This is a genomic window from Vibrio litoralis DSM 17657 (assembly GCF_000426765.1).
GTDB classification, from domain to species: domain Bacteria; phylum Pseudomonadota; class Gammaproteobacteria; order Enterobacterales; family Vibrionaceae; genus Vibrio; species Vibrio litoralis.
In genome coordinates this window covers 1-230686 of record NZ_KE384566.1, presented here as the reverse complement: position 1 = coordinate 230686, position 230686 = coordinate 1, and the positions used below count along the sequence as shown (strand labels likewise).

Here is a 230686-nt window from a genome sequence, read left to right as displayed (position 1 = left end):
ACTCATTCTCACCCAGATGAAACGGTGGGATGGTCTCTATTAGCTGATGCAAACCGCAATGTAGCCAATGAGCCGGAACAACTTGCCTCTGAAGGTGAAATATTTGCACTGCGCGCCAATTGGAATAAAGCAATTAGCAACTACACCCGGGCAAGCCAATTAGCCAAATTAGGCAGCCTACAACAAGCAAGATACGATGCTCGTATTGATCAGTTACGTATTGAACAACAACGTTTTGCTGCCCTACAATAATTTATTTTCATAAGGATATTTCATGACTGTCGTTATTTATCACAATCCCCGCTGCTCAAAAAGCCGCCAAACATTAGAGCTATTAACCAACCAAGGTATTGAGCCACAAGTAGTAAAATATCTTGATGAAACACCTGATGTTGCCACGCTAAAAACGCTGTTTAAACAACTAGGCTTAACCAATGTTCGCGATATGATGCGCACCAAAGAAGATAGTTATAAATCACTAAACTTAGCCGATGAAGCTTTGAGTGATGATGACCTGTTTAACGCGATGGTTGAAAATCCAAAGCTGATTGAACGCCCTATAGTCGTCGCCAATGATCAAGCTCGTCATGGCCGTCCACCAGAGCAAGTGCTTGAAATCCTATGACACACTCCGCTAGAACCGTCAGCATTATCGTGTTGTACCATAGTCGACATGGTACAACACAACAGTTAGCTCGCCACATTGCCCGAGGAGTAGAATCGGTAGAAAACTGTCAAGCTTCATTGCGTACTGTTGCGGATATTGTGCCCAATGACGATCATCCTACTACCGACCCTGTGATCGAATTACCAGAGTTAAAGCAATGTGCTGGACTGGCGATTGGTAGCCCCGTTTGGTTTGGCAATATGAGCGCCGCGATGAAACACTTTTGGGATCAAACCACTTCTTTGTGGATCGCTGGTGATTTAATTGATAAGCCTGCTTGTGTGTTTACCTCATCATCGTCCCCTCATGGCGGGCAAGAGACGACTCAGCAATCAATGATGTTACCGTTATTGCATCACGGCATGATGGTAATGGGACTCCCTTATTCAGAGCCAAATCTACACACTAGCTTTAAAGGTGGAACGCCCTATGGAGCAAGTTCAATATCGAAACAAGGTCATAGCGGGCTCGATAAACAAGTGACTGAGTTAGCATTTGCGCAAGGCCAACGTTTAGCAAAAGCGGCTTTAGCCTTATCATCCCTCCACTCTTCATCAAATTAAGAAACGGACTTTATGACACAATCACCGGCGACATCGCCACTTTCTTCTCGCGACTTGGTTGCTCGCTACTTAGCTTTATTCAGCTATTTGGCACTATTGCTATGGGTACTGGCATGGCATGGTTTTATTTCCCCTCATCCCGATCTTAATTCAACTGCAGTCACCATAGGTTGGTGTATTCCGCTACTGCTGCCTTTTATCGGTATCATTAAAGGTAAGCCCTATACCCACGCCTGGGCAAACTTCATTTTAATGTTCTACTTTTTGCACTCACTGACCATTTTATATATCGATAATGGTGAGCGTCTGCTTGCAGCCATTGAACTCCTACTAACGAGCATTAATTTTGTAGCCAATATTCTTTATGCTCGCCACAAAGGTAAAGCGCTTGGCCTTAAACTGACGCGTCTTTCTGAAGTAGAAAAGCAAGAAAAAGCCAAATATGAAGGTTCAAACAAATAGTACATACCCAAAGTAATTGAAGTTACAGTGAGGCGACAAGTGAATGAGACCCCATGAGCATAGCTTGTCTATTCGATTGGGGAGAATGAACGCCGGCAACAAAGCTGCAGCTTCAAGTACGACGGGTATAATTATTCAGAAAAAGCTTGAGATAACACCGTCTGAACTTCGGTTCTAAGCCAGCGGTGTGCTAGGTTATTATGCTGCCTAGCATGCCACACCATGTAATATTGATATGTCGGCGTGTCTACCGGAGTATCCATCACCACCACATCTAAATGCTCTGCCATTTTTCTCGCCAAACACCCCGGTAAGGTCAGCAATAAATCACTTTGTTCAATAGCGTAAGGCGCAGCGGTAAAATGTGGCATTCGCAATACCACGTTACGTTTACGACCAATTTTTGCTAACGCCAAATCAATCGCCCCTGCACGATCGCCCCCCATACTAATCAAGGCATGAACACTATTACAATAAGCATCTAACGTTAAAGGCTGACGGGCTAAGGGATGCCCTTTTCTCACCATGGTAACTAAACGATCGGGGCCAAGAGCCTGCGCATAAATATCAGCTTGCGGTTTTTGTACATCACTACTAAAACTTAAATCAGCCTCACCAAGTGATAATTTTTCCATCATATCTGGCTGACGATTTAAACACGTCAATGACACGCCCGGTGCTTGCTCAAATAATGTTTTGTAAACAGGTGGCATGAAAACTTGCGAGAAAAAATCACTCATCATTAAAGTGAAATGTGTATTGGCTTGCTTAGGTTCAAAAGCCGCTGGGTTGAGTAAAGTCTCTGCGTGCTGCAATAAGCAATCCAATGACGTCGACATTTCAATCGTACGCTCGGTAGGTAATAAGCCACCTTTAGTTCGTACAAATAACGGATCACCAAACTGATGACGTAAACGTTGCAAAGTTCGGCTCATTGCTGACTGCGTGATATTAAGTTGCAAAGCTGCTTTGGTAACACTCTTGGTACGAATCAAGGCTTGTAATGCGACCAATAAATTTAAGTCGACTTGATTTAGCTTATTCATGATATGACTTTAGCTCATTTTGGTAATTATCATTATGCATTAGGAATATATTACCTTTCTCGCTATTCTAACAGCATAAAATTTCAGTCAACTCCACGATAGAGGTTCCAATGCATATTGAAAGTAAAGGTTACGCTTTAAAACAACGTCCAGCGGGCATGCCTACTCAAGAGTGTTTTGAGTTACAAACCGAAACGATTACAGATATCGCTGAAGGCCAATTCATCATTAAAAATCTTTGGTTATCCGTTGACCCTTATATGCGTGGCAGAATGACCGATGCCGAAAGTTATGTACCGCCATTTCAACTTGGCGAATTAATGCAAGGTTCTGCGATTGGTGAAGTGATTGAATCAAAACACCCAGACTTTCAAGTAGGCGATAAAGTTAACAGCATGCTTGGTTGGCGTGAATACGCCGTCTCAACCGGTGAAATGGTACAAAAGCTGCCACAGACTACACTACCCGACCAAAGCTTCCTTGGTGTTGCTGGCATGCCAGGCTTAACCGCTTGGGTTGGTTTGAATATTATTGGCGAACTGAAAGAAGGCGAAACCGTATTAGTTTCTGCTGCTTCAGGTGCGGTCGGTAGCCTAGTCTGTCAATTTGCTAAATTAAAAGGTTGCCGTGTTATTGGTAGTGCTGGCAGTGCTGAAAAAGTGGAATGGTTAAAATCACTTGGTGTCGATGGCGTCATCAATTACAAAGATTATAACAACGCCGCAGAGTTTGAAGCCGCACTCGCAGAACATTGCCCACAAGGTGTTGATGTATGCTACGAGAATGTTGGTGGTGATCACTTAGAAGCCGCATTAAATTTATTAAATCGTTATGGACGCATGAGTGTCTGCGGCATGATTGATTTGTATAACCTAGAAGATGCTAAAGCGGGCCCAAATAACCTGGCTAACATCGTCAAGAAGAGCCTACGCATTCAAGGCTTCATTGTCTCTGATCACTGGGAACATTATCCAAGCTACGTGGCGCAATTAACTCAATGGGTTGAGCAAGGAAAAATCAGCTGGAAAGAGACGACCCGTGAAGGTATCGAAGCTACCCCTGATGCTTTCCTTGGATTATTTAAAGGTGAGAACATCGGTAAGATGCTCATTAAACTGTAATAAAAAATCATCATTCTGAACACAATTTAAATTCAATAACGTCGCTTTCACGCAAAAGCGACGATTTACTCTGGAGCAACAAATGAACAATTTTAGCTATCAAAATACGACTCAAATTCACTTTGGCCAAGGTCAAATCTCAGCAATCACCAATAGCATTCCTAAAGACAAAAAAATTCTGGTGACATACGGTGGCGGTTCAATCAAAAGCAACGGTGTTTATGACCAAGTGGTTGCTGCGCTTAAAGATCATACTTGGGATGAATTCTCTGGAATCGAGCCAAACCCACAATTCGACACTTTAATGAAAGCGGTGGAAAAAATCCGTGCCGAAGGCTTTGACTACCTACTTGCTGTTGGCGGTGGCTCAGTGGTTGATGGCACTAAGTTCATCTCTGCGGCGGTTGGTTTTGAAGGTGATACTTGGGATATTTTAGCCAAAGGTGCTGAAGTGAACAGTGCGCTACCTTTAGGTTGTATCTTAACCCTACCGGCAACCGGTTCTGAAACTAATATTGGTGCCGTGGTTACTCGTGGTAAAGAAAAATTAGCATTTATGAACCCGCTAGTTCGCCCTCAATTTGCAGTGTTAGATCCACAAACCACATTAAGCCTGTCTGAGCGTCAAACCTCTAACGGTGTGGTTGATGCCTTTGTGCATGTTATGGAGCAATACTTAACTTACCCAGTTAACGCAAAAATCCAAGACCGTTTCGCGGAAGGTATTCTACTTACCTTAATTGAAGAAGGTCCAAAATTAATTGATAATCTACAAGATATCGAAGCTCGTACTAACGTTATGTGGGCAGCAACTCAAGCACTAAGCGGCCTAATCGGTGTTGGTGTTCCTCAAGACTGGGCGACCCACATGATTGGTCACGAACTAACAGGTAACTTCGGTGTAGACCACGGCCGTAGCTTAACCATCGTACTCCCTGCGGTAATGAGTGTATGTCGCGAAGAGAAAAAAGCGAAATTACTACAATATGCAGAGCGTATCTGGAATATCACTGAAGGTTCTGATGATGCTCGTATTGATGCGGCGATTGAGAAAACGAAACAATTCTTCAGCCAAATGAAGACTCCAGTTTCTCTTGGTGAAATCGACCTTGCACAAGCCGACGTTGATACTGCCATTGCAAGCTTAGAAGCACATGGCATGACAAAACTAGGTGAGCACGGTTCAATTGATATTGCCCGTTCACGTAAAGTGCTAGAAACCGCGCTTTAAGTTATCAATTAGTCACTGAACTAATTAACACGCTAACAAAGGGAGCCAACTTGGAACTTGGCTCCCTTTGTTATATCCAGGTGATCTGGTTATGTCTACCTTATTTTATAAGTTAAACCACAACTGCTGATCGGCTGGCAATTGTTCATCAACTGTTTTTTCTTCTGACTCTGAGCTCTCTGGATCAATCGCATCTGTTTCTTGCTCTACTTCTTGCCCTGTAGCCTGGTTGCCTTGCTGAGTATCATCCGCTTGCGCTAACTGCTCTGCAGCCGCTTGTTCTGCCACTTTTGCAGAGTCCACAGGCGCTTGTGTTTGCTCTATTCCTTTTAATCCTGAGACTTGCTTTTCAAATTCCGCTTTATTGCTTAATAGTTGAATATTGAATGTTACATTCGCACCTTGAATCGAGTGCACCTGTACTGTTGCAACACTCTCTAAATCAAGTAAAGAACGCTCTAAATTAAAGAAAGATTGAGCCGATTGGATGCCAGAGAAATGAGCCCATAGCGCATCATCCGCCACTTGCTTACCGGTTGGTTTGTTTTTCTTAGCGTAGTAAGCACTAACTCGGTCAATGGCTTTATCTATTGCTTGAGCTACATCGCCACTTTCAACACCTGTAACAGCTGATTGAGGCGAAGAGGTAATACTGTCAGGCGCCATATCATAAAGCTGCCAATTGACTTCTGAAGATGCTCCATCAGCCACCACTTTTAGCACGAGTACTGAATCTGCCGGATAACGAACACTAGCAGCGGCAAGTGGCTCTGGAAAACCGCCCCATAAATCTGGCGCAGAAATTTTAGTTAAATCATCCATATCACCCACTGGCAAAGTGATGGGAAGCCCTGACTGCTGCGCGGCCGTTTGCAAAGCAGATACGGAATCTAATCCAGATTGCTCCCAACCTACTTGACGCTCAACATTGTCATCTTGCACCAACCAAACTAAAACATTCTCACGCTCTTTAGGCCAAACCGAAGCATTGGCTTGCGATAACAAGGCACTGACTTGCTTGGGGCTGTACTGCATATCTAAGCTTTTTTCACCATTTAGCGTGCTATATTCAAATTTAGCCAAATAATCAGAACCATCGCGCATGGCTTTTTTTACGACCTCATTATCAGCAATATTGACATTACCCGATGCTTTAATTAACACCTGCTCGAGACCTTCTCCCCATGCGATTGAGCGTGCATTTTTTTCATTACTTAACACAACTTCAGCGTGGTATACATCAACCGTCGTTTTGGCGACCGTCGTTAATGGAAATAAAATTGAAGCAACAAGGGGGATAACAAGATAACGCATAACAGACCTGTTTTTTTTATTCAGACATCATTCCGTGTAGTAACACCACACTCTTTATACCTAAGTTACTTAATACATAAGTTACTTGGGTATATATTAAGCCGCTAATAATACATGAAACGTATACATTTTTCTTCGTATCAGTAGACACAAAAAAGCGACTCCATTTAATAGAGTCGCTTTTCGTAAATAAATTCCCTAGCCCTCAAACATTAAAGCTAGATTAAGCTTATTGAGTACCGAAGATCTTATCACCAGCATCGCCTAACCCAGGAACGATATAGCCTTTATCATCCAGTTTTTCGTCAATCGCAGCAGTATATAGCTCAATATCTGGGTGGACTTTCCCTAGAGCTTCAATGCCTTCTGGCGCAGCGACTAGTACTAATACTTTAATGTGGTTACAACCCTGCTCTTTTAGTAAGTCAATCGTTGCAATCATCGAGCCGCCTGTTGCTAACATGGGGTCGACAACGAGAGCAATGCGCTCATCAATGTTAGAGGTTAATTTGTTAAAGTATGGAATTGGCTCTAGTGTTTCTTCATCACGATATACACCAACAACAGAAATCCTAGCACTTGGCATGTGCTCAAGTACGCCATCCATCATACCTAAACCAGCACGAAGGATCGGTACAACGGTGACTTTTTTGCCTTTAATTTGGTCAATTTCAACCGGGCCATTCCAACCTTTAATGGTCACTCTCTCTGTTTCAAAATCAGAGGTCGCTTCATAAGTGAGTAAACTGCCCACTTCCGTTGCTAATTCGCGGAAACGTTTGGTGCTGATATCGCTTTCGCGCATGAGACCAAGCTTATGCTTAACCAGTGGGTGTTTAACTTCTACGACTTTCATGTCCAACTCCGTGCTTAATTTTGACAAACAAGAGAATTATATACCCAAGTAACTTCAAGAAGCGAGTTTCAGCAAGAATAAATGGAGCAAAAAAAACTGACGCAAACGTTTTCCTTTTCACTTCATCCCCTGTTAGAATACCCCCGTTTTTCACATCCAATCAAATCAAAGGCGAGGATATCCCCGTGAGTGGTAACAATTCTTCTCTAAGCTATAAAGACGCTGGTGTTGATATTGATGCAGGTAATGCATTAGTCGATAAAATTAAAGGTGTGGTAAAACGCACTCGTCGCCCTGAAGTTATGGGCGGCATCGGTGGCTTTGGTGCATTATGTGAGCTACCAACCAAATACAAGCAGCCGCTTTTAGTTTCTGGCACAGATGGTGTTGGAACGAAACTGCGTCTGGCTTTGGATATGAAAAAACACGACACCATTGGTATCGACCTTGTCGCCATGTGTGTGAATGATTTAATCGTTCAAGGTGCAGAACCTCTTTTCTTCCTAGACTACTACGCAACAGGCAAACTAGATGTTGATACCGCAGCAGAAGTGGTAACTGGCATCGGTGAAGGTTGTATCCAAGCTGGCTGTTCTTTAATCGGTGGTGAAACTGCTGAAATGCCTGGCATGTATGAAGGCGAAGACTACGATGTTGCCGGCTTCTGTGTTGGCGTAGTCGAAAAAGCAGATGTTATCGATGGCACAAAAGTTGCAGCTGGTGACGCTTTAATCGCGGTAGGTTCAAGTGGCCCTCACTCAAATGGCTATTCACTTATTCGTAAGATCCTTGAAGTGTCTCAAGCTGATTTAAATGAAGACTTAAACGGTCGTACGATCGGTGAACACCTTATCGAACCAACGAAGATTTACATCAAATCAGCGCTTAAAATGATTGAAAAGCATGATATCCATGCGATTTCTCATATTACTGGCGGCGGTTTCTGGGAAAACATCCCACGTGTATTACCAAAAGGCACTAAAGCTGTGGTCGATGGTAACAGTTGGGAATGGCCGGCCATTTTCTCTTGGTTGCAACAAAAAGGTAATGTTGAAACCTACGAGATGTACCGCACGTTCAACTGTGGTGTTGGCCTGATTGTGGCACTTCCACAAGATCAAGCGCAAGCCGCGGTAGAACTACTTAATGCTGAAGGCGAAAACGCTTGGATCATCGGTCAAGTAGCGACAGCTGAAGCTGGTGAAGAGCAAGTGGAAATTAAATAAGCAAACAGCCGAAAGTCAAATTGACTTTCGGCTGTTCTTATTTGGCAAGGAATGTATGAAAAATATCGTTGTATTAGTTTCAGGTAATGGAAGCAACCTACAAGCCATTATCGATGCTTGTGAATCCGAACAAATTCAAGCCAAAGTCACGGCAGTGTTTTCAAACAAAGCTGAAGCTTATGGTTTAGAGCGTGCAAAAAATCATTCAATCGCAGCTCACTCCCTTTCCGCGCAAGACTTTCTAAATTCAGATGGAAAGCCCGATCGTTTGGCTTTTGACACTGAATTGATGCAGCAAATCGACACCTATCAACCTGATTTAATTATTCTTGCCGGTTACATGCGAATTCTCAGCAGTAACTTTGTAGAACACTACTTAGGCAAAATGCTGAACATCCACCCTTCTCTACTTCCTAAATACTCAGGCTTACATACTCATCAACGAGCCATTGATGCTGGCGATAATGAACATGGCACCAGCGTTCACTTTGTTACTGAAGAGCTCGATGGTGGCCCCGTTATTCTACAAGCCAAAGTGCCTGTTTTTGAAGATGACATTGCCGATGATTTAGCAAAACGAGTCCTGATTCAAGAACACCAAATCTACCCTCTTGTCACTAAATGGTTTATTGAAGGCCGATTAGAGATGAAACAACAGCAAGCTTATTTGGATGGTCAGCCATTAGGGCTACATGGATACGCCGAAGAGTAGTGTTGCAAGTTACAAAGAAAGTTTAAAATCGCTTCATTTGTATCGATAATATTCCTGCATTATTTATACTCAATATTACTTGAGGAGATCCTGAACTGCGCTCCTTCGTCGCTTTTCAGGATGACACTATGCTTCAGAGTACAACTCATTGCTTTTCCTTGAAACTAGGGTCTAGGAACCCAATGACCTTTTACGCAAACGGCTCATCAATCAAATCTAAACTATTATCTAAAATCAGCTCACCAAAATGAAATACGCCATATTCACTCGGCTTCATTTTATGCCAGCGTTCGTTATCGGTTAACGGTTGAGTGGCAATCACAGAAACCACATCATTGGGCGTGGTTTCTTCTTGAAAGTCGATACTGACTTCTTCATCAATTAATGTCGCTTTACCAAAGGGGGCTCGTCTTGTTATCCAATGAAGATTGTTGGTGCAGTACATCATCACATATTCGCCATCACTCAACAGCATGTTAAACACGCCTAACTTTTTCAACTCATCACAACATTGAGCAATAAACTGAAAGATCTCTGGCATTTGACGAGAATGTGGAGGTTCTGGGTAACGGTTTTCAAGCTGCTTTAAAATCCAACAAAACGACAACTCGCTATCGGTTTCTCCAATTGGACGATGGCGACCGGTATCTAAATCTTGGTAGCCACTCAATTGACCATTATGGGCAAACGTCCAATTCTTCCCCCACAGCTCACGAGTAAATGGATGAGTATTTTCTAAATTCACCTCACCTCGATTAGCCTGACGTATATGACTAATCACCGCGCAACTTTTTATAGGATAGCTTTGTACTAGCTCGGCAATTTTAGAATGGCAGCTCGGTTTCGGATCTTTAAAATTACGACACCCCTTACCTTCATAAAAAGTGATCCCCCAGCCATCACGATGAGGGCCAGTTTTTCCACCACGTTGGATTAATCCGGTAAAACTGAAGCAAATGTCGGTTGGGACATTGGCACTCATACCGAGCAATTCACACATTCATCATTCCTTTACAAGCTTAAAGATAGGAAGTTACTTTTCCATCTCTTTTTCAATCAATTGGATCACGATATGGATAATTTTAATGTGGACTTCTTGAATACGGTCAGCATAACCAAAATGAGGAACACGAATTTCCACATCAGCAATACCTGCCATTTTACCGCCGTCTTTACCCGTTAAAGCAACCGTCTTCATGCCTTTTTGCTTAGCCGTTTCCATCGCTTTTAAGATATTGCCAGAGTTCCCCGAGGTAGAAAGGCCAAATAGCACATCGCCTTTTTGTCCTACCGCTTCAAGGTAACGCGAGAAAACAAATTCATAGCCAAAATCGTTACTGACGCAAGAAAGGTGGCTTGGATCCGAAATAGCAATCCCAGGGTAACCCGGGCGGTTCTCACGGTAGCGTCCCGTTAATTCTTCAGCAAAATGCATCGCATCACAGTGCGAGCCACCGTTACCACAAGACAACACTTTGCCACCTTGCTTAAATGAATCCGCTATCAGTTTAGCCGCCGCTTCAATATCTTGAAGATTTTTATCATCACTTAGAAAAGCGTTGAGTACTTGAGCAGCTTCTGTGAGTTCACTTCGAATCAAATCTTGGTACATGGGAGATTCCCTTATTTTGAATAGTTATCAATCTTGAGTTTACCTATAAAGCTTGAGTTTACCTACAAAGAACGAGACCTGTCACCCATTGGATGAAATATTTTCGTAAGAAGGATCCATGATTTCTGTAAGCATTATTTATATAAGAAAGAAACCGCCATTCGATACTACTCTTACAAGATAGTTAGAAAACGAACCACTCCAATAAAATATAAACACCTATTTAAAACATTCATTTTATGCTTGAGATCACTTTTCAACCACATTGACCTTTTACATTTCCTCAACAAGATGGCTACAATGAATTCATCTGGTACGACCACTTAACTTTTCGTTATAAAAAAGTGTGGCTTTATCACTCATCATAATAAGGAAGACAAAGATGATCACCCTACTTACCCTAATCGTTACGCTTGTCGTATTCGGTTTTTGTTTATACCACCGCCGCTCTCAGTCGATAACCATTGGGGCGATGGCGGCAGTCCTGCTGATTTCAACCTTACTTGGCGGGCTATCCCCAATTTTATTCGGCGTGTTTGTTATTCTTTCGGCGTTAGTGGCGATTCCACAAATTCGTCGTTCATTATTCAGTAAGCCTGCACTCAAGGTATTCCGTCAAATTTTACCGGCAATGTCTCAGACCGAAAAAGAAGCGATCGATGCTGGCACCGTATGGTGGGAAGCAGAATTATTTAAAGGTAAGCCGGATTGGAAAAAACTATCTGACATTCAAGCACCAAAATTAAATGATGAAGAACAAGCCTTTATTGATGGACCAGTAAATGAAGTTTGTCGCATGGCTAATGACTTTGAAATCACTCATGAATTAGCCGACCTACCACCAGAAATTTGGCAATACCTTAAAGATCACAAATTCTTCGCCATGATCATTAAGAAAAAATATGGCGGCTTAGAGTTTTCTGCTTACGCTCAATCTGTAGTACTACAAAAACTCACTGGCGTGTCAGGCGTATTATCTTCAACGGTTGGCGTACCAAACTCATTGGGGCCTGGTGAATTATTGCAACACTACGGCACTAAGGAGCAGCAAGATCATTACCTACCTCGCTTAGCCGAAGGTAAAGAAATCCCATGTTTTGCTTTAACGAGCCCTGAAGCAGGTTCTGATGCTGGTGCGATTCCTGATTTTGGTATTGTGTGCAAAGGTGATTGGCAAGGCAAAGAAGTGCTTGGTATGCGCCTAACATGGAATAAACGTTATATCACGCTGGCGCCTGTCGCAACCGTACTTGGTTTAGCCTTCAAACTTCGCGACCCTGATGGACTACTCGGTGACCAAGAAGATATCGGTATCACTTGTGCTTTAATTCCAACCGATACTAAAGGCGTGAAAATTGGTCGTCGTCATTTCCCTTTAAATGTGCCATTCCAAAATGGTCCAACTCAAGGTAACGATATTTTTGTCCCACTAGACTACATCATCGGCGGACCAGAAATGGCAGGCCAAGGCTGGCGTATGCTAGTGGAATGTTTATCGGTGGGTCGTGGTATCACTCTACCTTCTAACTCTACCGGTGGCACCAAAACAGCCGCATTGACAACCGGTGCTTATGCCCGTATTCGCCGCCAATTTAAGCAGCCTATCGGCCACATGGAAGGTATTGAAGAGCCATTAGCGCGTCTTGCCGGCAATGCTTATGTGATGGATGCAGCCAGTCAATTAACCGTTGCCGGTATTGATCTTGGTGAGAAACCATCGGTTATTTCAGCTATTGTGAAATACCACTGTACTCACCGCGGACAACGCGCCTTGATTGATGCCATGGATATCGCTGGCGGTAAAGGTGTCTGTATGGGACCGGCGAACTTTTTAGCCCGTGGTTACCAGGGCGCACCGATTGCTATCACTGTAGAAGGTGCCAATATTCTGACTCGTTCTATGATCATTTATGGGCAAGGTGCAATTCGCTGCCATCCTTATGTATTAGAAGAGATGGAAGCGGCGCATTCAAACGAGAAAAATGCCCTATCACGCTTTGATAGTGCGGTGTTTGGTCATATTGGCTTTAGCATGAGTAATGCAGTACGTAGCTTCTGGCTTGGCCTAACGGATGGCCGAGGTTCCGATTATGCTGTACCAAGTGATGACAATTTTAACGGCATCATTCACGACCAAATTAAAGGTTATTACCAAAAACTGAACCGTTACAGTGCCAATATTGCTTTAATGTCAGATATTTCAATGGCGGTATTAGGCGGCTCATTAAAACGTAAAGAGCGTTTATCAGCTCGTCTAGGTGATGTGTTAAGCCAACTTTATTTAAGCTCTGCAACCTTAAAGCGCTTTGAGATGGAAGGCTACCAAGAAGCAGATCTACCACTAGTACATTGGGGCGTTCAAGATAGCTTGCGTCAAGCAGAAGAAGCGATTGATGACTTCTTACGTAACTTCCCATCACGAGGAGCCGCTGGTTTAATGCGCGTGTTAATTTTACCACTAGGTAAGGTACGTAAAGCGCCAAGTGATAAGCTCGATAATCAAGTGGCGCAAATTCTGCAAACCCCATCAGAAACTCGTTCACGTATTGGCCGTAATCAATATTTAGAAGCCAGTGAGTTCAACCCAGCAGGTAAAATTGAACTGGCTCTACAAACGATTCTACGTGCCGAGCCAATTTTTGATGATATTGTCAAACAATCAGGCAAACGTCGTGCTTTTGTCCAATTGGATAAAGTTGCAGACCTTGGTTTAGAAAATGGTTGGATTAATGAAGAACAAGCGAAAATTTTACGTGATGCAGAATTCTATCGCTTAGAAACCATCAACGTTGATGACTTTGACCCGAGTGAGCTAATCGTAAAAAAGTCACAACAGAAAGTGAGTAAAGTGGCTTAACTCGAAATAATAATAAAACACCTCAATGGTCACTCAACCATTGAGGTGTTTTTTATTCCATCAAGAAAAGAAACTTACTCTTCCGGCTCACAACGCCATAAACAGGTACCTTTTTTGGCAAATAAATCCAAACGCTCTTCATGTTGCTGCAATTCTTCATCGGTCGCTTTTAAGACTTTCAACGCTTTACGTCCCGTCACTCGCTTTATAGTTTCACCGACGCCACCATCTTTAGACTGACCGGCATTGAACTGCATGGCGGTTTGGCCACCGGTCATTAGCAGGTAGACATCAGCCAAAATCTCCGCATCGAGCAAAGCGCCGTGCAAAGTACGATGGGAGTTATCTATACCGTAACGGTCACATAAAATATCAAGATTGTTTCGCTTACCGGGGAAGATCTTTTTGGCCATCGCCAAGGTATCGGTAATTTTACAAATCTGTGATGTTTTTACGTCTTGATTAGCCAGCTCAAACTCATAATCCATAAAGCCGACATCAAAGGGTGCATTATGAGCCACCAGCTCAGCACCTTTAATAAACTCTAAAAACTCTTGATGAACTTGTTTATATTCAGGCTTATCGACTAGGAATTCATCGGTAATACCATGAACTGCAATCGCTTCAGGATCTATTTCACGATCTGGCTTAATATAAACATGAAAATGCTTACCGGTCAGTTTGCGATTAACAATTTCCACCGCACCGATTTCAATGATTCGATGCCCCATATATACTGGGCCACCTTCTCGGTTCATACCGGTGGTTTCGGTATCAAGAACAATGATGCGATCATAAGAAACATTAGTGCTGGTATTCATAATAAACTCTTGTCAGACTAGCCGTATTAGTGACTGGTTATTCCAATCTGATTATTCAATATAGGCACATAGTATCAAATCATGACGAAACACGTAGAAATTTTCACAGATGGTTCTTGTTTAGGTAATCCAGGCCCTGGCGGTTATGGCATAGTGTTGCGCTATAAAGGTAAAGAAAAATACCTATCTGAAGGTTATACCCTCACTACCAACAACCGCATGGAAATGATGGCAGCCGTCGTTGCCCTTAAAGCACTCACCGAACCTTGCCAAGTCACTTTAACCACGGACAGCCAATATGTACGCCAAGGTATCACCCAGTGGATCCATGGTTGGAAAAAGAAAAATTGGCAAACATCAGCCAAAAAGCCAGTCAAAAATGTCGATCTATGGAAAGCGCTTGATCAAGAAACCGCTCGTCATCAAGTGGAATGGAAATGGGTAAAAGGGCACGCCGGACACCGCGAAAATGAAATTTGTGACGAACTGGCACGTACGGCTGCCGAATCACCAACTCAAGAAGATAAAGGTTTCGAAGGGTAGCTATTTCATCTAAACCTTATTGTTCTTTACTTTAGATGAAGCTTTATTAAACCCCACACTGGCGGGTGAAAAACGACGATTTTTTACTTTCCAATGGGGTTTAATTGGTTTTAATGGATACATACGCTTTTTGGCAACAATAAAATACACACTACCAAATGTTGAAGCGCAAGCTCCCATACCATGCTCAAGCCAAGTAGTCAGTGCTTTGCCTCTACGAACAGGAAACAGTGCATAAGTATCACAATGAACCACTTCATAATTGAGCAAGCCTAACCAATCTTTAATTCTATATGGCGTAAACATGCGGCCACTCCAAGGCAAATTGTTTTTACGCCAAGGTAATAAACTCGCCGCGCCTGTTAGGCTTATAGGATTAAAGCCAGTCAGAATAATATGCCCATCATCGATAATTATTCTATCAATCTCTCGCAACAAGCGATGAGGATCGCTACAATAGTCTAGCTGATGGCAAACCAAAGCAGCATCGATGCTTTTTTCAACAAATGGTAAATCATAAGCATCAGCAACAACGGAATGAAGCGGATTGGCAATATCGACATTCACTTGATGTTTGATATTGCAATTATGCGTGGTTAATTCACAACTTAAACCACCCAGTTTTAACATGTGATAACCAAATAACTTAGGGCACCACTCATCAAGACGGGTTTGGATCGATTCAACCACCCACTCACCATTTTTTAGCTGCTGCCAAGAATGGGGTTGGATGAAAGATTTTTGAATGCGTGCTGGCTTCATAGATTAGATATCTCTTCGCAGTCCGGATTGGAGATCCACAATGTTAACTGATAAAAAAAATTCAGGCTTAACGGTCGAAAGCATACCTGCATTTAATGATAATTACATCTGGCTGATTCAAAATAATAGTCAGTCCTGTGCTTTAGTCGATCCCGGTGAAGCTGCCCCTGTTTTACAACGCTTACAGCAAGATAATTTAGAATTAGAACTTATCATCATTACTCACCACCATCCCGATCATGTCGGTGGCGTGGCAGAACTATTACGTCACTACCCTAAAGCTCAAGTTATCGGTCCAAGTAATGACCCAGTATTAATGCTGACTCATTCTGTACAAGGTGGCGACCGTATTGAAGTCTTTGGTGAAACCTTCCTTGTGATGGATGTCCCCGGACACACTAACGGGCATATTGCTTATGTCGGTGACGGCAAACTATTTTGTGGTGATGTGCTTTTCTCTGCTGGCTGTGGTCGAGTATTTGAAGGCACCTATGAGCAAATGTTTGATTCACTACAAAAATTAGCAACCCTACCTCAAGAAACCGAAGTCTATTGCGCCCATGAATACACCTCATCAAATTTGTCGTTTGCCTTAGCGGTAGAGCCGGATAATGAGTTACTGCATAACTACCGTGATGAAGTGAATCGATTGAGAGCACAAGATAAACCGACGATTCCAACCACCATTCGTCAAGAAAAATGGATCAATCCGTTTTTACGCTGCCAGGAACCAAGCGTGATGAAAGCGGTATCGGCACGCACCGATGAACTCACCGAACTCTCTGTATTTTCAGCCTTACGTGAATGGAAAAATGAATTCTAAGGATTATTGACGCTTATTGGTTAAATTTTGTTACTTTTTTTAAAAAACCGAAAATCGTTGCTAAATTAATCAAATCGCTCATAAATTTATCTAAAACCCAATGGAACCTTACACATTTTGTAAGGCTTTATGGGGTTTTAGGATAATTCTCACTTGCTACTCCTTGATAAACACAAGTATCATTTGCAGCCGTTTTTTAGAGGTTGTTTTAATGAATTCAAAATACATTTGGGCTATGGCATTACTACTAGTAGGTTGCCAAAGCGTACCGACATCCACCGATCAACAGACCGATGCGCCGGAAAAAGCTAGCCAAACTGTAATAGTTGAATCCTCTACCTCAGCAAAAAAGCAGCCACCGAAGCAATTAACACCACAAGAGCAACAAAACTTGTGGAAACGCATTTCAATGCAATTCAAGCTACCTATTGCAGATGATCCTAGTATTGAATACTACCGTAAATGGTACCTTGACCATCCTGAGCACCTAAAAACGGTGTCAAAACGTGCTGAACCTTTTTTGTATCTCATCACAACCAAAATTGAAGAGCGTAACCTACCACTGGAACTAGCGTTACTACCAGTAGTAGAAAGCGCCTTTGATCCTTTCGCATACTCCTATGGTAGTGCTGCTGGCTTATGGCAGTTTGTACCAGTGACAGCCGACCGATTTGGTTTAGAGCGTAACTATTGGTATGACGGACGCCGTGATGTTAACGCTGCGAGCGATGCAGCTTTAGAGTACATGACTTATTTAGGAAATCGTTTCGACGGTGATTGGGAAAATGCTATCGCTGCATATAACAGTGGTGGTGGTCGCGTATCTAGCGCGATTCGTAAGAACAAAAAACTGGGCAAGCCAACCGACTTTTTCTCATTAGATCTACCAAAAGAAACTCGTGGATACGTGCCTAAACTACTCGCACTAGCAGATATTCTTGCCAACCAAAAAGAATATGGTGTCGATCTTCCTGTTATTGCCAATAAACCAGTACTGACACAAGTCGATCCAAAGGAACAGCTAGACCTTGCCATTGCTGCTCAATACGCAGGCATGTCAGTCAAAGAATTACAAAGCTACAACCCAGGGTACAACCAGTGGGCAACCTCTCCAACGGGACCATACACTTTCTTGATCCCGTTAGAAAAAGCGGACCGCTTTAACCAACAAGCTGAAAAGAATCGTGGTAAAGGCATCAAATTCGCTCGCTATAAAGTTAAGCCGGGTGATAGCTTAAGTGTGATTGCGAGAAATAATCAGACCACCACTAAAGCGATTCAAACAGCAAATAACATGAACGATGTCAATATCCGTATTGGTCAGTATTTGATGGTGCCGAATTCTACTCAAAATAATAAGCAATACTCGTTAAGTGCCACTAACCGTTTAGCGAAAATCCAATCGACTTCTCGTGGTCAGTTGAAATCTGAATACTCAGTAAAAAGTGGTGATAGTTTCTGGACCATTGCTAAACATAATAACGTTTCCGTACAATCTCTGGCTAAATGGAACGGCATGGCTCCCAAAGATCCATTACGAGTAGGCCAAAAATTGGTTATCTGGAAGGAAAACAAAAGTGGTGCCATTATCCGCACCGTGTACTACAACGTTCGTTCTGGTGACACTATCGGCAGTATTGCACAACGATTTAAGGTGAATACCGACCAAGTACTTGCTTGGAACGGCTTAAATAGAAAAGACTATTTAAAACCCGGCCAGAAACTAAAACTTTATGTCGATGTGACCAAAGTGGGCTAACAACCACCTTCATCTTTATACGCTACATAGCAAAAAGCCTCGTTAATTCGAGGCTTTTTGCTATGTATAATTTCTCTATCGCTACTGCTGTATCAACTCAAAACTCACTAGCATCGGGTTATGATCTGAAGCTGTGGTGATGGGCGAGCTTGCTGAGTTAAAATTTAACCCGCGATAAAATACATGGTCAAACGCTAGATCGTTAACAAATAAACGGCGGTTGTCCGGGCTGAATACGGTTTCTTGTAGCTCTAGAGTATTAGCGACTTTAAGTAATTGCTCATAACGCGCTTCACTCCAAGTATTAAAATCACCAGCAATGATTAATGGCCCTTGGTGTTTTTGTACCGCTTTTTTCAATTGCTCAATTTGCTGCTCAAATTCATCGGTTCCAACAGTAAAGTTGATAGCATGGATATTCACCACCACAAGATCTTGTCCATTCGATAGTGAATAGCGGGCATATAACGCTGACTTCGGTAATTGGATCCAAGGCTCGACACTCGTATAAGCACATGCTCGATTAGGTAATTGATAGGCTAGATTAACCACACCAGAGCTAACCCCAAAGGCTTTAAACGCGTTGACATAACTTGCCCCCCACGATTGCTGATTAAGCCATAATGTAAACTGTTCGGTTAAACTGGCTTCTTGCAAAAGGATTAACTGCTTATCATGACTAAAAGATTCAAGTGCAGCCTGCCAATTTTCATCGCTTTGTTTATAAATATTCCAAACTAAAATATTCAGTTTTCCATTCACATCAATAGCCGGCGTTGGTTGTTCAGATTGGTGACAGTACCAGTCGGATTGCGAAGAATGATGACCAATCGAAATAAGCTGAGGCTGCTTGGGGATGGTAAAAATAAAATAAAAACCGACAATCGTAATAATTAAAAGAGCGACAGCGCCTAACGTCCAATGCTTTAGTTTCATTGATTACCTAACTAGAAGTGATAAAAAAGGAAGCCAAAGCCTCCTGAATTAATGTAATTGGTATAGTAATGAGTTCGGGGGGGGGGATTATACCGCTTCGTCGTCTTCTTCGCCGGTACGGATACGAATCACACGCTCGACTTCTGTGACAAATATTTTGCCATCACCGATTTTACCAGTTTGCGCAGTTTGCATAATGCAATCAATACATTCATCAACCACATCATCAGAAACCACGATCTCTAACTTCACTTTAGGTAAAAAGTCGACCATGTACTCTGCGCCACGATACAGTTCAGTGTGGCCTTTCTGACGGCCAAAACCTTTGACTTCCGATACCGTCATACCTGTGATGCCAACATCGGCTAACGCCTCACGTACATCATCCAGTTTAAATGGTTTAATGATTGCTTCAATTTTTTTCATTGGTTCTTATCCCTAAAACTCTGAAATTGCTTTGAGTATACCCCTCATCTAAGACTATGAAAAGATACAATCCCTATATACCCAAGTGACTTGGGTATATCTCTAATTCGCTATTTTTTATGCCAAATCAATTGATAATCAGCACCACTATAGGGCTTACCGACAAACAATCCCGCAGCAGCAATCAACTCACTATCATCAACCAGAAAAGGAATACGTTGCCGCTGCCAAGTGGGTATTTGGTATTCTTGCAGCAATTTTTTTAAGCTTCGACCATGTTGTCGATCTTGCGGGTGTGCGTGAATACCGGTTGCACTGAATGTCACTTTAATCTGATTATAGCCAATAGGCAGTGACAAGGTTTGAATGCTGCTCGCTGCCAGGCTTGTTGCATCAAAAGATTCAAGCTCGTTTCTTGCCTTAAGTTCCAAGCGGCCTAGGCCATCAGGCAAAGTAAGAGGCTGTTTGATGTCCCAATCCAAAACCTCAGCGCTAAGATCTTGCATGGCACTAAACACCCAAAGCTGCTGCTGATGGCGACCAATATGGGTATTGCCGTAACGAAATACTGGCGCGGCATCGCCTTGAGCAAGACCTACATCTTGCCATATTTGCGTTAATTGCTTGGCGCTTGGCATTAAGAAACCTTGCTCTTGTAGCCAAAGCCTTAAAATCGCGCCTCTCGCCGCCTCTGACTGTTCTTTTAGTAAAGAGACCGATAATGCTCCACCTTCACTACACATTTGCTTATAACGCTCATAGAGCAGCTCATTAAGCAATGATTCTTGTTGTGCGCACAAAGCAGCACTACGCGCGACGGTTTTTTCAATATTTGGCCAGCGCTGTCTTAAAATTGGCGACACTTGATGGCGAATAAAATTTCGGTCAAAACGGGTATCAAGATTACTTTCATCTTCAATCCAATCGAGCTGATGCTCATTCGCATAGCTGAGCATATCAGCACGAGAGGCGTCGAGCATCGGACGTAATAAGCGCGCGGATTCAAACTTGCCATCGATTGCCATCGCAGATAAACCTTTCGGGCCACTGCCACGTTTTAATGCCAATAAAAACGTTTCCAATTGATCGCTTTGATGATGTGCTGTCAGTAGCAGACTAGAGGAATTGAGATGTTGCGATAATGCTTGATAACGAGCGGTTCTTGCAGCTTGCTCTAAACTAATGCGGTTGCCTAATTCTAGCTGTACTTTTTCTGCTACAAATGCAATATCAGCTTGCTGTGACCAATATTGGCATTGCTGTAGCCAATGATCGGCGTTCTCACTTAATCCATGATGAACATGCACCGTTAAGTAGTCATATTGCGGATAATCACACTTAAATCGAGCAAGTAAATGCAGCAGTACTCGTGAATCTAGCCCACCGCTTAGCGCCAACACCAGACGAGTTGACTCTCCGATATGGCTCAATAAACGTTGAACAAAACCTTGATACAACATGTTAATTCCATTAAGAAGAAAGCAAGAAGAATAAAAACAAAAAGCGAGCCTAAGCCCGCTTTACAGTTGATTAACCTTAACAGTTAAACGAGTTTAGCAGTAACCGTAGCTCATTAGGCGCTGATAACGACGCTCTAAACGGTTTTCATTATCTAACGCTTCAAGCTCATCTAATTGTGCCAGTAATGTCGCCTTCATGCTTTCAGCAGTAGCAACATAATCACGATGGGCGCCACCTAGAGGCTCACTGATTACCGTATCAATGAGGCCCAGCTCTTTCAGACGAGGAGCCACGAGACCCATCGCTTCAGCCGCTTGTGGGGCTTTATCTGAATCACGCCATAAAATAGAAGCACAACCTTCAGGTGAGATTACCGCATACGTTGAGTATTGCAGCATATTAACGTAATCACCCACACCAATCGCGAGTGCGCCACCAGAACCGCCTTCACCAACAACATTACAAATAACCGGCACTTTCAAGCCTGACATGACTTTCAAGTTGCGAGCAATCGCTTCCGATTGGCCACGTTCTTCGGCACCAACACCAGGGTAAGCACCTGCAGTATCGATGAAAGTGATCACAGGAATATTAAAACGTTCAGCCATTTCCATTAAGCGTAATGCTTTACGGTAACCTTCTGGACGAGGCATACCAAAGTTACGACGTACTTTTTCTTTGGTTTCACGACCTTTGTGATGACCAATCACCATAACTGGACGACCTTCGATACGCGCTAAACCACCAACGATTGCTTTATCATCTGCGTAAGCACGATCACCAGCAAGTTCATCAAACTCTGTAAAAACATGTTCAATATAATCGAGCGTATATGGACGCTTTGGGTGGCGAGCTAGTTGAGCAACTTGCCATGCACCTAGGTCACTAAAGATCTTTTTCTTTAGCTCTAAGCTCTTTTTTTCTAGTTGGTTAATTTCTTTTTCTAAATCAACCGACGCATCGCCACCGTGGCGCGAAACCTCACGTAAAGCTTCAATTTTAGCTTCAAGTTCAACAATAGGTTTTTCAAATTCAAGAGAATCTAGGCTCATCAATGGATCCTTTATTTCATTTTAATTCTTTTATCACTTTAAGGCATTGAACCGTCAACGGCGATAAAAAGTATACAGAGCATCACTGAAAATATTCAAAGCAAAATTGTAAACCGAAGCAACCAATTCATAATTTGAATAACAATGTACTAATAATGCCCTGTTCTTTAGTTAAATTCGAGTTCTACTTGCTTAGAACCGAGCAGAAGTTTTAAATCATCCAGTAAATTATCGTCTGGTGTCACTCGCCACTCGACACCAAGTGATAGTTTTGCTCTGGCATCTTGGCGCTGATAATAAATATTTACTGGCACCGTACCCGCTCGGTACGGCTCTAAAATTCGATTAAACTGCTCAAAGAATTGACCGTCTATCTGAGATTGCTCTATAGAAATCGATAACCCTTTGGCATATTTTTCACGTGCATCAGCGAGACTCATCACTTCTCGGGCCGACATCTTAAGCCCACCGTTGAAGTCATCAAAGCTGACCTGTCCAGAAACCACCACTATTTTATCTTGTTCTAACAATTCCGCATACCGTTCTAAGGCATCGGAGAACAACATCACTTCGACTCGACCCGAACGGTCATCAAGCGTCATTAAGCCAATTCGCGTACCGCGCTTGGTTGTCATCACACGTGAAGCAATCACTAAACCGGCGACCGTGAGTGATTGATCTCGTCGAGTTGGTTGTAAATCATTTAAGCGACAGTTGGTATATTTCGCCAATTCTTTGAGATAAGCATTAACTGGGTGCCCCGTCAAATATAGACCTAAAGTGGCGCGTTCACCTTCTAACCAAACTTTTTCAGGCCATTTAGGAACTTGCGCATACGCCTGCTCAACTTCTTCTGGCGCTTCAGTCAATACGCCAAACATATCGGATTGCCCAAAGGCTTCAGCTTGGTGAAATTGTCCAGCCGCTTTAACAGCTTCATCAAGTGACGCCATCATGGCTGCGCGGTGCGGGCCTAAACGGTCAAGCGCACCGGCTTGGATCAGTTTTTCAATTACACGTTTATTACATTTTTTCAAATCAACACGTGCACAAAAATCAAATAGGTCTTTAAAATAACCACCTTGTTCACGACAAGAGATAATATTTTCAATTGGGCCTTCACCGACCCCTTTTATCGCGCCGATACCGTAAACAATCGCGCCATCTTCATTGACATTAAAGCGATACAAACCTGAATTCACATCCGGCGGTAATACTTTAAGATTCATTCGAATACATTCATCGACCAGACCGACCACTTTTTCGGTGTTGTCCATATCGGCCGTCATTACCGCTGCCATAAATTCAGCAGGGTAATGAGTTTTTAACCACAATGTTTGATAAGAAACCAGTGCATACGCTGCGGAGTGAGATTTGTTAAAACCATAACCGGCAAATTTTTCTACCAAGTCAAAGATCTTCATCGCAAGTTCGCCATCAACTCCGATGCTTTCGGCACCCGATTTAAAAATCGAACGCTGCTTAGCCATCTCTTCTGGTTTTTTCTTACCCATCGCACGACGCAGCATATCCGCGCCACCTAGAGTATAGCCAGCCAGAATCTGCGCAATTTGCATAACCTGTTCTTGGTACAAGATAATGCCGTAGGTTGGCTCTAGAGTTTCTTTTAGTGACTCATGTTGCCATGTTGAATCAGGGTATGAGACTTCTTCACGACCATGCTTACGGTCGATAAAGTTATCTACCATGCCCGATTGCAGTGGGCCCGGACGGAACAAGGCCACCAACGCGATAATATCTTCAAAACAGTCAGGCTGTAGACGTTTGATCAAATCTTTCATACCACGAGATTCCAACTGGAATACCGCCGTCGTTTCTGAGTTTTGTAGTAAGCGGAATGACGCCGGATCTTCTAAAGGAATCGCTTCGATGCGAACCGGTTCTTTGCCTTCTTTTTGCAATCTAGGATTAATTAAACCTAGTGCCCAATCAATAATAGTTAAGGTTCGTAGACCTAAGAAGTCAAACTTAACTAAGCCCGCCGTTTCCACATCATTTTTATCAAATTGCGTTACGGGGAAGTTACCCTCCGAATCACAATAAATGGGCGCAAAGTCGGTAATCGTAGTAGGCGAGATCACCACGCCACCAGCATGCTTACCGGCATTTCGAGTACAGCCCTCAAGAATTCGGCACATGTCGATGAGTTCTTTTACATCTTCATCGACAGCATACAACTCTGACAGTTGTGGCTCAGCATCAAATGCTTTAGCAAGCGTCATTCCTGGATCAGGCGGTACGAGTTTTGAAATACGATCGACAAAACCATAAGGATGGCCTAGCACCCTACCCACATCGCGAATTACCGCTTTCGCTGCCATGGTACCGAAAGTAATGATCTGAGATACCGCATCACGGCCATACATTTCAGCAACGTGATCAATCACTCGGTCACGCTTATCCATACAGAAATCGATATCGAAATCGGGCATAGATACACGTTCTGGATTCAAAAATCGTTCGAACAGTAAGTCATATTCGAGTGGATCAAGATCGGTGATTTTAAGCGCATACGCCACCAATGAACCGGCGCCTGAACCACGGCCGGGGCCTACTGGAATATCGTTATCTTTTGACCATTGGATAAACTCCATTACGATCAAGAAATAACCGGGGAAGCCCATTTGGTTGATAACATCCAACTCGATTTGCAAACGCTCGTCATAGTCAGGGCGCTTTTCTAAACGAACTTTTTCATCAGGAAATAAAAACTCTAAGCGTTCTTCCAAGCCTTCTTGAGATTTTTTGACCAAGAAGTCTTCTATGGTTAAATCACCGGTAGGGAAATTCGGTAAGAAATACTCTCCTAAGCGAACCGTGACATTACAGCGCTTAGCGATTTCAACACTATTTTGCAGCGCCTCAGGAATATCTTTAAACAGCTCACACATTTCTTCTTCGGTACGAAGATATTGTTGAGGGCTGTAATTTTTAGGACGACGCGGATCTTCTAACGTATAGCCATCATGAATGGCCACGCGAATTTCGTGGGCATCAAATTCTTCTGAGGTTAAAAAGACCACTTCATTAGTTGCAACAACCGGCAAGTCATACTGCTCTGCAATATCGAGTGCAAAGTGTAAGTAACTTTCTTCATCGGCGCGGCCTGTTCGAGTAAGCTCAAGATAGAAGTGTTCAGGGAAGTGCTCTTGATAGAAGTCGATACAACGTTCAACCAGTGGCTGGTTACCTTTAAGTAACGCACGCCCCACTTCTCCAACACGACCACCAGAAAGAATAATCAACCCTTCCTTATGATTAACTAGCCATTCTTTATCGATGACAGGTTGGTGTTGAACATGACCACGCTGATAAGCTTCTGAAATCAATAAGGTCAGGTTTTTGTAACCAACGTTATTTTTGGCTAGAACCGTAATTTTGGTTAGCTCATCAGCAAAGTCTGGCGATTGCAAAGTAAAGTCAGCACCAATAATTGGCTTAATGCCGCAACTATGGGCAGTACTGTAAAATTTAACCAAGCCACACAGGTTAGTGAAGTCCGTTAATGCCATGGCCGGCATATTAAGCTCAGCGACTTTTTTAACCAATGGTGGCACTTTCGATAGGCCATCAACCATCGAATAGTCACTGTGAACACGAAGATGTACGAACTTAGGATCAGACATAAATTTACTGTACTTAGCTTTTAATAATGAAAGTGCTAGATAATGTTGAAAGTGTAAGGGTTAATGGTAAACGCAACAATGGTTTTATTGGTTGTCTAAGCCAAAGTAATTGAAGTTGCAGTGAGGCGACAAGTGAATGAAACCTCATGAGCATAGCTTGTCTATGTGATTGGGGCGAATGAACGCCGTCAACAACACTGCAGCTTCAAGTACGAAGGGTTAGATCTCTAATACTTTCTTAACTGGCTTATAACTTTTGCGATATTGCGCCAGAAGCTCTGGCATTTGCGCGATATCATGATCAACAATCGCCTGCATGTGTACTTTAGTTGGATAGCCATTGTGCTTGGCAAAACCAAACATTGGGTACTTAGCATCAAGCTGCTTCATTTCTTCATCACGAGCTACTTTAGCTATAATCGATGCAGCACTGATTTCAGCAACACGCAAATCCCCTTTCACTACCGCAGCACTTGGCATAGGTAATTCAGGAGTTCTATTGCCATCTATCAATACAAATTCTGGCTTCACTTTTAACCCTACCACCGCTCTTTGCATTGCTACCATAGTTGCTTGCAGAATATTGAGTTCATCTATTTCCCAGGCTTCGCAGCGACCGAGTGACCAAGCCAATGCTTTCTCTTGTATTTCAGGCAACAAGGCGAGACGTTTCTTTTCGGTTAGTTTTTTTGAGTCATTTAATCCTTCAATTGGATTATTCGGATCAAGGATCACTGCGGCCGTCACCACGGCCCCAACTAATGGCCCGCGACCGACCTCATCGACACCGGCAAATAAATCAAAGCCTGCGGGATATTCAAATTCAGGTAATTCAACACTCATTATTTTTTCTCTTGCTCTGACAGCAGTTTCTCTGCATCAATAAGATTTAGCACCGCTTTGGCTGCTTGAGTATCGGCATCTTTACGGATCCACTGATGCATTTCATGGAAAGTCTGTTGCATCTGCTGACCTTTATCACTCATTAAACGAGTCACCTCTGAAGCTAAATTTTCAGGTGTGCAGTCTTCTTGTAAAAACTCTTTAACCAATTCTTTATCCGCCAAAATATTCGGCAGAGATACATAAGCCGTTTTTAGCATACGACGAGCAATAAAAGCACTGACAGCATTAACTCGGTAGCCGACCACCATAGGTCGGTTGACCAACATGCATTCTAACGCCACAGTGCCAGATGCCAACATAACAACATCAGAGGCTTCCATCACAGTACGTGCGGTGCCATCTCGCAATTCAAAATGCAATTCAGGCGCAAACTCTTTCCATGCGGCTTCAAACTGCTCACGTCGTTTTTGATTCACCAGTGCAACCACAAAACCTAAGTTTGGATTTTGCTTGGCAAGTTGTTGGCACGCTTGTAAGAATGGTTCACACAGCATTTTCAGTTCAGCATTACGGCTTCCCGGCAGCACTGCCAACCAGGTTTTATCTTGCGCTAAACCTAATACATCTCTTGCTGCGACTTTATCGGTTTGCAAAGGGATCGTATCGGCTAAAGTATGGCCAATAAACTCACAAGGAACATTGAACTTGTCATAAAACGCTTTTTCAAACGGCAAGAACGCCAGCACCAAATTGGTGGCTTTGGCGATACCATGAATACGGTTTTGACGCCAAGCCCAAACAGAAGGACTCACATAGTGAACGGTTTTAATACCCGCTTGTTTTAATGCCAGTTCGACTCGCAAATTAAAATCTGGCGCATCAATGCCAATAAACACATCCGGTGGGTTTTGCTTAAAATAATCGACAATCGATTTTTTGATTTTCAAGATACGGAATAAGCGACCTAGTACTTCCACTAAGCCCATCACAGAAAGCTCTTCCATATCAAACAATGACTGGCAACCTTCTTCGATCATTTGTGGGCCACCTATGCCAACAAATTCCGCATCAGGGTAACGGACTTTAATCGCGCGAATTAAACCTGCGCCTAAAGTATCGCCAGATAATTCACCCGCCACTACACCAATTCTCAATCGACGCTTCATATCTATTTTCCTAATAAAAAAAGGCCCGAATTAACTAGGCCTCTTTAATCAATCATTGATCGCTTAACTAAATACGAATATTAACGAACAATACCGCGCTGAGAAGAATCAATAAATTCAATCATTGCTTGTACAGATTCAAACTGCGCTGCATCTTCTGCCATTTCTAGCTTAGCTTCTTCTACCGTATTCTTATTACGGTAAAGTGATTTATAAGCACGGCGAATCGCATGGATTTCTTTTTTCTCGAAACCACGACGCTTCAAACCTTCAAAGTTTACACCATAAGGTTTGGCATGGTTGCCTTGAGCAATCACAAATGGAGGCACATCTTGAGCAACACCAGAAGCGCCACCGACCATGCTGTGCTGACCAATTTTACAGAACTGGTGCACGGCAGACATACCACCAATAATCGCAAAGTCACGAACCGTTACGTGGCCGGCCAGTGTTGCATTATTGGCTAAGATGCAACGGTTGCCGACAACGCAATCATGCGCAACGTGAACGTTGATCATAAATAGGTTATCGCTGCCAACTCGTGTAACGCCTTCATCTTGCGTTGTGCCACGGTGCATGCTGACGCTTTCACGAATAATATTGCGGTCACCAATAATTAATTTGGTTGGCTCACCTTTATATTTCAAGTCTTGGCACGCTTCACCAATAGAAGCAAATTGGTAAATTTTATTTTCTTTACCAATGACGGTTGGGCCTTTAATTACAACGTGTGAGTAAATCTCAGTGCCTTCGCCAATTTCAACATCCGCACCAATATAGGTAAAAGGACCAATTTTTACGTTGGCAGCAATCTTCACGCCATCTTCAATAACAGCTGAAGGGTGAATTTGAGCAGTTTCATGGATCATAAGGCTACCTTTAAAATTCGCGACGTGCACATTTAAGTTCAGCAGAGCACACAACCGCGCCATCCACTTTAGCAACGCCATTAAACAATGCGATTCCACGGCGATCTTTAATGAATTCAACTTCAATAATTAATTGATCACCCGGTACTACTGGCTTACGGAATTTCGCGTTATCAATGCTCGCGAAATAGTACAATTCATTTTCAGAAGGCGCGCCAAACGATTTAAAGGCTAACAATCCGGTTGCTTGAGCCATCGCTTCAAGAATAAGAACACCAGGGAAAATCGGTAATTGTGGGAAATGGCCTGTAAATTGAGGCTCGTTAACCGATACATTTTTCAAAGCAACTAGATATTTTTCTTCTTGATAATCGGTAACACGATCAATTAATAGGAAAGGGTAGCGATGAGGAAGAAGTTCGCGGATTTCCGTAATATCTAGTGTTTTCTTTTCTGTAGTCAAAATTATTATCCTATTAATAATCGTCAAAGTCGGTCTAATTCTGTTAATTATATACTGAAGTTATTGCGCTATAAATGAAAAAGACCTGTAACAGACAGGTCTTTATCGTTCAAGTAACACCAATAGGTATAAATCAGGGATTTCTTACTGAAAGAAACCCATTTAAATCACTTAGGTGTCACAAGTTAGACCGATTTGATTAATCTTCAAGCTTCTTTTCAAGCATTTTTAGACGTTTATGCATTTCATCGATCTTAAGAGTACGTGCCGCTGTTTTGCGCCACTCTTTATTACTCTGTAAAGGAATACCCGATGAGTATACACCTTTCTCTGTAATGCTGCGCATCACCATCCCCATTCCGGTAATGGTTACGCCATCGGCAATTTCAATGTGACCATTCAAAACTGACGCACCGCCTATAATACAATACTTACCGATTTTGACACTACCGGCTACAGTGGTACAACCAGCCATAGCGGTGCCATAACCAACATGAACGTTATGGGCAATTTGAATATGGTTATCAATGATCACATTATCTTCAATAACAGTGTCATCAATCGCACCACGATCAATAGTGGTACAAGACCCGATTTCAACGCGGTTGCCAATAATTACCGAGCCAAGTTGAGGGATCTTCACCCACTCACCACGGTTATTCGCATAGCCAAAACCATCAGAGCCAATTACTGTGTTGGATTGAATTAAGCAAGCCTTACCAATTTCAACATTGTGGTAAATGCTAACATTGGCCCACATCTTAGAGTTGTCACCAATTTTGGTATTTTTACCGATAAAACAACCCGCGCCGATCACAACGTTATCGCCTAACACTACACCAGATTCAACCACCGTATTGTGACCAATGCATACCCCTTCACCAATCACTGCATCAGGTGCAATCACCGCAGTGGCCTCAATGCGTTCAGCTGGCTCTGGCGTGGTATCTAAAGCTTGTGCCACTAAGGCAAAAGCCAAATAAGGGTCCGCGACAACAATCGCATTGGTTTGGCAAAGCTCTAGCTCACTCGATTTAATCAAAATCGCAGTCGCTTGGCACTCTGCAAGGTGCTTACGGTATTTTGCGTTAGTCAAAAAAGTAATTTGACCATCACCCGCTTTATCCATGGAAGCAATAGTGGAAACGGTTAATTCACCATTTCCATGCAGCTCACCACCTGTAATCGTTGCTAATTCAGCAAGAGTAAGTTTTGGCATCATCGGCTTCTATTATTTAAGTTCTTTAATTACAGCGTCTGTGATATCTGAATCTGGTTTTGCATATTGAAGTGCTTGCGCATCAATGATCATGTCATAACCTTGTTTTTCAGACACTTCTTTGATTGCATCTTGAATCGTAACAAACAGCTTTTGTTTTTCAGCCGCTTCACGTTGTTTAGCATCACGCTCCAGTGACTGACCTTGTACTTTATATTCAGCTTGTAGTGAGCCAATTTCAATTTGCAGCTTACGCATATCATCTTCACTTAGAAGCTGACCATCACGACGCGCCTTATCCATTTTAGTCTGAATTTTTTTCTGTAAAGAGTCTAGCTGAGCTTTTTGATCTTTAAATTCAGATTGAAGTTTTTTTGCAATAGCCTCACGTTGTGGCAACGTTTGGAAAACTTTAGCGGTATTCACATAACCAAGTTTCTCGGCAGCTTGAGCAGCATTTACCACTAAAGATGACGTCAGTACAGCTAGGCTAAGGCCCGCGACTTTAATAAATTTTTTCACAATCATTTCCTTACAAAAGGGCTAAAAAGTTAGAAGGTTCGACCAATCGTAAAGGTAAAGAGTTCTTCATCATCACCTTCATAAATTTCAATTGGTTTCGCCAACGAGAAGACCAAAGGTCCCATCGGTGACATCCATTGCAATGCCATACCATAAGAAGCACGAACAGCAAATGGATCGGAGTAATCGTAGTAGTAATCTTTACCCGCCATATTAGCATCAGCATCACGATACTTAAATTCAGTATCCCAAACACTTGCTACATCCACAAACACACTGGTTCGTATAGATTGCTGAATTTCTTCAGAAGCAAATGGAGTTGGTACAATTAACTCAATACTGGCTAATGCAGTTGCGTTACCACCAACAGATTCATCGGTTGCGACATAATTTGGGTTATTACCACCATTCCCCCCCCCTTCATCATAAACCGCTTTAGGGCCTACTGAGTTAGAACCAAAACCACGTAATGATGAGAAGCCACCGGCATAGTAGTTTTCATAGAATGGGAATAAATTATCATTGCCATTAGTTGAACCATACCCATTACCATATCCTAAGCGCCCACGAAGCAATAACGTAAAGTCTTCTTTTTGGGTCAAAGGAATGTACTGTTTGGCATCATATTGAATTTTATAATATGGAACGTCAGAGCCAGGTACGGTTATTTTAAAAGTTGCACGTTGATGGTTACCCGCGGTTGGGAAATAACCTCTGTTTAAGTTATTTCGCGTCCAAGAAATATTAATATCATAATCATTCACTTCTAGTTCACCAGAGCTAGGGTCGTAATTCCCTGCTGATTGCTGAGAAGCTAAGAAGCCTTCATTTTGAACGTAGGGGTCGATATTAGAAATTTTATTGTGAGTATAACCAATCCCCAGTTCAATATAGTTCAACTCATTAATTGGGAAGCCCCACGTTAAGTCTGTACCGTAACTTTGGTTGGTATAATCAACAATCCCAGCTTCTGATGCTTCAAACTCGTTGTAGAAAATCTTACCGCCCAGACTGACACCATCGAGAGTCCAATATGGGTCACGGTATTCTAAGCTGACATTTTTTTGGTAATCATTGGTCATGGCATTAATACCAATACGATTGCCTGTTCCTAAGAAATTATCTTGTTGCAGACCAACCTGAAAACTTATGCCAGACTCAGTACCATAACCAATACCAAAGTTGATACTACCTGAGTTTGCTTCTTTTACATTATAAACAATGTCTACTTGGTCTTCAGTGCCTGGTACACGCTGCGTTTGCACATCAACCGTCTCAAAGAAACCAAGACGGTTCAAACGCGCTTTACCAGTTTCAATTGATTTGGAGTTTAACCAACCACTTTCCATTTGACGCATTTCGCGACGCAATACTTCATCTTTAGTAATGTTATTCCCTGTAAAGCGAATATCACGTACGTACATACGATTACCCGGATCCACTTGAACGGTCAGCGTTACTTCTTTTTTGTTGTCATCAAACTCAGGAATGGTTTGTACTTTAGGGTAAGCATAACCTGATTCACCAAGGGTTTTCTTGATGGCTTCTTCAAGACCCGTAACTAACGAGCCATTATAAGTATCACCAGTTTCAAACGGCACCATCTCGTTGAAGTCATCTTGCTTACCGATTAAGTCCCCACGGAATTTTATTTCTTTCACCGTGTAAGGTTCACCTTCGTTTAAATTAAGCGTGATATACACACCTTTTTTATCCGGTGAAATGGAGACATTGGTCGATAACACTTTGAATTTTAGGTAACCACGGTCAAAGTAATAAGTACGCAGTTTTTCGATATCGCCAGCAAGCACTTGCTTTTGATACTTTTCATCGGCCATGAAATTCCACCACGGCACATCAGCATTCAAATCAAAACGAGAAAGGAGTTCATCATCGGTAAAGACTTCATTACCAATAAAGTTAATTTGTTGAATTTTAGCTGAGACACCCTCGGTAAACACAAACTTCAAATCAGAGCGGTTACGAGGTAATGGTGTGACTACCGCTTTTACCGTTGCGTTGTATTTACCTACGCTGTAATAGAAATCTTCTAGCCCCTTTTCGATGGTACTCAATTTCGTACGATCTAGAGCTTCACCCATTCGAATGCCAGAAGCATCCAGGTTTTGTTGTAATTGCTCATCTTTAATCGCTTTGTTGCCAGAAAATGAAATATCCGCAATGGTTGGACGCTCTTTCACTTGTACTAACAAGACATCACCATCTCGAAATATTTTCACATCCTCAAAGTTACCTGAAGAATACAGAGCTTGAATAATAGCGGAAGCATCCTGCTCATCAACGGTATCACCGACACGTATTGGCATTTTGAGCAATACCGCACCGAGCGCAACTCGCTGTAAACCTTCGATCTTGATATCTGATACTTCAAAAGAGTCAGCGTGTGCAACCGTGCTGAGCATCAGCAAAGTTGAAATCCATAAACGTTTGATCGCCATAAACTTTATTATTAATCCTTTATACTACTTGGCCTTATTTAAACCACTACTGGCACTACAGGCGAGCAAAATCATTGAAAATTGCAATTAACATCAGAGAGAAAATTGCTGCACTACCGATACGATATCCCACTTCTTGTACTTTTTCTGGGACCGGGCGACGAATCACAGCTTCGATAGCAAAAAATAACAAATGACCGCCATCAAGTACAGGTAAAGGCACTAAGTTGATAATCCCTAAGTTCACACTAATTAATGCTAAGAAGCCTAAAAAGTAAACTAATCCATAATCAGCCGTTGCACCCGCACCTTTAGCTATCGAAATTGGGCCACTCAAGTTTTTAATACCGACATCCCCTGTGATGAGTTTTTTCAACATAGTGAGTGTTAAATCGATAATTTGTCCCGTTTTTTCTACCGCTTTAGGTATAGAAGCTAACACACCAAACTTTTGCTCAAAGCGGTAAGTTTCCGGCCACTCTCCCATCGTTGGAGCAACGCCTGCAAACCCTATAGTGTCACCATTCTTTAAAGTTTTACTCGCTGGAAATAAGCTCAAAGCTATCTCCTGATTATCGCGATTAACTTTTAAACTCACTTCTTGCTCTGGGTTTGCGACAACAGTATCAACAAATTGCTGCCACACTGTCACCGATTCACCATTAATAGCGATTAACTCATCACCTATTTGTAGGCCAGCTTTATCAGCAGCACTGCCTTCTGTGATGTTGGAAATAATCGAAATAATCTCAGGGCGATATGGCTGGAAACCTAATGTACTCATTGCGGAATCGACTTCAGGATCAAACTTCCAATCTTGGGTATTTAAGGTAACGCTGCGTTCAACCCCTAACTCATCCGCTGAAGCGACTTTCATAACAATCTGATCATCACCAATATGAGAGATCAGAGCCATATTCACTGAGTTCCAATCAGAGGTTTGGATACCAGAAATTTCTTTAAGTTCCATTCCCGATTCAATTCCTGCTTGAGAAACAATTGAATTGGGCGTGACTTCACCAATTACAGGTTTCACTGCCGGTACGCCAATCATAAAGACCAACCAGTAAGCAAAAATGGCAAAGAAAAAGTTGAAAGCTGGGCCGGCAGCGACTATCGCACTTCGACGCCATAAACTTTTATGATCAAACGCTAAATGTTTATCTTGCTCGGACACCTCATCGACTCGAGAATCCAGCATTTTAACGAAGCCACCTAACGGAATCATTGAGATGGAGTATTCAACGCCATCCTTCCCCTTTCGGCTCCACAATGATTTACCAAAACCGATAGAAAACTTTTCGACTTTAACGCCACAACGTCTCGCTACCCAAAAGTGACCAAACTCATGTACAGCAACGAGGATGCCAAGGGCTACAATAAATGAAGCTAAATTCCATAATATGCCAGTCATTAATTACACTCTGCTAAAGTTTCTGTTGCTTAAGGTTTCTGTTGCATAGATTCGAGCTATTCTATCTAGCTCAAGTAAGCTTTCCAAACTATCCGTCTCAAGAATCGATAAGCCACACACTTTATTCATTACTCTCTCGTTAACTCGTGCAATATCGGTAAATTTTAATTGTCGATTCAGAAACGCCGCAACCGATATTTCATTGGCTGCATTAATTGCAGTAGTCGCATCCTGTCCGGTATAACAAGCATCAATCGCCAACTGCAAACATGGGTATCTTGACATATCAGGTGCTAAGAAGGTCAACTCACTTAATGCGGTAAAGTCGAGTGGTTTTACACCTGAAGGGATTCGATCTGGGTAAGACATTGAAAGCGCGATCGGGGTACGCATATCTGGCTCCCCCATTTGCGCGAGTACCGAGCCATCATTGTACTGCACCATCGAATGAATGACGGATTGTGGATGAATCAACACTTTTAGCTGTTCTTGCTTGGCATTAAACAACCATTTGGCTTCGATAAACTCTAAGCCTTTATTCATCATTGTCGCAGAATCCACTGAGATCTTTGGTCCCATAGACCAATTAGGATGAGCAATTGCCATCTCGGGAGTCACGGAATCAAGCGTTGCAATCTCACTATAACGAAACGGACCGCCCGAGCCGGTTAATAATATTGAGTGAATACCACCTTCATCAAGATCACAATAACCGAGTTGGTTTTGTACGCTCTGAGATAAGCATTGAAAGATAGCATTATGTTCACTATCAACAGGAAGAATTTGTGCGCCGTATTGCTTAGCCGCATCAATAAAGAATTGACCTGACATCACTAAAGATTCTTTATTAGCAAGTAATATGCGCTTACCGGCTTTAACCGCCGCCATCGTTGGTAGCAAACCTGGAGAGCCTACGATAGCCGCCATCACCATATCAACATCATCAGCAGATGAAATAGCACACAGACCGTCTATTCCAGCAACAACTTTAGTCTTACAGTTTACTTGTTTGAGGCGCTTTTCTAGCTCTAACGCAGCCACTTCATCTGCCATCGCTGCCATTTCAGGCTGCCACTTTTCGCATAAAGCCTGCATACCTTCGACATTAGAGCCCGCCGCTAACGCATAGACCTCAAATTGCTCAGGGTTATGCTCAACTACCGATAAAGTACTTGCTCCAATTGAGCCCGTTGCACCTAAAATCGTTATCTTTTGCATGTTCAATCAACCATTAAGAATAAATGCATCAATACTCTTCCTATGCTTAGCTTAGTAGACTATTGGCAGATAAAGTACAACAAAGCAAAAACAGGAAATGCCGCGACTAAGCTATCGATGCGATCAAGAATGCCACCATGCCCCGGGATAATATTACTGCTGTCTTTAATATTAGAAACGCGCTTGAGCATGCTTTCGACTAAGTCACCTAGAACAGAAATAACCACAGTAAAAAAAGTAATAAACAGCATCACAGTCAAGCTAACAAAGTGAATATCTAGTAAAGAAGAAGCAAACCAACCAACGATCATGGCTAAGATAATGCCACCAAATAAGCCTTCTAGCGTTTTGTTCGGGCTAACATTCGGTGCCATTTTATGTTTACCAAATGTTTTTCCTGAAAAGTATGCCCCAGTGTCGGCAGCCCATACCAGTAGGCAGACAAACATAACTAATTTAGCCCCGTGATAAGGGTTCAAAGCGTAATCTTGAGCTCTAAGTAGAAAGACTGCCCATAGAAAAGGAATCAGTGATAGCATGCCAAAAAGATGACGTAAAGCTACGCTCTTCTCCCACAAGTTCATACTCCTTGGGTAGGTTAACGCTAAACCGCTTGCCACAACCCACCAGCTAGCCCCTACCGCCAAGATCCACAAATGCGTCTCAGAGACCGTTGATAAGCTTAAGGTATCAAATGGGAACACAGCAAAACTACCAACCAGAACCACTAAAGATGGAATAAGACTGAGTGCGCGTGATTTAGGCAGAACAAACTGAGTCCATTCCCAAAAACCAATAATAGATATCGCCGTTAACGCAATAATGAAAAAAGGGATGGAAAGTTCAAACACCCCCCATAAAACCAAAGGCGCTAAAATCAACGCTGTTATTATTCTTTGTTTCAAACTTTCGTCCTTTATTATTGAATCATCAACGATTGTAGTTGCTCACTAGTGCAACCAAAGCGTCTTTCACGGTTGATAAACCAGGCAATGGCATCCAACATTGCTTGTTCATCAAATTCAGGCCAAAATAAATCGGTAAAATACAACTCTGCATAAGCCATTTGCCACAGCATAAAGTTACTAATTCGGCACTCACCGCTGGTGCGGATCATAAGGTCGACATCTGGCAAATCAGCTATAGATAAATACTGGGATATGGTTGCTTCAGTGATATCTTGTGGCTGAAGTTGCCCTTCAGATACCTGTTGAGCCACTTGTTTAACCGCTTCGGTAATATCCCATTTACCACCGTAATTAGCGGCGACATTAATCACAGTGCCAGTATTCGCCTCTGTTAGCGCTTCTGCTGCTGCAATTTTTTTCTGTAATACTGGGCTAAAACGGGTTTTATCACCAATGATCTGTAGACGTAAATTATTCTTATGCAGTTTTTTAACTTCTCTGGTTAACACCGTCATAAATAAATCCATGAGCACGCTCACTTCTTCTTCCGGGCGTTTCCAGTTCTCACTGCTAAATGCGAATAAAGTAATGACTTTTATTCCCAATCGACTAGCGGTTGAGATAGTTTCTCGCACTGATTTTACCGCCATTCGATGACCATAGATACGAGGTTTACCACGTTGCTTAGCCCAACGACCATTGCCATCCATAATAACGGCAATATGTTGTGGTAGTAGATCAGATGAGAATTGAGTATCAGACATTATTTTATTCATACTTGTAGGCGGGTTTTGCATAAAAAAAGCGCTGTGCTGTACCGCACAGCGCCCTCAAGCAGATAGAAAAAGGAGATTAAACTTCCATTAACTCTTTTTCTTTCATAGCAAGCAACTCATCAATATTTTTCACAGATGCATCGGTGATTTTTTGAATTTCGTCTTGCGCTTTACGATCTTCATCTTCAGAGATTTCTTTATCTTTTAGAAGCGCTTTAAAATCAGCATTTGCATCACGGCGAATGTTACGTACCGCTACACGACCGCCTTCAGCTTCTGCACGTACTATTTTCACAAGATCTTTACGACGCTCTTCTGTCAATGGTGGAAGTGGTACACGAATTACTGTACCAGCAGACATTGGGTTAAGACCTAGATCTGATTTCATGATGGCTTTTTCTACCAATGGCGTCAGTTCTTTATCAAAAACAGTAATTGCCAATGTACGTGCATCTTCAGCAATGATGTTAGCCACTTGGTTTAAAGGCGTTGGTGCACCGTAATATTCAACAGAAATATTTTGCAGAATACTTGGGTGAGCACGGCCAGTACGGATTTTTGAAAGGTTATTTTTAAGTGCTTCAACACTTTTTGCCATGCGCTCTTGAGCGTCTTGTTTAATTTCGTTAATCACGATATCACCTTGTTATTTGTGTTTTCTACAGAGCGAATACCTTCACTCTCGCGATGTTAATTGCTTTGATCACGTTCTTATTCTGGCTGCTCGCCGATTAGTGTACCTTCTTGCTCACCCATTACGACACGACGTAAAGCACCTGGCTTGTTCATGTTGAATACGCGAATTGGCATTTTGTGATCACGAGCTAAAGTGAAGGCCGCTAAGTCCATCACTTTTAATTCTTTTTCCAGTACGCTGTTGTAACTCAGTTTATCACACAAAACTGCGTCTGGGTTAGCAACAGGGTCAGCTGTATAAACACCATCCACTTTGGTTGCTTTTAGCACGATATCTGCTTCAATTTCGATCCCGCGTAGACACGCTGCAGAATCGGTTGTAAAGAATGGGTTACCTGTACCTGCAGAGAAAATCACGACACGGCCTTGACGAAGTTGGCTGATCGCATCCGCCCAATTGTAATCGTCACATACACCTTTCAATTGAATCGCAGACATCACACGCGCATTAACATAAGCACGGTGAAGGGCATCACGCATTGCTAGACCATTCATTACAGTTGCTAGCATACCCATATGGTCACCCACCACGCGGTTCATACCCGCTTCAGCTAGCCCAGCACCACGGAACAAGTTACCACCACCGATCACAACGCCAACTTGCACACCGAGTTCAACGAGTTCTTTAATTTCTTGAGCCATGCGATCCAAAACGGCTGGATCAATACCAAAACCTTCTTCACCCTGTAGAGCTTCGCCACTAAGTTTTAACAAAATACGCTGATATGCAGGCTTAGGATTCGTTGTCATGGAGTTTACCTTTCAAAGTATGGTTGATTAACGGTTATAAATAAACAGTTCCTGGTTCCTGGAGGTACTAGATATACTGCACATTCATAACAATTAATAATTTCGCCTATTTCACCATCTAGCTTAACGTATAGTCTTAACCGTGGCGCGCTTTTCCTAGAAGCTAGGGACTAGAAATCTAGAGACTTTTTCTCACAAAAAGACCGCAGCAGTGCCACGGTCCTTTAGGTTGGCTATACAAATCAGAAATTAACCTTTTTGTACCGCTGCAACTTCGTCTGCGAAGCTCATTTCAGCCGCTTTTTCGATACCTTCACCAACTTCTAAACGTACGAAGTTAGTTACTGAAGCGCCTTGCTCTTTCAAGAACTCACCAACAGTTTTCTTTGGTTCCATGATGAAAGCTTGACCAGTAAGAGAAACCTCACCAGTGAACTTCTTCATACGACCAACAACCATTTTCTCTGCGATTTCTTGTGGTTTGCCTTCGTTCATTGCGATTTCAACTTGAACCGCTTTCTCTTTAGCAACTACATCTGCAGGAACATCTTCAGGGTTTACGTATTCAGGCTTAGACGCTGCTACGTGCATAGCAACTTGCTTGATTACTTCATCGCTAGCATCACCAGCAACAACTACACCGATACGTTCGCCGTGACGGTAAGAACCGACTTTAGCACCATCGATGTAAGCAACACGACGGATGCTGATGTTTTCACCGATTTTCGCAACTAGAGCGATACGAGTTTCTTCAAATTTAGCTTGAAGTGCTTCTACATCTAGACGCTCTGCAACTGCAGCATCAAGAACTTCGTTAGCAAATGCTAGGAAGTTTACATCTTTAGCTACGAAGTCAGTTTGGCAGTTAACTTCAAGAAGCGCAGCAAAACCTTCCGCTTCTTTTACTAAAATAGTACCTTCAGCAGCAACGTTACCCGCTTTTTTAGCAGCTTTAGCCGCACCGCTTTTACGCATGTTTTCGATTGCTAATTCAATATCAGCATTCGCTTCAACAAGCGCTTTTTTACAATCCATCATGCCTGCGCCAGTACGCTCACGCAATTCTTTAACTAGAGCAGCAGTTACTGTTGCCATGGTTTAATCCTCGGTTGATTCCAAAAATGGTAAAAAACAGGGGCCAGGCTAATATTTTATTAAAAGCATGTCCCCTATTTGTAACTATAACTCAATCTCATCAAATCATTTATGACAGCAAGATTAAGTGGCTAGGGTCTGTTGAACCTAGGAGTTACGATATTAAGCTTCTTCTACGAAACCGTCTTTATCAGCAACTGCAGCTACGTCTTTGTTACGACCTTCAGTTACCGCTTGACCAGCAGCGTTTAGGTATAGTTGTACCGCACGGATTGCATCGTCGTTACCAGGGATAACGAAATCTACGCCATCTGGGTCAGAGTTTGTATCTACAACAGCAAATACTGGGATACCTAGGTTGTTTGCTTCTTTAATAGCAATGTGCTCGTGATCAGCATCGATTACGAATAGTGCGTCAGGTAGGCCACCCATGTTTTTGATACCACCAAGAGATTTCTCTAGCTTCTCCATTTCACGAGTACGCATTAGAGCTTCTTTCTTAGTTAGTTTTTCAAAAGTGCCGTCTTGAGCTTGAGCTTCGAAATCTTTAAGACGCTTGATTGATTGACGAACAGTTTTGTAGTTAGTCAACATACCGCCTAACCAGCGGTTGTTTACGTAGTACTGGTTGCTGTTGATAGCGGCTTCTTTTACTGCTTCAGAAGCTGCGCGCTTAGTACCAACGAAAAGAACTTTACCTTTACGCTCACCGATTTTGGCTAGCTCAGCTAGTGCATCGTTGAACATTGGAACTGTTTGTTCTAGGTTGATGATATGAACTTTGTTACGAGCGCCAAAGATGAATGGCTTCATTTTTGGGTTCCAGTAACGAGTTTGGTGACCGAAGTGAACACCAGCTTTAAGCATATCGCGCATTGATACAGTTGCCATTATATAATCCTCTATATGGGGTTAGGCCTCCACATTCCCCATGATACCGACCCTTTCGCTATAAAATAAGCATAAAAGGGCACCCCGGATCACGTGTCGGAATGTGTGTGATTTAAGAAATAAGTATATGAAACCCACACCACTTCGCCTCAAAAAGGAGAAAGTAGTTACAGATTTCGGTGCGCTTTATACCACAAAAGCCAGCTAAAACACCAGAAAAACTACTATTTTCCACTTGAGTTTTTCCGCAGTTTTGTCATTTATTCTGCCAAATAAAGAGATTTATCCTAGATGGTAACGGATTTCAATTGCGATTAGGGCCCACTGTTAATACACTAGACACAAAGAGATAACGGATACTAATTATGTCGATCAAAATTAACACCGCTGAAGAAATTGAAAAAATGCGCGTTGCTTGTAAGCTCGCCGCTGAAGTTTTAGAAATGATTGAACCCTATATAAAAGAAGGGGTGACCACCGAAGAACTTGATAAAATCTGCCATAACTATGCACTAGAAAAAGGCGCTTACTCCGCCCCTCTTGACTACCATGGTTACCCAAAATCAATTTGTACTTCAATTAATCATATTGTTTGCCACGGTATTCCGGCAAGCCAAGATGAAGTAGGCAGCAACGGCCAAGTTAAACCTGCCGTTTTAAAAAATGGCGATATTGTCAATCTAGATATCACTGTGATCATTCCTAACGATCCAAATGCCGATCTTAGCGTTCGCCCAGAAGGTTACTATGGTGACACTTCTAAGATGTTCCTTGTTGGTGATGTTTCTCCTGCCGACAAACGCTTATGTATGGTGACTCAAGAAGCTCTTTATGTTGGTATGCGTAAAGTAAAACCTGGTGCAACCATTGGCGACATTGGGACTGCAATTGAAAAATACATCAAAGAAAACAACAAAAAGAACCCTCGCAATAAATTTTCGATAGTAAAAGATTTTTGTGGTCACGGTATCAGTGATGAATTCCACTCTGAACCGCAAGTCGTTCACTATAAAAACACTGATCGTCGTGTAATGAAAGAAGGCATGATCTTCACTATTGAACCTATGATCAACGCAGGTAAGTTTGGCGTAACCGTTGATGCAGAAGACGATTGGACGGTTTATACCGGCGATGGCAAAAACTCAGCACAATATGAGCATACTATCTTGGTGACTAAAACGGGTTGTGAAGTTATGACATTACGCTCGGAAGAATCTATTCCTCGTTTAATGAACAATAGCTAAACTCGAAAACTCGAAAACTCGAAAAGATTAAGCCTTTATCTCCATTCTGATAAAGGCTTTTTTATTACCTAGAGAAAAGGTAGTATCAAGGTAGACTTACTTGTTGCAAGGAATGCATTCATGACTTATCAGTCCCCCGTCTCTCTAGATGATCAACAACTGTCATCCATAGCGCTTAAACAGCAATTGGAACAGTTTTCTCAACATCAAAAGCAAGCTTTTTTAGAACAGCGACAACCTGTCCAAGATTTGGTGTATGAACGTTCTGCCTATATGGACTCCATACTTCAGCGCTTATGGGACTTTTTGGGCTTTGCACAAGTAAACTCTCTCAGCTTAATTGCCGTCGGTGGCTATGGTCGCGCTGAGCTTCACCCCTTATCCGATATCGATATCCTGGTATTATCAGAAAAGAAAATCTCTGATGATGTGAACAAAAAAATCAGTGAATTTATTACTCTATTATGGGATTTACATCTAGAAGTTGGCCATAGTGTCCGTACCCTAAAAGAATGTATCAATGTTGGTAAAGACGACTTAACCGTTGCAACCAATTTACAAGAAGCGCGTTTTTTATGTGGTTGTGAAGATACCTACAATCAGCTCATTGAACAGATTTCATCAGCCAGTTTTTGGCCTAGCGAAGTTTTCTATGAAGCCAAGCTAGAAGAGCAACGTGAACGCCACGCTCGCTATCACGACACCACTTACAATTTAGAGCCGGATATAAAATCTAGCCCTGGCGGTTTACGTGACATTCACACTTTAGGTTGGGTCGCTCGTCGTCATTTTGGCGCGACCTCACTTCGTGAAATGAGCTACGCTGGTTTTTTAACTGACGCTGAATACCGCGAATTATTAGAGTGCCAAAATTTCTTATGGCGTGTTCGCTTTGCACTACATATTGAATTGAAGCGTTATGACAACCGCTTAACCTTTGGTCACCAAGCCAGTGTAGCAGAAAACTTAGGTTTTACCGGTGAAGGTAACCGCGCCATCGAAATGATGATGAAAGAATTTTACCGGACATTACGTCGGGTTGCCGAGCTCAATAAAATGCTGCTCAAACTGTTTGATCAAGCCATCATGAGTAAAGGAATGCTGCCAGATGCGGTCATTATTTCTGATGACTTTCAGCGCCGCGGTTCATTAATCGAAGCGAGAAAACCTGCGTTATTCCAAGCAAGGCCTGAAACCATTTTAGATATGTTTTTACATATTGCTAATGACTCAACCATTGAAGGCGTGAGCCCACCTACTTTGCGCCAACTGCGCACTGCAAGACGTAGACTGAATCGATTCTTACACACTATCCCTGCTGCACGTGAAAAATTCATGGCACTGATTAATCACCCAAATTCGCTGCATAAAGCCTTTAGTTTAATGCACCGCTTGGGAGTGCTAGCAGCCTACTTACCGCAATGGAGCCAAATCGTTGGCCAAATGCAGTTTGATCTATTCCACGTTTATACCGTCGATGAACATAGCATGCGGGTACTCAAACATATCCATTCGTTTAGTAATATCGACAACCATGATAAACATCCAATATGTTGCGATGTTTACCCAAGAATGCAAAAGAAAAACTTACTGATTATTGCAGCCATATTCCATGATATTGGTAAAGGTCGTGGTGGTGATCACTCCGAAATTGGTGCTGTCGAAGCTTATGATTTTTGTATCGAACATGACTTATCAAAGCCGGAAGCCAAGCTCGTTTCATGGTTAGTTCAAAATCACCTTCTCATGTCTGTCACTGCTCAGCGCCGTGATATCTATGATCCCGATGTCATCACCGAGTTTGCCAAAAAAGTCCGTGATGAAGAATATCTAGAAAATCTAGTGTGCTTAACCGTTGCCGATATCTGCGCAACCAATCCAGAGCTATGGAATAGTTGGAAACGAACATTACTGGCTGAGCTATTTTACTCAACCCAACGCGCTTTACGTAGAGGACTAGAAAACCCGGTTGATTTGCGAGATCGCATTCGCCATAACCAACACATGGCCGCTGCGATGCTACGTAAAGAAAACTTCAGCCCAAGGGAAATTGAAGTATTGTGGCAACGATTTAAAGCCGACTACTTTTTACGCCACACGCCAAAACAAATCGCCTGGCATGGTGAGCACTTACTTACCCACCCAGCAGATCAACCACTGGTATTACTAAGTAAGAATGCGACGCGTGGTGGGACAGAAGTGTTCATTTATACCAAAGATAAAGCCAGTTTATTTGGCATGATGGCGGCCGAATTAGATCGCCGTAACTTAAGTATCCACGACGCACAAATCATGACCAGCAAAGACGGTTATGCACTCGATACTTTTATGGTACTCGATCAAAATGGTGACCCGGTTGAAGATGTCCGTCACGAGCAAATCAAACAACATCTCACCGATGTCTTAAATGGAAAAATCAGCGCCAATACTCGCTCACGCCGAGTGCCCAATAAACTCAAGCATTTCCATGTTAAAACTCGTGTTGATTTCATCCCAACACGAACCGGTAAACGTAGCTTAATGGAGCTTGTTGCACTTGATACTCCTGGACTTTTAGCGACGATAGGCCAAGTCTTTGCCAAGCTAGGAGTAAACTTACATGGTGCAAAAATCACCACCATAGGCGAACGAGCAGAAGATTTATTTATCCTCACCTCACCTAGCGGCGGTCGACTAGAGCCAGAAGTAGAAGATGCACTAAAAATTGAATTGGTTGAGGCAATTAAAACCTTATCACCACATGAATAGTTATTGCTTATCACTATACTGAAAGTAAACCGCAACATTCATCTTTTGTTCTAACTAGAGGTAAATGATTTATGTATCCAAACTTAAAGAAACTTGGTATTCCCGACACATCCCTCATTGCTCGTTACAGCTTGCGCCAAGAAGCCCAAGTGGATGTATTAAAAGTTTACTTCCATAAACAAAAAGGTGAGCTGTTTGCCAAAAGTTTAAAGTTCAAATACCCACGTCAGCGCAAAAACATTCGGGTAAATAACCAATCAGGCCAATATAAAGAAACCACCGAAGTGAGCCCTAACCTCACCCAAGTGATGACTGAGCTTAACCAAATAACCAAACCCAAAGAGTTAGACAGCGCTGATATCAAGCACAAAATCTTGACTGATTTACGCCACCTAGAAAAAGTAGTGGCTGGGAAGATTGCAGAAATTGAAGCAGATTTAGAAAAGTTGAAATAAGAACCAAGAGCCGAGAAGATTGTGCAGTTTACTAGTGCCAATGATTCTTTTCGGCTCTCAAACGCAATATCCATATAACTCAAAGGGCGTCATTCCGTACATGAGCCTAAGCGAAGAAGATACGGAATCTCCTGCCACACATAGAGTCTCAAATGATGTGGGAGATCCTGAACTGCGCTCCTACGTCGCTTTTCAGGATGAGCCCGGTTTAATATATTGAGGACTGCGCTTTTGCGAGTTACGGAAGTGAAACGCCCGAGACTCGCGCACCGATACTCTTTTTTACTCGAAACTCGAAACACACTACTCGAAACCGCTCTTCCAACCAAACTCTTTCAATAAACGTTGCCACACTTCATCAAACTTCGCTTCAATGACGATATTCTCATTCGTGTATGGATGCACAAACTCCAGTTTACTCGCATGTAGCATTAAACGCTTTGCATCATAAACATATCTAAATAAACGGTTTTGTTTACCGTCACCATGAGAAGTATCCCCTAATATCGGATGACGTAGGTGCGCCATATGACGACGTAATTGGTGTTTGCGTCCGGTTAGTGGTTGCATTTCAACTAGACAAAAACGACTGGTTGGAAAGCGGCCTGTTGAATGGGGAACTTCTACTTTAGCTAATGGTTGGTAGTCAGTAATTGCAGACTGAGCTTCCACCTCTTTTGAGGCAAACTTATCGGCGATTTTGTCTTGCTCTTTTTTCAGTGGGTAATCGAGACGATCGCCCTCTTCAATCCAACCGCGTACAATGGCATGATAAGTTTTGGTGAATTGATGTTCGGCAAACATTGGCGCTGCTTTTGCGGCAAACTCACTCGATAGTGCGAACAGTAGTACACCAGAGGTTGGGCGATCGAGTCGATGCAAAGGAAAAACATGCTGACCAATTTGATCTCTCAAGGTTTGCATCACAAATTGCGTCTCATGGCGATCAAGCCACGATCGGTGCACTAGCATTCCAGCTGGCTTATTGACCGCGATAAAATACTCGTCACGATAAACCACTTCTAACTCTACAGTTTCAACAGCAGATTCTTGCGAGTCATCCATCAACTCAGGGTTATTTTCTACATTCATCTAACGGTTTCATCTAATTGATTTAGGATAGGTAACAAGGCATCACGATGATCTTTATCTTCCATGGCTTGTTCAAAATAAGGGCTCACTTCAAAGCCAATCGGCACTTCTGATTGTGATTCAATAAGCTCGTGCATTTTAGGTAGAAAAATCCATTGCAACCATTGGGTTGGTTGAAGTGTATCTAATGCAAATGGTTGATCGCTAGTTAACGCTTTCTGAGTCGGCGGTTGCTCTTCCCATAACGACAATTGAATCAGTTTATCTTCAAGCTGCTCAAGTACATCGGTTAATTCAATATATTCGTTCATTTTGTTCCCACCCCTTGATATTCTGGGTATAAGATACCATTTCATAACGAATTATATACTCGAATTAAACTGGAAGCTTATATGAATGCAATACACAACCTAAGCCAACTATTAGAACAAAGTCAGTGCCAGTTTAAAATTTTTGATTTAGGGCGACGCATTCAAGCGATTGAAACCAAAGATTTCCAACAAGTTGAAATGGGGCAAAAACCTTACCCTTACCCATTGCAGCGTCATGCCAACCTAGCCATTGCCTATTGGAATGACAGCCAGCAACCTTGGATTTGGTTCTTAAAATTCCCACTCGATGAGCGCGGACTACTCAATCAAACTGATATTGGTAACTTTTTAAAGTACGTGACAGAGGCTTTCTCGGTAAAAGCAAGTGGCGCACTGTTAACTCAAGATCTCACCGAAGAGCAGCAACAGCATTTAGCCAATAATCCATACACTTTCAAACCAAATGACGACAAAATGGCGGTTTTTCATAGTGTCATTCGAGCAGATCTAGGCCTATCCACCAGCCAATATTATGAACATGCTCAGCATTACTTTACCGGTGATCTAGGTTGGAACAATTGGCAAACCGTGGGCTTACAAGGTATTACCGACATGTGCAGCCGTTTATCAGATCAACAAAACGGCGTGGCTATTCGTAAAGCATTAAGCAAACTCGCAGAAGATAGCGCTAATCACCCAGCCCTATATGCTTTACTTGGCGCTTTGGAACACGTTGAGATCCCTAACAAATTAGCACAACGATTATTAGAACTGGCTGAACAAGAATGTGAAAAAGCACAGCCCGATCTATTTTTATTATCTGCGTATGTTCGTGCCTTGTCTGGAGCGAATTCTGAGCAACTTATTACTATCCTTGAAAAAGTGCTCGCCGATGAAACGCTTTGTCACGCAGAAGTGTTAATTGCAATTGCCGGCCGTTGTTGGGCACAATTGAATACCGAAGCGCGCGCAGTGAAATTCTTATTACGCCTAGCTCAGACCAAAAACCAAGATTTATTTAACCAATTGTTTGCCGACTTAGTCATGATCCCAGACTTGCGCTTTACCTTCTTACCTCTACTGAGCCATACCCCAAGCCCTGAATTGGCGAATGCTCTTTACACACTACAGCAGCAAACCAAATCTGCTCAATAATTTCATCACATAACATAATGGATAAGGATAGCCAATGATAACCGACTTACTGATGATCCTTTTGGTGGTATTCATCGCTTTCCTATTTTGGCAACAACGTAGACAATCCGAGCTAGCACACAAGGCGATTGCTCGTCATTGTGGACAGCTCGATTTACAACTACTGTCGGTGTCGCTATTACGTTATCAATTACGCTTACCGGACGGGCGTTTTCAATTTCATTCTTTATATCAGTTTGAATTTTCCGCCCGTGGTGACGACTATTACCAAGGCCGAGCAATTATGGTTGGTTTTAAAGTAGCCAAGTTTATGTTACCGCCCTACCGTATTGTTGAAAGTGACTAATTAAAAAGAGACTAACTCGAAGAAGCTAAGTCGAAAAAAGACTAAAGAGACCCGAAGCATGCAAACACACGATGTAACACAAGAACTACATAGAGTACTTTCTGCCATCACCGAAGAAGGTAAGCAGCCAAGCGTGGCATTGGTTAAGTCTAGACTTTCTATGCCCGTTCCAATGCCGGCTATTATCGCCACTTTAAAATCTTGGAAGTCATCCAACAAAGTACCTAAAGTAGAAATTGCCAGCGAGAAAACCGCCCTATCGGCAGAAGAGCGCATTGCCCAATTAGAAAAACAAGTGCAAGAATTGACTCAACGCTTAACCGCGCTAGAAGGGAAATAACATGAAAATTTGGGTTGATGCTGACGCGTGTCCGAAAACCATCAGAGAAACCATCTGTCGCGCGGCAGAACGCACCGGCATTACTACAACTTTTATTGCCAACCACTTAGTGCCCGTCCCGAAGCGCAATAATATTCACAGCGTACAAGTCGAAAGTGGTTTTGATATTGCGGATAATGAAATCGTACGTCGTGTCGAAGTCGGCGATCTCGTGATCACCTCAGACATCCCTCTCGCCGATGAAGTGATCACCAAAGGCGGCCAAGCATTAAGCTCGCGCGGTGAGCTTTATACCAAAGACACCATCAAAGCTCGTCTGAATATTCGTGATTTTATGGATACCATGCGTTCAAGTGGTGTTCAAAGCGGAGGTCCGCCGCCACTCTCCCAAACCGATAAGCGTGAATTTGCTAATCATTTGGATCGGATATTGGCGAAAGGCCGGAACTCGTAGCTCGGCCGCTGCGCTTCTCGTTGCTCGTTGCTCGTTGCTCGTTGCTCGTTGCTCGTTGAAAGATTTCAGTTCCTTGAAAAATATAAAGCGAGTTCATTTCTATTTTATTACACTAAATTTATAGCACCTTCCCCGAGTTACGAGTAGCAAAGCGCCCTAGTCACGAGCAACGACTCCATCGGCCCTCATGTCTAAGCGCCGTCTAATAATTACTTCAAATGATCCCAAGACAAATTCGACACAATCCGACAATCATCACATTTGAAATAGAAGATATCATGCAGCGGTTGTTCGAGTTTCCAATCACCACCACAACGAGGGCAAGGTCGATTCTGCTCGGCTTGCAAGCTTTCACCACCGACTCGATATAAATAGTAATAGGTTGGGATCTTGGTGATGTACTCTAGTCGACCACGTAGATCCCATCCTCGGCGGAATAAATCACTGTCTACTTGAGCAATTTCTTTTAAGCCAGCATGTTCAGCTTCACAAGCACCAGCCATTTGCAATTCATCACATGCCTGCCACTCGGTTTGCCATTTTACTAACGACTTATGGTCGCCATTTAAGGTAGGTGGATTATGATACAAAGGGATAGGCCTAAAAGTATCCCCGCAGCGTAATGGTGAGCATGAGTGAACAAAAGTGGTATATAAAACCTGCCAACTCGGTGTGTTTTGCTCATCAAATGACACCGTTTGCTCAGAGTTAAGATCTTGCCCTAGAACCTTCACTTTTGGTGCTAGTACTTTTGCCTCTGTTAGTCGTTGCAAGCAGACTTTGACATAATCGGAATGGTAATCAGCGTGTAAGCTATTTGCTTCAGGGCAAATCAAACGAGCGCGAAATTCACCATCACCAATAATTATCGGAAACTCTCGCCCGAGAATCTGGCCGTTATAGCGCAAAGCATCAAATAAACCGTTAATCGCCTTTTCTACCGCGTCGATAGTGGTGTTATCAAAACATTCAAATCGTAATTCAACTACGTACACTTAAAACCCCGACTACACTTCTGCTTGGCATTGTAATAAAAACTGCTCGATATTAGGCGATAACACATCACGCTTATCGGTTCCTAATCGCTCTAAAATCACTTCACCAGAAATATTGCAGATTGAAATCACATCCAACTCAGCATCAGTGGTACCAATAAAAATGGTTGGTTTTAATTTTAAGCGCCGCTGCGTCACTAGGTGGCCTAAAATATTTTCTTGTAGACGAATAAAGTCTTCATCACTCCATACTTGCAGTAGAGTAAATGGCTTTCCTTTCCAAGACAAAGTCAGATCGGCGCTATACTGTGAACCATAAAAAGTCTTTACATCAGGGTGAATAATTAGCTCAATACCGCGTTCTAAATCGCTAAAATCCGCTAATTCATCACGCTCTTGAGGTAGCCATTCAATATTTTGGCCATCAGTACGTTGCACGCAAGGTGAAGGAATGCCCTCCATTTCATTGGCGATAGGAAAGCTTTTATAGGCCTCCTGCCATTTATCCACAAATTCTGTGGTTAAAACCGCTAATGCCTGGGCAATATTGTGATTCATTTAGGACTCCCTGATGACAGTTAACTTTTGATTCAGTAATATTCAAACAAATTTCGGATAAGAGAAGTATCATGACCCACTCATCAAAGCAGACAAAATATGCTAATGCCAAAGAATTGCAAGGATTAACATTAGGTCAAGCGACACAATATAGCCATGACTATGATGCGAGCCTTTTACAGCCTGTTCCACGTAGCTTAAATCGCGATGATTTGGGGTTAAATGATTCTACTGCACTACCTTTTGTCGGTGGCGATATTTGGACGCTTTATGAGCTTTCATGGTTAAACAACAAGGGTCTACCACAAGTAGCAATTGGTGATGTGACTCTCCCGCCGACTAGCCCTAACTTGATTGAATCTAAATCTTTCAAACTCTACCTCAATAGCTTTAACCAAACTCGTTTTGAATCTTGGCAGCAAGTTGAGCAAATTATCGCTCAAGATTTATCTAATTGCGCAGGAGAAGCGGTAGAAGTCATACTACGTCCGCTAAGCCACTATACTCAGCAGCCAATCACCACTATGCAAGGTCAATGTATTGATGAGCAAGATATTGAGATCACAGACTACCAATTTGATGAAAGCTACCTTGAAGGTTCTACCACCCCTCAAGAAGTCAGTGAGTGCTTACATAGTCACTTATTGAAATCGAACTGCTTAATTACCAATCAACCTGATTGGGGTAGTGTTGAGATCGAATACACTGGCAATAAAATCAATCAAGAATCTCTACTACGCTACCTAGTATCATTCCGTGAGCACAACGAATTCCATGAACAATGCGTTGAACGTATTTTTTGTGACATCATGAAATACTGCCAACCGGAAAAGTTAAGTGTTTATGCACGCTATACCCGTCGTGGCGGGCTGGACATCAATCCATTTCGCTCCACTCACCTAACCAAACCAAGCCAAATGACTCGAATGGCGCGTCAGTAACCTCGCACCGAGCGATAATCTCAAAATGTAGGCTTATTCTCACTTGCGACTCAACAACTTGTCGCAATAATGCTAAGCTATTCAAACTCAAGTAACCTAAAAATGCCGAATTGAGAGCACTTTAGGTGACTTGGGTGTCATTCACTCCGTACCGCTTCTTAGAGATAACGTAACTATGAAAAAGATCCTTTGGATATGTATCGCTTTTATGCTGACATTCAGCTCTGCGCTTCAGGCCAAAGTCTATCTATCCCCTGTTCTCAATGAAGCACATAAATTGCTTAGCGTCACTCCCGAACAGTCCTTAGAAATCACCAAGCAATATATTTCTTCTCGCAAATTAGTCTCCACCAAAGACCAAGACTACACGTTATCGCGAGAAGGAAGTGAAAAAACTATTCGAACGCCTTCAACGACTATTGAAGCGCTACAAATTATGGCTAGTGCCTACTACGAATTAGGCGAACAAAACCTAGCATTTATTACCTTAAAAGAAGCTGAAGCCTTAGCCAAAAAATATCAAGTCATCCAACCATTAATTACAACCGAGTTGGCCTATACGCAATTGCTTTGGCACTGGACCAAAGATTTCGAACGTGTTCAAAAGCATATTGATGAAATTACGGTGCAAGTAAAAAAGGAGACGACCAATAAAAATTGGCAGCAAGAAACCTTGTATAAAATCAACATGTTAGAAGCTGAAATAAATAGCTACATAGGAAATCAAATCAAAGCAACAACCGCTTTCCAGCTGGCTCATAATTATTTAGCGAGTGGAAAGTCTGTCCCTTTGACTATCGACTATCATCTGCGTTTAGGCCGACATTACTTATCAAAAGACCAATATGATCAATCCTTAACTGAACTACTCACCGCCTACTGGTTGGCCGTTGAAGAAAGTGATAGCGTTGAATTAGCTCGAACCAACCTTTTGCTCGCACAACTCTTCTATACTCGACAAGTGTTTGACAAAGCAATAGATCATGCCACAGAAGCGGCTGATTTTTATGATAACTATCCGCACTCAGTAGCGCTTTCAGACACGGTAAAATTAATGGCAGATATTTTCTTTAAGCAAGGAAAATACAACTTAGCTTTAGTCAATTATTTGAATGTGTTAGATAATGAAATCAATCAAAGAGACATTAAACAGGTCATACAGCTACGAATTGATATATCAACAACCTATTTAAAGCTATTTGATATCACCCATGCTGAACATTATTTAAACCAAGCAGAAATGTTGGTAGAACACAGTAACTATCCTGAATTAAAGGCCAAAACGCTCCTATTGAGAGGGGCGATTTCTCTACCTAAGAATGATATGGAGATTGCCATATCAAGTAGCACTCAAGCACTGGAGATTGCCAAAAGCACACAAGATAAATACTTACAAATGCAAGCTTACCAAGTGCTATCAGAAGCCTACCAACAGGATAAAGATTACCAGCAAGCTTTGACTATGCAGCAGCAGTATCAGCGTCTATGGCAAAACCAACAAGATCAATTTAATGCGGTTAACGAAGATGTGTTTCGTAAACAGAAAGATATCATTGAAAAGTCATTACATTATGCAGGCCTTGAAGACGATTTAATTTACCTCGATAGGCAATATGCCAAATATCAACGCGCTACGATTATCACAGGGATAGTGGCCTTTATGCTGCTATGCTTGGTGATCCGCCGTGGCTATTTAAATCAAAAAATACGTGAAGAAGTTGAAACTCAAACCATCGACTTATATACCCACCCAAGATCCGGCTTACAGAATCTCAAACTGTTGAATGCCAAACTACCAAAATCATTAGAACGCAGTAATGCGGTATTTGAACAATGGCGACTAGGTGAGCTTATCAATGAGCCACTCAGTGACCGCTTAAACTTTGTGATGTTCGATTTTCCATTTCTACGAAACGTATACTTAAAACAAGGCTATCAAGCAGGTCTCGATGTTGAGAAACAGTTCGGTGACTACATGAAAGAGTTAATCATCAAACCAGCTCGCCTATACCACTTCTCTGATGGGTTGTTTTTATACATAGAGCCTAAAGGTGAAGCGCAAAACACACCGGAATATTTCTGTGAAAAAATTCAAAACTGGATTAACCAATTTGAACCAAACCGCAATATAGATCGTCACTTTAGAATGGGCATAGCGGAATACCCATTTTTACCGCGCGCCTATACCGCTATTAACGATAAAGAATTGATTGATATTCTATTTATGGCAATTTATCTGGCACGCAAAATCAAAAAACGCTATTCCCCGCAAGAGCCTTCTAATTGGGTACACTTAACCGCTATCGAAAATGCGCCAGCCGCCAGTTTTGCTGGTAACGATATTCGCCATGCTTGTGAGCAAGCGGTAGAGCAAGGACTCATCAAAATTCACACCTCGGGTGGTCATGATGAAATCGCCAAAGCCATTTTGCGTAACGATGATAGTAACCAAAAGCGTTAATTTGTCTGGTAATCTAAAAGAACATCACTGAGATCACGAGCTTATCGATAAATATTACTCATCGCATATAGCGAAATAAAGCAAACCTGTGTAATGTGAAAGCCCCCCTACCGAAAAAATCATAATTCATAATCGGTGACAAGGAGCTTTCTATGATTACGCAAATTAGCCCGATGGGCAGTTTAGATTTATTGTCTCAATTAGAAGTTAACAAGTTAAAAAAAGCCGCTTCAAGCGATCTCTACCAACTCTATCGCAGCTGTTCTCTCGCGGTCTTAAATTCCGGCAGCCATACTGATGATTCTGAACAGTTACTAAAATTAAACGAATCTTTTGAAATTGAAGTACTGCGACGCGAGCGCGGTATTAAACTCGAACTGACCGATCCACCTGAGCACGCTTTCGTTGACGGTACTATCATTAAAGGGATTCAGGCTCACCTATTCTCGGTGTTGCGAGACATTGTCTTTTTACACTTACACTTGGCTGATAGCCAACGCCTGCATCTGACTGATTCCACGCAAATCACCAACCAAGTATTCGGCATTTTACGTAATGCTAAAGCACTGAAAACCGGCACCGATCCTAATCTTGTTGTCTGCTGGGGTGGTCACTCCATCAACCCTATTGAGTACCAATATACTCGTGAAGTAGGTAATGAACTTGGTTTACGTGAAATGAATATTTGTACCGGGTGTGGTCCTGGGGCGATGGAAGGGCCAATGAAAGGTGCTGCGGTTGGACATGCTAAACAACGCTACTCTAACCAACGTTATATAGGCTTAACTGAGCCCTCAATTATTGCGGCAGAGCCACCGAATCCAATCGTCAACGAACTGATCATCATGCCGGATATCGAAAAGCGTTTAGAAGGCTTTGTTCGTTTAGGCCACGGGATTATCATTTTCCCAGGTGGCCCGGGAACCGCTGAAGAATTGCTGTATATTCTCGGCATATTGATGCACCCAGATAATGCTGATCAACCTTTACCACTTGTGCTTACTGGACCAAAAGAAAGTGAAGCTTACTTCCGTTCTATTGATCAATTTATTCATGATACGCTCGGCCCTGAAGCTCAAAAGCATTATCAAATCGTGATTGGCGATCCCGCTAAAGCTGCGCGAATCATGAAAGAAGCTATGCCGAAAGTGAAAGAGCACCGTAAGTCTCATGAAGATGCCTATAGCTTCAACTGGTCACTACATATCGCACCAGACTTCCAAGCGCCATTTGAACCCACACATGAATCAATGTCAGCGCTTGATCTACACCTAGAGCAACCACCAGAAAAGCTGGCTGCCAACTTACGTAAAGCTTTCTCTGGTATTGTTGCGGGTAACGTAAAATCGGAAGGCATTCGTGAAATTAAAAAACACGGCCCATTCATCATTGATGGTGACCGTAACTTGATGGAAAAAATGGATACCTTATTGAATGACTTTGTTGAGCAGAAACGAATGAAACTACCGGGCTCTGAATACATTCCTTGTTACCGTGTTGCTCGTTAATCAATAAAATTCAACTCTACAACTCGCTGAATTTGCTACAATGGCTTTGATTTTTTATAGATCAAAGCCATTTTTATTCTGTGTTAGGAGAAGTTATGTCAATTCACTTGGTGATCATCGATGCCCTCAACCTGATCCGTCGAGTGCACTCCGCGCAACCTGATGCCAACGACATTGACCGTACCATCACTACCACCAGCCGAACCATCAATAAGATTCTGGCTGAATCACAACCGACTCATATCATTGCGGTATTTGATCATCATCTGCAAGACCGAGGTTGGCGAGCACAAGTTCTACCTAGCTATAAAGAAGACCGTAAACCCATGCCCGCACCGCTTCTTACTGGCTTAGAAAAGATCCAATCAGCTTGGTGGGAGCTTGGCATAGATTCATTACTTTCCGATGGCGATGAAGCTGATGACTTAGTGGCAACACTTGCATACAAGGTCGCATCGGCAGGCGAGAAAGCCACCATCATCTCAACCGATAAAGGCTACTGCCAACTACTCTCACCCAATATTCAGATTCGCGATTATTTCCAACATCGCTGGCTAGATGCACCATTTATCGAGCAAGAATTTGGCGTCAAACCAGAACAACTTGACGATTACTGGGGATTAGTTGGAATTAGCTCAAGCAAGGTTCCCGGTATTCCTGGTATTGGACCGAAAGCAGCGAAAGAAATATTGCGGCAATATGGCGATATAGAAACGGCTTATGCCGCAGAAGACTTAGTGCCTAAATATCGTAAAAAGTTTGATGAGCATATTGAATTAGCACGCACCTGCAAAAAAATTGCAGCGTTACAGACGGATATGAAGCTAGGGTTTAATTTGCAGGATGTGAGATATCTAGGTTCCTAGTTCCTGGTTTCGAGTTTCGAGTTTCGAGTTTCGAGTTTCGAGAGTATTTTATTAAATTTGAGCAAAAAAAAAGCCGAGAGAACATATTATTCTCTCAGCTTTTGCTTTTTCTCGTAGCGCAGCGAACACGTCACTCGGAGCGAAGCGCCCTGCTTTTAATATGGCGAAATATTCTTCAAGATCTGCACATGTACGGTGATTTCTTCACGGTCATGATACAAATGCTTCGCTTGTAGCTTGAAAGGTACATCGTTTTCTTTAAAGAAGATCTTCAAGTTTTCAATGTCTTCCAATACTTCATCGTAACGGCCTTTCATCGGCAGTTTTAAGTTAAAGATCGCTTCTTTAGCTAGACCACGGATTAACCATTCACCCATTAGTTGAGCAACGCGAGATGGTTTCTCAATCATATCACACACTAACCAAGTGACATTCTTCTTAGCAGGCTCAAATTTAAAGCCATCTGCTGCGTGGTATTTAACCTGACCAGTATCCATCAAGCTTTGCGCCATTGCACCATTATCCACCGCGTGAACAAACATAGAACGTTTAACTAATTGATACGTCCAACCGCCCGGGCAAGCGCCTAAATCAACCGCCCACATACCTGGTGCTAAGCGTGTATCCCACTCTTCTTTAGGAATGAAAACATGAAACGCTTCTTCCAGTTTCAACGTTGAGCGACTTGGCGCATCAGATGGGAATTTTAAACGTGGGATCCCCATAAAGAACTGCGAGTTGTTTTGGGATAATGAGTAACCGACATAGCAATGCCCCGGCGCGACAAAACACACATGTAACACTGGCTTTTTGGCATTATCTTTAGCAAACAAGAAGCCTTTACCACGCATCGCACTACGCATAGGTACCGTAAACTTACGGCAGAATTTTAGTAACTCTTTAGCTTCGTTAGTATCTGGCGTTTCAACACGAATATCGCCGCAGGTTGGGAATTTTTCCTGCGCTTCAATCGCCGCTAAAATTGGCGAAATACGATCTTCTGTCGGTAAATCGGTTAATGCATCAGCCACCGCAATCATCTGGCGAGCAAAGATCAACGCTTTAAAGTCGAGAAGTTTGATCAGCTTATCCGCATCACCTTCTTGGTAACACTCAAAAAGCACGTAACCCGATTGTTTTTTCACACGGGGAAAACCAAAAATCTCTAAGTTATTGGCTTTATCTTGGATTTCTCCTGCGCATTCTTTTTCAAAACCAGAACGGCAGTAAAGTAAAACGTGTTTCACAGTGTCACCTTATTTAATCGTAAAACGGATAGAGCAAAGATAATCCAGCCCAACATAAAAAAAACACCGCCTAATGGGGTAATTGGGCCAAACCATTTTATTCCTGTTAAAGCCAGCGCATATAAGCTGCCACTAAAACAAAGGATGCCGATGATAAAGCAAATACCAGCATATGCCACACCTTTACGCCCTTTCTCTGAGTATTCGGCTGATTGAGAAGTAGAATTCGGTGCAGTGATCATCAACATTATCCCACAGACCAACAGCGCAAAAGTATGCCACGCTTGATATTGTACTCCAGTTTTAAACACACCAAGTAAATACTCAGGTAAATGGTGTGATAAACCATGAGCGGCAAAGGCACCGAGCGCTACGGTAACTAACCCAGAAAACCCTGCAAAAGCGAGAATCTTCTGACCTCTGCATTTTGAAATAGACATGATTTTTCTCCTATATCACTGAGTATAATCTTCAATAAAGGCCATCATTTTGCTAACCGCCAATGCTCGATTACCTTGCTCAGTAAAACCGGATTTTACTCTAGGCTTTAAGCTATGATCGCCATCAGGAATGAAGTCGACATGAATGGCATCAGAAAAAGCAAATGACTGACACTCCTCTTTAGTGCCAAAAGTATCGCGCTCACCTTGTAAAATTAACGTCGGTTTAGTGATATTCACTAAATGTTCGCCTTTATAGTTTTCAGGCTTACCCGGCGGATGAAAAGGAAATCCTAAACACATCACTCCGGTCACTAATGGATGTTCCGATAAATGGCTGGCCATGCGCCCCCCCATCGATTTACCTGCAAGAAATAAATGCTGCCCTTCGCGGTGAAAATTATTAATTTGTTCTTCAAAATCCGCCAATAGTTTGGGCGCACGATCGGGCGGTCTTTTTTTACCATCTTGTGCGCGAGTTACCATATAAGGGAAATTAAATCGTACTACCCGCACTCCATGAGCCGCTAACTTTTCGGCCATGTCAGCCATAAACTCATGATCCATTCCTGCGCCAGCACCATGGGCAAGTAATACTGTCACTGCCGCCTTGTCATCACCATCAATCATGATTTTATGTAGTTGTGACTCTAGACTCATACTTTCTCCTCAGTATCACTGACAGTGCCAATTTCTTCGCCGATTTCATCGAGTAGTTGGTCTTGCTCACTGGCCGCTTTGCTAAGCATCCAATCTCGGAACGTTGCTACGCGCCCAACATCAGCTTGCTTAGTATCACACACTACATAGAAAGCATTTTTACTGATCAGAACTTCATCAAATGGCTGCACTAAACGGCCAGAATCTAAATCAGGTTGGGCAAGCACATTATTCACTAGCGCGATGCCTTGGCCATGCATTGCCGCTTGGATCACCATGGTTGAGTGACTGAATATTGGACCGTGATTAACGTTAACCCCTTCAATATCATGCTCTTTGGTAAACTGCTTCCAGTACTTACGCGAACTATCATGCAGCAACGTATGATTTTTTATGTCAGCTAAACAATTTAATGGCTTACTACCGAGTAGTAGTTGGGGTGAGCAAACTGGGATCAAACATTCTAAATACAGCTTATCCGCACGTACACCCGGCCAATTACCACGGCCATAATAGATCGCCACATCAACATCGTCAGAAAGCAATCCTTCATCCATATCGACCGCTTTGATGCGCACATCGATATCGGGCTCTTGAGCGTTAAAGTCCGCCAAACGTGGAACTAACCATTGAATGGCAAAACTTGGGGTTAAACTAATGGTTAGCGCCCCTTTTTCACTACGCTCTAACACCTTATCGGTGGCATCAGAAATCGAAGTAAAAATATCTTTGATATCTAAAAAGTAGCTCTGCCCTTCTTCTGTCAGCAATAAAGAGCGATTACGACGTCGAAATAACTTGATACCTAAAAACTCTTCTAATGCTTTTACTTGGTGACTGACCGCCGCTTGTGTAACAAAAAGTTCTTCTGCCGCACGAGTAAAGCTCAAGTATCGAGCGGCTGCTTCAAACACTCGTAATGAATTCAAAGGGGGTAAACGTCTAGCCATAAATCAAACCTTTATTTAGTAGTCAAATGACAGCATTGTTTTAACAACATTATTACGCATTAATTTTTCTCATGCGAAGCATTATAAATTGTCCATTGCTGAAGTGCCATGAAAACTCTATATTTCATCCCACATTAATGAGTTACAGAATTTATCTCAAACCTGTAGATCTGTGATTGACTAATGCTAATGTTGTGTTTGCATTAACTCTTTTGAGTTTTATGACCAAGGGTAATACTCCCTCATTACTCTTGAGTCCTGATTATTTGATAGTGAATCAAATTTATGCACAGTTAGATTTATTCTAGCTGTGCTTTTTTTATGTCTGAAAATCATCAAATATATATCTCAGAGATAAAAAAACGCCGACTAGAAAGCCGACGTTTTTGTTTATTCTATCTCCCCCCTTAGTTAAGGGTTAAGGGCGATATACTTTAACGTTGTTATAGCCTAAATCTTTGAGATACAAGGCTTGCAAACGGCTCATCACACCACGGTCACAATACAATAAGTATTGCTTGCCCTGATCAAGGTCGCCAAACTGAGTCGCTAACTTATAGAAAGGTAAGTGTTTAATCTCAACACCATCAATTTCTAATGGATTCATATCCTCTTCATCAGGGCTACGAATATCCAGAACGACCGCTTTCTCAGCAATCTCAGCAACTTGTTCTACTTCTGGCGCTTGCTCTTGGCTTTCGGTTTCAATGTCACGGATATCCATCACGCGAGCATTGGCGACCACTTGCTCAAGAATATCGAAGTTGAAATTCAATTCTTCTTTTTCAAGTTTCGCTTTGACCGCTTTCACCGTTGGTTTTTTAGAGATCACGCCACAGTATTCTGGCATCACTTTAGCAAAATCTTCGGTGCCAATTTGACGAGCAACGTTGATAATATCTTCTTTATCCCAGTTAATCAGAGGACGAAGAATCAAAGTATCCGTTACATTATCAATCAAGCGTAGGTTCGTTAGCGTCTGGCTTGATACTTGACCTAACGCCTCACCCGTCACTAAAGCTTCAATACCGAACTTCTCAGCAACCATGCCACCAGCACGCATAAACATACGCTTAAGCACTACGCCCATTTGGCCGTCATCAACGTTTTCAAGAATTTCAGCAACAACAGGTTCAAAATCTACCGCGATGAACTTCACTTTGGCTGAAGAACCGTATTTCTTCCATAAGAAGTGTGCTACTTGCTTCACGCCGATTTCGTGCGCAGGGCCACCCAAATTAAAGAAACAATAATGGGTCTTAGAACCACGTTTGATATGTAGGTAACTGGAAACGCCTGAATCAAAACCACCAGAAATTAAGCTCAATACATCTTCTTGAGTACCAAGCGGGAAACCGCCTAAACCTTTATGACGGGCGATAACTTGGTTTAACTTCTCATTGGCGATTTCTAAATTAACGGTCACTTCTGGTTTGGTCAATTTCACACGAGCAGATTCAACTGCTTGGTTTAAACCACCACCAACATAACGCTCAACTTCAATCGAAGTGAAGTCATGCTGACCACGGCGCTTAACACGTACGACAAAGGTTTTCCCTTCGATAAGTTCGCGGCTTTGCTCTAGCGCTTGCTCATAAATATTGTGCAAGTCGGTAAACTCAGACTGCAACACTTCAAGTGAGTGATGAATACCTGGCGTGTGCGTAATGATTTCAAGCACTTTATCGTAATATTCATCGCTATTGGCAGCGATTTCAATGTGATCACGACGGTTTAATACCGCAACAGACTCTGTTTCGCGCTGGATTATATTGCGAAGATTACGCTCCAGTGTACGAGTGAAACGCTTACGAACCGAGTCACTTTTAACAAAAATTTCTGGATGGGGTTTTACAATAAACTTCATATCATGATTCACTTTTTATCGGATTATTCGACATTATGGCTAAACTCAATTCAGATAACGCCAAAACTAAGGCGCAAAATTATACACGACAATTCATCTAGGCGGAATGTATTTCCTTTATCCCCCCTCTAGGCCACAATTTCCTGCCAATTTTAGGATAAAAAGCAGATTAACCCTTGTTTCACCTCTGCTAGGTCAAATACAATTAACCCTTTCCAGATCATCTATATGAGCAGAATCCACATGGCGAGCAAAAAACCTGAAAACATGAGCTTTGAAGAGTCATTAACCGAGCTAGATACTTTGGTTAATCAACTTGAAAATGGCGATTTAGATTTGGAAGACGCATTAAAGAAATTTGAGCGTGGAATTGCCCTTGCTCGTTCTAGCCAAACCAAATTGACCGAAGCTGAGCAGCGCGTTGAGATTTTGCTAAAAGATGACGATGAGTCAGAATTGATTCCTTTTACTCCTGAAAGTGACATTTAATATGAGCATTTCATTGGCTGACTACCAAACACGAAATAACCAGCAGCTAAACTTGTGGTTAGATAGTATTCCTCATCAGCATCAAACGCTGACTAAAGCGATGCGTTATGGTCTACTACTTGGTGGTAAACGTGCTCGTCCGTATTTGGTTTATATTACAGGGCAGATGTTTGGCTTAACTCTTGAGCAATTAGATACGCCTGCATCAGCCATTGAATGTATTCATGCTTATTCACTAATCCATGATGATTTACCAGCCATGGATGATGATGAACTGCGTCGTGGACAGCCAACTTGCCATATAGAATTTGATGAAGCGACCGCGATCTTAACCGGTGATGCGCTACAAACTCTGGCATTTACTATCCTAGCGGAAGGTTCTTTAGCCGCTGTCAGCGAGCCTCAACGTATTCAGTTAATCAAAGAACTGGCCAATGCTTCAGGCTCTCTAGGTATGTGCATGGGTCAGTCTCTCGATCTTGAAGCAGAAAATCGCCTAGTCTCTATTGAAGAATTAGAAGAGATCCACAGAAACAAAACTGGCGCTCTGATTAAATGTGCAACCCGGATGGGAGCATTTTGCGCCGGAAAAAAAGGCATTGAAGTTATGCCTCATCTAGACCGTTATGCAGAAGCGGTCGGGCTTGCTTTCCAAGTTCAAGATGACATTCTAGATATTATTAGCAACACCGAAATCTTAGGAAAGCCTCAAGGTTCCGATCAAAATTCAAACAAAAGTACCTATCCTGCTCTGCTAGGATTAGAGGGAGCCAAGCAAAAAGCGCAAGACTTGTTACAAGAAGCGCTTCAAGCACTGCAGGCTGTACCTTACAATACTCAGTCACTCGAAGAGTTCGCTCGATACGCCGTCGAACGCAGCCATTAAAATACTCTAATTAAGCGCTAAAATTTTATGACTCTTGATATATCAAAATATCCAACACTCGCACTTGCCAATACACCGGATGAGTTGCGTACCCTACCAAAAGAAAGTTTATCACCGCTATGTGATGAGCTGCGTACTTATTTGCTCAATTCAGTAAGCCAATCAAGTGGCCACCTCGCATCCGGCCTAGGCACTGTTGAACTGACTGTCGCGCTTCACTATGTATATAACACCCCATTTGATCAACTGGTCTGGGATGTGGGCCACCAAGCCTACCCGCATAAAATTTTAACCGGTCGTCGTGAGCGCATGTCTACCATTCGTCAAAAAGATGGCTTGCACCCTTTCCCGTGGCGCGGTGAAAGTGAATATGACACGTTGTCGGTAGGCCACTCTTCTACTTCAATCAGTGCTGCGTTAGGGATGGCGATCAGCGCGCAAAAAGAAGGGAAAGACCGTAAAGTAGTAAGCGTGATTGGTGATGGTGCAATTACCGCAGGTATGGCTTTTGAAGCAATGAACCACGCCGGTGATGTTCACGCTGATATGCTAGTGATCTTAAACGATAATGAAATGTCGATTTCTGAAAACGTTGGTGCCCTCAACAATCATTTAGCTCAATTGCTTACAGGCAACTTCTACACCTCTATCCGCGAAGGTGGTAAGAAAGTGCTATCTAATGTACCGCCAATTAAAGAGCTGGTACGTAGAACGGAAGAACATCTAAAAGGCATGGTCGTTCCAGGAACCATGTTTGAAGAGCTTGGCTTTAACTACATTGGTCCAATCGATGGCCATGACGTTAAAGAGCTGGTCAAAACATTAAAGAACATGCGCGGCTTAAAAGGCCCTCAGTTTTTGCATGTGATGACCAAAAAAGGCAAAGGTTATGAGCCAGCGGAAAAAGATCCGATTGGTTATCACGGCGTACCTAAATTCAACCCGGAAGAAAGCTCACTGCCGAAAAGCAGCGGTGGCAAACCAACTTTCTCTAAAATTTTCGGCGACTTCCTGTGTGATATGGCCGCGCAAGATCCTAAGCTCATGGCGATCACCCCCGCGATGCGTGAAGGCTCAGGCATGGTGCGTTTTTCAAAAGAATTCCCACAGCAATATTTTGATGTGGCGATTGCGGAACAACATGCTGTCACGCTTGCCTCTGGTATGGCAATTGCCGGCCAACATCCGATTGTGGCGATCTACTCAACCTTCCTACAACGTGGTTACGATCAATTGATCCACGATGTGGCAATCATGGATTTACCTGTGATGTTTGCCATTGACCGTGCAGGCTTAGTTGGCGCAGATGGTCAAACTCACCAAGGTGCATTTGATTTAAGCTTTATACGCTGCATTCCAAACATGGTGATCATGGCGCCAAGTGATGAGAATGAATGTCGCCAAATGCTCTACACTGGCCATAAACACCAAGGCCCTAGTGCGGTGCGCTACCCTCGCGGTTCAGGTTGTGGCGTAGACATTCAACCAGACATGACAGAACTTGAGATTGGTAAGGGTCGTATTGTAAAAGAAAGCTCAGCTAAGAAAGTGGCGATTTTATCTTTCGGTACCTTCTTACCAGAAGCATTAAAAGCGGCAGAAAACCTTGATGCTACCGTTGCCGATATGCGCTTTGTTAAGCCACTCGATGAAGAATTAGTGCTGAAACTGGCAGCGGAACACGACGTACTAGTTACCCTAGAAGAGAACGTGATTGCCGGCGGTGCGGGCTCTGGTGTGATAGAGCTGCTAATGCAACGCAAACAAATTAAACCTGTACTGCAACTAGGCTTACCTGATCGCTTTGTCCAGCAAGGCACTCAAGATGAGCTTTATCAAGAGCTAGGTTTGGATGCTGAAGGCATTGAGAAGCAGATAAAGGCTTATTTGGGTTAATTGTTCCATTAAATAGAAAGCCGATAAAAAAGGACGAGCGATCGTCCTTTTTTATTCATAAGCCATTAGAGTTAAATAAGTAGTTCTAAACAAAGCTAATATTTGCAACTTTAACAACATCACCCGACACCCAAATATTGGAAATATTACCTTCCACCGCTTCGACATAAGTTTCTATTTCACTTTCTCGTCCTAAGAAACGCCCTTGTGAAATGATTATATTTGAATTATCAGCAGCTAACTGATGCTTAGTTAAAAATGCAGCTGCGGGTCCTGCAGCACTACCTGTTGCAATATCTTCCACTAACCCTTTATTATCCCAAGTTCTACCTTCAAAGTTAATCACATCCAACACATAAACAAATTTAGCTCCGAAGCGTGTTAATAATATCTCAAAGTCATCAACGGATATGCTGGCGTTTTCAATCCCCCCAATAATAGGAACAATCAAGTAAGGTAAGCCAGTAGAAATGACTTCTAGTGGATAATGAGAGAGGTGGCTTGACGTTAGATTTAAAGCAGAAAGAATGGAGGTAACTTCATCTTTATTAAGTGTATAAATGAACTCAGGGCTACCTTGAGCCATTGAAGCATGAAAGTATTGAGCTGTTTTTTTAGTCATAACACTAACAGAGCTTTTATTAAGTTCTATTACCCATTCTTTCGGCTCAATACTCCCTGACTCTTCATGTAGATGAGCAGCTAAACCAATGATCGGGTGACCTGCAAAATCTAGCTCTTCTTCTGTTGTAAATATTCTAGCTTTGAACGAAGTATTACTGTCACTATTTAACACAAATATAGATTCAAACTGACGCATTTCTTGAGCTAAAGAAAGCATTTCATTTGAATCTAATCGCTCATAATCATAAAAAATAGTTAGTCCATTCCCTGTGAGTTTTTCTTTAGCAAAAACATCAACGAGTTTACATTTCATAATCTGCACCTTATTCCGTAAAGTGTTTGAATCGCTAACTTTTAAAACTTCGGCGCATCAAAATCATTAGGTTCATCGGTGTAAACCGCGACATTCGATTTTGCAACTAAACCAGTTTCTGCCACACATTGTTGTTGGAAGAAGTCAGCAATTTCTTGGCGTTGGCAGTGAGCTTCAAACGCTTCGTTGCTTGCCCAGATTTCATGGAACGCAATTGGGTAGCTTTCACCGCCGGCAAATGGGCTAGTGCGGTGACGAGTCACCACATATTGCAAGCAACCATTTTCACGTAGCGTATTAGGCTCTAGCGCTTGCAGTACTGCAAACAACTCATCTAACTTGCCTTCTTTCGGTTGAAACTGCGCGACACAATACACTTTCTTAGACATCTCATTTTCCCTTAATAATCGTTATAAATACAAAACCACCAGCCATAAACTGATCGCGGCAAAGACGCCAGCCAGCACATCATCAATCATAATGCCAAAACCACCATGCACATGACGATCAAGCAGACTAATCGGCCACGGCTTCACCATGTCAAAAATTCGAAATAGCACAAAACCAATCAGCAAAGTTTGCCAATCATAATGCGGTAATCCCAGTAAAGGTACTACGCTCATGGTGATCCAAAAACCGACGAACTCATCCCACACTATTGCTCCATGATCATGAACTTGCATATCATCAGAGGTTTTCTGGCAAATGGTTATGCCAACTAAAGCGGCAATGAAAACCACGATACCGTAAACAAGCGGCGGCAACTGAACCAATAATAAATAAAAGGGAATAGAAGCTAAGGTTCCCATGGTTCCAGGAACAATTTTTGATAAACCACTGCCAAAGCCTACAGCTAATAAATGCCATGGATTGGATAGCTTAATACGGTCGATAGGGTTTATCTTATCTGGTGTTTGCGACATGTTGCGCCTTATATTGTTGTTATTTTTTGGAGTAGTCTAAATTAATTAAAATGATCAAAACCTTGAGCCTGTTTGGCAGGATCATCATCCGATAACGCTACCCCATTTCGCACTAGGGTGATATCACAAAGCGAAGTTTCAGCGTTTGCGATAATTCGACCAATACAAGTTAACTGACAGCCCACTTTATCTGCAATGTCATTTAAAGCCGCTTTATTTTCAGAGGCGACGGTAAAGCACAGCTCATATTCTTCACCACTCTTTAATGCAGCCAATTGTGCTTGCAACTTATCACCATAAAACTCAGTCGCTTGCTGCGTGATAGGTAGACTAGCAATATCAAGTTGAGCACTCACTTTAGAGCGCTTTAAAACATGCTTGAGATCTGACATCAATCCATCGGAAATATCAATACAACTCGTGGCATGATGACGCAGTCGTTCAGCGAGTTTAATTCGAGATTGCGCATAAAAGTGACGTAATACCAATTCTTTAGCATGAGGTTTACTCGCATCATCAGGATTGAGGATAACACTTAAACCGGCCTGACTATCACCTAGATTGCCGCTGACAAAAACCCAGTCGCCTACCTGAGCACCACTGCGTGTCAGGGCTTGGCCTTTAGGCACGACACCTTGAATAGTAAAAGAAATACTCAATGGGCCTTTGGTGGTATCTCCTCCAATCAATTGTAAATTATGCGCATCCGCCAGTTCGAACATAGCGTCACAAAAAGGTGCTAACCAAGCCTCATCAATTTCCGGCAAGCTGATCGCCATGGAAAACCAAGCGGGCGTGGCTCCCATTGCGGCTAAATCACTAATATTCGACATTAATGCTTTATACGCGACAGCGGCTGGATCAGCATCGGCTAAAAAATGCGTCCCTAGTACCACCGTGTCGGTACTAATTGCGATCTGATAACCATCGGGCGGTGACACTAATGCACAATCATCACCTAAGGCTAAATCGACATCTTTGCGATTAGCTTGACGATGTGCAAAATATTTATCAATAAGATTAAATTCACCAGGCATGGCGTTACTCTATATAGAACTTAAAAGCTGATTATACAAAAAAGGCCAGCACTTGGCTGACCTTTGGTAATAATTCAAAAAATTACTTTTTACGAACGTGCGGCGCAGCTTTATCAAGCACACCGTTGATGAACTTATGACTATCTTCTGCAGCAAAGACTTTAGCAAGCTCAATCGCTTCGTTGATCACCACTTTGTATGGTACATCATCGCGCTTAGTCATTTCATACATCGCCAGGCGAAGTAACGCTAATTCCATCATATCCAAATCTTGCATTGGGCGAGAAAGGTATGGGCGTAACTTGCTGTCTAATTCCATGTTTGTGTTCACGACACCTGACAGTAAGTCTTGAAAATAAGCAACATCTGTTTCTGGTGCTTTTAAGCTAGGTTCACCTGCATGATGCTCTTCTTCATCATACTTTTCACCGGTTAAAAACTGATGTTCAATAGTTGCCACATTTTCTTTAGTGACTTGCCAAGAATAAATCGCTTGTAGTGCGAATTGACGTGCATTACGACGTGCGGCTGGTTTCACGCGAGCCCCCATTAGGAATTAGATTGCAAAAAATTAGTTAATTTCATTTAGAACGTTGATCATCTCAAGTGCGCTAAGAGCAGCTTCTTGCCCTTTGTTACCAGCCTTGGTGCCTGCGCGTTCAATCGCTTGATCGATTGTATCAACAGTCAATACGCCAAATGCTACTGGAAGACTATATTCCAAAGACACTTGAGCTAGACCTTTATTACACTCACTACATACATAATCAAAGTGTGGTGTACCACCACGGATAACCGTACCAAGTGAAACAATCGCATCGAACTTACCAGTCTTTGCTACACGTTGTGCAACAAGTGGTAATTCAACAGCACCTGGGCAACGAACAACGGTAATGTTGTCATCGCTTACTTGGCCGTGACGCTTCAATGTGTCAATCGCACCTGAAAGTAAACTTTCGTTAATAAAGCTGTTAAAACGAGAAATAACGATAGCAATTTTTGCATTCGGAGCGGCAAAAGCACCTTCGATTACTTTCATAAGTTATCCTTTAACTATTTTCTAGAGAGTGAGAATCGGCGGATTCTACCACAAATTTGTGAGCGATATCTATTGGTAATTCGTTTCTCGTTGCTCGGAAGCTCGTGACTCGAATAAAAGCTTTTTCAAGCAACGAGTAACGAGCTCCCGAAAAACGTTACTCTGTTACATAATCCACAACATTCAAGCCGAAACCTGATAGTGCGTGGTAACGTTTATCCGACGACGATAATAAGCGCATATCTTTTACACCTAAATCAGCAAGGATCTGAGAGCCTACCCCTACACGGCGTGACGTACCCTGCTTTTTCGCCATCACTGGCGCTGTGGCATTATCTTGTTGCTCGAATACTTTGACTTTATGAATGATCGATTCTGCGGTTTCTTCTTTACCTAGAATCACTAACACACCACCTTCTTGGTTAATGCGCTGCATTGCTGCATCTAAAGACCAACTACGATCACTTGAGCGATTCGAATGCAATAAATCCGTGAACGTATCTTGCAGGTGAACACGCACCAAACAAGCATTATCAGTCACATTACCTTTACGTAGTGCATAGTGAATTTGGTTATCAATCGTGTCGCGGTAAGTCACTAGGTCAAACTCACCAAATTCTGTCGGCAATTTACACTCCGCCACACGTTCAATGGTGGTTTCGGTGTTGTTACGGTATTCAATTAAATCAGCAATAGTGCCTAATTTGATGCCGTGTTTTTCAGCAAATACTTCTAAATCTGGACGACGTGCCATTGTGCCGTCATCATTTAAGATTTCCACGATAACAGAAGCTGGCTCTAGGCCTGCAAGGCGTGCTAAATCACAACCAGCTTCAGTATGACCTGCGCGGGTTAACACGCCACCATCTTGTGCCGCTAGCGGGAAGATGTGACCCGGCTGTACTAGGTCGGCCGCTTTAGCATTTTTAGCAACTGCCGCTTGAACGGTTACTGCACGATCCGCGGCTGAAATACCGGTTGTTACGCCGTCTGCTGCTTCAATTGAAACCGTAAAATTAGTAGTGTATTGAGCATTGTTATCTTGCACCATTGGCGGTAAGCCTAGGTTATGACAACGCTCTTTGGTCAGGGTGAGACAAATCAAACCACGACCGTGAGTGGCCATAAAGTTAATCGCTTCTGGCGTGATATGTTCCGCGGCCATGATAAGATCGCCTTCGTTTTCACGATCTTCATCGTCCATTAAGATAACCATCTTACCTAGACGAATATCATCAATAATTTCTTTTGAACTGCTAATTGGCATATTGAATTCCTAACTATTCTGCTGATGCTGACTTGGCTGCAAATAACCCGAAAATAAAGTTAAACTAAATAAGGTTAAGCAAAGCCATTTTTTTGCAATAAGTCCATAGTAACGCGAGAAGCTGGCGTCTCTTCTTCTTCCGCTTTACCGGTAATTAATCGTTCTAAATAACGGGCGATCACATCGACTTCTAAATTGACTTTTCGTCCAACCACAAAGCTATTGACGGTCGTTTCTTGTGAGGTATGCGGAACAATTGTGATTTTAAAGGCATTTTTACGCACATCATTGACGGTTAAACTAATACCATCAATAGTGACAGAACCTTTCTCGGCAATGTAACGAGCGAGATGGCTTGGTACTTCAATCCAATACTCCATCGCACGACCAACGGGTTGGCGATCGACAATCACACCCACATCATCGACATGGCCAGAAACAATGTGTCCACCAAAACGGGTCGAAGGTAACATGGCTTTTTCTAAGTTGACTGCTTCGCCCACTTGATACTGTGAAAAACCCGTGCGCTTTAAGGTTTCTAATGATAAATCAGCGCTATAACTACGTTGATCAAATTCCACTACTGTCAGGCAAACACCATTAGTTGCGATGCTATCACCTAGGTGTACATCTGACATATCAAGCTTACCGGCATCAACCTTAATGGTGACATCTTCACCTTTAGGAGTAATCGCTAAGATAGTACCGACCGCTTCAACAATTCCTGTAAACATAACGTCTCTTTCTCATTAAATTCTATTTTTGCTTGATGGCTGCGGTTAAGCGAATATCACTGCCCACCATGCGCACATCTTGAATATCAAGTTCGATCACATCGCTCATTGAGCTTAGGCCACATAGTTGAGTTAAACCACGACCATCGGTGCCCATCAATTTTGGTGCAAGATATACAATCAATTCATCAACACAATTTTGCTCAATTAAACTCGCGGCTAACTGCGCGCCAGCTTCGACCCATATATGGTTAATATTATGCTCATCGGCAAGCTGCTTTAATACACTAGGCAGATCAAATTGCTGTTCAACCACCTTAGCGACTACCGATTGCTGGCTAGGTTTAAAGGAAGTAGGCACTTCAATAGCTGAATCATGCAAGGTTAGAATCTCGCCTTGCTGTTGCCATAATTTCAAATCAGCATATTCAATGCCTTGCAACTTAGCTTGTCGATCGAGCACAACTCGTACAGGCTGGCGTAGTGAATTTTGTTGATAAACCGCTTGAATTGACTCAGGGAGATCTTGCCAACGAACATTAAGCGATGCGTTATCATCGATCACCGTTTTGGCGGTAGACAAAATTGCGCCCGCTTTGGCTCGGTAAGCTTGTACATCTTGACGTGCTTTGGGGCCAGTAATCCATTGGCTATCGCCATTCGCCAGTGCGGTTTTACCATCAAGGCTGGCGGCCAATTTAAGCTGTACAAATGGCATCCCTGTTTTCATTCGTTTAATAAAACCGGGATTGAGATTAATGACATCTTGCTCAAGCAAACCGACATCCACTTGAATGCCAGCCTCACGCAACATTTGAATGCCTCGGCCTGCCACTTGAGGGTTGGGATCTTGCATCGCACACACTACCCGAGCAACTTGCGCTTTAATTAATGCTTCCGCACAAGGTGGCGTACGACCATAATGAGAACAAGGCTCTAAGGTGACATAAGCGGTTGCGCCTGTGACTTGATCAGCCGCTTGACGCAAGGCATGAACTTCCGCATGGGGTTGCCCTGCTTTAAGGTGCGCTCCCTGCCCAATCACCGTCTGATCTTTGGTGATCACGCAACCAACGTTAGGGTTTGGCGCAGTGGTATAAATCCCTTGCTTTGCCAAAGCGATCGCTTGAGTCATCATTTGATAATCAAAAGCAGAAAACACGGCTTGAGTCATGACTTTATTCCAATATCTGAAGGCAAAACGATTAATCTTCTAAGCGTGCGATTTCTTCGCCAAATTCGCGGATATCTTCAAAGCTACGGTAAACCGAAGCAAAACGAATATAAGCAACTTTATCGAGAGTTTTGAGTTGTTCCATCACTAGATTGCCAATCATTTCACTCGGCACTTCACGTTCACCGGTGGCGCGCAATTTCGATTTAATGGTACTGATCGACAATTCAATTGCATCGGCACTGACAGGACGTTTTTCCAGCGAGCGTTGAATACCACCAATCATTTTATCTTCATCAAAAGGTTCGCGATTACCATTGGTTTTTATCACTTTAGGCATCACTAATTCTGCGCTTTCAAAAGTAGTAAAACGTTCACTACAAGCAAGGCATTGGCGACGACGACGTACTTGATGACCATCGGCAACTAAGCGCGAATCAATTACTTTAGTGTCATTTTCAGAACAAAATGGGCAGTGCATCCTCTCTCCCTCGAGTCAGAGTCGTATTTTATCGCTTTAGTTTATCCGAAATAACTAGGCTTAGCGACTGCACACCTAGGCTTGATCGTCATTATCGAATAAATTTTATCCCTAAGTTGAGCAAAGTTTGCGATAAGGTTACACTTACGTATACCCAAGTGACCTCAAGATGCAGAATTCAGAGCTATCATCCAGACCTTTAGGCAAGGAAGATTGGCGAAGGAATGTAAGCACCTTTCAAACCAATCTGACGCTGTATAAAGGTTTGGATGAAGCTCCCGAAGGGCAAGTTAAAACAAGCTTTATGCAGCGTTAAATTGAACAGAGATAGAATAACTATGATCATACTCAATTTGCCTTGCCTAAAGCTTGTTTTATTCTTGCTGAAACTTGCATCTTGAGGTTACTTGGGTATAACAGTTTCAGTGATTGCCTAGCTCCTATTGTATACGCTCGCAATCATTCACATTTTGGTCCGGTTATTATCTCAACGGATAAATATAGGAAGTAGCAATATGAAATATGTAGGATTAGCAGGGTTGCTAGTATTAGCCTTATCAGGTTGTTCATCTCCCACTCAAGAAGACAACTACCTAGATGCATCTTTCCAACTTTGTAATACAGAAGTGAAAGTATTCTCCACCAGCGATGATGGCAAAGTTCGTATCGTTTGTGCCGATGGTTCTAAATTTGCTATGGATAACGCAAAGACATTAGATACCATGCAAGACTTAAACGCCTCTTACTGCTCAGGCGGTGGTCTTGGTCAGTTTAACGAAAGCTCTCGTTACTACATGTTCAAATGTAAGTCTGGCTCGATGATCAGCATTAACAAAGACGACTAATTCGAGCTTGAAGCTTCAAGCTTCAAAGACATAATAAAGCCCCAGTTTGAAGTTCAAACTGGGGCTTTATTTTTTATGAAGAAATATTATGCGTAAACCGGTTTGCGCTTACAAATTTCTAGAACTTTTGCTTTAGTTGCTTCAATCACAGACTCATCACCCATGTTGTCTAGAATGTCACACATCCAGCCAGCTAGGTTCTTCGCGTCTTCTTCAGTAAAGCCACGACGAGTGATTGATGGAGAACCAACACGGATACCAGAAGTCACAAATGGGCTACGTGGATCGTTTGGTACTGAGTTTTTGTTTACTGTGATGTTAGCTGAACCTAGAGCGGCATCGGCTTCTTTACCAGTAATATCTTTGTCTATTAGATCAACAAGGAATAAATGGTTTTCAGTTGAACCAGAAACGATGTTGTAACCGCGAGCGATAAATTCAGCAACCATCGCTTTAGCATTAGCAACAACGCGAGCTTGGTATTCTTTAAACTCTGGCTCTAGTGCTTCTTTGAAAGCAACCGCTTTTGCTGCGATTACGTGCATTAAAGGGCCACCTTGACCGCCAGGGAATACCGCTGAGTTTAGTTTCTTATAAAGATCTTCACCTTCATTAGAAAGAATCAAACCACCGCGTGGGCCAGCAAGCGTTTTATGAGTAGTTGTTGTCACTACGTGTGCATGAGGTACTGGGTTCGGGTAAACACCAGCAGCGATTAGACCTGCAACGTGCGCCATATCAACGAAGAAGTAAGCACCTACTTTGTCTGCAATTTCACGCATACGCGCCCAATCACATACTTGAGAGTAAGCTGAGAAACCACCGATGATCATCTTAGGCTTGTGCTCAACCGCTAATGCTTCCATTTCTTCGTAGTTGATTTGACCCGCTTCATCAATGCCGTAAGGAATGATGTTGTAAAGCTTGCCAGAGAAGTTTACTGGAGAACCGTGAGTTAAGTGACCACCGTGTGCTAGGCTCATACCCAATACTGTATCACCAGCATTTAGTAGTGCCATGTAAACGGCGTTATTCGCTTGAGAACCAGAGTGAGGCTGTACGTTTGCGTATTCTGCGCCGAATAATTCACAAGCACGTTCAATAGCAAGAGTTTCTACTTTATCAACGTACTCACAACCACCGTAGTAACGCTTGCCAGGATAACCTTCTGCGTACTTATTGGTTAGCTGAGAACCTTGAGCTTCCATTACACGTGGGCTGGTGTAGTTTTCTGAAGCGATAAGCTCAATGTGCTCTTCTTGACGAAGAGTTTCTTCCTGAATTGCGGTAAAAAGATCCGCATCGTAATCCGCAATGTTCATATCACGCTTAAGCATTTGTATCTCCTGGTTCAGATTATCTGAAAGTCCTAAAAAACCCGAAAGGTCCATAAAAACGGTAAGTTTCGTAAAAATACAGCCAACGACGCAAAGCAAACGTTTTCGTCACTGTTTTGATGGGTGCTATTCTACCTAATTTGATCCATATCAGAAAGTAGCAATCTCAACTTTCTGCATGCAAAAACTTAACGATTAGGTTGAAGGAAAGTCATAGTGAACAGATTACCACCACTTTTATTACATAGTGTACAGACTACATAATAAGTTTACATTTACGTAAACATTAAAATACAACTTGTTAACCATGATTTTCTAACAAAAGTACCATAATCACAATTCATTGATTAGAATTTTGCTGGTTATAGACAGGGAAATCATTTCAATGATGGAAAAACACACAAAACGAGAAGATGGGATAGCATTGTTAGTCGGCAGTTTTTTAGTGGCATTAGGGGTATTTTTCCTATCATCAGCACAACTCATCACTGGCGGCACCGCGGGATTAGCACTATTATTCAGCCAGCTTTCCACTTTATCTTTTGGAACTTTATATTTTTTTATTAACCTACCATTTTATGCTTTAGCTTGGCTACGATTTGGTAAAACCTTTGCGGTTAATAGCCTGATCTGTGGTGCGTTAGTCGCGGTTTTTGCTGATCAACTACACAACGTTATCGTTCTAAGCAAGATCAATGAGATTTTTAGCGCAATAGCCGGTGGGTTATTAATTGGTATTGGTATGTTGATTTTATTTCGTCACCGTTCAAGTTTAGGCGGCTTTAATGTGATGTGTTTATTAATCCAAGATAAGACAGGAATTTCTGTTGGTAAAACTCAAATGCTGCTCGATTGCAGTATTGTTCTTGCATCACTGCTTTTTGTGTCTACTTGGACGATTTCCCTTTCAGTACTTGGCGCGATTGTATTAAACATCACATTAGCAATGAACCATAAGCCAACTCGCTATACTGTTAGATACCAGCAGTAGCTAAATACCAGTAATAAATGTACCTAAGCCATAATGACAAAAAGGGCTCAACGGCCCTTTTTTGTATTGTAGTTTTAAGCGCTTTTATTCTTTAACTTGAAAGCAATCGGTGAAGGTTTCATGATTTAAAGTAATGGTGGCTCTATCCCCTTTTTCCCAAAATGTTTGCATGCCATCAACCGAGGCATATTTGCTGCCTGATGCTGACTCCACTCGAATAAGTGGATAAGACCCGGAACGCTCAACCAGCATCGCTTGTTCCTGACCGGTATATTCAATCAAGAAAGGCTTTTCAAACTTACCTTGCGACTCACTTTCCGACTGTTCAATTCGACATGTATAAGCAACACTCGTCACCTTAACACCATCAACTAAAGTCGTTGTCGCAATATTTTCTGACGTTGACGGCTCTTCCACCGTGGTACAGCCTGCTAGCAATGCAATGGAAAACGCTGTCAATAAAAACGACTTACTGCATGTCATAAATCACCATCTAAATTAATTATACCCAAGTGACTTCAAGATACAGAATTCAGAGCTATCATCCAAACTTTTAGGCAAGGAAGATTGGCGAAGGAATGTAGGCACCTTTCAAACCAATCTGACGCGGCATAAAGGTTTGAATGAAGCTCCCGAAGGGCAAGTTAAAACAAGCTTTATGCTACGTTAAATTGAACAGAGATAGAATAACTATGATCATATTCAATTTGTCTTGCCTAAAGCTTGTTTTATTCTTGCTGAAACTCGCATCTTGAAGTTACTTGGGTATATATAAAAAACACGAAACAGAATGATGTGAATTTTTATCTTCCATCAAAACAGGTTGTTGTTGACATTTTGGCATGACTTTAGGGCAACGTGAAGCAAAGCGGCAACCTTTAGGCCTGTCAATTGGTGATGGAATGTCCCCTTTTAATAAAATTCGCTCACCAATGCCTTGCTCTTCCAGCCTAAGTTTGGCATTTCTGTATTTAGGGTGAGTTATGGGAATTGCCGATAATAAAGATTGGGTATACGGATGTTTCGGGTGCTGATAAACCTGCTGCGCCTCGCCATATTCGACAATTTGACCGAGGTACATCACAGCAATTTTATCGGAAATATGACGAATTACCGATAAATCGTGAGCGATAAAAATTAACGTCAAATCCATTTCTTTTTGCAACTCAAGCAGCAGGTTTAGTATTTGCGCTTGAACCGAAACATCTAATGCAGATACCGACTCATCACACACCACTAACTTCGGCTTTAATGCAATCGCGCGTGCAATACCAATTCGCTGCTTCTGCCCTCCAGAAAACTCATGCGGGTAACGTTCAGCTGCATCTGGCGTTAAGCCTACTTTTACCAGCAACTCTGATACCCATTGTTTTCTTTCCGCTTCACTACCCAACTTATGGATCACAAATGGCTCTTGCAAAATCATCCCTACAGTATGGCGAGAGTTTAATGATTCAGTAGGATCTTGAAACACCATCTGCATTTCTTGGCGTAAAGAACGCATCGCCTTGTTATCAAGTTGACAAATATCTTGCCCTTCAAACAAGATTTGCCCACTAGTCGGTTCATATAATCGCAATAAACTACGACCTAGGGTACTTTTTCCACAACCAGATTCGCCAACGATGCCTAAGGTTTCACCTTTATTGACCACTAAAGAAACATCGTCAACCGCATGAACGGTATAGCCTTTTTTCAGTAAGCCTTTTGCTGAATGAAAGTACTGCTTAAGATTTTTAATCCTAACTAACTCACTCATACTACTGACTCCTGACGCTTATCTTTGATGCGTAAATCAGACCAGAAGTGGCAGCTAATTTGGTGTTCAGCATTTTTCATTTCTAAAACAGGATCTTGCTGCAAGCATTTCTCTTGTTGATAAGGACAACGTGAAGCAAAACGACATCCCTCGGGCATATTATTAAGATTGGGCACCGAGCCTTCAATGGTCGGCAAAATGGCTTTTGGAATCGACAGACTATTCGGCATAGAAGCCAGTAGCCCTTTAGTATATGGATGACTTGGATAATCGAACAATTCAAACACATCAGCTTGCTCGACGACTTTCCCGGCATACATCACTACCACTTGGTCGCAAATTTCGGCAACGACTCCCAAGTCATGGGTGATGAAGATAATCGACATACCAGTTTCTTGTTGCAGTGATTTCATCAAGTCTAAAATTTGCGCCTGTACTGTCACATCGAGCGCCGTAGTCGGTTCATCACAAATCAACACATCTGGTTTACACGCTAAGGCAATCGCAATCATCACACGCTGACGCATCCCGCCAGATAATTGGTGGGGAAACTCCAACATCCGCTGTTTGGGGGAAGGGATGCCAACTTTTTCTAGCATTTCGAGTGACAATTGATAGCGCTGTTTTTTCTTCAATGTAGGTTGATGTAATTGATAGACTTCCATCAATTGCTTACCAATAGTATGAACAGGATTCAGCGCCGTCATAGGATCTTGAAATATCATTGAAATAGCATTGCCACGCATTTGATACATTTGTTCCGCAGGAAGTTTCGCTAAATCATCAACCTTGTCTTGATGAGCATATTCAATACTTCCCGACACCACCTGACCAAAAGGTTTTGGTAGTAACCTCATTATCGACATTGCCGTGACGCTTTTACCGCAACCTGACTCTCCGACTAGGCCGATGGTTTTTCCTTTTGGCACATGGAAAGTCACACCATCAAGCACACGAACTTGACCATTATCGGTTTCAAATTCAGTGCAAAGATTATTGACAGTTAATACTGTGTTTATTGTCATTAGGTGCCTATTTTAAGCTTATCAGTTCCTGGTTCCTGGTTCCTGGTTCCTGGTTCCTGGTTCCTGGTTCCTGGTTCCTGGAAGATAGTTTTCAACACCGAATAGTACAAAGCAAATATATAAGTGACTATTTTGCTGTAAATACTCAGCGCCTACCCTCTAGGAACTAGGGTCTAGGGTCTAGGGTCTAGGGTCTAAAGCTTTCATCCTTTATCGTCACTGGCTCAAACGCTTTACCTGAATCCATCGCGTCTTTGGTTTCTTTTTTCGCGTCTTGATCGATCCAAAAAGTACCTAAACTGCCAACAAAACCTGAAGGATAAAATAATGCCTCAGTTTGTTTAGTCGCCATCTCTTTTGGCAACTTCATCCAACGCCAGTACCCTTCACGCACATAAGGAACGCTGTAGCCTGGGATCACCACTTTGGCCTCATACACTTTCTGTTGGATTTGACGAGATAGTTGATGCTTATTGGTTAAATCAAATTCATTACGATAAGACTCAATTAACTTATCCAGTTCAGGTGAGCTGTAGTTAGTGAAGTTATTGTTTTGTGGTTTATTGGCAAATTCAGAGGAGAAATACTGCCAGTACACCGGAATACGTGAGGCTGACATATCATGAAATGACAATTGATGTTTTTTCTCAAGCACATACTTAAACATGCTGGAACCATCGATCAGATTAAGCGTTAAGTCCAGACCGGCCAATTTGGCTTGCTCACGTAAATAAGCAATGCGCGGAGTATGCGCTGGCGTGGCGTAGGTCACAGCAAAGCTAAGTCGCTGACCTTTATCATTTTGGCGGATGCCATCTGGGCCAATTTGGGTAAAGCCGGCTTTTTCAAAGAACGAAGCCGCTAATTTAGGATCAAATTTAGGCGCAGTAATATCCGGCTGATCATAGTCGCCATGCCCGCTGCCCATTGGATTATTTTTACGAACATAATCGTTACGCAGAATTTTATCCAACATGCCGTCATAATCCATCGCATGCATTAAACCCTGACGTACATTGATATCATCTAGCAGTGGCATCGCGGTATTCAACCAAATGCCTCCAGCTCCTACTGGCGCTTGGTTAAATGCCCACGCTTTATGGATATAGCCTTTATCGTAATTTTCGCCAACCGCTTTATCATGCCAAAGAGTAGGACGCACCAAAGCAAATGAGTCTAGCTGACCTTTTTCAAAATACTTAAACGCAATATCCGGATCTCGAATCACCTTGATACTGATTTTTTCAACATTAAAACGATGTTGATAGTACTTATTACTGTAGCCCCACCAGTCTTTCACATGCTTAAAGCTAACCGCTTTGCCTTTATCAATATCATTAATGTGATACGGGCCTACGGTTGGCTGCGGCTTAAAGTTATAACGACGGACAAAATCATCTGCAATGCCATCGCCATTTTCATCTTTACGAGGGTTAGCATAAAAATGAGCAGGAATTGGTGACAGGTTGACATAATCCATCAACTCATCGGGATTTCTTGGTTTACCGGAAACCACTGCGATAGTGTGATCATCATAAGCAATCACATCACTGACTTCATTGGTGTAAAAGTCGTTGTACCACGGCGCGACGATATCTTTCGAGCGCATCATTTGCAAAATAAAGGTGAAGTCTTTGGCGGTAACTGGTTTGCCATCGCTCCATTTTGCTTTGGGATCAAGCTTGAAATAAACCGTTTTATGATCATCGGAAAATGCCCAAGAAGTGGCAATCGATGGTAGCCAATTATCAGTATTAGGGTGCCTATCTAGCAGCGCCATCGTGGAACGTGTCCAAGAAGCAAAACCACCATTAGCATCAGGGCCGACAGTACGGAAAGTTTGAGGAAAGCTCGCCATGTAGGTGTGATAAATACCACCAAACTTAGCTTCGGGTGAGGCAAAAATAGGATCGTTATTATTAGTCTGCCAATCTAAGTTGTCTGGCAATTGCGCGGCATGAGCGAAACTACTGGAAAACGCCACAGTTAATGATATTCCACACAACCATAATGAGCGTAATTTAGTCGGTTTTATCATTGTTTTTCCTTAAACGTTTATTCTATTTTAAACATATTTGGTAAAGCGCTTGGGATCAAAGGCTTCACGAATGGCTTCACCAATAAATGTCACCATAATCAATACGGATACAATTGCCGTCACCACAGAAATCGCAATCCAAGGTGCATCGAGATTAGACTTACCTTGCTGCAACAATTCCCCCCAACTCGGTGTCGGAGGCATCAAGCCTAATCCTAGGTAGTCTAATGCGGTTAACGCTGTAATATTGGCGACAATGGTAAAAGGTGCCAGCGTGACTATCATCACCATAGTATTGGGCAAAATATGATGAAATAAAATTCGCCAATTTGATGCACCTAATGCTTTCGCAGCCAGCGTATATTCTCGCGCCTTTTCTTTATACGTCATGGTTCGCATGTACCAAGTCATGCCCATCCAACCAAACAATACATTGATAAAGGTAAATAGCATAAAGCTGGGTTGCATAATGGAGACTAAGATCATAATCACATACAAAAACGGCACCATTGACCAAATTTCGATAAACCGCTGAAAGAAAAGATCAAACTTGCCGCCCCAAAATCCCATCACACAGCCAACGGTTACACCAATCGCATACGAAATCGCCATGGTTAGCAACGCAAAGCCCATGGCAATCCTAAAGCCATATAGCAGACGTGCGAGAATATCCCGTCCTATGGTATCGGTTCCTAAATAGTGTTTACTTGCCATGCTTGGCGCTGCGGGAGGAAAGTCGCTATCAAAATCTTGTTCATAAGGATTCCAAGGCACCAGCGGCATAATCACCAAGCCTTGCGGATCTTTGTCGTTTATCACTTTTTGCAGTCGGCGGTAATTGGTTTCAGCCTGATAACCAAGGTCGAAGGTACTACCGGAAATCACATCCGCGTAAGTTGGAAAATACCATTGGTCTTGATACTTCACCACAATGGCGCGACTATTTACCAGTAGCTCAGCTAATAACGCGAGCACAAATAAAAACGTTAGGATCATCAGTGACCAATAGCCACGTTTGATCGCTTTAAAGCGTTTGATTTTCTTTTGAGTTAACGGATTTGAAATAAAGGCTAAACTCATATCAGGCTCCAAACTTAATACGAGGATCAACCAAGGCCACGCAGATATCCGACAAAATATTGCCGATCAATAACATCAGAGCATTGATTGCAAATAACCCCATCACCACCGGATAATCTCGCTCCATAATCGATTCATAACCCAATAAACCGATACCGTTGATATTGAAAATCACTTCAATCAAAAACGATCCAGTCATAAAGAACATCAGAGAATTACCAAATGAGCTGGCTACCGGAATTAAACTATTACGTAGCGCGTGGCGTCTGACTGCCAGTTTAAATGGCAAGCCTTTGGCAATCGCGGTTCGAACATAATCGGCGGCTAAGTTTTCCATTAAGTTATTTTTCATCGTCATAGTCAACAAGGCAAAATCACCAATCAAATAACAAAACAGTGGCAGCACCGCATGCCAAAGCACATCTTTAATTTGTTCAGGCAGAGTGAAATAGTCAAAGTCATCACTGACAAAGCCGCCCATCGGAAACCATTCCAAATGAAAGCTAAATAAACTGAGCAATAATACCCCGATCACATAACCGGGCAGCGCGAAGCCGACAAAGATAAAAATAGAACTAGAGGCATCAATCACACTGCCATGGCGCAGCGCTTTCATGTAACCAAGAGGGATGGAAATAAGGTAGCTAATTAAAAACGTCATTCCGCCATAAAATAATGAAACTGGTAGACGTTCGGCAATCATATCGGTAACAGGTTCGTAATAGCGTGTAGACTCACCTAAATCGAACTGAACCAACTTTTTCAGCCATAACCAATAGGCTTGAGGAATAGGCTTATCTAGGCCATAAAACTCATTGAGTTCAGCTATTTGATCATCAGATAACGCATTGTTACCACCATGAGTCACGCTACTGGATGTCGCGACCTCGCCTTGCTGCATCTGCAAGCTAAGCAACATGCGCTCAACCGGCCCTCCGGGTACAAAACGAGTCAAAGTAAAAATCAGCAAAGTAATGCCGATAAAGGTAGGAATGACTAGTAAGAGTCTTCTAAAAATATACGCTAGCATCCAATCCAGCCTGTCATCATCAATTAATCATCCTAATAGATAACCAACTCTTAAAGCGGTCATTAATTTGAATACAGTATTCTATCTCATTGTAAAAATTATAGTTAATACTTGTTGATTGTAAGACGGATAAACAAGAATCGCTAACACTTAGCTTAAAACAACAAAAAAGGCCGCAAAAGCGACCTAATCTACCTAAATGAGTAATTTGTTTACCTTAGTTATGCTCAGCCAAATACTTAGGCGCATCTTTAATACTATCTAACACAACATCAGCGAATGATTGCGCTTCATCGGTGACAGCCTTGCCACTACGCACTAAAATTTTCGTTTTCACACCGGCCGCAATGGCTGCTTTCATATCATCCGCTTTATCACCAATCATCACTGAACGTGACATATCAATATCTAACTCTTCTTGAGCTGAAATAAACATACCTGGTGCGGGCTTACGGCAATCACACGCTTGAGCATATTTTTCTACCGAACCTTCAGGATGATGCGGGCAATAATATAAACCATCAAATTCCACGCCTTGGTCAACGAAGTTCCAATCCATCCATTCAGTTAGGGTCAAAAATTCTTTTTCAGAATAGTAGCCACGAGCAATGCCCGATTGGTTGGTCACGAGTACTAATAAGTAACCTAAATCTTTCAGTGCTTTGGTTGCCTCAAACACTCCGTCGATGTATTCAAAGTCATCCACTTTACTCACATAACCATGGTCGACATTAATGACACCATCACGATCGATAAAAACGGCAGGTTTAGACAAAATGACACTCTCTCTTTAAGGCTGATTTTGCAGATAGAAAACAAAAGTATTCTGTAAAATATGAATTAATAATTATTGCACGCTTTACTTTGTTCTTCATTAGATTAATAAGAATAGTCTGAATTAACCAGTTTAGACGTCTAGACGTAAAAATACCTATTGACTTGAGATAGTGAAAACCATAGCATCACCTATTAAATCGCAGTCACAATGCGCGTTTTCACTAAAGTTTGGCTTTTTTGAAAATAGAATATATGGAACATATTATTAATTCAGGTTGTTAAATGATTGAAATTAATCAAGTCAACAAAGTGTTCTATCAAGGCAGCAAGGAAATCCCTGCACTGGTAGACATCAATCTTCATATCCCTCAAGGGGAAATCTTTGGTGTGATCGGCTCGTCCGGCGCAGGTAAAAGTACCCTTATTCGTTGCGTTAACATGCTTGAAGCCCCAACGTCTGGTTCAGTTTTGGTTGATGGTTTAGAGCTCACCAAACTTTCTTCTAAGGAATTAGGCCAAGCTCGCCGTAATATCGGCATGATTTTCCAACATTTTAACCTACTGTCTTCTCGTACGGTTTTCGATAATGTTGCACTGCCTTTAGAGCTCGCTCAAACGCCAACCAATGAGATAGAGCAACGTGTCACTGAGTTGTTGGATTTAGTCGGCCTTGCGGACAAACGCGATACCTACCCTGCTAATTTAAGTGGCGGTCAAAAACAACGTGTCGCGATTGCCCGTGCATTAGCCTCAAAACCTAAAGTTCTACTGTGCGATGAAGCAACGAGTGCGCTTGATCCTGCAACCACTAAGTCTATTTTAGAGTTACTGAAAACCATCAATCAGCAGCTTAACCTGACGATTTTAATCATTACTCATGAAATGGATGTAGTGAAAAACATTTGTGATAAAGTTGCCATCATCGGTGATGGTCGCTTGGTTGAGCAAGGTCTGGTGAGCGATATTTTTGCTCACCCTAAGACCGAGCTAGCGCAAGAATTTATTCGCTCTACCCTAGACTTATCGATTCCTGAAGATTACAAAGCTCGCCTGCAAGAAACTCAAGTGGAAGGCTCTATTCCTCTAGTACGTCTTGAATTTACTGGCTCAACGATTGATGCGCCAGTGATCAGTCAACTATCTCGCAAGTTTAATGTCGATGTCAGCATTTTAAACTCCGATATTGATTACGCTGGCGGCGTTCGTTTTGGCTTAATGGTTGCAGAACTGTTTGGTGAAAAAGAACTTGTTGAGCAATCTGTTACCTTCTTAAAAGACCACAATATTAAAGTCGAGGTGCTTGGCTATGTTTTATGATCAAATCATGGATTGGTATTACGATCATCGCACTTTCCGCCTAATTTGGGGCGCGACCTGGGAAACGCTATACATGGTCGGCGTGGCCGGTTTAATCGGCTTTATCATTGGTATTCCAATGGGCGTGATACTACATATCACTAAAAAAGGCGGCTTAATTGAAAACCGTACGGTGAACATGATTCTTGGTGCCATCGTCAATATTGGCCGTTCAGTCCCTTTCTTAGTGTTAATGGTTGCCATTATTCCATTTACGACCTTTTTGATTGGTAAGTTTATTGGCACAACGGCGGCGATTGTTCCACTCACCGTGGGCGCGATTCCTTTTATTGCTCGATTAGTGGAAAGCGCATTGGTTGAAGTACCAAGCGGCCTGATTGAAGCGGCACAATCTATGGGTGCAAGCCCAATGCAGATTATCCGTAAAGTATTGTTACCAGAAGCTTTACCTTCAATCGTTAACACCGTTACTATCACCCTGGTGACCTTAGTGAGCTATTCCGCCATGGCGGGAACCGTTGGCGGCGGTGGCCTAGGTGATGTGGCGATGCGTTATGGTTATCAACGCTACCAACCGGACATCATGTTCATCACTGTGGTGTTATTAGTGGTAGTGGTACAAATTATTCAAATGGTCGGTGATCGAATCGCCAGCCGAGTGGATCATCGTTAATTATAAAAAATAGACCTGGCTCATCGTATCCAAAGTAATTGGAGTTGCAGTGAGGCGACAAGTGAATGAGCCCCCATGAGCATAGCTCGCCTATGTGATTGGGGGGAATGAACGCCGTCAACAAAGCTGCAACTTCAAGTACGAAGGATATAGTCATAAAGAATGCATTTTTATACATGGAGATTAGTATATGAAATTGAAAAGCCTATTTAGCGCAGCTGCGGTTGCTACTTCACTACTTTTAACTGGCGCTGCTAATGCAGCCGATAACACCATCAACGTAGGTGTGATTGCAGGCCCAGAAGCACAAGTTGCAGAAGTCGCAGCAAAAGTTGCCAAAGAAAAATACAACCTGGATGTGAAGCTCACTATCTTTTCTGATTACATCATTCCTAACGCTGCTTTAGATGATGGTTCAATTGACCTAAACGCATTCCAACACTTGCCATACCTTGATAAGCAAATCAAAGACCGTGGCTACGAAATTAAGCCGGTTGGCAATACTTTCGTTTACCCAATCGCAGGTTACTCGAAAAAAATCAAATCACTTGATGAGTTGAAAAAAGGCGATAGCATCGCGATTCCAAACGATCCAACGAATGAAGGTCGTGCGTTATTACTTCTACAAGAGAAAGGTTTAATCAAACTCGCTGCGGATGCAGGTCTTGAAGCAACGCCTCTTGATATCGTAGAGAACCCTAAGAAATTGGATTTTGTTGAGCTAGAAGCCCCACAACTACCAAACTCACTACAAGACGTAGCCATTGCGATCATCAACAACACGTTCGCGGCTCAAAACGGTTTAACGGCTGAAGAACATGGTATCTTTGTGGAAGATAAAGAATCTCCATACGTAAACCTAATCGTTGCTCGTGAAGACAATGCCGATAGCGAAAACGTGAAGAACTTTGTGAAAGCATACCAAACAGACGAAGTTTACCAAGAAGCAATGAAACTGTTTAACGGCAGCGTTGTTAAAGGTTGGTAATCCAGCATTAAAGTTACATTACTAATTACAAAGGGTAGCTTCGGCTGCCCTTTTTTGTACCTCGATTTTGCTGAAAAGGAAATGGATTGAAACAAATTCTTCATGTGATCTAAGTAATATTGATCACACACGCCACTAGACTTACATGTGTAAGCTGATATTCTGGCGTACACTTGTAGCCTGAAACTTGGTCATTTATGAAAACACAGAATCCTCCTTTCATTTGGTTAAATGTCTTCATCTTCGCTAGCAGTATGTTGCTTGCGGTAGTTGTTGCGCCAATTTACTTTATTAGCAATGGCATTACCGCGGCACATTGGCTGTGGCTCCTAGTCACCTTTAGCTTTTGTAATCTATGCATCACAGCTGGCTATCACCGCTTGTGGTCGCATCGAACCTATCAAGCTCATTGGTCTTTACGGTTTATTTTTGCTTTAGGTGGCGCGTTTGCTCTGCAAAATAGCGCGCTTCATTGGTCTTCAGATCACCGTGTTCATCACCGCCACGTTGATAATAACGACAAAGATCCCTACTCCGCTAAGCGTGGCTTTTGGTTTTCTCATATTGGTTGGATGTTGCGCCACTACCAAAGCGCTGAAGTTTATTCAGATTACTCCAACTGCCGAGATCTACAAAAAGAAAAGGTTGTCATGTGGCAGCATAAATACTATATCCCTCTTGCTCTGTTAATGAACTTAGGAGTTCCACTTTTATTAGGCATCATTTACCAAGATATTATTGGCATGCTCTTAATGGTTGGCGCAGTGCGTTTAGTGCTAAACCACCACACGACTTTCTTTATAAACTCTCTAGCGCATATTTGGGGAAGCCAGCCTTATACCAATAAAAATACTGCTCGTGATAACAGTGTGTTAGCAGTACTAACCTTTGGTGAGGGTTATCATAATTTCCATCATATATTTGAAAATGACTACCGAAATGGCATTCACTGGTGGCAATACGATCCAACAAAATGGCTAATCAAAACCTGCTCATGGTTAAACTTAACCGAAAAGTTGCGTATTACACCGGCGGATAAAATCGAAAAAGCCAAAGCATTACAATTGCTCAATGACACCAAACAGAAAATTCGCCATCTGCCGAATCAACACGATGTTATCGAGAAAATGCACAAAGAATATGATGCTCTGATCGCTCAAATGACCGAGTATTACGACTTGAAGAAGCAGCTGATGCATGGCAAGAAACAAAAGATGATGGAGCAATATGAACATGCGGTTTTAAAGCTGCGCTATCAAAAAATGAAGCAACACTTTAAACAGCAGCAATTACAGTGGCTGATGTTAATGAAGCAATACGCGTAAGCTCCAATCCACTTACATAGCTTCATATTATAGCTTCATGCATAAAAAATCCCCAAGCAATTCAACATCGTTTGGGGATTTTTGTTAACGCTTCAAATGACGTTATAACGATATCTTAAGGCGTATAGTACGTCGCTGCACCAGGACCTACAGGTAGACCAAATACGAATACCCAGATGTAGAACAAGATGCTCCAACCCACTAAGAAACATAGCGTATATGGAAGCATGGTTGCGATTAGCGTACCAATACCTAGGTTCTTCACATAACGCGATGCCACAGCCAGAATCAAGCCAAAGTAACTCATCATAGGCGTGATTAAGTTCGTTACCGAGTCACCAATACGGTAAGCCGCTTGAATGGTTTCTGGTGCATAACCGACTAGCATCAACATTGGGATAAAGATAGGTGCGGTTACCGCCCACTGAGCCGATGCAGAACCGATCATTAAGTTGATAAAGCCACACATAATGATGAAAGCAAAGAACAACGCTGGGCCAGTTAAGCCGACGGTTTGTAAGAAGTCTGCTCCACCAACCGCGAATACTTGACCAAAGTTGGTCCACTTAAAGAACGCAACAAATTGCGCCGCAAAGAACACCAACACAATGTACATACCCATTGAAGACATCGATTTTGACATTGCATTAATCACATCGCGATCACTTTTCATGCTGCCCGTTACTTTACCGTAAACAAAACCCGGAATAGCAAAGAAGACAAAAATGAAAGCCACAATGCTCTTCAAGAATGGAGAACCGGCCACTTCGCCTGTCACAGGATTACGTAACACGCCATTTTCAGGAACAATCGTCCACGCTAACAACGCACAAACAACGAGCGTCGCAAGGCCTGCCATTTTTAAGCCTTTCTTTTCAATATCGGTGATTTTGCCCATTTTATCTTGCGATAAATCTTCAGCCGCTTCCTCAATTTTGTATTCACCTAGCTTAGGCTCAACAATTTTCTCAGTAACGAAAGCACCTACAATTGTAATAAAGAAAGTCGAAATGAACATAAAGTACCAATTCACTTCAGGACCAACCGTATAAGTTGGGTCAATCATTTGTGCTGCCGACTCTGTAATACCAGAAAGCAGTGGATCAACCGTACCAATCAATAAGTTGGCAGAATACCCACCAGAAACCCCCGCAAACGCAGCCGCTAAGCCCGCTAATGGGTGACGACCTAGTGAATGGAATAACATCGCAGCAAGAGGGATAAGTACCACATAGCCAAGCTCAGAAGCCGTATTAGAAATAATACCAGCAAAGATAACCGTAAACGTGACCATACGCTTAGAGGCACCCATAACCATGCCACGCATTGCAGCAGATAAAAGGCCAGAGTGTTCAGCAATGGCCACCCCCAGCATAGCAACAAGTACCGTACCTAGAGGGGCGAAACCGGTGAAATTTTTCACCAAATTGGTCACGATTAGCTGTAAGCCTTCTGCATTAAGTAAGCTCACAACATGGATAATACCATCGGCAGAACGGCCACTTGCCCCTTCAGGGCGTGGATCAACAACCGATACCCCAAAATAGCCGGCGATCCCAGATGAAATCAGGATAGCGACACAAAAAATGGCAAATAAAGTGATGGGATGGGGTAATAGGTTTCCTAAGTATTCAACCGAGTCTAAAAAGCGGGTAAAAAGCGTTTTCTTCGAGCCATACGGCTTACTCGAATTTTGAGTTGTCATCGGGACCTCCTAGTCAATGACATCCAGCGTTTTAACACTGGTATAACAAAAGGTCGCTAAGAGTACGTGACTCAATATAATCGAGAAAAGCATAAAATGTTAATAAGTGTGACAACATTGAAATATAAAGTCAGCAATAGAACTAAAGTTAAACAGTAAAAATTGTAATTTCAATAAAATAGCAGAACTATATAGGTTAAAACTTACTCTAATTGAATAAAATTTAGCTATGAAACAACTTTATAAAAAGTGTGATCTAGATCAATGGTAGATTATTTTCCATCGCCGTTTATTTATCGTTATGATTAACCTACCAATGTTTAACAAACTAAAGCCATGACTTATTCCATTGATCCCATAGGGAGAATCCACTCTCCTTATAAAGAAAAATTTTCAGTGCCAAGGCAGCCTAGACTAGCGCCTGCCGCCAACGCACGAGTTGAGTTACTCGGTGAAGCCAACTCACCGGAAGCAGTGCGTGGTTTAGAGCAATTTAGCCATGTGTGGTTATTATTCTTATTTGATCAAAACCTAGAGGCAGGTTGGAAGCCGACTGTTCGTCCTCCTAGGTTAGGTGGCAATGAAAGAATTGGCGTATTTGCTTCACGATCAACATTTCGACCCAATGGCATAGGCATGTCTGCGGTAGAAATAAAAGGCATCACGCAACAAGGTAATCAAACCTGGATAGAACTAGGCAGTGTTGATTTAGTGGATGGCACACCCATCATCGATATCAAACCTTACATCCCCTACTCTGACTCGATTATCGATGCCATTGGTGGATTTGCAGAAAGTGAGCCGGATGTATTGCCGGTGGTGTTTTCGACTTCCGCACAATTAAGCTTGAAAGCACACTCAAATGGTCAGCATATTCAGGCGGTGATAGAGCAAGTTTTAGCGCAAGATCCTCGTCCGGCTTACAAGAAAAACAAAGCGGATGACAAAGAGTATTCCACTCACTTATTCGACCTAAACGTTAAATTTAAAGTAGAAAGCGATGACAGCAGCCATAATCTGGAAATAAATCGCAATTTCATCCATGTAACTTCTATCGAACACTTTTGAGAAAACCTCAGTGCTGCTATTATTACGGGCTAAATTGCCTCTTTGATTTTGGCATTCAATTATTAACACTCTATAAATAAGCGGGTACAAAAATGCGCACCAGCAAATACCTTGTTTCTACACTAAAAGAAACGCCAAACGATGCAGAAGTGATCAGCCACCAGCTGATGCTACGTGCCGGTATGATCCGTAAACTAGCTTCAGGTCTTTACACTTGGCTACCAACCGGTCTACGCGTACTGCGTAAAGTTGAAACCATTATTCGTGAAGAAATCAACAATGCAGGTGCAATTGAAACCTTAATGCCGGTAGTTCAACCGTTTGAGCTATGGGAAGAAACAGGCCGCTCTGAAAAAATGGGCCCTGAACTACTTCGCTTTACCGATCGCCACTCTCGCCCATTCGTGCTTAGCCCAACGGCTGAAGAAGTGATCACTAGCCTTGTTCGTAACGAAGTAAGCTCGTACAAACAACTTCCTTTGAACCTATATCAAATCCAAACCAAATTCCGTGATGAGCGTCGTCCACGTTTTGGTGTCATGCGTTCTCGTGAATTCTCAATGATGGATGCTTACAGCTTTGATATCGATAAAGATGGTTTACAACAATCTTACGATGCGATGCACGATGCTTACTGTAAAGCATTCGACCGCATGGGCTTAGACTACCGTCCAGTTCTAGCCGACAGCGGCGCGATCGGTGGTAACGGTTCTCAAGAATTCCACGTATTAGCCGAAAGTGGCGAAGATTTGATCGTGTTCTCAACCGAATCAGACTACGCAGCGAACATCGAAAAAGCAGAAGCACTAGCACCAACAACAGAACGTGCAGCTCCAAGCCAAGAAATGACACTAGTCGATACGCCAAATGCAAAAACCATTGCAGAGCTTGTTGAACAGCACGGCCTAGCGATTGAAAAAACCGTTAAAACACTATTCGTTAAAGCCTCTGATGAAGTCGATGCACCGATCATTGCGCTTATCATTCGTGGCGATCACGAACTCAACGAAATCAAAGCGGAAAACCTACCACAAGTTGCTGCTCCTTTAGAAATGGCAAGCGAAGAAGAAATTCGTCAGCTAGTTGGTGCAGGTCCTGGCTCACTTGGCCCTGTTGGTCTTGAGCTACCCTTTATCGTTGATCGTGCAGTCGCGGTAATGAGTGATTTCGGCGCAGGCGCGAACATTGATGACAAACACTACTTCGGAATCAACTGGGGTCGTGACGTTGAGCTTGGTCAGGTTGAAGACTTACGTAACGTAGTTGAAGGCGATCCAAGCCCATGTGGTAAAGGCACACTACAACTTAAGCGTGGTATCGAAGTCGGTCATATCTTCCAATTAGGTACTAACTACTCAGAAAAAATGAACTGTGGCGTACTTGATTCAAACGGCAAGAACGTCATTCTAGAAATGGGTTGTTACGGCATTGGTGTAACACGCGTTGTGGCTGCTGCGATTGAGCAAAACCACGATGATTCAGGCATTATTTGGCCAGATGCAATTGCCCCATTCCAAGTGGCTATCGTTCCAATGAATATGCACAAATCAGAGCGCGTTAAAGAAGCGGCAGAAAAACTGTACGCAGAACTAACCGCCGCTGGTATTGAAGTATTGTTTGATGATCGCAAAGAGCGTCCGGGTGTGATGTTCAAAGATATCGAGTTAATCGGTATTCCTCATACGGTTGTGATCGGTGATCGCAGTATGGATGAAGGCAACTTTGAATATAAAGATCGCAAAAATGGCGACAAAGTAGCGATTGCGATGGATAACATCGTCGAGCACCTAAAAGCTCAAATCAAATAATTAATGAAGAATAAAAAGGCGAGCTTAGGTTCGCCTTTTTTATCACTTAATTTTACAGAGAAAATGATGAAAATTTATGACTGCTGCGATTTAGTTCGCGAACTCTATGCTCAAATTGGTAGTGGCGATCAAGGCTACATTCCTCAAGCCATCACTTGCGCGGTAAAAACCTTCAACGATATCGCCGCCGATGAAAACCTGCCAAAAGAAACACGTGAGCGAGCGGCCTTTGCTGCAGCCAATTTGTTAATTTCAGATTTTGAAGACTAGTATCACTCAAGCTTAAGGAGAATTGCCATGAATTTAGCCAATTTTGAAAGCATGGATCCAGTGATGCTGATGAGTATCGTCAATATGAAATTACGCGACGAATATGGTGATCTAGATAACCTAGTCAAAGCTTTTGATATTGATAAACAAGCCTTAATCAACAAACTTGCTAGTGCCGGATTTGATTACTTGCCTGAAGTGAAACAATTTAGATAGTCACGAACCATAACGCCTATCTTTCGCTTAACTCGAAAAAAAATAAAGCCGCAGTCACTTTCAAATTAGCACTGCGAAAACTAGTGCTTCGAAAACTTCAGTGCTGCGGCTTTTTAAAATTAAAACTTAAGGCTATTTCACCAATCTAGCAATTACAGGAATTCGTGATAACACAATAAAGTCGAGTAACAGCATACTTATAATCGCCAATCCTGCCATAGGGAAAGCGACAGAAGTAATAATCATAACAAACGTGCCAACTTTCCATAATCGAGTATCTTTGGGCATAGGCGGAGGCACTAATCTTCCAGCGCCAGAGGGTTTGCGTAGCCACCACATCACCACACCACTCACCGAGATAAACATAAACATTAGGCAAAGCGCAGTATTTAATGCTTTATTCCACCAGCCGAGTTCACCTTCATGCAACCCTACACCCGCCGCCATAAACTTGGCCATTAGAGCATAATCATCCCAATTAAAATCGATAATGGTTTGCTTAGAATATTGGTCAATATGAACGGTACGATCTTGAGTCGGATCATGAATATCACCACTAATCGTATCGGCAGACAAAGTATAAACGCCAGTATCATCGGTTGGTAACATCACTCGGAAGTAACCGAAACCCAATTGTTGTCCGGTGTTTATCACTGTATCGAGATCTTGCGCTGCGACACTGTATTGCGCTTTAGGCATAGTCATATTATGAGCCGCGTGTAGATCAACGTCTTGAGGCTCACTATCTAATTTCTTATCTGATATCGGCATCGGAGCTTGCTCAAGATTCCAAGGGACTTCTTTTTCATTGCCGTGGTTCATACTGGCATGCGTTTTGTCTGATACTGGAATACCATAATATTTTTCAGCTGGGAAGGTAGACCAACCTTATACGAGCTTACCGCCCCATATTCCAGCCCAAGATAACCCTGTAATCAAAAAGAACAGTAAAAAAAGACTGGTTACCCCACCAATATTGGCATGAAGATCGCGCCAAAAAATACGTTTACCACTTTGCAGCCTTATTTTGAAAAAACCAGCTTTACTGGCATTGTCTCTTGGCCACCACATGTATAAACCCGTAATAAGTAAGACAATCGCTAAACTTGCTGCAATTTCAATTAGCCTATCGCCTAAATCACCAATCAATAAAGTGCCATGAATCTCATTGGCTAAAGCGTATAAGTTATCGCGGTCAATCTCTCCCTGTAATTGCCCGGTATATTGGTTAACTAACACAAACCAGCCCGTTCCATCCGGTTTTACGATGGCAAAGCGGTTTGCTTCATTGGCAGCATGAGCTGGAATAAACTCTTTCACTGTACTATCAGGGTAGGCTAACTGAACCGCTGCTAGTTGCTCACTCGCCTCAACTTGAGAAGATAACGGCTCAACATAAATCTTATCACCATATTGAGCCGACTCTATTTGTGGGCCATACAACATAATAAGCCCGGTGATCGCGAGCATGCACATAAAGGGCACCACAAATAACCCAGCGTAAAAGTGCCAACGCCAAGCCATAAAATAAAAGTTTCTTTTTTCTTGCGCAGAGTTAACCACGCCTTGCTGAACACTGCGAGTAGCAGAATGCATGATATTTCCTTAAATCATAATAAAATCATACCAATACCCAAGCGTATTAATAAACAGTTCCAACTTGGGTATAAGCTTACATCGAATAGATAAATTATGATGGTTGAGGCGGGGCTCTAGGTGGGCTACCAAATGGATAAAAGTCATTTTCATTTGGCAGTGGTGGTTGCTTAAAAGCTAGGGTTTGTATGATTCGATATTGGCTTAGAAATTGAACATCACTGACATCAACCTCTAACGCGCAAGTGAAAACGCAGTGACCAGAAGAAGACGGTTGTAAATGTTCTGACTCACCTTCAACTTGTACTAATTTCACCCCATTAAAAGTACAAAGTGTTTCCCATACCCCATTTACGCCACTGTGAGCGTTAACGGCCGGCATAGAAAAAATAATCAAACAATTTAACAAGCAGAGCTTAATAAACCATTTATTTTTTAATCGGTATAGATTCATTGATTCAATAACCATCACCCATTAAAAGGGTTAATATAGAACAGCAAGCTTCCCCCTCTTAACGAACTACCATAGTTAAAGTTAATACCAACGCCTACGGTATCAATAAAATCCCAATCAATGACATTTGCCCAAGTAATACCGATACCTGCTTCATAATAAGAATTAGTTTGTAGAATACTGGTGGCATCATGCCCAATATCGATACGTTTTAAACTGGAATACAACGCAGGTTTAAATTGCTCAAAATTTGCCAGATCATATTCAACTTGTACCCCGTTACTCACTCGCCAGCCTTCCGGTGTACCGTAAGATCCTTCTGTTATTTTGTCCCAGTTTACACCAGCAAAATAGTGCCATTGACTCATTAACGCCCAACGTCCCCAACCAGTATCAACGTTATAATGAAATTCGACATACGGCTCAATAGAGGTCGACCAGATAGACATATTTGAAAATGAGCGATCTAGCTGAGGTTGAATTTGTTGTGATTCAGCACTTCTAAAGCGGTAATCATTATCGGCATACATTAAATAAGAGCCGACCCCGTAGGCTAGCTTCCATCGCTCGGTAATAGAGTACTCAAGGGTGTACGATAGGTAGGTAGAAAACACTTCTTGCTTGAAGCGATCTGATGGAGCATTTTCGATTAAATTGATATTTTCACTATATGAAAAATAGCTAAATTTCAAAGTAATATCATGTTGAAAATCTGGATGTGCACCGGCTATTTCAAAATGGATAGGTAAGTTATAGACCGATATTTTTTTACGAGCATCTAAAGCGCTCTGAGCACCTAAATTTTCATCTTCGCTTTTAAATACTTCATTGGGATCAAAACTTTTAATGCCTAAAGAAATGAGGTCGCTATCAGACAGAATCACCGCTGAAGCTAATAGCTCCTCATAGTAATTTTTCCCAATATTTTTTAATTCATCTGCCACGCAAACAGAAGTCATCCCAAAGGGAAATATGAATATTGAAGTCGGTAAAATCCATTTAACCCTACTCATAACGATTAACCGCTGTTATTCACGATAGCAAAAGAAGCATACTTAGAAGACATATCGAACCCCACTCGCTAACACTAGGTTACTACTTTGATAAAAGTCGATGTTCGATACTTTTTCAGTAAACCCACCCATCAGTGCAACCCCCACCCCAGGCCAGTCAAAAATATTGTCGTAAGTATAAGTCGCAAGTACACCGACAGTATCATCTTCCCGAGTTTCTAAAAAAATCGGGTGAGTGTCATCAAACTTAGAGTATTGGTATTTAATGCTTATGGTTAAAGCCGAACTATCGAACTTCTGAACCGCCACTAGCTGGCCGGTGTAGGTATCCGATGCCATTGCATCGCCTTTGGCATTTTGTTTTAAATAGGCAACAGAGCTGCGCAGGAATAATCGTGGCGTGAGCGGAGTCAAATAGGAAAGCTCACTGTAATAAAGGTCACCTTCTCGATCTAATTGAGATTGAACATCCGGGTTATAATTGCTCGCACTTAATTCATCATCAATTTTTCTCTGACCCGTAGCCAATTCAAAGCCGAGTCCAGTGCCTAAAATCTCTTGATATTGAAATCGAGCGGCTTGGATACGTTGATCTGTTTCTTGACGTTTACTACCAACTAAGAAGGGATCTTCCCAAGTAGTACTCTTCAATAAACCGGGAATATATGAAATTTTGAAGGTGCCAACCTGTTCAAAATGCTGGCCATAACCGATCTGAAAATTCGGGCGACCGAGGGCGATATCCGCATTACTGGCTCCCATGAAGAGTTGTTGGTTACCGCCCTTAAAGGTGTAATTAACCTGACTTGCGGCCACCGGATAAATAAAAGCTTCGGTTTTGGTATCGCCTTTATCATCTAGCGAATCTAAAGTGTCGTTTCCTGAATCTGCTTGAGAATCGGATTGTGCAACACCAAACAATAACATCGCAGTACCAGAGAAACCTTCGTGCCACTTTCCTTTTGATTCAGAAGAAGCTTCCGCAGCCGACACCATTGATGAAGAAAGCAGTAATATCAAACCTGCGTAGTGTTGTACCTTCATATCCATTCCTTAGATGTTTGGAATTATCCACGTCAATCCATTGACGATGTTAGTAAAAGTTATAACTGAGTTACCAATAAACTACAAATAGAATACCTTAACCACAGAGTAAATTGCTTATTAAGTCTCATAAAAAATGCCAACTACCTTTCAATAGTTGGCATTAGTGAAGTTATTTTAAAATAGTGCTGCCACGTTCTACAACGTTAGATCACAAACACTTCATAACCTTTTAATTCAGGAATTTGCTGATGAAGTGTTTCTTCATCTTTGGCAATACCTTGTAAATCAACGCAGTAATCCGTTGCTTCTTTTTGTAACTCTACAGATTGTGATTGTAATTTCTTTTCTACTTTCGATTTTAAATTAATTAGTTGGTTTTGTAGCTCGCTTAAATTCACACTACCATCAGCTTTCATTTTTTCAGATAGCACCGCAAAGGCACTTGAGAAAAACTCACCATTAAAACGCTGCATCGCTGCTGCAGAATCGGCTTTCCAATTGGCAATAGCTTCACTTACTGCATCTTTTTTCAATACCCATTCGCCATCATTGTAGTAACGAGACTCAACGTCAGAGTAGAAATCACCCATGGCTTTTTTCAAGTTATTGAATGAATCCGGATCGTTAAAAGACTCGCTCACATCATCAATCACTTCATTGGCCAGCTCAACACCTTGGTCGGCAATGTCTTTAGCTTTCGGTACATACAAGCTGACTTTTTCACGATACGTTTTGACCGCTTGTTGCTGCATCTGATTCAAATCGACTTTTTTACCATTGATAAATAGTTGATTATCTTGGTCAATCACTACTTTTGGCTCACCTTGCTGATAAACCGAAACCACATCATCTTTAAGATGTAGTTCATTATTAATATTGATATCGCAACGTGGCGCTTGAGCCAAAGCAGAGAACGAAGACAGTGCCAGTAATATCGCCAAAAGTGTTTTATTCATTTAAATAGCCTCATTAGAGATGAGTAAATACAGTTGTTATAAAATTGTATGTTGAAACAATAGCAAGATTATATCGCTTAACGTCAGCAATACGTGAAATTATATATACTCAAATTAATTGGAGTAGTAGATAGACGACAAATAAATGAGTCCCCGCTAGCATAGCTTGCTGATTCGATTGACCGCAACACCGTCAACAAAGCTGCGGCTTCAAGTACGAAGGATATCAATTAGAATAATGCGACCACTTCATAACACCTTGTTGTACCTGCTATATTTAATTCAAACTCATCTCCTAGCAACTTATTTTTCAATGCCTTGCCTAAAGGTGAATCAAGGGTGATCATCTGAATGCTTTGCCCTTCAAACTCAAGCGTTAATCCACCAGAAACAGGGCTGACAAAGAACCATTTATTGATATCAGCTTGTTCTTCGTAAAGCTCAACTAAGGCCCCTAAATGTATGGGATCTTGTCTGGATAGATTTTTAATTGGCAAAGCCTTAAATGCCTGAATATCTTGCAAGCACTGCTGAACTCTTTGCGCTTGGCCATGCGCTAAATACGCCGCTTCCAAACTCAAGGTATCGTATTTATGTTCTGGTATGTTCTGCTTGTCGGTTGCCGCACTGATCGCAGTTTGCGTGGCTTGATGCGCGACATCATGGATATTTATCAGAGCTTTAATGATTGCTTGATGTAAAGTTTCTTTATTCATAGAAAAGCTCGATAACCTTTTTGATTAATCATTTAAAGTTACTTGGGTATACACTAAGATGCGTCATCGCTACGAGTATTACACCAACCGCCAATAGATGGATTTTTATGAGCCCGATTCAACAAGCGTTAAAAGAACACTTTGGTTTTGACCACCTTCGTGGTGGCCAACAACAAGTCATCGACACTATTTTATCAGGCCATTCTGCCGCAGCGATTTTTCCTACCGGCTCAGGTAAGTCATTATGCTACCAATTACCCGCTATTTTGTTACCTCACCTAACACTAGTGATTTCACCACTACTGGCGTTAATGAAAGATCAGCTCGAGTTTTTGCATAGTAAAGGCATTGCCGCCGCATCGGTCGATTCAAGCCAAGATAGAGAAACCACTAACCGCATTATGCAGCAAGTTCGCAATGGTGAGATAAAAGTTTTGATGATCTCGGTTGAACGGCTTAAAAATGAGCGTTTCCGTCAATTTATCTCACAAGTCCCCATTTCAATGCTAGTGGTTGATGAGGCGCACTGTATTTCTGAATGGGGACATAATTTCCGCCCAGACTACCTCAAGCTGCCTTTTTATTGCCAAAGTTTAAACATCCCACAAGTTTTACTGCTTACCGCAACCGCCACGCCGAGTGTTATTGAGGACATGAGCCGTAAGTTCAATATTGATAAACAGCACATCACGGTAACGGGCTTCTATCGCCCTAACCTCGACCTTAGCGTGCTGCCTTGTGAAGAAGATGAAAAACCTCAAGCATTGGTTGATCTTCTTTGTACCGAAGCGAACTTACCAACCATTGTTTATGTCACCTTGCAGCACACCGCTGAACAAGTCGCTAAGCATTTGCAACATCATGGTCTTAATGCTCTGGCTTATCACGCAGGTTTAGATTCTGATATTAGGCAAAATATTCAACAGCAGTTTATGAATGGCGATGTGCCTTGTATTGTGGCAACCATTGCATTTGGTATGGGAATCGATAAATCAGATATTCGCCGTGTCGTGCACTACGACCTACCCAAATCGATAGAAAACTATTCGCAAGAAATTGGCCGCGCAGGGCGAGATGGGCAGCCTTCTTACTGTACCGTGCTTGCCAATAAATCTGGCATTAATGTATTAGAAAACTTTGTCTATGGTGACACCCCTGATCCTCAATCGATTCAATGGTTACTGGAATCGATCTTTGATGAACAAAGTACTTCTGGACTATGGGAAGTGATGCTGATTCGTTTATCTCGCGATTCCAATATCCGCCAACTTCCGCTAAAAACTCTGCTAGTTTACCTCGAACTACAGCAAGTCATTCGAGCCAAATATAGCTACTTTGCCGATTATCGTTTCAAGCATATTGTCAGTGAAAGTGAGATTTTGTCACGCTTCCCAGAGCAAGGAAAACATGCTGAAAGACGCCAGTTCATACAAGCGATTTTTAACTGTTCCAAAATCGCCAAAACATGGCGAAGTGTTGACTTTGATGCGCTGTGGATGGGTTATCAAGCCGAACGTTCTCGTGTGGTAGCAGCCTTAGATTATTTCCATGAACAAGGGTTGATTGAGTTAGAAAGCAAGCAAATCACCGATGTCTATCAGGTTCTCAACTCTCCAGAAATCACGCACGACCATCAGGTGATCGCACAAGAGTTATCTCAGCTATTTAAGCAAAAGGAACATGGTGATCTAAACCGAATTCAAACTCTGATTAATTTGTTTGAAAGCCCGTCATGCCTGAGCTCCAAGCTAGCGAGCTACTTTTTGGATCATGATGTTCCAAATGCTTGTGGCCACTGTAGTGTTTGTCGCGGAAAGGTTGCAACACTGCCTTCACCCTACCTAGATGACGTTGAAATTGAGAAAGTAAATCACTGGCTAAAACCTTACCGACAAGCATTTAGCCAACATGAAAAATCGCAACAATGGACTTTAAGCCTCGAAGCTCAAACTCGCTTTCTTTGTGGAATTGCCACCCCATTAAGCACTCAACTTAAAGCAAGTAAGATGGATGGTTACGGCAAGCTAGAACAATACCCATTTGCACAAGTCAGACAGTGGGTAGAAAGCTGCGCTTAAGAGTAACTCTTGTGAGTAACAAAAACGGCCACTTCATTTGAAGTGGCCGTTTTTATTGGGCTAGAACTACCTAAGCTTGGCTCAAATAATCGCGATAAATCATCGTATATCCTAAGTAATTGAAGTTACAGTGAGGCGACAAGTGAATGAGACCCCATGAGCATAGCTTGTCTATTCGATTGGGGCGAATGAACGCCGACAACAAAACTGTAGCTTCAAGTACGACGGGTATATTACTCTTCGTCTTTACGCTTGCTAGCAGAGCGACGTTTATTACGTTCCGCTTGAATCTTTTGAAATTCCACTAACTCTTTTTCTGCCCACTCAGTTGCTTCAGCTTCTGTCGCAAAACCCAGTTGACGCTTAGATACAATCGTTCTGCGAGAAGTAATGTGACGAATGATTTCTGCTGCCCAACCATTACGCTTCTCGATTAATTGAAAGCTATATTTTTTACTCATAACACTCTTTTGACCTGTCCTACCTCAAACAAGGAAACATTCGCTCTGACATAGGATTAAATTAGGTGCGCATTAGAGCACAAATCCAGCTAAAAAGATGCAAATATTAATATACCTTTATTGCTGATCACTCAGGTTGAAAAACAAATTGAGCCGTAACAGGAATGCTTGTGGCAATCGAATCTAGCTTAGCGACATCTTGTAGTGCTTTTACTCCATCAGTCAATTCAAACTGTGCGGTATTGATGATGATAGGTTGAAGAGTATTTACTTGAAATGCTCCATCATTTAACGCGGTAACCGAGACCTTAGTGTCGATCTTCTGTTGGTGATCATGCAAAGAAAGATCAACGGTCAGTGGAACGGTTTTGATTTCCCCCACTTTCATGCCATTGAGCACTTTTAAGTCAACCTGGGCACTTAAACTCGCTTCTGGGTAATTCACCACATTAAACAGCATATCTTTGATACGCTCATCGCGAATTTCAATATGTGTATTCACACTGGCTAAATCAATATCAACTACTGCCACACCTTGATTATTAACCATTCCATCGATGGTACGAAAGCTATGAACCTCGGTCACCGCCGAGTTTTTCACGGTCACAAAATGCAGCTCTGAATGTAAAGGATCTAAATGCCATGACGCTAAGGCTTGCTGAGAAAAAGCTAAACCTAAAACAACTCCTGAAACTTTGGAGAAAATTTTGGTTTTTGAGAGAAACTGGCTCACTGACGTTTTCATACTACCTTCCCTATCATTCAATACAATATCGTATCTATTAGTTGAGTTTCTCTGATAGTGTACGTCTTTTTTGTAAAGATTGAGTATTAACAATGTCAGAGCATTATTAATTTTATAACAATATAAAAAACGGCCACCGAAGTGACCGTTTGCTCTTATGCTTTTCCTAGAAACTAGGAACTCGCTACCTAGCTTCCTTAACCGATATGCTTACGTGCGTTACGGAACATTCGCATCCATGGGCTATCTTCTGACCCTGCACTTCAAGGTATAAGGTCTGGGTGCCATGAGTTCGCTACTGTTCTAAACACTCGCTCAGGTTTTGTTGGTAAGGCGCATCATAATGCTTAGACACGCCTATCCATTTTCTTAGCCGATGTGCTTACGTGCGTTACGGAACATTCGCATCCATGGGCTGTCTTCTGACCAGTCCTCTGGATGCCAAGAGTTCGCTACAGTACGGAATACACGCTCAGGGTGAGGCATCATAATGCTTACTCGACCATCCGTAGTGGTTAAACCTGTGATTGCATTTGGTGAACCGTTCGGGTTATTTGGGTATTGCTGAGTCGCATTACCAAAGTTATCCACGTAACGCAGTGTCACTGTGCCAGAATCTTCAATCGCTTGTAGATGCTGGTTATCACGAACTTCGACACGACCTTCACCGTGAGAAACCGCGATAGGCATACGAGAACCTGCCATACCATTAAAGAAGGCAGATTGTGATTCTTGTACTTCCACTAAGCTAAAGCGAGCTTCAAAACGCTCAGATTCGTTACGCACGAAACGAGGCCATAAATCCGCACCTGGGATTAAGTCACGTAAATTTGATAACATCTGACAACCATTACACACACCGAGTGCGATAGTGTCTTGACGCTCAAAGAAACCAGCAAATTGCTCACGAGCGTTGTCGTTAAACAAAATCGACTTCGCCCAACCTTCACCCGCACCTAATACATCACCGTAAGAGAAGCCACCACAAGCCACAAGACCTTGGTATTCTTCTAATGCCGCTTGGCCAGTCAAGATATCGCTCATGTGGATATCGGTTGCTTCAAAGCCTGCGCGATCAAATGCTGCCGCCATTTCTACGTGAGAGTTAACCCCTTGCTCACGTAAAATCGCCATTTTAGGTTTTGCGCCTTTATTGATCATAGGAGCGGCAATATACGGAGCGGCAACATCTTCGTTAATATCAAAGCTTAGCTTAACGTTTAGACCTGGGTCACTGTTATCTGCTTTCGCGGCATGCTCTTGGTCGGCACAAGCTGGGTTATCACGCATCGCTTGCATCTTATGAGTCGTTTCCGCCCAAATAGTGCGAAGCTCAGTACGATTACGCTCAAGGACTACTGTGTTACCAGAAGTAATACGAACGCTATCCGATGCATCAACCGAACCAATCACGTGTGAACAAGACGCTAGGCCATTTTCAGCTAACACTGCTTGAACCGCTTCAAGGTCATCATTACGAACTTGAATCACCGCACCTAACTCTTCATTGAATAACGCAGCTAGAGCATCATCACCTAAAGCAGCAATCTCGGCATTCACGCCACAGTGACCGGCAAATGCCATCTCAGCTAAAGTAACAAATAAACCGCCATCGCCTTTATCGTGGTAAGCCAGAAGCTTATTCTCACCAACCAGAGATTGCATGCCTTGATAGAAACCTTTTAGTTGCTCAGCGTTATCCACATCGGCAGGTTTGTCGCCTAATTGCTTGTAAACTTGCGCCAGTGCAGTCGCGCCCATGCGGTTTTTACCATTGCCTAAATCAATCAGAACGAGACTGGTTTCGCCTTTATTGATTTGAAGTTGTGGCGTAACGGTTTTACGAACATCTTCAACACGAGCAAATGCAGTGATCACCAATGACAATGGAGAAGTCACTTCACGCTCTTCACCATCTTGCTCCCACTTGGTTTTCATCGACATTGAGTCTTTACCCACAGGGATAGTCAGACCTAATGCAGGACAAAGCTCTTCACCGACCGCTTTTACTGCTTCATATAGACCCGCATCTTCACCTGGGTGACCCGCTGGAGACATCCAGTTAGCAGACAATTTAATGTGTTTAATATCGCCAATATCGGTAGCTGCAATGTTAGTGATTGACTCACCTACTGCTAAACGCGCTGATGCACCGAAATCCAATAAAGCAACTGGAGTACGCTCACCAAGAGACATCGCCTCACCATGGTAAGAATCGTAACTTGCTGCCGTCACTGCGCAGTTTGCTACCGGCACCTGCCAAGGACCAACCATCTGATCGCGAGCGACTAAACCAGTGACAGAGCGGTCACCAATAGTAATAAGGAAAGTTTTCTCAGCAACCGTTGGAAGGCGTAATACGCGATCGACGGCTTCATTTAGCTCAATACCATTGCGATCAATCGCTGGATTATTGGCTTTTAGCGTTTTCGCATCACGGTGCATCTTAGGCGTTTTACCTAAAAGTACATCCATAGGCATATCGATTGGCGTATTGTCAAAATGTGAATCTTCTAGTTTCAATTCACGCTCTTCCGTTGCTACACCCACTACCGCATAAGGGGCACGCTCACGCTTACAAATCGCATCAAATACTGCCATATTTTCTGGTGCAACCGCCATTACGTAGCGCTCTTGAGACTCGTTACACCAAATTTCTAATGGGCTCATTCCTGGCTCATCGTTTGGCACGTCACGTAATTGGAAAATACCGCCACGCTCACCATCATCAACCAACTCAGGTAATGCGTTAGAAATACCACCCGCGCCCACATCATGGATAAAGGCGATTGGGTTCGCATCACCTAGCTGCCAACAACGGTCGATCACTTCCTGACAACGGCGTTCCATTTCTGGGTTTTCACGTTGTACAGAAGCAAAGTCTAAATCTTCTGCTGATTGACCTGACGCCATAGAAGAAGCAGCACCGCCACCAAGGCCGATGTTCATCGCTGGGCCACCTAATACAATTAAGCTCGCGCCAACTGGAATTTCTTTCTTCTGAACATGTTCATCACGGATATTACCCATACCACCGGCCAGCATGATTGGCTTGTGGTAGCCACGGACTTCTTCACCGTTATGAGAGTTTACTTTCTCTTCATAAGTACGGAAGTAACCCAATAAATTAGGGCGACCGAATTCGTTGTTAAATGCCGCGCCACCTAATGGGCCTTCAAGCATAATATCTAAAGCAGTCACGATACGGCTTGGTTTACCAAAATCGGTTTCCCAAGGTTGTACGAAATTAGGAATTTTAAGGTTCGAAACAGAGAAGCCAACTAAACCTGCTTTTGGTTTACCACCGATACCGGTTGCGCCTTCATCACGAATTTCACCACCAGAACCCGTTGAAGCGCCCGGCCAAGGTGAGATTGCGGTTGGGTGGTTATGAGTTTCAACCTTCATCAAGATATGTGCTTGCTCTTGATGATAACCATATTGACGTGTTTGCGGATCAGGGAAGAAACGACCAACGGTTGAACCTGTCATTACTGCTGCGTTATCTTTATAAGCCGACAGCACGTTATCAGGGGTCACTTCCATGGTGTTTTTGATCATCTTGAACAAAGATTTTTCTTGCTCAACACCATCAATTGTCCAACCAGCGTTGAAGATCTTGTGACGACAGTGCTCTGAGTTCGCTTGAGCAAACATCATTAATTCAATATCAGTCGGATTGCGCTTTAGTTTTTGCGTAAAGCTTTCAACCAAATAATCAATTTCTTCTTCAGCTAAAGCTAACCCTAGTGAAATGTTTGCTTCTTCAAGCGCAGTGCGACCACCAGAAAGCAAATCCACTTCAGTCAACGGTGCAGGTTCTGCCACTTGGAATAACGCTTGTGCTTGTTCAAAGTCGCTGAAGACCACTTCCATCATGCGATCATGTAGTAAAGCTTTTAGCTCAACGAGTTGCAGTTCAGATAGCTCAACCGAAGATTCAACATAATACGCAGTACCACGCTCAAGACGTTTGATTTTGTCTAAACCGCAGTTATGAGCAATGTCTGTTGCTTTAGATGACCAAGGTGAAATCGTACCTGGGCGAGGAGTAGTCAGAAGTAGTTGACCTTGTGGCTCATGATCTTCAATCGTTGGACCATAAGTAAGCAACTTTTCGAGTTTTTCTAACTCTTGGGAATCTAGTTCAGAAGTGAGGTCTGCAAAATGCGCAAATTCAGCATAGATGCCAGACACAGGTAGGTTCAATTCACGACACAGCTCTAAAAGCTTGTTGACACGAAACTCGGATAAAGCGGGGGAACCACGCAAAATTCTCATGTGCTTAGGTCTCTTTAGCAGTTGTTTAAAAAAGAAAAGTGATATTGAAATCCGTTCAGAAAGCACCGTTCTTCAGCAGAACATATAAAGCGGATTTCAATTTCACCTAGCCCTTTTGCGGCGTATTATAGAGTAATTTCCATGTCGACGTAACACCAAAAGCAACCGTTTGCGTGTTTTTTTCAATAAAACTAGTTTGATCTAAAACTCCTTTCAATTTTGCTGATATGGTCGCCATTTGGTATAAAGTAGCTACTAATGGCTTTGTGAGATTTCCTTTTGATAAAACTTTGTTCTCATTCCAACTTTAAGCGTTTGGTTTTCATGTTATTTATCCTTTCTGGGATAACCGCATGCAAACCAGATAGCAAATCGATGACCGACCTAGAAAAGATCCAAGAACGTGGCGTTTTGCGAGTTGGTACCTTAAATAATCAACTTTCTTATTTTATTGGTCCTGACGGACAAACTGGTTTGGAATATGAATTGGCGAAACAATTTGCCGATCAACTTGGTGTGAAACTGGAAATAAAACCCGCTTATCACCTTACTGGCTTACTACCTGCCTTAGAAAACCACGAGGTTGATATTGTCGCCGCGGGGTTAAGCCATACGCCTGAACGATTAAAAAAATTCAATGCGGGCCCTGCGTATTACTACGTTAGTCAGCAAGTGATCTATAAAAAAGGCACTTGGCGACCAAGAAACTTACAGCAATTGCTCGACAAAAAAGGCGAGCTTCACGTCGTTAAAGGCTCTCAATATGAATACACCTTACAGCAGCTTAGTAAAATCCACCCTGATTTAAAATGGACCAGTAGCGATACCGAAGATAACACAGACTTATTAAAGGATGTTTCCGAAGGGAGAATTGATTTTACGGTAGTAGATTCTGTATCACTTTCGATCACTCAAAGACTTCATCCTAACTTAGCTTTAGCGTTTGAATTAACAGACGACAAACCAGTTTCTTGGTTTGTTCGAAAAAATAATGATGATTCTTTATATGCGTTAATTTTAGAGTTTTTTGGTCAATTTAATCAATCAGGGCAGCTGGCAAGTTTAGAAGAAAAATATTTCGGTCATATTCAAAGTTTTGACTATGTTGATACTCGTGCCTTTATTCGTTCATTAGACAGCAAACTGCCAAAATATAAAAAGTTATTCCAAACTTATTCTAAAGAATTTGATTGGCGCTTAATTGCTGCCTTGTCTTATCAAGAATCACATTGGAACCCTTACGCCAAATCACCAACCGGCGTACGCGGAATGATGATGCTAACCCAATCGACCGCAAAAATGGTGGACGTAGAAGATCGTCTTGATCCATCACAATCCATTCGCGGTGGTGTTGAATATTTACGACGCGTCATTAAGCGTATTCCTGACTCTATTCCTGAGCATGAAAAAATTTGGTTTGCTCTTGCCTCTTATAACGTAGGTTATGGTCATGTAATGGATGCCAGACGTATTACCCAGTATGAAAAAGGTAATCCAGATTCTTGGACTGATGTAAAAGAAAGGCTGCCCAAATTACGCATTCCGGGTTATTACAAATATACTCGTTACGGCTTTGCTCGAGGTGATGAAGCCAAAAACTACGTAGAAAATATTCGTCGTTATTACCAAACTATCATTGGTTATGAAACAGAGAGTCACCTAGTAGATTCTGATACTGCAAAAGAGGATGATTTTCAGGTTATTCCACCAGCGGTCAGTGAGGCTGAATCTAACAACCTCGATGAAATCGAGAAAGATAAAGTACCAACCACTGATTAAGTAACCATACGTCAAACTATGAAACCAAGCAGCCCCAATCCTTAGTTTACCGCTAATGATTGGGGCTTTTTATTATTGATAGGAAGCTAGAAAAATTAATAGTTGGAAAGAGTGATTTAGTTCGTGAAAAATGATTAGCAGGAAAAAATAAACTGTGCTAAAACTGTCATGAACATGTCACAAAAAAACGATATAAATAAGTTCAATAAAAACGAATATTAAGGAGGCATAACCATGTTCTCTAAAAAGAAAACAATGAACCGGCTTGTTCGTAATAAAGCGAACACCACTCGTAGAAAACGTATGCTAGCCAACAATAAGAAACAGGTTCTATGGCGTCATCGCTCTTACGTTTTTTGGTCAGAAGTGGTTTCGTAGCACTAACTAACAACAAGACTAACAATCTAAAAACTCGCGACACCGTATATCGACAAACAATTTATTGAATTTTTGTTTGTCGATAAATATCACTCCCCTGTATTCCCCTTCCTAGCCTGTTTAATCTCTTTTCGGCGACGCTTAAAAAAAGCTTGTAGCTGATGACGACACTCTTCTTCTAATAAACCGCCTTCTACCTGTGCGTAATGATAAGAAGCTTGGCTTTCGAATAGATTCAATACCGTTCCAGCCGCCCCTGCTTTTAAGTCATAAGCACCAAAAACAATACGACCTACTCGACTGTGCAATAATGCGCCAGCACACATAGGACAAGGCTCTAAGGTGACATATAAAGTGGTATCTAACAGACGGTAGTTTTGCTGTATCTTGCCAGCTTGACGCAATGTGACAATTTCCGCATGCGCGGTAGCATCATGATCACTAATTGAAGCATTCCAACCTTCGGCAATGATCTTACCCTCTTTGACGAGTACCGCCCCCACAGGCACTTCACCATGCTCTTCCGCAATATCGGCCAGTTGCATGGCGCGCTGCATAAACACTTTATCTTGCTCACTAAAAGCAACTTGAGGCTTATCCTCACTCTCTGAACACATGTCAGTTAACTCACAGGTTACATAATCTAGCCCGATTATACCTGATCACATTTAAGATAGAGAGTTTGAAAATAAAAGGGTTGAAAAAGCAATTAAAAATCCTGCCAAGAGCCTTTTACCCACTTAGGTGGTGTTATTCCAAAAATTGAATCAATCACATCTCCGTTATAACTAAACTTTAAGGAGTCATGGAACATAACTAATTGACCATCTACATCCAAGAATTGCCCACCGGTAAAATTAAACGATCCTCGTTGAAAATATGCCGCAGTATTTGCATCAGGGTAATCCTTCCCAAACGCCTTTTTCACTTGATTATTAAACCCAGGGTTACTGAGGTATGAATCTCCTTCCAACCCATTCCAGTCAGAACTCGTCGGTTGAAAGCCATCATTCAGTTGAAATAAGACACCTTTGAAACTGCCCGAACCATGTAGTGAAAAAACACCATTATGAACGAGTAATAATACGCCATCCGTTGATTGCGTTGCTTGAGACATACTCGATAAGCTAGACCCTGTTATTTCACACGATCCATCAATCCAAATATGATGATTACCCAACTCAATAAGCTCTTCTACCTTTTGCCCACAATCGCTCACTCTAGGAGATTCACTACCTGTAACCGCTTTATCTCCGGACAATATAGCAAACTCATATTTAGGGTTATCTCTAACTTGTTTCCAATTATCTTTCGTGGTTTCAAACATGGCTTCAAAGGGTTTTAATTCTTCATCATGAACCACCCCCTGCTCCTTCTTATTACCCCCTCCTTTGCCACCAATACAATCTTTACCGTTACTGTCAAACCCCTCATAAGGTTTCTCGTTTATTTGAACACCATGATTAACTAAATTACCTCCTATCGAGATTTCACTCTTATAGCGAATCGCAACACAATCCCAACCCTCTTCTGTTTCTGTTCCTGGATCAGGAGGACTCACCAATGTGGCTGCTTGGGTAAATAGATCCCCTGTCGATTGGATCGCACCAGCTAATCGATTGTTGCTGAAATCCATTACTTTTCGGATGATAGGCCGACCAACATCATCTAAGGGTTGAAGTGAATACTGTTTACTCCCAACAGAAACAACAGAGATACTGTTTATCTCTAGTGGTAATTGACAGTCATCTTTTAGGTAGTCTGATTGTGTGAGTGCACCGAGAGCTCGATCAAGCTGAGCTTTAGTAAACGCACACTCAACGGCCCCCTCCCCAGCCCAAGCGGCCTGCCTCGCCGCAATTTCATTTTGTACACGTTTGGATTGGAAGTAGGTCGACTTATAAGAAGCAAGCGATAGGGTTAGAGCAGCAATTAAAATTAACCCACTAAAAAGGAGGCCCGCAGCCCCCTTCTGATATCTCATCATTGCAGTTCCTTTGCATTAATTATTATTTTTAAGACAAAGAAATTTTAATTGATAAATTGGTTATTTAAATTAATTTGAGACGGTTGTTGATAGTTACAACAATAAATTAGAGTCAGTTATCAAATTCATTATATTTAGAGATCATAGTTTTCAGCGCAACGGATTGCCGCTCATTCCAACGAGTATCCCAGCCAGTTTCAATCTCGATAGTTTTTAAAGCACCAGACAGAGAATCATTGACAACCCACTTAGTGGTATAGACTCCAGAAACATCAGAACCACTCGAAATAGTAGAAAAAAGCAATGTTCCATCAGCGCCGCTAACAGAGCGTGAACGGAAAAACTCTAATTTCGTCTCAGCTAAATGCAGAGCTTTAATACTGTTTTCAGCATAATCGGCTTGCCTTTCCATATAGGTTTGCAGTTTGATTAACCCCATAATGCCGACGATAAGAATGATAAAAGTGATCAACACTTCAATTAAGCTAAAGCCCTGTTGTTTAGAAATCATTCCATGATCCTTTTAGCCAGCGAGGAGGAAGAACTCCAAAAATTGAGTCAAGAACATCACTGTTATAACTAAAGTTCAACCCATTATGAAAGTAAGCAATTTGTCCGTCCATATCTAACATTTGACCACCAGTAAACCAAAAGGCTCCATTCTGAATATAAGACACCTCACTCCCTGTAACCCTTGAAGGATAAAAAGACCAAGTAATGTTTTCATAGGTGGACTTTCCAATCAAACCATCCCAACTACCAGGAACTGGTAAAAAAGAATCATTAAAATGAAAAAGGGATCCCTTAAATTCTCCTGAACCATGAATAGAAAATACCCCATTATGAACAAGAAGAAGGACACCATTTGTATCCTGAGTAGCATCCGCAATATCGGTAAGTAGTTGGGGCTGATTTGGATCTGGGTCATCAAATAACTCACACGAACCTTCAATCCAGATTCTCGTTTTACCAAGATTTATTTCATTTAATACAGCTTGTCCACATAATGTGGCAGTTGATACTGATGGGTTGGGCACAACTAAACTACCCGTATCAATTACACCAAAGTCATATAATGGATTATCCCGAACCGACTCCCACGCGCTCGAAGCAACACCAAAAACCTCCTCAAATGGTCTAATATTAGGGTCAACTTTAAAGTCTCCCTTTAATTCTGATAACAAGCCTGACCCTGAATTAGTTTTACTACTAGATAAACAGTCACCTGAAGATGGACTGAAGTCACTGGAAGGCATCACTGAAAAACCAGAATTAACTACGGCTCCCCTAAAGCCCAAATTTCTTATATACCTGACAGAAGTGCAATCCCACCCAGATCCAGTGTGAACTCCTGGGTCTGGCGGATTAAAATTACTGGAACCATTAACAAACAGATCAGCGGTAGTTTTTATAGCTCCCGCACTACTATTTCTAGAAAAGTCGATCACCTTAGAAAGCGTTAAAATAGATATACCTTCTTGCTCAAATTTAGGTTCTATTCGATATTTTTGCTCCCCTAAAGAGTCGATGTTCATTGAGGTTAAATTCGTGGATGCTACGCAATCAGAATCAAAATAAGTTGTCCCTGAATCTAAAACAGATTGATCCCTATCTTGATACATTTTTGTATATGCACACTCAAGCCCTCCTTCGCCAATCCAATGAGCTTTACGCGCCTCAATTTCATTCTGTGCACGCTTAGCTTGAAAGAAAACACCTTTATAACTTGCCAATGAAAGAACCAACGCAGCAGCAAGCAGCAACACAGCCACTAGTAATGTTGCAGCTCCTTGCTGTTTCGAATAAAGGTAAAAAGAAACTCTACGTTCAAACATTACTTCCAGTTCCTTTGCTTAATTTGAGTCGACATAGTTTGTGGATACGAACCATCAGATAAAGAGGCAGTTAAGGTGATGGTATAAAGTGCTGAACTGACCGTAGAACCCAAGGCCTGACTGACGACTTCAAAATCATTTACTTTAATTCTATTTGTATCGAGAAGTGAAAATGATGGGTTAGCCGAAGTGCCGCACGGGATTAAAGTTTGCGTTGTCGATACTGATCTCTCACAAACTCTTAAAGCTTCATCTTTATAAATAAATGCCACTTGAGTGTATAAGCTACTAGCTCCACTCAATTGGGCTTGATATCCATAAGCTAAACTATTGGAGGTTGCTTCGATAATCGAACTTGCCCCAGATAAAACGAAACTTTGCCCATTATTACCATTAAAGCCAGCTCTTTGGGTATCTTCTTTAATGTAACGTAACGCTTCATTCATACTCTGTAAAACAAACAGACGTTGAGATCTTTCTGCTGCAATTTTCTGACTCGAAAGGAAAACACCGCCGACTGCGATTAACGCAATGATTCCCATCGCGGACGCAATCATTAACTCCACAAGAGAAACACCTTTTTGGTACTTCCTTAATGCCTTAACACTCCGGATAACCATATGCCCCCCCTGTCACACTGCAAATTCGCGTGCTACTACGGTTATGAAACTTCAACATTAAAGGTTTGATTGAATCTACCGAGAATTGGATATTGCCATTTTGTGTTGGACGGCCATTCACCCGGTCAAAGATCGTCGTTGTTGATGAAGCGGTATAGTTGACGGTGATATTTTTAAAAGGCGCACCATCCAAATATGTTAACGCATTGACTTTCGCTGCATGACGATCTGAAGGTGCGGTTGGAGAAGTATTAGTCACCAATGCCCACTCCCCTGCATAGGCTGCCCCATCTTGTACAAAGTGCAAATAAAGCTCCTGATTTCTTAATACGGCCTCTGATTTAGCTTGTCCCCAAAAGCCTTGCAGTTCCTCTGCTAACCTTTGCATTTTCGATCTTTCACTCATCCCACTAAACGATGGCACGGCCGCTGCTAACAAAACAGCTAGCACGACTAATGAAATCAGCATTTCTATTAGCGTAAACCCTCGAGCCATTCCCCAAAATCCTCTGCAACTAGTTACATCTTGATATTTCAACTTGCAGTGATGCTAACACTTATCAAAAATGGCATAAGCCTCTAACTGGAAGTAATAGAAATGATTCGAATAAATCGATGTAAAAAAAGAAGCACAAGACAAAAAGGAATGACATTGATCGAATTATTGATCGCTGTAGCGATTATTGGTGTTTTGACCGCCATCGCCTACCCAAGCTATCAAGAACATGTGTTAAAAAGTCACCGCTCTTCTGTCATGTCCGATATGATGAAAATTCAGTTAGAGCTTGAGCAACATCGCACCCAAAGTGGCAGTTACGATTATACTATTATCGATAATACCGCGGGGACATGTGACTCTAGCCTAGGCTGCCAAACCGACAGTGACCGCTATAAATTTTCTATAACTTCCGGTGCCAGTGGTATTGCTTATTATGTGATTAAAGCCACTCCACAATCCGCCTTGGGACAAGATAAAGACAAATGTGGCACGCTAGAGATGAATGCTGGTTCGGTAGGGAGCGCTAAGAAAGGTAGCGTTAATGTAGATGGATGTTGGAATTGATTTGCGAGACTCGTAAACCAACAAAGCCTCCACTATCACTAGCAGAGGCTTTGTTGTTCATATCAAAATTGACTATTAGCTCGTCAAATCATCAAAGAATTTTTTCACACCATTGAAGAAACCCTCTGATTTCGGCTTATGCTTTTGGCTTGCTTCTTCGCCACCAAAAGACTCTTCAAGTTCGCGTAATAATTCTTTTTGACGAGAGCTTAATTTCACGGGTGTTTCGACTACTAGCTTACAAATTAAGTCACCGGTTGCGCCACTGCGTACTGATTTCACACCTTTGCCGCGCATACGGAACATACGGCCAGTCTGCATCTCAGCAGGCACTTTAAGCTTAAAGCGACCATCTAACGTTGGTACTTCTACTTCGCCGCCCAATGCAGCTAAAGTAAAGCTTACCGGTACTTCACAATGTAAATTATTGCCGTCACGTTCAAAGATATGGTGGTCTTTTAAATGTACTTGTACATATAAGTCACCGGCTGGAGCGCCACGTTCACCCGCTTCACCTTCGCCGTTTAGACGAATGCGATCGCCAGTATCAACACCAGCAGGGATCTTAACATTTAATGTTTTGCTCTTATTCTTACGGCCTTCACCATGACAAGCACCACATGGGTCCTTAATGATTTGACCACGACCATGACAAGTAGGACAGGCTTGCTGCACAGCAAAGAAGCCCTGACGCATTTGAACTTGACCATGACCATGACAAGTGCCACAAGTTTGCGATCTTGAGCCCGCTTTAGCGCCACTACCGTCACACACTTCACACTCTGTTAGAGTTGAAATGTTAATCTCTTTTTCACAACCGCGAACCGCTTCTTCAAGAGACAGTTCCATGTTGTAGCGTAAGTCTGCACCACGTTGAGCTCGCTGTGGTCCGCCACGACGGCCGCCACCAAATATATCGCCGAAGACATCACCAAACATGTCTTCAAAGCCGCCGCCTCCACCGAAGCCACCGCCGCCGCCCATGCCACCTTGTTCAAAGGCTGCATGACCGTATTGATCGTAAGCTTGCTTTTTATGTGGGTCCGTTAAAACTTCATACGCTTCTTTAACTTCTTTAAATTTGTCAGATGCATCCGCTTCTTGGTTGCGATCTGGGTGATATTTCATCGCAAGACGTTTGTACGCCTTTTTAATATCGCGCTCTGATGCATCACGGCTGACACCTAATACTTCATAAAGATCACGTTTTGACATGCTCGGTTCACCAATATTCTTTTTACCAACAAGCATTGCTCATCAGTGTGTGTTTTAAACTATGAGAAGCTATATCTAGCTAGATAATCCGATATACCTTAAACCTCTATCAATGACAGCTTAGGTAGAAGTGATTATCTAGCGGGACAAATTAACCAGTATCAGATCGAAAATTGCGGGCGTGAGAGACAAACTCTAAACGCCCGCAGTTTCGTATCATTCACCCTTAGTTAATTAAAGGTGACAGACTTAACAATAATCAACCTCGATTATTTTTTGTCTTCGTCTTTAACTTCTTCGAACTCAGCGTCAACAACGTCATCTTCAGGTTTAGCTTGCTCGCCACCTTCAGATTGTTGTGCTTGAGCTTTCTGCTGAGCAATTTCCATCAATTTTTGAGCTGCTGTTGCTAACTCTTGAACTTTAGTGTCGATGGCTTCTTTGTCATCGCCAGACTTCACTGATTCAAGTGCTGCAATTGCTGCTTCAATTTTCTCTTTCTCGTCAGCTGGAAGTGCATCACCTGCTTCTTCCATTTGCTTACGAGTACCGTGGATCATTTGATCAGCTTGGTTACGAGTCGTTACTAACTCTTCGAACTTTTTGTCCGCTTCTTTGTTAGCTTCCGCTTCTTGTACCATTTTCTCGATTTCTTCATCTGATAGACCACCAGATGCTTGAATCGTGATTTTTTGCTCTTTACCTGTCGCTTTATCTTTCGCAGAAACGTTCAAGATACCATCCGCATCTAGGTCAAACGTTACTTCGATTTGTGGCATGCCACGTGGCGCAGGGTTAATACCTTCTAGGTTAAATTGACCTAGAGACTTGTTATAAGTCGCTTGCTTACGCTCACCTTGTAGTACGTGAATCGTTACTGCGCTTTGGTTGTCTTCTGCTGTTGAGAACACTTGATTCGCTTTTGTTGGAATCGTTGTATTTTTCTCAATTAGCTTAGTCATAACACCACCCATCGTTTCGATACCGAAAGATAGAGGAGTCACATCTAATAGAAGCACGTCTTTCACGTCACCCGCAAGAACACCACCTTGAACGGCAGCACCAATTGCTACTGCTTCATCAGGGTTCACATCTTTACGAGCTTCTTTACCAAAGAATTCAGCCACTTTTGCTTGAACCATTGGCATACGTGTTTGACCACCTACTAGGATAACGTCAGTAATGTCACTTACTGATAGGTCAGCATCTGCTAGAGCAACTTTTAGCGGCTCAAGAGAACGTTGAACTAGATCTTCAACTAGAGATTCTAGTTTAGAACGAGTTACTTTTACGTTCATGTGCTTAGGACCAGTCGCATCCGCTGTCACGTATGGAAGGTTCACGTCTGTTTGTTGTGCAGAAGATAGTTCAATCTTCGCTTTCTCAGCCGCTTCTTTCACACGTTGCATCGCAAGTGGATCGTTTTTCAGGTTAATGCCTTGCTCTTTTTGGAACTCAGATACTAAGTAGTTGATCAAACGAGTATCAAAGTCTTCACCACCTAGGTGAGTATCACCGTTAGTTGCTAGTACTTCGAAAGTTTGCTCGCCTTCGTGCTCATCAATTTCGATAATAGAGATATCGAATGTACCACCACCAAGGTCATAAACCGCGATAGTGCGATCGCCGCCTTTCTTATCAAGACCGTAAGCAAGTGCAGCTGCTGTAGGTTCGTTGATAATACGCTTAACTTCAAGACCTGCGATACGGCCAGCATCTTTTGTTGCTTGACGTTGTGCATCGTTGAAGTATGCAGGAACCGTAATAACGGCTGCAGTTACTTCTTCACCAAGGAAATCCTCAGCGGTTTTTTTCATTTTCTTCAAGATTTCAGCTGAAACCTGAGGAGCGGCCATTTTTTGGCCTTTTGCTTCAACCCAAGCATCACCGTTATCTGCCTTAACAATTTTATAAGGCATGATTTCGATATCACGTTGAACTTCTTCGTCTTCAAAACGACGACCGATCAAACGTTTGATTGCGAACAATGTATTTTCAGGGTTAGTGACCGCTTGGCGTTTTGCAGGTTGACCTACTAATGTTTCGCCATCTGTATAAGCAACCACTGATGCTGTTGTACGTTCGCCTTCAGCATTTTCAATTACGCGTGGTTTGTCGCCGTCTAATACCGCAACACATGAGTTAGTTGTACCTAAATCAATACCAATGATTCTACCCATTTGACATTCTCCAAAGAATTTCAGTTATTCAATTTTTGCTATACCCAGCTTTTGATAACAAATAGATGGGGGCTCAAAATTGGGATTCAACCCTGTAAGCTAAATTTTTATCTATCCCCGAAAATAGTTGGAGTTGCAGTGAGGCGACAAATTCATCAGACCCCATGAGCGTAGCTTTCCTACGTGATTGGGCCAAATGAATGCAGTCAACAAAGCTGCAGCTTCAAATATAAAAGGGATATGAGCGTTACGTTTCTGTATGCACAATAGATAAGGGCGACAAAATGCTTTTCAAGGGGAGAAATAAAAAAATTAATGTCTTTCTGTCTCTTTCAAGAGATTAAAGCCATAAAAAAGCTGCCCCATCGATAAAAGGCAGCTTGATGGTTTACTTATATGCCTAAGTGATTTGGCTATAAATAAAATACCGGTCTATTGAGAATATCTAGTCTGATTAAACTTGCGAAGATTTCGCCCATAGATTGATAGCTTCATCTTGCGCGTATAAATCAATCTCATCCAACTCTTGCTGAGTAAACTCCAAGTTATTCACCGCTCCCGCGCAATCTAGTACCTGCGAGGCTTTTGACGCACCAATTAACGCTGTGGTAATTCCTTCATTACGCAATACCCAAGAAATCGCCATTTGTGCCAAAGTTTGGCCGCGACGCTGTGCAATCTCATTAAGCGCTTTAATTTTTTCGATTGCTTGTTCGGTTAGCATATCTTGCTGTAACGACTTGCCTTGCGTTGCCCGGCTACCTTCAGGCACACCATTGAGATATTTAGTGGTTAACATCCCCTGAGCTAACGGGCTAAATGCGATAGACCCTACACCGAGCTCTTTTAATGTGTCTTTCAAACCATCCGTTTCTACCCAGCGATTTAGCATGCTGTAACTCGGTTGGTGAATTAAGCACGGCGTCCCGAGATCATTTAAAATCTCAACCGCTTTACGAGTACATTCTGAATTATAAGAAGAAATGCCAACATATAAGGCTCTTCCTGATTTTACGATATGATCAAGCGCCCCCATAGTTTCTTCCAGTGGCGTGTTTGGATCAAAGCGATGAGAATAGAAAATATCAACGTAATCGATGCCCATACGTTTTAACGATTGATCACATGAAGATATTAGGTACTTACGCGATCCCCATTCGCCATAAGGGCCATCCCACATGTGGTAACCCGCTTTACTTGAAATAACCAACTCATCACGTAGGCCTGCGAAGTCTGTTTTTAAAATTTCGCCAAACGCTCGCTCTGCACTACCTGGCTCAGGTCCATAATTATTGGCGAGATCAAAGTGAGTAATACCATTATCAAAGGCAGTTTGGCAGATCTCACGCTTATTTTGATGACTCGCATCATCCCCAAAGTTATGCCACAGCCCTAAAGAAACCGCAGGCAATAGCAGACCAGATTGTCCACAGCGGCGATATTTCATTTTTTGATAACGATCTTCAGCAGGTACATAGCGACTCATAACATCTCCTAAAACGAAAAAAGTGTAGAGAAAATCATTCCCTACACTTTCATATTCGCTAGCATTCAGATTGAGTCTTTAGCTAAAAGTTTGAAAGCGATCACCCTCTGAATACCAAACAGTGATCTTTCTAACAACTTTTTTGCGTTGATGAATCTACTTCGCAACCATCACCATGGCAGGACGAATCACTCGACCATTTAATTCATAACCTTTTTGCATCACCATCATCACGGTATTAGATTCGTGATCTGGGCTTTCTTGCATACCAATCGCTTGATGAAGCTCAGGGTTGAATGCTTCACCTTCTGGATTAATTGCCACGAGTCCATACTTAGCAACCGTATCAATGAAGGATTTGTGTGTCATCTCAACACCTTCAAGAATCGGCTTAACCGCTTCTTCTTCAGGGTTGGCTGCTTGTAGAGCTCGCTCTAAGTTATCGATTACTGGCAATAATTCTTCAGCGAATTTATTCAATGCGTACTTACGAGCTTTATCAATTTCTTGCTCGCTACGACGGCGCATGTTTTCAACTTCCGCTTTAGCACGCAGTACTGAATCTTGCTGCTCTTTAATTTGAGCTTCCGCAGCATTTAACGCCGCTTCTAATTCGATAACACGAGAAGCTTCTTGCTCCACTTGTTCAATTTCGTCATTCCAATCGATATCGCCTTCGCCACCAATGGTTTGAGCGTCATCTGTATTGACATCATCTTCAACAAGTTCTTGCTCAACTTGTAGATCTTGCGATTTTAGCTCTTCATCTTGCGGTTTGTTATGTTCTGTAGTCATGATATCTCCAAGAATATATTCAACACCATGCGCTTGTCCTAACGGAATAGGCACAAAATACTCGCATAGTCGTTCCACTTGCCTTTATTATGGGGATGAAGATTTATGATTCAAGCGTAGAGTGCGTTTATCTTTCACTATGCTTAATAAATATGCCTGATAAAATACCAAAAAAACCTTATCGCCCCTTTTCACAATAGAGTTGAATCCTATGCAGAAGCCTTTTAACGTTATTGCCATTATTGGTAAGCCTCGCGACCATAAAGCTGTGCAAACGCATAAAGAGCTTTTTCATTGGCTGATAGAACAGAACTACACCGTATTAATAGATGATCGCTTGATCGATATTTTAGATGACCTTCCCAAAGATGTATTTTCCAGTTTACTTAAGATCGGCGAACAAGCGGATTTAGCGATTGTGGTTGGCGGTGATGGCAACATGCTCGGTGCGGCGCGTATTTTATCTCGCTTTGATATTTCAGTTATCGGGGTTAACCGAGGTAGCCTAGGTTTCTTAACCGATCTCAACCCTGAGGATTTTCACGATGCTCTACTCAAAGTACTGAAAGGCGAATACCTAGTTGAAGAACGTTTCTTATTAGAGGCAGAAGTGCATCGTAGTGACCATGTGAAAAGTCATAATTCTGCGTTAAATGAAGTGGTTCTGCACCCAGGTAAAATCGCTCATATGATTGAATTTGAAGTCTACATTGATGACCGATTTGCTTTCTCACAACGCTCCGATGGCTTAATCGTTTCAACACCGACTGGCTCAACTGCCTATTCACTTTCTGGCGGCGGCCCGATTTTATCACCTAGTTTGAATGCAATTTCATTGGTTCCAATGTTCCCTCATACTTTATCTAGTCGTCCTTTAGTTGTTGACGGCAATCGCAAAATTAAACTAGTGGTATCCCCTGATAACAGAGGCACTCAAGAAGTCAGTTGTGACGGCCAAATATCACTCCCAGTGTCACCTGGGGATGAAATTCAAATCTTCCAAAGCCCAAGCATTTTAAAGCTGATTCACCCTGAAGATTACAGCTACTACCATGTATTGCGTCATAAACTAGGTTGGTCGAGTAAATTATTTTAATCCCAGCTTACTGACTCGCTACTAGATAGCAGATAGCAGATAACAGATGTAATAATGAATATGCTCAGATGATCCCTGTGATCACCTGAGCATTTTTATATCTAGCTAACTACAAGATGCAAAATTCACACAAAAAAACTTTACTGTATAAAAAGCCAGTATATACTGTTTTTACATACAGTGATTTGTTTTATCTTTTTTCGAGGTGGATTTATGCTCTCCCATTTAAGTATTAATAATTTTGCAATTGTTAAGTCTTTACAGCTAGAGCTTTTCAAAGGAATGACAACCATTACCGGTGAAACAGGTGCCGGTAAATCTATTGCGATTGATGCGCTAAGCCTGTGTTTAGGTGGTCGTGCTGATAGCAATATGGTACGTCCTGGTGAGGAAAAAACCGACATCACCGCTTCCTTTATTTTAGATAACAACATTAATGCCACTCGATGGTTAGAAGACAATGAATTACTGGATGGTGAAGAATGCATTATTCGTCGTATCATCACTAATGAAGGTCGCTCGCGTGCGTTTATCAATGGTAATCCAGTGCCATTGTCACAATTGAAATCACTAGGACAAAACTTAGTCAACATTCATGGGCAGCATGCTCATCACCTACTGATGAAGCCTGAACACCAATTAACCTTACTAGACCAATACGCCGGCCACCAACAACTGATCCAAGCGAGTAAAAAGCATTATTCAGATTGGCGTCAACTACGAAACCAACTTAAGAATCTGCGAGCCAATAGCCAAGAAAATCTAGCTCAAAAGCAATTGCTTGAATATCAAGTGAAAGAGTTGGACGAGTTAGCATTATCTGAAAACGAATTTGAAGATCTCGAACAAGAACATAAAGTCCTTTCAAGTAGTGGACAGATTGCGGTTATTTGTCAACAAGCAATCAATGAACTGTATGAAGACGAAGAAATGAATGCGCTTAGCCTACTTCATTCTGTCAGTCATTCACTCAGTGAGCTTGCAGAATTAGATCCATCATTGGCTCACCTACCAAATCTATTATCGGAAGCCATGATCCAACTAGAAGAAACTAACTCAGAATTAAGACATTACTCCGATAACATCGATGTTGACCCAGCACGAATAGCCGAAGTCGAAGAACGTTTCAGCAAAGTAATGACTACCGCGCGTAAGCATCACGTTCGTCCGGAAGAGTTATATCAATATCATCAAGAAGTAAAAGCGCAAATTGAAGCGCTCGATTGCTCTGATGAAAAGTTCGAGCAATTAGAAAAAGATGTCGATGATAAATATCAAACCTTTATAACTGCTGCTGAAAAGCTGAGTAAAAGCCGTAGCCGCTATGCGAAAGAGCTAAATAAACTGATTTCTCACAGTATGCATGAGCTAAGCATGGAAAAAGCGCAATTCTGTATTGATGTGATAAAAGATGAAAAACATGCTGCGCCACTAGGCATAGATCAAATCAATTTCTTAGTTTTAACCAACCCTGGCCAGCCATTACAAGCGTTAGCCAAAGTCGCTTCTGGTGGTGAACTGTCTCGAATTTCATTAGCGATTCAAGTTATTACGGCGCAAAAAGTTCAAACACCGAGCCTAATATTTGATGAAGTGGATGTCGGTATCAGTGGCCCAACGGCAAGTGTTGTAGGAAGAATGCTACGTAAGCTAGGTGAGTCTACTCAGGTACTTTGTGTCACCCACTTACCGCAAGTAGCCGGCAGTGGTCATCAGCAATTATTTGTCGCGAAACAAACCAAAGCTGGCAAAACAGAAACTCGTATTCATCAATTAGATGAAAATCAACGCATTGATGAACTGGCTCGTTTACTTGGCGGTAGCACGATTACTGATTCAACCAAAGCGAATGCCAAAGAACTGTTAGTTGCGGCTTAGGTCTCGGGTCTCGGGTCTCGGGTCTCGGGTCTCGGGTCTCGGGTCTCGGGTCTCGGGTCTCGAAAAACAATGGTCATTTATATTAACTTTGCAACTAAACTCTAAATTTTAGGTCTTAATTTGCATGTTTAACACTGCGGGCTTTTACTTCTTCGCTTGGCTTGTTTATCATCGAGCAAGATTTTCGCCTTTAACTCAAAGAAACCACTATGCATTTTAAAAAGTGGATACTCATTATCCCTTTCGCTTTAACGATATTATCTGGCTGTAGCGTACTTGAACGCTTGGTTTATCGCATCGATATTGCTCAAGGTAACTACATAGAGCAGCCAGATGTCGACAAACTTAGAGTTGGCATGACCAAAGAACAGGTTCAATTTGTTCTAGGCTCGCCAATGTTAGTTGAAAATGGTTACCCTGATACTTGGTACTACATTTACCACTTCACTCACGGGCATGATGATACTGTTCAGAAAAACTTTATTGTGAAATTTAATCCCCAAACTCAAGCATTAACCGAGGCTTCGGGTGATTTTGAGTTAAGCCCTGATTTCAATACTCCGCTCAATTAATAGCGAGTAAACGTAAAATGGCCTATCAAGTAGATATTAATATCTCACTTGATAGGCCATTTTTTATCGTTCTTTATTCGCTTAAGCTCAATAAATTAAGCTTTCTTCTTGGCTTGTTCTGCTTTTGTTTGCTCTGCTCGCTTACGGCGAATTTCTTTTGGATCCGCCAATAAAGGTCGGTAAATCTCAATGCGATCTTTATCGCGTACCGTCGAATCTAGTTTTATATTTCGACTAAATACACCAACTTTATTTTTTGCTAAATCTATCTCAGGGTAATTAGCCAAAACACCTGACTGTTCAATAATTTCCTGAACGGATAAATCCTCTGATACTGCAAGTTCAAACACTTTTTGCTCATGCGGCAGCGCATACACCACCTCAACATGGATCAGTGAATTGGCACTTGTTTGTTCTGTCATTATTTCCTCACCTATATGGCAACTTGCCAATCAATTATTGTACATTTGCTTGGCACGTTGAGTAAAAGAGTTCACCATATTGTTAGTTAGTTCAGTGAATACTTTACCAAACGCCATCTCCACGAGCTTATTACTGAATTCAAACTCTAAACAAAGCTCAACTTTACAAGCAAAATCATCTAATGGAGTAAACATCCAAAATCCAGTTAAGGACTTGAAAGGGCCATCCACTAGCTCCAAATTAATCCTACGGCCAGGTTCCATTGTATTAGAGGTAGTAAACGTTTTTTTAATCCCGGCTTTTGATACATCAACCGAGGCAACCAAAGCGGTATTGGTAGACTCAATCAGCTTGGAACCTGAACATCCTGGTAAAAACTCAGGGTACTTTTCAACATCATTAACTAAATCATACATTTGCTGAGCACTAAACGAGACTAATGCTGAACGATTAACCTGAGGCATACTTCTTCCTAATTTGAGCCATGAAGCAAATTCTCGAAAATAAACAAAATATTACCAAGAATTAGAACAAAAGGATTCGCCAAAATAAAAGCAATCCGTATAATGAGGCCATTATGGCAAAGAAAAAATCAAAATCAAAAGCCGGTAGTAATACTATCGCTCTTAACAAGCAAGCTCGACACGAATATTTCGTCGATGATGAAATAGAAGTTGGTCTTGAGCTGCAAGGTTGGGAAGTCAAATCTTTACGTCAAGGTAAAGCCAATATCGCAGAAAGTTATGTCTTTCTTCGCGACGGTGAAGCATTCCTAAGTGGCGCGTCAATAATACCACTTCAACAAGCTTCTACCCACATTGTTGCTAACCCAACTCGTGTTCGTAAGCTATTACTTAACCGCCGTGAACTCGATAACCTATTTGGCCGCGTAAACCGCGAAGGCATGACATTAATTGCCCTATCGCTCTACTGGTCAAAATCTTGGGTTAAAATGAAAATCGGGGTGGCGAAAGGTAAGAAACTTCACGACAAACGTGATGATAAAAAGAACCAAGATTGGCAGCGTGATAAAGCTCGAATTATGAAGAGCAGCTTACGCTAACATTCCGTTTTTAAGTAAAAATATCAAGTGAGTTAATGTTAACCACTTAAACGCAAGTTGCTAGACTCTTAAAGGTTTTATGTTACTATGCGTTTGAAGTATCGATTTATCATAATACTTGGTAAGGATACAAAGCGTGAAAGCGCAGTTTGACATTTTGATGAGTAGTTCAAAATCAATCAAACAACCTTGGGGCTGATTCAGGATTCGACGGGAATTTGTAAGTCTGAGGTGCATGTCGTGGGGCGGTTGGCCACGTAAAAAGCCGCAAAAAAATAGTCGCAAACGACGAAAACTACGCACTAGCAGCTTAATAACCTGCTGAGAGCCTTTCTGCCCTAGCTTCCGTTTGTAAGACGGGGAACAACAGAGAGTCAAACCCAAACAAACTCGTGTGGCGTCTCCCGCCTGAGAGACAAAGCATTAAAAATAATTCAGGATAGCCATCAACTAGCGTGTCGGTTCGCAGGTCGGTGGTGAAATTAAAGATCGACTAAGCATGTAGTACCAATGATGGATGATTTTCGGACGCGGGTTCAACTCCCGCCAGCTCCACCAATCGATTGGAAAGGCCGCTAAGTTTAAAGCTTAGCGGCCTTTTTGATTTTTATAATCTAGAAAATAGAATCGAGTTCAAATGCGCTGGCGGGATTTGAACCCGCATCCGCTTTGGTATTACTCTTGCTCTGATTCACTCTTTCTTAATTCACGAGTTTCTGCTTCCAATCTTGCCGCATCAATTTCATCTAAGATGGATTCTACGTCGGCTAATTCGTCGGACTCGACAAACAATCCGGTCAATTTAGTATCGGGAAATAACTCGCCCGCTTGGTACAACTGCCACATTTCTTTGGCGTATTCGGTTTGCTCTAGCTCTGGTACATATTGGCCGTAGTAGCTACGCATATTGTTTACATCACGGGCAAACATCCATTCCGCGTTATTGTTGGCGGAGGCATTGACGGCTTGGGGTAAATCGATGATCACTGGCCCATATTCATCCACCAGCACATTAAATTCTGATAAATCACCATGAATAATCCCTGCGCATAACATACGTTTGATGTACTCAATCATTTCATCATGATCTTCTAACGCTTGTTCGGCGGACATAGAGACATCATTTAAACGCGGCGCAACAAAGCCTTCTTCATCGGTAATGAGCTCCATTAACAACACGCCATCCACTACCCCATAAGGTTCAGGCACTCGTACTCCGGCAGCTTTCAAGGCATAGAGCGCATCGACTTCGGCGCTTTGCCAAACCGCTTCTTGCTCACCACGACCAAATTTAGAGCCTTTTTCCATGGCGCGAGCACGGCGGCTGTTTTTTACTTTACGTCCTTCTCGATATTGTACCGCTTGCTTAAAGCTACGTTGATTGACTTCTTTATACACTTTAGCGCAACGAATTTCGTCACCACAACGCACGATATAGACTGACGCTTCTTTGCCACTCATAAGTTGGCTCACTACGTCATCAACGACGCCATCTTCAACCAAAGATTGCATTTGTTTAGGTATTTTCATTACAGAGGTGGGACTACTTATAGAAAAGGAAGGTATACGGTTAGCTTATCTCATTTATGGTTAATTAGATATTGTTGCTGTTATTAAGCGATCTTCTATGCTCCAAACGAACAATAGAAAAAACCTATCAATACAATAAGAACAATCTATTTTTCAAAGCACTCAAACAATGTGAATATACTTCCCGTAAGCAAGAAACGAGGCGCAATAACGCATTGCCCCATTTAGATTTCTGTAAGAATTTAGAATTTTCAATAAAAGGGAAAGACAATATTATGATTAACACTCAAATCAAACCATTCAACGCAACAGCATTCAAAAACGGCGAGTTTGTTGAGGTTTCAGAAAAAGACGTACTAGGTAAGTGGGCTGTATTTTTCTTCTATCCAGCAGACTTCACGTTTGTATGTCCAACAGAATTAGGCGACCTTGCTGATCATTACGAAGAGCTACAAAAACGTGGCGTAGAAGTGTACTCAGTATCAACTGACACTCACTTCACTCACAAAGCATGGCACGATAGCTCTGACACTATCGGTAAAATTCAGTACTACATGCTAGGTGACCAAACAGGCAACATCACTAACAACTTCGGTGTTATGCGTGAAGGTCAAGGTCTTGCAGACCGTGCAACATTCTTAATCGACCCAGAAGGTACGATTCAAGCAATGGAAATCACAGCTGAAGGTATCGGTCGTGATGCAGAAGATCTACTTCGTAAAGTGAAAGCAGCACAATACGTTGCAGCGCACCCAGGTGAAGTTTGCCCTGCGAAATGGAAAGAAGGCGAAGAAACACTAGCACCTTCTCTTGACCTCGTAGGCAAAATTTAATTAGCCACTAGTCCTAATATGCCGTTAATAACTCCCCATTATTAACGGCTAATTCGAGAGCTAGTTGATGGTATTACTTCTGACGACCTATTCCGTTGGCTAGCTCTCACCCTGTTTTTATTTTCGAAATTTGATTTATCCAGAGTAACCACTCTCATTTTAAAGAACTCTAATTTTTAGAAGTAAGGTGTCATAGCATGCTTGAACAAGCGATCAAACAACAATTAGAACAGTATTTAGCCAATGTAAAACATGATATCCAATTAGTGGTTAGCCTAGATGAAAGCAAAGCCGCGCAGGATATTCTTGCTCTTGCTAATGAAATTGCTGAATTAAGCTCATTTATTACCGTGGTACGCGATGACGCAGCTAGCGATCGTAAGCCTATCATGTCTGTGGTTAACCCAGAAAAAGGCACACAATTACGTTTTGCTGGTCTACCAATGGGCCATGAATTTACGTCATTAGTTTTAGCGCTACTGCATTCGGGCGGCCACCCAATCAAGCTAGAAAAAGAAACCATTGAGCAACTTGGTCAACTAGGCAAAAAGCTTGATGTAGAAGTGTTTATTTCTCTGTCATGCCAAAACTGCCCAGATGTCGTCCAAGCGTTCAATATGATGTCAGCCATCAACCCTGATATCCGTACTACCATGATTGACGGCGCGCTATTCCAAGATGAAGTGAAAAATCGCGACATCATGGCGGTACCAAGTGTATTTGTAAATGGTGAATTATTTGGCCAAGGCCGTATGACGCTAAATGAAATCCTTGGCAAACTTGATGATGGTGCAGCCGAAAAAGCCGCTGCTAGCTTAAACGAAAAAGACCCATACGATGTATTAGTCGTTGGTGGTGGCCCTGGTGGTAGTGCTGCGGCTCTATACGCGGCACGTAAAGGTATTCGCACGGGTGTTGTTGCCAAACGTTTTGGCGGACAAGTCATGGATACGATGGCGATTGAAAACTTCATCTCAGTAAAACGTACTGAAGGACCAAAATTAGCCACCGACTTAGCCGAACATCTAAAAGAATACGATGTTGATGTAGTAACCGAACAACAAGCCGACAAAATCATGGGCGCGCCACATACTGAAGATGGTCTGATCCATGTTGCTCTTGAAAGCGGTGCGACATTAAAAAGTAAAAGTATCATCCTTAGCCCCGGTGCTCGCTGGCGTGAAATGAATGTTCCGGGTGAACAGGAATACCGTAACAAAGGAGTCGCTTACTGCCCACACTGTGATGGTCCATTGTTTAAAGGCAAGAGAACCGCAGTTATCGGTGGTGGTAACTCAGGTATTGAAGCTGCGATTGATCTAGCAGGTATTGTTGAGCATGTAACGGTACTGGAATTTGCTGATGGTCTACGCGCAGACCAAGTGCTTATTAACAAAGCGAACTCACTGCCTAACATCGACATTATTACTATGGCGCAAACCACTGAAGTCATAGGTGATGGTAAACGTGTTACTAGCCTTAAGTACAAAGACCGCAACACCGATGAAATTAAAGAAATCGAACTAGCGGGTATCTTTGTTCAAATTGGCCTAGTACCGAATACTGAATGGTTAAAAGACAGTGAAGTGAAACTATCAGAGCGTGGTGAAATCATCGTAAATGATCGCGGTGAGACTAGCATGCCAGGTGTGTTTGCTGCGGGTGATGCAACCACAGTGCCTTATAAGCAAATCATTATTGCAATGGGTGACGGTGCAAAAGCAAGCTTAAGTGCCTTTGATTATCTGATTCGCCAAGATGGTTAATCTCTAATAATTAGAGCCTAGAAAAATCATAGTTTGATACCAAAACGAGCTCATCACGAGCTCGTTTTTATTGGATATAACCCCAAGTAATTTGGATATAAACCGACTTGAGCATAAAGCTATACTTCAGGCTGAGCATGCTCCCGCTCTTCCGATAACTTCTCTTTCTTCACTTCAGGAATATGCCCTTCGCTCACCGCCTCTTGATAACAACCGCTCATCTTAATGGCGAGGTACATATCGGCGCGGATCCGAATACCGCCTTCCCCTACTTTAACGCCAGCTAAATCACACCATTGCTTTAAGCGTCGTTTATGACCAGCCAGTACTAGGCGAATACCACGTTTTTTTAAGATTGCTTGAACGTCATTAATCACCGCCATCACAGTGAGATCCAAATGTGTGAAGCTGGCCACCGCATCAATAATCACATATTTGACGTCGTTCGATCCGGCCTCGGCCACTTTGTGTAATAAACGACGTTTAAAGTGCGCGGCATTAAAATAAGTGAGTGGGGAGTTAAAACGATAAATCACTAAGCCGGGAATGGCTTTCGCCTTACCTGATTTACCTAAACTTCTCACCGTACCTTTGGTATCGATACCCAACACTTGATCGGTTGGACGCATCACAATACGCAAGAACTGGAATAAACCGAGCAATACCGCCAAGGTGATACCCGGAATAACACCAATCACCAACACGGCAATAAAAGTAATACTGGATAGATAGAAGGCGTCTTTATCTCGCTTACGTAGTCCCCAAATTCCTTTTAAATCAATCAAAGAAATGGAAGCCACAATCAAGACAACACCTAACGCTGCCACAGGAATGAATTGCAATGGCTGATAGGCAACCACCGCCACAATGGCAATGATAACCGCAGAAATTATCGAAACCAGCTGAGTTTTACCACCATTAGCATCATTGACCGCCGTTCGAGAGCTGGTGCCACTAACCACAAAACCTTGTGAAAATGCCGAGGCAATATTAATCATACCAAGCGCGCGGAACTCTTTATCGGCATCAATATCATAACCATTTTTAGCAGCAAAACTACGTACGGTGAGCATCATACTCACAAAGCTCACCATGGCTAAGTTAAGCGCAGGCATCACAAGCTCACGACTTAAACCAATATCAAACTCTGGTGCTTGAAAAACAGGTAGACCACCATCGACCATACCGACAATACCAACGCCAACCGATTGAAAATCGCCGAGCCAAACAAAAAGACTCGCGATAATAATGGCAAGCATTGCCGCAGGCCACGTTGGACGTAACTTTTTACAACAGAGGTAGATCCCAATCGTCACCGCACTAACCAACAGAGTTTGCCAGTGAATATTAACCAATTGCGAAGGTGCCTCCCATATCTGCTCAATGAGGTATGGTTGGTTATAGGTAATACCAAATACTTTAAAAAATTGACCAACGATAATGGTAATCGAGACACCATTTAATAAGCCTAATAAGATCGGGCCAGAGAGAAAATCGGCAAAGACACCCAACTTAAACTTGCTGGCAATTAAACACCACACGCCAGTCATGGCTGTCATGGTAATAACTAATTGCCAATGTTTTACCGCATCACCAGCAGCAAGTGGTGTTACAACTGCAGCAATGACTGCACAAGTTGCCGTATCTGGGCCAACAATAAGTTGTCGAGAAGTCCCCATGAAGGCATATACCAACATAGGCAACACACAAGAATACAACCCAACTATTGCACTTACCCCAGTTAATTCGGCATAAGCAATAGCAACCGGTAAGGCAACCGCCACCACAGAAAGCGCGGCTCGAAGATCATCACTAAGCCAAGCTTTTTCATAGTTTTTTAATTGAGATAAGCCGGGAAGCCACTCTTCGATCCATGCACTTTTCAACTCTAGACACCCTTCTTAGAATTCATCGTATAATCATATAACATATTAGATAATAAGGCTGTCAGGAGAGTATTTCTTTATAAGAATAAATTACTTAAGGTTAAAATAAACGCCAATCCCCTAACGTGGAGGATCGACCTTATTAATGCCAGAACCATTTACTCGAAACCAACCCGCTATTGAATAGCGATCACGGGTTGAAGGTAAAACCTCATGAGGGAAATCTTCACTCAAAAAGAGTGCAATCGTGCCAAAGCTCGGCGTCACTCTAACCAATTCCTCTCGCGTATCATCTTGATAAATAACCAACTCACCTTGGTGTTCTTTGGTCCAGCACGGATTTAAGTACACTACGAGGCTGAGGATACGATTAGATTCACCTTTAAAGGCATCTTTGTGGGTTTTATAAAAATCGCCCGGTGAATAATGCGCAAAATGACTTTCAAATGAGAATAGCCCTAAAAATAGATGTCGATTTAAATAGCGCTGTAATTCAGCCGACCAAGCAAGCCATGCCTTTCCTGCCAAGCTTTCACCATTAATCCAACACACCTCATCTTTGCGTACAAACTGGTTAAGCATCAGATTATCTTCACGCCCAATCCCTGCCCGCTTAAAATTATCATCAGGCATACTATGTACATGTTGATGCAGTTGATTTAATAAATCAGCAGAAAGTGCATTGGGGTGAATACTGTAACCTTGGTGAGCAATATTTTCGGCAATTGCATCAAATAGTGATTCATCAACCTGAGGTAAATGAATCACATCTTCAGTCAAAACAACGTTCATTTTTATCCTTAAAAAAATACACGCTGCCTCTCATCTCTAAGGGGGAATATAGAGAAAACTAAAGAGGTCAGAACGGCCGCTGAGTGTAGTGCGTGTTTGATTTTTAGGCGAGTGTTATTTATGCATATAAAAAAGAAATTACACATAAAAAAACACCAAGCTGGGGAGGCTTGGTGTTTTTCATTTTTACTAGCTAACTTGGAGTTTAACTAGATTTACACAGGGAGATACATCGCTATTCCAATTGAAACATTCTAAAGCTTAATACCTCAGTTCATTCCAGCGACGCTACATGTCGTGCAAACATTTATCGTGAGGTAGATGCAAAGCAACAAAGAAACAAAACATCTACAACACAACATCTTTTGTTACATTATGGGCACATTAATGAAAAATAAAACTATCATTTTTGCAATATAAATTTACCGGAAACGTTACTTCCAAAATTGGCATTTTTAGAAAAATAAACTACAAAAATGAAAGTGGAATTAACTCTAGACCTAGTACAGAACTAAACGCCATCACGACTAGTAATGAGGTTTTAAATACTGATTTAGACCATTGAATATAATTCGATTGATCCATGCTTCTAAAAGTGACTTTTGACCATGCGAAGCAAGATAATGCCGCCACCGCTAAATATTCATAACCTGTGTGCCCGAAGGCATATAAACCAAGCGCAACTAACGAGAACGCGGCCACGTAAGCCATCATATGTTGACGAGCACGCTGAATTCCTTTCACCACAGGTAGTACAGGAATGCCTGCTTCTTGGTAGTCTTGCATTCTGAACATCGCAATGGCATACGAGTGCGGCATTTGCCATAAGCAGAATAAACTAAACAACAATACCGCTTCAAAGCTGATGTAATTAGTCACCGCAAGGTAGCCGACCAATGGCGGAATCGCCCCCGATACACTGCCCACTAAAGTGCCGTATACCGAGGTGCGCTTGTACCACATGGTGTAAAAGAACACGTAAAACACATAACCTAATAACACCATTACTGCCGACAACGGATTAGCCATTTTATAAAGCAATCCAGTACCTGCCAGTAACATCACCAAGGCGTAAAGAAAGGCATGATCGACCTTGATTCCACCTTTCACCATGGTGCGGTTTTGAGTACGTGACATTTTAAAATCGATATCACGATCAAAAATGTTATTAATCACACAGCCAGAGGCAATGACTAACGCCACGCCTAACATTGTGAATAATAGTAAACTCAATGTGGCAGGCTCTGATTTAGCCGCTAGAAAGTAGCCAGCTAAAACAGAGATCAAATTGCCAACAATAATGCCGGGTTTGGTTATCGATAGGTATTCTTTCAACATTATCAGACCTACATCATCATATTGTGGTTCAAGTTCCACATGATCCAGATTGAACCTGCGATGACGATGAAAACGATCACGGAAGTAAACGCAAAAGACAGCGCGTTAAATCGGCCTTTCTCTGAGCTATCCATGTGTAAGAAATACACTAGATGCACCAATAATTGCAGCACTGCGGTTATGATCAAAATTTCAATCGTTGCTTCACGCGACAACACGCCAGTATAAGCAAAGTAAAATGGAATAATGGTCAACACCAATGAAGCGATAAAGCCAATAATGTAACCTTTAGCACCTGAATCTTGATGATCTTTTGATACAGCTGAATTTGACATTAGATCACTCCTAGTAAATACACGATAGTGAATACACAGATCCAAACGATATCTAAGAAGTGCCAGAATAAACTTAAGCAGTAAAAACGGCCTTTCATTAAATCATTCAAACCTTTGGTGCTTAATTGGAAGTAACAAACTGCTAACCAAATTAAGCCAAAAGTCACGTGTAATCCGTGCGTGCCAACTAAAACAAAGAATGCCGATAAAAACGCACTACGCTGCGGTCCAAAACCTTCTGCAATCAAATGATGGAACTCATACACTTCCATCGCGATAAAGCCTAAGCCAAGTAAAGCGGTGATTAATAACCAACGTTTTAAACCAGCCACATCTTCACGCTTCATTGCAATGATGCCAAAACCAAAGGTGATACTACTTAAAAGCAGCAACATGGTTTCAACAAACACAAATGGCAATTCAAAAATATCTTTACCTGTTGGACCACCCGCAGTGGCATTGACTAGTACTGCATAAGTGGCAAATAACGAGCCAAATAAAATGCAGTCACTCATCAGGTAAATCCAGAAGCCATATTGCTTCATTTCATTTGCGTCATGATGATCGTGATCATCATGATGACCATGCTCAACCGCAGTATTAGCGTGCATAATCAACCTCCATATCTTCATCATCCGCGGGTGTATTCGTTTGCTGAGCTTTTGCTTTGCGAAGCTGCTCTTTATTGGCTTGCTCAATCGCTTTAATTTCTTCAACCGATACGTAGTAATCACGGTCTTCATTAAAGCTGTGAACAATCGACGTCACGATAATGCCAACGAAACCAACGGCGGCTAACCACCACATGTACCAAATCATGGCGAAACCAAAGATCAGGGCAAAACCAGAGATAACCATCCCTGTTGCGGTATTTTTTGGCATATGAATTGGAGAATACTCTTCCTTCTCAGCCAATGTTGCTTCTACGCCAGCTTCACCACGTTGCTTTTGATACCAGAAAGCATCAATTTCATCGCCTTTCGGGATTTTGGCAAAGTTATAAAATGGCGGAGGTGATGAGGTTGACCACTCAAGAGTACGAGCATCCCACGGGTCACCCGTTAGATCGCGGTTTTGTTCACGGTCACGCACACTGACAATAAATTGAGTGGCTTGACATAAAACGCCACAGAAAATAATGAAAGTACCAAACGCTGCAGTTGCTAATAGCGGGAAGTATTCAGGATCAATGTGCTGGCTCAAACGACGAGTCATACCCATAAAGCCCAGTGCGTATAGTGGAATAAAGGCAAATAAGAAACCAATAATCCAACACCAGAATGCACGTTTACCCCAGGTTTCGTTCAAGGTAAAACCGGTCGCTTTCGGGAACCAGTAAGTCACACCAGCAAAACAACCAAATACCACACCACCGATAATCACATTATGGAAGTGAGCAATCAGGAATAAACTGTTGTGCAATACAAAGTCTGCTCCGGGAACGGCCATCAATACCCCTGTCATACCACCAACGGTAAAGGTGATAAGGAAGCCAATGGTCCAAAGCATTGGAGAGCTAAACTCAACGCGACCACGGTACATGGTAAATAACCAGTTGAAGATCTTAACTCCAGTTGGAATGGAGATAATCATGGTAGCAATACCAAAGAAGGCGTTTACATTGGCGCCCGATCCCATAGTAAAGAAGTGATGCAACCAAACCACAAAGGCCAAGATAGTGATCACAACCGTTGCCCACACTAATGAGGTATAACCAAACAATTTCTTACGAGAGAAGGTCGCGACTACCTCTGAATACACACCGAATATCGGCAGTACTAAGATGTAAACTTCCGGATGTCCCCATGCCCAGATAAGATTGACGTACATCATCATGTTGCCGCCCATATCATTGGTAAAGAAATGGGTACCGATGTAACGATCAAGCGTCAATAACGCAATCGTCACCGTCAAAATAGGGAACGAGATAATGATTAAGATATTGGCGCACAATGAAGCCCAAGTGAACACCGGCATCTTCATCATTGGCATCGATGGCGTACGCATACGCATGATGGTAGTGAAGAAGTTCACCCCAGATAACGTGGTACCTACACCGGATATTTGCAGCGCCCAAATCCAGTAATCAACCCCGGTTCCAGGACTCGCTTGAATGCCAGATAAAGGCGGATACGCTAACCAACCCGTACGGGCAAATTCACCTACCCCTAAAGAAACGTTGGTTAAGATCACACCCACGACGAACAACCAGAAACTCAAGTTATTCAAATATGGGAATGCCACATCACGCGCACCAATTTGCAGTGGTACGACGATGTTCATTAAACCAATGATCATCGGCATCGCCACAAAGAAAATCATGATCACGCCGTGAGCACTGAAGATTTGGTCATAGTGCTCAGGTGGTAAATAGCCGGCATCTCCTGCTGAAGAAAGCAACTGCTGACTACGCATCATGACTGCATCCGAGAAACCTCGAATCAGCATAATTAATGCCACCGCGATATACATAAAACCAATTTTCTTATGGTCGATAGAAGTGAACCACTCCGACCATAAATATTGCCATTTACCGTAATAAGTAATGGCTGAAACTAACGCAAGCCCGACCAACGCGATAACGGCCAATGTCACCACAATAATGGGTTCATGGTATGGCACGCTGTCGAGGGAAAGTCTTCCAAATATACTTCCAAACATAGTATTTCCTACCCTTTAATTTTGTGCCATGTCCATAGAGTGCCCTTTACTCATCTTTTCATCTGATGAGTTCAGAGAACCTTTGTACTGCTTCACCACATCGGCAAACAAATGCTCAGGAACACTGGAGTAATAAGTCACCGGTACGTTTTCACTTGGTTTAGCAAGCTGACGATAGCCCTCAAAATCATTCATCACTAAAGCATTTTTATTGGCTTTAACGCTGTTTACCCAGTCATTAAATTGCTCAGGAGTGTCCGTAACATGGGCAGTAAATTTCATCCCAGAGAAACCTTCACCACTATAGCTAGCGGAGATGCCTTTGTAGTCATTCGCTTCATTAGCCATTAAGTGGACACTGGTCATCATGCCCGGCATCGCATAGATCTGACTGCCAAGACGAGGAATAAAGAAAGAGTTCATGATGTTGTCTGAAGTGACTTTAAACTTAATCGGAACATCTTTAGGGAAAGCCACGTAATTGACTGTCGCAATATGTTGGTCAGGGTAGATAAACAACCATTTCCAATCCAAAGAAACGACTTCAATGGTCATATGATCAACATCACTCACTAACGGTTTAGATTGCTCTAACTCGTGAGTAGTGCGCCAAGTGATCGTACCTAAAATGGCAATAATAATAATAGGAACCGTCCATACCACTATTTCAATCTTGGTTGAATGAGCCCATTCTGGATCGTATTTTTCATCGGTATTGCTCGCGCGATACTTATATGAAAAAAACACAGTCATTAAGATCACGGGGATAACAACAATCAACATCAGCAATAGTGCCGTGATGATCAGTTCTTTTTCTTGAATGCCTATGACCCCTTTAGGATCAAGCAAAGCAGATTTGCATCCTGACAAGAGTAGAGCTGCAATAAACATCCCTCCTCTCACCAAGATACTTCTATATCTTGAGGCTTCCATTCTAATTCTCGATGTTTAAGGGTTGCTGTCACATTGTGGATATAAACGAAACAACCAAGTGGTAAACAACGCAGCTTTATTAACCAATCACCGCATTTAGCGACTTGTTAGCTAACATTTACTGCTTTTTTTTAATTTATTGCTTCAAGTGCATATCGCCCAAACTTAAGAGCACAAAATACACACACTTAAAAAACAACAAACCACACCAAATAAAATTAAAATATTACATTTAAAAATATTCAGTTACATTTAGACCATTATGCTTACATAAGCACAACAACTCACCATGCAAAAATGAAAACTAACTTTCCACAAAGAGAAGGTCCGCAAGATAACTGAGCCTATTTTGTCCGATATCAAAACGTGTAGAGAACAATCTAAGGAAGAAAAAACCAGAAAGTAATCAAATGAAAGACAGTCAACATTAACCAAATTTAGCAACAGTAAGGCAATAAATCATGAATTTTAACGACAAGATCTATCAATAAACCTTTAATACTGATAAACAAAACAAAGAAAAGAGTTCGCGAGTGGTCACTGAAAAATAGAGGGGCAAGCGTGTTTTTTACGCTAGATGAAAATTAACAATTGGTACTACTAACGAATAAAAAACACCAAAAAAAATTAAAAACATTCATTGCATCAATAACAAAAAGCGCAACTTAACTAGCATAAATACTTTAAAAATTAAACTGTTATCTACATTCAATTTATTCGACTTTGGTTTTAGTTTTCTATATAAAGAATGTTATTTTCATGTAAACACACAAATATATTGTGGCTTTATACTGTTAATGGATTGCTGTATTTTGCTTAGGAGTTAGCTAATGAACACGCAAAAAAATTCTTTTTCACTCATAGATAAACCCACCTTCTTTGGTGCAATTATCGTTCTTTTATGTGCCGTCATCCCTTTAATGATTTTCCCTGAAGAAGGGGAGAAATGGGTTGCACTGGCCAAAACATTTATGACAGATAAAGTTGGAGCGCTTTATCTTATTCTTGGCCTTGCCTCTTTTTTCTTTATGATTTACATCATTTTTTCAGACATTGGCCAAATCAAACTCGGTGATCCCGACGAAAAACCTGAATTCAAAACAGCATCTTGGGCTGCCATGCTATTTTGTGGTGGTATCGGTGCCAGTATTTTATATTGGGGTACTATCGAGTGGGCATTTTATTACCAAAACCCACCATTTCAATTAGCGCCAGGAAGTGAAGAAGCGGTCCGTTGGGCAGCAACTTATGGCATTTTCCACTGGGGCCCAATTGCTTGGTCTATTTACCTAGTACCTGCAATTCCAATTGCCTACTTCTTCTATGTTCGTAAACAACCTGTTTTAAAGGTTTCAGCAGCACTGATGCCTATCATTGGTGAAAAACGCGCTCAAGGCGGTTTAGGTAAAACCATCGACGTTATGTTTATCTTTGGTTTACTTGGCGGTGGTGCGACGACATTAGGCTTAGCCTCCCCACTGATCACCGAAGGTCTACACCACTTATTTGGCACACCGAAAACCACCGGTGTACAGCTAATGGTTTTATTAGTTTGTACTATGATCTTTGCTTATTCTGCTTATGCAGGTATGTCAAAAGGGATCCAATTACTCAGTAACATAAACTTCTGGGGTGCCTTAGCATTATTGATTTTCATCTTCGCAGTTGGACCAACGACCTTCTTACTTGAGACAGGTTTGGATTCTCTAGGAAGAATGCTATCAAACTTCTTTATCATGGCCTCTTGGGCTGAACCTTTTGGTGGTTACGGTTCATTTGAAAATACCCACTTCCCACAGGATTGGACTATTTTCTACTGGGCGTGGTGGCTTGTATTTGCACCAAGCATGGGCCTATTCATTGCTCGTATTTCTCGCGGCCGTACCATTAAACAAATGGTTGCAGGCTCAGTATTCTTTGGCTCTTTAGGTTGCTTCTTATTCTTCATGGTTCTAGGTAACTTTGGTTTATCACTTCAGTTATCAGGTCAACTAGATGTTATCAGCCTCCTAAATTCTCAAGGTACTACCGCGGCTATCTTTGCGATATTAGATCAACTGCCAATGAGCACTTTGGTTATCGTGGTCTTTACTGGTCTATGTATCATCTTTACTGCAACGACTTTTGACTCGATTTCTTACATCCTAGCTTCTGTTGTGCAAAATGATGTCACTGAAGAGCCAATGCGTTGGAACCGTTTATTCTGGGCATTTACTCTATCATTCATGCCATCGGTATTGATGTTCATGGGCGGTCTCGCGACACTACAAACCGCTTCGATTGTGGCTGGTATTCCATTGATTGCCATTTCAGCCATGTTAATGATGTCGACCGTTAAAGCTGCCAATTTCGATCTGGCAAACCAAGAAGGTTACGAAGATCCAGTGATCAACATTGAAGACTTACCAGATGTCGATCCTTGGTCAACGGAAGGTGTGGCTCTGGCGAAATTTGAAGAGCTAAAATCTACAGCGATTGAAGCTGCCGATGATGAGCGTCAAGCACTGAAAGCGATTTGGAAATTAAGAAAGCAAATCCGTGAAGAAGCCTTAACCTATGGTGATAATGGTCTTGAACTTGGTGATATTCCGGCTGAACTACAGAAACAGTTAGATACCCTCACAACTGAGGCGATGGCTGCGAAAGAAGTGAAACTTGCCGCCTCACAAGAAGCGCAAGAAGCTCGAATTGCTTTCAATGATCTAATCAAAGAAAAGCAAGAGCAAGAAGCTCAAAGTGACTCTACTCCACCAGCGGAAGTAGAAAAAGCAGCGAGTTAGTTAATATAGGCAACAATCGCTTAGATACGAAAAAGGGCAGATGATTCTGCCCTTTTTAATGCGCTAAATTTACTTCAAATACTGAGCATGAAACTTCAGGTGTTCATCAATGAAACTAGCGATAAAAAAGTAACTATGATCATAGCCATCGCGAAGATTAATCTCGAATGGGTAGTTCACATCGTTCGCCGCATTTTCTAAAAGTTGCGGTTTCAATTGCTCTTCTAAGAAATTATCCGCTAAACCTTGCTCTACTTTAATCGGAGGTAAATAAGCTTCATTACCTTTGATTTTTTTCATCAACTCCACCGCATCGTATTTGACCCACAATGCTTGATCGTCACCTAAATAAGCGGTGAGTGCTTTGTGCCCCCACGGACAATGCAGTGGGCTAACAATTGGGCTGAATGCTGAAATCGATTTGAACCTTGGAGCATTACGCAAACCAATCGTTAATGCGCCATGGCCGCCCATCGAGTGACCAGAAATCGCACGCTTATCGGTAACGGGAAAATGCGCTTCAATCAAAGCTGGCAGTTCATAAGCAATGTAGTCATACATTTGATAATGCTTAGCCCAAGGCTCTTGAGTTGCATTGAGATAAAACCCTGCCCCTTTGCCAAGATCATAAGCTTCATCATCCGCCACATCATCACCACGAGGGCTAGTATCTGGCGCAACAATCGCAATACCTAACTCCGCCGCCATACGTTGCGCACCGGCTTTCTGGACAAAATTCTCATCTGTACAAGTTAAACCTGATAACCAATACACCACCGGTACTTTATTCGACTCTAACGCTTGCGGTGGCAAAAAAATCGAAAAGCGCATCTTGCAATTAAGCACTTGTGACTCATGCTCAAATTGCTGTTGCTGCCCACCAAAACACTGATTTGAATTCAACTGTTTCATAAATATCCATCTGTTATTTTTACGTGTCTCGTGTCTCGTGTCTCGATAAAGAGCTTCCTAGCTACAATTCAATCTTCAAAGTAATTGAGCTTACAGCTAGGCGACAAGTAAGCGAAGCCCCATGAGCATAGCTCGTCTATGTGATTGGGGTGAGTGCACGCAGTCAACAACGCTGTAAGTTCAAGTACGAAGAAGATTAGTAATGAATAACACTGCGGATACTTTTACCCTCATGCATCAAATCAAATGCCTCATTAATATCTTCTAAGCCCATAGTATGAGTAATAAAGTCATTCAACTTAAACTCACCTTTCATATAACGTTCTACGTAATCGGGTAGTTGTGAACGACCTTTTACGCCGCCAAATGCAGAACCTTTCCATACGCGTCCAGTAACGAGTTGGAACGGACGAGTTGAGATTTCTTGCCCGGCACCGGCAACACCAATGATGATCGACTCACCCCAACCTTTGTGACAACACTCAAGCGCTGAACGCATTAGGTGTACATTGCCGACACACTCAAATGAGTAGTCAACGCCGCCATCGGTCATTTCAACGATCACTTCTTGAATTGGCTTATCGAAATCTTTTGGATTCACCACGTCAGTTGCGCCGAGTTTTTTAGCCAGATCGAATTTTGATTCATTGATATCAATGGCAATGATTCGGCCCGCTTTTGCCATGGTCGATCCAATGATCGCAGATAGACCAATGCCACCAAGACCAAAGATAGCCACTGTATCACCCGGCTGAACTTTTGCGGTATTGGTTACGGCGCCCATGCCTGTCGTTACGCCACAGCCAAGTAGGCAGACTTCTTTTAAATCCGCTTCTGGATTAATTTTCGCTAACGACACTTCCGGTAGAACCGTGTATTCAGAGAACGTTGAAGTGCCCATGTAATGATAAATCGGCTCACCATTAATAGAAAAACGAGTGGTACCATCAGGCATTAAACCTTTTCCTTGCGTTTCACGAACTGAAGAACACAAGTTGGTTTTGCCTGAAGTACAGAATTTACATTCGCCACATTCTGCGGTGTATAACGGGATAACATGATCGCCTACTTGAACCGAAGTAACCCCTTCACCAACAGACTCAACAATGCCGCCACCTTCATGGCCTAAAATGGCTGGAAATACACCTTCTGGATCATCACCCGATAAGGTAAATGAATCGGTATGACAAACACCAGTGGCAATAATTTTCACGCGCACTTCACCTGCTTGCGGAGGCATTACATCAACGGTTTCCATCTTTAAAGGCTCACCGGCTTTCCACGCTACGGCTGCGCGTGACTTAATTACTTGTGCTGTCATTTCAATTCCTTATTTAGATGTTTTTTAATTGCTTTCAGTATAGTCAAGCTCACCTAAATGATAAGGATCTTATTTGCAAAACACTTTTACTAACAAGTAATAATAGATAGGATATAGTATCGATTGATACATATAGGTGATAAAGATGCAGTGGCAAGGAATATCGGAATTTGTGGCAGTCGCTGAAACCGGCAGCTTTACTTTGGCCGCCAAACACCTATCGGTATCGACCGCGCAAATCAGCCGTCAGGTGAATCAGTTAGAAAAACGCCTATCGGTAAAATTGTTTTATCGCACGACTCGTCAAGTTAAGCTCACCGACATTGGTCAGAATTACTTTGAACAATGTCAGGCTATTTTAGAGCAATTAAAAGAAGCCGAACTGTCCGTCACTAACCTCAATCATAGTCTGCAAGGTCAACTTAAAGTTTCGGTGCCAATCGCCTACGGTGAAAGTCATATTGCGCCGTTAATTAACGACTTCTGTTTGTTATATCCAGACTTGAATATCGAGCTTTGGCTAACCAATCAGTTAGTCGATCTTACCGAAGAAAAAGTCGATTTAGCGATCCGCTTAGGCGCGTTGGATGATTCGAGTATGATGGCGAAAAAATTACGTCCAAGGCAGCAATATCTCTGCGCTTCCCCCAAATACTTACGCCAACATGGTCATCCAGAATCACTTAACGATCTCAAGCATCATAATTGCCTAGTGGGAACCCTAGACTATTGGCGCTTTCATAATAAGAAGTTAACCGTAAATGGCTCATTAAAGTGCAACAATGGTTATGCATTACTTGATGCAGCGCTCAAAGGGATTGGCATTGTTCAGCTTCCCGACTACTACGTAGAAAGTTATCTAGAGTCAGGCCAATTAGTCGCAATATTGTCCCACCTACAAACAAAAAATGATGGTGTGTGGGCGGTCTACCCTCACAACCATCATTTATCGACTAAAGTTCGTTTACTGCTCGATTATCTAGATAAGCATTTAAATTAACTAGGACTTTTTTATTTATTTCGGCTTATTCATCTCGGTAAGCGTCGCTTGCAGTTGATCGAGTTTTTGATGCAGCGCTTGCATTTCTTGTGAAGTCGCCATGGTATCGGCATCAGGATTTTGCTCTTCGCGTAGTTGCTTATGTTCTTCTGACATCACTTCCAAAATAGTACCGACCATCATATTTAAGAAAATGAACGCGGTAAGGAAGATGAAAGTTAGGTAGTAAATCCAACTCAATGAATAGACTTCCATGGTTTCATACATCACATCGGTCCAATCCTCAAAGGTCGCCACTCGGAACAAGGTTAGCATTGAGATCGATACATCACCCCACAAGGTTGGGTTAATGTGAGCGAACAACATGCTGCCGATTGCGGCGTAAATGTAGAAGATCACAAACATCAATAATCCGATATACCCCATTTGAGGAATCGCTTTTATCAATGCATTTACCAGTACCCGTAACTCCGGCACCATAGAAACCAGACGCAACACACGGAAGATACGTAGTAGCCTAGCAATAAGGATGGTCGAGCCAGCCGCTGGGTATAAGCTACCGATAACAATAATGGTATCAAACACATTCCAACCCTTTTTAAAGAAAGAGCGAATGCCATCACTAGCAAGATAGCGGATCACTAATTCAACTAAAAAGAATACCGTGATCGCGATATCCATGATGTTGAGTGCCGACTCAATCGTTGATGGTAAAGAGTAGGTGTGAGCCCCTACGGTCAACGCTGAAATGATGATCACTGCAATCACAAACCATTGGAATTTTTTGCTTTGATCGATGCGTTTGAAAGCTCGCTGAAAGTGCGAAAAGGTAGATGTTTGTTCCAAGAATTTATCCCTTAATATATACCCAAGTAACTTCAAGATGCGAGTTACTTAGGTATAGTTTTATTAACTCACATCATAATAAGTGGATTCTTAGTATAACAAAGTGAATAGACGTAACAGAGTATTACCTGCACGTCTATTCAATGACAGTTAGCTCATTAAGCCTAACAAGTATTTGGTCGCCGCTTGTGGATCTTGTGCATGACAAATCGCTGAAACCAAAGCCAAACCATGCACGCCCGTTGCCATTAATGCAGGAATATTGCTTGGGTTAATGCCGCCAATCCCGACAATCGGTAACGAGGTGGTATTCAACGCCTTTTGCAAACCTTCAATGCCCCAATGATTTTTCGTATTGGTTTTGGTGGGGGTGGTAAAAATGGCGCTTAAACCAATGTAGTCAATTGGCAACGTATCGGCTTGTGCAAGTTGTTGTTCGTTTTCAATCGACAAGCCAAGGATCTTATCTGGGCCAATTAACCGACGAGCGATGTCAGCAGGCATATCCGACTGACCGAGGTGAACGCCATCGGCATCAATCGCCAGCGCAACATCCACTCGGTCATTGATAATTAAAGGAACGCCACTGCCTGCTAAAATATCTTTGACTGCTTGTGCCCGTTCAATAAAGGCACGCACATCACCATGCTTTTCGCGTACTTGCACCATAGTAACGCCACCTAATACTGCTTCACTAACCACATGTTTCAGTGTATCTAAATCTTGCTTGTCATCGGTGACTAAATACAAGCGATAAGCGTTCATTTTTGTTTCCTCAATTATTCAACAATGTTTAACTTAAGACGTTGAGCCAATGTGTTTTCATCTAGTTGATATAACTCATCTAGCAATGTCATTTGCAGGCTACCCGGACCACGTGTTTGTTCTGCCGCGATCTCTCCCACCACACCAAGCACCGCTGTGGCAGCTAAACCAGAATCATCACCGACAGCGGCAAAGGCTCCGGTCAAAGCACTAAGCGTACACCCCATCCCTGTTACGCATGGCATCATTGAGTGGCCATTGTTGAGTTTTACGGTTTGCAACTTGGTCACTATGTAGTCGGTTTCACCGGAGATCACCACACTCGCACCATACTCATTAACCAAGAAACTGGCTGCGCTTAATGCCGCATCACTACTATCTAGAGCATCTACGCCTTTGCTTTGCGGTTGTTCACCGGCTAATGCAATAATCTCAGAAGCGTTGCCACGAATGATCAACTTATTGGCTAACTGAGCAATTTGACGTGAAGTGTTGGTGCGTAACTGACAGGCACCACAACCCACAGGATCAAGCACCACTACTTTGTTATGAAGGTTGGCTTGTTCTACTGCATAAGTCATTCGCTCAGCCCAAGCACTATCAAGCGTACCGATATTGACCACCAGAGCACCAGCAAATGACATCATCTCCGCCATTTCTTGTTTTGAATGCGCCATGATGGGAGAGGCACCAATTGCCAATAACGCATTAGCCGTATTATTCATCACCACATAGTTAGTAATATTGACCACCAATGGCTTTTGCTCACGTAGCGCGGTTAATGCTTGAGTAATTTGTTCGATTAACATATTCATTCTACAACTTCCTATTGAGCATTTAGACCTTGTTGCCAAAAGGCGATTTCCATACGCGTAGCTGTTTTAAAAACCTGAATGAGATTCTGACCACGCTGACTATTGATATCAATTTCAGCTAACAGTTGATTAAAGTGTTCCGCACCACTTGCCACACCAGACTGAAACTCTTCGCCACCGTATAAATTTATCCATGCCGCGTAAGGGTTGCCTTCAATTACGGTGTTTTCATCTTCCATCAGCATCTTACCAATCACCGCATAACCAATCGAACAAGGCGCTAAAGCAGCGTAAAGATCGACCAGATCGCCCGTCATGCCAGCATCAAGCACATAACGGGTGTAGGCAACGGTGCCAAAATCTTCTGGCTCATTTTCCAAGTCACTTTCGGTTAATCCCCACTGGCCGCAATACGTCACATGATGCGACAATTCACAATCAAGTAAACCTTGTACCGTCGGTAGAGCGCGGCGCATATCATCCAAAGTACGGGCTTTGTAAATCGCCAGTGCGTAAGCTCGTGCATACTGTTTTAAGAATAAAAAATCTTGCTTTAAATAATGTAAAAAACAAGGTTGAGCCAGAGTACCTTTTGCTAATTGCTCAACAAAAGCATGTTCAGTGTATTGCTGCCAATCTTGCTGACAAGCGTTAATCAAATCTTGGTATTTCATAATGTGGTTCTCTCAAATTGGTGATATATACCCGTCGAACTTGAAGCTGCAGCTTTGTTGACGGCGTTCATTCGCCCCAATCACATAGGCAGGGTCTCATTCACTTGTCGCCTCACTGCAACTCCAATTACTTTGGGTATAGGATTAATCAAATCCATAGTTAAAACCTTATAACTAAATCTCTTAGCTTAAAGGCTAGGTACGTAATCTTTCGCTTTTGGTAGCGTCTCGATAATTTTTTTATCAAACATAAACTTGGCGTAATCGTCATAACGTTTGAGATCGACCGCTGATGGACGCAGTGAAAATCGAGTTAAAGTATCTTTCCACGCACGATGATTAAGCTCGTTATCTAGCGTATCCGGTGCGTAGGCGACAAACTCTTTCCACGAGGTTTCTGGATGATTAACGATATAAGTCGTAGCTTGTTGTAATGCGGTATTGAAAGCTTGGATCATCTCTTTATCGTAGCTTTGGGCATTGGCAACAAACACCAACTCATCATAGGCAGGCACTCCATGTTCTTCAGGATAGAAAGATTTCGCTTTATAACCTTCTAGCGCTAATTGGTTGGTTTCAAAGTTACGTAGACCGCCCCAAATCGCATCCACCTTGCCAGAAGCTAATGAAGACGATAGCGCCCAACCAACATTGATCATTTGCACATCAGAAAGCTGAACCCCCTCTTGCGCTAACATAGTGCCAACCGTTGCATCTTCATTACCGGAAATCGAAATACCAATCTTTTTACCTTTTAGATCAGCAAGGTTTTCATTCTTTCCGTTATCCAGCACCATCAAGGTATTAAGCGGTGTGGCGACAAGGGTTGCCGAGCGAATTAAAGGCAAACCTGCTGCCACGTCAATGGTTAGACTAGGTTGATATGAAATCGCCATATCGACCTTGCCTGCTGCAACCAACTTGGCCGGAGTACTAGGATCAGCTGGCTCTTGAATATTGACTGTTAAGCCCTGTTGTTTGAAATAGCCCCGCTCTTTAGCAATCACAATTGGGCCATGATTTGGATTGACGAACCAATCCAGCATTAAGGTCATTTCTTTGTCTGCGGCAAGCGCGTTAGTCGAAATAAGCGAGGTAACTAAAGTGACAGCACTGAGCAATTTGTTTATTTTCACGAATCATTCCTTATTAAATTGTCCTGTTGGTTTACGATTTACTAGGCACTGTTGACCTTTCGATTATTGGGGAGCGTTATTTACTTTCCCAAGAGCCTAATCATTTGGTTTCCCAAGGGGCTAATTATTTGCTCTCCCAAGGAATAGCAGCTTTCAATAATTTATCGGTGATGAAATACAGGGCGATCGATAGCATTGCCAAAATAAATAACGCGGCAAACATTTCATCGATAATCATCCGAGCGTTAGCTTGTAACATCAGATAGCCCAAGCCTTCACTGGATCCGACCCACTCCCCCACGACGGCTCCAATCGGCGCGATCACTACCGCGACACGAATCCCTGAAGCTAAGGTTGGTAAGGCTGCCGGTAGTTGAATATGACGTAACAACTGCCACTTAGAAGCGCCCATGGTTTTGGCGAGATCAAGGTAACCCGTTGGGGTATTACGTAGTCCGTCATAACAACAAGTCGTCACCGGGAAGAATATAATGATGGCCGCCATCACCACTTTCGATGCAATGCCATAACCGAGCCAAAGCATCAACACTGGCGCGATGGCAAATACTGGGATCGCCTGGCTGGCAATAAGAATCGGCAATAGCCAGCGCTTGAGCGGTTCAAACATCAACATTTGTAAGGCGAACAGCAAACCCATCGATAAACCAAGCGCAAGACCTAGCAAAATTTCCTGCGCAGTTACCCAAGAGTGTTTAAGTAATACATCATATCGAGTGAGTAATTTATCCAACACATCGACTGGTGCAGGCAAAATAAAGCTAGGCATATCAAACATCACCACAACCAACTGCCATACGCCGAGTATCACCACAACCGTGACTAACAGACGTAGCGCAGGATGCGTCACACGCTCTTTTTGAGTCACTCGGCGAGAAAGCGATTGGTATTGAGTCATCTCACTCATAGTCTTTCTCCAATTGCTGCAAAATGGCTTGTTGTAACGCGGCGCATTCACCATCCAGTACTCGGGGAGTCGGCGATTCTGGCACCGCAAGAGATTGCGCTTTGGCTGGTGTTCCTTGCAGTACATACAGCTGATTGGCTAGTCGGACGGCTTCTTGTGGATCATGGGTGATCAAAACCACGGTTTTCTCTTTCAATAACTCGGCTGACAAAGTCTGTAATTTATGACGCGTCACTGCATCTAGCGCGGAGAAAGGTTCATCCATCAATACCACTGGCTTGTCTTGCATTAAGGTGCGAGCAAGCGCCACACGTTGCCTCATTCCACCTGAAAGTTGATCCGGTTTGGCATGGCAATAATCCACCAGCCCTACCTGCTGCAATAATGTGAGCGCGCGTTGCTGGTCTTGTTGCGCATCGCTTTGAGAATGATTAAATCGCGAACTTAAACAAACGTTATCCAACACATTGAGCCATGGCAGCAATAGGTCTTGCTGAGCCATATAAGCAATATGCTCAGTTAAAAGTAAGTTATCTGTGGTCGTCAGGTCGCCCTGCCACTCAACTTTGTCGGCTAATAAGCCCGCTAGATAACGAAGAATCGTGGTTTTTCCGCAACCACTTCGACCTAATAATACCGTCCATTGTCCAGCAGGGATCTGCATATTGATGCCTAAAAGCGTTGGAGTTTGGCTATCCTTATATTGCAAACAAGCGTTGGTAATTTGAATGCCGATGGTTTTAGCCGACATTGCTCTAGGAGACGTAGATTTAGTAGACATAGCTTCAGTAAACATAGTTAACGCCTAACTTTATCGCGATGGTATTAAGTGAGATGACCGATAAGTGATTTAAATCAACGCAGTAAGATCCTAAGATCACAGACGCATTAGGTTCTTTTGATGAAGATATTTTCTGAGGATTACGCTGTATTGAAGAATTAGCCATTACCACTCCTATTACCGACGCATAGGAACTGGCTTTGGCCATCATTTGGAAGGATCGAAGATCAGATTCGCAAAGATTGCCGAGATGATTCGGCGAGTGGCAAAGCGTTATAGTTCCCTACGTCAGTGCTAACTGAATCAGGTTCTACGGGTCTCGAATTTCGATCTCAGCCAATACTGGCTCCCCGACTATTACGCGCAAATCATAACAGGACATTTACATCAGTAATATGCTTTTTTGATAGTAACTCCTATTTAGAATTCATTTATGAGAACTAGATGCCCCGTTTGCTATCACTTATGGTCAAGCGAGAGCTATGACCAATGACGGACAAAAAAGTCCGCAATGCTCGTCGACGTGACAATAAAACAACACCAGGACACACTCTGCTCCTAAAACCGAAAAACCTTGGCCAAGTAATACGAATGCGCCCTTAATCATACCGAGTCAAATTAAGTGGAACTGACTCTTCTTTTTAAAACCCATAACATACTTTTGCCCCATTCCGTGTTTATGACTATTTCTCTAAAACGGGGAAGAACAATATTTGACCAAGTTTGTCTAATACCCGACATAAGACGAGTTAATCCTCGCCTTACTTGATTTGTAAGTACCTAACTTTATTTAAATTCAACCCTCTATTGTTCTTAAATTGGAAGGTTGTGGTCTGACATTTGGTGCAATGATACAAAGTAGGATGGTTATCGCTCCACAAATTGCAATTGTCGCAGGAAGCTGAACAATGCTAGTTGGCGTCAGGCTAACAATAAATCCGATAACGGCAGACAGAAGGTATTGTGCCATACCCATCATCGCAGACGTCACACCTGCGGGCGATATTGAAGCGTTCATGGTTAAGGCGACTAAGTTGCCGAATACAAGACCTAAACACGAAATAGTTAAACTAAGTAAAGCAGCATAACTGAGTAGTGAAGAGAGGGAAGACTCAACGACGACCAGCAATATGCCAGCGAACAGAGTATAACCGAGTGTACCAAGCATCATAATTTTGTGGGTTGATAAACCGCGCTTGATCAGTTGATTACTGATGGCACCACCAATAACAAGCCCTACAGAGTTGGCGGCAAATATTTGACTGTACTGAGTTGCACTTAATTTAAAATGTTCAATGAAGACAAAAGAAGAGCCACTGATATAAGAGAAAAAGGATCCAAGTACTAGACCACTTGCGATTGTATAAAGGACAAACCGTGGCTGTAGAAGTAACCCGCCATAGCCATGGATTATTGCTTTTATACTCAGTGATACTCGTTCTTCTACCGGTTGAGAGTTTGGTACCGTTTTAGTTCCCCATACTAAACCAAGCAACCCAAGTATTGCCATTACCCAGAAAATACTACTCCATTGCCAGTGAAGAAGCAGTACCCCACCGAGAATAGGGGCTACGATAGGCGCAACCATCATTACTTGCATCAGAATGGATTGCATACGTGCCGAATCTTCCAGATCATATAGATCATCAATAATCGCTCTCGGTGCGACCAAGCCTGCTGCTGCACCTAATGCTTGAATAAAGCGGGCAACTAGAAGCCATTCTATCGATGGTGAAAGAGCTGCAATAACAGAACCAGCAACAAAAATGCCGATACCAATCAGCAATGGGCTTTTACGGCCGAATCTGTCGAGCAAAGGCCCATAGATACCTTGTCCAATGGCCAAACCGGCTAAAAAGACAGCCAGTGTCTGCTGGACTTCACCTGATGATACTTGTAGTGCTTCTGCAATAGTTGGCATTGCGGGTAAATACAGATCAATAGCCATTGCATCTAACGCTGTTAGCAAAGCCAACAGTGTAACCAGCAACATACTCACGGGTTGAGATGAGTGAGTTTTAATTGTCATATAATGAATTCCTGTTTTGGTTTGGAGCTAGATACAGATAAATAATCAGGATGATGTTCATGATTAATCTATATCCGGTTGCAGGTTCTAAACGAGGGTTTTGATATAGGTGTAGTGTTCCACCTGAGGATCATAACTGTTAGTGCAGGTATCAATACGTTGATATCCATTTTTTTCGTAGTATTGATAGCTGCATTTATTGTCCGTGTGCAATGAGTAACCTTTCGCATTCATGTCTGATAAATAATGCTCAAATGAATTGACTAAGGAGGTCCCAATCTGGTGACGACGATAATTGTTGTCGACACAGAAAAACAATAGCTCACTGTCACAATCATGCTGCGGCATCTGACCAAACGATTTATGTTGTTGCTTCAGTTCTATAAGTACTTGTTGACCGGCAGCCGTTGTTTGTAGTGCCGCTTTAGCTTGTTTGACAATCCCTTTGTACTCAAACTCTACCGCTTTTTCACGAGTCAACTTGGTTGAGCCTAAGATAACTCCGCATATTTTTCCGTCGTGTTCTGCTATTTCCGTAAAAGTGCTGCGCATAAAGTCACCGGCAATAAATATGGTTGCTAGATATTCAAGAGCGTTGGTGTCTCTTACTGAAGTGAATACACTAAGATCCATATTGGCGGCGAACATCCCGGCAATCGTCTCAAAGTCTCGCTGAACGGCTTTACGGTAGTGAATATGCATCATTTTCAACCTGCTTTTGTTGTTTGGTTCAATTCAGAGTGGTTAACTTGCCTGTTTCGGCGATGATGTCTTTACCATCACGGATCAGGGAATGGATTTGACCTGAGCTGAAGTTAAGATGTTGCGTGACACCTAAACCACTTTCTTCTACCCAACTGACAAGGAATTGATTCACGGCTAAGTTTATAACTGTTGCCTGTTCGGTAACTTCTTCTCCGGCGGCCTTACCTGTCATTGATGGACCGTTGATCGATTTCCATACAATCGTCTTTTCATCCAGATATCGGTTTTCAAATGAAAAGTCAGGGTAGTCGATTTGGAATCTCAGCCCTGACAATTGAGTTAATTGGGGATTCATCATGCATCCTCTTTAAGAGAACCAGCCAGTTTTTGACTGACTCTTAATTGCTGATTACCATTCCATTTCGCCAGTATTTACCTGACTGCCAAGTTCTAAGTCGCTTTCACCTGGCAGCTCTGGGTAAGCCTCTTTCATAATAGAAATGACTTTTTCTGATTTTTTACTTTCAAGTTTGTCCGCTTCAGATAATGCAGCTTCGAATGTTTTCAGGTACTCGATTGTAAAATCAATCGCTTCATCTTTCTCAGGTGCATCACCTAAGTAGTGAGCAGGAATAACCAGTTCAGGATTAAGTGCTTTCATGCTTTCCAATGACTGAACCCAGGCACCACGAGCTTGTTCTGTTTGTGTATCTGCAGTCCAAACATGCATGCCCGAGGTTAGTGACACACCACCAAAGACAGTTTTTAGTGATGGAATCCACATATAAGCCTGGTATGTGCCCATTTCTTTAACTTCGATATCGTGGCCTTCAAGTGAGAATGTTGTTTGATCAGAAGGCTGAGGAACGAACAGTTCTGTCGGGACATCGTCACCGAGGATTGGTCCCCAGTGTTCTAGTTTCGCGTCTTTGGTGTCCTTAATGTGTTCAACAATTGAAGGGCTTGAAACGACTTTAACATCCGGGAATGCTTTTAATAGTGGTTGCAGGCCGAAGTAGTAATCAGGGTCACCAGCCGTGATGTAAATCATGGTTAGTTCTTTCTGGCTTTCTTTAATCATATTAACCAGAACCTGGCCGTCGCTAAGGCTAAATTGAGCATCAAATAAAATCGCATCTTTCTGGCCGCTTACTAATGTAGATGTAACCGGGAAGATAGCGTCTTCGCCTGGTTTGTATTGTTGCAACGTTAGATCTGACGCCAGAGCCTGACCTGATAGAAGTAGTGCGCCGGCAGTAAGAGTTGTTGTTAGCTTTTTCATAGGTGACCTTTACTTGTGTTGTTTAACGAAAACACGTAATGCGCGTGTTTGTTCAATGGAGACGATTATATTGGTTTATAATTAACGCAAATACCCTATAATTCGATTATTACTGCTTCACTTTTCGGTCTAATAAGGTGGTGAATATGGATAGGCTTACAGCCCTCAGTGTATTTTCAACGATTGTTGAGCAGGGAAGTTTAAGCGGGGCGGCTGACAAATTAGACATTTCCCGGGCAAAAGTATCTCGTTACCTTGCTGAACTCGAAACCTGGATGGATACGCGGCTTTTACACCGAACAACCCGGCGCCTGAGCCTGACCTCAGCTGGAGAACAAACTTTAAATGTTGCTCATCAGCTTTTAGGAATGACAGAATCTCTTGAAAATATTCGTAGTCAGAATTCTACGGAGTTAAAAGGTCAACTAAGGCTGACAACCAGCTTGTCTCTTGTGGCAAGTTTTCTTATTGATGCAGTTGGTAAGTTTATCGAGAAATGGCCTCAGACTTCTATTGATATTCTTACCACTGACGACCCTGTTAATTTGGTTGAGTCGCGAATTGATCTGGCAATTCGTATTACTAATGACCTAGAGCCAAATGTCGTAGCAAAGCGTATTGGAGAATGCCGTTCGGTTGTTTGTGCGGCACCTGGCTATATCAAGAGAAGAGGTAAGCCTGCCGATGTCCAATCACTGGCTTACTTTAACTGTTTATCTTTTGCCTACTATGGAAAAGCAGCGTGGGTTTTTGATGGACCTAACGGGCCTGAATCCGTCGCAATATCAGGCAATGTTAGTTCGAACTTATCTGAAGTATTGTTGGCAGCGACAACAAAAGGACATGGAATCAGTTTACAGCCAGTCGCTTCAGCTAAACCTCTGATAGAAAGTGGTCAGTTGGTTGAGCTGCTAACCGAATGGGAGCCGAAACCCCTGGGAGTATATGTGGTGTATGCCAATCGTAAACAAGTGACACCGCTTCAAAGAGGCTTTATTGATTTTCTGGCTGAGGAAATGAAATCATCGCCTGACTGGTAATCTGTTTAGTCAATCTTTTCCATATTTGCACGCTTACACTAGCTACTCATTTAGCACAGCGATGCATCATCACTGACCCTTGTATTACCGCGGTAGGCAAAGAAACCTAACACGCTACTATCAACACTGTGATTATCAACGCCGACCGAAAGTCATCCAAACCAAAAAGCTGCCGGATTAACCACTTCGCACATACCATTAGTCCGCAATGACTGTATTGCCACGCTTTCCTCTGCCTTAGTGTCGCAAATATCAAGTAAAACCGCTTTGTTATTTCCCCAATTAACTTAGTATTTTGTATTAAAAAGTAGAAACTGACTGAGTAGCAGTCCTCCTAACCATTCACCCTACCCATCATTCATGGCTTGCTTTAAATGTGCTAAAAGCCAACTCAGCGCGGGGTCCTGAGTTTGTCTTTTATGCCACAACAAACAAAGCTTAATATCCTCGTAGTCCATCGGCACATCACTTACCGTCAAATTGTAATTCTGTTGCCAAATGCCAGCGAGCCCCTGCGGTACCGTTGCTAAAAATGGTTGCTGATTTAAAAGCAGCGGATAGGAAGAAAAATTAGGCGAAACATAACGAATCCGGCGTGACTTACCCTGCCGCGCCAGATACTGGTCAAGCTGACTGCTTGATGCATTTCGGTAAGAAACCAAAAGATGTTCTCTGCTCAGAAACTCATCCAAAGTAATAGGATTTGAGAGTGACATCTGCGCTTGTGACCAAACGGTTTTATAGCCCATACTCGCCACCTGCTGGCTCTCTGTTTCTTGTGTCGATAGGGTATCCAATGAGATGGCCACATCAACACTCCCGTCTTCTACAGCATCACGTGCCGTATATGGATCAATATTAACCACCTTGAAGAAAACGCCCGGCGCATCCTGATACGTCTGCTTTAAAAACTTAGGCATGACCCACTGCTCAACCCATTCACTCATTCCAATACGAAAGGTTTTTACACTGGTTTGAGGAGAGAAAACCGGCACTTCAAACAGATGGCTATGAAGGGTTGCCATCAACGGTACCATCTCTTGAAGCAATTTTTCGGTACGGGGAGTGGCAATCATTCCGCTGCCTTGTCTCACAAATAGGGGATCGTCGAGAAGCTCTCGGAGTCGTTTCAGGGCACCACTTACTGCAGGCTGCCCTAAATACAGGCGTTCTGCCGCCTTGGTAACGCTTTTCTCTTGATACAAAGCCAATAACACAACCAATAAATTTAAATCTACACGCCTAATATCATCAATAACAATGTGGTTCATCAAGATAATCAATTTAATTAATAAGTTTGCAATCACTATACTTCAGAAACTTAAGAGTTCAACATCATCAGAGGACACAATGAAAAAATTTTGGATTATACCTTTAATTTTAATGGCCAATTTCGTTAATGCATCCACTTATCTCGATGCACAACAAGCACCGGGTTATTACCGAATTAAGCTCGGCAAGTTACTTGTAACGGCAGTTTCAGATGGAACAGTCAATGTACCATTCGATAAAATCCTAACTCACACGAGCAAAGATTCGATTCACCAAGATCTGCAATCCGCCTACCTGAAATCACCTGTAGAAACATCAATCAATACATTTGTTATTGATGATGGTAAGCAACAGATTTTAGTTGATGCCGGCGCAGGAGATTTATTTGGCGACTTGGGTGGACACCTACTCAATAATCTTGCTGCCGCGGGGTATCCAGCAGAGAGTATAGATGCGGTATTACTGACCCACATTCATGCAGATCATTCCGGTGGCGTCAGCAGAAATGGACACCTGGCATTCCCTAATGCCACCGTGTACGTGGATCGACATGATGCTGATTTTTGGCTAAACGCAAAAAACATCAGTAATGTCAAAGAAGACCAGCGCCATACGTTTGCAGACACAGAGAAAACAGTCGGACCCGTCAAAGAGGCAGGCAAATTAACCACGTTTCAGGCTCCGGTAGAATTATTTCCAAGCATAAAAGCGATTCCGGCACCGGGGCATACACCTGGCAGTGTTATTTATAAAGTATCTAGTGAAGGGAAAAATCTGGTGTTGTGGGGAGATATTATCCATATAAAAACCATCCAACTCCCCTCTCCTTCGGTCGCAATTCATTTTGATGTGAATCAACAAAAAGCAGTCGAAACACGGAAGAAAGTATTGAAACAAGTGGTAAAAGAAGGCGATCTCGTTGCGGCTGCACATATATCGTTCCCAGGTTTCGGGCATGTGATTCAAGAGCACAACGGATATCGCTGGTTACCCGTAGAGTATACCAACGAACTGAAAAGCGAATAAATTGCATCTATTTTTCAATACAAAATAACTCACGAAAGTGAATTATCCTACCGGGGATTCCACAGGCAACCTAGTTGCGCCGACTATCGTCATGTGCCATCAGGTCGGATAAGCTGATTTCTCCCCTCAATCAACAAACGATAGAGAGCTTATAGAATAGCGTAGTTGAGCCATCTCGATTACGCTGAGACATTCACAAAGAGCGTTGTTATGGAGGTCTTTAGCCGCCGAAATATTGAAGCACAGAAAGAAAAGTTCTCTTAGAAAAAACTATGATTAACAGTCATCTACCGGAATAGCCGAAGAAAAAGCCAGCGAAAGATCCATTTTGGTAAATCTTCTGGCAGATCAAAATGTGTATCCACATACAAAAATGCCAGTCAGAAACTGACTGGCATTTTTTATTGGCTTAAGGGTTTATGCGCTATTGCTAGCAAGCCCTACTCCCACTCGAATATCAATGAGAGGAAAATACACGTGCATAACAGCTAGTTAGAAAGATGACTATTAACGATACCATCATCTATACCATTCGCAGATTTCTTTGATTTTTTGCTGCTCGTCGACGTTTTAGTTCGGCTTTGGCCTAAACGAAAGTTTCTTCCATGCTTTGCAATAATTCCATACAACTGACAGGAGTTTCGTCATTGTAGAACCGCACATTCGCTTTCTTTATTCTGATAAGCTATAAATCTGTTCGAACTCGTAATTTTATGAAAAGAGAGGCAAACAACATTATACTAGCACCGGCAATAAAAACCCCTACAATGCCACTCAGTCCAAAAATAAGCCCTCCTACGGCAGCACCCAATGCAATCGATGACTGCACGGCGGCAACCACCATGCCTCCCGCGGTTTCTGCGTGATCAGGAAGCACCTGAGCAACCCAGCTTGACCATGCAACGGGCACACCACCAAATGCCAATCCCCAAAGCGCAACTAACACCATCAATCCAATATTTCCAAGAGGAAGCAGGATAATTCCGAATGCCGCTATACCGACCAATGCAGGCTTAATGACTAAAGTAGCACGTAAACTACGCTGCATTAACTCGCCAGCTAACAATGTTCCAAAGAAATTAGCAACACCGAACCCTAGAAGCATCAAAGACAAGCCATCTACACCAATATTAGAAACACTCTCTAAAGCAGGCCGAATGTAGGTAAATAAGGCGTATTGCCCCGTGTGAGCTAATACACACCCCAGCATTCCGATGAAGATACCGGGACGTCGTAACAACCCCAGCACTGATTCACTCTGAACGGCTTTACGCGGCGCCATACTCGGCAATGTGAAAAGCTGAAAGATCAACGTCAAAACGCCCACGGCTGCTGCGGCATAGAAAGCACTGCGCCAACCATAAAGTCCCCCTAGGTAACTACCAAGAGGGATAGAAACCACGGTCCCCACAGCAATACCACTGAAGATGATAGAAAGAGCCCGGGGAACAAGTTTTTTTGGCACTAAACGCATTGCAACCGCCGCCGCCATAGACCAAAATCCTCCAAGCGCAAAGCCTAATAAGATACGCATTACCAGTAGAAACACTAGATTGGTAGACAAGGTGACTAATAAATTAGAAGCAATCATCAATACGGTAAAACTTAACAACACCACTCGTCTATCTAAATTGCGAGTTAGTCGTGGTACTGACAGACCAGCAAACAAAGCAACTACAGCGGTCACTGTCACCGCTTGACCTGCTAACGCTTCAGAAACCCCCAGATCGGAGGCCATTGGCGTAAGTAGACTGGCAGGAAGATACTCAGCGGTTAACAGCCCAAACACTCCCATCGCTAAGGAAAAAACTGCCATCCATGCAGGCGTTGACGGCACTTCGTCAGCCCTGTCAGTTGATACTGGCTCCATTACTTCATCATTCATTTCAAAATTCCTAGACATAAAAAACATGTATAAAGTCTAGAGTCTAAGGGTCGGATGATCTATGATTAATACACCCTAACTTTTGACCAAAACCCCTAAATGAAAGAAAGTAAGCAATTTGCTATATCCTCGGAACTCATAAGTGAACTATTAACAGGCATGCGCTTGCGCGGCGTTCAATACCGCCGCATTCAGACTGGACCTACTTTTGGCTTAGCATTTAATTCAAGACCGGGACACGCTTACTTTCATTATGTAGCTGTGGGGACAGCGTTACTCAGAACAAAAGAAGGCACTCACGAATTGTCGGCAGGTAGTGCAGTATTCATACCTCAAGGGCTCGACCATCAACTAATATCAAGCACACAGATCTCAGGTCAAGAAATCAGCGAGTTTACCTCTGATCCACTAGGAGATAGTGTTAGTGGGGTAGATACATGTCCAAGCACTCATTCAATACCAAGCGCTATCATTTTCTACGGTTGTATGGAATTCGATCTCGGTGGCATGTATGAGCTTAGAAAACTCATGCCTGACGTGATGGTGGCAGATACACATGGGCAGAAATATCCGGATTTAGTGGGGATATTAGACGCCATGAAACGAGAAATTTGCTCGGGTCGTATAGGCTTTGCAGGAATACTGGCTAGATTAGCCGAAGTGGGCGCATCAATGATCGTACGCGGATGGGTGGAAAATGGCTGTGAGAATGCTTCGGGCCTTATCTCGGCACTACGCGACCCACGACTCGCTCCGGCAATACTCGCACTACATCGCCAACCAGGTAAACAATGGACGGTTTCATCGTTAGCAGCTGAGTCTCATATTTCACGCTCGATCTTTGCCCAACGATTTCAAGATACCATTGGCATGCCACCATTACGTTACACAACCACACTACGAATGCGCCTTGCTCAACAATGGTTAACTCACGAAAAAGTATCCATCGACGTTGTCGCTCAACGTTTAGGCTACACTTCCCAAGCGGCATTTAGCCGAGCCTTCAAACGCATTACTGGACACCCCCCAGGTGCGAGTCGACATTTATCCATATAATTAAATACTAACTCTCAATATTCCAACTATAACGCAGCCAACTATTAGTTTAGTAGCCTGTTAGTCATATTGATCACGAAAAACAGACGTCTCATTACTATTTGCCCCCTATGAACCCAGTAATGTTGTAATAAAAATGCCAGTCAGTAAAACTGACTGGCATTACATTTATTAGCTTAAGGCTTTAATCGCTATTTATAGCTAGCCCTACTCCCACTCGAATATCAATGAACAGAAAATAAGTCTATATAACAGCTAGTTAGAAAGGTGGTCCTTGTCGATACCATCATCTATACCATGCGCAGAATTTTTTTGATTTTTTGCTACTCGTCTACGTTTTAGTTCTGCTTTGGCCCAGGCTGAGGATTCTTGCATATCACGACGAAGCTCTTGTATCTCTTCAACACTAAGCCGTCGCGGACCTGAGGTAATTCTATCCATATTGTTCCTCCAACTTGTCGCAGTACATTTTTAAAACGCATCAAAACATGAGTTACCAGCAAGAGACCTTGGGGATATTTTTAGATTGTTTTTCATACACATCTTGAAAGCCATCAATACCGCCCAAAGATTATACAACGAGGAATAACCTCGTTAAATAAAAGGATCAAATCATGGGTTTGAAACCAGGGCCAAAACCAATAGCCAAGTCGACCGGCAAGCCAGATCAACGTCGACGTGACAACAAAAAAACTCCAGGAAACACTCCGGGCCTAAAGCCGAGTAAATCCTCGACCAAGTAACTGTATCTCAATGTCGAGTCAGAGTGAGTTGTACTGGCTCTTGTTACTTAAATCGATAAGTAGCTGTTCGACCATTCTTTAATGTAATAATGATGCTACATACCTATCATTTCAGTCAGCCATTATGTGTTAAGTTGAGTATTTTTACGCAAGTGTCATGATGATTAATACCAATTTGACATTTGTATTAAGCATATTAAATTTTCGTCAACTATCGTTATGTTTTATCTATGGAAAGTATGTGTACTGTTAGTTAGGAGCACTGTTACATTTCCAACGGACATTCGATTTCCATGGAGTGGTAATATGAGTATCCCACAGGGATTAAGAGGAAGATATGCGTATCATTTTACTTTGGTCGACAACCTAGAATCGATCATTGATAGTGGTCTGCTGTGTACAAACCTAAAGAATGAACGCGGGATATCTCATGAAAACATCGCAGAGCAAGTTATCCAGGGCAGAAGAAGCACTATGCCTGTGCCCTGTTCGGGAGGCAATTTTGTTCACGATTACGTTCCTTTTTATTTTTCCAAAAAAACTTCCATGCAGCTCGGTGTTATTAATAAAAAGAATGTAGACCAACCTTTACTTATATACTTTGCCATTCCTATCGAAATTATTGAGCAAACTGCTGGCGTCGTGTTCTCAGATGCTTCTGCAAACACAGATACACCGCCAAACTTCTACAACGTATTCTCAGTAAACATGCTGAATTCTTTAAACTGGGATGCGATTGATGACAAAAAATGGGGATGTCCAACTGATGATTATCGACATCAAAAAATGGCGGAGCTACTTGTTCCTAACGGTGTTCAAATTTCCGAAGTGTCTTACATTGTTGTTTGGAATGAATGGATAAAGAAAGAGGTTGAAAAAATATTTCAAGCCAAAAGCATTCAGCCCCCTACAATCAAGTATGATGAAGATCATTACTACATTAATTTTTACGAAGGCGGTAGAAAGTCTATCGTAACAGGTCCAAGATTTTTAAAGCATGAAGTAGAAAAGACGATTTCAGATATATGTAAAAGCATTAATGTCCCTAAGAAATATGGGAGTGCACGCGCCGCACTAGATGCTATAGCATATGATTTTTCATCTATAAAAGAGCTTGACGATATCGATGGATTAAGAGCTAGTTACGGGCCTCATAGTGATGATGTTGGTACACACAGTAAAAAAGTGGCAGATGGACTTGCTCAGTTTCCCGAATACAATGACTTATCTAATCAGGACAAAGAGATTGTTCGTTTGGCAGCGTATTTTCATGATATTGGGAAAGGGCCGAAGTCTCGATGGGGACAAGACGGAATGACTAAGGCTGATAACGATCATGCGGTTAAATCATTGCCAATGTTAAAACGAATCCTTACTGAAGATATTGGTGGGCTTAGCGAAGACAACATAAGGAAAATTGTAATTTTAGTAACTTATGACGATCTGATTGGAGATATAGTTGCTAAAGGGCGCGATGAGAAGCAGTTAGTTGATATAATTAAAGATGAAAATGATCTAAAGATGCTTGTTGCTATAGCTAAGGCAGACATGAATTCAATCAATATGGCTTGGGTGATGCTCCATAATCAATCAATTGAATGCTTGAAAAACAGAGCTCTTCAAAAAATAGAGTGTGATAGCTAATGCTAGAATTTGTTAAAGGTGATTTCTTTGATTTTGATGCTGACATCAGGGTTAACACGGTCAATTGCGTGGGCGTTATGGGCGCTGGCGTAGCACTGGCTTTCAAGAATAAATACCCTGAGATGTTCAAAGAATATGTACGGCAATGTAAGGCAAATGAAATAGCCCCCGGAAGACCTTGCGTATGGAAACAAGGAGATATGTTTTCGAAACAGATTGAAATCATAAATTTCCCCACAAAGAATCATTGGAGAAAACCCTCTGAGTATGAGTATATTGAAGATGGACTTATCTGGCTTTCCAATTACTTAAAGAATAAAGAGGGCTTGACAATAACATTGCCTGCTCTTGGATGTGGACATGGGGGACTAGATTGGGAACGAGTTAAGAAGCTAATCACAAAATACCTTAAAGGAACGTCAAACAAAATTCTTGTATTTGAACCAGAAGCTTCGAAGAAGGCTGGTAAAAAAGTATCAATTCCGTCTAAGAAAATATTTGAACTGGAGAACCTAGGTGTATACGCTGTAGCTAAAGATGAAAATAATTATCCATCTGGATTAATACGTTATACAGAAAAAGATCTCTGGGTTCTTGGGGATTTAATTACAGAGTTTGATGTTGCTGTTATTTCTAGCACAAAGCCTAATGATGAAGAAAAGTCTATCGTAGATGAATTAATAAATTATTGTGTTAAAAACAATTATAGCATTTTGTTTGGCGGATCTGCATTTGATAAAAGAATGGCGTCAATTGCTATGAAGAAAGGAGTTAAAACTGGTGTATTCTTGCCAAGTGGAATTTATAACTCCGCAGAGAGGATGCGTGATAAAGGAGGAGATAAATCTATATCTGTTCTTTCCATAGGTAACCCTTTTACAACATTCGATAAAAAAGAATATATTCCATCCGTTCTAAGCCGTATGTTTATCTGTAAGCTTGTTTTCTTCACAACTGACAGACTTAAATGGCTTGAAAAACAAAAAAATATTATTTTAGAAAATAAAATACATTCATATTTCGTTAACTACAAATCACTTCACGGTGAAGATTATTATGCGGCTATCGGTATAAACTCCGAACCAGTAGAGTTAGTTGATGGTGATTTTCCGATAGAAGATCTTAAGACAGTAGATTTATAAACATGGCAGTTGGGTAGAATCCTTCACACTCCATTCATACCTGATAAGTATGTAATGGACATAATGCGAGCCAGTCAACCATCACTGGCTCGTGTGCTTTTTAACTATTTGCGTCGGCCAAACGGCCAGCGTCTCATTTTGTCGATTTGATCGACCGATCTCGTCATGTCCTTGTAAGCACGCCCGGCCAACCTGTTTTGGAATACCTCCATTTTGTCGGCAATGGCTTTCATCTTCGGGCCGTGTCCGGTGTTGTGCAGCCACTGCCCCAAAAAATAGAAGGCCAGCATCACAATGAACATCACTGCGAAGAAACCAAATACCTCCGCAAGGTTTTGGGGTGGAAAGTTAAACTCCATAATCAGTAATCCTTATCTAGTTAGGCCATGCGGCCTTTTTTAACAAAGCTGGCAATCTCACTATTTCGTTCCTGTTGACGTTCCTGGGCATATGAAACGTAGTCCTCAACATCGAAGGTGTGCTTTTCCGGATCGCGCTCTTGCCATTCTGCGTGTGCTTGACGGGCTTCTTCCTGGTCCTCACTGGATAGGTCATCAAAGCCGCCGGTTTGATTCATCCAGCCAGTGCCGCCACCGCCTAAGCTATCGTTGTCAAATGCAGGGGAAGCGTCGTCAGTCACCCTCCTTATCGTCATCATTCCCGTTATATTTCGTACTGTTTCGGATCGAACTGGCTAGACGACCTCCGGTAGTGCCGCTGATTCTATCCCCGGCCATATCACCCATTCCCTTCATCAAATTCGCACCGGTATCCGCTGCTATACGCCCCGCTTTTACAGCGCTACCTTTAAAGCCGCCGCCAGAAGATTGACCGGAAGCTTGAGAGAAGGAGCCAGCCTCATCAGAATCGCCACTGCCACTAAATGCACCGCCCAGGCTCGACATAACGTCAGTATTATTCGCTACGTTCTCACCCGCTTTTGCAAATGCAGCCTGAATAGCAGACGCACCGCCGGCGGTAGCCATTGCGGCACCGGCAGCCATACCACCAGTGGCCACAGCCGCTCCGGCCATCGCACCGGCACTGATGCTGCCAGCACCTGCCGCGGCGCCGCCTCCAGGAACCAGGCTAGCGACCACATTGGGAACCGAGTGAATGAGCATCACGAGAACCAGTGAAACGACAAAGATCACCAACAATTCACGCATGGGAGCATCATTGGATAGATCGGCATAGAAACCATCCATGATCGACATGGCAATGCCAATAAGCAACGTCATTGTCATCAACTTCAAAGCAACGCCTAATACGCTTTTGAAGTAGTTGATTGCTATATCCGAAGTCCAACGCGAACCACCAAACCCCAGCACGAAAACACCGGCATAGACTAATATCCAAGCCGTCACCAAGGCCAACAACACATTTGCCGCCACTACCGCCATACACGCCAAAATTGCCAACGTGATTAAGAAGATAGACAAGTTATCTATCGGGCTTGTGATGCTGTAGGACTTACCAGCTTTCACAATAATGTCGAACGCAATACTAATAGGCTCTGACGGGGTTAGGTCTCTCGAGAGGCCACCGGCTTGAGCACCGATCGTTCTCAATGAGTCGATGATTGACGTGGCAAAGTCTGGGCCGTTTCTGAGTAGCCAGAGAAAGAAACCAAACGTCAAAATGAAGCGCACGAACTCGGCAAAAAACTCTCTTATATCCGCTTGCTTAAGGATTAAAGTTCCGCCAGTCCAAACAAGGGATATCGTGCCCAGCGTCCAGAATAGCCAGGCGGCATAGTTTGTAATTACCGTGCCCCAATTAGCACTTGCTGTCATGAAACGCACGGCCACTTCATCTAAGACACCATTAGGCTCAATGGCCGCTGATGCTGTTTTCGAAGTCAGTAAAACGATCAGAGTCATCACAAGTCGAATGAATACCTTTCTCATGATTAGAACCCCTTGTTCTTGGAGCGATCAGTGGGTTCGCCCATATCCCAAAAGCAATGTCCTTCTTCCCTCTGCTCTTTCGTTAGGTTTGGGTTGTCGCAGTCGATCGTTGCAGGCTTAGGCCCGTCATCTTCACCGCATCCCACCAGAACGAAAGAGGCCAACGCACTAACGATAAAAACTCGTGTGATATTCTTCATAATTAAAATCCCCTGTTTTCTGAACGGTCGGTTGGCTCTCCCATATCAAACAACCTTTCACGGGACGCTTGATATTGTGCTTCGCGGTCAGCATCCGCCTGCATCCGAGTACCAACAGCATTCTGCTGAGCAATCAGCAAGCTACGGATTTGCAAGAGTTGGTTCGCCTGGTTGCTAGCAAGCTGATTAGCGTAACCAATCGCAGCCAGTTGGCCGTCCGCACTCTGAGCACCAGATTGCAGGCGATTGAGCTGGCGGGCATCGGCTTCCAGGTTATCTTGCTGCTGTTCCAGACTCTTAAACAGTGCGTCGTTGGCCTTCTTCTGCGATTCGGACGCCAAGCGTCGGTTCTCAGTCATTGCGGCGCGTTCGGCATCGCTGCATCCCACCGATGAGAAACAAGGCGAACTGCGGTAATAAGCCACGTCCTGAAATTTGCCTAGGTACGCATCGAGGCTACCGATCTGGTTTTGATAATAGGCGAGAGTGTTGGTCGCCTGGTTCAAATCGTTGATGGTGCGCTGTGCCTGATCCCAAATATAAGAAGCCGGGGCCATCGAGTTTTGCAGCATATTTTCGTACTGCTGCAACTGGGTTTGATACTGCTGAATTTGTTTAGCAGTCTGTGTAACAGCTTCCATTGCCGACATGATGTTCTGAACTAGATTCGTACCATCAGCAACCGGAATCCCCGCATATACAGGATTAGAAAGGTTTAACGCCAAGGAGATGGCAAGCACGGGAATTTTAGCCGCTAAAATTTTTCGTTTTAGCATGGTTAATTACTCTTAGTTGTTATGACTAAAAGTTGCATTCACCAACCTGTAGAAACTTGATCTCTACTCCTGCCGTTACCAGCGGTGAATGTGGGCCTGTACAGAGCTAGCTCGCCACTTACTATCTCGGCGCCCGACCAGCGCGACACCGTTAAACGCGCGGTCAAATAGGGTTAAACATCGGTGTCATTACCAACCGAAGCGGTTAGGGCTTCCGTCGATTCCTTTGCCATCACATCAACGTGATCGGCTCTTATGTTGTCGTTTCGCTTTTTTAGCTGCCTGCTCAGCTTGTAGCTTAGCTTTACGCTGCTCCAATGCTGGCATGACCACCGCTTTTTCAGTTACAGGGCCTGACTGTATCGCTAAGACCTCTAACTGAGATAGGTTTTGCAACCGGCCACGGCGTGAAGGTGGCACTTTGCCAATCGGTAACACGCCAGGCTTATCAGACCGCTTGGCCCTTTTATTCTGGGCCATTAATCCCTGACGGCGGCGTTCTAGTCCTTGATCGGCAAATTTGATAGACAGATTGCCATCTACTGCCGCCTTGATTACTCGCGCCTTGAACTCAGGCGAACCATTCACGGTAATACAATTACCGTAACGCTCCATTGCTACCTTTAGCGCAGCTAAGACACTGGTTTGATTGGAAGCCGTCGACACTTGTAGACGCTCACCATCATCACGCACAGCGCTGTTACCTGCTCGATAAATAATGGTGCCTTTTTTCGTAATCGTATCGACCATTGCTTTGGGCTCGGCCTGAACTGCATCCCCGTTTAGTGTGTTGCCTTTAAGCTTTTGTGCAGCCTCTCGGCTACGTAGCGCTTTGAGGGCTTCGCTATCTCCCTGCAATGCCTGGCTCTTTAACCAATCCGCCCAGGCTTGGCGTTTATTGCTTTGATATATCGTTTGCCGTTGCTCTTGGTAACGCTTGTGAATGCGCTCAAGCTCGCTTTTCAATGCATTGCTGGCCTGTTTGTACAAAAGCTCCTTAGTAAGCTTATTGCTACCGGTTAACTTAATCGCTGCGCGACGGCCACGCCCTTTCCTTTTGGCGTTATCAACCTGTCGACCTTTATCACGACGAGCTTGTTCAAGGGCTTGCGTTTTACTCTCTGCGGCATGTTTCTGCTCTGCTTGATAACGGGCATATAGCTCGGTGGTATTCACCTTCAAGCGAACAGGTCGGTGTGTATATTGGCGGCTCGGCTTAACAGAATCCGATGCAGTCGCTTCAAAGGGACCAAGGCGCGCTTCGAGTTTGGGTTTAGAAAACTCACGTCCTAAGGTGCTTGCTTTGATGATCGCTTCACCGTCGGCAACGATCACTAGACCATTTCCTCTGGTTCTTAACTGCAAACCATTGTCCTGCATGACCTGGTGCAACGCCTGCCAGCTATTGGCTGATTTAATCTCGTCCATGCATTCGCGCTTCACCCAACCCACTAAGCTTTCAATACCCGAATGCCGCTCCATATCCATGGCACGCGATTCGGCCCCGCGCTTGCGCGGTATGTGATTATCCTGCTGCAAACCAAAATCCTGCTCGATGGCCTCGCACATTTCCGCTAGCTTTTTATGTGGGTAATAAGGCTCATGGATTGTGTTACGCGTAGGATGAATTTTATTGATCGCGATATGGATATGTTGATTGTCCGTATCGTTGTGCACAGCACTGACACGCTGATGCTCGCCATAGCCCAAGCCTTGGCAAAGGCGCTCTTCTATCGCGGCTAAAGTATGCGCTTCTAACTGTTCACCATTAGGAAAGCTCACTATGAGGTGGTAGGTTTTATCACTCTTTGCTCGGGTGTTCGCAAACTGAGTCGCCAACACCTCACTGATCGCATCGCGCACGGTTTCCGCTTCACAGTTATTTAAACGAACGCTACCAAGTCGATGTTCTTTGCTCTGGTGATCAGTGATGTAATTCACCAAGCCTGCAAAGTCAGATTTCCCCTGAGAACGCATCGGTACATGCTTGGCGATCATTGGTCCGCCCTCGGGCGAAGAATAGACTCCATAAGTGAACTCATTTGATCTTGCGTCGCCTCGATACGATTAAGCACTGCCAAGATCGTATTGGCCCCAACATGTGCCACCTTGGCATCATTACTAAGCCATAACTTCAGCAATCCACCCAGACGTCCTAAGTCACCATTAACCCGCACTAACTCGCGTACATGCTCTGCTTCGGTAATTCCCTGGATACGATAGCCTTGGCCGACTTCGCGCAAATAGGTCGAAGCACTGAGCCCCGCCTGTGCTGACATGGATTCGATCAGCGCACGCTCTTCCGGTAGGCAATAGACCTTAATCGGAGGACTATTCTTTCTCGTCGTCTTATTTGTGTTGTTCTCCATCTGTGTATCCTCTCTCAGGCCCCGCAGGGCAGGATCAACGTTGAGTGCCGAAGGTGCGAATAAGTCATAAGTGAAGAGGCTTCGCCATGCTTGCATGGAGGGCCTACTTCACACATCCTGCCCGCATTTCAACTTTGGTTTTATCACGGAAAGTTATGCATGCCCTTGTGCATTTCTCTGTATTTAACTGTTTATTCCTGTGTAAACCTGTTTAACCGATAAGTCCGCCACTTATCACGGTATGACACCGCACTTATAGTGATTTAATAGCGCTAAAATAGCGGTCTTATAGTGATTTATCTGTATTGGCTTTACTCAATATCACGACACAGAAAAACACAGCTTTCCTACACTTTCCGCTCTAGGCTAAATTCAAAGCCTTCGTGTTTAACTGCCCCTCAAGTGTCAATGAATGTTTAGACGCCAAGGAGAAAAAATACAAAACGCTTTATTTTCATTAATTTAAAAATACATAACTTCCAAAAAAATGATTTCATTGACAGTTTTAAGCCATTTATTTTTATCAATCTTATCCACAATATCTGTTTGCTTAACTACAGGTTAATTTTTATATAGGTATACCTACAGGAAAGTACTATAGGGGGTTCTACAACCACCTGTTATTAAAAAGATTTTTGGCACTTCGCGGGACAGAACATGCGCACTCCGGGACAGAACATGCGTAAGCCGGGACAAAACATGCGCAAAATACCCCCTTTAAAGCGGGACAGAACATGCGTGGATAACTTTCTAAATACCCAAGCTTAATAACATCAAGAATGGTGCGTACATACTGTTTCATGCCGCTCACTCTATCGCTTTGTCCGTCGAGGTACTTGTGGAGAACTTGGTTTCAAAAGCAATCCTTTTTCGGTTGAAGTAGCATCTAGCTCTGGCCATGCATATTGAACCTTTTTAAGCCCATCGAGAAACCGTTTTCTGAAATCTCGATGCCCCTGAGAAGTATTAGGATAATTGGCTCCTATTTGGTCCATTAGCCCTTCCCAAGGAATGACTGTTGAACGTTTTAAATAGCTGACTCGGTATGTTGCCCAGCAATATATATCGAGAGCCATAGGAGAGCGCTTAATCAACCGCAAAACCCTCATATCTAGAGGAACTGGTTTATCTGTTATCAGTTGAAAAAACTTTGGCGACAGATCTACCCAAGAGCCCCATAATGAATTTTGATCTGGATGCTTTGTGCTCCACCATATATGTGAAACATCCGCTACTCTTGCACCAATCTCATCCTCAGAAATATATTCATCACCTTCATTATGCTCCGTAAACATAACGCTAATGGTGGTTTTAAAAAGTTTGCCCATCTGCTCACGCAAACGCGGAATAGAACCATCTTTCCCCCCAGTTCCCGATAACCCTAGTTCGGCCATAAAACTTCTCTGAGAATTCCCTAATTCAAGCCTGCGCGCCTCTGTCTCATCGATATAACCTTTATCCAATCTGGACTTATTTCTTACTGCTTGAGTGGTCATCCAAACCAGAAGCAAACGTGCATAGCAACCGTAAGGCAAACCTACCGATGAGGGGGCCATCATGTGCATTGTGAAATTACCATTCTTGCGGCTCCACTCATTCGATTTGGGTTTGCTATGCGGTATAGTCGCCTGAATCAAAAGCCGAGCGATAAAACCGAGTTCATTAGCCTCCTGAGCACTGCACTCCTGGATTGCTATGATGTTGTCGATATATTTCGTGCTTAGCTCTAGCTTACCGCTGGCACCCGAGGCACTTTTTTGCCGAGTGGTTCCCCTAGCCTGAACATCCGTTCCATCTTTAAGCGTCATGTGGACTCAGACTTACCAAATAAAACCGGGTCTTGCGGCTTTTAACGCAGACCTGCGCTTTTCTTCTATCCAGTTCTCCACTTCAGCTAGGTCCCAAGCAACACTTCGGCTGGTCAGAACAATACGACGAGGAAACTCACCACGCTGTTCCAGGTTATAGATTGTTCGATCAGACAAAGGGATCATGCTGAGTAAGGTCTTGCGATTAATCAGCGTTTTGTTTGTCATTGATGGATTCATAACCCTCTCCTTTTCAACATTCTTGGGTTGATAATGCCAGGAGTTGCCTGTAGATTAGATTAATCATTGGACAAAAAAGTTGGATATGAAAATATTTGAAACTGAGGTAGATGCGTCAGAACGACTAGGTCAGTTTTATATCCCTGTATGGGAGAATTCTGACAAGTCTGTGGCAAATGCCATTCGCATTTTTAGGGAGAAATGGCATTCATACTCGGAAGAGTCTAAAAGCCACAACATCATAAACTTGATTAAACAGATGATTGATCCCGTGGTATCGGAATACTTGAGTAGCCTTCCAAACCAGTATTTGTCCTTTTGCCCTATCTCAAGAGAAAAGTGTAACTATAGTGATCTCATCAAATTGAGAGGTTTTCGGTATACGGCCGACCAAATTCACTTTTATTTACGCAACTTTGTTGATAAGAGTTCCCACACAGAGCAAGACATACTATTCATATCGACTCAAGATATGCTCAAGTCATTGTTTATGATTTGTGAAGGAAAGAAACCTAATAGATCAAAACTAGCGCCTGATATCAGTTTAAAAGCGGATAAAAAAACACGACTATGTGCCCTGTGTGGAAACCCAACAGAGTTTTCACAGTTCATGCATACATGGACGAAACACGGATATATTGAGAGAGAAAACAATGATCGTGACAATGATGAAAAAGAAGGAAAGAAAAAGAGACCGGATCTTAGTACGAATTACTGTCTAAACCATCGTCCCAAGCTTCATGATGGTTCTTGGAATTCTCTATATAAGCAAGCCAAACGCTCTGCAGAACAATTTGAGCAAGAAGTCTTGAGATTACGACGCCAAATCGCGCATCCAGACCGTCATAACGCTAAGTCCGGAGATAGATTAATTGATGAGTACTTTTATCATTTCATGCTGGACTCTTCACTGGATCCAACTAATGTGCCCGAACTACGCAACTTAGCCCGAAAGATGGTAGATTCTCGACTGACCGACAACAAAAAGCGCATGCTGGTTCTTCGTAAGCAAAACATGTCTAATAAACAGATAGGTATAGCGCTGGGTAAAATCACAGGTAAACAGTTGTCAAATCAGGCAGTGTCTAAGGCCTTGGGAACGATTCGAGAAGAATTTCAGCTACCAACGTCCAAAACTAATGAGAAACTTTAGCCGCTAAAATTCCTCAGACTCCAACTTATCGAGCAAAAAACATGAAATATCATATAATTTTCAATAAATACATATTGTTACAAAAACCACAAAGGCACTGTATATTTGTAGTTAACGCTCTTTATTTATACAGAAGTAACCCCTTAAAATGGTAACTTTTTAGACAGACTATTTATCTACTTAACATCCACAATTGTAGATTTTATCGGACATTCCTATGTGTAGCTCAAACCTATTCGAACAACTTGTTAAAACTCTTCAAAGAGTCAAGCAACGTGCAACCAGTGATTTTTCAGGAGTCGGTATTGTTGTTTATAACAACTCTAAAAATATTCCGATATTTCCTTTGAGAGCCAGCAAGTTCAAGACCAATCCAAATAACCTAGTTGACGATTTACTCAAAATATCAAGCTATTATAGTGAGTACCACGATGGTTTCCATTTCATTTCCGAAAACTTTGTACTTACTCATACTTCACAATATTTCTCACCACCTATAGTTTCTGATGCTGAAGTGGATTATTCTCATCAGTTTGGTGGTCGGTTCATGGCTGCAATGTTTGGCTCTTATTTACAAGATATATTAATGATCGGGATATTGACAAAAGACAATGGAATAACGATTTTCAATAATGGAAAAATTATATACTCTGAGCATTGGAATAAAAATGATTAGTATTTTACCTATTGGGAAAATAATTACTTTTACTGCCATACTTTACGCCACTGTAATGGTTGCATTTTTGTCAATATCTTATAATACAGAGAATACGATTCTAGAAAACATATTATTTTCTTTAAAAGGCTCGATGATTTTAAACATGATATTGTCATTTTCTTTTTACATCGGTTGGAGATGGATTTGGAGGCTCTTTCCTAGTCTAAATACTATTCTATTCCCTGACCTAAATGGAGAATGGGATATGACTATCCACTGGTTCTCTAGTAAATCTAAAGGAACTGCTTTAGCTAAAGCATATATAAAACAGGATATTTTAAAAATCAGTATGGAAGTTATTTCAAAAGACTCTGAATCTCACACTTTATTAGCTAAGCCTAAAAAAGATCCTGAATCTGGGCGAGCTACTCTATTCTATATCTATAGAAATATACCAAAAAGAAAAAACGGTAACCAAAATTCGCCTTATGATGGAACAGCAGTATTAAAGCTTGGATACAACGATATAAATAAGCTTACGGGAAATTACTACACTGATAGATTAACTCAGGGACACTATGAATTACAAAGAAGATAATATTAATACTATACAGGTTTAATGCTAATAAATTCTGAGCCATCCCAAAAACCATACCAGTCAGATCGACGACCAAATATGATCAGCAATGCTGGTCTATGAGGTAACTTTTTTTTCCATTCTTGATAATCTAATGCTGATGGAGTTGGATAATCTTGAGGATGAGTATGCCAATCCCCTACATGTGACTGAGTATGATTCGAACACAACCACGAATTGTAAGCCTGCTTTTGGTGGTGGTGACTACGTCTGCCAAAGTGACACCTACTTCGAAGATCTCTTTTTCCAGGCAGAGTCACTGCCACAATTCTTAAGTCATCTCCTCGATACTCCCCAATGAGTATACCTCCAGCTTCAGGATCAGATGGTTTAAGCTGCCTAAATTTTTGGACAGAAGAAAGCGCGCATTCTTCTATTAATATTCGAGAGCCATTGTTAGCCAAAAGAACTAACTCATGCATGATGGACAGTCCATTCTTTTCTTTAACTTTTTATCTTTTAACTCAATAGCTTTGTCAGATACCCTTCTCATCAGTAATGTAGGGGCTTTCTTTCCACGATTACCTAACAATTGAATCGCTAACGAAGCCGCTAACATGCTTGCCTCTGAACCAAACGGCAAATGATTTTCTCCACAAGACCTCTTAAAAGTGTTCATAACGCCTGGCGCTTTTCCATCAGAGAAAGAAGGATATAGTTCACTTTTGATAAGGTTATTTGAATAATCAAATTGGCATGCATAACAACCACTTAAGCCATTATCTAGCAAAGACTTAGCTGTATGCCCAAAACCTGATACCCAGCTATGGATTAAAAGAATATTTCCTCCATTGGAACGATATTCTGCAACTTTTGAAGATAGGTTGAGAGAAAAGGCTTGATCTCCCGTCGAATCTAATATCAAATCAAAATGAGATAAATCAGAAGTTAAGCTAAATTTACCTTCAGATATGATATTTAGATTTAGCCCTTGTTCATCTATATAATGCTTTATAGCATCACTCTTTTTTTCTCCTATATATTTAATCCCCAAAAGATGTCGCCCAACATTTCCTATTTTTAGTATGTCATTATCATAAATACAAATGCATCCATCACCATATCCTGCTCCAATCTGACATAAACTGTGAGCTAGATATCCACCAATAGTTCCACTACCAATCAAAGCAATTCTTTTATCACTTAATATAGGTGAATTAACACTACGATTTCTATCCAAAACAAATTCAGTTGAACTAGGTATCACATCAAGAGGAAATATTTTTTCTGTAGATTTTTCAAATATACGATTTCGTAATTTTTCTCTTGTTTTCCTTCCTCTTCCTCGGCGTGATTTAGGACCATAATTGTTCACAATAGCTTTACGATTATCATTTGAAAGATTAAAAGAAACACCAAAAAATTCATTACCATAATGAAAAATAACATCAACAAAAGTACACCAACTTTTGCTCCATTTACCAAGGTTAGCTAAAGCTAGCAATAGTTTATCCAACACTAAATGCTGATTATCATATGTAAGAAGCCATTGACTAAATTCTTTTAAATTTTTCGGTGGCCAAGGGTGATTATAATGAATAAATGGAGGCTTAGGTAACTCAACAAAGACAGCAGAGTTACGATACTCAATAACTCCTATTGTATTTCTACGACTAGCCCATAGCTCTGCACGTTCTCTGTTATCAGAAACCACATACTCCGTAGATTCTTCACCATTTATAGATTTCCGTTCAAAGCTATATACAGACAAATCATTATCCTTAGCTCTAGAAGATAGCAAATATGTAGGAATCCCTCCCCAGTAAACACTAAATTCAGTTAGATAATCTTCGCTATAATCTCCAGACTCCCATAGTTCTATAATTTCTTCCAGTTTATGTAACCAGCTTGAAACTAACTGATTAATATTCATGGGATCTATAACTGACGTATCACTAAATAAACAACAATACTTCCCACATAATAAGTGAGGAAGTCTTCGACTACGCAATGTCTCAGGCAATGATTCAATTATAGGAAAAGGTGGTTTGCTAAATGAGTCTTCATCAATTTCAAATCTAACGTCATATGAACCAGAATCTTTATGAAAGCTCTTTTCGAAACAGTACTCTCCCGTACGAAATTTAGGTCTGAAAGTATATCCATGAGCTAAGAACTCTTTTGCAGCAGACTGTAACTTTCCCATTAACCAGCATCCTGATTTACAACATTGGGCTGAGGTTGAGCCTTAGCGGGTTGTGAACGTATAGCCGCAGCAACAGAACTAAATGAAATTAACAGCTCAGGTAGATTAGGGAATCGGCTACCGAATGAATTCTGTAGATAGTAAATCGCATCATATTTTGATTTTGCATTCATTGCTTTTTGGAGTGATGAAAAAAACTCATTAGCAGCTTGGTAAACTTCCTCAATTTCAGGTTCCGTCATATCTTTTTTCGGAAATAGTATTTCCTCTTTACCTTTTTCTGCATCATTAACGACACCGCTTATCAACTGCTCAGGTAAACGTTTCGCGCATTCAGTGAGAGCTTCTCCATCGGTTAATTTATCCATAGAGCGTGTACGTGACATTTCTTGAAAAGACAGAACTACACACATCATGAGCGAGACAGAAGAAGGACCTTCAGTTTTAAAAGCATAATCTCGCCAAGCCTTTAAATATCTACTTACTCGTCTACAAACATCCTCTCCACCAACTAGATCCTTGTAAAATTTAAAATTCTCCTTAAAGTAATCATTTAGTACTGCTGGATCACTAACAGTCCAAGACTCAGCGTTACGAAGAGCTAGGTTCACTTCATTCGGTTCGAGCCTAACTTTTGTTTTCACACTAGATAAAGAACTATCCATTGCATTCAAGGCCGCTTTTTCAAGCATAACGGCATGTCTTTCCTTTGGTACTGCATATAACGGAACGTCTACATGAAGCTCATCATCTATAATCAAGCGCGAACATGTATTCTTCGCATCAGAAAACGACCAACCTTTACGTTTAGCTAGGTTTGATAGAGTCTTATCTACAAAATTAAAAAATAACTCTTTCCCAATTACAGGCTTATCTTCAAACATATCTAGCGGCAAATATATACCATCGTCTAAATCCATTTGCTGAGGGGGCTGACATGGACTATTCATTGTTTTGTAGACAAATGAGCCCTGCGAAGCAAATTTAGGTTTTAATTTATTTAGCGATTTCTTCTGTTCATGGGATAAATTCTTAAGGTCCTCAGCTAAAAAACTAGTCGATACATTAGGTACATAACGCATCACTCCACCAATATCCTCAAAGCTATTTGATAATTCTGCGAATTGATCCCGTAGCTCATTTCTAATCACTTCACGAATCTTTCTTAACTTATCTATTTTCGAGGAATCAGGGGTAATCTCAACAATAAAACCATTTTGAGGGTGATTTAAGGCTTTAGTAAAATCAAAGTTCATACCTTTTCTCCAGATAGATTATAGAATTGTGGTTCCCGTGCTTGCTGAACAAAAAATGCTCGTTGTTTCGAGTCTCCCAAAATACTCTGAGCTCGATCGACGGCATATCGCTTCAACAAGTTTGCGGATGTCTCACTTGAGTCAGCTAAATCAATGGCATGTACATTTTGATCATCGATGTGTACCAAACGGTCTTCCAAATAGTGGGAAGCCATAGTTACTTGCCAATACTCTGAAACATCCATCATTAGACTCAACAAGTCTTGTCCCTTATTCCAACCATTTATATATCCCTTGCTTCCATCAGAGTTAGGATCCATTCTCGTTTTACTCCCCATAGTACCAATGCAAAGCATGTGTACCAATTTGGGGTCAAAATTAAGAAAGCGACTAGAAGTCAGTTCATGGTAAGTAATAAAACTTGGGAGGTTTGCAAATAAACCTCCATCAAGCATATAACCATCAATTGAAGGATGCGCAGGAAGGTATGTTGGAGCAGCACTCGTTGACATTGCAACATCGCTGGCTAACCTATCACCATCAAATGTAAAACTAGGATGATGCGGCGTTTTGAAGGTTTTCGGGCGTCCCGTTGTTCCATTTACAGCGGGAATTATAACTCTTGTCTTTAGATCCCTTATTCTAATATCACCAATGGAGTTCGTTACCACCTGATTTAATACTTTGGGATCAAATGCAGTTTCAAGGGCTTGTTTTTTTAATCGGGATAACTTCCCAAAAAACCCCCTTTTGGGGGCAGGAAATATGTCACAGCGTTTTGAGTCAATTAGCTCATATAGACTCCGAGCTGTCTTACCTGATGCAAGCCCTAAAGCCAATATGCCTCCTATAGATGTTCCAGATATCATATCGAAATGCTTAGCTATGCTGTAATTGGGATTTCCGTTAGAGATACGCTGTTCTAGCTCAGCTAATAATTTGATTGTATAGAGTCCACGAACTCCGCCTCCACTTAGCACCAAAGCTTGAATCTTGGGTTCTACTTCGCTTTTCAATTGATTACCTAATAAGTTAGTCTTCTAAATTCATATAACCTACCACAAGTATAGAAAACTAGATGCGCATTAGGTCTAAAATAAAGGTAACTTTCCTACTATTAACTTACTGGTCCAATGAGACATCGAACGTTTATAGAATTAACTTAACTGTCCTTACTCAGTATCCACTCATCAATCATGTCAGCCCAATCCTGCAACATGGCCGCGCGCTGTTCTCGGTACTCAGCTTTGTTGTAAACTGCCCTAACCCCTTTCTGTTCGTGCGCCAGGCATTTTTCTATCCAATCCGTGTTGTATCCAGCCTCATGCAGCAAAGTGCTCGCAGTTCGACGCAGGTCATGCGGCCCAAACTTACTTAGTGACTGACCTTCCTTTTGCGCGGCTTTGTATGTCAAATCCATGACTCGGTTCATCGTCGCACTACTCATGGGAGCATCTGAGTCATAACGGGAAGGAAGAATGTAATCAGACCCACCGGCAAATGTCTTCAAGGCGATCAGAATGTCCATAGCCTGGCGTGACAAAAATACCAGGTGAGGGTTACGCCGTTTCATCCTCTCTTTAGGAATAGTCCACAACGCTTCGCTAAAGTTAATTTCGCTCCAGGTTGCATTGGTTAATTCGCTTTTGCGTACCATAGTCAGCAATAGCAACTTTACCGCAGCACGAATCGAAGGGGTGGTTCCTACCTTTTCCATATAGCGGTACATCAAACCAATCTCAGCCGGTGTTAACGTTCGGTCTCTTGGCTCAAACCGCGCGATACTTGCGGGCCTCACCAGGTCTGCCGGGTTCTCAACTTTCTGCCCTCTCTCAATCGCCCATCGATACACCTGGAGTACAATATCACGTGTGTGTACAGCCGTTGCGGGCGCTCCACGCTCTACTATTGCGTCAGTCAGTGCTCGCAGATCTTCATGGGTAATTTCTGTAAGCTTCCAGTTACCAAATTTATCTTTAAGTTCTCGGGTATAGACTGAGCGACGCATATCTCGGGTAGAATCGGCCATCTGATAGCCACGCAGCCATTTTATAGCCCAGGCACCAAAGGTTTCAGCATCTTTGGTTCTCGCCTTAGCACGGGCTTTCTCTTTGGCCGGTGACTTTCCATCAATAACCATTCTCTTCGCTTCATTGAGACGCTCACGCGCTTCTGCTAACGTGATGCCCCCTACTCCGTAGCGGCCAAAGGTAATGGTTTCTTGTCTGCCATTGATCGAGTAGTTGTAACGAAATGAGATAGAACCCGCAGTCGTCACAGCAACGTAGAGGCCATCACGGTCATTGACTTTGTATAGTTTATCTTTGGGTTTGAGATTGCGTAGCTTGGTATCAGTCAGCATGTTTCGACCTATTATTCTTATTTAATACCATGCTGAAACACCTCTAAAAAATTAGAGATTAATACTTACAAAACAGATAGATATGAAAATCTAATACCATGTCCCATCAAAAACACTCAGCATGGTATCGGGCGTAATCCATGGCATTACCGATGAATCATACCCATCAAAATACCACGGTCAAACCGTGCTTGGCGTTGCCAGACATTGCCAAAAATGACTAAGCCAAAAACAAAAAAAGTCCGCAATTACGCGGACTTAAGTATGATTTAGTGCCTGTTAATGCCAGACCTTTCTTAAAGGAGGATTATTCCCACTCAATCGTCGCGGGTGGTTTGCCTGAAATATCGTAAACCACACGAGAGATGCCATCAATTTCATTGATGATACGGTTAGAAACCTTACCTAGGAAATCGTATGGTAGGTGCGCCCAATGTGCGGTCATGAAATCAATCGTTTCTACCGCGCGTAGTGACACAACCCAATCGTATTTACGGCCATCGCCCATTACGCCAACCGAGCGTACAGGTAGGAATACCGTAAAGGCTTGAGAAACTTTATTGTAAAGATCCGCGGCATGAAGCTCTTCAATGAAGATAGCATCGGCGCGACGTAGTAAGTCACAATATTCTTTCTTCACTTCACCTAGAACACGCACACCTAGACCTGGGCCAGGGAATGGGTGGCGGTAAAGCATGTTGTATGGTAGACCAAGCTCTAGACCAATTTTACGCACTTCATCTTTAAACAATTCACGTAATGGCTCAACTAAGCCCATCGCCATATCATCTGGCAAGCCGCCAACGTTATGGTGAGATTTGATTACATGCGCTTTACCCGTTTTCGATGCCGCAGATTCGATCACATCTGGGTAGATAGTGCCTTGCGCCAACCATTTAGCGTTCTTCAGTTTCTTCGATTCTTCATCAAAGATTTCTACGAATACGCGGCCAATGATCTTACGTTTGGCTTCTGGCTCATCTTCACCACCTAGTGCGTCAAGGAAGCGGTTTTCTGCATCGACATGGATGATGTTAAGACCGAAGTGATCGCCAAACATTTCCATGACTTGCTCAGCTTCGTTCAAACGCAGTAAGCCGTTATCAACAAACACACAAGTTAATTTAGGACCAATCGCACGGTGAATTAGCATTGCAACGACTGATGAATCCACACCACCAGATAGACCTAAGATCACTTCATCGTCACCCACTTGCTCTTTAATGCGAGCAACTGCGTCTTCGATGATTGAAGATGGGGTCCATAGTTTGCTACAGCCACAGATATTCAGCACAAAGTTTTCAAGCATGCGTAAGCCTTGACGAGTGTGCGTTACTTCTGGGTGGAATTGAACACCATAAAAATGTTTTTCTTCGTTGGCCATTGCTGCGTATGGGCAAGTATCGGTTTGAGCAACTTTGGTGAAATCCGCAGGGATCTCAACCACTTTATCGCCGTGGCTCATCCATACATCTAAAAGTGGTTTGCCATCTTCAGAGATTGCATCTTCGATATTTTTGAATAAAGCACAGTCAGAAACAGACTTAACTTGAGCATAACCAAATTCACGCTCGTTAGAACCAGCAACTTTACCGCCTAGTTGCTCAGACATAGTCTGCATGCCGTAGCAAATACCAAATACTGGTACGCCAGCATTAAAGACATACTCAGGAGCGCGAGGAGAACCTGCTTCAGTCACACTTTCTGGACCGCCCGATAAGATAATTCCGTTTGGATTAAATTCACGGATATCCGCTTCGTCTACATCCCAGCTCCACAGTTCACAGTACACACCGATTTCACGGATACGACGAGCAATCAATTGGGTGTATTGAGAGCCAAAATCTAAAATTAAAATGCGTTCAGCATGGATATTGGTTGTCATTAGTGTTCTCTAATAATCTAATCAAAGTGGGTGTGGTATGAGTTTCGAGTTTCGAGTTTCGAGTTTCGAGTTTCGAGAAGACTAGCTTCCCTTTATCTAAACTCAAACACTCATACCTTTAAAAATTTTCATCTCAAAATGCCAAGTCAAATCTGGATAAAGCGTCACCGTAATGACTCACTTTATCCATAGATTAAAGACTTACATTCTGTTGTAGTTGGGTGCTTCTTTAGTGATCTGCACATCATGCACATGTGACTCTTGCATGCCCGCACCAGAGATACGAACAAATTCCGCTTTAGTACGCATATCTTCGATGGTTGCACTACCGGTTAAGCCCATGCTTGAACGTAAACCACCCATTTGTTGATGGATGATTTCTTTTAGGCGACCTTTGTATGCGATGCGACCTTCAATACCTTCTGGGACTAGCTTGTCTGCAGCATTATCCGATTGGAAGTAACGATCCGATGAACCTTGAGACATCGCACCTAATGAGCCCATACCGCGGTAAGACTTGTAAGAACGACCTTGGAAAAGAACTACTTCACCCGGTGCTTCTTCCGTACCTGCGAACATAGAGCCAACCATCACGCAAGATGCGCCAGCGGCAATCGCTTTACAGATGTCACCAGAGAAACGGATACCACCATCAGCAATCACAGGAATGCCAAATTCAGCTGCTGCACTTGCCGCTTCTGAAATAGCGGTAATTTGTGGAACGCCTACACCTGTTACGATACGAGTAGTACAAATAGAACCCGGGCCGATACCGACTTTAACCGCATCAACGCCAGCATCAATAAGTGCACGAGCGCCGGCAGCCGTTGCTACGTTACCACCGATGATTTGCAAGTCAGGGTATAGAGCGCGAGTTTCTTTAATGCGATCAAGTACGCCTTGCGAGTGACCATGTGATGAGTCAATCAATAATACATCAACACCGGCTTCAACTAGCGCTTGAACACGTTCTTCGTTACCAGCACCAGCGCCAACTGCAGCACCAACACGTAAACGGCCACGCTCATCTTTACAAGCATTCGGTTTACTTTCAGCTTTTTGGAAATCTTTTGCCGTGATCATGCCCGAAAGTTGGAAAGCGTCATTGACGACCAATACTTTCTCAACACGATGGGCTTGCATGCATTGCTGAACTTCACTCATTGATGCGCCTTCTTTGACAGAAGCAAGACGATCTTTTGGTGTCATCACTTGTTCAACAGTTTTCGTTAAATCGGTTACAAAACGCACGTCACGACCGGTAATAATACCGACAAGATCGTTGCTTTCTGTCACTACAGGAAAACCAGCAAAACCGTGTTTCTCGGTTAATGCTTTTACATCAGCAATGGTTTCATCAGGACGGATTGTCACAGGATTGCTAACCACACCCGCTTCGTAAATTTTTACTAAGCGAACTTCTTCAGCTTGTTGCTCGATCGACATATTCTTGTGAATAAAACCGATACCGCCTTCTTGAGCTAGAGCAATAGCCAAACGAGCTTCTGTTACCGTATCCATAGCGGCAGAGATCATTGGTACATTAAGGGTGATCTTTTTAGTCAACTGAGTGCGAAGATCAGCTGTATTTGGAAGAACAGTGGAGTGTGCTGGGACGAGCAGTACGTCATCAAACGTTAAAGCTTCTTTAGCGATTCGTAACATTGCAATATCTCACATAAGAGTTTTGGAGGAATAAATCCCGCATTGAACCTGAGCTCTCCGCGATAAACTCATTTCATCGTTTCGCATAACAAAATGAATTTGGGATTTGATATTGCAGCGGGATTATACGCCTCGCGCAATCGTTTGACTAGACGTTTTTGATAGTTTCTTTATGATATTTTCATCAGTAAAGTTATTGGCGGTAAATATGCTTAAAATTCGTTTATTTATCAAGATTATCAAAAGCGTTTTTTTACTGTGAAATCACCAACACTATTAGTCTCTAAAGCTAACTAACGCTATAATGAAATCGATTGCTAATATTCAAATAACTTTAAAAATGGTTGCTCATGATCCTAAATACTAACCCTAACATTTTTACAGTTTCTCGCTTAAATGCCGAAGTCAGAATGCTACTTGAGAATGAAATGGGCATTGTGTGGTTGGTCGGTGAGCTGTCAAATTTTTCAGCCCCTGTTTCCGGCCATTGGTATTTCTCTTTAAAAGATGCACGGGCGCAAGTTAAGTGTGCCATGTTTAAAGGCAACAATCGGCGGGTAAGCTTTAAACCACTTAATGGCAACCAAGTTCTCGTCAAAGCGCGTTTATCTTTATATGAACCGCGTGGCGACTATCAATTGATCGTCGAAAGTATGCAGCCTGAAGGTGATGGTCGCTTACAGCAAATGTTCGATGAACTAAAAATGAAATTAGCCGGTGAAGGCTTATTTGCTCAGCACCTTAAAAAGCCCTTACCCGATAATCCAAAACGTATTGGGGTGATTACTTCCAAAACTGGCGCGGCTTTATATGACATTCTCGATGTTTTAAAACGTCGCGATCCTAGTCTACCCGTCATCGTCTACCCAACGACGGTACAAGGGGAAGACGCCGCATTTAAAATTGCCCAAGCGATTGGACGAGCGAACAGCCGTAATGAATGCGATATTTTGATTGTTGGACGAGGCGGTGGTTCGCTAGAAGATCTATGGTGTTTTAACCATGAAATTGTGGCAAGAACCATAGCGGCAAGCCAAATTCCGATTGTCAGTGCGGTTGGCCATGAAATTGATGTCACAATTGCCGACTTTGTTGCCGATGTCCGTGCACCGACCCCATCAGCCGCAGCCGAATTAGTCAGCCGTGATAATAGCCATAAAGCACAAACTATTTTAAGTAAGCAACAAGCGTTAATGAGTGCTTGGCGTCATTATAGCCACCAGCAAAAAACACAGCTCAATCGATTACAATTTGCATTAGAAAAGCAGCATCCTCGTTACCAATTAGAAAAGCAAAGCCAAAAGTTAGATGACCTTACTTCACGTATGCAACACGCATTAATTAGGCAATTATCGCAATCAAGAAATCAATTGGATCGAGCGCAGCAAAGACTTAATTTTTATTCGCCAAATAAAACTATTGAGCGTAATCAATATCGCTTAAAAAATAATAAAGAACGATTGGTTCAAGCAATCAATCAACTATTATTAAACCAACACTATCGACTTTCTCTTCAAGCAGAAAAACTCGATACCGTTAGCCCTCTTTCAACATTAAAGCGTGGTTATTCAATAACCCGAAATGAAAGTGGCAAACTAATCACTGATGCGAAGCAGCTCAGTTCAGGACAGACAATTAACACGAAATTTATTGATGGTGACATATACTCAATCATTGTATAAGTATTTTTTAATCGCTATGTACTCCAATATCGAGGCTTGATTTGAATCAGCATAAAGAAACTTGGCCATCACTATGGCAAGAAATCGTAAACTTGGTTACAGACCTTGCCGAAGTACAGGTCGCGCTTATTATGCGTAAAAATACCGATAATATGGAAGTCATAGCGGCCAACAACAATAAGGCTGATAACCCCTATCATATTGGTGCTAAGGAAACCTTGTGCCATAACTTATATTGTCATCATGTAGTACAAACAGATTCTCCTCTACATATTACCAATGCTCTAAAACAGGATAAGTGGAAAGACAACCCTGACATCAAACTTGGCATGGTGGCCTATTATGGCTTGCCAATCCATTTTCCAGATGGAAGCATCTTCGGCACTTTTTGTATTTTAGATAATAAAGAGCGAGACTTTGATAAGAAATTTCAACGCTTAATGCAACTACTGGCCAACTCAATTGAAAGTTCACTGGCCATGCATACTGAAAATCTAAAATTAAGTGATGAGCTTCAAGAGCGTGATCATTATAATTCATTAACCAACTTACCCACTCAATCGCTGGGCCAGCTCAAATATTCACATAAAGATGACCTCAATTTATCCATTCTCTTTATTCGCAATATTCAGGCATTTGATATTAGGGATAATCTAGGCTTAATTGATGCGCAGAGGTTAACTCAAGAGTTTTATAAGCAGATAAAAAACTGTATTCCAGAAAGTGTAGAAATATACTACATCAGTAACTCAGAGATAATCTTAGTTCTTAGCTTCCACTCCTCCGATACATTAGCCGGTGAAACTGAAAAGCTAGCTTGTTTACTACGTGAGTTATTTTCTTCTCCACTCAATTTAAACGATAAAAAAATCACCGTTCCGCTCAGCATTGGTTGTGCCTTTTCTTACAACAATGAATACCGATTTGAAGAAGTGCTTGATATGGCGACTGTCGCTTGTACTCAAGGAGAACATTCCAGTAAAGCTTTTCATACCTTTAATCCTGACCAACAAAAACTACATCAGCATCATTATGAAGTAACGCAACAATTTCCAAGCGCCTTTGAAAATAATGAGTTTTATCTCAACTATCAACCTATCATCTCAGCCGAAACTAATAAGATTGTTGGCTGCGAAGCCTTAGTTCGTTGGAACAATGCAAAATTGGGGATGATCTATCCTGATGAATTTATTCCCTTAGCGGAAAAGTGTGGCGCGATGGTGACACTCGGAGATTGGGTCATCGAGCAAGCGCTTAAAAGTTTGAAACGTTGGCAAAAGAAAACTAACCCTGGTTTTTATATCAGCATTAATATTTCTAGTACTCAATTTAGCCAAGATGATTTTAGCGATAAGATCAAAGCAAAATTGAAGCAATACCAAATTAACCCAGATAATATTCTGCTAGAACTGACAGAGACGGCGCTACTTGATAATCAACAACAAGTGATGAAGCACTGCCAGAAACTGTCTCAGCTAGGAATAAAAATCGCTCTGGATGATTTTGGAACCGGCTTTTCTTCCTTAAGTCACTTACATGATTTTCCCATCGATATCGTAAAAATCGATAAGAGCTTTATCTTTAGCTTAAACAGTTCTAAAAAATCAGAGCAACTAGTTAAAGGGATTTTATCTCTAGGTAAGATGTTAGACTTGAAAGTGGTTGCAGAAGGGGTAGAAAGTTTAGATATCTACCAAAATCTACAATCGCTGCGTTGTGACTTTATGCAAGGCTACTACTGGGATCGTCCACTCTCTCTGGAAGATTTTGAATCGACCTATCTTGATTCCTCAAAATAACGACAACATTTGAAATTCAAAGCCAGCGAAGTATTGCATTATGCTCGCTGGCTTTTTTGTACCTACCGCTCCCGTACCGCTTCCTGTTTAAAGGGCGTCATGGTACTCGAACAGAATACGCGATTTTGACTTAAGCTCATTACAATGAGAACAAAAGTAACTCACCGAGCCACAGGCCTGTATTTTGCCTGCCGTTTGCTGGCAGTCTGGACACTTGGCTACGCACGTATAGATACGCTGGCATGCATGACATTGATATTGCTCACTTCCTTTATTGTCACTAGTATCGAAGGTTAATTCCCCTTGGCAAGAAGGACATAAATCCTGCTTCATAATCACCTCTGTAAAAATATCTGCAGATTTAACTCAATAGTACTATTATCCTAGCAGGACAAAAAAATTTACTAACTTCAGATAAGATAAATAGATCTTTCACCGATCTTCCGCTTTCTACCCCGTGATCAGCGATCTACCTCATTAAGAATATTTATATCACCATATGCCGAAAGCATAAGTTACATGTTCTGCATTTCGATTTTAAAAAGAATAATAATCTAAATTACAATTTAAAATCACCACGATCCGATATTTTAGATATTCTAAAAAACTCTATTTAGGCTATTAAACCAAAAGATCATCGACTTACAGGAGAAGTGACTTCTAATTGCAATTCATGCTTCCAGTGCACTTCTCTCAAAAGCTAATCTTACATACAAAAATACCACTCAATTGGAGTGGTATTTAACGTTACAGTTATTGTGCGTGTAGCAAACTACTTCTTACGGCCACGCTTAATCAAACTCACCATACGTTTACGCTTCTGCTCTTCAGAATAGCCCGCTTTTTTGGTTGGCGCTTGATTCTCAAATGGGTTCTCACTATTTTGGAATTGAATACGAATTGGTGTACCCATGATTTCCAAAGAACGACGGAAGTAGTTCATCAAATAGCGCTTGTAAGAATCCGGCAAATCTTTTACTTGGTTACCATGCACCACCACGATTGGCGGGTTATAACCACCGGCGTGGGCATATTTCATCTTCACACGGCGACCACGAATAAGCGGCGGCTGGTGATCATCTTGCGCCATCTTCATGATTCGAGTTAACACAGAAGTACCAACACGTGTCGTAGCAGATTTATACGCTTCTTGTACTGATTCGAATAAATGTCCAACACCGGTACCATGTAACGCAGAGATAAAGTGAATACGAGCAAAATCAACGAAACCTAAACGGCGGTCTAGCTCTTTCTTCACGCGCTCTTTGACATCAGTATCAAGACCATCCCACTTATTCACGGCAATCACCAGTGAACGACCCGCATTAAGCGCAAAACCTAATAAACTAAGATCTTGATCAGAAATATTTTCACGAGCATCAATGATCACTAATACCACGTTAGCATCTTCAATCGCTTTTAAAGTTTTAATGACCGAGAATTTTTCAACCGCTTCATTAATACGCTTACGACGACGAACACCGGCGGTATCAATCAACACATATTCACGTTCATCACGCTTCATTGGGATATAGATAGAATCGCGAGTAGTTCCTGGCATATCGTAAACCACGACACGCTCTTCACCCAGAATACGGTTAGTCAGCGTTGATTTACCGACGTTTGGTCGACCAATGATAGCAAGTTTAATTGGTTGATCTTGTAGACGTTTGAATTCAGCTTCAGCTTGCTCTTCGGTGTATTCAAGCTGCTCTTCTTCCACATCCACATCGCCAGTAAGATCTTCAATCCCACCATTGAGCAGTGCTTGTTCTGCTGCAAATTCATCTGAAAATGGTTTTAATGCTTTATCAATTAGGCTCATTACACCACGACCATGCGCCGCTGCAATGTGATAAATCTTATCCATGCCTAGTTGCCAGAATTCAGCACTTGCCGCGTCAGCATCAATACCGTCAACTTTGTTAACCACTAGCATGCTTGGTTTTTCACGCATGCGTAGGTGACGAGCGATCGCCTCATCGGCTACGGTTAGACCAGCACGGCCATCCACCATAAATAAAACGACATCCGCTTCTTCAATCGCCGCTAATGACTGTTCAGCCATTTTGGTTTCTACGCCGTCTTCGGTGCCATCAATACCGCCGGTATCAATCACGATGAACTCATGCTCACCTGATTTGGCTTGACCATATTTACGATCGCGAGTTAAGCCTGGAAAGTCAGCCACCAGCGCGTCACGTGTACGTGTAAGACGATTAAATAACGTGGATTTACCAACGTTTGGACGCCCAACTAGAGCCACTACAGGAATCATATTTACCTCTACAATCTTTAAAATCACATCAGTAGTTATAGGTAATGATCATCAACATGATGGTTACCTATAACTACTTAATCTATTCAAATTAATCTATTCAAAATTCTTAGCTAACCGCTTAAATAGCATAGCTAAGAATAACAACGGCTCCTATAATCCGATTTGGATAGGAGCCGATTACTCATACTGATAAAATCAGGGCCGCAGATTATATCACGATCCTTCAGGGATCTGCATTTTCTTTATACCGCCATCACGATCAATGATGATAAAACCGTCATCCGTTTCAATCGGTGCAGTTGCGATACCGTCATCATCAATTAACTGCTGTGCGACAAATTTGCCAGACGTTCTATCTAGCCAATGCAGGTAACCTTCGCCATCTGCTACCACTAGGTAATCACCAAGCATCACAGGTGCGGTTAACTGACGGTACTCTAGCGATTCATTACTCCAAAGCTCAGTACCACTACGGATATCTACTGCCGAAATATGATCTTTATCGGTCACCACAAAAATACGGCTGCCGTCAGTCGCAAGATCGGTTGCAGAAGAATAGGTACGTTTCCACATTGGCGCACCTGAACGTAAATCAATTGCGACCAATTGACCATTAATCCCAACCGCGTATAGGTTAGAGCCTATAATTAACGGACTAGCATCAACATCGACGAGACGATCAATTTCTGTTGAGCCTTTTGGCGTACCAATCGGTTGTTGCCATAATAACTGACCACGTTGAATCAATGCTGCAGCAAGACGACCATTGGCCATTCCCCAAAATACACCGCCAGAAATAGAAACCGGAGAACTATCACCACGTAAGGTTAAGTTAGGTACTTCATTAGTGATGTCCCAAGCTTGTTCACCCGAATCTTGCTTTAAAGCAATCAAAGAGCCTTTACTGGTATGCAACATCACTAAGCTTTCATCGGCTAATGGTTTTGCTAAGATTTCGCCATCGACTTTCTGCTGCCAAACAATGGAACCATCTTCTACCGACAGAGCAAACGCTTCGCCATTTTCAGTACCGATATATAACTTGTCATAAGAAGCGGTTAAGCCACCGGATAAACGAGCGGGGCCATCGTCAGATAAATCTTGTTCCCAGAGAGTATTCCCTGTCTCAGGATCCAGCGCTTTAACTTCACCATCGCGGCTTGCAACAAACACTTTGTCATAAGAATACACAGGAGAAAGTTTTGAAAAATAATGTCCAACTCCATCACCGATAGAAGTACTCCACTCTGTTGTCGGAGTAAATTGACTATTCACTACTGGTAGCGGAGCCATCACAATCGTATCTTCTTCGCTAGAACAGCCTAAGAGACCAAGTGCAATAGCTGAAATCGCTAAGCTACGGTTGAACATTTTTTTCATGCAAGACATCCCTTACTTTGCAAGATCATCAAGTTTAATTTGCAGCGCTTGATTGGTTGAACCATCTTGTTGAGCTTGAGTATAGGCTTTCACTGCGGCGTCTTTATCACCTTTTAGCAGGTAAATATCACCCATAAGCTCTTGGTTTCTCGCCTTCCAAGCTTCTGATTTTACATCTGAAACAGTTTTAATCGCATTGTCATACTCACCTTGTGCTGCAAGTACGCGTGCAGTGCGGTAAGCGATAATTGGCGTTAAAGTTTCATCTTTGGTATTGGCTTGAGCCCATTTCAACTGAGTAAGTGCATCATCAAGCTTATCGGCATCGATTTGTACTTTTGCTAGTTGTAATGCTGTTAAAACCGCATAAGCCGTTTTATCGTTATTATCAATGAACTCTTGCGCTGATGCTGCGGCATCAATGCCTTTCGCTTCAATATTCGAAACGATAGCGGTATAACCATGTGATGCGGTTTCTTGTGCCGTCGTTTGGGTGTCTTGATAGTAACGCCATCCCACAATGCCGCCGATACCAACAACAACACCGATAATCACGGCTTTACCGTTCGCATGCCACCAATCTTTAATTGCTTCTACTTGTTGTTCTTCATCAGCGTCGTAGATACTCACGTCCTGTCCTCTTAAATAAATCGACTCAATATAAATTAAATAATGTTAGCTAAATGAGCAGCAACATCGGCTTGCGGCATGGTTTGTTGTTCACCACCAGCAAGATCTTTAACCACAATAGTTTGATCTGCTACTTCATTTTCACCCAATACCAGTGCCATGGTTGCGCCTACTTTATCCGCACGTTTGAATTGCTTCTTAAAGTTACCGCCACCAAAGTGAGTCATAAGACGAAGTCCCGGTACTGATTCACGTAATTGTTCAGCAAGCTTCATACCATTAACTAAAGTACCTTCACCTGCTGTCACTAAGTAAACGTCAACCGCTTTACGAGTATCATTAAGCTCTAAGGTTTCTAGCATTAATACTAAGCGCTCAAGCCCCATCGCGAAGCCTACTGCAGGAGCTGGTTTACCACCAAGCTGCTCAACTAGACCATCATAACGACCACCACCACAAACGGTACCTTGTGAGCCAAGGCTTTCAGTGATCCACTCAAAAACGGTTTTATTGTAATAATCTAAACCACGAACTAAACGTTGATTGACTTGGTATTCAATGCCCGCGGCATCGAGCAATTCACATAGACCTGCAAAGTGGGCTTTTGAATCATCATCAAGATAATCAGCTAGTTGAGGTGCATCGACTAGAATCGCTTGGATCTCAGGGTTTTTGGTATCCAATACGCGTAGAGGGTTGGTGTACATACGACGTTTGCAGTCTTCGTCCAGCACATCAATATGCTGCTCTAAAAATTCAATCAAGACACTACGGTAGTGTTGACGAGCTTCTAAAGAGCCAATCGAGTTCAATTCAAGGCGAACGTGTTTATCGATCCCCAACTCACGCCATAGACGTGCCGTCATCATGATCAATTCCGCATCAACATCCGGTCCTTGCAAGCCAAACACTTCAACACCAACTTGGTGGAATTGGCGATAACGACCTTTTTGTGGACGTTCATGGCGGAACATTGGTCCCATATACCACAGACGTTGCTCTTGGTTATAAATCAAACCATTTTCAATTCCAGCACGCACACAACCCGCTGTCCCTTCAGGGCGCAGAGTTAAGCTATCGCCATTACGGTCTTCAAAGGTGTACATTTCCTTTTCAACGACGTCGGTAACTTCACCAATCGCACGCTTGAATAGGTTCGTCATCTCAACGATTGGCATACGGATTTCATTGTATCCATAAGAACTAACGACACGTTTCACGGCGTCTTCAACTTTATGCCAAAGTGGAGATTGTGTCGGAAGGCAATCGTTCATGCCTCGAATAGCTTGAATTGTTTTACTCACAGTCTTTACCGTTTATATTCGTATAGGTGATTATTTATCGATGTGGCTGATATCAATACGGTTATTGCTATCTAACATGGATGCTTTGGCGCGAATCTTCGCTTCTAGTTGATCGATAACATTATCATTATCAAAGCGCTCTTTCTGACGTTTACCATCTTCATAAAACGCACTTTTCTTATTACCGCCAGCGATGCCCATATGTGAAACTTCAGCTTCACCCGGGCCATTAACCACACAACCGATAATAGAGACATCCATTGGAGTAATGATGTCTTCTAAACGTTCTTCTAGCGCATTAACTGTTCCTATTACGTCAAACTCTTGACGAGAACAGGTAGGGCATGCAATAAAGTTGATGCCGCGAGAACGGATACGCAGTGACTTCAAGATATCGAAGCCAACTTTAATTTCTTCAACAGGATTAGCGGCTAGAGAAATACGGAGTGTATCTCCGATACCTTCCGCTAGTAGCATACCTAGGCCAACCGCTGATTTAACAGATCCAGCACGAGCGCCACCGGCTTCGGTGATCCCTAGGTGCAATGGTTGATCAATTTGTTTAGCCAATAAGCGATAAGAATCAACGGCTAGGAAGACATCAGAAGCTTTCACACTGACTTTAAACTGATCAAAGCTCAGGCGATCAAGAATATCCACGTGGCGCATTGCTGATTCTACTAATGCTTCCGCCGTAGGTTCGCCATATTTTTGTTGGATTTCTTTTTCTAAAGAGCCGCCATTAACACCAATTCGAATTGGAATATTTTTATCGCGAGCACAGTCAACAACCGCACGAATACGTTCTTCGTTGCCAATATTACCAGGGTTGATTCGTAAACAATCCACGCCATATTCAGCTACTTTTAACGCGATGCGATAATCAAAGTGAATATCCGCAACAAGAGGAACATTCACTTGCTGCTTAATCAGCTTAAAGGCTTCGGCTGCATCCATGGTTGGTACCGATACGCGAACAATATCAGCGCCCACTTTTTCAAGTGCTTTAATTTGCGCGACGGTTGCTTCAACATCAGTAGTACGAGTGTTAGTCATTGACTGAACAGCAATCGGTGCACCGTCGCCAACGGGCACGTTACCAACGTAAATACGGGTCGACTTGCGTCGTTTAATAGGAGATTCGTGTTGCATAATAATTCTACGGTAATGTCAATCGGGCCACTTTACCTGGTGCATACTTAGAAAGATCAACAGGTTCTTCGGCTAACGAAATAGACACTCCTTCAGGAGCGCCTAAAATAATTGAGTAAGGTACTTTACCTGTTAAGGTTAAAGACTCACCGGCTTTTTTCAGTCCAGTCGCAAGGACCGAGCCTGAGCTATCTTTTACTTGTATCCAGCTATCATCTTTAAATTGCATAGCTAAAATATTGTCATTCTTTTGCTCTGTCGTAATTTGAGCAATTTCTTGGCTTTCTGTTTCAGCAGGTTCAATTGTCGCGGGCTCTACTGCACTTGATGTTGAATCAGTGCTCGCCTCATCAGATGATACTTGTCCCTCCACCGCCGCATTTGCTTCTAGCTCTTGCGGTTGATTTTTCACAACATCATTAGAGTCTTGCTCTGAGGCTTCTGTTGTATCCAGTGATGGTACGTGACTGGTTGACTCATCAGGCTCGCTCACTGTGCTTTCTTGTTGCAGTGAGGATAAAGATGAAGGAGATAAGGTATCAAGCTGATGATTTTGCCACCACCATACTGATGAGATCCCTAAGATGACGATTAAGATCCCCCAAGTTAAACGCATGATACGGCTATCATGTTGTTGTTTCTTGGTTTTTTGAGAAAAGCTATGCATTGGCTGCTCTTTATGCTGCCCTCTTCCCGACTCTTCTAAAGCGGCAAGGATATCTTTCTCTTTGATACCAACGGCCTTGGCGTAAGATCGAAAATAGCCACGAATAAATGTGGCTACATGATGGCTATCGAAATGATTACTTTCGATATTTTCAATCACAGATACTTTTAGGCGTAAACGCTCAGCAATGTCCTTCTGAGTTAACCCTAACTCTTCTCTTTTCTGGCGTAACATTTCACCAGGAAGGATTTTGTGGCTGTCAGCTTTTTTCTCTACTTCGTTGTTTTCAGTACTCATTCTGCCTGTACTTCTGATATTGGACAGAGTCTGGGTATTTAGTCTTAAGTATGTTGCCATATTTAGACACTAGCTCAGGGTTATTGGCTTTGTTTTCTAGTTTTATTAACAAGCCTAAGCTAACTGGACGGTACCCATATCTCTTATTAAACTTTAATAGTCGAACCCTAGCATTGGAAAACTCGTCCTTTTCGATTTCCAACTCAGCCAATTGTAATAACGACTGAGACCTGCTGGGATCATGATCAAGAGCTCGAGAAAAATAATTCCTTGCCTTCCCCTTATCACCACTTTTTAGGGCGCATAAACCAGCATTTTCATAACTAGCTGCCACTAAGTAGTAATAAGGTTGCTCTATCGCGCGGTTAAAAAATTCATCCGCTTTTTCATACTCGCCTTGTCGACATAAAAATGCACCGTAGTTATTTAAGACATCCCCATTTTTAGGAGAACTATCCAATGCATCTTCATAAGCCTCTTTAGCTAATTCGTATTCGCCAACTCTTTGATAATAATACGCTACCGAATTCAAAGCTCGATAGTAAGATGGCGCATATTTGACGGCCATCTCAAGGTTTTCTCGAGCTTTGACCATACTGCCTTCTTCCAAGTACCCCAAACCCAATGAGATTCTTGCTTCCGACGCCTTTATATTATCAAACTTAGCAGTGTTTGGCTTGTCAGTCACTGTAACACAACCAACTAAGAAACTAACTACCAAAGTAAAAACTAACTTTTTTATAGAAAACATTCGATTCCACCTATTGAGGAGTGGGAACCAATGCCATCTATATTTATCAGACGGCTTTTACTGGAATAGGTTCCCCTTGCTGCTTCTGCTTTGTACGTTTTGTTCGATCGATCACATCTCCGACAAGTTGACCACATGCCGCATCAATATCATCACCACGAGTTTTACGTACCGTCACCGTGTAGTCGTATTGCATTAAGGTTTTCATAAAACGATCAATACGAGAATTACTTGGTTTCTTGTATGGTGACCCAGGGTAAGGGTTAAATGGAATTAAATTAATTTTTGCAGGGGTATCTTTTAGTAACTCTGCGAGCTGCCTAGCATGTTCCATATCATCATTAACGTGATCGAGTAAAACATACTCAATTGTCACTTTGCCGCGGTTGGCATTTGAAGTGGCAATATAACGACGAACGGATTCTAAGAAATCTTGAATATTCCAGCGGTCGTTAATTGGCATAATCTGACTACGCAGCTCATCATTAGGCGCATGCAATGAGATAGCAAGTGCCACATCGATGTTGCCAGTCATTTGATCAAGGCCAGAAACCACACCTGAAGTTGAAACTGTTACACGACGTTTCGATAACCCAAAGCCAAGGTCATCTAGCATGATCTCTAGTGATGGCATCAAGTTTTTCATATTCAGTAACGGCTCACCCATCCCCATCATTACCACGTTGGTAATCGGGCGGCGGCCAGTTTCTTTCTCTAAACCAATTTCACGCGATGCACGCCAGATTTGGCCAACAATTTCTGACACTTTTAAATTGCGGTTAAAGCCTTGTTGCGCCGTTGAGCAGAAAGTACAAGCCAGTGCACAACCAACTTGAGATGACACACATAAGGTAGCGCGATCGCCATCAGGAATGTAAACCGTCTCAACATCTTGATCGCCAACACGCATTGCCCATTTAATGGTGCCATCACTTGAATGCTGCGCTTCAGATACATAAGGCGCACGAATTTCACAACGCTCTTCTAATTTTTTGCGCAGTGCTTTATTGATGTTATTCATCTGTGAGAAATCGTCATAGCCAAAATGGTAAATCCATTTCATGATCTGATCGGCACGAAACGCCTTCTCATTGAGCTCTTCGGTAAAAAACTGGCGTAAACCTTTACGGTCAAAATCCAGCAGATTTACTTTTGTCATGGTCATGGTTCTCTCACTAATGGAACGATAAATAAGGGCGCGAATTGTACAGGGTTTATACACTCACAACAAGGTTTGTTCAGTATGTAGAATTCAAATAGCTATACGTAAGTAATTGGCGTTGTAGTAAGGCAACAAGTGAATTAACGTCGTCAACAAAACTACGATTTAAAATACAAAGCATCTATAAAAAAAGAGACCTTATTGGTCTCTTAAGTATAGTGGAATTCTATCTGACTGAATAAAGCTGTAGTTGTCAGCGTGGACAAATTTCTGATTGCGGGAAAAAGAACTCAATTTCACGAGCTGCTGATTCAGGGCTGTCCGAGCCATGAACCGAGTTATGACGCATACTAAGTGCATAATCCGCACGTAAAGTGCCACAAGCCGCTTCGTCTGGATTGGTTTTTCCCATTAGCTCACGGTAACGAGCAATGGCATTTTCACCTTCCAGTACTTGCACCATAATAGGTCCAGATGTCATAAATTCTTTTAACGGCTCAAAAAACGGTTTGCCTTCATGCTCAGCATAAAAACCACTCGCTTGCTCTGCAGTTAAATGTACCATTTTAGCAGCAACGATAGACAACCCAGCTTTTTCCATTCGTTGATAAATGGCACCAATCAGGTTACGTTCAACCGCATCGGGCTTGATGATTGAAAATGTTCTTTCTAAAGCCATATAAAATCCTTTGGTCTTATTTTTATCATTGTTAGCAAGAGGGAGAAAATGATTCCCCCTAAGCTTTATGTTGTGGTTATTTTACTTATGTTGTGTCGTTATTTTGCTTGTTCAATCAAAATTCTAGCTAACGTTCTTACGCCCATCCCTGTCGCTCCAGCTGACCACTTGTCACTTGATGATTTACGGTAAGTGCCTGCACAATCAAAGTGTAACCAGCCTTTTTTATAATCTTCGACAAAGTAAGACAAAAAGGCGGCCGCTGTACTTGCGCCTGGGCTATATGCCGCTGACGAGATATTCGACATATCAGCAAAGTTTGATGGCAGCATGTTACGATGGAAATCAGCTAACGGTAATTGCCACAAGCCTTCTGATTCCTGTTCCGCACTTTTTAGCGCTTTCTGTGCCAGCTTGTTGTCGAACGTAAGTAGAGCATGATAATCGTTACCTAGGGCATTTTTAGCTGCGCCGGTTAAGGTGGCACAATCAATAATCAGCTTTGGTTTTTGCTCACTGGCGTACATTAAGCCATCGGCTAGTACTAGTCGGCCTTCCGCATCGGTATTCATTACTTCAACGGTCTTGCCATTTTTATAAGTAATGATGTCACCGAGTTTTAGTGCTCGGCCAGAAATCATATTCTCCGCGCAGCATAAGATCAGTTTTACACGCTTATTCAAACCACGAGCGATGGCTAATGCCAATCCTCCGGTAATCGTACCAGAGCCGCCCATATCCGCTTTCATTGAATCCATAAAACCCGATGGTTTAATACTGTAGCCACCCGAATCAAACGTAATGCCTTTACCGACCAGACAAGCATAAACAGGCGCGTCAACATCGCCGGTTGGGTTAAAGTCTAGCTGTAACATCGCAGAGGTACGCTCAGAGCCACGCCCTACAGCATAGATCCCTTCCCAGCCTTCAGTTAGTAGATCTTTATCTTTTACGATCTTGTAGCTAACACTGCCTTCTGGAGCTAAAGATTTTATAAACTCGCCCGCCATAGTCGTTAATTGACGAGGCGCCACTTCTTCGGCACTTTTATTAATAATGTCACGAACCCAATCCGTCACCTTAATACGCGCTTCTAACTCTAGTTGCGCTTCGTTATCTAACTGAGGCCAAGTAACGGTATTACCTTTTTTAGAAGAACGGAAACCTTGAACGAAAACCCAGATCGTTTCCAAATCCCAATCTTCACCGGTTAGCTCAACATGTTTAATGCCTTGTGAGGCTAGTTTGCGTGCTGCACGTTGCGCCGAATCAAAATCAGATGCTGATAGCAAGTGAACAATCGCACCGTCGGCAGAAAAAGAAAGTAGTGCCTTTTCACCCCATTGAGATGGAGCCGCTTCACGAGTAATACTCACTGATAGTTGTGTTGACATTTTTACTCCTTACCTAAATGTCTAGGGAGCCCTTAAAACCAAATAGGCTGTCATTATTTGAGAAAAGAACGAGCACAAAGTTTGCTCTATAAGCTCGCATCTTGAAATTACTTGGGTATATAAATTAGATTTAAAGCTAAGCTATATCATAATGCGAATCATCACAAGTATCATAATAGCCGTGATAACTTGTGACTTTGACCTTTCTTTGTACTAGATATAATCACTATTTCTACTTAATAAGTTTCAAACAAAATAAAAGCCTCCGAAGAGGCTTTCTATAAATGAAAATCTAGTATGTTATCGTTATCTAGGGTTAAATTTCATCTAACCAACACAGTAAAATAGCTTCTAAGATTTTTTCATTGGAACGATTTGGCTCGTCATCAAAATCCTCAAGCTCTGTGATCCATTGGTGCATATCCGTAAAACGTACGGTTTGAGGATCGAGATCTGGAAATTTTTCCGCGAGTTCAATGGCTATATCTTGTGAATCCGTCCATTTTAATCCCATGTACTACTCCTTGCTCTACCAGATATTATTAATGATTTTCCGATGCTAAGTTGATGGTATAGCGAGGGATTTCAACCACCAAATCTTGCTCTGCGACTTTCGCCTGACAGCCTAAACGAGATTCAGGCTCCAGTCCCCATGCTTTATCTAGCATATCATCTTCTAATTCTTCACTTTCTTCTAATGAATCAAAGCCTTCACGAATCACAATATGACAAGTTGTACAGGCACATGATTTTTCACAAGCATGCTCAATGCCAATACCATTTTTCAATGCGACATCTAATACGGATTCCCCTGTTTGTGCTTCTAATACAGCACCTTCAGGGCATAAATCTTCGTGAGGTAATACAACAATCTTAGGCATAATTCATCCTACTTCAATAGAGTTATTATAAGTACGCTTTACTCATAATATATTGTCTATGCATTGGTTAAGTACTCTTAACCAATATCCATTAATTAAATATTATCGACTGACTGTCCGGCTAATGCCGCGCGAATTGATACATCCATTCGACGCGATGCAAACTCTTGGCTTACTTTATCAGTGTCTTTAATTCCTTGCTCAATGGCATCAGCATCTTGGCCATTACGTAGTTGGATCAAGGTTCTTACCGAATCTTCTAGTGCTAAGTATTCTTCTTTACTTAGTAGCTCTTCACCATTTTCTTGCAAGGCAACCAGTAGACCTTCAATCACTCGATCTGCTTCAACTTTCTGTTCCGCTAACGCACGAGCATGCATGTCTTCTTTAGCATGAGTCATTGAAGATCTCAGCATATCGGCGATTTCAGTATCACTTAAACCGTAAGAAGGTTTCACCTGAATATCCGCTTGTACGCCAGTGCTCTTCTCCATTGCAGTCACTGACAACAAACCATCAGCGTCGACCTGATAAGTCACTCGGATATGTGCAGCCCCCGCTTTCATTGGCGGAATACCGTTTAGAGTAAAACGAGCTAATGAACGACAATCATCAACCATTTCACGTTCACCTTGCACGACGTGAACTAACATGGCGGTTTGACCATCTTTGAATGTGGTGAACTCTTGCGCTTTAGCGACAGGGATAGTGGTATTGCGTGGAATGATTTTCTCAACCAAGCCCCCCATGGTTTCAATACCAAGGGAAAGCGGGATCACATCCAATAACAGCATATCTGAATCGGGTTTATTACCGACGAGAATATCCGCTTGAATACCAGCACCAATTGCCACGACTTCATCAGGGTTAATACTAGTCAAAGGTGTACGGCCGAAAAACTCACCAACCATAGTCCGAACAAGAGGAGTACGAGTTGAACCGCCTACCATCACGATTTCACTGACATCTTCAGCGGTAACATCGGCATCTTTTAATGCACGACGACACGATAATAAGGTCTTTTTAACCAGAGGCTGAATAATGTCATTAAATTGCTCACGAGTTAATGTGATAGTTTGGCCAAGCACTTCAACGTTAACTTGTTCATTATCTGACAAACCAATCTTTGCTTGAGTGGCCGCATCCAATAACACTCGGTGCTGCTCGGCACTTAATTTATCAAGCTGACCAACTTGCTGTTTAAAGTAATCCAATAAAAGATCATCAAAGTCATCACCACCTAGTGCAGAGTCGCCGCCTGTAGCCAGCACTTCAAATACACCTTTTGATAGACGTAGTAGTGAGATATCAAAAGTACCACCACCTAGGTCATAAACCGCGATCACACCTTCTTGGCCTGAATCTAAGCCATAAGCGATCGCCGCAGCGGTTGGTTCGTTTAATAAACGAAGAACTTTCAAACCAGCTAACTCGGCAGCATCTTTAGTACCTGCGCGCTGAGCATCATCAAAATAAGCAGGAACGGTGATCACTACGCCTTCAATCTCATGGGCTAGAGTACTTTCCGCTCGCTCAACTAAGCTTTTTAAAATTTCACTCGAAACCTGAATAGGATTGACTAACCCCGTAGGCACTTGAATAAGTGGTAAACCATTATCACTGGCTTGAAATTGATAAGGTAGATCAGCATAACGAGATTGAACGTCATCAAGTGAACGACCAATAAGACGTTTCACTGAACTAATGGTATTTTTGGGGTCTTGTTGCGCTTTTTGTTTTGCCTGCGCGCCGACTGACACGCCATCTTGAGAATAATGAACCACTGAAGGCAAAATTGCTTTTTGGTTTTCATCAACCAAAGGAGTGCATGAGCCACTTCTTACTGCGGCAACAAGAGAGTTGGTAGTACCTAAATCAATCCCTACGGCAAACTTATGCTCATGTGGTGCGGCACTTTGACCAGGTTCTGCAATTTGAAGTAGCATATTCGGAACTATCCTTTCTATATTGGCTAATAGAGATTAAAGATTAAAAGAGCTTTAACTCTAAAGCTTTAGCCAAGCAACTTATCTTCAAGTTGCTCGATTTCATATCTTAATTTATTAACAAACTTAAGCTTTCGAACGCCATCCGCAGCACTATCCCACTGCTCACTTTCAAGCTGTGTTTTTAATTGTACGAGTTGCTGCTGATACATTGTTTGAATTTTACTATCGAAATCAAATAAAGCACTTTCTGGCTCATCAGATTGAGCGATAGTTTCAATTTCTTCTCGCAATTCCATCTGTTCCATTAAGAACATTGGATCACTCATTGTCTGCTGTTCAGCGCGAATATCAACTCCTTGTAGAGCAAGGATATATTCAGCTCGAGAAATAGGAGATTTTAAGGTTTGATAGGCATCGTTAATTTCTGCCGCTTTCTGCACAGACATTAATCGGTCTCGCTCAGAAGCGGAGGCAAACTTATCAGGATGAAAACGACGCTGGAGATCACGAAACGTTTCAGACAAGGTATTATTATCTAACTCAAATTGGTTAGGTAAGCCAAATAATTCAAAATGGTTCATGGTAATAACTCGTGCCTAATGCTAGCCAGTCACATGGTATTCACACATCGCTGACGTCTTAAAATGGCAATGGCACCCTAATTAGAGTGCCATCGTACCTATTATGAAGGATTATACGTTGAAGCTTTCACCACAACCACATTCACCTTTCACATTAGGGTTATTAAACTGAAAGCCTTCATTTAGCCCCTCTTTGACGAAATCAAGTTCGGTGCCATCGAGGTAAACTAAACTTTTAGGATCTATAATAATCTTTACCCCATCATGTTCAAAAGCTTGATCTTCTTCATTAAGTTGATCGACAAACTCTAAAACATAAGCCATGCCTGAACACCCAGTGGTTCTTACACCTAAACGAAGACCAATGCCCTTGCCTCGGTTTTCCAAGAATGTTCTTACGCGATTTGCTGCCGCGTCTGTCATGGTGATGGCCATACTGCAACCTTGTGTATATCAATAAATAGGGTGAAAATAAAAAATATGCCTAAGTTAAATAGGGAAAGGAGAGCCCTTCCCTTGATTTAACATTACTGCTGATGTTTCTTTTTATAATCCGACACTGCCGCTTTAATTGCATCTTCTGCAAGAATTGAACAGTGAACTTTTACTGGTGGTAATGCCAATTCTTCTGCGATTTCAGCGTTTTTAATTGAAGCCGCTTCATCTAAGCTTTTGCCCTTAACCCACTCTGTTACCAATGAGCTTGATGCAATGGCAGAACCACAACCATAGGTTTTAAATTTCGCATCTTCGATAATGCCTTCTGCTGATACTTTAATTTGTAGTTTCATCACGTCACCACAAGCAGGAGCACCAACCATACCACTACCGATAGAAGGATCTTCTTTATCAAAAGAACCGACGTTACGTGGGTTCTCATAATGTTCGATTACTTTTTCGCTATACGCCATAATATTTACCTCGAATCTTCTACTTCCTTGAGATTAATGATGAGCCCACTCAACGGTGTTCAAATCAATCCCTTCTTTGTACATGTCCCATAGTGGTGACATGTCACGGAGTTTGTCTACTGCTACACGAATTTGTTTAACGGCATAGTCAATTTCTTCTTCAGTAGTGAAACGACCAAAAGAGAAACGAACTGAGCTGTGTGCCAATTCATCATCTAGTCCTAACGCACGTAGTACGTATGAAGGCTCAAGGCTAGCAGATGTACATGCCGAACCCGAAGATACCGCAAGGTCTTTTAATGCCATCAACAATGATTCACCTTCAACAAACGCAAAGCTTACGTTTAAGTTGTTTGGTAGGCGTTGCTCAAGATCGCCATTAATTGTCACCGCTTCCATATCTTTGATGCCGTCTAACAAGCGATTACGTAATGCTAATGCATGATCGTAATCCTTTTTCATATCCTGCTTAGCAACTGCAAGGGCTTCGCCCATACCCACGATTTGATGGGTTGCTAAAGTACCTGAACGAAAACCTCGCTCATGACCACCACCATGCATTTGTGCTTCTAAACGAATACGCGGTTTACGGCGAACATAAAGTGCACCGATACCTTTAGGGCCATAAATCTTATGCGCCGACAAGGAGATTAAATCAACTTTTAATTCTTTGGTATCAATAGGTAATTTACCTGCTGATTGCGCAGCATCGACATGAAAAATCGTTTTGTTTGCACGACATAATTCACCAATCGCTTTGATATCTTGAATAACACCGATTTCATTGTTGACGTGCATGATAGAAACTAACACCGTATCTTCACGTAATGCGGCTTTAAATGTTTCGATATTAATCAAGCCATTACTTTCAGGTTCAAGATACGTCACTTCATAACCTTCGCGCTCTAGCTGGCGACATGGGTCTAGCACAGCTTTATGCTCAGTTTTGCAAGTGATGATATGCTTACCTTGCTTACCATAAAAGTGTGCAGCACCTTTAATCGCAAGGTTATCTGATTCTGTCGCACCAGAAGTAAATACTATTTCACGTGGGTCTGCATTTAAGATGTCTGCAACTTGCTCACGAGCATGATCAACCGCTTCTTCTGCCTGCCAACCAAATCGGTGAGAACGCGATGCTGGGTTACCAAAGGTGCCATCCATCGTCATAAATTGAACCATCTTTTCAGCTACACGCTGGTCAACGGGACATGTTGCTGAATAGTCAAAATAAATAGGCAGTTTCATTCTTTACTCCAATGTGAAAACTTTTCGCTCACGTTAAAGGTGAGCATTCATACCAACAGTGTCCGCTTTATCATTCTTTTCTGAGGCGTAATTGTTATTACCAAAGCTGTTATTCACTATTAGTTCAATATTCTGACGCTCAGAGATATCAAGAACTTCATTGTTCATCATAAGCTCACCAAGCGTAATACCATCTAAGAACTCACTAATGCGAGCACTTAAATCATGCCACAAGGTATGAGTTAAGCAGCGTACGCCACTTTGGCAATCGCCTTTACCTTGACATTTTGTTGCATCTACCGATTCATCAACGGCTGAAATCACAGTACCTACTGCGATCTGATCCGCTTCGATACCAAGGCGGTAGCCACCACCAGGACCACGTACGCTCGCTACTAAGCCGGCTTTACGTAATCGTGAAAAAAGTTGCTCCAAGTAAGATAGTGAAATCCCTTGGCGCTCTGAAATATCCGCTAACGGCACAGGTCCTTGATTTGAATGTAAAGCTACATCCAACATTGCTGTTACCGCGTATCTTCCTTTTGATGTAAGTCTCATATGAACCGTACCCACAGTAAGTATGTGGAGACTATAATTCCATACCCGACTAAAATGGTCAAGTATTAATTTGACCATTTTAGTCAGGTATTCATAAGTAACTATTTTTTCTCAGGAATAGACTTTTCAATCGAGGTTAGAATACCTCGCAACATGTTTAATTCTTGAACCTCAGGACGAGAACGACTAAACAAGCGACGTAATTTATTCATCACCAGATTTGGCTTATCTTTAGAGATAAACTGGGTCTTCAAGATGGTGTTTTCAAGGTGCTGATAAAATAACTCTAATTCTTTATGCCTTGGGTACTCTTCAGCGATTGGTTCCGGATACTGCCCTGCTTGTTTGTTAAGCCAAGCCATGCGGATCTCATAACTTAAAGTCTGTACCGCCATCGCTAGATTAAGCGAGCTATATTCAGGGTTTGCCGGAATACAGACATGATAATGGCACTTTTGCAGTTCTTCATTGGTTAGTCCGGTTCTTTCACGGCCAAACACTAAAGCAACTTTGCCTTTTTCTGCTTCTTGAATAAATTTCTCACCACATTCGCGAGGCTCAAGCATTGGCCATTCAAGCGTACGAGAACGAGCACTTGATCCAACCACTAATGCACAGTCTGACACGGCTTCATCTAGCGTTTCTACAATGCGTGCATTTTCCGCAACATCACCAGCACCAGATGCCAAAGAAAGTGTCTGTTCATCAACTTGACACTGTGGTGCCACTAAGACTAATTCGGTTAGCCCCATCACCTTCATTGCTCTTGCCGCAGAACCTATATTCCCAGAATGTGAGGTGCCGACTAAAATTACTTTTACGTTGTCTAACATTGCAGTCTTCGTCATAGTGAAAATTAGCCGCATAATACCATACTCCAAACTAAATAAATGCTACCTTAATCGAGACAACTTACGAATGAGCAAAAAATAGACGCTTTCTATTTAGATAAACTCTGGTATACTGCACGCCGCTTTTTCGTTCTTTAACATCCGTTGGGAAAATTATATGCATCCTATGCTAAATATCGCTATTCGTGCTGCACGAATGGCTGGCAACCATATTGCAAAATCATTAGAAAATACTGACAAGATTGAATCGACTCAAAAAGGTCAGAACGACTTTGTCACAAACGTCGACAAAGAAGCAGAACAACTGATTATCGATACCATCAAGAAGTCTTACCCTGATCACTGCATCGTTGGTGAAGAAGGCGGTTCTATCGAAGGTAAAGATACTGATGTTCAATGGATCATTGACCCACTGGATGGCACGAATAACTTTGTAAAAGGTTTCCCTCACTTCTCTGTTTCAATTGCTGTGCGTATGCGCGGTAAAACTGAAGTTGCGTGTGTTTACGATCCAATTCGTAATGAGCTGTTTACCGCTCAACGTGGTTCTGGCGCACAATTAAACAACGCTCGTCTACGTATTAACCCAATTAAAGATTTGAATGGCGCTATTCTTGCTACTGGCTTCCCATTTAAACAAAAACAACATGCAGAAAGCTTTGTAAAAATCGTTGGTGGCCTATTCTCAGAATGTTCAGACTTCCGTCGTACTGGTTCTGCAGCCCTAGATTTATGTTACTTAGCGTCTGGCCGTGTTGATGGTTATTTTGAACTAGGTTTGAAACCTTGGGATATCGCAGCAGGTGAACTTATCGCTCGTGAAGCGGGTGCTATCTTGACTGATTTCGCTGGCGGTACTAACTACCTAGCTTCTGGTAACATAGTCGCTTCAAGCGCACGTGGTGTGAAACACATCCTAAAACACGTTCGTGAACATTCTAACGAAGGTATGATGAAGTAATTCATCCCTTCATAGTAGAGTAAAATAAACGCCCGCTGATATTCTCAGCGGGCGTTTTTGTGTGTGCGTTGCTCGATATAAAAAAGGCTTTGAGCGAAAAACTCAAAGCCTTTGTTTTTGAACTGATGTCCGATTAAGGGATCATTGACTCTTGGTCAGCGCCTTCTTTCTCAACTTGTGTTGGCATCAAGTGCTCACGTGTTAAGCCTAGTTTCAATGCTAGTGCAGAAGCCACATAAATTGACGAGTAAGTACCTACGGTAATACCAAGCAATAATGCTAGTGCAAAACCGTGAATATTCGCCCCACCTTGAGTAAACAGAGCAATAACCACAAACAAAGTTGTACCAGAGGTAATCAAGGTACGGCTCAATGTTTGCGTGATTGAATGATTCATGATATCACCCGGTAGACCATTACGCATCTTGCGGAAGTTCTCACGGATGCGGTCAAATACTACGATGGTATCATTGAGTGAGTAACCGACTACCGTCAATAGCGCTGCTACGATGGTCAAATCAATCTCAATTTGTAGCAATGAGAATATACCGAGAGTAATGGTTACATCGTGCGCTAGTGCTAATACCGCACCAGCAGACAAACGCCACTCAAAACGCATCGATACATACATTAAGATACAAAGAAGCGAAATCAGAATCGCTAAACCGCCCGCTTCGGCTAATTCATCGCCAACGTTAGGTCCAACAAATTCAATACGCTTCAGTGTCACTTGATCACCAGTACCTTGCTTTAATGACTCAAGGACTTGATTACCAATTACTTCACCTTTTGCATCTTCACGTGGGCGCATACGCACCATCACATCATGCGCAGAACCAAAGTTTTGTACTGTGGCATCGGCAAAGCCATCTTTGGCTAGAGATTCACGTAATACAGGTAGGTTGGCTGGATGTTCAAATGACACCTCAATCAAAGTACCACCAGTAAAATCTAGCCCCCAGTTAAACCATTTAGTTGAAATGGTAAACAAAGATGCAGCGATCATTAGGCCAGAGAACACAAAGGCAAACTTAGACCAACGCATAAAGTCGATCGCTTTGTTAGCTTTCAATATTTGAAACATGACTCTTCCTTAGATCGACAATTTCTTGATATTACGCTTGCCGCCATACATCAGATTAACCACACAACGTGTGCCGATGATAGCCGTAAACATAGACGTTAAAATACCGATAGACAGAGTAACCGCAAAGCCTTTAATCGCACCTGTACCCACTGCAAATAGAATAATTGCGGTGATAAGCGTGGTAATGTTTGCATCTGCAATGGTACTAAAGGCATTGGCATAACCTTGGTGAATCGCTTGTTGAGGACTACGCCCTTCTTTTAGCTCTTCACGTATCCGCTCAAAGATAAGAACGTTCGCATCGACTGCCATACCAACCGTTAATACAATACCGGCAATACCCGGCAAGGTCATTGTTGCCCCAGGGATCAACGACATCACACCAATAATTAACACTAGGTTAGCCATTAGTGCCATATTGGCAATAAAACCAAATCGACGGTAATAGATCAGGGTAAATAGCATTACTGCCACCATACCCCAAACACAGGCTTGAATACCTTTATCAATGTTTTGTTGCCCCATTGATGGACCAATGGTGCGTTCCTCCACAATAGAAATAGGCGCAATCAAAGCACCAGCACGTAATAATAGTGCCAAGTTATGCGCTTCTGCCGCTGAATCAATACCGGTAATACGGAAACTACGACCTAGAGCGGATTGAATGGTTGCTTGATTAATCACTTCTTCGTGTTTAGCCAATACCACTTTACCTTCTGGCGTACGTTTGCCGCTGTCTTTATATTCGGTAAAGACTGTCGCCATTAACTTGCCAATATTTTTCTTTGAGAAGTCAGCCATTTTATTGCCGCCTTCACTATCAAGAGAAATATTTACTTGAGGGCGACCATATTCATCGGTACTAGAACTTGCATCAGTAATGCTTGAACCACCAAGGATTTCACGCTTTTTCAGTACGGCCGGGCGGCCATCTTTATCAAACTTAACTTCACTACCCGGCGGTACACGACCGGCTGCTGCTGCCGCTAAGTCTGCTTTACCATCCACTTCACGGAATTCAAGCGTGGCTGTGGCACCAAGAATTTCTTTAGCGCGAGCAGTATCTTGAACACCTGGTAATTCAACTACGATGCGGCTTGCACCTTGACGTTGAACAAGTGGCTCAGCGACACCTAGCTCATTAACACGGTTGCGTAGAATCGTAATATTTTGCTCAACCGCGTAGTTACGAATTTCAAGTAAGCGAGCTTCATTAAACTTAGCGATCAATGAGTTGTTTTTACCTTCGGTAAACACCATGTCGCGGTGCTTATCAGAAAGAATGCTTTTCGCTTGATCAAGTTGTTCTTCATTACGTAAAACAACTTCTACGGCATCTTTACCTAAAGGTCGGATAGCACGGTAACGAATACGTTCATCACGAAGATCGCTACGGAAAGATTCTTCTTGTTGGCCAACAAGTTTTTCCATCGCAGCATCCATATCCACTTCCATTAAGAAGTGAACGCCACCACGTAAATCAAGGCCAAGCTTCATTGGGGTTGCACCGATTGAATCAAGCCAGCTCGGCGTCGCTGGGGCAAGGTTTAAAGCAACGATATAATCTTTACCCATCGATTGGTTGATTACATCGCGAGCACTGATTTGAGAATCAGTATCTTTGAAACGAATGAGAACAGAACCGTTTTCTAGTGCAACAGACTGGGGTTCAAGATCGTTTTCTTTTAATACGGTATTAATAGAATCCAGTGTAGACATGTCAACTGAGGCGCCGCGCGCCCCAGTGACTTGTACCGCAGGATCTTCACCGTAAATATTTGGAAGAGCGTATAGCGCGCTGATTAAGATGACAGCAGCCACCATCAGATACTTCCATAACGGGTAACGGTTTAGCACAGCGGGTATCCTTTAGCTTTTATAGCTAACTAACTATAATTAAAGAGATTTAAGTGTACCCTTAGGTAGCACAGCCGTAACGAAATCTTTTTTGATTGTTACTTCATTGTTTTCATTTAAAGCTAGTAGGATGTAGTCGTTATCGTCAGAAATCTTAACGATTTTACCCACAAGGCCACCACCAGTAATCACTTCATCACCTTTTGACATCGCAGCCATTAGGTTTTTATGCTCTTTTACTCGTTTTGCTTGAGGGCGGTAGATCATGAAATAGAAGATCAACGCAAACATACCAAGCATGATGAACATTTCCATACCACCGCCAGCTGGGCCAGCACTTGCAGCGTGTGCTTCTGAAATAAATAAGCTCATTAAAACATTTCCTTTTTCTGATTTTGATAATTTGTTTTTAGATTGGGGTGCTCTCTACTTTTTTCAAGGCAAAGAGCAGCTTAACCCATTTAAAATACGATGTTATTGTGATGAATCACTCATTCGTAGTTCTTTTTGTAATGGTGGTACTTCTCGATCACGACGAGCGTAGAACTCTTGTACAAATTCTTCGAAACGATCTTCATCAATTGCAAGGCGAATGCTTGCCATTAAACGTTGGTAATAACGAAGATTATGGATGGTGTTTAAACGTGCACCTAAAATCTCGTTACAACGATCAAGATGATGTAAATAAGACTTCGAGTAATTCTTACAAGTGTAACAATCACAGTGTGGATCAAGCGGTGATGTATCCGTTTTATGTGACGCATTACGAATCTTAATTACGCCACCTGTTACAAACAGATGCCCGTTACGCGCATTTCGAGTTGGCATCACACAGTCGAACATATCAATACCACGACGTACACCTTCAACTAAATCTTCCGGTTTGCCAACTCCCATTAAGTAACGAGGTTTGTCTTCCGGTAGTTGTGGGCAAGTATGCTCTAACATGTGGTGCATATCTTCTTTCGGTTCACCAACCGCAAGACCACCCACCGCGTAGCCATCAAAGCCAATTTCCGTTAAGCCTTTCACTGAAACGTCACGTAAATCACCGTACACGCCACCTTGAACAATCCCGAATAGAGAATTTGGATTTTCAAGCTTATCGAAATGGTCACGACTACGTTGCGCCCAGCGTAATGACATTTCCATCGACTTACGCGCTTCTTCATAGGTCGCAGGATATGGCGTACATTCATCGAAAATCATTACGATGTCAGAACCAAGATCTTTTTGAATTTCCATCGACTTTTCCGCGTCCATGAAAATGCGATCGCCATTCACAGGGTTACGGAAGTGCACACCTTCTTCGGTGATTTTGCGCATTTTACCTAAGCTAAATACTTGGAAGCCGCCTGAATCGGTCAAGATAGGGCCTTGCCAGTTCATGAAGTCATGCAAGTCACCATGTAATTTCATGACCTCTTGACCAGGACGAAGCCATAAGTGGAAAGTATTACCTAGTAAGATCTCTGCGCCAGTATCTTTCACTTCTTCTGGCGTCATGCCTTTTACTGTACCGTAAGTACCCACAGGCATAAATGCAGGGGTTTCAACAGAGCCGCGCTTAAAGGTTAAGCGTCCACGACGAGCAACGCCGTCTTTTTTAATTAGTTCGTATTTCACGAAGCCTCCAAAATGTCGGATAAACAGTCCAACGGTATAAAAGCGCTAGGTTTCTAGACCCTAGTTCCCGGTCCCTAGAAAGTCATGCGCTAAACATTTACTACTTAACTAAATTTATCGATGCGGTAACAACAAGCAATGAGCTTCTCATCTTTATCCTAGAAACTAGGAACTAGATACTCATTACCGCTTTTTTGTTACAAACATCGCATCGCCATAACTGAAGAAGCGATATTCTTTATTTACAGCATGTTGATAAGCGTTCATCACATGCTCATAGCCGGCAAAAGCGCTCACTAACATAATTAGGGTCGACTCAGGCAAATGAAAATTAGTGATCAGTACATCGACTAATTGATATTCATAACCTGGGTAGATGAAAATTTCTGTATCATCAAAAAATGGTACAAGCTCGGTGCCTTTTTGCTTGGCATCTTGCGCGGCACTTTCTAATGAACGCACCGACGTTGTACCCACGGCAACAATTCGTCCACCACGGGCTTTGGTTACGTTAATAGCATCAACCACTTCTTGTGGCACTTCCACATATTCAGAATGCATGTGGTGATCGTTAATGTCATCGACACGAACTGGCTGAAAAGTGCCAGCACCAACATGCAGAGTCACATACGCAAAGTCGACACCTTTGGCTTTAATTTTCTCTAAAAGTTCATTATCAAAATGCAAACCAGCAGTTGGCGCGGCAACCGCACCTGGCTTTTGATTATAGACGGTCTGATAACGTTCTTTATCGGTATCTTCATCTGGGCGGTCAATATAAGGAGGAAGAGGCATGTGGCCAATTTCATTCAAAATATCGAATACGCCTTTTTCATGATCAAAATGAATCTCAAATAATGCATCATGACGTGCAACCATAGTGGCTTGATATTCGTCATTTTCACCTAAAAATAGCGCATTGCCTGGCTTAGGCGATTTTGACGCACGCACATGGGCAAGAATCGAATGTTCATCCAATACTCGCTCGACTAAAACTTCAATTTTACCGCCTGACGCTTTACGTCCAAACACACGGGCTGGAATAACGCGCGTATTATTGAATACCACTAAGTCACCCGGCTGAACGAGATCCAACACATCGGTAAACTTCCCATCCGTTAGATCGCCACTATTGCCATCTAACTGTAATAGTCGGCTTGCGGTACGCTGTGGCTGAGGGTAACGAGCAATGAGCTCATCGGGTAGTTCGAAGTCAAAATCAGATACTTGCATGAAGGGTCACTTTCTTAAGGCTAAACAATTATTCAATTTGGATATTAGCGGTGTAAAAATCTGGCGCTAGTATATACCCAAGTAACTTCAAGATGCGAGTTTCAGCAAGAATAAAACAAGTTTTAGGCAAGGCAAATTAAATATGATCATAGTCATTCTATCTCTATTTAATTTAACCCCGCATAAAGCTTGTTTTTAACTTGCCCTCCGGGAGCTCCATCCAAGCCTTTATACGGTGTCAGATTGATTCAAAAGGTGTTTACATTCCTTCACCAATCTTCCTTATCTAAAGACTTGGATGGTAGCTCTGAATTCTGCATCTTGAAATTATTTGGGTATAAGGACTGATGGGCTTTGAATCAAAGTAAACCTTCTACCACATTAGCTAATGTTTCAAAGGTCGTCGTACGATTCGAGCTTGGTCGCCAAACCAAACCAATTTGACGATGAGCACTTTTCCCCGGCGGCTCAATCACAACAATGTTTTGGTTATCCACTAAACCGTGGTCAATCGCCATTTGAGGAATAAAAGTCGTGCCTAATCCATTGGCAACCATTTGCACTAAGGTATGCAAACTTGTGGCAGAGAATGGATTGATTTTTTCTTTTCTGGTTAATTTACATGCCGACACCGCGTGCTCGGTTAAGCAGTGTTCATTTTCAAGCAAGAACACCGATTCATCCGGCAAGTCATCATAGCGCAGAGGAATGCGGATCGAATCGGCCTGCTCTCGGCTGATGATCATACGAAACGGATCTTGGCCAACAATTCGACATTCCATTCCGTCAATCTCCACCGGCATCGCCAAGATCAACACATCCAAATCGCCATTACGCAAAGCTTTTAATAAATTGGTCGTAGTATCTTCACGTAATAATAAAGTCAGTTGCGGAAAGCGTTGATTGACTTCTTGTACCAAATCACCGAGTAAAAAAGGCGCAATAGTCGGAATGCAGCCAACTCGTAGTTGCCCTTGCATATTATTGCCCTGGCACAGCGATCCTAATTCAAGTAAATCTTGGCTTTTGGCTAAGAGCTCCCGCCCTTGTTTCACCACTTGCTTACCCGCTAGAGTAAAAACCAGCGGGCTCTTTTTGTCTTTTTTTTCGTAAAGTGGGCAACCAATTAAAGATTCTAAATTTTGGATACCTTTACTTAAGGTCGATTGGCTAACAAAACAGCGCTCTGCTGCCTCACTAAAGTGACGCGTTTCATAAAGTGTCACGAGATAATGTAGCTGTTTTAAACTTGGCCATTTAGTCATATTAAATTTCGATGAAGTTGTGGTGAAATCATGCTGTGATCACAAATTAGAGATAATCGTTTTTTTCGATGAAGTTAATCGGTTTATTTCGCTTTTTTTCATACTACAACTTGTACTATAGTTTGTCTCGTTGAAACAAAACTCAGACACAGAAGTTTGAGTGTTGATTTTTATACCAAAGAAAAATTTAGGAGCAATAAAATGGTACTAGTAGGTCGTCAAGCCCCAGATTTCACAGCTGCAGCAGTTCTAGGTAACGGTGAAATTGTTGATACATTCAACTTTGCAGAATTCACTAAAGGCAAGAAAGCCGTTGTTTTCTTCTACCCTCTAGACTTCACATTCGTTTGCCCATCAGAGCTAATCGCTTTCGACAAGCGTTTCGAAGATTTCCAAGCTAAAGGCGTTGAAGTAATCGGTGTTTCTATCGATTCACAATTCTCACATAACGCATGGCGTAACACTGCTATCGCTGACGGCGGTATCGGTCAAGTTAAATACCCTCTAGTTGCTGACGTTAAACACGAAATCGTTAAAGCATACGATGTTGAGCACCCAGAAGCAGGCGTTGCTTTCCGTGGTTCTTTCCTAATCGACGAAGACGGTCTTGTTCGTCACCAAGTGGTTAACGATCTTCCTCTAGGTCGTAACATTGATGAAATGCTACGTATGGTTGACGCACTAAACTTCCACCAAAAACACGGTGAAGTTTGCCCAGCACAGTGGGAAGAAGGTAAAGCAGGTATGGACGCATCTCCAAAAGGTGTTGCTTCATTCCTATCTGAGCACTCAGATGACCTAGGCAAAAAATAATTTAGCCTAAACGGTTTATTGAGCCCCGCCATTGTGCGGGGCTTTTTTTGTTTTACAATACACCATCACTTTTTAGCTTAGAGCCTATCATGACCATTGAATTAGAAGTTTGTATTGATAACTTAGAATCCCTACACCTTGCGATTGAAGGTGGTGCGACTCGTATTGAACTATGCTCATCGCTTGCGTTAGGTGGCTTAACCCCTAGCTATGGTTTTATGAAGAAAGCCGCGCAATACTCAAGTGTTCCGGTTTACGCCATGATTCGCCCTCGCCAAGGTGACTTTCTGTATAGCGAACAAGATGTTGAATCTATGCTAGAAGATGTGCTTTGCGCCAAACAAGCGGGCTTGCAAGGCATTGTAATTGGTGCACTTACCGCAGAAGGTGATGTGGATAAAGCAACATGTCAGCGTCTTATCGAAGCTGCTTCAGGTATGGGCGTGACTTTTCACCGAGCTATCGATCAATGTCGAGATCCTAAACAAGCATTAGAAGATATCGCAGCACTAGGTTGTGAGCGTATATTAACCTCAGGGCTGGCAAGCACCGCAGAACAAGGCATTCACGTTATCGCAGAAATGGTTGAACAAGCTCAAGGCCGATTTTCGATTATGGCTGGCGCAGGTGTCAACATTGATAATGCGGCACAAATAATCCAGAAAACCGGCATCCACGAGATTCACCTTTCAGGAAAAACTACTCGCCCTAGTCACATGAAATTGCACGCTGATAGCGCTAAAATGGGATCAGATTCAGTCGATGACTTTGCGATTCCGGTAACCAGTAAACAAACCATTGAAGCGGTTAAGCACGCTATCAGTTGTATTTAAAAAATTGGCATTTCAAGACTGACATTACAATCGAATAAAAATGGCGACCTCACTTCATACACTGTGGGTCGCTTTATGATTGGGAAAAGAAACTATTACTCTTTAACTAAAGACTCTAAGTAGTCTTTATCATGACGAACGTCTTTTCCTTTGACGAAATAGATAATGTATTCACAGATGTTCTGGCAGCGATCGCCGACTCTTTCTATCGATTGAGCACAAGCAACTATCTGCATGACTTTTGGTACCGAGCTAGGATCTTGCATCATAAAGTCAATCATCTGCTGCTGAACTTTTTTGTGCTCCGCATCCAGCTCATCATCCATACGATACACCGCCGCTGCTGCTTGTACATCCATGCGAGCAAAAGCATCTAACACTTGATGCAACATATTGACCGCCATGCGCCCAAACGCTTCGACTGAAACAATCAAGGTTTCTTGTTTCGGGGCAAACGCTTCTTGTGCGACATAACTCAACTTAGTCGCAACATCACCAATTCGTTCCAGATCTGAAATGGTTTTAATGATCGCCATCACCAGACGTAGATCTTTTGCGGTTGGCTGCCTTTTAGCAATAATGCGCGTACAAGCTTCATCAATCGCCACTTCCATTTGATTCACTTTGTCATCATTACGCTTAACCTTAGTGGCTAATTGAGAATCGTGTTTATACAGCGCGTGTAATGCCAGAGAAAGCTGCTCTTCAACTAAGCCGCCCATCGCCAATACGTGAGTACGAATAGACTCTAGTTCGACATTAAACTGCCCTGAAATATGACGACCAAGTTGCATGCTATTTTAAATCCTTATTTACCATTACTTATTTACTGACAATAGATTAACCGTATCGTCCCGTAATGTAATCTTCGGTTTTCTTCATTTTTGGCGAAGTGAAAATTGAATCGGTATCGCTATACTCCACCAGCTGTCCCATATGCACAAAAGCGGTGTGATCACTGACTCGCGCGGCTTGCTGCATATTATGCGTAACAATCACCACGGTGTATTTGGTTTTTAATTCTGAGATCAGCTCTTCAATCGTCAACGTCGAAATCGGATCCAAAGCGGATGTCGGCTCATCAAGTAATAATACTTCAGGCTCAATGGCGATAGCGCGAGCAATCACTAAGCGTTGCTGCTGACCACCAGATAATCCAAAGGCATTTTCATGTAAACGATCTTTGACCTCAGTCCATAAGGCTGCCGCACGTAATGAACGCTCAACCGCATCATCTAAAGAACGAGAATCTTTTATGCCTTGCAAACGTAACCCATACACCACATTTTCATAAATCGATTTAGGGAAAGGATTAGGCCGTTGGAATACCATCCCCACTCGTCGACGCAAACTCGCGACATCAACACTAGGGTGGTAAATATTATTGCCGTTTAAAAGAACCTCACCTTCCACTCGGCAACCATCTACCAAATCATTCATGCGGTTGATACAGCGCAATAAGGTCGATTTACCACAACCAGAAGGTCCGATAAAAGCGGTCACCTGCCCTTTAGGAATACGCATGCTAATATCTTTCAAGGCTTGAGCTTTATGGTAAAACAAGTTCAAATCATCAATAGAAATCGCCGTTTGTTGTTCGGTTAGGTTATGAACATCTAAAGGTTCAGGATGCCCAAGCGCCGAATGAATCGAAAGCATATTAATCGTTTCCTAATATCTTAAACTTTTCTCGTAAATTATTGCGGATCATGATCGCAGTAATATTGAGACCGACGACGACAGTGATCAATAAAAATGACGTCGCAAATACCAATGGCCTTGCCGCTTCAATATTCGGCGTTTGGAAACCCACATCATAAACGTGAAAACCAAGATGCATAAATTTTCTTTCTAAATGTAGGTATGGGAAATTACCATCAACCGGCAAATTAGAAGCCAATTTCACTACACCCACCAGCATCAAAGGGGCCACTTCCCCTGCCGCCCTTGCAACCGCAAGAATTAAACCCGTCATGATCGCAGGACTCACCATTGGCAACACGGTACGCCATAGCGTTTCAAATTTGGTTGCCCCTAGAGCATAAGAGCCATGTCGCACTGAATTTGGTACCCGAGCCAACCCTTCTTCTGTAGCAACAATCACTACAGGTAACGTTAATATTGCTAACGTCATCGCAGACCATAGCAAACCGGGAGTACCAAACGTCGGTGTAGGTAAGGTATCAGAGTAAAACAACTCATCAATTGAGCTACCTATGGTGTAGACAAAGAAACCTAAACCAAACACGCCATAGACTATCGATGGTACACCGGCGAGATTAACCACTGAGATTCGAATTAGTCGTGTCAGCATGGTATTTCTGGAGTACTCATGCAGATAAATCGCAGCAATCACACCAAGCGGCATAACGACCACTGACATGATAATAACTAATAACACTGTACCGAAAATGGCAGGAAATACCCCACCTTCTGAATTCGACTCTCTTGGGTTATCAAGTAAAAACTTTCCAACTTGTTTAACCCAATGATGTACCTTTTCTCCCAATCTCATGTCGTTGGGGTACCAAGCATCCAATATTGAGTCTAAAGGCAAGGAAATGATCTCCCCTTGCATGTCTTTGACTCGTACTCGCGCCGATGATAACTGATCTTGCAGTGCTAAAATCTTGCTTTCTGCCTGATTAAACCTAACTTCTAATCCACTTTGTCGCTGTTCAAAAGTTTTAAGGTAGGCTGATGTTGCTTGACCTTTTTGCTGTTTAGCTCTTTTTTCAGCTCGTAATTCATTCAGTTTTTGAGTAACGAAGTGCAATTCATTTTGTAAAATATCATCGATCTTTTCCCGAACCTCATCGGCACTTTTTATGGCAGTCGAAATGCGCTGAGGCAGTGAGTCTTGATAAGACTGACCTTTATTTTCAAATGCGACGGGTTGGCCAAAAAAGTCCCCAGAACGTGTACGTTCGAAAACAGCAAGATCTTGCGGAGTTACTTGATGGTGTAAATCTATCGCTAACACCGAAATAAAATCGCGCGGGTAAATATCACGATTGGCCACTTTTATCGATAAACGCTCGGCCTGCTCCGCTTTCATTACTTGTTCTGGCCACGGTCTGTCTTGTTCTGACAGTTGATCCAGTGATACATGATCTCGTTGATAGACTTGGCCGATCAAGCGTTGTCCTTGTGCATCTTGCCATTGATATAAAGGGGCCGGCCAAAAGTACACCAGCCCCTTCCAACCAATTAATAGCAGTAAGCCTAATACTGAAATAAGGCTAATACTGACAGCACCAGCCGTCAGCCATACCCAAGGGTTACCTGATTTAATCCAACTGAATCTGTAACGGCTTAGCATGACGAAACCTTAAACATAGATATTGATCTATAACGCACTGTATTTATCCCTTAAACGCTGACGGATTAGCTCAGCTATCGAGTTGACGACAAAAGTAAATACAAATAATAAGAAAGCTGATAAAAACAATAACCGAAAATGAGAGCTACCGACTTCTGACTCTGGCATCTCAATCGCAACATTGGCCGATAAGGTTCGCATGCCTTCAAAAATATTCCAATCCATTACTGGGGTATTACCGGTTGCCATCAGAACGATCATGGTTTCACCGACGGCACGCCCTAACCCCATCATCACCGCCGAAAAGATCCCGGGAGATGCGGTCACTAAAACAACAGTAGTTAAACATTGCCACGGGGTTGCTCCAAGTGCGCTGGCACCATCGGATAAGTGTTTTGGTACCGAGAAGATGGCATCTTCCGCAATGGTAAAAATGGTGGGGATCACCGCAAAACCCATCGCAAAGCCGACTATTAACGCATTTCTCTGATCAAAGTCGATGCCCACATTAGCCATAAATAATCGAACATCGCCACCAAATAACCAATGTTCAAAGTAGTGACCATAAGTAAAGATCAACCATGCAAAACCAATCACCACAGGCACTAAAAATAACGCGATCCAACCTTGATACTCCCCAAGCACAGTGAATTTCTGAACCGATTGCCACAAAAGTGCCGCGAGCAAAATAACCACAGGCAACAGAACAATAAACAATACGGTATTTAATAAATTTAATTCAACGATCGGCGCTAGCCACAAGCCCGCCAAAAAACCAATAATCACTGTAGGTAGTGCTTCCATTAACTCGATAGTTGGCTTTACGTAGCGACGCATTCTTGGCGTCATAAAGTAAGCGGTATAAATCGCACCACAAATAGAAATCGGCACGGCAAAAATCATGGCAAATAACGCTGATTTTAAAGTGCCAAAAGCGATAGGAACTAGGCTAAATTTCGCTTCGAAATCATTACTAGCAGAAGTCGATTGCCAGATATACTCAGGCTCAGGATACCCTTCATACCACACCTTTTCCCATAACGAGGTAAAAGAAATTTCAGGATGCGGGTTATCGACCTTAAATAGCGATAATTTATCTTGAAAAGCAGTAATTAAAAACTGCTCATTGGACGAGGTCGCCGCGGCTAAAGGAGCGTGTTGAGCAATTTTTTTCGACAGGATTTTATCACCTGAAGTGGTATAGAAATTATCAACTCGACCAACATCATCAAATAATAAGAAACCTTTACGATAAAAATCCGGCGACACAAAAGCAGTTCTAGCCTTATTGCCTGAATCAAAATCACGAATTTGATTTAAATGACGCTTGCCATCTTTCAATACATCAAACCATTGTGAAACCTTACCATCGGACTGAGTAACTAAAACGGAATAAGCACCTGAAAGTAAATCTAGCTTCACACCTTGTACTACTGGCGACTTTTCTTTTGAGGTTTCATCGTGATCTAGGGTATTGGTTAAAGCGACACTTTCTCGCAATTGAAAACCTGAGTCATCGCGCTTTAAAACGCTGATCGAATCAGGATATAGCACATATAAGGTTTTTCCATCTGGCGTGAGTACAAAATCTCTCACCTTGGAAGATAAGTTAGGTAGGCTAAGTGGAGAGCTCTGCCAATGTGACTTTACATCCCCAAATTGTGAAGCATTTTGATAACCGAGCGCGCGCCATTTACCAGACTGGTTAATACCAATAAAGGTCGCCTGATCCTCTTGTATAGAAAAATCAAACTGACGAATCGCCACCCCATCACTATCGAGGGAGACCGGGTTACCGGAAAAAGAACTAAAGTTTGGGGAAGACTGGCGACCACCAGCAGTAAACACGGTCGAAAACTTAGGGCGAACCGCATGGATTCCTCCCTGGTTATCGGCATAAGCATACCAACGAGAACTCGTTTCAGCCGCCTTAAAAGCTACCGGGTTCTCAACAACTTGCTTCATCAATAACGGTTCGATTTCTTGACTTGTGTTAACCGAGGAATTTAAAGATGGGGAGAGTGCAGAAAAAATCAGTTTCCCATCATCAGTGAAACGAAAAGCGGTGTGGCCACTATCATCAACACCAATAGCAACTGTTTTGTTATTGCTATTATCACCAGTAAGTAAGTGCTCACCTTTTAACTTTATACTCGCAGGCGAAAATATTGGTGCGATCACAACAATCAAATAGAAAATCAGCAACACTAAAGCGATAAGAACACTAATACCTCCCAGCTTAATCACCGAGCTTGCAAAGCGATCCGTCAGCCAGCGCCTTTTATCTCGTTGTTGAAAGAAAGTATCGACTTGAGCCATGTTCCACATTACCTTTTTTGATTGATGCCATAATATGTCGATTGTGTGACAGTTTCATTACTATACTTTGATTTGTGTTTGATTTTACTACTATTGCATCTTTATATAAGGAGTACTGAAATAAAAGTGTCATACAAAACTACTAACGTATATAGCTCCATGAGGTAAAGCACACCACTCTCTCCCCTGCGCGACAAATACAAGCTGGATGGTAAAATGAGCTCTGAAAAACTCTACATAGAAAAAGAACTTAGTTGGTTATCTTTTAACGAACGCGTCTTACAGGAAGCGGCCGATAAAACGGTTCCACTAATCGAACGTGTACGATTTTTAGGGATTTTTTCTAGTAATTTAGATGAGTTTTATAAAGTTCGCTTTGCTGATGTCAAACGCCGTATTCTAATCAGCCAAGAAAGTGGCAGCAACGATAGCCCTAAACACCTACTGACTAAGATGCAATCAAAAGTATTAAAGCTCAATCAAAGATTTGATGAGCTTTATAATGAATTGATCTTAGAAATGGCTCGACGACGTATATTCTTAGTTAACGAGTCTCAGCTGCAAGAATATCAGCAAAAGTGGATCAAAAAATATTTTCATCGTGAAGTGCTTCCTCATATCACGCCATTTCTAATGAACAAGGACACCGATGTATTAGGCTTTCTAAAAGATGAGCATTCTTATCTTACCGTCGAAATGCAAAAAGATGATCAGCTCAACTTTGCCTTAATCGACATTCCAACCGATCACCTCCCTCGTTTTATCATGGTACCAGAACAAAAAGGCAAAGGTCGTAAGACTATTATTTTACTCGACAATATTATTCGTTTCTGTCTCGATGATATCTTCAAAGGATTTTTTGAATATGATGAACTGAACTGCTATACCATGACGATGACTCGCGATGCCGAATACGATTTACGTCATGAAGTGGAGCATAGTTTGCTTGAGCAAATGTCAGAAGGGGTGAATCAACGACTAACAGCGATGCCAGTTCGCTTAGTTTATCAAAGAGACATGCCTGAGCACCTGCTCAAGTATTTATGTGAAAAACTCAATATGAGCAGTTATGACAGCCTAATTCCCGGTGGTCGCTATCATAACTTTAAAGACTTCACGGCTTTCCCTAATGTTGGCCGTAACTATCTAGAAAACAAACCCATCACTCCGTTGAAATGCGCGGATTTTGATGGCTATCCGAATAGCTTTGAGGCGATCAGTACACAAGATATTTTGTTGTACTACCCATACCATACCTTTGATCACATCACTGAATTAGTACGACAGGCCTCTTTTGATCCTAAAGTGATCAGTATAAAAATTAACATCTATCGAGTGGCTAAAAACTCAAAGCTGATGAACTCCTTAATGGATGCGGTACACAATAAAAAGAAAGTTACCGTGGTAGTTGAGTTGCAAGCGCGCTTTGATGAAGAAGCTAATATCGAATGGGCTAAGCTACTCACCGATGCCGGAGTTCATGTAATCTTTGGCGCACCGGGACTCAAAATACACTCAAAACTGCTGCTTATTACCCGCAGAGAAGGCGATGAGTTAAAACGTTATGCGCATATAGGCACCGGAAACTTCCACGAAAAAACAGCTCGAATTTATACCGACTTTGCTCTATTAACCGCTGATCCACAATTAACTAGCGAAGTAAGAAGTGTCTTCGGCTATATCGAAAATCCATATCGCCCAGTCAAATTCACTCAACTGATGGTGTCACCGCGTAATGCTCGTCAACAAATTTACAAGCTAATCGACAGTGAGATAGCCATAGCTAAAGAAGGCCGACCTGCTGGTATCACCTTAAAGGTCAATAATTTAGTTGATAAAGGACTAGTCAATAAACTCTACGGCGCGAGCAATGCTGGGGTTAAAATCCGCATGATCATTCGTGGCATGTGTTCATTAGTACCAGGTATTCCTGGGGTTAGCGACAATATTTCAATTATCAGTATTGTCGACCGATTTTTAGAACACCCTCGAGTGGTCGTCACTGAGAATGATGGCGATCCTAAAGTTTACATTTCTTCCGCCGACTGGATGACACGTAATTTAGATTATCGAATTGAAGTCGCAACCCCTATCCATTCACCAAGATTAAAACAGCGGATCATTGATATTCTCAACATCCATTTTATTGATACCGTCAAAGCCAGACGAATTGATAAAGAAATGAGCAACAGCTATGTACCACGCGGTAATCGAAAAAAAGTCCGCTCACAAATTGCTATTTATGATTATTTGAAGCAAATTGAAAGGAAGGCTCGCTTAAAAACAGAATAAATAGGTGTTTATGAATCTAGCAACCGAACCGAATATTCGACACATTGCCGCTATCGATTTAGGCTCAAACAGTTTTCACATGGTGGTGGCGAAAGTCACAGATCATGATTTACAAATCGTCAGTCGTCATAAGCAGCGTGTGCGATTAGCAGACGGTTTGGATACTCATATGAACCTAGACAATGCCGCAATGCAGCGCGGCCTAGATTGCCTTGCCATGTTTGCTGAGCGTATCCAAGATTTTGATGCTGATAACGTTAGAATCGCTGCCACTCACACGCTTCGTCAAGCCAATAACGCTCATATATTTCTTTCTCGTGCTCGTCATGTACTACCCTTTCCAATTGAAGTGATCGCAGGTGAAGAAGAGGCACGCTTAATTTATTTAGGGGTTGCCCATACTCAACCTGAGTGGGAGAAAAAGTTTGTTATTGATATCGGTGGTGGCAGTACTGAAATGATCATCGGTACTGGATTTGAACCTCAACTACTTAATAGTAAGCAGTTAGGTTGCGTCAGTTATACCAACAAGTTTTTTCACAATGGGAAGTTATCAAAAAAGAACTTTTCTAAAGCCATCTTGGCCGCTGAGCAAAAATTAGAAGCCTTATGTAAACCATACAAAAAGCTCGGTTGGGATGCTGCATTAGGATCCTCCGGCACCATTAAAGCGATCCGAGAAGTCTTGATTGGCATGGGACACGAAGATGGCATTATCACCTTAGCTCGCTTACAACAATTGGCTGAAGAGCTTTGCAAACTTGATCAAATTGATGATATTAAACTCGAAGGGTTAACCGATGAACGAAAACCGGTGTTTGCCGCCGGAGTTGCGATTTTATTAGCTATATTTGAATCGTTTAGCCTCAAACAAATGCACTTCTCCGATGGAGCATTACGCGAAGGTTTAATGTATGAAATGGAAGAACGATTCCAGCGTTCAGATATTCGCATGCGAACCGCAGAGAACCTTGCCGATAAACATCAAGTTGATGTGAGTCATGCTAAAAATGTACGCAATCAAGCAGAGCGCTTTTTAAAACAAGTAGGTTCAGAACTCGATATAAAACCTAAAAGCGGACTTTGCAGCTTATTATCCTGGGGAGCCTTACTACATGAAGTAGGGCTTAGTATTAGCTATAAAGGCTTTCACCGCCACTCTGCTTATATCCTTCAACACACCAACATGCCGGGATTTAACCAAGAACAACAACAAGTTCTTGCTGCATTAGTTCGCTTTCAGCGTAAAGCCCTTAAACTGCAAGAAATGCCTGAGTTAACCATTTATAAGAAAAAACAAATACTGCCTTTAATTGCGATATTACGTCTCGCTATCGTACTAAACGGGCAAAGAAAAGAAGAAAGTGAGCTGCCTAAATTAACCCTTTCAGTTGAAACGCTAGGCGATTGTCAAAGTGAAGATGACAGTAACCAGCAATGGAAAGTTGGTTGTGATGATGAAAACTGGTTAGACAATAATCGGCTACTGCATGCCGATTTACAAACCGAGCAGCAATACTGGAAAAGCGCTGGCTGGAACCTGAGCTTTTAAGAGTTGTGTTGCCGTTTTCTTTTAGCCAACAGCCTTTCGAGGCTGTTTTTGTTTATCTGATTATTAAAACAACCCTACCTTCTGTAACTGGGTATTCGCTAGCTCACGAGACAGTGGGACATAACCATCTTTTTCTACCCCTAGCTGTCCTTGCTTAGAGTAAATAAATTTCAAGAATTCAGCTTGTGGCCGAGGTAATGGCTTTAATGGATTCTTATTTACATAGACATATAAATAGCGCGCTAGCGGGTAGCTTCCCTCTAAAATATTCGCTCGAGTGGGCGAGATATAATCTTGTCCTTGCTGCGCGATAGGAATCAATCTGGCTTTCGATACCTGATAACCGACACCGGAATAACCAATACTGTTGATTGAAGAAGCGACCGATTGTACCACCGATGCTGAGCCCGGTTGCTCATTAACTTGGCGTTTAAAATCGCCTTTGCACAGTGCATGTTGCTTGAAGTAGCCATACGTACCGGAAACAGAATTACGACCAAAGAGTTGGAAGCCTAGTTTCGCCCAATCCGTTTCGATACCTAGTTGCTGCCACTTAGATAACGATACAGTTGCGCCACATTTTAAAGTTGATGAAAAAATCGCGTCTACTTGTTTAAAGTTAAGCCCCTTAATCGGGTTATCTTTATGGACAAAAATACCAATCGCATCAATTGCGACCTTTAATTGCACAGGTGGGTAGCCATATTGTCGTTCAAAAGCTTCTAATTCTTTAGCTTTCATTGGACGACTCATTGGGCCTAGTTGGGAGGTCCCCTCGGTCAACGCAGTAGGCGCTGTCGAGGATCCCGAAGCTTGAAGCTGCATATTAATGTTAGGGTAAATACGCTGAAAGTCTTGCGCCCACAAGGACATCAAGGTCGCCAGTGTATCTGAGCCAACCGAAGAAATGGTGCCCGACATTCCCGATACCTTGTGATATGCCTGAAGCTCATCAGTAACACTTTCTTTGGCTAAACAAGGCAGCGAAAGAATCATCATCAAACAAGCAAGTACCGCTTTGCGCATAGTTTCCCTTTACACGTTATGAAGTTGAGCGAGCAACCAGTTTCTTAGGCAATACAAAGGAAAAGCAACTCCCTTTCCCAACTTCACTAGAAATTTCTAAATAAGACTCATGGTGGCTTAATGCATGCTTAGCAATCGCCAAACCAAGTCCACTACCACCAGTTTCACGGGATCGAGCTTTATCTACTCGGTAGAATCGTTCAGTTAAACGGTTAATGTGTTGTGGCTCTATACCCTCACCTGAATCTTCAACCGATAAACGTGCGCCATCAGCCGTTTGATACCATTTCACATGGACATCTGCGCCCGGTGGTGTGTATTTCACCGCGTTATACACTAGATTAGAAATCGCACTACGCAACTGCTCTTCATCGCCATATACTGCCATCCGTTTATCGATATCAAACACGATTTTATGCTGATTATCACCACTTAATGCGATAGCTTCTTTTTCTAAAATCTCTAACATGGCAGGAACATTCACAATCTCATCAAGCTCATGAATTGGCGAGGCTTCAATTTTAGATAACGTTAACAGCTGTTCAACCAAGGCATTCATACGTGACAATTGTTCAGTCATTACCCCATGTGCTTTCGACCACATTGGTCCCGCCAAGATTTCAGGATCTTCGGTCATCTCAAGATAACCTTGCAATACCGTCATCGGCGTTCTTAATTCATGGGAAACATTAGCAAAGAAATTACGACGCATTCCTTCCAATTGTTTTAATTGCGTCACATCACGCACTACCATCAGATGTTCACCATCGGTATAAGGCACAATACGCAATTCTAGAATGCGTTCTGGCGTAAGAGGCGACAGCATTTCAAGCGGCTCAGAAAAATCTTGCTTAGAAAGGTATTTGATAAAATCAGGTGTACGGATTAAGTTCGCGATCGGTTGTCCCGAATCATCTGGCCAGCGAAAACCAAGCAGCGATTGAGCGAGCTTATTGCACCAGACAATATTGCCTTCACTACGAAATACTACTACGGCATCAGGCAAGGATTCTGCCCCATTTCTAAAACGACGAATTAAATTCGCCAGTTCTTTTCTACGACGGCGTTGTTTTTGTTGTAGGCGATAAATACCATTAAAAACCGGTTCCCAGTGACCAGTTCCAGAAGGTGGGCTCAAACGTTTTTCATCCCACAACCATTCAGATAAACGAACTTGATTATGCAATTGCCACAATAGCTGCAATACGGTAGCGGCAAATAAGAGCCAGCCCATATAGCCAAAAAACCAGCCAATAATTAGCCAAGGTAGGTAAAAAAAAGCCAGCGACCAAGCTAGCTTTTTCCAGGTTAACCTTTCAACCATTCAGTTCAATACTCCGTTATTCGGATAAAATACAATTAAGCTCGAGTTGAGAAACGGTAGCCTGCACCACGTACGGTTTGCACAAGTTTGTCGTGCCCTTCTTGCTCTAATGCTTTTCTTAAGCGACGAATATGCACGTCAACAGTACGATCTTCTACATAAACATTGGTGCCCCAAACGTTATTCAATAACTGCTCACGGCTATATACGCGCTCTTGATGAGTCATAAAAAAGTGCAGCATCTTAAATTCTGTCGGGCCCATGTCTAGAGGAGCATCATTCGCTGTTACACGGTGAGACACAGGATCGAGCTTTAATCCTTGCACATCAATAACATCTTCGACTGCTGTAGGTGTAACTCGACGAATAACCGCTTTTAAACGAGCAACTAATTCTTTAGGTGAAAAAGGTTTGGTAATGTAATCATCGGCACCCACTTCTAAACCGCGAACTTTATCTTCTTCTTCACCACGAGCAGTAAGCATCACGACAGGAATATTTCGGGTTAACTCTTCACGCTTAAGGTGTTTAATAAAATTAATGCCAGAACCACCTGGTAACATCCAATCTAATAAAATCAAATCCGGATAGGGTTCGCACAATTTATTGATGGCGGTATCGTAATCTTCAGCTTCAACCGGTTGGTAACCTTTTTGCTCTAAAACAAAGCACAGCATTTCCCTGATAGGAGCTTCATCTTCCACAACCAAAATTCTTCTCGACATGCCAAAAAATCCTTTCGCGTCTGCTTCTTTAATTTAAATTAGCTAATAATAATCTGATACATATTATGTGTCTTAAGTATGACAGTTTTGTGACTTCTGCAAAGTAATTTTCATATAACTGTCAACCAACCATGGTTATTTTGTCATAGCCAACCGCTCCTTGAGTCAAGAGTTTGCCTGAATACACTCCACAACTTTGACTCAGCCAATAAATCTTCTATGATAGGCGTCAAATTTCCAGACTGAGTATGAGAGTTATGTGGTTTAAGAATTGTTTAGTGTATCGTTTCAATCGTGAAATTAACTTTGATGTTGATAAACTCGAATCTCAACTGGCTGAATTTAAATTCACACCTTGTGGCAGCCAAGATAAACAAAAATTTGGCTGGACGAGTGTACTGAATAAACACTCAGATGTATTAACTCACATCGCTGGCGAACATATTCTGGTTAAGGCGAAAAAAGAAGAGAAGCTACTTCCTGCCTCCGTTATCAAAGACTCTCTGCAAGATAAAATTGATCTACTTGAACAACAAGAAGGTCGACCTCTTAAGAAAAAAGAAAAAGATGATCTTAAAGATGAAATCTTAATCGACTTGTTACCACGTGCGTTTAGCCGTCATAACTTCACATCTATTTTAATCATGCCAACACTTGGCTTTATTGTGGTGGACTCAAGCAGCAGTAAAAAAGCAGAAGATGCACTCGCTCTACTACGCAAAACTTTAGGCAGTCTTCCTGTTGTGCCTGCGATTCCTGAAGTTGCCATTGAAACCAGCTTAACCGAATGGGTAAAAACTGGCGACCTACCACAAGGTCTGCAACTATTAGATGAAGCGGAGTTCCATTCTCTGCAAGAAGAAGGCGGGATCATTCGCTGTAAGAAACAAGAGCTGAGCGCAGAAGAAATTCAAAACCATATTGCTGCCGATAAAGTGGTGACAAAACTGGCACTTGATTGGCAAGAACGTATTGAATTCGTACTGGCTGCCGATGCCAGCATCAAACGTTTAAAATTCAGTGATGAATTAAAAGACACCAATGAAGATATTCCTCGTGAAGACCAAGCACAACGTTTTGATGCAGATTTTGCTCTAATGTGTGGTGAGTTTGAGTCATTTTTCCCACAACTGTTTGATGCACTAGGCGGATTACCGAAAAACGATTAATCGTTAAATCCTAACCATTATCCAGGGCTTTGTTACACAGCAAAGCCCTGCTGTTTTTTTATTCCCTACTTCCCTTGTGCTTTTCTCGCTTTTCTTCTTAACTTGGCGTAAAATTCGCTCCCCTAATTTATACTGCTTGGTGGTATGAATCTGACCTGAAATCAGACCTAGAGAAATACATTATGTTTAAACCAGAACTACTGTCTCCTGCTGGCAGCCTAAAAAATATGCGCTATGCATTCGCTTATGGTGCCGATGCGGTTTACGCGGGACAACCACGTTACAGCCTGCGTGTACGTAACAATGAATTCAATCATGAAAACCTGCAAATCGGTATCGATGAGGCCCACGCTTTAGGTAAAAAATTGTATGTGGTATGTAATATCCAACCACACAATTCAAAACTTAAAACTTTCATTCGTGATTTGAAACCCGTCGTTGATATGGGGCCGGATGCGTTGATCATGTCGGATCCTGGTTTAATCATGATGGTGCGTGAAGCTTTCCCTGAAATGCCAATCCACTTATCGGTTCAAGCTAATGCGGTTAACTGGGCAACCGTGAAGTTCTGGTCGACTCAAGGTGTTGAGCGTGTGATTTTATCGCGTGAGCTTTCTCTAGAAGAAATTGAAGAAATTCGTGAACATTGCCCGGAGACTGAATTAGAAATTTTCGTTCATGGCGCGTTATGCATGGCTTATTCTGGTCGTTGTTTATTATCTGGCTACATGAACAAGCGAGATCCTAACCAAGGAACGTGTACGAATGCTTGTCGCTGGGAATATAAAGTAGAAAAAGGCACCGAAAATGATGCCGGCCAGATCGTTGAACAATTCGATCCAAGCCAAGCGCAAGGCATTGAAGTTCAAGAGCAACGTCCTGAAAATACCTTAGGCCTTGGTAAACCAACCGATGAAGTAGTATTACTGTCAGAATCTCACCGCCCTGAAGAAAAAATGGCGGCATTCGAAGATGAGCATGGTACCTACATCATGAACTCAAAAGATCTACGTGCGATCCAGCATGTTGAGCGCCTAACTAAGATGGGTGTTCATTCGTTGAAAATTGAAGGCCGTACTAAGTCTTTCTACTACTGCGCGCGTACTGCACAAGTTTATCGCAAAGCGATTGATGATGCGGTAGCAGGTAAACCTTTCGATGAAAGCCTAATGGGTACATTAGAAAGCCTCGCTCACCGTGGTTATACCGAAGGCTTCTTACGTCGTCACACTCATGATGCTTACCAAAACTATGATTACGGCTATTCAGTATCAGACTCTCAACAATTTGTTGGCGAATTCACTGGTAAACGTCGTGGTCATTTAGCTGAAGTAGAAGTGAAAAATAAATTCTTGTTAGGTGATAGCTTGGAGCTAATGACGCCAAACGGAAACATCAGCTTCACTTTAGAAGACATGGAAAACCGTAAGTCAGAAAAAGTGGATGATGCAAAAGGTAGCGGACACTTTGTATTTATCCCAGTGCCGGAAGATCTCGATTTAAGCTACGGTTTATTAATGCGTAACCTGTCTAATGGACAAAATACGCGTAATCCAGTTTCAGCCGCGACAGCAGAAGCAAAGTAATATGGCCTTATTAATTACAGATAAGTGTATTAATTGTGATATGTGCGACCCCGAATGCCCGAATGGCGCAATCAGTATGGGTGATAGCATTTATGAAATTGATCATAACTTATGCACTGAATGTAAAGGACATTACGATAAGCCTACTTGCCAATCGGTATGCCCAATTAACAATTGCATCATTACTGATCCTAAGCATATAGAAACGGAAGATCAGCTACTTGAGAAATTTGTGGTTATCCAAAACTTGGCGTAATCATCTATTAATAGCTTATTGAAATTCTATAAAAGCTGAATAAACAATATGGCCTGTTGCACTTATCATGCAACAGGCCATTTTTTATGCTCATTTCAAAGAAGAATTACTTTGTCGCTAGCCCTTTGGAATTTAAGTAATCACGGATAAATGGACGTGATTCTTGGCTTAGTCGACTACTAATATGATCCGACCACGATCCTGATTTTTGATTACTACCGCGCGTCTGATAATAATGGCTAGTCTCAGCATCGTATTCCGCGATTGCTTGCTCTGAGAGCGGTTGGTATTCATCTTGATGCACCATGACCTTCTTTGGCAAACGAGGCTTAATATGTGGCTCTTGATCTGGGTGACCTAAACACATACCAAACATCACTGCACAATATTTCGGAAGCCCCAACAATTCATCAACTTCTTTAGGTGCATTACGTAACCCACCAATATAAACACCACCTAAGCCTAGAGACTCTGCAGCAAGTAGTGTGTTTTGCGCCATAATGCCGGCATCAATCGCACCAATTAATGTCAGTTCAGTGAACTCTGGTTTTACTTCGGGTGATAATTGAAAGTGGCGTTGATAATCGATACAAAACACTAAAAACTCAGCTGCCGTTTCAACATATTTTTGCCCGCCGGCAAACTCAGCTAATGCAACACGTTTAGCAGGATCGGTAACACGAATGATCGAGGTCGTTTGAAGAAAGCTAGATGATGATGCTGAGATTCCCGCAGACAAGATAGACTCTAATTGCTCAGAAGCGATCGGTTGTTCGGTAAACTTACGAATTGAGCGATGGTTTAGCATAGTTTCAATAGTCGAATTCATATCTTTCTCCTCAAATATTTTCCGCAACTCTACCACATTATCTCGCTTTGCTTTAATTGAGAATATGCAAAGAAAATATGAATAAAAGTCATATTATTTTGCTATTAAGGGAATCCGCTGCTTTGTTACATAAGATCCACTAAGCTTAAAAAAGGCCTCAGCATTTCTGCTAAGGCCTTCAATATGGCAGGGGTAGAGATATTCGAACTCCCAACACACGCTATTTTGGTATTAGGGGAATCCGTTGCTTTGTTGCATCAGATCCACTCAACGTAAAAAGGCCCTAGCATTTCTGCTAAGGCCTTCAATATGGCAGGGGTGGAGAGATTCGAACTCCCAACACGCGGATTTGGAATCCGCTGCTCTGCCAATTGGAGCTACACCCCTAAAACTTTGTTTATATTACTTTATATTGCCCAATAAAGTAAATTATATTTTTCTAAAATAGAAGAAAAAGTGGCGGAGTGGACGGGACTCGAACCCGCGACCCCCGGCGTGACAGGCCGGTATTCTAACCAACTGAACTACCACTCCGCAGTGTCTATTCAGTATTTCAATTTAAAGCCTGGCGATGTCCTACTCTCACATGGGGAAACCCCACACTACCATCGGCGCTACTTCGTTTCACTTCTGAGTTCGGCATGGAATCAGGTGGGTCCAAAGCGCTATGGTCGCCAAGCAAATTCTTTTGTTAAAACATCATTTATGATGCTTTAACTTAATTCGGAAAGCTGTTCGTTCTCACACTCATTCAAGTATCAATCTGTATTCTTTTCTATTCAGTCCAACCAAAACCCTTTAGGTGTTGTATGGTTAAGCCTCACGGGCAATTAGTATTGGTTAGCTCAACGCCTCGCAGCGCTTACACACCCAACCT

General features: G+C 42.3%; 214 protein-coding genes, 2 tRNA genes, 1 rRNA gene, 1 other RNA gene, 2 pseudogenes and 1 riboswitch (1 of these 221 cut by a window edge). Of the genes and pseudogenes, 67 read left to right on the top strand and 153 right to left on the bottom strand.

Annotated elements, in window-relative coordinates:
• The 4 genes in view from bepA to K358_RS0111375 are tightly spaced (at most 22 nt apart) and all read left to right on the top strand, a layout consistent with a single transcriptional unit that may run on beyond the window.
• Positions 1-252 carry the end of a beta-barrel assembly-enhancing protease gene (gene bepA, locus K358_RS0111390; protein WP_027696943.1) on the top strand. 1200 nt of this gene lie to the left of the window's left edge, so the window shows 252 of its 1452 coding nt (coding positions 1201-1452); its start codon lies off the left edge, out of view; its stop codon occupies positions 250-252.
• A 22-nt stretch (positions 253-274) separates the two neighbouring features.
• Positions 275-625 carry an arsenate reductase (glutaredoxin) gene (arsC, locus tag K358_RS0111385; protein ID WP_027696942.1) on the top strand — a complete coding sequence of 117 codons (351 nt, stop codon included), beginning with the start codon at positions 275-277 and terminating at the stop codon, positions 623-625.
• On the top strand, positions 622-1230 hold the full coding sequence (wrbA, locus tag K358_RS0111380; RefSeq protein ID WP_027696941.1) for an NAD(P)H:quinone oxidoreductase: 609 nt from the start codon (positions 622-624) through the stop codon (positions 1228-1230). The genes arsC and wrbA overlap by 4 nt, the downstream gene beginning before the upstream one ends.
• A 12-nt stretch (positions 1231-1242) precedes the next feature.
• On the top strand, positions 1243-1692 hold the full coding sequence (locus K358_RS0111375) for a DUF2069 domain-containing protein (protein ID WP_027696940.1): 450 nt from the start codon (positions 1243-1245) through the stop codon (positions 1690-1692).
• 131 nt (positions 1693-1823) lie between these two features.
• Here K358_RS0111375 and K358_RS0111370 read toward each other — a convergent pair whose 3' ends face one another.
• Positions 1824-2738 carry a LysR family transcriptional regulator gene (locus tag K358_RS0111370; RefSeq protein WP_027696939.1) on the bottom strand — a complete coding sequence of 305 codons (915 nt, stop codon included), beginning with the start codon at positions 2736-2738 and terminating at the stop codon, positions 1824-1826.
• A gap of 110 nt (positions 2739-2848) precedes the next feature.
• Here K358_RS0111370 and K358_RS0111365 point away from each other — a divergent pair, with 110 nt between their 5' ends.
• A complete protein-coding gene (locus K358_RS0111365) occupies positions 2849-3859 on the top strand; it encodes an NADP-dependent oxidoreductase (RefSeq protein WP_027696938.1) in 1011 nt (336 codons plus the stop codon).
• 82 nt (positions 3860-3941) lie between these two features.
• Positions 3942-5090 carry an iron-containing alcohol dehydrogenase gene (locus K358_RS0111360; protein WP_027696937.1) on the top strand — a complete coding sequence of 383 codons (1149 nt, stop codon included), beginning with the start codon at positions 3942-3944 and terminating at the stop codon, positions 5088-5090.
• A gap of 105 nt (positions 5091-5195) precedes the next feature.
• On the opposite strand, the gene K358_RS18405 is transcribed toward K358_RS0111360, so the two are convergent.
• Both K358_RS18405 and upp read right to left on the bottom strand, forming a co-directional pair.
• Positions 5196-6404, bottom strand: coding sequence for a DUF2066 domain-containing protein (locus K358_RS18405; RefSeq protein ID WP_051241291.1), 1209 nt, complete (start codon positions 6402-6404; stop codon positions 5196-5198).
• Positions 6405-6633: 229 nt separating this feature from the next.
• Complete coding sequence (upp, locus tag K358_RS0111350; protein WP_027696936.1) at positions 6634-7260, bottom strand: uracil phosphoribosyltransferase; 627 nt, start codon at positions 7258-7260, stop codon at positions 6634-6636.
• Between the two features lie 185 nt (positions 7261-7445).
• Between upp and purM the strand changes: the two genes are divergently transcribed.
• Positions 7446-8486, top strand: coding sequence for a phosphoribosylformylglycinamidine cyclo-ligase (gene purM / locus K358_RS0111345; protein ID WP_027696935.1), 1041 nt, complete (start codon positions 7446-7448; stop codon positions 8484-8486).
• 55 nt (positions 8487-8541) lie between these two features.
• Positions 8542-9198, top strand: a complete 657-nt coding sequence (purN, locus tag K358_RS0111340) for a phosphoribosylglycinamide formyltransferase (protein WP_038150119.1) — start codon at positions 8542-8544, stop codon at positions 9196-9198.
• Positions 9199-9388: 190 nt separating this feature from the next.
• On the opposite strand, the gene K358_RS18400 is transcribed toward purN, so the two are convergent.
• Positions 9389-10198 (bottom strand): class II glutamine amidotransferase, encoded by an 810-nt coding sequence (locus tag K358_RS18400; RefSeq protein ID WP_038150117.1) that lies wholly within the window; start codon positions 10196-10198, stop codon positions 9389-9391.
• Between the two features lie 33 nt (positions 10199-10231).
• On the bottom strand, positions 10232-10810 hold the full coding sequence (gene lpcA, locus K358_RS0111330) for a D-sedoheptulose 7-phosphate isomerase (RefSeq protein WP_027696933.1): 579 nt from the start codon (positions 10808-10810) through the stop codon (positions 10232-10234).
• A 382-nt stretch (positions 10811-11192) separates the two neighbouring features.
• Between lpcA and fadE the strand changes: the two genes are divergently transcribed.
• The gene (gene fadE, locus K358_RS0111325) at positions 11193-13667 is read left to right on the top strand and encodes an acyl-CoA dehydrogenase FadE (protein WP_027696932.1); all 2475 of its coding nucleotides are present in this window, start codon (positions 11193-11195) and stop codon (positions 13665-13667) included.
• A 74-nt stretch (positions 13668-13741) separates the two neighbouring features.
• On the opposite strand, the gene dnaQ is transcribed toward fadE, so the two are convergent.
• The gene (gene dnaQ / locus K358_RS0111320; RefSeq protein ID WP_027696931.1) at positions 13742-14488 is read right to left on the bottom strand and encodes a DNA polymerase III subunit epsilon; all 747 of its coding nucleotides are present in this window, start codon (positions 14486-14488) and stop codon (positions 13742-13744) included.
• A gap of 81 nt (positions 14489-14569) precedes the next feature.
• Between dnaQ and rnhA the strand changes: the two genes are divergently transcribed.
• Positions 14570-15031 (top strand): ribonuclease HI, encoded by a 462-nt coding sequence (gene rnhA, locus K358_RS0111315; RefSeq protein WP_027696930.1) that lies wholly within the window; start codon positions 14570-14572, stop codon positions 15029-15031.
• Between the two features lie 9 nt (positions 15032-15040).
• Here rnhA and K358_RS0111310 read toward each other — a convergent pair whose 3' ends face one another.
• Entirely contained in the window at positions 15041-15793 is a 753-nt protein-coding gene (locus tag K358_RS0111310) for a class I SAM-dependent methyltransferase (RefSeq protein WP_027696929.1), read from the bottom strand.
• Between the two features lie 40 nt (positions 15794-15833).
• Here K358_RS0111310 and gloB point away from each other — a divergent pair, with 40 nt between their 5' ends.
• Both gloB and K358_RS0111300 read left to right on the top strand, forming a co-directional pair.
• Positions 15834-16616: a hydroxyacylglutathione hydrolase gene (gene gloB / locus K358_RS0111305; RefSeq protein WP_027696928.1), complete on the top strand. Its 783-nt coding sequence runs from the start codon at positions 15834-15836 to the stop codon at positions 16614-16616.
• A 211-nt stretch (positions 16617-16827) separates the two neighbouring features.
• Positions 16828-18375: a lytic transglycosylase gene (locus tag K358_RS0111300; RefSeq protein WP_027696927.1), complete on the top strand. Its 1548-nt coding sequence runs from the start codon at positions 16828-16830 to the stop codon at positions 18373-18375.
• A gap of 81 nt (positions 18376-18456) precedes the next feature.
• Here K358_RS0111300 and K358_RS0111295 read toward each other — a convergent pair whose 3' ends face one another.
• The 20 genes from K358_RS0111295 to rpsB form a co-directional block, all read right to left on the bottom strand.
• Complete coding sequence (locus K358_RS0111295) at positions 18457-19311, bottom strand: endonuclease/exonuclease/phosphatase family protein (RefSeq protein ID WP_027696926.1); 855 nt, start codon at positions 19309-19311, stop codon at positions 18457-18459.
• An 87-nt stretch (positions 19312-19398) separates the two neighbouring features.
• Complete coding sequence (gene glnB / locus K358_RS0111290) at positions 19399-19737, bottom strand: nitrogen regulatory protein P-II (RefSeq protein ID WP_027696925.1); 339 nt, start codon at positions 19735-19737, stop codon at positions 19399-19401.
• A gap of 110 nt (positions 19738-19847) precedes the next feature.
• Positions 19848-21197: a tRNA lysidine(34) synthetase TilS gene (gene tilS, locus K358_RS0111285; protein ID WP_051241290.1), complete on the bottom strand. Its 1350-nt coding sequence runs from the start codon at positions 21195-21197 to the stop codon at positions 19848-19850.
• Positions 21198-21290: 93 nt separating this feature from the next.
• Positions 21291-22250 carry an acetyl-CoA carboxylase carboxyl transferase subunit alpha gene (gene accA, locus K358_RS0111280; RefSeq protein WP_027696923.1) on the bottom strand — a complete coding sequence of 320 codons (960 nt, stop codon included), beginning with the start codon at positions 22248-22250 and terminating at the stop codon, positions 21291-21293.
• A gap of 167 nt (positions 22251-22417) precedes the next feature.
• Positions 22418-25897: a DNA polymerase III subunit alpha gene (gene dnaE / locus K358_RS0111275; RefSeq protein ID WP_027696922.1), complete on the bottom strand. Its 3480-nt coding sequence runs from the start codon at positions 25895-25897 to the stop codon at positions 22418-22420.
• Positions 25898-26116: 219 nt separating this feature from the next.
• On the bottom strand, positions 26117-26740 hold the full coding sequence (rnhB, locus tag K358_RS0111270; RefSeq protein ID WP_027696921.1) for a ribonuclease HII: 624 nt from the start codon (positions 26738-26740) through the stop codon (positions 26117-26119).
• Complete coding sequence (gene lpxB, locus K358_RS0111265) at positions 26740-27909, bottom strand: lipid-A-disaccharide synthase (protein WP_027696920.1); 1170 nt, start codon at positions 27907-27909, stop codon at positions 26740-26742. Before lpxB ends, rnhB begins: the two co-directional genes overlap by 1 nt.
• An 80-nt stretch (positions 27910-27989) precedes the next feature.
• Entirely contained in the window at positions 27990-28778 is a 789-nt protein-coding gene (gene lpxA / locus K358_RS0111260) for an acyl-ACP--UDP-N-acetylglucosamine O-acyltransferase (protein ID WP_027696919.1), read from the bottom strand.
• A 10-nt stretch (positions 28779-28788) separates the two neighbouring features.
• The gene (gene fabZ / locus K358_RS0111255) at positions 28789-29241 is read right to left on the bottom strand and encodes a 3-hydroxyacyl-ACP dehydratase FabZ (RefSeq protein WP_027696918.1); all 453 of its coding nucleotides are present in this window, start codon (positions 29239-29241) and stop codon (positions 28789-28791) included.
• Between the two features lie 199 nt (positions 29242-29440).
• The gene (lpxD, locus tag K358_RS0111250; protein WP_027696917.1) at positions 29441-30460 is read right to left on the bottom strand and encodes a UDP-3-O-(3-hydroxymyristoyl)glucosamine N-acyltransferase; all 1020 of its coding nucleotides are present in this window, start codon (positions 30458-30460) and stop codon (positions 29441-29443) included.
• Between the two features lie 12 nt (positions 30461-30472).
• Positions 30473-30982, bottom strand: a complete 510-nt coding sequence (locus K358_RS0111245; protein WP_027696916.1) for an OmpH/Skp family outer membrane protein — start codon at positions 30980-30982, stop codon at positions 30473-30475.
• A gap of 29 nt (positions 30983-31011) precedes the next feature.
• Entirely contained in the window at positions 31012-33441 is a 2430-nt protein-coding gene (bamA, locus tag K358_RS0111240) for an outer membrane protein assembly factor BamA (protein ID WP_027696915.1), read from the bottom strand.
• Positions 33442-33496: 55 nt separating this feature from the next.
• Entirely contained in the window at positions 33497-34855 is a 1359-nt protein-coding gene (rseP, locus tag K358_RS0111235; protein ID WP_027696914.1) for a sigma E protease regulator RseP, read from the bottom strand.
• Between the two features lie 3 nt (positions 34856-34858).
• Positions 34859-36073 (bottom strand): 1-deoxy-D-xylulose-5-phosphate reductoisomerase, encoded by a 1215-nt coding sequence (ispC, locus tag K358_RS0111230; protein ID WP_027696913.1) that lies wholly within the window; start codon positions 36071-36073, stop codon positions 34859-34861.
• A gap of 59 nt (positions 36074-36132) precedes the next feature.
• The gene (locus tag K358_RS0111225; RefSeq protein ID WP_027696912.1) at positions 36133-36978 is read right to left on the bottom strand and encodes a phosphatidate cytidylyltransferase; all 846 of its coding nucleotides are present in this window, start codon (positions 36976-36978) and stop codon (positions 36133-36135) included.
• A gap of 14 nt (positions 36979-36992) precedes the next feature.
• Complete coding sequence (locus tag K358_RS0111220) at positions 36993-37745, bottom strand: undecaprenyl pyrophosphate synthase (protein WP_027696911.1); 753 nt, start codon at positions 37743-37745, stop codon at positions 36993-36995.
• Positions 37746-37833: 88 nt separating this feature from the next.
• Positions 37834-38391: a ribosome recycling factor gene (gene frr, locus K358_RS0111215; RefSeq protein WP_027696910.1), complete on the bottom strand. Its 558-nt coding sequence runs from the start codon at positions 38389-38391 to the stop codon at positions 37834-37836.
• A 77-nt stretch (positions 38392-38468) separates the two neighbouring features.
• Positions 38469-39203, bottom strand: coding sequence for a UMP kinase (gene pyrH, locus K358_RS0111210; protein ID WP_027696909.1), 735 nt, complete (start codon positions 39201-39203; stop codon positions 38469-38471).
• 249 nt (positions 39204-39452) lie between these two features.
• The gene (tsf, locus tag K358_RS0111205; protein WP_027696908.1) at positions 39453-40298 is read right to left on the bottom strand and encodes a translation elongation factor Ts; all 846 of its coding nucleotides are present in this window, start codon (positions 40296-40298) and stop codon (positions 39453-39455) included.
• Between the two features lie 162 nt (positions 40299-40460).
• Positions 40461-41189, bottom strand: a complete 729-nt coding sequence (rpsB, locus tag K358_RS0111200) for a 30S ribosomal protein S2 (protein ID WP_027696907.1) — start codon at positions 41187-41189, stop codon at positions 40461-40463.
• A gap of 365 nt (positions 41190-41554) precedes the next feature.
• Here rpsB and map point away from each other — a divergent pair, with 365 nt between their 5' ends.
• From map to K358_RS0111185, 3 genes are all read left to right on the top strand, one after another.
• Entirely contained in the window at positions 41555-42433 is an 879-nt protein-coding gene (gene map / locus K358_RS0111195; RefSeq protein WP_027696906.1) for a type I methionyl aminopeptidase, read from the top strand.
• Between the two features lie 120 nt (positions 42434-42553).
• Positions 42554-45181, top strand: coding sequence for a bifunctional uridylyltransferase/uridylyl-removing protein GlnD (gene glnD / locus K358_RS0111190; protein WP_027696905.1), 2628 nt, complete (start codon positions 42554-42556; stop codon positions 45179-45181).
• A 71-nt stretch (positions 45182-45252) separates the two neighbouring features.
• Entirely contained in the window at positions 45253-45636 is a 384-nt protein-coding gene (locus K358_RS0111185; protein ID WP_027696904.1) for a DUF3461 family protein, read from the top strand.
• Between the two features lie 303 nt (positions 45637-45939).
• On the opposite strand, the gene truC is transcribed toward K358_RS0111185, so the two are convergent.
• Both truC and K358_RS0111175 read right to left on the bottom strand, forming a co-directional pair.
• Positions 45940-46701: a tRNA pseudouridine(65) synthase TruC gene (gene truC / locus K358_RS0111180; RefSeq protein ID WP_051241319.1), complete on the bottom strand. Its 762-nt coding sequence runs from the start codon at positions 46699-46701 to the stop codon at positions 45940-45942.
• 23 nt (positions 46702-46724) lie between these two features.
• Positions 46725-47039, bottom strand: coding sequence for a YqcC family protein (locus K358_RS0111175; protein WP_027696902.1), 315 nt, complete (start codon positions 47037-47039; stop codon positions 46725-46727).
• 81 nt (positions 47040-47120) lie between these two features.
• Here K358_RS0111175 and K358_RS0111170 point away from each other — a divergent pair, with 81 nt between their 5' ends.
• The 4 genes from K358_RS0111170 to K358_RS0111155 are packed head-to-tail and all read left to right on the top strand — an operon-like array spanning position 47121 to position 49334.
• Positions 47121-48194, top strand: coding sequence for a DUF3549 family protein (locus K358_RS0111170; protein WP_027696901.1), 1074 nt, complete (start codon positions 47121-47123; stop codon positions 48192-48194).
• Between the two features lie 34 nt (positions 48195-48228).
• Positions 48229-48540 carry a DUF3301 domain-containing protein gene (locus tag K358_RS0111165; RefSeq protein ID WP_027696900.1) on the top strand — a complete coding sequence of 104 codons (312 nt, stop codon included), beginning with the start codon at positions 48229-48231 and terminating at the stop codon, positions 48538-48540.
• Between the two features lie 58 nt (positions 48541-48598).
• Positions 48599-48880: a hypothetical protein gene (locus K358_RS0111160; RefSeq protein WP_027696899.1), complete on the top strand. Its 282-nt coding sequence runs from the start codon at positions 48599-48601 to the stop codon at positions 48878-48880.
• Position 48881: 1 nt separating this feature from the next.
• Complete coding sequence (locus tag K358_RS0111155) at positions 48882-49334, top strand: YaiI/YqxD family protein (RefSeq protein WP_027696898.1); 453 nt, start codon at positions 48882-48884, stop codon at positions 49332-49334.
• A 209-nt stretch (positions 49335-49543) separates the two neighbouring features.
• Here K358_RS0111155 and K358_RS0111150 read toward each other — a convergent pair whose 3' ends face one another.
• Both K358_RS0111150 and syd read right to left on the bottom strand, forming a co-directional pair.
• Positions 49544-50329: a Zn-ribbon-containing protein gene (locus tag K358_RS0111150; protein WP_027696897.1), complete on the bottom strand. Its 786-nt coding sequence runs from the start codon at positions 50327-50329 to the stop codon at positions 49544-49546.
• A 12-nt stretch (positions 50330-50341) separates the two neighbouring features.
• Positions 50342-50887 (bottom strand): SecY-interacting protein, encoded by a 546-nt coding sequence (gene syd / locus K358_RS0111145; protein ID WP_027696896.1) that lies wholly within the window; start codon positions 50885-50887, stop codon positions 50342-50344.
• Positions 50888-50958: 71 nt separating this feature from the next.
• On the opposite strand from syd, the gene queF reads away from it, so the two are divergent.
• From queF to xni, 4 genes are all read left to right on the top strand, one after another.
• Positions 50959-51828 carry an NADPH-dependent 7-cyano-7-deazaguanine reductase QueF gene (gene queF, locus K358_RS0111140; RefSeq protein WP_027696895.1) on the top strand — a complete coding sequence of 290 codons (870 nt, stop codon included), beginning with the start codon at positions 50959-50961 and terminating at the stop codon, positions 51826-51828.
• A 175-nt stretch (positions 51829-52003) separates the two neighbouring features.
• Complete coding sequence (locus tag K358_RS0111135) at positions 52004-54289, top strand: tetratricopeptide repeat protein (protein WP_027696894.1); 2286 nt, start codon at positions 52004-52006, stop codon at positions 54287-54289.
• A 152-nt stretch (positions 54290-54441) separates the two neighbouring features.
• Positions 54442-55797, top strand: coding sequence for a nucleotide 5'-monophosphate nucleosidase PpnN (gene ppnN / locus K358_RS0111130; RefSeq protein WP_027696893.1), 1356 nt, complete (start codon positions 54442-54444; stop codon positions 55795-55797).
• 95 nt (positions 55798-55892) lie between these two features.
• Positions 55893-56663 (top strand): flap endonuclease Xni, encoded by a 771-nt coding sequence (xni, locus tag K358_RS0111125; protein ID WP_027696892.1) that lies wholly within the window; start codon positions 55893-55895, stop codon positions 56661-56663.
• 155 nt (positions 56664-56818) lie between these two features.
• Here the strand turns inward: xni and rlmM are convergent, their stop codons facing one another.
• From rlmM to thiI, 5 genes are all read right to left on the bottom strand, one after another.
• Complete coding sequence (gene rlmM / locus K358_RS0111120; RefSeq protein ID WP_027696891.1) at positions 56819-57910, bottom strand: 23S rRNA (cytidine(2498)-2'-O)-methyltransferase RlmM; 1092 nt, start codon at positions 57908-57910, stop codon at positions 56819-56821.
• Positions 57907-58350 (bottom strand): DUF423 domain-containing protein, encoded by a 444-nt coding sequence (locus tag K358_RS0111115; RefSeq protein WP_027696890.1) that lies wholly within the window; start codon positions 58348-58350, stop codon positions 57907-57909. Before K358_RS0111115 ends, rlmM begins: the two co-directional genes overlap by 4 nt.
• A 15-nt stretch (positions 58351-58365) precedes the next feature.
• On the bottom strand, positions 58366-59010 hold the full coding sequence (locus tag K358_RS0111110; RefSeq protein ID WP_027696889.1) for an alpha/beta fold hydrolase: 645 nt from the start codon (positions 59008-59010) through the stop codon (positions 58366-58368).
• A complete protein-coding gene (locus K358_RS18395; protein ID WP_051241288.1) occupies positions 59007-59960 on the bottom strand; it encodes a transcriptional regulator GcvA in 954 nt (317 codons plus the stop codon). Before K358_RS18395 ends, K358_RS0111110 begins: the two co-directional genes overlap by 4 nt.
• Before the next feature lie 418 nt (positions 59961-60378).
• Positions 60379-61827, bottom strand: a complete 1449-nt coding sequence (gene thiI / locus K358_RS0111100; protein WP_027696888.1) for a tRNA uracil 4-sulfurtransferase ThiI — start codon at positions 61825-61827, stop codon at positions 60379-60381.
• A 243-nt stretch (positions 61828-62070) separates the two neighbouring features.
• Here thiI and xseB point away from each other — a divergent pair, with 243 nt between their 5' ends.
• Genes xseB through dxs form a run of 3 tightly spaced genes read left to right on the top strand, consistent with a single transcriptional unit; the run spans position 62071 to position 65098 of the window.
• Positions 62071-62316: an exodeoxyribonuclease VII small subunit gene (xseB, locus tag K358_RS0111095; RefSeq protein WP_027696887.1), complete on the top strand. Its 246-nt coding sequence runs from the start codon at positions 62071-62073 to the stop codon at positions 62314-62316.
• 1 nt (position 62317) lies between these two features.
• Positions 62318-63202 (top strand): (2E,6E)-farnesyl diphosphate synthase, encoded by an 885-nt coding sequence (ispA, locus tag K358_RS0111090; RefSeq protein WP_027696886.1) that lies wholly within the window; start codon positions 62318-62320, stop codon positions 63200-63202.
• 27 nt (positions 63203-63229) lie between these two features.
• Positions 63230-65098, top strand: coding sequence for a 1-deoxy-D-xylulose-5-phosphate synthase (dxs, locus tag K358_RS0111085; protein ID WP_027696885.1), 1869 nt, complete (start codon positions 63230-63232; stop codon positions 65096-65098).
• A gap of 85 nt (positions 65099-65183) precedes the next feature.
• Here dxs and K358_RS0111080 read toward each other — a convergent pair whose 3' ends face one another.
• From K358_RS0111080 to nrdR, 10 genes are all read right to left on the bottom strand, one after another.
• Positions 65184-66035 carry a PhzF family phenazine biosynthesis protein gene (locus K358_RS0111080; RefSeq protein ID WP_027696884.1) on the bottom strand — a complete coding sequence of 284 codons (852 nt, stop codon included), beginning with the start codon at positions 66033-66035 and terminating at the stop codon, positions 65184-65186.
• 41 nt (positions 66036-66076) lie between these two features.
• A complete protein-coding gene (locus tag K358_RS0111075) occupies positions 66077-66424 on the bottom strand; it encodes a putative quinol monooxygenase (RefSeq protein WP_027696883.1) in 348 nt (115 codons plus the stop codon).
• Between the two features lie 21 nt (positions 66425-66445).
• Positions 66446-66958 carry a phosphatidylglycerophosphatase A gene (pgpA, locus tag K358_RS0111070; protein ID WP_027696882.1) on the bottom strand — a complete coding sequence of 171 codons (513 nt, stop codon included), beginning with the start codon at positions 66956-66958 and terminating at the stop codon, positions 66446-66448.
• Between the two features lie 41 nt (positions 66959-66999).
• Complete coding sequence (thiL, locus tag K358_RS0111065; protein ID WP_027696881.1) at positions 67000-67995, bottom strand: thiamine-phosphate kinase; 996 nt, start codon at positions 67993-67995, stop codon at positions 67000-67002.
• Between the two features lie 82 nt (positions 67996-68077).
• Positions 68078-68545 carry a transcription antitermination factor NusB gene (gene nusB / locus K358_RS0111060; RefSeq protein WP_027696880.1) on the bottom strand — a complete coding sequence of 156 codons (468 nt, stop codon included), beginning with the start codon at positions 68543-68545 and terminating at the stop codon, positions 68078-68080.
• 21 nt (positions 68546-68566) lie between these two features.
• On the bottom strand, positions 68567-69034 hold the full coding sequence (gene ribH / locus K358_RS0111055) for a 6,7-dimethyl-8-ribityllumazine synthase (RefSeq protein WP_027696879.1): 468 nt from the start codon (positions 69032-69034) through the stop codon (positions 68567-68569).
• Positions 69035-69191: 157 nt separating this feature from the next.
• Positions 69192-70301: a bifunctional 3,4-dihydroxy-2-butanone-4-phosphate synthase/GTP cyclohydrolase II gene (gene ribBA / locus K358_RS0111050; RefSeq protein WP_027696878.1), complete on the bottom strand. Its 1110-nt coding sequence runs from the start codon at positions 70299-70301 to the stop codon at positions 69192-69194.
• A 74-nt stretch (positions 70302-70375) separates the two neighbouring features.
• A complete protein-coding gene (locus K358_RS0111045; protein WP_027696877.1) occupies positions 70376-71035 on the bottom strand; it encodes a riboflavin synthase in 660 nt (219 codons plus the stop codon).
• 22 nt (positions 71036-71057) lie between these two features.
• Positions 71058-72209, bottom strand: coding sequence for a bifunctional diaminohydroxyphosphoribosylaminopyrimidine deaminase/5-amino-6-(5-phosphoribosylamino)uracil reductase RibD (gene ribD / locus K358_RS0111040; protein ID WP_027696876.1), 1152 nt, complete (start codon positions 72207-72209; stop codon positions 71058-71060).
• A 31-nt stretch (positions 72210-72240) separates the two neighbouring features.
• Positions 72241-72690: a transcriptional regulator NrdR gene (nrdR, locus tag K358_RS0111035; protein WP_027696875.1), complete on the bottom strand. Its 450-nt coding sequence runs from the start codon at positions 72688-72690 to the stop codon at positions 72241-72243.
• A gap of 515 nt (positions 72691-73205) precedes the next feature.
• On the opposite strand from nrdR, the gene K358_RS0111030 reads away from it, so the two are divergent.
• Entirely contained in the window at positions 73206-73535 is a 330-nt protein-coding gene (locus K358_RS0111030; protein ID WP_027696874.1) for a hypothetical protein, read from the top strand.
• Between the two features lie 86 nt (positions 73536-73621).
• On the opposite strand, the gene glyA is transcribed toward K358_RS0111030, so the two are convergent.
• Positions 73622-74872 (bottom strand): serine hydroxymethyltransferase, encoded by a 1251-nt coding sequence (glyA, locus tag K358_RS0111025; protein WP_027696873.1) that lies wholly within the window; start codon positions 74870-74872, stop codon positions 73622-73624.
• 388 nt (positions 74873-75260) lie between these two features.
• Between glyA and K358_RS0111020 the strand changes: the two genes are divergently transcribed.
• The gene (locus K358_RS0111020) at positions 75261-75863 is read left to right on the top strand and encodes a YitT family protein (RefSeq protein ID WP_027696872.1); all 603 of its coding nucleotides are present in this window, start codon (positions 75261-75263) and stop codon (positions 75861-75863) included.
• A gap of 84 nt (positions 75864-75947) precedes the next feature.
• Here K358_RS0111020 and K358_RS0111015 read toward each other — a convergent pair whose 3' ends face one another.
• The 7 genes from K358_RS0111015 to gmhB all read right to left on the bottom strand — a co-directional run bounded on the left by K358_RS0111015 (position 75948) and on the right by gmhB (position 83570).
• Entirely contained in the window at positions 75948-76346 is a 399-nt protein-coding gene (locus K358_RS0111015; RefSeq protein ID WP_027696871.1) for an MliC family protein, read from the bottom strand.
• 274 nt (positions 76347-76620) lie between these two features.
• Positions 76621-77622, bottom strand: coding sequence for an ABC transporter ATP-binding protein (locus K358_RS0111010; RefSeq protein WP_027696870.1), 1002 nt, complete (start codon positions 77620-77622; stop codon positions 76621-76623).
• The gene (locus K358_RS0111005; RefSeq protein WP_027696869.1) at positions 77619-78647 is read right to left on the bottom strand and encodes an ABC transporter ATP-binding protein; all 1029 of its coding nucleotides are present in this window, start codon (positions 78645-78647) and stop codon (positions 77619-77621) included. Before K358_RS0111005 ends, K358_RS0111010 begins: the two co-directional genes overlap by 4 nt.
• A 187-nt stretch (positions 78648-78834) precedes the next feature.
• Positions 78835-80685: an extracellular solute-binding protein gene (locus K358_RS0111000; RefSeq protein ID WP_038150112.1), complete on the bottom strand. Its 1851-nt coding sequence runs from the start codon at positions 80683-80685 to the stop codon at positions 78835-78837.
• A gap of 27 nt (positions 80686-80712) precedes the next feature.
• On the bottom strand, positions 80713-81765 hold the full coding sequence (locus tag K358_RS0110995) for an ABC transporter permease (protein ID WP_027696867.1): 1053 nt from the start codon (positions 81763-81765) through the stop codon (positions 80713-80715).
• Between the two features lies 1 nt (position 81766).
• Positions 81767-82795, bottom strand: a complete 1029-nt coding sequence (locus K358_RS0110990; RefSeq protein ID WP_027696866.1) for an ABC transporter permease subunit — start codon at positions 82793-82795, stop codon at positions 81767-81769.
• Between the two features lie 217 nt (positions 82796-83012).
• Positions 83013-83570 carry a D-glycero-beta-D-manno-heptose 1,7-bisphosphate 7-phosphatase gene (gene gmhB, locus K358_RS0110985; RefSeq protein WP_027696865.1) on the bottom strand — a complete coding sequence of 186 codons (558 nt, stop codon included), beginning with the start codon at positions 83568-83570 and terminating at the stop codon, positions 83013-83015.
• Positions 83571-83854: 284 nt separating this feature from the next.
• On the opposite strand from gmhB, the gene metN reads away from it, so the two are divergent.
• The 4 genes from metN to K358_RS0110965 all read left to right on the top strand — a co-directional run bounded on the left by metN (position 83855) and on the right by K358_RS0110965 (position 87875).
• Positions 83855-84889 (top strand): methionine ABC transporter ATP-binding protein MetN, encoded by a 1035-nt coding sequence (gene metN / locus K358_RS0110980; RefSeq protein WP_027696864.1) that lies wholly within the window; start codon positions 83855-83857, stop codon positions 84887-84889.
• Positions 84879-85562 (top strand): methionine ABC transporter permease, encoded by a 684-nt coding sequence (locus K358_RS0110975; protein ID WP_027696863.1) that lies wholly within the window; start codon positions 84879-84881, stop codon positions 85560-85562. Before metN ends, K358_RS0110975 begins: the two co-directional genes overlap by 11 nt.
• 190 nt (positions 85563-85752) lie before the next feature.
• Entirely contained in the window at positions 85753-86550 is a 798-nt protein-coding gene (metQ, locus tag K358_RS0110970) for a methionine ABC transporter substrate-binding lipoprotein MetQ (RefSeq protein ID WP_027696862.1), read from the top strand.
• A gap of 197 nt (positions 86551-86747) precedes the next feature.
• Positions 86748-87875 (top strand): acyl-CoA desaturase, encoded by a 1128-nt coding sequence (locus K358_RS0110965; RefSeq protein WP_027696861.1) that lies wholly within the window; start codon positions 86748-86750, stop codon positions 87873-87875.
• A gap of 115 nt (positions 87876-87990) precedes the next feature.
• On the opposite strand, the gene K358_RS0110960 is transcribed toward K358_RS0110965, so the two are convergent.
• A complete protein-coding gene (locus K358_RS0110960) occupies positions 87991-89580 on the bottom strand; it encodes an AbgT family transporter (protein WP_027696860.1) in 1590 nt (529 codons plus the stop codon).
• A 336-nt stretch (positions 89581-89916) separates the two neighbouring features.
• Between K358_RS0110960 and tsaA the strand changes: the two genes are divergently transcribed.
• From tsaA to K358_RS0110940, 4 genes are all read left to right on the top strand, one after another.
• On the top strand, positions 89917-90648 hold the full coding sequence (gene tsaA, locus K358_RS0110955; RefSeq protein ID WP_027696859.1) for a tRNA (N6-threonylcarbamoyladenosine(37)-N6)-methyltransferase TrmO: 732 nt from the start codon (positions 89917-89919) through the stop codon (positions 90646-90648).
• Between the two features lie 92 nt (positions 90649-90740).
• Positions 90741-92456, top strand: coding sequence for a proline--tRNA ligase (locus K358_RS0110950; RefSeq protein ID WP_027696858.1), 1716 nt, complete (start codon positions 90741-90743; stop codon positions 92454-92456).
• Between the two features lie 66 nt (positions 92457-92522).
• Positions 92523-92726: a YaeP family protein gene (locus K358_RS0110945; protein ID WP_027696857.1), complete on the top strand. Its 204-nt coding sequence runs from the start codon at positions 92523-92525 to the stop codon at positions 92724-92726.
• A gap of 27 nt (positions 92727-92753) precedes the next feature.
• Positions 92754-92942 (top strand): DUF4250 domain-containing protein, encoded by a 189-nt coding sequence (locus tag K358_RS0110940; RefSeq protein WP_027696856.1) that lies wholly within the window; start codon positions 92754-92756, stop codon positions 92940-92942.
• A 132-nt stretch (positions 92943-93074) separates the two neighbouring features.
• Here K358_RS0110940 and K358_RS18390 read toward each other — a convergent pair.
• The 6 genes and pseudogenes from K358_RS18390 to K358_RS0110910 form a co-directional block, all read right to left on the bottom strand.
• Positions 93075-94538, bottom strand: a pseudogene (locus K358_RS18390) (PepSY-associated TM helix domain-containing protein).
• A gap of 94 nt (positions 94539-94632) precedes the next feature.
• The gene (locus tag K358_RS18815; RefSeq protein ID WP_156888722.1) at positions 94633-94920 is read right to left on the bottom strand and encodes a hypothetical protein; all 288 of its coding nucleotides are present in this window, start codon (positions 94918-94920) and stop codon (positions 94633-94635) included.
• A gap of 86 nt (positions 94921-95006) precedes the next feature.
• The gene (locus K358_RS0110925) at positions 95007-95951 is read right to left on the bottom strand and encodes a Solitary outer membrane autotransporter beta-barrel domain (RefSeq protein WP_027696855.1); all 945 of its coding nucleotides are present in this window, start codon (positions 95949-95951) and stop codon (positions 95007-95009) included.
• Between the two features lie 96 nt (positions 95952-96047).
• On the bottom strand, positions 96048-97049 hold the full coding sequence (locus K358_RS0110920; protein WP_027696854.1) for a DUF2860 family protein: 1002 nt from the start codon (positions 97047-97049) through the stop codon (positions 96048-96050).
• A gap of 206 nt (positions 97050-97255) precedes the next feature.
• Positions 97256-98008 carry a DUF2884 family protein gene (locus tag K358_RS0110915; protein ID WP_027696853.1) on the bottom strand — a complete coding sequence of 251 codons (753 nt, stop codon included), beginning with the start codon at positions 98006-98008 and terminating at the stop codon, positions 97256-97258.
• A 230-nt stretch (positions 98009-98238) separates the two neighbouring features.
• Positions 98239-98724 carry a GreA/GreB family elongation factor gene (locus K358_RS0110910; protein ID WP_027696852.1) on the bottom strand — a complete coding sequence of 162 codons (486 nt, stop codon included), beginning with the start codon at positions 98722-98724 and terminating at the stop codon, positions 98239-98241.
• 107 nt (positions 98725-98831) lie between these two features.
• Here K358_RS0110910 and K358_RS0110905 point away from each other — a divergent pair, with 107 nt between their 5' ends.
• Positions 98832-100802 carry a RecQ family ATP-dependent DNA helicase gene (locus tag K358_RS0110905; RefSeq protein ID WP_027696851.1) on the top strand — a complete coding sequence of 657 codons (1971 nt, stop codon included), beginning with the start codon at positions 98832-98834 and terminating at the stop codon, positions 100800-100802.
• Between the two features lie 233 nt (positions 100803-101035).
• On the opposite strand, the gene K358_RS0110900 is transcribed toward K358_RS0110905, so the two are convergent.
• The 3 genes from K358_RS0110900 to purL all read right to left on the bottom strand — a co-directional run bounded on the left by K358_RS0110900 (position 101036) and on the right by purL (position 106289).
• Entirely contained in the window at positions 101036-101263 is a 228-nt protein-coding gene (locus K358_RS0110900; protein ID WP_027696850.1) for a DUF3622 domain-containing protein, read from the bottom strand.
• A gap of 127 nt (positions 101264-101390) precedes the next feature.
• Positions 101391-102008, bottom strand: coding sequence for a YceI family protein (locus K358_RS0110895; protein WP_051241286.1), 618 nt, complete (start codon positions 102006-102008; stop codon positions 101391-101393).
• Between the two features lie 369 nt (positions 102009-102377).
• Complete coding sequence (purL, locus tag K358_RS0110890) at positions 102378-106289, bottom strand: phosphoribosylformylglycinamidine synthase (protein WP_027696848.1); 3912 nt, start codon at positions 106287-106289, stop codon at positions 102378-102380.
• A 324-nt stretch (positions 106290-106613) separates the two neighbouring features.
• On the opposite strand from purL, the gene mltF reads away from it, so the two are divergent.
• Entirely contained in the window at positions 106614-108068 is a 1455-nt protein-coding gene (gene mltF, locus K358_RS0110885; protein WP_051241285.1) for a membrane-bound lytic murein transglycosylase MltF, read from the top strand.
• A gap of 467 nt (positions 108069-108535) precedes the next feature.
• Here mltF and tadA read toward each other — a convergent pair whose 3' ends face one another.
• The 6 genes from tadA to K358_RS0110850 all read right to left on the bottom strand — a co-directional run bounded on the left by tadA (position 108536) and on the right by K358_RS0110850 (position 113384).
• Entirely contained in the window at positions 108536-109063 is a 528-nt protein-coding gene (gene tadA, locus K358_RS0110875; protein ID WP_027696846.1) for a tRNA adenosine(34) deaminase TadA, read from the bottom strand.
• Between the two features lie 92 nt (positions 109064-109155).
• Positions 109156-110433: a hypothetical protein gene (locus K358_RS0110870; protein ID WP_027696845.1), complete on the bottom strand. Its 1278-nt coding sequence runs from the start codon at positions 110431-110433 to the stop codon at positions 109156-109158.
• Positions 110434-110545: 112 nt separating this feature from the next.
• Complete coding sequence (locus K358_RS0110865; protein ID WP_027696844.1) at positions 110546-110944, bottom strand: type IV pilus modification PilV family protein; 399 nt, start codon at positions 110942-110944, stop codon at positions 110546-110548.
• Positions 110934-112268, bottom strand: coding sequence for a hypothetical protein (locus K358_RS0110860; RefSeq protein ID WP_027696843.1), 1335 nt, complete (start codon positions 112266-112268; stop codon positions 110934-110936). Before K358_RS0110860 ends, K358_RS0110865 begins: the two co-directional genes overlap by 11 nt.
• On the bottom strand, positions 112268-112834 hold the full coding sequence (locus tag K358_RS0110855) for a hypothetical protein (RefSeq protein ID WP_156888721.1): 567 nt from the start codon (positions 112832-112834) through the stop codon (positions 112268-112270). The genes K358_RS0110860 and K358_RS0110855 overlap by 1 nt, the downstream gene beginning before the upstream one ends.
• 34 nt (positions 112835-112868) lie before the next feature.
• The gene (locus K358_RS0110850) at positions 112869-113384 is read right to left on the bottom strand and encodes a GspH/FimT family pseudopilin (protein ID WP_027696841.1); all 516 of its coding nucleotides are present in this window, start codon (positions 113382-113384) and stop codon (positions 112869-112871) included.
• Positions 113385-113486: 102 nt separating this feature from the next.
• Between K358_RS0110850 and K358_RS18380 the strand changes: the two genes are divergently transcribed.
• A complete protein-coding gene (locus tag K358_RS18380; RefSeq protein ID WP_051241283.1) occupies positions 113487-113951 on the top strand; it encodes a type IV pilin protein in 465 nt (154 codons plus the stop codon).
• A 75-nt stretch (positions 113952-114026) separates the two neighbouring features.
• On the opposite strand, the gene dnaJ is transcribed toward K358_RS18380, so the two are convergent.
• The 4 genes from dnaJ to grpE all read right to left on the bottom strand — a co-directional run bounded on the left by dnaJ (position 114027) and on the right by grpE (position 119627).
• Entirely contained in the window at positions 114027-115166 is a 1140-nt protein-coding gene (dnaJ, locus tag K358_RS0110840; protein WP_027696840.1) for a molecular chaperone DnaJ, read from the bottom strand.
• Between the two features lie 269 nt (positions 115167-115435).
• Positions 115436-117346, bottom strand: coding sequence for a molecular chaperone DnaK (gene dnaK, locus K358_RS0110835; RefSeq protein WP_027696839.1), 1911 nt, complete (start codon positions 117344-117346; stop codon positions 115436-115438).
• Between the two features lie 454 nt (positions 117347-117800).
• Positions 117801-118832: an L-glyceraldehyde 3-phosphate reductase gene (mgrA, locus tag K358_RS0110830; RefSeq protein ID WP_027696838.1), complete on the bottom strand. Its 1032-nt coding sequence runs from the start codon at positions 118830-118832 to the stop codon at positions 117801-117803.
• Between the two features lie 156 nt (positions 118833-118988).
• Complete coding sequence (gene grpE, locus K358_RS0110825) at positions 118989-119627, bottom strand: nucleotide exchange factor GrpE (protein ID WP_027696837.1); 639 nt, start codon at positions 119625-119627, stop codon at positions 118989-118991.
• 211 nt (positions 119628-119838) lie between these two features.
• Here grpE and nadK point away from each other — a divergent pair, with 211 nt between their 5' ends.
• The 3 genes from nadK (at position 119839) to bamE (ending at position 123173) form a co-directional block, all read left to right on the top strand.
• Entirely contained in the window at positions 119839-120723 is an 885-nt protein-coding gene (gene nadK, locus K358_RS0110820) for an NAD(+) kinase (protein WP_027696836.1), read from the top strand.
• 213 nt (positions 120724-120936) lie between these two features.
• Positions 120937-122601: a DNA repair protein RecN gene (gene recN, locus K358_RS0110815; protein ID WP_027696835.1), complete on the top strand. Its 1665-nt coding sequence runs from the start codon at positions 120937-120939 to the stop codon at positions 122599-122601.
• A 209-nt stretch (positions 122602-122810) separates the two neighbouring features.
• A complete protein-coding gene (gene bamE, locus K358_RS0110810; protein WP_027696834.1) occupies positions 122811-123173 on the top strand; it encodes an outer membrane protein assembly factor BamE in 363 nt (120 codons plus the stop codon).
• Between the two features lie 95 nt (positions 123174-123268).
• Here bamE and K358_RS0110805 read toward each other — a convergent pair whose 3' ends face one another.
• Both K358_RS0110805 and K358_RS0110800 read right to left on the bottom strand, forming a co-directional pair.
• Complete coding sequence (locus K358_RS0110805) at positions 123269-123595, bottom strand: RnfH family protein (protein WP_027696833.1); 327 nt, start codon at positions 123593-123595, stop codon at positions 123269-123271.
• A gap of 30 nt (positions 123596-123625) precedes the next feature.
• Complete coding sequence (locus K358_RS0110800; RefSeq protein WP_027696832.1) at positions 123626-124060, bottom strand: SRPBCC family protein; 435 nt, start codon at positions 124058-124060, stop codon at positions 123626-123628.
• Positions 124061-124173: 113 nt separating this feature from the next.
• On the opposite strand from K358_RS0110800, the gene smpB reads away from it, so the two are divergent.
• Positions 124174-124659, top strand: coding sequence for an SsrA-binding protein SmpB (gene smpB / locus K358_RS0110795; RefSeq protein WP_027696831.1), 486 nt, complete (start codon positions 124174-124176; stop codon positions 124657-124659).
• Positions 124660-124850: 191 nt separating this feature from the next.
• Positions 124851-125217: a transfer-messenger RNA gene (gene ssrA, locus K358_RS19050) on the top strand.
• A gap of 117 nt (positions 125218-125334) precedes the next feature.
• Here ssrA and K358_RS0110790 read toward each other — a convergent pair.
• The gene (locus tag K358_RS0110790; protein ID WP_027696830.1) at positions 125335-126189 is read right to left on the bottom strand and encodes a PA4780 family RIO1-like protein kinase; all 855 of its coding nucleotides are present in this window, start codon (positions 126187-126189) and stop codon (positions 125335-125337) included.
• A 275-nt stretch (positions 126190-126464) separates the two neighbouring features.
• Here K358_RS0110790 and ahpC point away from each other — a divergent pair, with 275 nt between their 5' ends.
• Positions 126465-127022 carry an alkyl hydroperoxide reductase subunit C gene (ahpC, locus tag K358_RS0110785; protein WP_027696829.1) on the top strand — a complete coding sequence of 186 codons (558 nt, stop codon included), beginning with the start codon at positions 126465-126467 and terminating at the stop codon, positions 127020-127022.
• 197 nt (positions 127023-127219) lie between these two features.
• Positions 127220-128788, top strand: a complete 1569-nt coding sequence (gene ahpF, locus K358_RS0110780) for an alkyl hydroperoxide reductase subunit F (protein ID WP_027696828.1) — start codon at positions 127220-127222, stop codon at positions 128786-128788.
• A gap of 119 nt (positions 128789-128907) precedes the next feature.
• Here ahpF and K358_RS0110775 read toward each other — a convergent pair whose 3' ends face one another.
• From K358_RS0110775 to cyoA, 7 genes are all read right to left on the bottom strand, one after another.
• Positions 128908-130674 carry a SulP family inorganic anion transporter gene (locus K358_RS0110775; RefSeq protein ID WP_027696827.1) on the bottom strand — a complete coding sequence of 589 codons (1767 nt, stop codon included), beginning with the start codon at positions 130672-130674 and terminating at the stop codon, positions 128908-128910.
• Positions 130675-130794: 120 nt separating this feature from the next.
• The gene (locus tag K358_RS0110770) at positions 130795-131466 is read right to left on the bottom strand and encodes a 2OG-Fe(II) oxygenase (RefSeq protein WP_027696826.1); all 672 of its coding nucleotides are present in this window, start codon (positions 131464-131466) and stop codon (positions 130795-130797) included.
• 468 nt (positions 131467-131934) lie between these two features.
• Entirely contained in the window at positions 131935-132804 is an 870-nt protein-coding gene (gene cyoE / locus K358_RS0110765) for a heme o synthase (protein ID WP_027696825.1), read from the bottom strand.
• Positions 132805-132812: 8 nt separating this feature from the next.
• On the bottom strand, positions 132813-133139 hold the full coding sequence (gene cyoD, locus K358_RS0110760; protein WP_027696824.1) for a cytochrome o ubiquinol oxidase subunit IV: 327 nt from the start codon (positions 133137-133139) through the stop codon (positions 132813-132815).
• Positions 133139-133750: a cytochrome o ubiquinol oxidase subunit III gene (gene cyoC, locus K358_RS0110755; RefSeq protein WP_027696823.1), complete on the bottom strand. Its 612-nt coding sequence runs from the start codon at positions 133748-133750 to the stop codon at positions 133139-133141. The genes cyoD and cyoC overlap by 1 nt, the downstream gene beginning before the upstream one ends.
• Positions 133740-135788, bottom strand: a complete 2049-nt coding sequence (cyoB, locus tag K358_RS0110750; protein ID WP_027696822.1) for a cytochrome o ubiquinol oxidase subunit I — start codon at positions 135786-135788, stop codon at positions 133740-133742. Before cyoB ends, cyoC begins: the two co-directional genes overlap by 11 nt.
• Positions 135789-135815: 27 nt before the next feature.
• Complete coding sequence (gene cyoA, locus K358_RS0110745; RefSeq protein WP_027696821.1) at positions 135816-136733, bottom strand: ubiquinol oxidase subunit II; 918 nt, start codon at positions 136731-136733, stop codon at positions 135816-135818.
• 830 nt (positions 136734-137563) lie between these two features.
• Between cyoA and K358_RS0110740 the strand changes: the two genes are divergently transcribed.
• The gene (locus tag K358_RS0110740; protein ID WP_027696820.1) at positions 137564-139513 is read left to right on the top strand and encodes a BCCT family transporter; all 1950 of its coding nucleotides are present in this window, start codon (positions 137564-137566) and stop codon (positions 139511-139513) included.
• 69 nt (positions 139514-139582) lie between these two features.
• Here the strand turns inward: K358_RS0110740 and fghA are convergent, their stop codons facing one another.
• Positions 139583-140431 (bottom strand): S-formylglutathione hydrolase, encoded by an 849-nt coding sequence (gene fghA, locus K358_RS0110735; protein WP_027696819.1) that lies wholly within the window; start codon positions 140429-140431, stop codon positions 139583-139585.
• 190 nt (positions 140432-140621) lie between these two features.
• Positions 140622-141746, bottom strand: a complete 1125-nt coding sequence (locus K358_RS0110730) for an S-(hydroxymethyl)glutathione dehydrogenase/class III alcohol dehydrogenase (RefSeq protein WP_027696818.1) — start codon at positions 141744-141746, stop codon at positions 140622-140624.
• 145 nt (positions 141747-141891) lie between these two features.
• On the opposite strand from K358_RS0110730, the gene K358_RS0110725 reads away from it, so the two are divergent.
• A complete protein-coding gene (locus K358_RS0110725; RefSeq protein ID WP_027696817.1) occupies positions 141892-142746 on the top strand; it encodes a LysR substrate-binding domain-containing protein in 855 nt (284 codons plus the stop codon).
• Between the two features lie 15 nt (positions 142747-142761).
• Here K358_RS0110725 and K358_RS0110720 read toward each other — a convergent pair whose 3' ends face one another.
• From K358_RS0110720 to K358_RS0110665, 12 genes and pseudogenes are all read right to left on the bottom strand, one after another.
• Positions 142762-143592 (bottom strand): ion transporter, encoded by an 831-nt coding sequence (locus K358_RS0110720; RefSeq protein WP_051241282.1) that lies wholly within the window; start codon positions 143590-143592, stop codon positions 142762-142764.
• Positions 143593-143742: 150 nt separating this feature from the next.
• Positions 143743-144357, bottom strand: a complete 615-nt coding sequence (gene thiE, locus K358_RS0110715) for a thiamine phosphate synthase (protein ID WP_027696815.1) — start codon at positions 144355-144357, stop codon at positions 143743-143745.
• 14 nt (positions 144358-144371) lie between these two features.
• Positions 144372-145166 (bottom strand): hydroxyethylthiazole kinase, encoded by a 795-nt coding sequence (gene thiM, locus K358_RS0110710; protein WP_027696814.1) that lies wholly within the window; start codon positions 145164-145166, stop codon positions 144372-144374.
• Between the two features lie 17 nt (positions 145167-145183).
• Positions 145184-145846: a thiaminase II gene (gene tenA, locus K358_RS0110705; protein ID WP_027696813.1), complete on the bottom strand. Its 663-nt coding sequence runs from the start codon at positions 145844-145846 to the stop codon at positions 145184-145186.
• A gap of 188 nt (positions 145847-146034) precedes the next feature.
• Complete coding sequence (locus K358_RS0110700) at positions 146035-146982, bottom strand: ABC transporter substrate-binding protein (RefSeq protein ID WP_027696812.1); 948 nt, start codon at positions 146980-146982, stop codon at positions 146035-146037.
• Between the two features lie 124 nt (positions 146983-147106).
• Positions 147107-147841: pseudogene (locus tag K358_RS0110695) on the bottom strand (ABC transporter permease); the annotation flags it as partial.
• A gap of 58 nt (positions 147842-147899) precedes the next feature.
• Positions 147900-148658, bottom strand: a complete 759-nt coding sequence (locus K358_RS0110690) for an ABC transporter ATP-binding protein (RefSeq protein WP_027696810.1) — start codon at positions 148656-148658, stop codon at positions 147900-147902.
• 34 nt (positions 148659-148692) lie between these two features.
• Positions 148693-148854, bottom strand: coding sequence for a hypothetical protein (locus K358_RS19260; protein WP_156888720.1), 162 nt, complete (start codon positions 148852-148854; stop codon positions 148693-148695).
• Between the two features lie 97 nt (positions 148855-148951).
• Positions 148952-149051: riboswitch (TPP riboswitch) on the bottom strand.
• Positions 149052-149484: 433 nt separating this feature from the next.
• On the bottom strand, positions 149485-150717 hold the full coding sequence (locus K358_RS0110680) for a multidrug effflux MFS transporter (protein ID WP_027696809.1): 1233 nt from the start codon (positions 150715-150717) through the stop codon (positions 149485-149487).
• Between the two features lie 87 nt (positions 150718-150804).
• The gene (locus K358_RS0110675; protein WP_038150104.1) at positions 150805-151422 is read right to left on the bottom strand and encodes a GNAT family N-acetyltransferase; all 618 of its coding nucleotides are present in this window, start codon (positions 151420-151422) and stop codon (positions 150805-150807) included.
• 25 nt (positions 151423-151447) lie between these two features.
• Positions 151448-151780 (bottom strand): MoaF-related domain-containing protein, encoded by a 333-nt coding sequence (locus tag K358_RS0110670; protein ID WP_027696807.1) that lies wholly within the window; start codon positions 151778-151780, stop codon positions 151448-151450.
• 51 nt (positions 151781-151831) lie between these two features.
• Positions 151832-152704 carry an MBL fold metallo-hydrolase gene (locus tag K358_RS0110665; protein WP_027696806.1) on the bottom strand — a complete coding sequence of 291 codons (873 nt, stop codon included), beginning with the start codon at positions 152702-152704 and terminating at the stop codon, positions 151832-151834.
• Positions 152705-152850: 146 nt separating this feature from the next.
• On the opposite strand from K358_RS0110665, the gene K358_RS0110660 reads away from it, so the two are divergent.
• The gene (locus tag K358_RS0110660; RefSeq protein WP_027696805.1) at positions 152851-153744 is read left to right on the top strand and encodes a LysR family transcriptional regulator; all 894 of its coding nucleotides are present in this window, start codon (positions 152851-152853) and stop codon (positions 153742-153744) included.
• Positions 153745-154091: 347 nt separating this feature from the next.
• On the opposite strand, the gene K358_RS0110655 is transcribed toward K358_RS0110660, so the two are convergent.
• Entirely contained in the window at positions 154092-155051 is a 960-nt protein-coding gene (locus K358_RS0110655) for a LysR family transcriptional regulator (protein ID WP_156888719.1), read from the bottom strand.
• Positions 155052-155094: 43 nt separating this feature from the next.
• Between K358_RS0110655 and K358_RS0110650 the strand changes: the two genes are divergently transcribed.
• Positions 155095-156042, top strand: a complete 948-nt coding sequence (locus tag K358_RS0110650) for an MBL fold metallo-hydrolase (RefSeq protein ID WP_027696803.1) — start codon at positions 155095-155097, stop codon at positions 156040-156042.
• A 685-nt stretch (positions 156043-156727) separates the two neighbouring features.
• Here the strand turns inward: K358_RS0110650 and K358_RS0110645 are convergent.
• Positions 156728-157927 (bottom strand): MFS transporter, encoded by a 1200-nt coding sequence (locus K358_RS0110645; RefSeq protein WP_027696802.1) that lies wholly within the window; start codon positions 157925-157927, stop codon positions 156728-156730.
• Positions 157928-158026: 99 nt separating this feature from the next.
• On the opposite strand from K358_RS0110645, the gene K358_RS0110640 reads away from it, so the two are divergent.
• On the top strand, positions 158027-158983 hold the full coding sequence (locus K358_RS0110640) for an AraC family transcriptional regulator (protein ID WP_027696801.1): 957 nt from the start codon (positions 158027-158029) through the stop codon (positions 158981-158983).
• A gap of 255 nt (positions 158984-159238) precedes the next feature.
• Here K358_RS0110640 and K358_RS0110635 read toward each other — a convergent pair whose 3' ends face one another.
• Positions 159239-159424 (bottom strand): hypothetical protein, encoded by a 186-nt coding sequence (locus K358_RS0110635; protein ID WP_027696800.1) that lies wholly within the window; start codon positions 159422-159424, stop codon positions 159239-159241.
• A 173-nt stretch (positions 159425-159597) separates the two neighbouring features.
• Here K358_RS0110635 and K358_RS19500 point away from each other — a divergent pair, with 173 nt between their 5' ends.
• From K358_RS19500 to darG, 3 genes are all read left to right on the top strand, one after another.
• A complete protein-coding gene (locus tag K358_RS19500) occupies positions 159598-159726 on the top strand; it encodes a hypothetical protein (RefSeq protein WP_004395831.1) in 129 nt (42 codons plus the stop codon).
• A 306-nt stretch (positions 159727-160032) separates the two neighbouring features.
• On the top strand, positions 160033-161370 hold the full coding sequence (locus tag K358_RS0110625; protein WP_027696799.1) for a DarT ssDNA thymidine ADP-ribosyltransferase family protein: 1338 nt from the start codon (positions 160033-160035) through the stop codon (positions 161368-161370).
• The gene (darG, locus tag K358_RS0110620; protein ID WP_027696798.1) at positions 161370-162512 is read left to right on the top strand and encodes a type II toxin-antitoxin system antitoxin DNA ADP-ribosyl glycohydrolase DarG; all 1143 of its coding nucleotides are present in this window, start codon (positions 161370-161372) and stop codon (positions 162510-162512) included. The genes K358_RS0110625 and darG overlap by 1 nt, the downstream gene beginning before the upstream one ends.
• 104 nt (positions 162513-162616) lie before the next feature.
• On the opposite strand, the gene K358_RS0110615 is transcribed toward darG, so the two are convergent.
• The 8 genes from K358_RS0110615 to K358_RS0110575 form a co-directional block, all read right to left on the bottom strand.
• Complete coding sequence (locus K358_RS0110615) at positions 162617-162871, bottom strand: hypothetical protein (protein ID WP_027696797.1); 255 nt, start codon at positions 162869-162871, stop codon at positions 162617-162619.
• Positions 162872-162891: 20 nt separating this feature from the next.
• Complete coding sequence (locus K358_RS19435; RefSeq protein WP_027696796.1) at positions 162892-163089, bottom strand: hypothetical protein; 198 nt, start codon at positions 163087-163089, stop codon at positions 162892-162894.
• Between the two features lie 55 nt (positions 163090-163144).
• Positions 163145-164422, bottom strand: a complete 1278-nt coding sequence (gene trbL, locus K358_RS0110605; RefSeq protein ID WP_027696795.1) for a P-type conjugative transfer protein TrbL — start codon at positions 164420-164422, stop codon at positions 163145-163147.
• A gap of 202 nt (positions 164423-164624) precedes the next feature.
• On the bottom strand, positions 164625-165398 hold the full coding sequence (gene trbJ, locus K358_RS0110595) for a P-type conjugative transfer protein TrbJ (protein ID WP_027696794.1): 774 nt from the start codon (positions 165396-165398) through the stop codon (positions 164625-164627).
• 237 nt (positions 165399-165635) lie between these two features.
• Positions 165636-167396, bottom strand: a complete 1761-nt coding sequence (gene traI / locus K358_RS0110590; protein ID WP_027696793.1) for a TraI/MobA(P) family conjugative relaxase — start codon at positions 167394-167396, stop codon at positions 165636-165638.
• Positions 167393-167767 carry a conjugal transfer transcriptional regulator TraJ gene (gene traJ, locus K358_RS0110585; RefSeq protein WP_001929520.1) on the bottom strand — a complete coding sequence of 125 codons (375 nt, stop codon included), beginning with the start codon at positions 167765-167767 and terminating at the stop codon, positions 167393-167395. The genes traI and traJ overlap by 4 nt, the downstream gene beginning before the upstream one ends.
• An 812-nt stretch (positions 167768-168579) precedes the next feature.
• Positions 168580-169575 (bottom strand): replication protein RepA, encoded by a 996-nt coding sequence (locus tag K358_RS0110580; RefSeq protein ID WP_027696792.1) that lies wholly within the window; start codon positions 169573-169575, stop codon positions 168580-168582.
• A gap of 12 nt (positions 169576-169587) precedes the next feature.
• The gene (locus K358_RS0110575) at positions 169588-169815 is read right to left on the bottom strand and encodes a helix-turn-helix transcriptional regulator (RefSeq protein ID WP_001069954.1); all 228 of its coding nucleotides are present in this window, start codon (positions 169813-169815) and stop codon (positions 169588-169590) included.
• Positions 169816-169900: 85 nt separating this feature from the next.
• On the opposite strand from K358_RS0110575, the gene K358_RS0110570 reads away from it, so the two are divergent.
• From K358_RS0110570 to K358_RS0110560, 3 genes are all read left to right on the top strand, one after another.
• Positions 169901-170968, top strand: a complete 1068-nt coding sequence (locus K358_RS0110570) for a hypothetical protein (RefSeq protein ID WP_027696791.1) — start codon at positions 169901-169903, stop codon at positions 170966-170968.
• A 217-nt stretch (positions 170969-171185) separates the two neighbouring features.
• Complete coding sequence (locus K358_RS0110565) at positions 171186-171644, top strand: diadenylate cyclase (protein ID WP_027696790.1); 459 nt, start codon at positions 171186-171188, stop codon at positions 171642-171644.
• Positions 171637-172224 carry a Cap15 family cyclic dinucleotide receptor domain-containing protein gene (locus K358_RS0110560; protein ID WP_027696789.1) on the top strand — a complete coding sequence of 196 codons (588 nt, stop codon included), beginning with the start codon at positions 171637-171639 and terminating at the stop codon, positions 172222-172224. Before K358_RS0110565 ends, K358_RS0110560 begins: the two co-directional genes overlap by 8 nt.
• 8 nt (positions 172225-172232) lie before the next feature.
• On the opposite strand, the gene K358_RS18375 is transcribed toward K358_RS0110560, so the two are convergent.
• The 7 genes from K358_RS18375 to guaB form a co-directional block, all read right to left on the bottom strand.
• Positions 172233-172685, bottom strand: coding sequence for a Mov34/MPN/PAD-1 family protein (locus tag K358_RS18375; protein WP_051241281.1), 453 nt, complete (start codon positions 172683-172685; stop codon positions 172233-172235).
• Positions 172673-174409: a ThiF family adenylyltransferase gene (locus K358_RS0110550; RefSeq protein ID WP_027696788.1), complete on the bottom strand. Its 1737-nt coding sequence runs from the start codon at positions 174407-174409 to the stop codon at positions 172673-172675. Before K358_RS0110550 ends, K358_RS18375 begins: the two co-directional genes overlap by 13 nt.
• Positions 174409-175665 (bottom strand): CBASS cGAMP synthase, encoded by a 1257-nt coding sequence (locus K358_RS18810; protein ID WP_051241280.1) that lies wholly within the window; start codon positions 175663-175665, stop codon positions 174409-174411. The genes K358_RS0110550 and K358_RS18810 overlap by 1 nt, the downstream gene beginning before the upstream one ends.
• Positions 175662-176681 carry a CBASS cGAMP-activated phospholipase gene (locus K358_RS18365; protein ID WP_051241279.1) on the bottom strand — a complete coding sequence of 340 codons (1020 nt, stop codon included), beginning with the start codon at positions 176679-176681 and terminating at the stop codon, positions 175662-175664. Before K358_RS18365 ends, K358_RS18810 begins: the two co-directional genes overlap by 4 nt.
• A gap of 146 nt (positions 176682-176827) precedes the next feature.
• The gene (locus K358_RS0110535; protein WP_027696787.1) at positions 176828-178027 is read right to left on the bottom strand and encodes a tyrosine-type recombinase/integrase; all 1200 of its coding nucleotides are present in this window, start codon (positions 178025-178027) and stop codon (positions 176828-176830) included.
• Positions 178028-178334: 307 nt separating this feature from the next.
• On the bottom strand, positions 178335-179912 hold the full coding sequence (gene guaA, locus K358_RS0110530) for a glutamine-hydrolyzing GMP synthase (RefSeq protein ID WP_027696786.1): 1578 nt from the start codon (positions 179910-179912) through the stop codon (positions 178335-178337).
• Between the two features lie 201 nt (positions 179913-180113).
• Positions 180114-181577 carry an IMP dehydrogenase gene (gene guaB, locus K358_RS0110525; RefSeq protein ID WP_027696785.1) on the bottom strand — a complete coding sequence of 488 codons (1464 nt, stop codon included), beginning with the start codon at positions 181575-181577 and terminating at the stop codon, positions 180114-180116.
• Positions 181578-181927: 350 nt separating this feature from the next.
• On the opposite strand from guaB, the gene xseA reads away from it, so the two are divergent.
• Entirely contained in the window at positions 181928-183259 is a 1332-nt protein-coding gene (xseA, locus tag K358_RS0110520) for an exodeoxyribonuclease VII large subunit (RefSeq protein ID WP_027696784.1), read from the top strand.
• Positions 183260-183300: 41 nt separating this feature from the next.
• Positions 183301-185058 (top strand): sensor domain-containing phosphodiesterase, encoded by a 1758-nt coding sequence (locus K358_RS0110515; protein WP_027696783.1) that lies wholly within the window; start codon positions 183301-183303, stop codon positions 185056-185058.
• A gap of 87 nt (positions 185059-185145) precedes the next feature.
• On the opposite strand, the gene K358_RS19045 is transcribed toward K358_RS0110515, so the two are convergent.
• From K358_RS19045 to trmJ, 20 genes are all read right to left on the bottom strand, one after another.
• Positions 185146-185391: a zinc ribbon domain-containing protein gene (locus tag K358_RS19045; RefSeq protein ID WP_083962805.1), complete on the bottom strand. Its 246-nt coding sequence runs from the start codon at positions 185389-185391 to the stop codon at positions 185146-185148.
• Positions 185392-185830: 439 nt separating this feature from the next.
• Positions 185831-187336: a ribosome biogenesis GTPase Der gene (der, locus tag K358_RS0110510; protein WP_027696782.1), complete on the bottom strand. Its 1506-nt coding sequence runs from the start codon at positions 187334-187336 to the stop codon at positions 185831-185833.
• A 216-nt stretch (positions 187337-187552) separates the two neighbouring features.
• Positions 187553-188719 (bottom strand): outer membrane protein assembly factor BamB, encoded by a 1167-nt coding sequence (gene bamB / locus K358_RS0110505; protein WP_027696781.1) that lies wholly within the window; start codon positions 188717-188719, stop codon positions 187553-187555.
• Positions 188720-188731: 12 nt separating this feature from the next.
• A complete protein-coding gene (locus K358_RS0110500) occupies positions 188732-189349 on the bottom strand; it encodes a YfgM family protein (RefSeq protein WP_027696780.1) in 618 nt (205 codons plus the stop codon).
• Positions 189350-189384: 35 nt separating this feature from the next.
• On the bottom strand, positions 189385-190653 hold the full coding sequence (gene hisS, locus K358_RS0110495) for a histidine--tRNA ligase (protein ID WP_027696779.1): 1269 nt from the start codon (positions 190651-190653) through the stop codon (positions 189385-189387).
• Between the two features lie 30 nt (positions 190654-190683).
• Positions 190684-191805, bottom strand: a complete 1122-nt coding sequence (gene ispG / locus K358_RS0110490) for a flavodoxin-dependent (E)-4-hydroxy-3-methylbut-2-enyl-diphosphate synthase (RefSeq protein WP_027696778.1) — start codon at positions 191803-191805, stop codon at positions 190684-190686.
• Positions 191806-191812: 7 nt separating this feature from the next.
• A complete protein-coding gene (gene rodZ, locus K358_RS0110485) occupies positions 191813-192706 on the bottom strand; it encodes a cytoskeleton protein RodZ (RefSeq protein ID WP_425315037.1) in 894 nt (297 codons plus the stop codon).
• Between the two features lie 52 nt (positions 192707-192758).
• Positions 192759-193520, bottom strand: coding sequence for a type IV pilus biogenesis/stability protein PilW (gene pilW, locus K358_RS0110480; protein WP_027696776.1), 762 nt, complete (start codon positions 193518-193520; stop codon positions 192759-192761).
• Between the two features lie 46 nt (positions 193521-193566).
• Entirely contained in the window at positions 193567-194685 is a 1119-nt protein-coding gene (rlmN, locus tag K358_RS0110475) for a dual-specificity RNA methyltransferase RlmN (RefSeq protein WP_027696775.1), read from the bottom strand.
• Positions 194686-194935: 250 nt separating this feature from the next.
• A complete protein-coding gene (ndk, locus tag K358_RS0110470) occupies positions 194936-195361 on the bottom strand; it encodes a nucleoside-diphosphate kinase (protein WP_027696774.1) in 426 nt (141 codons plus the stop codon).
• A 98-nt stretch (positions 195362-195459) separates the two neighbouring features.
• Positions 195460-196755: an aminopeptidase PepB gene (pepB, locus tag K358_RS0110465; protein WP_027696773.1), complete on the bottom strand. Its 1296-nt coding sequence runs from the start codon at positions 196753-196755 to the stop codon at positions 195460-195462.
• 316 nt (positions 196756-197071) lie between these two features.
• Complete coding sequence (gene iscX, locus K358_RS0110460) at positions 197072-197269, bottom strand: Fe-S cluster assembly protein IscX (protein WP_027696772.1); 198 nt, start codon at positions 197267-197269, stop codon at positions 197072-197074.
• A gap of 28 nt (positions 197270-197297) precedes the next feature.
• A complete protein-coding gene (fdx, locus tag K358_RS0110455; RefSeq protein WP_027696771.1) occupies positions 197298-197636 on the bottom strand; it encodes an ISC system 2Fe-2S type ferredoxin in 339 nt (112 codons plus the stop codon).
• A 95-nt stretch (positions 197637-197731) separates the two neighbouring features.
• Positions 197732-199582, bottom strand: a complete 1851-nt coding sequence (gene hscA / locus K358_RS0110450; RefSeq protein WP_027696770.1) for a Fe-S protein assembly chaperone HscA — start codon at positions 199580-199582, stop codon at positions 197732-197734.
• Positions 199583-199650: 68 nt separating this feature from the next.
• Positions 199651-200166, bottom strand: a complete 516-nt coding sequence (gene hscB / locus K358_RS0110445; RefSeq protein WP_027696769.1) for a co-chaperone HscB — start codon at positions 200164-200166, stop codon at positions 199651-199653.
• A 111-nt stretch (positions 200167-200277) separates the two neighbouring features.
• Complete coding sequence (gene iscA / locus K358_RS0110440) at positions 200278-200601, bottom strand: iron-sulfur cluster assembly protein IscA (RefSeq protein ID WP_027696768.1); 324 nt, start codon at positions 200599-200601, stop codon at positions 200278-200280.
• A gap of 92 nt (positions 200602-200693) precedes the next feature.
• Positions 200694-201077 (bottom strand): Fe-S cluster assembly scaffold IscU, encoded by a 384-nt coding sequence (iscU, locus tag K358_RS0110435; RefSeq protein ID WP_027696767.1) that lies wholly within the window; start codon positions 201075-201077, stop codon positions 200694-200696.
• A gap of 33 nt (positions 201078-201110) precedes the next feature.
• On the bottom strand, positions 201111-202325 hold the full coding sequence (locus K358_RS0110430) for an IscS subfamily cysteine desulfurase (protein WP_027696766.1): 1215 nt from the start codon (positions 202323-202325) through the stop codon (positions 201111-201113).
• Between the two features lie 33 nt (positions 202326-202358).
• Positions 202359-202883: a Fe-S cluster assembly transcriptional regulator IscR gene (gene iscR, locus K358_RS0110425; RefSeq protein ID WP_027696765.1), complete on the bottom strand. Its 525-nt coding sequence runs from the start codon at positions 202881-202883 to the stop codon at positions 202359-202361.
• Positions 202884-202984: 101 nt separating this feature from the next.
• The gene (trmJ, locus tag K358_RS0110420) at positions 202985-203716 is read right to left on the bottom strand and encodes a tRNA (cytosine(32)/uridine(32)-2'-O)-methyltransferase TrmJ (protein ID WP_027696764.1); all 732 of its coding nucleotides are present in this window, start codon (positions 203714-203716) and stop codon (positions 202985-202987) included.
• Between the two features lie 175 nt (positions 203717-203891).
• On the opposite strand from trmJ, the gene suhB reads away from it, so the two are divergent.
• Positions 203892-204695: an inositol-1-monophosphatase gene (suhB, locus tag K358_RS0110415; protein WP_027696763.1), complete on the top strand. Its 804-nt coding sequence runs from the start codon at positions 203892-203894 to the stop codon at positions 204693-204695.
• Positions 204696-204828: 133 nt separating this feature from the next.
• Here the strand turns inward: suhB and secF are convergent, their stop codons facing one another.
• The 6 genes from secF to K358_RS0110385 form a co-directional block, all read right to left on the bottom strand.
• Positions 204829-205779 (bottom strand): protein translocase subunit SecF, encoded by a 951-nt coding sequence (gene secF / locus K358_RS0110410; protein WP_027696762.1) that lies wholly within the window; start codon positions 205777-205779, stop codon positions 204829-204831.
• A 9-nt stretch (positions 205780-205788) separates the two neighbouring features.
• A complete protein-coding gene (secD, locus tag K358_RS0110405) occupies positions 205789-207639 on the bottom strand; it encodes a protein translocase subunit SecD (RefSeq protein WP_038150098.1) in 1851 nt (616 codons plus the stop codon).
• A 39-nt stretch (positions 207640-207678) separates the two neighbouring features.
• Positions 207679-208011 carry a preprotein translocase subunit YajC gene (gene yajC / locus K358_RS0110400; protein ID WP_027696760.1) on the bottom strand — a complete coding sequence of 111 codons (333 nt, stop codon included), beginning with the start codon at positions 208009-208011 and terminating at the stop codon, positions 207679-207681.
• A 102-nt stretch (positions 208012-208113) separates the two neighbouring features.
• The gene (gene tgt / locus K358_RS0110395; protein ID WP_027696759.1) at positions 208114-209265 is read right to left on the bottom strand and encodes a tRNA guanosine(34) transglycosylase Tgt; all 1152 of its coding nucleotides are present in this window, start codon (positions 209263-209265) and stop codon (positions 208114-208116) included.
• Positions 209266-209448: 183 nt separating this feature from the next.
• A complete protein-coding gene (gene queA, locus K358_RS0110390; protein ID WP_027696758.1) occupies positions 209449-210498 on the bottom strand; it encodes a tRNA preQ1(34) S-adenosylmethionine ribosyltransferase-isomerase QueA in 1050 nt (349 codons plus the stop codon).
• 359 nt (positions 210499-210857) lie between these two features.
• Positions 210858-211763 (bottom strand): hydrogen peroxide-inducible genes activator, encoded by a 906-nt coding sequence (locus K358_RS0110385; protein ID WP_027696757.1) that lies wholly within the window; start codon positions 211761-211763, stop codon positions 210858-210860.
• Positions 211764-211964: 201 nt separating this feature from the next.
• Between K358_RS0110385 and K358_RS0110380 the strand changes: the two genes are divergently transcribed.
• Entirely contained in the window at positions 211965-212576 is a 612-nt protein-coding gene (locus K358_RS0110380) for a peroxiredoxin C (RefSeq protein ID WP_027696756.1), read from the top strand.
• Between the two features lie 89 nt (positions 212577-212665).
• Complete coding sequence (locus K358_RS0110375) at positions 212666-213409, top strand: copper homeostasis protein CutC (protein ID WP_027696755.1); 744 nt, start codon at positions 212666-212668, stop codon at positions 213407-213409.
• A 95-nt stretch (positions 213410-213504) separates the two neighbouring features.
• On the opposite strand, the gene phoU is transcribed toward K358_RS0110375, so the two are convergent.
• From phoU to K358_RS0110355, 4 genes are read right to left on the bottom strand one after another with little or no spacing between them, the layout of a single operon-like run.
• The gene (gene phoU / locus K358_RS0110370) at positions 213505-214203 is read right to left on the bottom strand and encodes a phosphate signaling complex protein PhoU (RefSeq protein ID WP_027696754.1); all 699 of its coding nucleotides are present in this window, start codon (positions 214201-214203) and stop codon (positions 213505-213507) included.
• A 46-nt stretch (positions 214204-214249) separates the two neighbouring features.
• Entirely contained in the window at positions 214250-215068 is an 819-nt protein-coding gene (gene pstB, locus K358_RS0110365) for a phosphate ABC transporter ATP-binding protein PstB (RefSeq protein WP_027696753.1), read from the bottom strand.
• A 1-nt stretch (position 215069) separates the two neighbouring features.
• Complete coding sequence (gene pstA / locus K358_RS0110360) at positions 215070-216731, bottom strand: phosphate ABC transporter permease PstA (RefSeq protein ID WP_027696752.1); 1662 nt, start codon at positions 216729-216731, stop codon at positions 215070-215072.
• A gap of 27 nt (positions 216732-216758) precedes the next feature.
• Entirely contained in the window at positions 216759-219050 is a 2292-nt protein-coding gene (locus tag K358_RS0110355) for an ABC transporter permease subunit (RefSeq protein ID WP_027696751.1), read from the bottom strand.
• Positions 219051-219266: 216 nt separating this feature from the next.
• Between K358_RS0110355 and ppk1 the strand changes: the two genes are divergently transcribed.
• Together ppk1 and ppx are read left to right on the top strand one after the other, a co-directional pair.
• Complete coding sequence (ppk1, locus tag K358_RS0110350) at positions 219267-221342, top strand: polyphosphate kinase 1 (RefSeq protein WP_027696750.1); 2076 nt, start codon at positions 219267-219269, stop codon at positions 221340-221342.
• 10 nt (positions 221343-221352) lie between these two features.
• Positions 221353-222894 carry an exopolyphosphatase gene (gene ppx / locus K358_RS0110345; protein ID WP_027696749.1) on the top strand — a complete coding sequence of 514 codons (1542 nt, stop codon included), beginning with the start codon at positions 221353-221355 and terminating at the stop codon, positions 222892-222894.
• Between the two features lie 63 nt (positions 222895-222957).
• On the opposite strand, the gene K358_RS0110340 is transcribed toward ppx, so the two are convergent.
• Genes K358_RS0110340 through phoB form a run of 3 tightly spaced genes read right to left on the bottom strand, consistent with a single transcriptional unit; the run spans position 222958 to position 225969 of the window.
• Positions 222958-223920, bottom strand: a complete 963-nt coding sequence (locus K358_RS0110340) for a PstS family phosphate ABC transporter substrate-binding protein (protein ID WP_027696748.1) — start codon at positions 223918-223920, stop codon at positions 222958-222960.
• A gap of 16 nt (positions 223921-223936) precedes the next feature.
• A complete protein-coding gene (phoR, locus tag K358_RS0110335; protein ID WP_027696747.1) occupies positions 223937-225244 on the bottom strand; it encodes a phosphate regulon sensor histidine kinase PhoR in 1308 nt (435 codons plus the stop codon).
• Positions 225245-225279: 35 nt separating this feature from the next.
• The gene (gene phoB, locus K358_RS0110330; protein WP_027696746.1) at positions 225280-225969 is read right to left on the bottom strand and encodes a phosphate regulon transcriptional regulator PhoB; all 690 of its coding nucleotides are present in this window, start codon (positions 225967-225969) and stop codon (positions 225280-225282) included.
• A 257-nt stretch (positions 225970-226226) separates the two neighbouring features.
• Here phoB and rdgC point away from each other — a divergent pair, with 257 nt between their 5' ends.
• The 3 genes from rdgC to K358_RS0110315 all read left to right on the top strand — a co-directional run bounded on the left by rdgC (position 226227) and on the right by K358_RS0110315 (position 228980).
• Positions 226227-227138: a recombination-associated protein RdgC gene (gene rdgC, locus K358_RS0110325; RefSeq protein WP_027696745.1), complete on the top strand. Its 912-nt coding sequence runs from the start codon at positions 226227-226229 to the stop codon at positions 227136-227138.
• Between the two features lie 182 nt (positions 227139-227320).
• On the top strand, positions 227321-228724 hold the full coding sequence (trhP, locus tag K358_RS0110320; protein WP_027696744.1) for a prephenate-dependent tRNA uridine(34) hydroxylase TrhP: 1404 nt from the start codon (positions 227321-227323) through the stop codon (positions 228722-228724).
• A 1-nt stretch (position 228725) separates the two neighbouring features.
• Positions 228726-228980: a YfhL family 4Fe-4S dicluster ferredoxin gene (locus tag K358_RS0110315; RefSeq protein ID WP_027696743.1), complete on the top strand. Its 255-nt coding sequence runs from the start codon at positions 228726-228728 to the stop codon at positions 228978-228980.
• A 106-nt stretch (positions 228981-229086) separates the two neighbouring features.
• Here K358_RS0110315 and nfsA read toward each other — a convergent pair whose 3' ends face one another.
• From nfsA to rrf, 4 genes are all read right to left on the bottom strand, one after another.
• Positions 229087-229809 (bottom strand): oxygen-insensitive NADPH nitroreductase, encoded by a 723-nt coding sequence (gene nfsA / locus K358_RS0110310; protein ID WP_027696742.1) that lies wholly within the window; start codon positions 229807-229809, stop codon positions 229087-229089.
• Between the two features lie 310 nt (positions 229810-230119).
• Positions 230120-230196: transfer RNA gene (locus K358_RS0110305), tRNA-Trp, on the bottom strand.
• Between the two features lie 70 nt (positions 230197-230266).
• A tRNA-Asp gene (locus K358_RS0110300) sits at positions 230267-230343 on the bottom strand.
• 29 nt (positions 230344-230372) lie between these two features.
• Positions 230373-230488, bottom strand: a 5S ribosomal RNA gene (rrf, locus tag K358_RS0110295).
• Positions 230489-230686: the final 198 nt, after the last annotated feature.

Bases quoted from the DNA above. Each gene is read 5' to 3' on its own strand.
- arsC (WP_027696942.1), top strand. From the start codon at position 275: ATGACTGTCGTTATTTATCACAATCCCCGCTGCTCAAAAAGCCGCCAA.
- wrbA (WP_027696941.1), top strand. From the start codon at position 622: ATGACACACTCCGCTAGAACCGTCAGCATTATCGTGTTGTACCATAGT.
- K358_RS0111375 (WP_027696940.1), top strand. From the start codon at position 1,243: ATGACACAATCACCGGCGACATCGCCACTTTCTTCTCGCGACTTGGTT.
- K358_RS0111370 (WP_027696939.1), bottom strand. From the start codon at position 2,738: ATGAATAAGCTAAATCAAGTCGACTTAAATTTATTGGTCGCATTACAA.
- K358_RS0111365 (WP_027696938.1), top strand. From the start codon at position 2,849: ATGCATATTGAAAGTAAAGGTTACGCTTTAAAACAACGTCCAGCGGGC.
- K358_RS0111360 (WP_027696937.1), top strand. From the start codon at position 3,942: ATGAACAATTTTAGCTATCAAAATACGACTCAAATTCACTTTGGCCAA.
- K358_RS18405 (WP_051241291.1), bottom strand. From the start codon at position 6,404: ATGCGTTATCTTGTTATCCCCCTTGTTGCTTCAATTTTATTTCCATTA.
- upp (WP_027696936.1), bottom strand. From the start codon at position 7,260: ATGAAAGTCGTAGAAGTTAAACACCCACTGGTTAAGCATAAGCTTGGT.
- purN (WP_038150119.1), top strand. From the start codon at position 8,542: ATGAAAAATATCGTTGTATTAGTTTCAGGTAATGGAAGCAACCTACAA.
- K358_RS18400 (WP_038150117.1), bottom strand. From the start codon at position 10,198: ATGTGTGAATTGCTCGGTATGAGTGCCAATGTCCCAACCGACATTTGC.
- lpcA (WP_027696933.1), bottom strand. From the start codon at position 10,810: ATGTACCAAGATTTGATTCGAAGTGAACTCACAGAAGCTGCTCAAGTA.
- fadE (WP_027696932.1), top strand. From the start codon at position 11,193: ATGATCACCCTACTTACCCTAATCGTTACGCTTGTCGTATTCGGTTTT.
- dnaQ (WP_027696931.1), bottom strand. From the start codon at position 14,488: ATGAATACCAGCACTAATGTTTCTTATGATCGCATCATTGTTCTTGAT.
- rnhA (WP_027696930.1), top strand. From the start codon at position 14,570: ATGACGAAACACGTAGAAATTTTCACAGATGGTTCTTGTTTAGGTAAT.
- K358_RS0111310 (WP_027696929.1), bottom strand. From the start codon at position 15,793: ATGAAGCCAGCACGCATTCAAAAATCTTTCATCCAACCCCATTCTTGG.
- gloB (WP_027696928.1), top strand. From the start codon at position 15,834: ATGTTAACTGATAAAAAAAATTCAGGCTTAACGGTCGAAAGCATACCT.
- K358_RS0111300 (WP_027696927.1), top strand. From the start codon at position 16,828: ATGAATTCAAAATACATTTGGGCTATGGCATTACTACTAGTAGGTTGC.
- K358_RS0111295 (WP_027696926.1), bottom strand. From the start codon at position 19,311: ATGAAACTAAAGCATTGGACGTTAGGCGCTGTCGCTCTTTTAATTATT.
- glnB (WP_027696925.1), bottom strand. From the start codon at position 19,737: ATGAAAAAAATTGAAGCAATCATTAAACCATTTAAACTGGATGATGTA.
- tilS (WP_051241290.1), bottom strand. From the start codon at position 21,197: ATGTTGTATCAAGGTTTTGTTCAACGTTTATTGAGCCATATCGGAGAG.
- accA (WP_027696923.1), bottom strand. From the start codon at position 22,250: ATGAGCCTAGATTCTCTTGAATTTGAAAAACCTATTGTTGAACTTGAA.
- dnaE (WP_027696922.1), bottom strand. From the start codon at position 25,897: ATGTCTGATCCTAAGTTCGTACATCTTCGTGTTCACAGTGACTATTCG.
- rnhB (WP_027696921.1), bottom strand. From the start codon at position 26,740: ATGAGTGTTGAATTACCTGAATTTGAATATCCCGCAGGCTTTGATTTA.
- lpxB (WP_027696920.1), bottom strand. From the start codon at position 27,909: ATGAAGCGTCGATTGAGAATTGGTGTAGTGGCGGGTGAATTATCTGGC.
- lpxA (WP_027696919.1), bottom strand. From the start codon at position 28,778: ATGATCCATGAAACTGCTCAAATTCACCCTTCAGCTGTTATTGAAGAT.
- lpxD (WP_027696917.1), bottom strand. From the start codon at position 30,460: ATGCCAAAACTTACTCTTGCTGAATTAGCAACGATTACAGGTGGTGAG.
- bamA (WP_027696915.1), bottom strand. From the start codon at position 33,441: ATGGCGATCAAACGTTTATGGATTTCAACTTTGCTGATGCTCAGCACG.
- rseP (WP_027696914.1), bottom strand. From the start codon at position 34,855: ATGACTGGCATATTATGGAATTTAGCTTCATTTATTGTAGCCCTTGGC.
- ispC (WP_027696913.1), bottom strand. From the start codon at position 36,073: ATGCAAAAGATAACGATTTTAGGTGCAACGGGCTCAATTGGAGCAAGT.
- K358_RS0111220 (WP_027696911.1), bottom strand. From the start codon at position 37,745: ATGTCTGATACTCAATTCTCATCTGATCTACTACCACAACATATTGCC.
- pyrH (WP_027696909.1), bottom strand. From the start codon at position 39,203: ATGACAACGAATCCTAAGCCTGCATATCAGCGTATTTTGTTAAAACTT.
- tsf (WP_027696908.1), bottom strand. From the start codon at position 40,298: ATGGCAACAGTAACTGCTGCTCTAGTTAAAGAATTGCGTGAGCGTACT.
- rpsB (WP_027696907.1), bottom strand. From the start codon at position 41,189: ATGGCAACTGTATCAATGCGCGATATGCTTAAAGCTGGTGTTCACTTC.
- map (WP_027696906.1), top strand. From the start codon at position 41,555: ATGTCGATCAAAATTAACACCGCTGAAGAAATTGAAAAAATGCGCGTT.
- glnD (WP_027696905.1), top strand. From the start codon at position 42,554: ATGACTTATCAGTCCCCCGTCTCTCTAGATGATCAACAACTGTCATCC.
- K358_RS0111185 (WP_027696904.1), top strand. From the start codon at position 45,253: ATGTATCCAAACTTAAAGAAACTTGGTATTCCCGACACATCCCTCATT.
- truC (WP_051241319.1), bottom strand. From the start codon at position 46,701: ATGGATGACTCGCAAGAATCTGCTGTTGAAACTGTAGAGTTAGAAGTG.
- K358_RS0111175 (WP_027696902.1), bottom strand. From the start codon at position 47,039: ATGAACGAATATATTGAATTAACCGATGTACTTGAGCAGCTTGAAGAT.
- K358_RS0111170 (WP_027696901.1), top strand. From the start codon at position 47,121: ATGAATGCAATACACAACCTAAGCCAACTATTAGAACAAAGTCAGTGC.
- K358_RS0111165 (WP_027696900.1), top strand. From the start codon at position 48,229: ATGATAACCGACTTACTGATGATCCTTTTGGTGGTATTCATCGCTTTC.
- K358_RS0111160 (WP_027696899.1), top strand. From the start codon at position 48,599: ATGCAAACACACGATGTAACACAAGAACTACATAGAGTACTTTCTGCC.
- K358_RS0111155 (WP_027696898.1), top strand. From the start codon at position 48,882: ATGAAAATTTGGGTTGATGCTGACGCGTGTCCGAAAACCATCAGAGAA.
- syd (WP_027696896.1), bottom strand. From the start codon at position 50,887: ATGAATCACAATATTGCCCAGGCATTAGCGGTTTTAACCACAGAATTT.
- queF (WP_027696895.1), top strand. From the start codon at position 50,959: ATGACCCACTCATCAAAGCAGACAAAATATGCTAATGCCAAAGAATTG.
- K358_RS0111135 (WP_027696894.1), top strand. From the start codon at position 52,004: ATGAAAAAGATCCTTTGGATATGTATCGCTTTTATGCTGACATTCAGC.
- ppnN (WP_027696893.1), top strand. From the start codon at position 54,442: ATGATTACGCAAATTAGCCCGATGGGCAGTTTAGATTTATTGTCTCAA.
- xni (WP_027696892.1), top strand. From the start codon at position 55,893: ATGTCAATTCACTTGGTGATCATCGATGCCCTCAACCTGATCCGTCGA.
- K358_RS0111115 (WP_027696890.1), bottom strand. From the start codon at position 58,350: ATGTCTATTTCAAAATGCAGAGGTCAGAAGATTCTCGCTTTTGCAGGG.
- K358_RS0111110 (WP_027696889.1), bottom strand. From the start codon at position 59,010: ATGAGTCTAGAGTCACAACTACATAAAATCATGATTGATGGTGATGAC.
- K358_RS18395 (WP_051241288.1), bottom strand. From the start codon at position 59,960: ATGGCTAGACGTTTACCCCCTTTGAATTCATTACGAGTGTTTGAAGCA.
- thiI (WP_027696888.1), bottom strand. From the start codon at position 61,827: ATGAAGTTTATTGTAAAACCCCATCCAGAAATTTTTGTTAAAAGTGAC.
- xseB (WP_027696887.1), top strand. From the start codon at position 62,071: ATGGCGAGCAAAAAACCTGAAAACATGAGCTTTGAAGAGTCATTAACC.
- ispA (WP_027696886.1), top strand. From the start codon at position 62,318: ATGAGCATTTCATTGGCTGACTACCAAACACGAAATAACCAGCAGCTA.
- dxs (WP_027696885.1), top strand. From the start codon at position 63,230: ATGACTCTTGATATATCAAAATATCCAACACTCGCACTTGCCAATACA.
- K358_RS0111080 (WP_027696884.1), bottom strand. From the start codon at position 66,035: ATGAAATGTAAACTCGTTGATGTTTTTGCTAAAGAAAAACTCACAGGG.
- K358_RS0111075 (WP_027696883.1), bottom strand. From the start codon at position 66,424: ATGTCTAAGAAAGTGTATTGTGTCGCGCAGTTTCAACCGAAAGAAGGC.
- pgpA (WP_027696882.1), bottom strand. From the start codon at position 66,958: ATGTCGCAAACACCAGATAAGATAAACCCTATCGACCGTATTAAGCTA.
- thiL (WP_027696881.1), bottom strand. From the start codon at position 67,995: ATGCCTGGTGAATTTAATCTTATTGATAAATATTTTGCACATCGTCAA.
- nusB (WP_027696880.1), bottom strand. From the start codon at position 68,545: ATGGGGGCTCGCGTGAAACCAGCCGCACGTCGTAATGCACGTCAATTC.
- ribH (WP_027696879.1), bottom strand. From the start codon at position 69,034: ATGAAAGTAATCGAAGGTGCTTTTGCCGCTCCGAATGCAAAAATTGCT.
- ribBA (WP_027696878.1), bottom strand. From the start codon at position 70,301: ATGCCAATTAGCAGTTCAAAAGAAATTATTGATGATATTCGTCTAGGT.
- K358_RS0111045 (WP_027696877.1), bottom strand. From the start codon at position 71,035: ATGTTTACAGGAATTGTTGAAGCGGTCGGTACTATCTTAGCGATTACT.
- ribD (WP_027696876.1), bottom strand. From the start codon at position 72,209: ATGACTCAAGCCGTGTTTTCTGCTTTTGATTATCAAATGATGACTCAA.
- nrdR (WP_027696875.1), bottom strand. From the start codon at position 72,690: ATGCACTGCCCATTTTGTTCTGAAAATGACACTAAAGTAATTGATTCG.
- K358_RS0111030 (WP_027696874.1), top strand. From the start codon at position 73,206: ATGAAATATGTAGGATTAGCAGGGTTGCTAGTATTAGCCTTATCAGGT.
- glyA (WP_027696873.1), bottom strand. From the start codon at position 74,872: ATGCTTAAGCGTGATATGAACATTGCGGATTACGATGCGGATCTTTTT.
- K358_RS0111020 (WP_027696872.1), top strand. From the start codon at position 75,261: ATGGAAAAACACACAAAACGAGAAGATGGGATAGCATTGTTAGTCGGC.
- K358_RS0111015 (WP_027696871.1), bottom strand. From the start codon at position 76,346: ATGACATGCAGTAAGTCGTTTTTATTGACAGCGTTTTCCATTGCATTG.
- K358_RS0111010 (WP_027696870.1), bottom strand. From the start codon at position 77,622: ATGAGTGAGTTAGTTAGGATTAAAAATCTTAAGCAGTACTTTCATTCA.
- K358_RS0111005 (WP_027696869.1), bottom strand. From the start codon at position 78,647: ATGACAATAAACACAGTATTAACTGTCAATAATCTTTGCACTGAATTT.
- K358_RS0111000 (WP_038150112.1), bottom strand. From the start codon at position 80,685: ATGATAAAACCGACTAAATTACGCTCATTATGGTTGTGTGGAATATCA.
- K358_RS0110995 (WP_027696867.1), bottom strand. From the start codon at position 81,765: ATGAGTTTAGCCTTTATTTCAAATCCGTTAACTCAAAAGAAAATCAAA.
- K358_RS0110990 (WP_027696866.1), bottom strand. From the start codon at position 82,795: ATGCTAGCGTATATTTTTAGAAGACTCTTACTAGTCATTCCTACCTTT.
- metN (WP_027696864.1), top strand. From the start codon at position 83,855: ATGATTGAAATTAATCAAGTCAACAAAGTGTTCTATCAAGGCAGCAAG.
- K358_RS0110975 (WP_027696863.1), top strand. From the start codon at position 84,879: ATGTTTTATGATCAAATCATGGATTGGTATTACGATCATCGCACTTTC.
- metQ (WP_027696862.1), top strand. From the start codon at position 85,753: ATGAAATTGAAAAGCCTATTTAGCGCAGCTGCGGTTGCTACTTCACTA.
- K358_RS0110965 (WP_027696861.1), top strand. From the start codon at position 86,748: ATGAAAACACAGAATCCTCCTTTCATTTGGTTAAATGTCTTCATCTTC.
- K358_RS0110960 (WP_027696860.1), bottom strand. From the start codon at position 89,580: ATGACAACTCAAAATTCGAGTAAGCCGTATGGCTCGAAGAAAACGCTT.
- tsaA (WP_027696859.1), top strand. From the start codon at position 89,917: ATGACTTATTCCATTGATCCCATAGGGAGAATCCACTCTCCTTATAAA.
- K358_RS0110950 (WP_027696858.1), top strand. From the start codon at position 90,741: ATGCGCACCAGCAAATACCTTGTTTCTACACTAAAAGAAACGCCAAAC.
- K358_RS0110945 (WP_027696857.1), top strand. From the start codon at position 92,523: ATGAAAATTTATGACTGCTGCGATTTAGTTCGCGAACTCTATGCTCAA.
- K358_RS0110940 (WP_027696856.1), top strand. From the start codon at position 92,754: ATGAATTTAGCCAATTTTGAAAGCATGGATCCAGTGATGCTGATGAGT.
- K358_RS18815 (WP_156888722.1), bottom strand. From the start codon at position 94,920: ATGCCGGCCGTTAACGCTCACAGTGGCGTAAATGGGGTATGGGAAACA.
- K358_RS0110925 (WP_027696855.1), bottom strand. From the start codon at position 95,951: ATGACTTCTGTTTGCGTGGCAGATGAATTAAAAAATATTGGGAAAAAT.
- K358_RS0110920 (WP_027696854.1), bottom strand. From the start codon at position 97,049: ATGAAGGTACAACACTACGCAGGTTTGATATTACTGCTTTCTTCATCA.
- K358_RS0110915 (WP_027696853.1), bottom strand. From the start codon at position 98,008: ATGAATAAAACACTTTTGGCGATATTACTGGCACTGTCTTCGTTCTCT.
- K358_RS0110910 (WP_027696852.1), bottom strand. From the start codon at position 98,724: ATGAATAAAGAAACTTTACATCAAGCAATCATTAAAGCTCTGATAAAT.
- K358_RS0110905 (WP_027696851.1), top strand. From the start codon at position 98,832: ATGAGCCCGATTCAACAAGCGTTAAAAGAACACTTTGGTTTTGACCAC.
- K358_RS0110900 (WP_027696850.1), bottom strand. From the start codon at position 101,263: ATGAGTAAAAAATATAGCTTTCAATTAATCGAGAAGCGTAATGGTTGG.
- K358_RS0110895 (WP_051241286.1), bottom strand. From the start codon at position 102,008: ATGAAAACGTCAGTGAGCCAGTTTCTCTCAAAAACCAAAATTTTCTCC.
- purL (WP_027696848.1), bottom strand. From the start codon at position 106,289: ATGAGAATTTTGCGTGGTTCCCCCGCTTTATCCGAGTTTCGTGTCAAC.
- mltF (WP_051241285.1), top strand. From the start codon at position 106,614: ATGTTATTTATCCTTTCTGGGATAACCGCATGCAAACCAGATAGCAAA.
- tadA (WP_027696846.1), bottom strand. From the start codon at position 109,063: ATGTGTTCAGAGAGTGAGGATAAGCCTCAAGTTGCTTTTAGTGAGCAA.
- K358_RS0110870 (WP_027696845.1), bottom strand. From the start codon at position 110,433: ATGATGAGATATCAGAAGGGGGCTGCGGGCCTCCTTTTTAGTGGGTTA.
- K358_RS0110865 (WP_027696844.1), bottom strand. From the start codon at position 110,944: ATGATTTCTAAACAACAGGGCTTTAGCTTAATTGAAGTGTTGATCACT.
- K358_RS0110860 (WP_027696843.1), bottom strand. From the start codon at position 112,268: ATGTTTGAACGTAGAGTTTCTTTTTACCTTTATTCGAAACAGCAAGGA.
- K358_RS0110850 (WP_027696841.1), bottom strand. From the start codon at position 113,384: ATGGCTCGAGGGTTTACGCTAATAGAAATGCTGATTTCATTAGTCGTG.
- K358_RS18380 (WP_051241283.1), top strand. From the start codon at position 113,487: ATGATTCGAATAAATCGATGTAAAAAAAGAAGCACAAGACAAAAAGGA.
- dnaJ (WP_027696840.1), bottom strand. From the start codon at position 115,166: ATGTCAAAACGTGATCTTTATGAAGTATTAGGTGTCAGCCGTGATGCA.
- dnaK (WP_027696839.1), bottom strand. From the start codon at position 117,346: ATGGGTAGAATCATTGGTATTGATTTAGGTACAACTAACTCATGTGTT.
- mgrA (WP_027696838.1), bottom strand. From the start codon at position 118,832: ATGAGTCGCTATGTACCTGCTGAAGATCGTTATCAAAAAATGAAATAT.
- grpE (WP_027696837.1), bottom strand. From the start codon at position 119,627: ATGACTACAGAACATAACAAACCGCAAGATGAAGAGCTAAAATCGCAA.
- nadK (WP_027696836.1), top strand. From the start codon at position 119,839: ATGCAGAAGCCTTTTAACGTTATTGCCATTATTGGTAAGCCTCGCGAC.
- recN (WP_027696835.1), top strand. From the start codon at position 120,937: ATGCTCTCCCATTTAAGTATTAATAATTTTGCAATTGTTAAGTCTTTA.
- bamE (WP_027696834.1), top strand. From the start codon at position 122,811: ATGCATTTTAAAAAGTGGATACTCATTATCCCTTTCGCTTTAACGATA.
- K358_RS0110805 (WP_027696833.1), bottom strand. From the start codon at position 123,595: ATGACAGAACAAACAAGTGCCAATTCACTGATCCATGTTGAGGTGGTG.
- K358_RS0110800 (WP_027696832.1), bottom strand. From the start codon at position 124,060: ATGCCTCAGGTTAATCGTTCAGCATTAGTCTCGTTTAGTGCTCAGCAA.
- smpB (WP_027696831.1), top strand. From the start codon at position 124,174: ATGGCAAAGAAAAAATCAAAATCAAAAGCCGGTAGTAATACTATCGCT.
- K358_RS0110790 (WP_027696830.1), bottom strand. From the start codon at position 126,189: ATGAAAATACCTAAACAAATGCAATCTTTGGTTGAAGATGGCGTCGTT.
- ahpC (WP_027696829.1), top strand. From the start codon at position 126,465: ATGATTAACACTCAAATCAAACCATTCAACGCAACAGCATTCAAAAAC.
- ahpF (WP_027696828.1), top strand. From the start codon at position 127,220: ATGCTTGAACAAGCGATCAAACAACAATTAGAACAGTATTTAGCCAAT.
- K358_RS0110770 (WP_027696826.1), bottom strand. From the start codon at position 131,466: ATGAACGTTGTTTTGACTGAAGATGTGATTCATTTACCTCAGGTTGAT.
- cyoE (WP_027696825.1), bottom strand. From the start codon at position 132,804: ATGTTGAAAGAATACCTATCGATAACCAAACCCGGCATTATTGTTGGC.
- cyoD (WP_027696824.1), bottom strand. From the start codon at position 133,139: ATGTCAAATTCAGCTGTATCAAAAGATCATCAAGATTCAGGTGCTAAA.
- cyoC (WP_027696823.1), bottom strand. From the start codon at position 133,750: ATGCACGCTAATACTGCGGTTGAGCATGGTCATCATGATGATCACGAT.
- cyoA (WP_027696821.1), bottom strand. From the start codon at position 136,733: ATGGAAGCCTCAAGATATAGAAGTATCTTGGTGAGAGGAGGGATGTTT.
- K358_RS0110740 (WP_027696820.1), top strand. From the start codon at position 137,564: ATGAACACGCAAAAAAATTCTTTTTCACTCATAGATAAACCCACCTTC.
- K358_RS0110730 (WP_027696818.1), bottom strand. From the start codon at position 141,746: ATGACAGCACAAGTAATTAAGTCACGCGCAGCCGTAGCGTGGAAAGCC.
- K358_RS0110725 (WP_027696817.1), top strand. From the start codon at position 141,892: ATGCAGTGGCAAGGAATATCGGAATTTGTGGCAGTCGCTGAAACCGGC.
- thiE (WP_027696815.1), bottom strand. From the start codon at position 144,357: ATGAACGCTTATCGCTTGTATTTAGTCACCGATGACAAGCAAGATTTA.
- thiM (WP_027696814.1), bottom strand. From the start codon at position 145,166: ATGTTAATCGAACAAATTACTCAAGCATTAACCGCGCTACGTGAGCAA.
- tenA (WP_027696813.1), bottom strand. From the start codon at position 145,846: ATGAAATACCAAGATTTGATTAACGCTTGTCAGCAAGATTGGCAGCAA.
- K358_RS0110690 (WP_027696810.1), bottom strand. From the start codon at position 148,658: ATGTCGGCTAAAACCATCGGCATTCAAATTACCAACGCTTGTTTGCAA.
- K358_RS19260 (WP_156888720.1), bottom strand. From the start codon at position 148,854: ATGGCTAATTCTTCAATACAGCGTAATCCTCAGAAAATATCTTCATCA.
- K358_RS0110680 (WP_027696809.1), bottom strand. From the start codon at position 150,717: ATGACAATTAAAACTCACTCATCTCAACCCGTGAGTATGTTGCTGGTT.
- K358_RS0110675 (WP_038150104.1), bottom strand. From the start codon at position 151,422: ATGATGCATATTCACTACCGTAAAGCCGTTCAGCGAGACTTTGAGACG.
- K358_RS0110670 (WP_027696807.1), bottom strand. From the start codon at position 151,780: ATGATGAATCCCCAATTAACTCAATTGTCAGGGCTGAGATTCCAAATC.
- K358_RS0110665 (WP_027696806.1), bottom strand. From the start codon at position 152,704: ATGAAAAAGCTAACAACAACTCTTACTGCCGGCGCACTACTTCTATCA.
- K358_RS0110660 (WP_027696805.1), top strand. From the start codon at position 152,851: ATGGATAGGCTTACAGCCCTCAGTGTATTTTCAACGATTGTTGAGCAG.
- K358_RS0110650 (WP_027696803.1), top strand. From the start codon at position 155,095: ATGAAAAAATTTTGGATTATACCTTTAATTTTAATGGCCAATTTCGTT.
- K358_RS0110645 (WP_027696802.1), bottom strand. From the start codon at position 157,927: ATGAATGATGAAGTAATGGAGCCAGTATCAACTGACAGGGCTGACGAA.
- K358_RS0110640 (WP_027696801.1), top strand. From the start codon at position 158,027: ATGAAAGAAAGTAAGCAATTTGCTATATCCTCGGAACTCATAAGTGAA.
- K358_RS0110635 (WP_027696800.1), bottom strand. From the start codon at position 159,424: ATGGATAGAATTACCTCAGGTCCGCGACGGCTTAGTGTTGAAGAGATA.
- K358_RS19500 (WP_004395831.1), top strand. From the start codon at position 159,598: ATGGGTTTGAAACCAGGGCCAAAACCAATAGCCAAGTCGACCGGCAAG.
- K358_RS0110625 (WP_027696799.1), top strand. From the start codon at position 160,033: ATGAGTATCCCACAGGGATTAAGAGGAAGATATGCGTATCATTTTACT.
- darG (WP_027696798.1), top strand. From the start codon at position 161,370: ATGCTAGAATTTGTTAAAGGTGATTTCTTTGATTTTGATGCTGACATC.
- K358_RS0110615 (WP_027696797.1), bottom strand. From the start codon at position 162,871: ATGGAGTTTAACTTTCCACCCCAAAACCTTGCGGAGGTATTTGGTTTC.
- K358_RS19435 (WP_027696796.1), bottom strand. From the start codon at position 163,089: ATGAATCAAACCGGCGGCTTTGATGACCTATCCAGTGAGGACCAGGAA.
- trbL (WP_027696795.1), bottom strand. From the start codon at position 164,422: ATGAGAAAGGTATTCATTCGACTTGTGATGACTCTGATCGTTTTACTG.
- trbJ (WP_027696794.1), bottom strand. From the start codon at position 165,398: ATGCTAAAACGAAAAATTTTAGCGGCTAAAATTCCCGTGCTTGCCATC.
- traI (WP_027696793.1), bottom strand. From the start codon at position 167,396: ATGATCGCCAAGCATGTACCGATGCGTTCTCAGGGGAAATCTGACTTT.
- traJ (WP_001929520.1), bottom strand. From the start codon at position 167,767: ATGGAGAACAACACAAATAAGACGACGAGAAAGAATAGTCCTCCGATT.
- K358_RS0110580 (WP_027696792.1), bottom strand. From the start codon at position 169,575: ATGACGCTTAAAGATGGAACGGATGTTCAGGCTAGGGGAACCACTCGG.
- K358_RS0110575 (WP_001069954.1), bottom strand. From the start codon at position 169,815: ATGAATCCATCAATGACAAACAAAACGCTGATTAATCGCAAGACCTTA.
- K358_RS0110570 (WP_027696791.1), top strand. From the start codon at position 169,901: ATGAAAATATTTGAAACTGAGGTAGATGCGTCAGAACGACTAGGTCAG.
- K358_RS0110565 (WP_027696790.1), top strand. From the start codon at position 171,186: ATGTGTAGCTCAAACCTATTCGAACAACTTGTTAAAACTCTTCAAAGA.
- K358_RS0110560 (WP_027696789.1), top strand. From the start codon at position 171,637: ATGATTAGTATTTTACCTATTGGGAAAATAATTACTTTTACTGCCATA.
- K358_RS18375 (WP_051241281.1), bottom strand. From the start codon at position 172,685: ATGCATGAGTTAGTTCTTTTGGCTAACAATGGCTCTCGAATATTAATA.
- K358_RS0110550 (WP_027696788.1), bottom strand. From the start codon at position 174,409: ATGGGAAAGTTACAGTCTGCTGCAAAAGAGTTCTTAGCTCATGGATAT.
- K358_RS18810 (WP_051241280.1), bottom strand. From the start codon at position 175,665: ATGAACTTTGATTTTACTAAAGCCTTAAATCACCCTCAAAATGGTTTT.
- K358_RS0110535 (WP_027696787.1), bottom strand. From the start codon at position 178,027: ATGCTGACTGATACCAAGCTACGCAATCTCAAACCCAAAGATAAACTA.
- guaA (WP_027696786.1), bottom strand. From the start codon at position 179,912: ATGACAACCAATATCCATGCTGAACGCATTTTAATTTTAGATTTTGGC.
- guaB (WP_027696785.1), bottom strand. From the start codon at position 181,577: ATGTTACGAATCGCTAAAGAAGCTTTAACGTTTGATGACGTACTGCTC.
- xseA (WP_027696784.1), top strand. From the start codon at position 181,928: ATGATCCTAAATACTAACCCTAACATTTTTACAGTTTCTCGCTTAAAT.
- K358_RS19045 (WP_083962805.1), bottom strand. From the start codon at position 185,391: ATGAAGCAGGATTTATGTCCTTCTTGCCAAGGGGAATTAACCTTCGAT.
- der (WP_027696782.1), bottom strand. From the start codon at position 187,336: ATGATTCCTGTAGTGGCTCTAGTTGGGCGTCCAAACGTTGGTAAATCC.
- bamB (WP_027696781.1), bottom strand. From the start codon at position 188,719: ATGAAAAAAATGTTCAACCGTAGCTTAGCGATTTCAGCTATTGCACTT.
- ispG (WP_027696778.1), bottom strand. From the start codon at position 191,805: ATGCAACACGAATCTCCTATTAAACGACGCAAGTCGACCCGTATTTAC.
- rodZ (WP_425315037.1), bottom strand. From the start codon at position 192,706: ATGTTACGCCAGAAAAGAGAAGAGTTAGGGTTAACTCAGAAGGACATT.
- pilW (WP_027696776.1), bottom strand. From the start codon at position 193,520: ATGTTTTCTATAAAAAAGTTAGTTTTTACTTTGGTAGTTAGTTTCTTA.
- rlmN (WP_027696775.1), bottom strand. From the start codon at position 194,685: ATGACCATGACAAAAGTAAATCTGCTGGATTTTGACCGTAAAGGTTTA.
- ndk (WP_027696774.1), bottom strand. From the start codon at position 195,361: ATGGCTTTAGAAAGAACATTTTCAATCATCAAGCCCGATGCGGTTGAA.
- pepB (WP_027696773.1), bottom strand. From the start codon at position 196,755: ATGTCAACACAACTATCAGTGAGTATTACTCGTGAAGCGGCTCCATCT.
- iscX (WP_027696772.1), bottom strand. From the start codon at position 197,269: ATGGGATTAAAATGGACGGATTCACAAGATATAGCCATTGAACTCGCG.
- fdx (WP_027696771.1), bottom strand. From the start codon at position 197,636: ATGCCTAAGATTGTTGTATTACCTCACGAAGATTTATGCCCTGAAGGT.
- hscA (WP_027696770.1), bottom strand. From the start codon at position 199,582: ATGCTACTTCAAATTGCAGAACCTGGTCAAAGTGCCGCACCACATGAG.
- hscB (WP_027696769.1), bottom strand. From the start codon at position 200,166: ATGAACCATTTTGAATTATTTGGCTTACCTAACCAATTTGAGTTAGAT.
- iscA (WP_027696768.1), bottom strand. From the start codon at position 200,601: ATGGCCATCACCATGACAGACGCGGCAGCAAATCGCGTAAGAACATTC.
- iscU (WP_027696767.1), bottom strand. From the start codon at position 201,077: ATGGCGTATAGCGAAAAAGTAATCGAACATTATGAGAACCCACGTAAC.
- K358_RS0110430 (WP_027696766.1), bottom strand. From the start codon at position 202,325: ATGAAACTGCCTATTTATTTTGACTATTCAGCAACATGTCCCGTTGAC.
- iscR (WP_027696765.1), bottom strand. From the start codon at position 202,883: ATGAGACTTACATCAAAAGGAAGATACGCGGTAACAGCAATGTTGGAT.
- trmJ (WP_027696764.1), bottom strand. From the start codon at position 203,716: ATGTTAGACAACGTAAAAGTAATTTTAGTCGGCACCTCACATTCTGGG.
- suhB (WP_027696763.1), top strand. From the start codon at position 203,892: ATGCATCCTATGCTAAATATCGCTATTCGTGCTGCACGAATGGCTGGC.
- secF (WP_027696762.1), bottom strand. From the start codon at position 205,779: ATGTTTCAAATATTGAAAGCTAACAAAGCGATCGACTTTATGCGTTGG.
- yajC (WP_027696760.1), bottom strand. From the start codon at position 208,011: ATGAGCTTATTTATTTCAGAAGCACACGCTGCAAGTGCTGGCCCAGCT.
- queA (WP_027696758.1), bottom strand. From the start codon at position 210,498: ATGCAAGTATCTGATTTTGACTTCGAACTACCCGATGAGCTCATTGCT.
- K358_RS0110385 (WP_027696757.1), bottom strand. From the start codon at position 211,763: ATGACTAAATGGCCAAGTTTAAAACAGCTACATTATCTCGTGACACTT.
- K358_RS0110380 (WP_027696756.1), top strand. From the start codon at position 211,965: ATGGTACTAGTAGGTCGTCAAGCCCCAGATTTCACAGCTGCAGCAGTT.
- K358_RS0110375 (WP_027696755.1), top strand. From the start codon at position 212,666: ATGACCATTGAATTAGAAGTTTGTATTGATAACTTAGAATCCCTACAC.
- phoU (WP_027696754.1), bottom strand. From the start codon at position 214,203: ATGCAACTTGGTCGTCATATTTCAGGGCAGTTTAATGTCGAACTAGAG.
- pstB (WP_027696753.1), bottom strand. From the start codon at position 215,068: ATGCTTTCGATTCATTCGGCGCTTGGGCATCCTGAACCTTTAGATGTT.
- pstA (WP_027696752.1), bottom strand. From the start codon at position 216,731: ATGCTAAGCCGTTACAGATTCAGTTGGATTAAATCAGGTAACCCTTGG.
- K358_RS0110355 (WP_027696751.1), bottom strand. From the start codon at position 219,050: ATGGCTCAAGTCGATACTTTCTTTCAACAACGAGATAAAAGGCGCTGG.
- ppk1 (WP_027696750.1), top strand. From the start codon at position 219,267: ATGAGCTCTGAAAAACTCTACATAGAAAAAGAACTTAGTTGGTTATCT.
- ppx (WP_027696749.1), top strand. From the start codon at position 221,353: ATGAATCTAGCAACCGAACCGAATATTCGACACATTGCCGCTATCGAT.
- K358_RS0110340 (WP_027696748.1), bottom strand. From the start codon at position 223,920: ATGCGCAAAGCGGTACTTGCTTGTTTGATGATGATTCTTTCGCTGCCT.
- phoR (WP_027696747.1), bottom strand. From the start codon at position 225,244: ATGGTTGAAAGGTTAACCTGGAAAAAGCTAGCTTGGTCGCTGGCTTTT.
- phoB (WP_027696746.1), bottom strand. From the start codon at position 225,969: ATGTCGAGAAGAATTTTGGTTGTGGAAGATGAAGCTCCTATCAGGGAA.
- rdgC (WP_027696745.1), top strand. From the start codon at position 226,227: ATGTGGTTTAAGAATTGTTTAGTGTATCGTTTCAATCGTGAAATTAAC.
- trhP (WP_027696744.1), top strand. From the start codon at position 227,321: ATGTTTAAACCAGAACTACTGTCTCCTGCTGGCAGCCTAAAAAATATG.
- K358_RS0110315 (WP_027696743.1), top strand. From the start codon at position 228,726: ATGGCCTTATTAATTACAGATAAGTGTATTAATTGTGATATGTGCGAC.
- nfsA (WP_027696742.1), bottom strand. From the start codon at position 229,809: ATGAATTCGACTATTGAAACTATGCTAAACCATCGCTCAATTCGTAAG.